Raw genomic sequence first — 230686 nt, 5'->3', positions numbered from 1 at the left:
GAGTGCGCAGCGCACTCTCCTCACGCAGAGCGAATGGACATCGAAGTCTACGCCCGGCCCGTCGCCCACAGCATCTCATCAGCGCGTTCAGGCCCTTCGGGCGCCTCCGCCCCACGAACAACCAGGAGTCCCTGTGACCGACATCGAGAACACCATCGCCGAGAACATCCAGAAGGCACTCGGCGAGATTCCCCACCCGGCACTGCCCAAGGGCACCAACATCTACGGGTCGACGAAGATCTTCCCGGACTACAAGGCCGAGGACGGCGAGTCCTACTTCACGCTGGTGCACGGCATCGCGCACGAATCCTCCGTCAGCTTCGTCGCCGTCCTGCAGGCAACCCGCGCACTGCGCAAGGGTTTCGAGTCGGCGATTTATTTCTACGGCCCCGGCGCCCTCAACTGCCTTGCGACGCGGGGGTTTCCGACCACCGGAGACAACGGCTTCCCGGGCGAGCAGAACATCAACGACGCACTCGCGACATTCATCTCCGAAGGTGGGACCGTCTTCGCGTGCCGCTTCGGCCTCGCGCTGCACGGCGGACGGGAAGAGGACCTGATCGAGGGCGTCGTACCCGCACATCCCCTGGATGTGCAGGACGCCATCATCCACTACTCCCGCAAGGGCGCCATCATCAACTCCACATACATGGTCTGAGGTGTGAACCATGAGCGATCTCTCGACACGAGTTGACGTAGCAGTACGTGGAATTCGATCACTGAACGTCCCGGTCACCCGGACTTCCGGCGCCGGCCCCAGCGACGACGGTCATGTACTGATCGGCGGGATCGGCGGCGCCATCCCCATCCGGTCCGACAGCCCGTACGAAGTCAGTGGAAACCGCCTGCTGTTGAACGGCACCGACATGGGGATGGAGATCGAACCGGTCCGCCGGCCCCGGTTCTACGACCTCGATACCGCCGACGGAATCTCCTACGAGAAGATCGCCCGGCTGCACGGGACGAACGTCCTCGCCACGACCGTGGTCCAGACCTGCATTCGATACGACCCGGCACAGCGGTGCCGATTCTGCTCGATCGAGGCATCACTGCAGTCCGGCTCGACCATCGCGGTGAAGAAGCCCGAACAACTCGCCGAGGTCGCCGAAGCCGCCGTCCGCCTCGACGGCGTCACCCAGATGATCATGACCACGGGCACGTCGGCGGCCAAGGATCGCGGTGCCCGTCACCTGGCGCGATGCGTCGCGGCCGTCAAGGCGGTGACCCCGGACCTCGCCATACAGGTGCAGTGCGAACCGCCCGGCGATCTCGGGACCATCACGGATCTTCGGGACGCGGGGGCCGATTCCATCGGCATCCACGTGGAGTCCCTGGACGACGAGGTTCGGCGGCGCTGGATGCCCGGCAAGGCGATTGTTCCGCTGGACGAGTACCGGGCGGCGTGGCGCGAGGCGGTACGGGTTTTCGGACGGAATCAGGTGTCGACCTACCTGCTGGTCGGGCTGGGTGAAGATCCCGACGAATTGGTCGCGGGCGCAGCCGAACTGATCGACATGGGCGTCTACCCGTTCGTCGTCCCGTTCCGGCCGCTCGCCGGCACGCTGGCAGTCGAGGACGGGGCTCAGGCGCCGTCGCCGGCCCTGCTCGCCGACGTCACCTCGCGGGTGGCGAAGGAATTGCAGGCGGGCGGCATGCGCGGCGCCGACCAGAAGGCGGGCTGCGCCGCGTGTGGGGCCTGCAGTGTCCTTCAGAACGCAGGAGGCTGACATGTGGGACCTGCCGACCGCCGAGAGCACTCCTTCCGATTTCGCCGTCCTCACCGGGCCGTCGGTTCAGGAGTCACAGTGGAGTTTCCTCGTGCAACCCGCCACCGGTCGGGTGATGATCGAGGCGTACCGACGACTGCGGCGTGAGACGTTCGTCGTGGAACAGGGACTGTTCACCGCCAGCGACCGGGACGATGTCGACGACGATCCCCGAACCGTGGTGCTCGTGGCGATCAGCACCACGGGCGAGGTGCTCGGCGGTGTTCGCCTCGCCCCGATGACGGACGGCACCGACCTCGGGTGGTGGGCGGGAAGCCGCCTCGTGGTGGGTCGAAACATCCGGAACAGCAGGGGAATCGGAAAGGCACTCGTGCGCGCCGCCTGCGCCCACGCCGAATCCCGCGGCGCGTTGCGGTTCGACGCCACCGTGCAGAGCCGGAACGAAACGATGTTCGCCCACCTGGGCTGGACGCGGATGGGTGACGTCACGGTGGCGGGCGCGCCGCACGTGCACATGACGTGGCCGATCGATCGCGTCGAGCGTCTGGTCCAGAGCACGAAGTCCTGTCTGGCCCACACCCTGGCACCCTTGGGTACGCATGGTGATGCGCTCGGCGGCAGCGGGTTCCGCGGCGACGACGGCGCACCGGTACCGGGCAGCGACCTGATTGCGGCGTGCGACGCCATCCTGCCCGCCATGGTTGAGCGCGATCCCGAGTGGGCCGGATGGTGCGCCGCCCTCGTCAACCTCAACGACCTGTCGGCGATGGGTGCCGTCCCCGTCGGGATGCTCGACTCGGTCGGCGCACCGAACACCTCGATCCTGTCGAAGGTGATCCGTGGGCTCAGCCGGGCTGCGGAAGCGTGGGGCGTACCGGTACTGGGCGGCCACACCCAGCTCGGTGTTCCCGCGGCGCTGTCGGTGACAGCGCTCGGACGCACCGCGGATCCGGTGCCCGCGGGTGGGGGTCGGGTCGGCGACGAGCTCACGCTGACAGCAGACCTGGACGGGCAGTGGCGGCCGGGATACACCGGACAGCAGTGGGATTCGACGTCCCATCGCAGCTCGGACGAACTGCGGGACATGGCCTCGTTCGTCGCCCGCACCCGCCCCGCCGCGGCGAAGGACATCAGCATGGCGGGGATCGCCGGCACCACCGGGATGCTCGCCGAGGCGAGCGGACTCGGCGCCGTCCTCGACGTCGCATCGGTCCCCAGGCCGCCCGGTACGACGGCGGGTGACTGGATGACGTGCTTTCCCGGGTTCGCGATGATCACCGCCGATCGGCGCGGTAGCGCCCCGGCGCCCGCCGGGCCGGCCACCTCGGCCGTCTGCGGGGAATTGACATACGAGCCGGGGGTCAGCCTTCGCTGGCCCGACGGCGTAACGACACGCGTGGTGCACTCCACGGTCACAGGATTGGGAAGAGCATGACTGACATCGGAATCTCCGTTGCGGCAGCCGAGTTCGGCCGCGACATGGAACAAGCGTATCGCACGATCGGTGAACTGATCCAGCAGGCGCGGACAGCCGGGAGTTCGCTACTCGTGCTTCCGGAGGCCTGCCTGGGCGGTTACCTGCCCAGCCTGGGCGGAGGCGACGAAACCGAGGAGCAGCGGCAGCGTCGGCTCCGCAGCCTCCCGCCCGCACTGGAATTGGACGGGCCCGAGATCCGGCGGGTCGTCGACATGGCCGGCGACCTGGTGATCACCCTCGGATTCTGCGAGGCCGACGGCGCCGACCGGTACAACGCCGCGGTGACGCTGCACGGCGACGGGATACTCGGCTCGTACCGCAAGGTGCACCAGCCGCTGGGGGAGAACCTCTGCTACCGCGCCGGCGACAAATACGAAGCGTTCGACACCCCGGTCGGACGGATGGGCATGCAGATCTGTTACGACAAAGCCTTTCCCGAGGCCGCGAGGACGCTCGCCCTCGACGGCGCGGAGATCATCACGTCGCTGTCGGCGTGGCCCACCGCCCGCACCAACCGCGTCGAGAACCCCGAAGACGACCGGTGGAAGCAGAGATTCGACATCTACGACCGCGCGCGGGCCACGGAGAATCAGGTGGTCTGGGTGGCGTCGAATCAGGCGGGGACGTTCGGGTCGCTCCGGTTCGTGTGCAGCGCGAAGATCGTCGGCCCGGGCGGCGAGATCCTCGCCACCACAGGCGTGGAACCCGGCCTCGCCTCGGCCACGCTGGATGTGCAGGCCGAACTGGACGCGATTCGCAGCGGCGGGATGTACAACCTCCGGGACCGCCGGCCGGAACTGTACGGAGACGTCGTCGCGGAGAACCGGGTGAGCGGCACCCGGCTCGACGCGACGGCGCGACCGTCGTTCCTCCGCACCACGACAGCCGAACTGGAGCCCGTCGATGCCTGAGATGACGTTCACGGTGCGCTGGCCGGACGGAAGCACCCAGTCCTGCTACTCGCCGTCGCTGGTCATGCACGACCACCTGGTGGCCGGTGAGGACTACACGGTCGCCGATTTCCTCACACGCACCACGACGGCGCTCACCGAGGCCAGTGAGCGAGTCCGTGCCAAGTTCGGGATGTACTGCACGTCCGCGTCCGAGCAGATGCAGGAACTCGAACGCGCCGGCCGCACCCTCGACCCCCAATCCCTCGTCCGGGTCCTCGAGATGAACCCGGCTTCACTCCCCGGAGAGTCGTGATGACCGAACAACACACAGTCGTCGTGATCGGCGGCGGCCAGGCGGGCCTGTCGATCAGCTGGCATCTGGTGCAGCGTGGAATCGACCACGTGGTGCTCGAGCGAGAGTCGATTGCGCACGAGTGGCGCGACAGCCGCTGGGACAGCTTCACTCTCGTCACTCCGAACTGGCAGTGCACCCTTCCGGGATACAGCTACTCGGGCGGCGATCCCGACGGGTTCATGAACCGCGAGGAGACCTACCAGTTCGTGCGTGGGTACGCGGATACCTTCGATCCCCCTGTGCGCGAAGGGGTCACGGTGGTGGGGGTCCGGCAGTCGGGTTCCGGAGGGTTCGACGTGGACACGACGGAAGGCTCGATGCACGCCGACCACGTCGTCGTCGCGGTCGGCGGGTACCACACACCGGTCGTTCCCCGGTTCGCCGAACGGCTGCCCGCCGACATCACGCAATTGCACTCGTCGCAGTACCGGAGCGCCGGCGAGCTGCCCGCGGGCGAGGTTCTCGTGGTGGGCAACGGCCAGTCCGGCGCCCAGATCGCGGAGGATCTTCATCTCGCGGGTCGTACCGTCCACCTCGTCACCGGTGGGGCGCCGCGGGTCGCGCGGTTCTACCGCGGCCGGGACTGCGTGGCCTGGCTGCACGACATGGGCACCTACGACGTCTCGATCGCCGATCACCCGGGCGGTCTGGGCAAGCGGGAGAACACCAACCACTACGTCACCGGCCGGGACGGTGGCCGCGACATCGACCTCCGTGCGTTCGCGCTCACGGGAATGCGCCTGTACGGGCGGCTGCTCGACGTCGTGGACGGCACCCTGCGGTTCGCGCCCACTCTGGAGACGTCGCTGGATGCTGCCGATGCCGTCAGTGAGAGCATCAAGGATTCCATCGACGCCTATATCGACCGCGTGGGCATCGATGCGCCGCGCGAGGAACGGTACGTGCCGGTCTGGCGTCCCGAACGTGAGGTCACCGAGTTGGAGCTGCCGACGTCGGGCATCACGTCGGTGGTGTGGTCCATCGGTTTCCGGACCGACTACCGGTGGCTCCGCGCGGGCGTGTTCGACGGTGAGGGCCATCCCACCCACAACCGCGGCGTCACCGCGGTGCCCGGGCTGTACTTCCTCGGCCTTCCGTGGCAGCACACGTGGGGTTCGGGACGGTTCGCGGGAGTGGCGCGGGACGCGGAGTATCTGGCGGACCGCATCGAACTCGAAGCGGGTGTGTTGCCGGCGACGGCGACACTAGCCTGACGCCTATGGTGACGACACGGTTGGCAGCGTTGGCGGGGCACTTCGGCCGCGACATCGATCGCGCGCTCCTGAAGTTGCAGGCGCTGATCGAGAGTGCGACGAACGACGGGGTGGACCTGCTCGTCCTGCCCGACGCCTGCCTCGGCGGCTACATCTCGGATCTCCGGCGGCCGGACACAGAGGAGCTTCCGCCCGCGCTCGCCGCGGACAGCCCGGAACTGAAGGCCGTCGCGAAGATGGCGGGCCGCATGACGGTCTGCATCGGGTACACGGAACTGTGCGACGGGGTGCGATACAACGCCGCCACCTGCGTGACCGGTGACGGAGTGCTGGGCAGTCACCGCAAGGTGCATCAGCCGGCCGGGGAATCTCTGGCGTACGCCGCGGGTGACTCCTTCACCGCCTTCGACACACCGGTGGGCCGGATCGGGATGCTGATCGACTACGACAAGACGTTCCCGGAATCCGCTCGCACCCTCGCGCTCGACGGCGCGCGGATCATCGCCGCGTTGTCCGCGTGGCCGGCCAGCATCACGGACCGGGCGGCGCGCATGATGCAGGACAGGCAATCACGCCTGTTCGATCTGTACGACTCGGCGCGGGCCGCCGAGAACCAGGTGGTCCTCGTGTCGTCCAACCAGACCGGAATCCAGGGTGGACTGCGATTCCTCGGTCAGGCCAAGGTCGTCGGCCCGGGCGGCGACGTGCTCGCGCGAACGGGGACGAAAGGCGGCCTCGCCGTCGCCGAACTCGACGTCGACTACGAGGTGAATCGGGCCAGGAAGGTGCTGCGGCACCTGGAGGAACGCCGCATCGACAGCTACCGGAGACTGCTGGACCGAGGAGAACACTGACGTGCGGATCGCTCTGCTGACCTATTCGACCAAACCCCGCGGGGGAGTCGTGCACACCCTGGCATTGGCCGAGGCCCTCGCCCGGCAGGGCGCGGACGTGACGGTCTGGACCCTGGGCAGGCACGGCGACGCCGCTTTCTTCCGTCCGGTCGACCCGACTGTCACCGTGCGGGTGGTGCCGTTCGCACACGTCGACGACGAGACCGTCGGTGAGCGGATCCTCCGATCCATCGAGACGATGCGCGCCGCCTTCCCACCGGGGGCCTACGACATCGTCCACGCGCAGGACTGCATCAGTGCCAACGCGGTCGGGCGGTGCGTGCGAACCATCCACCACCTCGACCAGTTCACGACGCCCGCGCTGGCCGCCTGCCACGAGCGCGCGATCGTGGATCCGTACGCGCGGATCTGCGTGTCCGCCGCCGTCGCCGCGGAGGTCTCCGCCGGGTGGGGTCTCGATTGCACCGTCATTCCGAACGGCGTGGACTCCGCCCGATTCGAGGACGCACGCGAGGACACCGAGCGCCGCCGAAGGTGGGCCGATGAATTGGGCGACTACGTGCTGGCGGTCGGCGGTATCGAACCGCGCAAGGGCAGCATCGACCTGGTGGAGTCGTTCGCACTGCTCGCGAAGGAGCAACCGGACCTGCGGCTGGTGTTCGCCGGCGGCGAGACCCTGTTCGACTACCGGGGGTACCGGGACGAGTTCGACCGGCGGGCCGCAGAGCTGGGTGTGACACCGACCATTCTCGGAACGATCGACGACGCCGAACTCCCCTCGCTGGTGGCCCAGGCGCACTCGTTCGCCTTCCTCTCCACCAAGGAAGGATTCGGGCTGGCCGCGATGGAAGCCCTGGCGGCGGGCGTTCCCGTCGTCGCACGCGACCTGCCGGTCCTGCGGGAGGTCTTTCGCGGGACGGTCCGGTACGCGTCCACCCACGAGGAGATGGCACGCGCCCTGACCGAACCTGCCGACGGCGCCTCCCTCGACGAGGGGCGCGCCTTCGCTCGCTCACATCGATGGGACGACGTCGCGCAGAAACATCTCGAGTTCTACCGAGAGGTCGCGGCGCACCGCTGACTCAGTCGGCGCTCTTGATGGTCTTCATCGTGATCAACGAGGTGACCCGCGACACCGCCGGGAGCCCGCTGAGCTTGGTGGCCATGAAGTTCTCGTACGTCGCGAGGTCGCGGACCGCCACCCGGATGAAGTAGTCGGGGATCCCGAACAACCTCCGGCATTCGATCACCTCGTCGAAGGCGGCGACCCGGGACTCGAACTGCTCGATGGTCGCCTGGTCGTTCACACCGATCTCGGCGGTGACGATCACCTGGAAACCCCGATCGAGCGCTTCCTGGCTGACGATGGCGCGGTAGCCGGTGATGACTCCGTCCGCCTCGAGCTTCTTGACCCTGCGCAGGCACGGGGACGGAGTCAGACCCACCAGATCCGCCAATTCGGTGTTGGTCAGACTGGAGTCATTCCGAAGGTGGTCCAGAATTGCGTGATCGATGTCATCCATTGAACTATTATTGCGCAGAGTGCGGAAAATGGGCATTTGCTCGCAATCGCGCACCGGGATAGTTGCTATAGATTTGCGTGGTGATCGATCCAGCAACCCTCTCGACGACCGCAGTCGTCGACTCCGACCCCCGGCAGCCCCCGGAGTGGCGTCGCGCCCTGCAGACGTCCCTCCCCGTCGGGATCGGGCTGGTTCCGCTGGGGATCGCCCTCGGGGTGCTCGTCGTCCAGCAGGGCCTCAACCCGTGGTGGGCGATGGTTTTCACCTCGCTGATCTACGCCGGTTCCCTCGAATTCATCGCGGTCGGCATGGTGGCGGCGATGACGCCGCTCCCGTACATCGCGCTGACCGCGTTGCTGGTGAACTTCCGGCACGTGTTCTACGCCTTGAGCTTTCCCCTCGACAGGGTGAAGGGCCGGCTCGCCCGCTTCTACAGCATGTTCGCGCTGACCGACGAGGCGTACGCCATGACGGTCACCGGCGACCGGAAGTCGATGTCCGGCCGGGTCGTCGTGTACTCGCAGTTGTATCTCCACGCGTACTGGATCGGTGGAGCGATGCTCGGAGCGACCGCGGCGCAATGGATCCCGGAGAACATCGTCGGCCTCGACTTCGCGCTGACCGCGCTGTTCGTCGTGCTGTCCATCGAGGCCATCCGGTCCCAGAGGGGTTTCGCGGTGCCCTCGATGGCCGTGATGTGCGCGCTGATCGCGCGCCTCGTCGACCCCGGACACATGCTGCCGATAGCGATGGGCGCCTTCGTGAGCCTGCTCGTCGTCCGCTATTTCCTCGCCCGCCGAAAGGTGGCCACCGATGCCTGACGCCGGTTACATCCTCGCGGCCATCGCGATCATGGCGATCGTCACGTTCGCCCTGCGCGCCGTCCCCTTCGCGATCGTCATGCCGTTGCGCTCGTCCGCGCTCGTAGGCTACCTGGGTGTCTACCTGCCGGCCGGGATCATGCTGATCCTGGTGGCGTACTCGCTGAAGAACGTCTCCGTCACCGCCCCGTCGCACGGGATCCCCGAACTGATCGCGGTGGGGGCGACCGCCGCGGTGCACCTGTGGCGCAAGAATGCGGTGCTCTCGATCGTCGTCGGAACCGGGCTGTATGTCGCCCTGATGAACTGGGCATTCGCCTGAGCCCGGCGCGCCTCACGTTTACGATGCAACCACACGGGTAGGCAGGAACCACAAGACAGTCGGCCGTTTCTCGGGAAGGACGCACTGATGAGCGAACAAGATGCACGTTCGGTGACGGGTGTTCGGGACAAGGACTACAACCTGATTTGGTTCGTCGAAGCGTCACTGAGCAACGCTCTGCGTCTCGAGGGTTACATTTCGGACGCCGACATGGACGGTGACGCCGAGTTGGCCGACTTCTTCCGCCGCGCCCAAGCCGTGAGCCGGAAGGGTGGCGATCTGGGCAAGGCCATGCTGGCCGCCCGCCTGAAGAAGGAACAGTAGGCCTCCGCCCCTACCGGCCCGGATCGGAACTCAACCCCTCTGCGTCGGCCAGGGACCGCCGCGGACAGGCCTGCCCGCGGCGGTCCGCTTTTCGTTGTCACGGAACCGCGGCTCGTAGTGATGGAAGAACACCTTGCCGACCAGGTCGCGTCGGCTGTGCACACCGGTCTTGTCGAAGATGCTCTTCAGGTGTTGCTGCACGGTCTGCGCCGACACGTGCAGTTCGGCGGAGATCTGCGAAGTCGACGCCCCGTGCAACACCATCGACGTGACCTCCTTCTCGCGCTCGGTCAGCCCGTACGCCGACATCAGCAGCGGATACAGACGGCTCGGATGCGCCGGCTCCACGATCACCGCGATCCGCCGCCTGCCCGTCGACGTCAGGCATGCCCCGTGCAGCACCAGCCACGCCCCCGACCGCGACAGCACCCGCGAGATGGCCACGTCGCCCAGGCGGTCGCGGTCTTCCACACACCGCAACACGCGACCGGCGAGAGTGATCACCGCGGCCGGCAACTCCCCCCGATCCCAGTCCCCGCCCGGCAGATCCACCATCCACCGGTCGACCCCGGGCGTCGCGGATTCGATGTTCCACTTCTCGTCGAGGACGAGCAGACCCGGCGAATCCGCATACTCCGGTTCCTCGGCCTGCCCGCACAGCAGTGCGCGGCGGGCACCGCCCGCGAGGACCGGCGCGATCTCCTGCACGAACGACTTCTCGGTTTCCGAGAACATCGGCATCCCCTCGTCGCGATAGAGGCTCAGCGCTCCCCAGGTTTCTCCCGAGCGCGTGCGTAACCGCGCAATCAACTCCTGGTCGCCACCGAGTGTCCGGTTCCGGCGCCAGCGCGGACTTCCCGACGGATCACCGTGCGCGGCTTCGTGCAACGTGGAAATCCCTTCGGCGGACCGCATTACGTCGGGGACGGACTGAACGTCGTCCTCGTAGTACTCGGCGGCCAGCCATTCTCCGGGAAATTCGTCCATGCCGAAGTGATAGTGACTGGTCATCAGCATGGACACGGGGTCGAGGGTGAACCAGCACGGCGTCCAGTAGTAGGGGACGACACCGGCGACGACGTCCGACGCGTCCCGCCACAGCGACACCAGGCCGCGGGGTGCGGCGCACAGTCGTGCGACCTTGTCTGCCGCGCACTGCACGGAATCCACGCTCACGAGTCAAGCGTACGAGCGCGGATCGGCGCCGGAAATACCAGAATTGTGGAATGGTGCGCCCGCTCCACCGCTCCTAGCGTCGGTGACATGTCCAAAACCGATACCGCAAATGTGCGGCTGAACCCGCCGCCACCCCAATTGATGCGGCTGGTCAACCCGTTGGTCCGGCGGGTCCTCACGACCCGGTCACTGGGGCGGCGCATCCGGCGCCAAGGACTGATCGAGTTCACCGGCCGTCGTACCGGGCGCACCCTGCGAGTGCCGGTATGCCTGCACGACGTCGACGGTCAGACGCTCGTCTTCACCGAGCGTCCGTGGCGGCACAACTTCGCCGGCAGCGCACCCGTGACGGTCACCCACCGGGGCCGTGTCCGCCGGGGCTGGGCCCTGCTACTCGAGGCCACCCCCGCCGAGGCAGGCGCCGCATTCCGTGCCGCGCTCGACGACGGGGCCACCCCGTTCGAACTGGGCCTGAAGGTCCCGCGGGGATACGAGCCGACCGAAGCCGAACTGGCCACGATCGCCCGGTCGCTGATCCGCGTCGACTACGACGACTGAGGAGAGTTCCCATGCGTATCAACAGAATCCGACGCGACATCACGGTACTCGGCGACGAACTGGAAGTACCGGGGATCGGGCACCTACCGGTGAACGCGTACGTTCTCCACGCCGCCGAACCCGTCGTCGTCGACACCGGACTCAGCCTGCCCGGACGCGGCTTCATGGACGCCCTGGGATCAGTGCTCGACCCCGCGGACGTCGAGTGGATCTGGCTGACGCATCCGGACCGCGATCACACCGGCGCGTTGTTCGACCTTCTCGACGCGGCGCCGCGCGCCCGCCTGATCACGACGTTCGCGGGCATCGGCATCATGTCCTGCGCACGGCCCGTCCCGATGGACCGGGTCTACCTCCTCAATCCAGGTCAATCCCTCGACGTCGGCGATCGCACACTGACGGCGCTGCGGCCCCCGCTGTTCGACAATCCCAGCACCGTCGGCTTCTACGACGACCGCAGCGAGGCCTGCTTCTCGTCGGATTGCTTCGGGGCGCCGATGGAGACCGCCGAACTCGCCACCGCCAACGACGTCGGGTACTCCGCACCCGGCGCCGTCCGCGCCGCGCAGCACCTGTGGGCCACCGTCGACAGTCCCTGGGTGCACCTGGTGGACGAGACGAAGTTCCTGCGCACCGTCGCCGCGGTCCGGGCGCTCGACCCGCGATGGATCCTCAGCACCCACCTCCCCCCGGCGGACGGCCGCACCGCCGAGTTTCTGGACATGCTCGCCGAGGCACCGAAGTCAGACCCCTTCATCGGGCCCGACCAGGCCGCACTCGAGCAGATGCTGGCCGGATTCGAGCCCGTCGGGTGAGGTCCACGGCAGAAAAAAGCCGCCGACACCATATGGTGCCGGCGGCCTCTGCGACGGTGCCGTCATATCGCCTCTCGGCAAGTGGTCGCTCTCGGCGACAATTTTAATGTGGTACCCGGGGTATGTCCGACACCGTCGACGGGTTCAACTGTACCGTCCTCGGAGATATTCCGCCCGTCCCGCGTCACACGTCGTGGTCAGCCGTCGGATGCGCGATCGCGAGCAGCGCCGGCGCACCTCGGCCCGGCCAGGTGCCCTCCAGAGTGTGCGAGCCGAGGTCCGCGACCCGATCCGGATCGATCACCCGGAACACCCGGATGCCGATAGCGGCCGCCGTTATGACGGTGGCCGTTCCCTCATTCGCACAGGTCACGGCACCGACGACCGGCACGGTCGAGCCCGGTGAGCCGCTACCCGACACCCTCGTGGTCACCTCTCGGCGCTCGGCGGGTGCGGCGAACTGGAGTTCCGCCTCGGTCCCGCCCGTCAGGATGGCCGTCGCGAGCGCACTCGCGTACACCGGGTCGGCGCAGGCGTCGTAGACCCAGCGCTCACCCAGCACGGAATGCTGCATCGTGGTGATCAACGACGCCTCCGCACCGGCCGTCGGGGCACCGCGATAGGTCACCGGCACCTGCACGACCTGCCCGTCCGCCGTCCGGACCAGGTGGGTTTCGATGCCGACCTCCCCGGCCGGATCGTCGAACCGGTACGCACCGACGACCTCGAGGGACGACGCGTCGGCGGACCCGATCCACGGTTGGCGAGGAACCCACTCGCCGAGCATCTCGGCCTTGGACGGAGACAGTTGAGCGTGATGGATGAGAGCCACACGGCCGACGGTACCGCGTCACCCGGCAACCGATGCCGCGTCGAGATCGGCGGCGTAGACGGTCATCCAGTGCGGATGCAGCCGGTAGTAGACCACGTCGTTGTCCCAGTCGAAGAAGTCTTCGCCGTAGAAGCTCTTGAAGTAGGCGAGCAGGTCCGGCCAGTCCGCGGCCGGTTCGCCGTCCCGGGGGTTGAGGGTCTCCACCGTGCCGTGCGTGAACACGCCCAGGTCCTCACCGCGCATGTGCGCGGCACTGACGGCCGGGCGGGCGGCGAGGTGCCGGGCCTTGGCGGCGCCGCGCGCCGTGCCGAAGTGCCACTTCCCGTGCAGGAAGTGCCCGTCCACACCGCTGATCCGCGGTTCGCCCTTGGCCGTGACGGTGGACAGGGCGAGGGTGCACATGCCGGTGACGATCTGGGTGAGCTGCTCTGCGGTCAGGGTGCTCTCGGTGTTGATGATCGAACGCAGATGTGCGGTGGAGCGGGACAGGGAGGCGTCGAGGAGGGTCTGGAGCTCTTCGAGCTCTTCTCGTGTTTCGCGCATGGAGGTCCTTTTCTGTGTCGATGTCGATCCGGGCCCGGCGCCGAACGGTGACACCATGCTCGCACCGAGACCCTGACATCCTGTGTCAGGTTTCTCCCGACGATCTGCTCGATTCAGCTCGTGGACCTGTGTCCCAGTGCGGACATTCCGGCATCGAAACTCTCCAGGGCCGCGCCGACCGCCGCGGCGACGGTGACCTCGAAGACCTGATCCTCGGTGGGTCCGGCGGCGAGGAGCCGGCCGATGTCGGTATCGGTGATCGTGTAGGAGGCGTCGCGGACCATCGCGGCGTAGGCCTGCCACGGTTCGGGAAGCGGGTCGCCGGCCGCGGCGGCGGTGCGCAGGCCCGGGTCGGTGACGGCGGGCCTGTTCAACACCGAGTGGCGGAGGTTGGCCACGACATCGTCACTGTCGTCGGGTTTCTCGCCGTCTGCGAGCAGGAAGCCGGGAAAGCGGTAGCCGAAACGGTGCAGGGCGCGGGTACCGCTGTGCAACTGGCCTTCCCGGAGGGTGAAGCCGAACGCGTTGGCAAGGCGGTTGACGATGTTCCACACCAGTAGATGCACTGCCCCTGGTCGCGGGTGTGGACGTCCGGTTTGGCAGGTACGGGTCCGCAACGGCGAGGTGACCCGTCCCGGCGCGCACCGCGAGGTAGGACCAGCTGGCCGATCGGTCGGCGGGATCGGTCAGCGTCCGGGTCTGATACCGGGCCCGCTCGGCGGGCCGGCCGATGGCGGTCAGGGTGAGGTGGACACCGAGGAACGCCACGATGCGGACCAGGTCCAGGGTCAGGTGAGTATCGGCGGCCAGCAGCCGGTGGCCGTGCACCTGGACACCGCCGCACGTCGGCGGTGCGATCGCGGGCCAGCGTGATCGGCGCACGGCCTCAATGCTGCATCCTCGCCGTGGCCGCGGCAACGGTGTGCCCGCACGAAATTCCCTGGTCCCGTTCGTAAACACCGGCCGCACCGAAGGCCGCAGCGCGGCGGGCGTAGCTGGTTAGACCGTGGTTAGACCGAGTACACAGCCTGGCCACCGATCGCCGCACCGGGCGAAGATGCACCCGTGCGCCTTGACGCAGCACCCGACGTCGGAAGAAATGAGTATCCGTGACTGACGTACCAGTCGACTACTCGCCCACGCGCCCTCCTGGGCGGGTCAATACCAATGGATCAAGGCCCATCTCGAGCGAATGGATCACCTCGACCCGTCGCCCGCCCCGGCAGTCGACGACCCCGGCACCGAACGGGTGTGAGGTGTGCCTATCGGCGTTGTCGTGGCCAAGGTGCGAAGAAGACGATCCCCTCTTCGACCCCGCTGCTCGCCGGGGCGGAGGATTTTCCATGACGCGCGATGAAGAGCTGCTGCACATCGACCACGTCATCGACCGCCAAGACGTCCGGTATCCGGATCTGCCCCGGGAGAGCATCGAGCAGGTGGTGCACTCGGCGCACGAACACTTCGCGAACAGGAAGGTGCGCGACTTCGTTCCCCTGCTGGTCGAGCGACTCGCCCGCGAGAAACTCCAGGCGCTGGTGCCGACGTAACCGTGTGGGAGGCCGTCACTCAGTTCACATCGCCGAGAGGCGCGGCTGCACCACCCCGAGCCGGTCGCTCCCACAAGCTGCGAGGCAGCATCTCGGACATGGGTTGCCGCCGCCACGGCCGGGCGGGGGCGGCGCGGGACGTCCTGCGGGCCCGAGACCATGCGGACGCATCGGACCTGATCTGGGCGGACGAACGGGTCGATGAGCTGGTGACCGATCAGTTCCTGCGATGGAACTCATGTCATCTCGTCCGGCCGGCTGGGGCGTGGCATGCGTCCGCCGTGTGTGGAGGCCGATCGGCGCCGGGGCGCTCTCACGTCAGGAACGTGGTGACCGCGAGGTAGATCACGATCGACAGCGGGTCCCGGAGCACGGTGGCCAGCTGCCCGGAGCCGCAGGCCGGGTCCCTGCCGAGCCGATGCAGCAACCAGGGCAGCGTCCATCGCCACCGTCGTGGCGATGGCACTGGCGGACAACACCGCGACCGCAACCGCGGCCGCGAGCTCCCAGTCCCCGGTCATCAGCGCGACCATCGGTGCCATCACCACACCGAGAATGGTGCCGACCCAGAACCCGGTGAGGACTTCCGGCCCGACGATGCGCCGGATCCCGATCCCGACCGACAGCCCGCGGATCGCCAGGGTCTCGGTCTGGGTGCCGACGGCGTCGGCGAGATAGACGATGCCGGGCACGAAGTAGGCCACCGCCAGGTTGGCGTCCAGCTGCTTCTCGAATCCCGCCATCAAACCCGCCGAAAGCATCGCGCCGAGCAGTCCGACGAGCAGCCAGGGCAGCCGGTGCCACAGCCGACGAACCACCGTCTCGACGCTCGACGCGCGGGCCGCTTCGACCGAGTGCAGGAACCCGCCGAGCCGGGCCAGGTCCTCGTCGTGCTCCTGCGCGAGCACCGTGAGCAGCTGTTGCGGTGCGATCAGACCCCGGAACCGGCCGTCGGCGTCCACCACGGCGAGTCCGGGCTTTCCGTCCTGCGCCGCCTGCCACGCGGCATGTTCCTCGTCGGTGTCGGGTGTCACGGTCGGTGGGTCGGGATCCATGACGTCGCCGATGGTGGCGCCGTCCGGCGCGCCGAGGATCCGCTCGATGACCGCCACGCCGACTCTTGGCGCCTCCGATTCGGCGGGTGCGGCCCGGAGGCCACGAACTGCCCCGCCGCGATCACCGAGGCGACGGACCAGTCGATGATCCCCGGCGAGTCGCGCGGTCGCTTCGCTGAGGAACTGCTCACAGGCCAGTCGCACCGCCTCCCGCTCGTCGAGACGGAGAGACCACCCGTCGATGTGATTGCACACGACGATCATCCCGTCGGCCGTGGCGTGCGTGCGTGCGCGCGACATGGAGAATGTCGTATGTACGGGTGTGGTTGTGTTCCTTCGCATTCGGTGAACGATCGGTTGCGCATCACCGACATAAACTCGGCCAATAAAATTGCAGTCCAATGCATTTCGCTTCGAATGCACAGTTGTTGCGCGGTGCACAGGCGGGTTCGGCCGTTCCCCCGCCTGCACACCGATAGGCTGCTGACCGCGGGCCCGCGATCTCATCGGCGCCCCCGACATCACCACCCGCCGCCTTCTGTGTTGTCCGAAGTCCACCCGGGAGTCATCGTGTCCTACACCTCACTGCGCATTGCCTCGTTCAATCCGCTTGTGGAGCGTGGCCGCCGACCGAACCGCACACCGAACGGGATCGGTGAACGGCAGTTCCTCCCCTGCGGACGGATGTCGAAGTCATCTCTTGCCTGCCCACCCGGCACGGGGGTCGAATCCTGTTGCCTTCTCGGCCTGCGCGTAGGCCCGCAGGGCTTCGGCTGCCGTGCTGTCCAGCTTCGGTGGCACCGTGACCTCGGCTCTGACCAACAGATCGCCCGCCGTGCCGCCGCGTACGGGCACTCCGCGACCGCGAATTCGAAAGGTCCGTCCCGCTGCCGTGCCGGCTGGGATCCTCATTCCGACGTGGCCGTCGAGGGTGGGGACGGAGATCGTTGCACCCAAGGCTAGTTCGCTGAAGGTGACCGGAACCGTGACGGTGAGATCATCGCCGTCGCGGCCGAACACCGGGTCCGTGTTGACGTGCACGCTCACATACAGATCGCCCGCAGGTGCGCCCTGCAGGCCCGGTTCGCCCCGGCCGGGGATGCGGATGCGTTGACCGTCGCGCACGCCGGGCGGCACCCGGACGTTGATCGTGCGGGTGCGATTCCCGATGCCGGCGCCCTGACAGTCCGGGCACGGTGCGTCGACGAGGGTGCCGGTGCCACGGCAGTCGTCGCAGGGTTCGCTGAACCCGAATGCCCCCAGGTTCCGGGTGACCAATCCCATCCCGTTGCAGCGTGGGCATTCTCTCGCGGTGGTGCCGGGCGTGGCGCCGCTGCCGTGACATGCGGTGCAAGTGGAAGTAGTGCTCACTCGAAGTGGCACCACGACGCCTCGGACGGCGTCACGGAAGGGCAGCCGGGTGTCGGTCTCGACGTCGCTGCCGCGCCGTGGTCGTGTGCCGGTGGTCCGATTGCCGGCACGGTTGAAGAGGTCGCCTATTCCGCCACCCGCGGTGGAGGAGGTTGAGCCTCGCGCGAACAGGTTGCCGAAGTCGAAATCGCCGCTGACGCCGGCGCTTCGCTCGCCGGGGTGGAATCGGGTGCGGTCGAAGGGGCCGGCGGTGAACAGCCTGCGTGCCTCGTCGTAGTCCTTGCGTTTGACCGGGTCCGAGAGCACGGCGTGTGCCTCGCTGACTGTCTTGAAGCGGTCCTCGGCTCGGGGGTCCTGCGGGTTGGCATCCGGGTGCAGAGCGCGGGCGAGCCTGCGATAGGCCTTCTTGATCTGCTCGACCGACGCGTTCGAAGGGACGCCCAGGTCGGCATAGAAGTCGCGTTCCAACCATTCCCGCTGCGTCACTGGCCATCTCCTTCCTCCCGCGCTCAGCGGGTGGTGCGGTCAACGTTGGTGACGGGGTGGTTCTTGGCAGGCAGGCCGACTGGCACGTGGCAGTTCTTGGCGCACGCGACGACCGACGAGGTGGTGCGTGAGCCTTCGGTGTTGGCCGGCAGTACGGGCTCGCCGGCCTCCTGTGCAGACACGACCGAGATCGCTGTAACGAGGTCGATGCCGACGGCTCGAGCCATGAGGCCTCCTCGACAGGTGGGGCCCGGCCTCGAATACTGCAACCAACCGTGGACGGCACCAACCTAGCTTGAGTGCATCAGACGCAATTTTCTCCCTACAGAACATCCTGGTCAAGAACCAATTGAGTGTTAGGCGCTCACCTTTTCATTCCTGTTGTCCGCGGGGAACACCCATCGCGCTGGCATGGTCCGGTGCGGTCAGGGAAACCTGTCAAACAGTCGCTCGGAGCCGGCTCGCCGCGGAAGCAGGCACCCGCTATCGCGTGAGAGTTCAGGTCGGGTCCGGGTCTGGCCCCCGTTCGTGGCAATGACGTTCAGTGAACCGTGCCCGCTGCCGGTCCAGCACGATCACCTTTGCATGATTAGTGCGGTGCTGTTCGCGCGCGATCAGCAAGCGGACGCCGGCCATCTGTCGCTTGAGTGCGGCGGCACGTGCAGCCGAATTCTCGTCGTCGAGGAGGTAGGCGGCGGCGCGGTCGCAGCCGATAAGCAACTATTGGTAGGCAAGTCGCAACCGGCCCCTGCTCGTCGAGGTGGGTGACCGCGATGTTCTCGACCAACTGCAGGGGGAGGCGGACGAGCCGATATTCGAAGCGGAGGAGGACATCGGGAGGGCGCCGAGTGTCACGCGCGGGATCGCAGCCCGGCCGTGACCTGTTGGGGGACAGAACCATAGAGGAACGGTGGACGCACGGAGGCTCCGGGTACACAGCTCGGGCGTTGGTCACTGACCTTTTCGGTATTAGGCCGACTCCAGCGCGTCGCCGACCTCGTGCAGGGTGCGGTGGTGTTCCTCGGCGGCCATGACATGCCCGGCGGCGACGATCACGGCGACGGGCCATTCGATGACCTCGAGTGCCGCGAGGACACCGAGGGCGGCGTAGAACGCCAGGTGCTCGGGCCGGGGGATGCCGACGCTCCCCACGATCGGCAGCTTCACAGCGAAGCTGTCGGCGTGGCGCACGCGTTCGACCGTGTCCCGGTGGGACGGATTGGTGGGTGATTTGTCGGTCATTGCTTGCCTCCGCACTATGTGGGGTTTACCGGGGGTTCGTTTCGGGTGCGCAGGGTGGCAGCGTGGCGAACTCTGTGGTCGATGTGGGTGGAGATCCGGTGGTGTCCGTGGTGGCGCGGGTATTCACGCCGCCGTTGCGGGAGCTGTACGCGCTGCTGGTGCGGGTGGGCGTAATCGAGATCATCGAGCGAACCTCACTCCTTCCACCCGCCGCTGAGGACGTCGACGGGACTGTCCGAGAAGGACAGTGTGTGGTCGTGGTTACCTGCGGTGTGGAGTAGTTCGCGGATCGTGGGGCTGAGCCCCGGTCTCCGGGCGATCAGGTCGGGTGCGATGGCCGCGGTGGCAGTGGCTGCCGCGGCGGATCCGAAGCCTTGCGCCCAGCCGAGCGGGCCCAGGGGCACACAGCCGAGGAACTGGCTCACTCCGGGGGTGCTGATCAACACCGTCATGACGGCAAGGGACCCCACCGAGGTGGTCAGAACGAGGGGGCTGCGCGAGTCCAGCAGAATCTGCCCGAGCTGGGTGCCGATGAGTGCGACCAGGGCGACGGTGGAGGCCCGCCGGGGTCCGCCGGTCAGGCTGGCCATAGCCCAGGCCGCGGTGGCGCCGGCGGCGGTGGTGGTGCCGCGGAAGGCGACGGTGCGCAACAGCGCTGCCTCGTCGGGTCCCCGGGTGGCGACACCGTTGTGGCTGGTGGGGCTGACCGCCAGGGCCGCGGCCGGTAGCGCGTCGGTGAGCATGTTCACCAGCAGCAGCTGGCGGGGGTTGAACGGGGAGCGCCCGGAGACGGCGCTGCCGATCAGGGCGAAGGCGACTTCACCGGCGTTGCCGCCGACGAGGACGGCGACTGCGGCCTGCACCCGCCGCCAGAGTTGGCGACCTTCGTCCAGTGCGTCGAGCAGGGCCCCGACCTTGCCGTCGAGGAGGACGACGTCGGCCGCGCCGCGGGCGGGAGCGCTGCCGCGGGAGGCCACTCCGATGCCGACGCTGGCCGCCCGGATGGCGGCGGCGTCGTTGGCGCCGTCGCCGACCATGGCACACACCCGGCCGATCCGCTCCAGGGTCTGCACGATCTGCACCTTGTGTTCGGGGGACATGCGGGCGAACACCCGACGGTCCTCGACTGCCCGCTCCTGTTCGCGGTGCGAGAGGTCGTCCCAGTCGGTGCCGCTGATCACCTGCTCCGGGGTGACCGGCATCCCCAATTCGTCGGCGATCGCGATGGCGGTGACCGGGTGGTCCCCGGTGATCAGGCGGACACCGACATCCTGGTCCAGCAGCGCGGGCAGCAGGCCGACGGCGTCGGCGCGGGGAGTGTCGGCCAGGCCGAGCAACCCGACCGGCTCGAGCTCGCGTTCAGCGAGTCGCGCCAAGGCGTCGGGGTCCTCGGCGGCCGCTGCCGCTTCGTCCGTGCTGAGCCCACGCTGGCCGACGGCGATCACCCGCAAACCTGCCGAGGCCATCCCGTGCACCCGCCCCGCGAGCGAACCGTCGGATTCGCCGAAGGACTCGAGCATCACCTCGGGTGCGCCCTTCACCGCGAGATGGGTGCCGGACACCGCGGCGGCGTAGGACCGGCCGGAACGAAACGGCAGGTAGGCCTGCCGGGTCCGGTCGCCCTCGCCCTCGTGCGCGTGTTCGGCGTCGGCGGCGTCCACGATCGCGACGTCCGTGGCGTGATCGGGCGGTCCACCGTTCGATGACCACCCCGTGCGCGCGGCGTAGGACAGTACCTGTTTCCGCGTGAATCCCGGTGCCGGTTCCACGGCGGACACGCGCAGCCGGTTCTCGCTGAGGGTGCCGGTCTTGTCGAAACAGACCACGTCGACCCGCCCGAGCGCCTCGACCGACCGCGGGACGCGGACCAGGGCCGCGGACCGGGTGAGCCGGCGGGCGGCGGACATCTGCGCGAGGGTGGCCACCAACGGCAGTCCTTCGGGAATCGCCGCCACGATGACCGCGACTCCGCTGGTGACGGCGGATCGCACGCCGGCGCCGCGGAGCAGACCGATTCCGGTGACGATGCCGCCGCCGCCGAAACTGACCGGCATCGCCCGCCGGGTCAACCGGCTCAGCTGTGCGTTCAGGCCCACCTCCCGCACCTTCGCCGGCGCGAGGGCGGTGGCACGCCGGGTCTCGGTGGTACGGCCGGTCGCGGTCACCAGCGACACGGCGGTCCCGGTCAGCACCGTGGTTCCGGCGTAGAGCATGCAGGTGCGCTCGGCCAGCGGCACACCCGGTGTGGGATCGGTCTGTTTGACCACCGGCAGCGATTCCCCGGTCAGCGCCGACTCGTCGACCTCGACCCCCTCGGCGGCGAGGAGTCGTCCGTCGGCGGGGACCACCTCGCCGGGGCGGACCTCGATGACCTCGCCCGGCCGGAGCCGGTCCGCCGCGATGTCGACGTAGCGGCGGTCGGCCCCACAGTCGGCGGCATCCACCGGGTCGTAGGCGTCTTTGAGCTCGGTGAGCTGGCGTGCCGGCGCATCCTGAACGGCGAGAAGGCGATTCAAGACCTCTTCGGCGCGCAGTCGCTGGGTTGCCGAGATGCCGGCGTTGAGCACGAGAACGGACCCGACGAGTACGGCGTCGATCGGTGAGCCCAGCACCGCGCTCGCCGCGGAGCAGGTCGCGAGGATCGGGGTCAGCGGATCGTCCAGTTCGTCGCGCACCGCGCGGAGAAAGTGCCACGTAGTGGTGACGGGCCGGACGCCGATGCGACCGATTGCCCGTGCGGGTCCGGTGGTGGCGAACCCGGAGTATCGGCGTTTCGGAATCTGGGAGGTGTGGTCGTCCCTGCGCGGCGTGGGGAGCAGCTCGCGCACCTCGGCGGCGGGAATCGCATGCCACTCATGTCCCGGCCGTGGTGCGGGCAGCGGCGCGGTGAGCACGCCCCGGGCCTTCGAGCGACCGACCCACAGACCGAGGGCCGCCCCGGCGGTGACCGGTTCCGGTCCGCTGCCGGGAACACCGGGCAGCAGCAGCAGGGTGCCGAGTGCCGACGCCTGCGCAGAGATCTCGATACCCCGGCGGCTGGCTGTCCGCGCCGCCGGGATCGCGTGCAGGATGCGCCACACCCCGGTCAGGTCGGCGGCCCACAGGTGCGCACCCCACGGCGGTGGAGCACCGTCGCGGGTGACACCGACTCCGACGTCCGCCCGCACGAGGGTCTCGGGTGCCCCCGCCGCGACCACCGCGACTGCTCGACCGTCTCGTTGGAGCTGGGTCACCGCCTCGCGCAGGGTGTCGTCGATCGAGCCGGCCAGCGGGACGAGGCGATTGAATCCGTTGCGCAGTGAGCGGAGGGCGTCGTCGTCGACCGAGACGACCTCGACCTGGGCGCGGCGGGCCTCGGCGACGACCGCCGACGCGTACGGGTCGTGGACCGGGCTGACCAGGACCCGAGGACCGTCATCGGAAGCGTCGTCCAGGGCGGTACCCGCGACGCCGGGCACGGCGGTCACCGGATGCCACCCCGCGGCGAGCCGGCCCTGATTGACCGCGGTGCGGGCCGCTTCCCACACCCGGGTGCGATCCCCGTCGCGCACCCCGAGCACCCGGCTGACGGTCAGCTGCGGGGTGTAGAGGGCGCGAGGGTCGATCACCACCGCATCGACCCGGTCCAGGCGGCGCAGCGCCTCCGGGTGCAGCGGCAACACGTCGTGCCGGTCGGCCAGCCCCCGTCCCAGGGTGGCGGCGAACAGCTCCCGCGCGGACCGGGTCGCCTTGGGGGCGGCCACCAGCGTCGCGATCCCGATGCTGGCGGGGTTGCGGGTCACGGCGCCGAGTGCCACGTCGCCGACCAGGCCCGCCAGGCCGGCGCGTTCGGCGTAGCGCTCAACCAGGCCGGTGGGTGCGACCCGTCGTGGCAGGGATGCGGGTGGGCCGTCGACAGCGGCATGCAGAGCCGGCTCCACGCGTTGCCACGCCCGCCGCGCCGACCACGTCTCCGCGACCAGCGCGCCCCGCAGCGCGGCGTCAAGCGCAAGCGAATCCGGCGACAGAGTCAGCGTGTATACGGTCGCGGTCGCGGTCGCGAACAGCAGATCGGTGGCACCTGGGCCCACCGCCTTCTCCACCCATCCCCGCAGCCGCGGTTGGTAGTCGACCGAGACCACCCCCGATGCCAGGGCGGTCGGCAACCGGGGCAGACGCAGAAATCGCCCGGCCAGCGCGACACCCAAGCCCACGGTCGCGGCCGCGGCACCCACCGCCCGGGCGACCAGCACCACGTCGTCGCCAGGAAGATCGATGGGACGATGATCCGAAATCTTTGTCGCCGTGGCGGTGTCGTTGTCGTCGACAACCCGGCACAACGTCTCCTCGCTGGGACCGTCCGGCCCGGCGGACACCACGATCCGCGACCACGGACGATGCACGTCGGCGGCCTCGACACCCGGAAGGGTGCGGACCGCCGACAGCACCCGGTCGGCCACCTCCGGTCCCTGCGGACCGACCAGCCCACGCACCTCGACCCAAGTGCGCTCGGAACCCGACCCGAATCGCCGTGCCGGGCTCCCCCCGGCCGCCTCACGCAGACCACCGGCAGCCGCACGCGCGACCGCCCGAGGAGACGGCGACCCCGCAGCAACGGATGAGGGCGCCCGCAGGAGCACCGACCCGACACCGAGAACGGTCGCCGCCCCCACAACGGTGGTGTCCAGGGCCGTCGCGGCGCCGACACCCGCAGCCCGGGTCCCGGCCCGCAGGCAGCGGCCCGGGATGGCCGCCAGGCCCCTGGCCACTGCTGTCGCACTCACGACAGACCCACCCGGCAGCACCACTACCGCGAACATCGACACCGCCTCACCGAAGTGCGGGTGCGGTGCTCGTGCTCGTGCTCGAGGATTTCACGGCTGCGGCGTCGACCGAACGGGCCGCGCCTTCACAGAGCCGGTCGACGATGTCTTTCCGGCACCGGATGTGCCGGCTGGGCCGGGCGCAGCGGCGGGTTTGTCGGTCGGTCCCGCAGCCTCCACCGATACCGCCGCGGATTCGGCGGCGCCCCGATCTCCGGCGGTCGACGTGGTCGCCAATGTCGTCCCAGTCGTCTTGCCGGACCGTGCGGCGTGCAGTTGGTGCAGCACCAGCGCGGTGCCGCCCGCCCCCAGGACGATCGGCCACTCGACCAATCCCGCCGCACCGATCGCCCCCATCGTCAACAACGCGGCGGGGGTGGAGTGGCTGCCGACCTTGACCCCCTCGCGCACTCCTCTCGCCGCGCCCCGCATACTTCCGGCCACCGCTCCCACCGCGGCACCACCGACGGCACCGGCGGTGGCCGTCACGGCCTCACCCGCTCCCGTGACCAACCGCGTCGTACCTTGCACAATCCCCATGACATCCACCCAGTTTCACTGGTCGCATCAATGCCCACCGCGACTCGGACGCGTGGGCCGAATTCCCCCGGCCGCAAGCCTAATCCTCGGTGAACGAAAAATGAACAATCGGTGCACAAGGTGGGTAACTTGGCTCCGGGCAACACGGCATCGCCGACCGATGGCCGTGGTCGCGGAGAGTAGGTGCGCATGTTCGTCCTGGTCCGTCACGCGCACGCGGGCGAGAAGAAGCGATGGCCCGGCCCCGACGCCGACCACCCCTGAGCACCCCCGGATACTGACAGGCACGCAGCCTCGTCCCCGCGCTGACCGGCATCGAGCTGCAGGCCCTGTTCGCCTCCGGCGCAACGCAGTTCGTAATGAGGTCCGCCGTGACCGAGAAAACGGACACCCGCTCGTCGCACCGGGACACGATGGAACGGGTACGCCGCGGCGAACGGTTCGCCGTGACACTGCCGATCCTGGGGCGCGTGAGCATCCCCCGCCCCAAGCAGCTGGCCTTCTTCACCGACCTCGGCGCCCTCGCAGCGCTGGGAATCATCGACTGGCCCGTCGCCCTCGTCATCGCGGCGGGCCAGGTCCTGGCCTCCGAGCCACACACCCGCTCACCCACCGGACCGCAGTCGCCGGAGACCGCGTCGCCGTAACCGATGTGCACAACCGCGTTTGCACCGGCGCCGACCGAGGTACACCCGCAAGCAGTGAGTTCCCGCCCCGCCAACCTGCCCCAGCCGCCGCCGGAGTCGGCGGCCGCCGGGCGTCGACAGCTCCGGAGCCATTCGATCAGGGCACCATATCGCGCGGGGCACCCACCCATCGAGGAGGCCGCGATGTCCGGTGCAGGTCCCGTCATCGCACACCCCGAAACCGCGTCGGTCGGCAGTCCGCACACCGCGCTGACGCACGCCCGCACCCAGGTGGGGGTGGTTCGCCGGGTCCGCACCGACCAGACTGGAACAGTGAACGCAGAATTTGTCGTTCTTCTTATCGTGGTCGTCACCGCACTGGGTTTCGATTTCACCAACGGATTCCACGACACCGCGAACGCCATGGCCACCTCGATCGCAACCGGGGCGCTCAAACCCAAGGTGGCGGTGACGCTTTCGGCGATTCTCAACCTGGTGGGCGCGTTCCTGTCGGTCGAGGTCGCCGCGACGGTGGCCAAGGGGATCGTCAACCTCGGTGACACCGGTGGGCAGGCGCTGCTGATCATCGTCTTCGCCGGCCTCGTCGGCGGCATCCTGTGGAACCTGCTGACGTGGCTGCTGGGCATTCCGTCGAGTTCGTCGCACGCCCTGTTCGGCGGCCTGATCGGGGCGACGATCGCCGCCCTCGGGATGGGCGGCGTCGAGTGGTCCGGGGTGGTGAGCAAGATCCTCGTTCCGGCGGTGCTCGCACCGGTGGTCGCGTGCCTGGTGGCCGCCACCGGCACCCGGCTGATCTACCGCATCACCGCGAGAGTCGAGGAAAACGCGAAGGAACAAGGTTTCCGCTGGGGGGCAGATCGGGTCGGCCTCGCTGGTCTCGCTCGCGCACGGTACCAACGATGCTCAGACGACGATGGGCATCATTTTCCTGGCGTTGGTGGCGTACGGCAGCATCACCGCCGACACCGCGATGCCCTTCTGGGTGAAACTCTCGTGCGCCCTCGCGATCGCCCTGGGCACCTACCTCGGCGGTTGGCGGATCATCCGCACGCTCGGGAAGGGTTTGGTCGAGATCACCTCGCCCCAGGGGATGGCCGCCGAGGCGTCCTCGGCCGCAATCATCCTCACCTCCAGCCACTTCGGCCTCCCGCTCTCGACCACCCAGGTCGCGACCGGATCCATCCTCGGCACCGGGATCGGCAAGTCCGGGGCCGAGGTCCGGTGGGGTGTGGCCGGCCGGATGGCGGTCGCGTGGCTGTTCACCCTGCCCTCCGCCGCCGTGGTCGGGGCGGTGTGCTGGCTGATCGCCGACGTGATCGGCGGGCTGCCCGGCGTCCTCGTGGTGTTCGCGTTGCTCCTGATCGCGGCCGCCGCCCTGTACCTGCGCTCGCGCCGCAACCCGATCGACACCTCGAACGTCAACGAGGAGTGTTCATGGACACCGTGGACTCGCTCTGGCAGGTCGTGCTCATCGGCCTGCTCTTCGGTGCCGGCCTGCCCGCCGTCTTCGCGCTCGGAATCCGGTTCCTGTTGCCGGGGGCCACGACGACCGCGGACGGAAACGGCGTCACCCGCACACCGGCCGCTCTGTTCGCCGGGTTGGCATGCTTCGCGGTGATCCTCGTCGCGATCGTCGCCGGAATACTCTTCATCATGAAGGACTTCCTCGCCCACGATTTCGGAATCCACATCTCCTGACGCACAGAAAGGACGACCTGTCGTGCATCGGACATCGATCACCGCAGTCCCGGCGAAGGTTCTGGCCTGGGTTCGCGGCGGCTACCCGCACGGGATCCCCCGGGAGGACTACGTTGCACTGTTCGCCGTCCTGCATCGCCACCTCACCGAGACCGAGGTGGGCGAGATCGTCGACGAACTGTCGGCGCCGGCCGGGCACGCCCTCGAGGACGGCAGGATCGACCGCGCCGAGATCGAGGACGCCATCGCCCACCTGGTCCACGAACACCCCGACGACGACGACATCACCCGGGTGGCCTCCCGCCTGGCCGCGGGCGGCTGGCCGCTCGAGTCGGCGCTCGCGGAGAAAACCCCGCTGGTCAAGGCCCTGCCCCCGTTGTCGGCCAGCATCATCGGCTGGCTGCGCGCCGGTTATCCGCAGGGTGTGCCGGAGAACGACTACATCCCGCTGATCGCCCTGCTGCGCCGGCGCCTGTCCGACGAGGAGGTTCGCGAGATCACAGCGGCGCTCGTCGACCAGGGTGACCTCCCGATCGGCAAGCCGGACATCCAGATGATGATCACCAAGGTCACCAACGAGATACCCCTCGACGTGGACGTCGAGCGGGTCCGCGCCCATCTGGTGGCCGGCGGCTGGGCCATCACGGACGACACGCCGAACGACCATCCGCACTGAGTCGCGCTGATGGTCTGATCGCACCGCATCGAACGCTCGGTATCGGTGCGGGGAGGAGGGCATCAGGTGTTCCACCGCGGCAGCACCCTCACCCGCGACGTACACGAGCTGGACGAGTCGATGCTCGTCGAGCCCGAGTCCCGCCGCCCATTCTGGCGGACCTTCCTGGCCTCCACACCGGGCCGGCTTTCGGTGCTGGCGGTGGTCCTCGTCGCGGCCGCGCTGGCGGCGGGCGTGGTGGCGTTGGCGGTCACCGACGCGCGTCAGCGGGAGATCGACACCCTGCGGACACACTCGGAGCCCCTGGCCGACGCGGCCCAGAGCCTCTACAGTTCGCTGTCGATCGCGGACGCCGCCGCGACGACGTCCTTCCTGTTCGGCGGGTCCGAACCAGTTGGGGTGAGAGAGCGCTACAACCAGGCCGTCGGGGACGCCGCCAACGCGTTGGTGACCGCCTCGACCGGCGTCTCCGCGGCGGATGCGGAAGCAGTCGGTCTGCTGTCGGAGATATCGAGGCGCTTCGCCGAGTACACCAGCCTGATCGCCACCGCGCGCGCCAACGACCGCTCCGGAAACCCGGTCGGACTCACCTACCTCGGTAACGCCTCCTCCATGCTGCAGGGCACCATCCTGCCGCTGGCGCACCGGCTGTGCACCGAGCAGTGGACATCGGTGGCCACCACGCAGACGCGCACAACCCGGCTGCCCGTGCTCGCATTCGCGGTGACGACGTCCGCTCTGCTCGGACTGGTGCTGGCGCAGGTGTACCTGGCACGCAAGAGCCGGCGGCTGATCAACCCCGGCCTGGTCGTGGCCGCGCTGCTGATGGCCGGCCTGCTGGTGTGGTCGGTGGCGGCGTTCATGGTGTCCACCGCGGCGGCCGAGCGCGCCCGGACGGCCGGGACGCAACCGCTCAGCGCGCTCGTGACCGCCCGGATCCTGGCGCAGCAGGCGCGGGCAGATGAAATGCTCGGCATGCTGCGGCGAGGGTCGGACTCCCAATCCGAGGTCGACTTCTCCCGGCACTCGACCGTGCTGTCCGAGATACTCGCCCAACACCGGAACACTTCTCGAGGTGGGGTGGCCGACGCTCCGGTCGCCGACGCCGCCACAGCGCTCGACGGGTGGCGGGACACCCACACGGTGGTGCAGGACAGACTCGGGAACGGAGACTATCCGGGGGCGGCCGCCCTCGCCGTCGGCCCCGGCGACGACGCGTCCACCGCCCGGTTCGCCGCACTCGATGACGCGTTGCGGTCGGCGATCGACAAGTTGCGGGACGAGGAACGCGAAGCCACCGACGACGCGTACCGCGCCACGTCGCTGCTGCCCGTGGGGGCACTCGCGCTCGGCGTGCTCTGCGGGTTCGCCGTCGGCGGGGGCATCTGGCCCAGGTTGAACGAGTACCACTGATGCCCCGGCGCGGAATGGAGACGGGGCCAGGGATCGGCCCGCGCCTCGAGCCGGACCACGGGCGTCGAACATCCCGGGCCGGCCGTTTCGCCGGCGCACTCCTGGCCGCCGGGGTGGTCCTCGCCGGGTGCACGGCCCCCGAACCCGTCACGCCCGCCGTCACCGGTGATTACACCGAGCTGTCCCTGCCGACCGGAACGCAGATCATCCCACCCGCGGGCATCGCCCCCGCGGAGCCACCGGCGCCGTCCACCTGCGGCGCGCTGGCCAGCCTGCGCCCGGCCCCGCCCGTCCTGACCGGCGCCCGGCCACCCGGACGGTTGGTCGCCGACATCCTCGAACGGGGCCGGCTGATCGTCGGGGTCGGCCAGGACACCAACCTGTTCAGTTTCCGTGACCCCACCACCGACACCATCACCGGCTTCGACGTGGACGTGGCGAGGGAGGTCGCACGCGACCTCCTCGGCGACCCGGACAAGATCGAATTCCGGCCCCTCACCCCCGCCGGCCGCTTCGACGCGCTCGAGAAGAACGAGGTCGACATCGTCGCGCAGACCACTACCATCACGTGTGAGCGGGCCGAGCGGGTGGCGTTCTCCACCGTCTACCTCGAGGCCCACCAACGCCTGCTGGTGCCGGAGGGGTCGGCGATCTCCGGGCCCGCAGACCTGGTCGGCGCACGCGTGTGCGCCGCCGCCGACACCACCTCCCTCGACACCATCCGCCGAATCCAACCGCAGGCCACGATCGTCGCCGTCCCCGACCTGGCCGACTGCCTGGTGGTCCTCCAACAGCGTCAGGCCGACGCCGCCAGCAGCGACGACACCATCCTCGAGGGCCTCGCCGCCCAGGACCCCACCCTCGAAATCGTCGGTCTACCACTGGAACCCGAGCCCTATGGCATCGGCATCAACAAGACCAACACCGACCTGGTGCGCCGAGTCAACGGCACCCTCGAACGGATGCGCACGGACGGGACGTGGACGACCCTCTACCGACGATGGCTGACCGCACTCGGCCCGCCCCCCGATCCGCCTGCCCCCACCTACCGGGACTGAAGTCACCCCCATTCCGGAGCGACAACACCGCAGCAGACGAAGACACCGCCCCACGCCGCAACGCGGCTCGACCAACCGCAGCATCGACGGTGGGTCGGGTCGTCCGCCCGCCCTGAGAAGTCACGACGACCTCACCTCCCGGAAACGCGGTGGTTGCTCCACGCCGCCTACGCTGGTGACGCACCCAACACATCAACCGGATGGTTCCCGCTGATGACGACCCTTTCGCCCCGCCACCCACCCCCTGAGCGCATCCCGAACCCTCGGCCGGACAACCGCCGGTCCACGACCGACATCGCCGGCGTGGCCGAGGCCCTCACCGGTGGGCGGCTGCTTCCCCGCCGCGGCGCCGAGAACGATCCCCGCGTCCAGTGACGGGCCACCCACGGCACCGACCACCCCGGCGGCCCACCACATCCGCGACCCGCACGGCCGCGGTGAGTGCCCGCAACCGGATCGGGCGGGTGAGCGTGGCCGGGGTCGTGACGGTGTCGGCGGGGGTGGTCTGCCTGGCGTTGGGTGCGGTGTCCGGGGCCGCGTTGGTGTTCGGGATCGGTGTGCTGACCGCGCCGGCGATGATCCTGATCGCGGTGACCACCGCCGGGTTCCTCGCCGCCGGTGCGGTATTGATCGCCCGCGCCCGCCCGCATCGAGCGGAGCGATCGGCGGCCGGTGAATGGTCCCCACCGCCGCTGTCCGATGACCACACCGATCAACGACGGAAGGCAATCCATGACCGACGTACCGGTCGAGTGCCCCGCGCGAGTGAACACCACCGAATGGATCAAGGCCCACCTCGAGCGGATGGGCCACGCCGACCCGGCCGGCGACACCCGGCACGAACCCGACCTGAGGACCCACCAGCCCGAATAGTCATTCGTCGGGAAATTCTCCGGTGATCACGAAGATGACGCGGCGACTGATCTCGACGGTGTGATCACAGAACCGTTCATAGAACCGGCCCAGCAGCGTGATGTTCACCGCGGACGCGGCCCCGTACAGCCAGTCGTCGCCCTTGGTGGCGGCGAACAGCCGGCGGAGCAGCTCGTCGGTCCGCTCGTCCACCCAGATCAGGTCCAACGCGGCCGCCTCGTCTCGGGTCCGCAGGACCTCCCGGGCCGCCGCCGCCTGCGCCGCCGCCGCGACGCCCATGTCCGAGATGATGGCTCGTAGCTCGAAGGGAACGACCGGCTCGGGGTGGTGCAGCCGCGCCACCTCGGCGATGTGCGCCGCCAGGCTGCCCATCCGTCGCAGGTCCGCGATGTTGTGCATGCCGCCGATCAGGGCCCGCAGGTCCAGTGCCACCGGTTGCTGACGGGCAATCAGGGTGAGCGCGCGATGATCGAGTTCCCGACCCCGAATGTCGATGTCCGCATTCAGTTCGGCGGCCCGGTCCGCCGCAGTGAGGTCAGTATCGAGCAGAGCGCGCGTGGCGCGATCGATCGCAACCTCCGTCAAGGCACACAGCTCGACGAGGTCATCTTTGATCTCCGCGAGTTCTTCGTCGAAGTGTTCCCGCATCGTCCCGGATTCCCTCTCCGATCGAAACTCCGCTGTCCGAGCGCCGCTCGGCGGCACGCTGCCCGGGAATACCCCCCTCCCGGGGAAAACAGTCCTTCTCGCGGGGGAATCCCGGCCGTGATGGTGGCCTGGTTGCCCGGGCGGGACAGGGCTTCTGACGTTTCCCCGGGGGCGTGGCCGATCACCACGGCTCCTGAGCGGGGTCGACCGCCCGGATCAGTCGCGTTGCTCCCCGGGTACGGTGTCGGCGGCTTGGCCGGCCCGAACGGACTGGTCGTAGTGGTCGACGATCGACGCCTGTTCATCGGACGGGGCGATTCGGCACGCACGATGAACTCAGCGCGGCGCGCTTCGATCGCCACCCGGTGCTCCCAGTACGAATCCGATCGTCCGCGCGATACTCCTGGAACCCCCATCAGGGTCTCCTCTCCATCCGTACCCGGCCCGAGACTCTTCGGCCATGTTGTCGCGATGCTCGGTGTTGTCGCATCCGAACCACGAGCCCGACCGCCCCATTCTTTCGTAATGGACGAGAATCCGCCGGGGGGAGCCGAAGTGCACTGCCCTGTCGGCAGAGCCACGCCCCTTGGCCGAAGCCGGATTGCGCGGGAAGTCGGGGTGTGCTGCCCCGCGAACATGGTGGCAGTCAGGCGGCCGCCGTGCCTCTTCCATGCGAGAATGACATCCGTGCCCGACCAGCCGAACAGCAGCGCACCCGGCCGATTCACGGTCGGCGCGAAGGTGTGGTTCCGGGACGGTGCCGGCGGCGACCACATCGCCCGGCTACCCGGCACGGTCGTTGAGGACTACGGCGACGAGGTCGCCGCCAACGCGCACCTGGGCCGCGACTGGGCGCCCGTCCGGCGGTGGGCCGTCGCGTTGGACGAGGGTCGGCTCGTCTTCAGCGACGGTCACGACCTCGAGGACCGGTGACCCGGACCGGACGATCAGGGTCGATCCGAGCCGGAAACGCCTACTCCGCGGCCGCCGCGGCGATCGACATTCGGGTGTCCGGGTACCAGCCCCGCAGCCAGCCTGGCCACCACCGGCGGCACGCGATCACCTCGGCACCGGCCACCTCGGAACCGATCACCTCGGAACTGGCCTTCGGCGCCGCCTCGGGCTCGACGGCAACGACGGGCACCAGCCCCTGAAGTTTCTCTCGGGCGAGCCGCTCGACCAGAAGCGGAACGAAGTCCCGCACCTTCCCGGTCGCGAAGTGCTCGTGCGCCGAGCGCACCACCTGTTCGATGCCCTCCCGGGGCAGGCCCGGGAACCTCGTACCGAGACGGTCGATGACTTGGTCGATGTGCAGCAACTCTTCATCGTGCGTCATGAGAAAATCCTCCGCCGAGCCACGGGCGGGGTCAACGAGTGGATCGAAGACCTCGACGATCCTCGTCGTGATCCTCCTCGCACACGTGCGGCGCTCCTCGGGTTTATGTGGGCGCCATTTCTGCTGCAGCGGGCGCGACGGTGATCGCGGTCGAAGACCTCACCACCCTCGAGACCCGCGGGCACGGGCGCGTCAACAACAATCGGGCCGCGCAATCAGCGCGCCGCAAAGCCGTCGACGCTCTCACACACACTGCCGCCGGCGTCGGTGTGACGGTGGTGTCCGTACCGGCACGCGGATCCTCGGCGTTGTGTCCGGGCTGCAACGAACCACTGGCTCGTCCCGGCGGTTACCACCGGGCCTGGTGTGCGCGGTGCAAAGTCGGCGGACATCGTGACCATGTGGCGGGCGTGAACCTGGCCAAGCGGGCATTGCTGGGACGCGGACAAGCCGTTCGCAAGCGCGGGGAGAGTCCGCAGATCCGGGTGATCGAGCATGCGCCGGTGCGCCGATGCCGCGACAAGAAGGGTCCCACTCCGAGCAGGCCGCGGCATCGCTGTGTCCGTCGTAGTGCTCCCGCCGCGACACCGCCGGTGGGGGTGAACCAGACCAGGATTGTTCCTGCGCCACAAGCGTCGGTGTGGGACACGGTAAAACCCGCAACACCGCAGCGTGTTACGGGTAGCCGTGAGCAGCCAGGCCACGGGGTCGCTCGGAACGGTGTCGCCCCACTTGCGCAACGCGAGAGCACACGCATCCTGCAGCGCATCCTCGGCGAGTTCGAAGTCGCCGAGCACGTGGATCAGGGCTGCGAGCATCCGGGCCCGGTGCTCCCGGTACACCTGCTGCAGCCCCGGTTCGACATTCATTCGCCGCCGGCCGTCACATTCGCCGGACGGTGGTCCAGGCCCGGCACATCGACGATGGGCCGCACCTAGATCGACCCCAGCTCGGCCAACGGGCACAGGGCCGCGAGCTCCAGGGCTTCGTCCAGATTGCGGCAGTCGAGGACATAGGCGCCGCCGAGGTGTTCGTGCGTCTCGGCGAAGGGGCCGTCGGTGGTCAGCGTCCGACCGTCCCGAACACTGACGGTGGTGGCGGTGTGTTCCGGCTGCAGCGGGTGCCCGGAGACGAAGACGCCGCGGCGGCGGCACTCGTCGGCGAAGGCGTTCACCCGGGCCAACGCCTCGGCGAAACCCGGATCGCCCGGTTCGGGCGGTTCACAGTTGTAGATCAACAGCATGTACTGCACAGGTCGCTCCTCTCACCCGCAACAAGTCGGCTGTAGAGAATGACGAACGAGCCAACCCTATCTCGACTCTTCGGCCCGATCGGTTTCGATATCAGCACCGTCGGCCCGCTCGAGTCGATGTTCCAGCGCTCTATATCACCGGCCGGGAGGAGGGCCGGGGTGCGTCAGCGTCGCGGTCAAGCCCGCGAGGAGGATGTCGACTCCGCGTTCGAGTTCGGCGGCGCCGTCGTAGGACGCCAGGACCGGCGCCAGACCCCGGAGTAGAGGGAACTCGCCGATCGGCAGGCGGTGAAGGCCGAGGCGCAGAAGGTCGTCGGACTCGTCGGGACGCTCGACGAGTTCCTGCAGCTCGTTGAGGACGTGGCCGTAGAGGAAGCCGAACAACGCCCGATAGACGTGCAAGGCATCGGCGTCGGTGAAACCCGCCTTGGTGAGCAGGGCCAGGATGTTCTCGAGGGGACGCAGGGTGCCGAGCGGCCTGAGCCCGAGCGGCGTCGACAGCGGCCGGGTCACCAGAAGCGGCACCACCTGAGGATGGGCGAGGGCCAACCGGCGGAACCCCCGCGCGACCTCCCGTAGCTGGGTGGCCCAGTCGCCGTCGTCGGTATCGACCTCGAGTTCTTCGAGGACGAGCTCGGCGACCCCGTCGAGAAGTGCGGCCTTGTTCGGGGCGTGGCGGTACAGGGTCATCGGGTCGCGGCCGAGTGCCTTACCGAGGCGGCGCATGGACAGCCCGTCGATTCCGTCACGGTCGATGATCTCGAGCGCGCACTCGAGAATCCGCTCACGGGTGATCGGGCCACCGTCGGAGTGGATCGAACGACGCTCGGGCACCTTCGCCATCACGACACCTTCCCTCATTTCCAACTGTAGGCCTAAACCGTAGATATACAGTGTTGACATGAGGGTCGCGTCCGGCGTTGACTTGGTTATGAGCATCGGAAAGAAGCTTCGACACAAGGCTGAAACCACTGAAGGCGTCGCCAAGAAGACCGTCGGGAAGGCACTCGGAAACGAGCGCATGGAGGCCGAAGGACGCGCACAGGAAACCAAAGGCAAGCTCAAGCAATCCGGCGACCAGATCAAGCAGGCAGGGCAGAAGATCAAGAACATTTTCAAACACTGACCCGCACTGCACACTGCCCGACACTCAGCCCCGTCCCGAAATCAGGCCGTCATCATGATCATTCCCGGAAGCCACTACTACTGACACACAGCCGATCCGGGGCGGTACCGGAAACTGGAGTCGATCATGGCGATATCCGACATCAAGGAATACGCACACCTCACCGACGCGGACGTCGAGGCGCTCAGTGCCGAACTCGACGCCATCAGGCGGGACGTCACCGATTCACTCGGCGAGCGAGACGCCACCTACATCCACCGGACGATCGCCTTCCAGCGCGGGCTGGATGCCGCTGCGCGGCTGGTGATCCACGCAAGCCGGGCGCGAGCCGGGTGGGTTCTCGGGACCACGGCTCTCGCTGTGGCCAAGAGCGTGGAGAACATGGAGATCGGGCACAACGTGTCCCACGGCCAGTGGGACTGGATGAACGACCCGGAAATCCACTCCAGCACCTGGGAATGGGACATGGCGGGTCTGTCGTCCCAGTGGCAGTACTCCCACAACTATCGCCACCACGTGTTCAGCAACGTGGTCGGGATGGACGACGACCTCGGATTCGGCGTCATCCGCATCACCCGCGACCAGCCGTGGAAGCCGGACAATCTGCTGCAACCGCTGCGGAACCTGTTGCTGGCGGCCACGTTCGAATGGGGAATAGCCCTGCACGGTCTGTATTCCGAGCAGGCGCGCGCCGGCACAGGCACCGAGAAATCTGCCCACACACGAGCCCTGCTCGGCAAAATCGTGCGGCAGACGGGCAAGGACTACGTGCTCTTTCCCGCCCTCAGCGGGCGGCGGTGGCGGCGGACGCTGAAGGCGAACCTCGCCGCCAACCTGCTGCGAAACCTGTGGGCCTACGTCGTGATCTTCTGCGGTCACTTCCCGGACGGCGCCGAGAAGTTCACACCCGCCGAACTGGAGAACGAGACCCGGGCGGAATGGTATCTACGCCAGATGCTCGGCACCGCAAACTTCCGAGCCGGCGCCGTGCTGGCATTCCTCAGCGGCAACCTCTGCTACCAGATCGAGCACCACCTGTTCCCCGACCTCCCCAGCAACCGCTACCCGGAAATCGCGACGCGGGTCCGCGCACTGTGTGAGAAGTACGATCTGCCCTACACCACCGGTTCGCTTGCCAAGCAATACCTTTTGACCCTGCGCACCATCCACAAGCTGGCGCTCCCGGACCGGTTTCTGTCCGCGACCGCCGATGATGCTCCCGAGACCGCGTCCGAACTGAAATTCCGCACAGCATCCACCACGCCCGCGGACGGAGGCACCGGACGGCGCGCGGGGCTCCGCACCGCGCTGCGCGCGGACCAGCACTGAGCCGCTACGGGCGAGCGGTGACGCCGCGGACATCACGCAGTCATGAGCGGTATCGACCGAGTCGCGGCGGTCGAAGATACCGGCGGTCCTTCTCCGTCGTGCCGCCCCAGACGCCGAATTGTTCACCGGTGATCAGTGCGTGATTTCGGCACTCGGTCCGGACCGGGCAGGGCTCGCAGACATGCTTCGCGGCTCGTTCTCGACGAATGCGTGCGCCCTGCCCTTCGCCCTCGCACGGAAAGAAGAGCTCGGTGTCCATGGACCGGCATCGCGCGTGCATCCGCCAATCCCAGTCCGGCACGGAGAGTGCGACCGGCTGGAGTTCGAAGCTGTGCTGAGACATCCTGCTCGCCTCTTTCGTGAGAAACGGTGTTCGCTCGACGCGCGGTCGTGGTGACCGATGGGGCACGGGCACTTTCCGGCCATTCACTCTGTGAAGGGACTGTAAATACGGCCATTAAGTCCATCGGCCCTTCCGATCGCGCTCTGAGCCTTTGAACAGCATAGATAGGAACTATCCGGACCAAATGGTGGCACCGGATGCGGGCGAATGTCAACGCCCACCCTTGACGAATGCGTACATATTCGAGAATATGGCCGTACAAATTATCGGGTCTCCGCGGCCCCTCGCACCGATTCGGGAGAAGTGCAATGAGCTACAGGCTGAACGAGGAAGAGTCCTTCCTGGTCAAGACGGTCCGCGAGTTCGTCGACCGTGAGGTCAAGCCGTCGGTACAGGAGGTCGAGCACGCCAACGAGTACCCCGAGAAGTGGATCGAGCAGATGAAGCAGATCGGGATCTACGGTCTGGCGGTCCAGGAGGAGTACGGCGGATCACCGGTGACGATGCCGTGCTACGCGCAGGTCACCGAGGAACTGGCCCGTGGCTGGATGAGCCTGGCCGGTGCGATGGGCGGGCACACCGTCGTCGCGAAGCTGCTGTCGCTGTACGGCACCGAGGAGCAGAAGCAGCAGTACCTGCCGAAGATGGCGACCGGCGAGATCCGGGCCACCATGGCGCTGACCGAGCCCGGCGGCGGTTCCGATCTGCAGGCCATGTCCACCAACGCCAAGACCGACGGCGAAGACCTCGTCATCAACGGATCGAAGACGTGGATCTCCAACGCCCGCCGATCCGGCCTGATCGCGCTGCTCTGCAAGACCGATCCGAGCGCGACCCCCAAGCACAAGGGGATTTCGATCGTCCTGGTCGAGCACGGTCCCGGTCTGACGGTGTCGCGGGATCTGCCCAAGCTCGGCTACAAGGGCGTCGAGACGTGTGAGCTGTCGTTCGACAACTACCGGATCTCGGCGGACGCGGTCCTGGGCGGCGTTGCCGGCCAGGGGTTCGCGCAGATGATGAAGGGCCTCGAGACCGGACGCATCCAGGTGGCCTGCCGGGCCATCGGTGTCGCGGCCGCTGCTCTCGAGGACTCGCTCGCCTACGCGCAGCAGCGGGAGAGTTTCGGCAAGCCGATCTGGAAGCACCAGTCGATCGGCAACTACCTGGCCGACATGGCAACCAAGCTGACCGCGGCACGGCAGCTCACCCGACATGCCGCCGAGCAGTACGACAGCGGTGATCGGTGCGACATGGAGGCCGGCATGGCCAAGCTGTACGCGTCCGAGGTCGCCATGGACATCGCCCTCAACGCGGTGCGCATCCACGGCGGCTACGGCTATTCCACCGAGTACGACGTCGAGCGGTACTTCCGGGACGCCCCACTGATGATCGTCGGCGAGGGCACCAACGAGATCCAGCGCAACGTCATCGCCGGCCAACTGGTGGCACGCGGAGGGCTCTGATCCGCGCGCGACTAGTTGTCCGGCTTCCAGCGGGCGGACGGCCACTCACCGCGCTCGACGGCGTCACGCATCTGGCGGACGAGCAGATCGGCCACCGCGTGGACGGCAGGCGGGATCCGCGGGGCGCTCGGTAACGCGAGCGCGACGGTGCGCTCGACCGCCGGGGAATGGAGCGGTGCCGCACTGAGCAGACCGCTGGCGACATCACCGGCAACGGCGATGCCAGGCAGGATCGTCCAGCCGTGACCAGCTCGCACGAGCCGCTTCTGGATGCTCACTTCGTTGGTCTCGACGACAATGTTCAGGACGATGTCGAGTCTCGCGCACGCCTCCGCTACCAATGTCCGAATTCCGTGGGGCGCACTGGGCATCACGACCGGGTGGCTCGCGACTTCCTCGAGGGTGACCGGTCGGCCGGTGTCGAGCCCGCCGTCGGGCGGGGCAACCGCCCAGAGGTTTTCGGCGAGCAGAGCCCGCACGTTGAGCGACAACGCGGATTTCAGGTTGTAGAGCAGGCCGAGGTCGATGTCACCGGCATCGAGCCACTGCCGCACGTGTCCGGCGTAGCCGGACACTATTCGCAGCCGGACGGCGGGATGCTCCTGCACTACGGCCGCGACGAGTCGTTCGGCGAGCAGTTCGGAGGTGGAGGACAGAAGTCCGACCGTCACGATCCCTTGCAGCACCCCCGAATTCGGTCGGATCTCGGCCCGCGCACGCTCGAGTTCGGACAGCACCCTCCGGGCGCGCTCGAGCATGAGCCGGCCGGACTCCGTCAATTCCATTCCCGCACGGCTACGTTCGAACAGCGGGACACCCAGTTCCTGTTCGAGCGTGTGAATTTGGCGTGTCACCGCCGGCTGAACCAAGTGGAGTAGTTCGGCTGCGCGGGTCACGCTCCCGGCGTCCGCCACCGCAACGAGTGCAGTCAACTGCTTGACGTCCACCGGACGACCCACCTTCCCGAACTACCCGCCGGCCCCGCACCATCAGCAGGCGATATGCAGGAGCGAGATCGATCACAACAGAGAATACCAATTTCTCAACCCTGGACGGTGGTGATCGGTGTCCCCTTCGAGGCCGAGTGCTGCGCGCGGTCGGTCGGTCCCGGGGCTGCCGTCGTGGCGATGAGGTTGACGTCCTTGGTCTCACGCATGAACACGTAGGTGATCAGTGAGATGGCCGCGCAGATCGAGACGTAGACGAAGAACCAACTCTCCCGGCCCGCGTCGCGGAATGCCAGAGCGATGTATGGGGCAGTGCCCCCGAACACGGCGGTGGCGATGCTGTACGGGATGGCAACACCGACCGTCCGCACCCCGGTGGGGAACAGTTCGGCCTTGACCACCGCGTTGACCGACGAGTACCCCACCACGAACACCAGGCCGAGGACGGTGAGCACCAGGCAGGTGAGCCACGTGGGATTGTTCTGCATTCCCTGGAGGATCGGATACGTTCCGATCGTGGTGCCGATGCCGAAGAAGATGAGGACGGGCCGCCGGCCGATGCGGTCGGAGACGTACCCACCGATCGGCAAGAGGACCAGGAACACCACCAGTCCGATGAAGCTGACCGTCGAGGCCTGCGACTTCTCGAGGCCGACGCTGTTCACGAAGTAGCTGGTCAGGTAGGTGGTGTAGGTGTAGTAGGCGACGGTGCCACCGAGGGTCAGGGTGAAGACGACGACGGCGGCGCGCCGGTTGCGCCATACCTCGGCCAGTGTTCCCCGGCGATCTTCGGTATCGACCGTTTCGGCAACCGAGTAGGCCGTCGTCTCGTGCATTCCGCGCCGCAGGTAGAAGACCGCGACGGCACCGATGGCACCCATCGCGAACGGCACTCTCCAACCCCACGACGTCAGCTGTTCGTCGGACAAGGAGAACTGCAAGACGATGAGGACCAGCAGGCCGGCGAGCTGCCCCAGGGTGACGGAGATGTATTGGAAACTCGCCCCCAGACCCCGCCAGCCCTTCTTGGATACCTCGGTCAGATACGCTGCCGACGCGGCATACTCGCCACCGACCGACAGTCCCTGCAGGATGCGCGCGGTGACCAACAGGCAGGCTCCCAGATTGCCGGCCGTCTCGTAGTTCGGCGCGAGAGCGATCATCAAGGCGCTCGCAGACATCATTCCGACGGACACCGTCAGGCCGGCTTTACGGCCGTTGCGGTCCGACAGACGCCCGAGCAACCAGCCGCCGAGAGGCCTCGCCAGGAATCCGACGGCGAAGATGGCCGCCGTGTTCAGGAGCTGCGCGGTGCGGTCGTCGCTCGGAAAGAATTGTCCGGCAAAATAGATTGCGAAAGTCGAATACACGAACCAGTCGAACCATTCGATCATGTTGCCGATGGAACCGACCAGCACCGACTTGACGTAGTGACTGCGCGAGCGAGGCGGCTCCTCTGATCGATCATCGGTTCTGTGAGCGTGCGGCGGTGTGGAGGGGGTCATGGCGACTCCTTGTGGTGGGAATGGATCCTGCAATGGCTGCGGGCTTCACCGATCGACGGTCCGGTCCGTCACGAACCCGCCTCAGGAGCTGAGGGTTTCGGTGCCGCTGGGATGCACTACGTTCCGTGGGTTGTCGGCGTCGAGTACCGCACACCGGTCATGCACCGCACCCCCTGCAGCCTGCGTTACTTCGCCTCGAAGTAGTTATCTGGGTCTCACTTCGTTGTAGTGACTCAGGTGATTCTGCTACCTGATGGACCGGGCGCGATAATGCCAAATTCTGATGGAGTGATGACGAGCGGACATGGCAACCCGATTGAGTCGAAGCGGCTGTGCTGCAACTGGTTCGAGTCGCTGCTCGTCCCCGGAACCGAGGGCGATTCCTCTTGCCGCCGCCGACTGCGTGCGATACGGTGACCGCCATCCAGGAAGGCGCGCCGAGGGACTACCCGCTGCGTCCTCCGACTCCCCGCACCGACTCACCCAAGCGAGGCATGAATGCGTGCAGCATGCGTGACCACACCCGGCGTCGTCGAAGTTCGCGACTTCCCCCGGCCGGTCCCGGAGCCGAACCAAGTGCTCGTGGAAATGCGATACGCCTCGATCTGCGGCTCCGACGTCCATATCGTCTTCCACGGATTCCACAACCCCGAGCTTCTCGGAAGACCTGGCTATCCGGGTCACGAAGGAGTGGGAATCGTTGTTCGGAGCGAGAATTCGGATGTCGAGGTCGGACGGCCGGTGCTGACCGTTCCCCACGGTCAGCGCGGTGGTTGTTTCGCCGAGTACCAGGCCGTCGACGCCAGCCACGTGATCGTGTTGCAAGACGGCGTCGACCTGCGGCGCATGCTGCTCGCACAGCAACTCGGCACCACGCTCTTCGGAATGAAGAAGTTTCTGCCCGCCGACACCCCGGTCGAGCGTATGCCCCAGACCGCGGCGGTCATCGGCGCCGGCTCCTCGGGTCTGTTCTACCTGCAGCACTTGATCGCTCGGGGCGTCGAGGTCATCGTCGCCGACCTGGACAAGGACCGCCTCGCCATCGCTGAACGGCTCGGCGCGGCACGGACCGTCCTCGAACCGGTCGAGTCGATCTCCGACGTCGTGCTCGACGCGACCGGCGGCGTCGGTGCGGACTTGGTGATCGAGGCCGCGGGTTACGACCTCGCCCGTGCCGCCGCGGTCGAAGCCGCGCGTATTCGCGGGACGGTCGGATTCTTCGGTTACCCCGAATCGAAGGGCAACGCCCCGTTCCCCGTGGAGCGTTCATTCCGCAAATCCCTGACCATGGAGTGGGTCAACGGTACGCAGTCCGAGGCCGGGCTGCTGTCGTTCCGGGCGGCAGTCGAGGCCATCGATACCGGAATGATCGAGGTCGACCACTGCCTCGAGAAGATGTTCGACCTCGAGGACACTCCCGCCGCACTCGCCGCCGCCCGCGACCACGGCCACGGTGCCGCGAAGGTCGGTATCGTCATGCCCGGATCCGGTGACTAGTGCGCCTCAACCCAACTCGCCAGCGAGTTCTCACGGTGCGGTGAGGAAGCTGATCGCCGCGGCGCCCGCGACAGTGCGATCTTCTTCGAAGTACGCGTGCCGTGCGCCGGGGAGCAACTGCACGCGGGCATTCGGGATCCGCTCGGCGAGCAGGGGAGCGTTGTCGACCGGGGACAGAAGGTCCTCGGTCCCGTGCAGGACGAGGGTCGGCGCACTGATCGACGGAAGCGCATCCCACGCGTCGTGGCCGTTGCTGGCCCGCAGGTGGGCGAGCTTGGCGTGCGCGGGCATGCCCGGGTCCCCGAGGGTGCTGTAGGGACCGGGATTTCGACCGAGCCAATCCTGCGTGTACATCAACTCGAGCAGGGCGCGGCGTGACCGGTCGGGATCGGGTTGCGCCAGGCTCGCTCGGACTTCCCGGCTGCGCTCCACCGCGTGCGTTCCGCCGGGTGAGGTGCAGCCGAGGATCAGTGTGTGGACACGCTCCGGGTGGCGCGCGGCGACCCACTGCGCCACCCGGCCTCCCATCGAGGTGCCGTAGACGTGCGCCCTCTCGATGCCGAGGGAGTCCAGCACGCGGATCGCGTCATCGGCGAACAGTATTGTGCTGTATTCGGTCTCGGGTTTGTCGCTCGCTCCGGTTCCGCGGTAGTCCACCGTGATGGTGCGGAAGTGCGTGTCGAAGTCCGCGCGAACGCGGTCCCACCAGTGGTGATTGTTGGCCTGACCGGCGAGCAGCAGCAGCGGCGGTCCGCCGCCGCTGACCTGGTACGCGACACGCGTTCCGTCGGACGCCACTGTATGGGGCACTGCCGGCCCTCAGACCGTGTCTGCCGTGTGCAGCCCGGAGATCGCGCCGTCGGTGTAGCCGAGCTCCCCCAGGATGGCATCGGTGTGCGCGCCCAGAGCCGGAACCGGATCGAATCGAGGTTCCACACCACTGAGGTTCGCGGGCGGCAGCAACGCCCGAACCGGGCCGCCCGGGGTAGCCACCTCACGCCAACGGTCACGGCCGGCCAGGGACGGGTGGGACAGAAAGTCGTTTACGGTGCCCAGCCTGCCGTTGGCGATCGACACCTTGTCGAGCAGGGCGAGGGCGTCGTCGGTGCTGAGCAGACGCGTCCGCTCGGAGATCAGAGCGTTGCATTCCTCACGGTGCGTCACCCGCGCGGAGTTTCGGCAGAAGCGCGGGTCGGTGGAGATCGACTCGTCGCCGAGCACCTCCGAGCAGAACGCGGACCATTCGCGGTCGTTCTGGATCGACAGCAGGACCGTGCCGTCGGCGGTGGGGAACGGGCCGTACGGGGCGATCGTCGCGTGTTCCGCTCCGACCCGGCTCGGCTGCCGGCCACCGTATTCGGTGTAGTAGGCGGGAGATCCCATCCATTCGCCGAGCGCCTCGAACAGAGCGACCTCGACCGCGCGGGCCGTGCCGGTGGTTGCGCGCGTGTACAGCGCGGACAGGATCCCGCTGTAGGCGTACATGCCGGCCGCGATGTCGGCGATCGACACTCCGACCTTGGACGGGCACTCGTCAGGGCCGGTCAGCGACATCAGACCGGATTCGCCCTGGACGAGCATGTCGTAGGCTTTGCGATCGGACCAGGGACCGGTGTTGCCGTAGCCGGACACGTCGCACGGAATCAGCGTGGGGTACCGCTGTTGGAGCGACTGGGCGTCGAGGTTCATTCGGGCTGCCGCGCCAGGAGCCAGGTTCTGCACGAAGACATCCGCTGTGGACAAGAGCTTTTCGAGGATGTTGCGGCCCTCGTCGGACTTCAGGTCGAGGGTCAGAGACTCCTTGGACCGGTTGAGCCAGACGAAGTAGCTCGATTCGCCGTGCACGGTCTCGTCGTAACGCCGGGCGAAGTCGCCGGCGTCGGGACGTTCCACTTTGATGACGCGGGCACCGAGGTCGGCCAGTTGCCGGGTCGCGAACGGTGCGGCAACTGCTTGTTCGATGCTCACGACGGTGATCCCCGCGAGCGGTAGGGCGGTCTGCGATGCCATGGAGCCAGCCTTCCTCGAAATGTACGGCCATTTTGCCTCCATGTACCGACCATCGTCAATCGGGTGGGTGCCAGGTTTTACACGTACTTGAGGTTGTCGGCCGTACCCGGCCGCCTTCTAACCGTGGTGGCGGCGGTACGCCTCGACGGCCCCCGGATGGCGAGGGACGCCTGCCGTCTGGATAAGCGATCGGACATCGAGGAACTGGGCCCCGACGGTATCGGGGGGAATCAGGTCCTGGGCTCGGTCGACGAGAAGGTCGACGAGGGCGCCGGCCACGGAGTCGGGCAGCTGCGGGGAGGCGACGAGCAGGCTGGGAACGCCGACTGTCGCCGTCTCGGCGGTGTCACCGTATGTGCGGGCCGGGACCGAAACCGGTTCGTACATGGGCCCGTAGGTCTTGCGCATCTCGACGTACTCGGCGGACAGGTCGAGTAGCCGGATGCCCCCGTCCGGACCGTGACCGGGCCGCGGCATCGCCGCCGGGGTGGGCACACCACCGGCCCACAGTGCGGCGGCGACCGTGCCGTCGCGGAGGGAATCCAGAACGGTGGTGAGTGAGACCGGGCGCACCGTCACGTCGTCGAGGGTCAGTCCGCTCGCCTCGAGGACCCGCCGTCCGGTCTGCGCGGTTCCGGAGCCCGGGGCTCCGAGGCTGATCGTCTGGCCGCGAAGATCTTTCATCGTGCGGAAGGGTGAGCGGGCCGGCACCGCGCACTGGAGATAATTCTCGTACACCCGGCCGATGGCCACGATCGGGGTGGCCGACTCGACAGCGGAGTCGGCCAGGGTCAGCCCGATGAGTACCTCACCCGACGCCAGCAGCGACAGGTTCTCCAGGGAACCGGTGGTGTAGCGCACCGTCAACCGAAGGTCCGCACCCGAGGAGGCCGGAACGTCCGCAAGCAACTGCGCGAACTCGGCCTGGAATCCGTCGCGCTCACCCGACGCGATCTCATACGTCCCCGAGGGCTGGGTACGGGCGCACCCGGACAGTGCGACCACTGCGGCCACACCGCCGATGAACTGTCGCCGGTTAATCATCGTCCAGCTTCTCCACGTGCGGTTCGAGCCACAAGCGTACGCGCAGTCCGCCCGCGGGGGCCTCGTCGATGACGAGACGCCCGCCGTAGGCTGCGGCAACCACCTCGACAATGGAGAGGCCGAGACCCGTTCCGACCTGGTCGCTGGCACGGAAAAAGCGCTCGGTCAGCTTGTCGCGCAACTCTTCCGGGACACCTGGACCGTCGTCGGCCACCCACACGCACACCGGAGTGTGATCGTGCGACGGTTCCACGACGACGCCGATTTCGATGGTGGGGTGTGGGCCTGCGTACCGGGAGGCGTTGTCGATCAGCACATCGAGCACCTGGGACAGATCGTTCTCGGCGATCGCGACCGGAACACGGTCGACGTCGGGGGCCGCGACGGTGACCAGACGCGCACCACGTTCGCGGGCCGTCACCGACCAGAAGTCGACCCGGTCGGCTACCACCGACAGTGCGTCGCAGGCCGCCTCGGACCGTTCGACCCCGAAGCGCGGCGTCTCGGCCGAGGCGAGCGAGAGAAGACTGTCGAGAATGGTCTGCAAGCGTTTGGCCTCCTCGGTCACGCTGTGATAATCCTCGCGTGCGCTGTCCGGTATCCCGTCGTCGAGGAGGTCGAGGCGAAACTGCAACGCCGCGAGCGGGTTCCGCAGTTGATGGGCGGTGTCGGCGATCAGGCGCTGTTGCGCGTCCGCGGCCCGCAGCACCGCCGAGGACATCACGTCGAACGAATGCGCGAGCCGGCGCACCTCGGGCGGCCCGCCCGCGGCCGTGGCCGGCAGCACGGATCGCGGCGGCACGGAACTCGTCGGCGTCCTCGCGTCGGGCATCCGGCGGATGAGTTGCACGATTCCCTTGGACAGGTTCGCGAGCGGTCCGAGTACCCACCGGCTCAAGGCGATCGCGAGGACACCGAAAGCGACCAGTGCCAGCACGGCGCCGGCCGCGATCACGGCCCATTGCCGGAGGATGTCGGAGCGGGCCTCGGCGGTCGAGGCCCGCAGCACGATGGTGCCGTTCACCTGAGCGCCCGACCCCACCGGCTTGACGAACAGGGCCTCGTCGTCGCTCCACGGGAACAGCCGGTCGACGGTGGACACGCGCTCGTTGCGCAGTCCGCTGCGAATCGCGGCGTCGATTCCGGGTTCGTCGCCGTCGAGGCCCACGCCGAGGGTGGGCACACCACGCGTGGAGACCACCAGCACGCCCTCGCCGTACACGTCGTCGTACGCCTCGACCTCGCCGGCGATCCTGGCGGGGTCGCCGGTCCTGACGTACTCCTCGGCGAGGACGGCGAACCGTTGGATGTCTCCCTCGCGGCCGAGTGTGAACGCCTGCGTCCGCGAGTCCGCGGTCGCGAGCGCGAGGGGAATGGCGAAACTCGCGACCGCACAGGATCCGAGTATCGCGAGAATCAGCAGTAACCGTCGGCGCATGTCGATTCGACCCTGAGGTCAGCACACCCACCGGTAGCCGAAACCACGGATGGTGCTGATCAGCCCGGGCCGGTCCAGTTTGGCCCGCAGAGTGCCGATGTGGACGTCGAGCGAACGCGAAACCGCCACGAACGCGTCCCCCCAGACCCGATCCATCAGTTGCTGACGACTGACCGCAGCCCCCGGGTTCTCGAGCAGGATCTCGAGAAGGGAGAACTCCTTCGACGTCAGGTCCACCTGTGTGCCCGCCACGGTGACGGTGCGGGAATCGAGGTCGACGCGGACGTCTCCGGTGACCACTTCTCGTGGTGCACCGCCTTCGACGGCCATACTTCGCCGGCGCACCACTTCGATGCGAGCGAAGAGCTCCGACATCCGCGCCGGCTTGACCAGGTAGTCGTCGGCGCCGCCGCGCAGGCCGCGCACCACCGAACGTTCGTCGTCGCGGGCGGTCAGGATGATGACGGGGACGGCGCTGACCTGGCGCAGCTGACGCAGCACCTCGAGCCCGTCGCGGTCCGGTAACCCGAGATCGAGCAGGACGAAGTCCACCTCGCCGTGGTGCAGCAGCAGTTCGGACCCGAACTTCATCCGCACAGGCTGGTGCGCCTGCCGGGTCAGCCCCGCAACGAGTGCGTTGCCGACGCCGTCGTCGTCCTCGACCACCGCAATCCGCATAACCGGCATTGTCCCCCGGCCACGATGAGCCGGGGGAACAATGCCGGACGAGAATGAATCAGACACGCTCGAGTTCGCGGTTGTCGCGGTCTTCCTCGCGTCCGTCGCGGGCCTGATTCTCCGTCGCAGGATCGAGGGTGGTGCCGCCCTTGCCCTTGGACATGAACAGTGCGGCGACCAGGGTCAGTGCCGAGCAACCGACGACGTAGTAGAAGAACGCCGATTCATGTCCGGCCTGCTTGAGAGCGAGCGCGAGAGGCTCGGCCGTGCCACTGAACAGGGCGGCGGTGATCGCGTGCGGCAATCCGACACCGAGCGCGCGGACCTTCGTCGGGAACAGCTCCGCCTTGACGATCGCACTCAGCGCACTGTAGGCGGTCACGATGACCAGTCCGGTCATCATCAGGCCGAACGCGACGAACGCATTGGTGGTGTTGCCGAGAACGGTCAGGATCGGCACGGTCAGCACGGTCGAGCCGACACCGAAGAACAGCATGACCTTGCGGCGACCGATGCGGTCGGAAATCAGTCCGGCCACGGGCTGCAGAAGCATGTAGATGAACAGTGCGGCGAAGTTGATCCATGCCACCGTTTCCGGGGCGATCCCCGAGGTGTTGATCATGTACTTCTGCAGGTACGTGGTGTACGTGTAGAACGCGACGGTGCCGCCGATCGCGAGGCCGAACACCATCGCGAGTTGCTTCGGGTACTGCAGCAGCAGGCGGAGGGTGCCGCGCTTGGCCGACGGCTTCGTGCCGGATGCCTTCTCGGCAGCGATCCGGGCCGCTTCCTCCTTGTACTGGTCCGATTCGTCCATCCCACGACGGAAGAGCATCACGGTCACGGCGGCGATCGCGCCGATCACGAACGGAATGCGCCAACCCCAGGCCTCCATCTGGTCGATGGTGAGAAGCTGCAGCAGAATAATCTGGACGCCGAGCGCAGCGAGCTGACCCAGAATGATCGACACGTACTGGAAGCTCGAGTAGAAGCCGCGGCGGCCGGGCGTCGCGACCTCGGACAGATACGTGGCGCTGGAAGCGAATTCGCCTCCCACGGAGAGTCCCTGGATCAGTCGCGCCATCACCAGCAGCGCGGGGGCGAGCATGCCGATCGCCTCGAAACTCGGTGTCGCAGCGATGATCAGCGATCCCGCGGCCATCATCAGCACCGACAACGTCAGCGCGTTCTTACGCCCGTACCGGTCCGCGTATCGGCCCAGGATGTACCCACCGATCGGGCGCATCAGAAATCCGACCGCGAAAACCAGCGCCGTGGAGAGAAGCTGGGCGGTCGTGCTGCTCTGCGGGAAGAAGGACGCCGCGAAGAACACACTGAACGCTGCATAGACGAACCAGTCGTACCACTCCACGAGGTTGCCGATGCAGCCGCGAACCACGTTCGCAACAACCCGCCTCTCGCCGGTCGACGACGTTGGGTTCGAAGTCGTGTGTCGCATGATGTTCCTTCCTGGACTGCTGTGATGATGCATAGCCACTGACACCAATGTGGTCGCCGCCACAGCGAGAGGGAAGGGATGGGCCGCTTTCCTTACATTCGCTTTAGACGGCACTGCTGCGGGTCGCTCGGAGCGCGGCCGAGGACGAATCTCATCGACATCAGCTGTGCGACCGTGCCCCGCACGTTGTCGCCGACGTCAACGCGTACGGCTACCGAGACCGGAGGCCGCATCTCATGACTAGCGGGGGCGCGGGCGGCACGCAATCCGCCGAGGCCCTGCGCCTGAAGCATGGGCAGTACCTCACGAACGGGGTTGCGGAATACACCAATCCGCGTCGCGAGTTCCTGTTCGCTCAGGAACCAGCCCTGTGCCGCCGGCGATGTCAGCACCTGCTCCTTGACCTACCGGTACGCCTTTTCTCGGCCAGACAACTCGGTGGCAGCCTCCTCGGCCCGGCCGTTCCCTTGCATACGATATGTGTACCTTAGATCGTTGCCGCGCGGGCTGAGCCTGCGCGGCGCTTCGATCAACTACTCGATGCCGGCTGCGCGGCGTGACCGGTCGTCCCACCTGGGGTCGACGCCTGCCGTGCGCGGTCCGTGCCCCTTGCGATACACCATGAGGGTCCGTTCGAAGGTGATGACGATGGTGCCGTCCTGGTTGTACCCGATGGTGCGCACGGTGACGATGCCGATGTCCCTGTGGGATGCAGACTCTCGTTTGGTGAGGACCTCCGATTGGGAGTAGATGGTGTCGCCCTCGAATACCGGATTCGGCAGGCGCACTCGGTCCCAGCCGAGGTTGGCGTGCACGTGCTGGGAGATGTCACTGACGCTCTGCCCGGTGACGAGGGCAAGGGTGAAGGTGGAGTCCACGAGTGGCTTACCCCACGTCGTCTGACTCGAGTAGTGCGCATCGAAGTGGATCGGCGCGGTGTTCTGGGTGAGAAGCGTCATCCACGAGTTGTCGACCGGCAGCACCGTGCGGCCGAGTGGGTGCCGGTATACGTCTCCGATTTCGAAGTCTTCGAAGTAGCGGCCGGGCCAGCCGGTGACCGGTGGCGCCGACTGCTCGACCTGGATTTCACTGCTGTTCACGGTAATTCTCCTTCGGTAGTTCGTCACCGACGGCGCGACTCGGCCGACGGCGGAGGGAAGAGGAGTGTCAGGACCCGACCGCTGCGTACTCGTCGAGCCACGTCAGGATGCTGTCGGTGTGTTCCCCCAGACCGGGTACGGGGCGCATCTCGTGTTCGACGCCCATCACCGTCACCGGGGGCAGTAGTCCTTCGAGCCGTCCGACGGGGGAATCGAATTGTGCCCACCGGGAGCGTGCCGCGAGCTGCGGGTGCTCTGCGAACTCGTCCATCGTGCGCTGCCGGGCATACGCGATCTTCGCCGCTTCCAACCTGCCGACGAGGTCAGCGCCGGACAGGCCTGCGGCAACGTCGGCGATGACGCCATCGAGGTCGGCGCGGTGCGCGACCCGGTCGGCGTTGGTGACGAACCGCGGATCGTCGATCAGCTCCGGCGCCCGCAACACGACACGGCAGAACACGACCCATTCGCGTTCGTTCTGCAAACCCAGGTTGACGACCTCCCCGTCCGCCGCAGTGAACGGTCCGTACGGTGCGATGGTCGCGTGGCTCGCTCCCGTCCGCTTCGGCGCCGATCCGCCGTATCGGGCGTAGTAGTCGGCATACCCCATCCACTCGCCGAGAGCCTCGAGCATGGAGATCTCGAGGTTGGCGCCGTGGCCGGTCCGCCCACGATCGAGCAAGGCGGTAAGGATCCCCGAGTAGGCGTACATGCCGGCGCAGATGTCCGCGATGGACAGACCGACCTTCGAGGGCTCGTCCTCGGATCCGGTGATCGACACCAGTCCGGCTTCGCACTGAATCAGCAGGTCGTAGGCCTTGCGTGCCTCGTAGGGACCGCCGCGGCCATATCCGGAGATATCGCACGTGATCAGGCGCGGGTGGGTTTCCCGCAAGCGCTCGGCCCCGATGCCGAGGCGCCCCGCCGCGCCGGGTGCCAGGTTCTGGACGAGGACGTCGGCGCGGTCGACGAGCTGGTGCAGGATCCGGTTGCCGTCGTCGGAGCGAACGTCGAGCTCGATGCTCTCCTTCCCGCGGTTCGTCCACACGAAGTGACTCGCCATCCCCTGAACCGTTCGGTCGTATCCGCGTGCGAGATCTCCGACGCCGGGACGTTCGATCTTGATTACCCGCGCACCGAGGTCGGCGAGTTGCCGGGTCGCGAACGGTGCCGCGATCGCCTGTTCGAGCGAGACCACCACGACACCCTCCAAGGGCCTATGCACAGGGTGGGAAGCAAAATCCGAACGCTCGGTACTCACGTCATTCTCCTTGCCGGGTCAGTCGAGTCAGTGCCCTTTCACTGTCGCGCCCCTGCGTGGGTTTGTGAAATGCCGATATCCGCCGACCCTCATACGTTCCGCGTATAAGCTCAGGCAGTGAACTTGCAGGAGTTACGATGGTTCGTCGCCCTCACCGAATCGGAGAACATCACCGCTGTCGCCGTGGAGATGCATGTCACGCAACCGACGTTGTCGCGGGCCATAGCCCGGCTGGAGACGGGGTTCGGGGTGCGCTTGTTCGACCGGCGGCACAATCGGCTCCATCTCAACCGGTACGGCGAGATTCTCCGCGCACATGCGTTACGCGCATTGAGCGAAGTCGATTCCGCACACAACCGGATCAGCACCCTTGCGGATCCGAACGAGGGCACCGTCTCCCTCTGCTTCCTGCACAGCCTCGGCGAGTGGCTCGTGCCGGAACTGATCAGCAGGTATCGCGCCGAACACCCCAAGGTGAGATTCGAACTACGCGGCGCCGCAGCCGATTCGGTTGTCGATGATGTGCGGGCGGGTCGGTCCGATCTCGGATTCGTGGCACCCGAGCCCTCCGTCGACGACCTGGTGTGGACACCAGTGGCCACCGAACCGGTTCGCTTGCTCGTCCCTGTCCGTCACCGGCTGGCCCGCCGCAAGACGGTGAGTTTCGCCGAGGTCGCCGAGGACGATTTCGTGGCGCTCACGCCGGAGTACGGGCTGCGCCAACTCACCGACCGTCTCTCCCGAGCTGCCGGCTTCGCCCCGCGAATCGCGTTCTCGGTCACCGAGGTCGGCACGATGCGCGCCATGATCGCGGCCGGAGTGGGCGTAGGAGTTGTTCCTGCTCCATCTGCGGCTGCCGACCCTCCCGAGGGGACCGTGCTGGTAGAACTCCGCGATCGCGATGCTTGGCGAACGATCGGCATGATCCGGGCCGATCGACCCCTCACCTCCTCGGTCGCCGAAGGCTTTCACCACTTCATTCTCGACACCTTGGATACAAGCGGCCTAGTTCCATAGGACACCGAGGGGGGTGTTCACCCATTAGGCCCCGTTGTGTTCACCTATTGCGCCAGTGATCAAACCTGGGCGCTGCCTTCTCGCGTTGGACAGGCCGCCTTATTCCAAGGACCACTGTGCCTCGCGGCGGAGTCTCAGTCGCCGATGTAACCGGTCTCGGGATTGATCTGACCCAGGAAATCGCGGATCGCCTCGCGATGCTCGTCAATTGCGGGGTCTGCTCGCTCAGGCGTTCGCGCGTTGCGATCACGCGAGCGTGTACGACAACAGCGCGAGCACCGGCCCGCGCATCGTCGCCCAGTTCACCGACGGACACCTCGTCGGCGAAGCCACCTGGCCCGCGTGGACACCCGCAGAACTCACCTCGCACACCAGCCGGGGCGAGCAACCATAGGCGCAGCAATAGGCTGGCGGATCCGAACACCCAGAACATGGGTGAAACAACAGGAACGGGATGTGCGAGTGAGATCGTCATCTTCCTCCTTTCGTGGCCTGCCGGTTTCACCAGAGATCGGGATGCGTCGGTAGAACGCCGGTCTGCTTCGGAGGTCCCGCCCCATACTCCATAGCGCTTTCCCACTCCGAAGGCGTGGGCTCGGCAATCGCTTTGTCCTGGGCACCCATCGCAGATCTGTTACGCCGCCTTTCCCGGCGAATCCGTTCCGCTCGCGTCTCCCCCGTCACGGTGGAAGAAGATCTGCGATCCGAGGAACCGGCAGCGTGCGTGCAGTTGCCAATCCCAGAGATCGCTTCGGGGCTGCAACGCTGCGACCAGTCGGAGAGCGAGGACATTGTGCCTATTCCTTCGGCATGATGCGACGGGTGCGGAGTGTGCCGGCGGTCTCCGAGTGGCGCGGCTAGGGGATGGCGGCGAAGTTGTACAGCTCGAGCGTGGTCTTGCCGACGCGCAACTCGTCGAAGATGCGCTTTTCGTCGGCCACTCGCGCGTCCGAGCGTTCGAGAACGTCGGTGACGTGTTCGTGCGGTATCGCCACGACCCCGTCCGCATCTCCGACGACGAGATCACCAGTTGCTATTCGAATTCCACCGACGGTGATCGGCACACCGAGACCACCCCGGTAGCCCTTGCGGGTGCCGACGATGGAGATGCCGCGCGAGAAGACGGGAAAGTCGATGCCGGCGAGTTCGACGGTGTCACGGACGCCACCATCGATGATCAACCCCAGCAGCCCACGCTGCTGGGCTGCGACGGCGAGCACCTCACCCCAGTGCCCGTGAAGGGCGCCGCCGAGATCGGCGACCAGAACATGCCCCGCCGGGGCAGCGGCGACCGCGCTGTGCAGCGCCAGATTGTCACCGCCCGCACCCTGCACCGTGTACGCCGGACCCGCGACCCGCGCGCCGGTCCACGCGGGCCGGATCGCCGGGTCGAGTGCGATGGTCATCTTGGATGCTTCGTAGATGGTGGCGGTGGCGTGACCGCGGGCCTGGTCGCTCATGCCTGCTTCCTCTGCAGTGTGTGGTACGAAAAGCGCTGTCGCGCTTCGCGGAGGGTACTTCCGTCACGGGCCGCGGCGACGATGTCGGCCTCGACCTGCTCGATCCGTTCGGCGAGGTCGAGCACCTCGTCGACGATTCCGGCGGCGACTGCGACAACGCCGTCGGAGTCGGCGGAGATGTAATCACCCGGGCGGATGGTGACTCCGTCGATCACCACCTCGCCCTGCACCTCGGCAAGCCGGACGCGGTCCTTGCCGGTCCGCATGAACCGTGCCGTACTCCAGATCGGATAGTTCTGTTCGAGGGAAGTGTCGGTGTCCCGGCAGGTCCCGTTGATCACGGTTCCACCGATTCCGCGGGCGGCCGCGATCTGCGTCATGATGCCTCCCCACACCGTGCAGTCGGTGCGGCCCTGGTTGTCGATGATGATCACGGATCCCGGTTCGACGTCGTCGAGGAAGTCGCCCACTGTTCCGGGCTCGTCGGTTACCGGTTCGTAGCGAACTGTGAACGCCCGCCCCGACACCCGGACGCCGGAGGCGAGCGGACCGATGCCGTGGAGGGAACCCGGGTGCCCCAGGGCGTCGAGGGCATCGGAGATCGACGCCGTCGGCACGGTTTCGAGTCTCGTCACAGTGGCGTTCGTCATTTCTTTCCTTCACTTCCGGCCAGGCGCGCGTCGCACATGGCATCGGGTAGGGCCATACGACACCGCCTCGTACTCGACCTCCGGAAACGTGCACGCTGTTCGCGTCGGAGCCGGGTGTGACCCGGCAACGAGGCGGCCGGCAGTTTCGTTTCGGCATTGCCTGGAACGGGGGTGAGGTAGGTGGCGACGTGCGTGCGTCGCGGTCAGCGCAGGACGAACGGGTTTCCGGTCGGTGCCCCGGTGTTGATCCACACGCTCTTGGTCTCGAGGTACTCGTCGATTGCCTCGGCACCGTTTTCCCGGCCGATACCGGAGTCCTTCACCCCGCCGAACGGCAGCATGAAGCTGACCGCGCGGTAGGTGTTGACCCAGACCGTCCCGGACTCGATCGCCTCCGCCATGCGGAACGCGCGGGGCAGATCGGTGGTCCAGACCCCGGCACCGAGACCGTACTTCGAGTCGTTGGCGATGGTGATCGCCTCGTCTTCGGTGTCGAACGGGATCACCGCCAGCACCGGGCCGAAGACTTCCTCTTGGGCCAGCCGGGATTGATTGCTCACCCCGGTGAACACTGTCGGCTGTACGAACCACCCATCGGTTCCGGTATCCGTGGCCACGCCGCCACCGAGCGCGAGTTGCGCGCCCTCGGCAGTGGCGATGTCGATGTACTCGAGGACCTTCTTGTGCTGGTCCCGAGTCGTGATCGGCCCCACCTGGGTGTCGGGGGACATCGGATCGCCGATCCGCGCGGTAGAGGCAAGCGCGACCAGCTTGGCGACGACCTCGTCGTGCACGGAACGCTGCACCAGAAGCCGGCTTCCGGCGATGCAGGTCTGACCGGTCGCGGCGAAAATTCCGGACACCGCGCCGTTGACCGCGGCGTCGAGATCGGCGTCGGCAAAGACGATGTTCGGTGACTTGCCGCCGAGTTCGAGCGAAACCCGCTTGAGGCCGCGCGCCGCCGCAGCACCGATGTGCCGCCCGGTCGCGTCCGAGCCGGTGAAGCCGACCTTGCGCACCAGTGGGTGCTCGACCAGCGGGCCGCCCACGTCCGGCCCGAAGCCGGTGACCACGTTGACCACTCCGGCAGGCAGGCCCGCCTGCTCGAGGATACGAACGAATTCGAGGGTGGAGGCGGAGGTGTATTCGGAGGGCTTGACGACCACCGAACAACCAGCGGCCAACGCGGGTGCCAGCTTCCAGGTGAGCAGCAGCAGCGGCGAGTTCCACGGGGTGACGATTCCGACGACCCCGATCGGCTCGCGCCGGGTGTAGGTGAAGTATCCCGGCTTGTCGACGGGAACGACGCGGCCTTCGATCTTGTCGGCGAGACCACCGTAGTACCGGTACCACTGCGCGAGATACCGGCACTGGCCGAGCATTTCGCTGTAGAGCTTGCCGTTGTCGCGGACCTCGATGCGGGCGAGGAGTTCGGCGTTCTCCTCGAGCGCGTCGGCGACGCGCTGCAGGACGCGACCGCGGGCGCTGGGACTCATGGTCGCCCACGGCCCGGTGGTCATGGCACGGTGCGCGGCCGCAACGGCGTCCTCGACGTCCTCGGCCTGCCCGCGCGCGATCTGCGCCCACGGCCGGCCGGAGAAGGGGTTGTCGGTCTCGAAGTAGGAATCGTCGGCGGACGGGCGCTGCTGACCGTCGATGTGGAGAAGGTATTTCTGCATCACAGTGTTCTCTCTCCCTTCGGTGTCGGCCATCAGAACGTGTCGAGGCCGAGTGCGGCGCGGAACTTGTTCTTCACCGCCGTGCCGTCCCGGGGCGGAAGGGCGCGTGGTGGTTCGGTCTGCTCGATGAACACCTGGACGAAGGTCGTACCTTCCCGGGCGGTGACGATCTGTGCGACATGGTCGACGTCGGCGATGTCGCGGACCCGTTCGGTGCGGGGAATGCCGAACGACGACGCGATGCCGGCCAAATCGGCTCCGAGACTGGAATGGCTGCGCTGCATGCCCGTTTCGCCGAAGTGCCCGTTGTCGAGGACGACGATGGTGAGGTTCTTCGGGGCCTTGACCGCGACCGATCCGAGCGCACCGATTCCCATGAGCTGTTCCCCGTCACCGGTGATGACGACCACGGACTCGTCCGGACGAGCGAGCGCGAGGCCCAGGCCGGTGGGTACGGCGGCGCCCATGGCGCCCCACAAATAGAAGTTGCGGTCGCGCTCCCCGGCGGCGAACACGTCATAGGACGGGGAGCCGAGACCGGTGACGACCAGTGCCTCCGGCGCTCGGTCGAGCAGCTTCGCGACGAACTCGCGTCGGTCGAGGCGTTCGCCGGCGAGGGTTCCGATGGTCGAGTTGTGTGCGTTCACTTGCGCTCCCACTTCTTGCGTCCGATGAGCCGCTGGCCCAAGAGCACGGCGACGCGCTCACCAGCGAGAAATGCCTGATCGAAGGCGGCGGAGACGACCTCGCCGACCTGATCGGGGTCGTCGACCCGGAAAACTGTGATGCCCATGAGTTCGAGGGCCTGCTGCGTGGTCGAACCCATGGGGATCTGCCACGGGTTGAACTCGGCGTACTCACCACGCATGGTCACGAGAGCGAGGAACGGAAACTTGCACATCTCCAGCAGGGAGAACATGTTGACGCAGTTACCGACTCCGCTGCTCTGCATGAGCAGGACCGCGCGCTGCCCGCCGAGCCAGGCGCCGCTGACAACGCCGACGCCCTCTTCCTCGGTGGTCAGCACGACGTCTTCGATGCCGGGGTCGGCAATTGCTGCCTGGATCGCGTACGAGTGGCCGGCGTCCGGTACGTACGCGATCTGCTTGACATCTCCTTCACGCAGAACGTCGAAGACGGACTTCTGCCAGCCGGGTGCGCTGACTGTGGAATTCATGGGTGCTCCGATTCATGACGATGGACGCTCCCAAAGATCATGAAACAACATGTTGGCGGGGCGGTAATAGAATTCTGTGATACTGGTATCAACGGTTTTGTTTGCGGCGGGCAGGACCCACCGAACAGGCCTTGGTCATCGACGTTCGCGACGGCACCACTCCAGCCCAGACGCGTTCCCGGCGTTTGCACAGGGGTGGGCAACACGCACCCTAGGGTGTCTGTCGAACCGCACGTCCGGACGGCAGTGTTGTTGTGGCCAAGGAATACTCGACCACACACCACCAAGGACTCCGCATGTTTCGCCACACCGCCATTCGCGCCGGCCTGATGTTCGCCGCGGTTGCTTTCTCTGTCACCGGCGCCGCCGGAATCGCGCACGCCATGCCCGCCTCGTCGGGGACCGATGTCGCAGTGGTCTCGCAGTCGGACCGCGATGCCCGCGACCGCGATCGGCGCGACCGTTTCGACGACGACGAGAAGGCGATGCTCTGCGAGGGTCAGGCCGTCGTCGACCACCCCAGCTGCTCGTCGTTGCCGTACTGATTCGCATCGATCGGACGGCCCTCCGCCGGCGCCGCTGTCGCGTCCAGTGCGGCAGCGGCGGGCGAACCGATGCTGCAGGCGCGTATCGTCTGCTGCAAGGTAACCCCGCACCCGATGGCTTCGCCCATCGGTCCGCCTACTGCGCGGGGTCTGACGATGAACGAACATGCCTCACCCCAGACTCTCACGGTCTTCGTCGACGACGAGCCTGTCTCCGCAAACTCCGTCTGGCATCCGGGTGACACCGTGACCACCGCCCTCTCGTGGCTCGACGAGCAGCAGCTTCCCGCCGAGCTTCGATCACTGGCCGAGGAGGTCGAGATTCGACCGAATGGTGCCGGCCGAGGAGTCTTCTACGTCGACAGGTACCCGGGGTTCTCCCCTCAGCCCATACGGTCCGTGAACGGAGTGGTCGCGACAATCGAGGTCGTCGCGAACCTCGAACTGCACACCGACCACGGCTGGAAACTGTTGCCCGACACCGTGCAGATGTGGGACGTACCCGACACAGGCACCTGGCGCATGCCGAATCGGCAGTACTCGGTGCCCGGCACGTTCGGTCACCTTCGGTTCGTCGAACAACACGAGTTCGTCGAGCGGTACGGCGTCACCACACCGACCTTCCGTCGCGATTCCCGATACTTCCGGGTGGCTCTCTACCTGGCCGAGTGAGAGCTATTCTCCGGGTTCGTCGGGTTGGCTCGATCATTCCTCACCCGACAGGTGGAGGGTTCGTGAAGCGCTCGGACCAGCGGACCCCGGGATGCGCAGCGAGCAGTGCACGGCGCTGACGTTCCGTCATCCCACCCCAGATGCCGAATTCGATTCGATTGTCGAGTGCGTACACACCGCATTCGATCAGCACCGGACAGTGCCGGCACAGTGCCGGCACAGTGCGGCGGCCTTGCGTTGCGCGGCGCCTGTGACGAATAGCCGATCCGGGTCTCCTTCTCGACACCGAGCCCTCGTTATCCAGTCGAGTCCCGGTGCGGGGTGCGCGAGGTCGTGATGCCTGTTCGGTGTGCACATGCGGAGTCATCCCCCTCTGGAAGACCGAGCACAGTCAGGGCACTGGGAATGCGGGCGACCCGATGGACCGCGTGAAAGAACTAGTTGCGGACAGATTTTCGCAACGCTCGGCTCCGGCGACGAGGTGCGATCGACAATTGCACCGCTGACAGATTAACTGCACTCCGTGCCGATCGCGCGCCGGAGACCGGGACGGCCGTTGTGGGTGCAGACTGGGTCCATGGTGTCGACGCAGCGCGAGCGGGAAGACAAGTACGAGGTTGGGCTCGATTTCGTCCTGCCGGATCTCGAGGACGTGATACCTGCCGGGGGACGGATCGAGCAGGGCACGGTCAATCTGAACAGCGTCTACTTCGACACGGATGACCGCGATCTGCTCCGTCAGAAGATCACGTTCCGCCGCCGGAGCGGGGATGCCGATGTGGGATGGCAATTGAAGGTCCCCGCCGACAAAGCCCGCACCGAGATTCGGATGCCTCCGGGCGAGAGTGACGCGGTTCCCGACGAGTTGGCGACCATGATTGCGGGTGTCGCACTGGGCAAACCCGTGCACCCGGTGGCGACGCTGAAAACCGTGCGACGCACGCAGCGACTCCTCGACCGGGACGACCGTCTGCTGGCGGAAGTGGCCGACGACAGCGTGCGCGGTGCCGTCGCCGGCGATCGCGCAGTCCTGAGCGAGTGGCGGGAGGTGGAGGTCGAACTCGGCGATGCCGGGGACGAGAAACTGCTCGGGAAGATCGGTAAACGCCTCACCCGCCGGGGAGCGCAGCCGTCGCGGTATCCGTCGAAGCTCAGCCGGGTGCTCAGCGCCGCGCACCTCGCGGTCGACGGCGGCGACACGCCCCGGACGACAGTGGAAGCGGTGCTCGTCGACTACCTGGATGCCCAGGTCCAGGCGATCGTGGCCGGCGACGTGTGGTTGCGTCGTGGACTGGACCCGGTCCATCCCACCCGCGTGGGAATACGGCGTTTCCGCAGCACGCTGCGGGTATTCGGGCGTCTGTTCGATCAGACCGCGCGGGCAGAACTCGACGCGGAACTGTCGTGGTACGCCGGGTTGCTCGGGGAGGTGCGGGATCGGCAGGTGCAACGCGCACGCTTCGCGGACGCCCTCGCGGCCCTGCCTTCCGAACTGGTGATGGGCCCGGTCGCCGCGCGCATCGAGAACGATCTGCTCGCCGAGCAACTCCGTCGGAGAAAAGAGGTGATGGATGCGCTCGACGGTGACCGCTACCGTGCACTGTTGGCCACGCTGGCGCGGTGGCGCACCACGCCACCGCTGACTGCCGAGGCCGGCGACGATCCCCGCGTGATCGACAAGTTGGTGCGGAAAGCCGAACGCAAAGCGCTCACACGCGTCGCCACCGCGGCTACCGGCGACGACGATGCCGCCCTGCACCGCGCGCGGAAGGCCGCCAAACGGGCCCGCTACGCCGCCGAACTGGCCGCACCGATTCTGGGGAGAAAGTCGGCAAAGAAGAAGGCGGCACGGTTCAAGAAGATGCAGACGGTCCTCGGCGAGCACCAGGACAGCGTCGTCGCGGCGGAGACGCTCCGGACGCTCGGTGCCCGCGCCGGCACGACACCGGGCGAGAACGGTTTCACATTCGGCCTGTTGTACGGCCTGGAACTGCAGAATGCGCGGCAGGCCCGGGAGGACGCCGCCCGGCTCGCGTCGGCCTAGAAGTCGAGGTCAGCCGGTCGGAATCGGCGCGAGGTACCGCAGCGCCGGAGGCGGACCTGCACCGCAGTCGACGAACCACACGCCCCCTTTCGCGGTCGCGCCCGAGGGAGGGAGGCCCGGTATTCCGCGCGACTGCGCGAACTCGGCCAGCGCGTTGAGGATCTCCCCGTGGGTGCAGAAAACCGCCCGGTCGGCGTCGGGTCTGTGTAGCGCGGCGAACAGTTCGTCGGGGGGTGCGTCCGGTGCCAGCAGCGGTTCGTCGTGGATGGGCAGACCGCGCGCCTGCGCGAGCGGCAGCAGGGTCTGGCGACAACGGGTAGTGGGACTGGAGAGCAGTGTCTCGATCTCGATGCCGCTCAGCGCCGCGACGAGACCGTGGGCCTGCTCATGCCCGAGCGGGCTCAGCGGACGCTCGACGTCGGGGCCGTGCCACTGTTTCTTCTCGCCCGCATGGGAATGCCGGACCAGGACGAACATTCTCACCTTCTCCCGGCGCTGGGATAGTCGTTGAAGACTCCCACGCGAGACGACTGCCCGAGGCGAATTGCCGTCGGAAGATCGTCGAAATGCTGTGCGGGGTCGCAGTACATTCTCGACAGTCAGGCCCGGCGGGACGAACGGATCCCGTAGATCGCGGACCCGACTCCGAGGACGATCACGCCCGAGATCACCGAGGCCAGGGGGAGGAACGCGGCGAGAACGACACATCCGACGGCGCCGACGACGGCCACCAGCCGCGACCACGGTTTCGCAGACAGGGTCCAGGCCGATGCGTTGGCGATCAGGTAGTAGACCAGCACCGCGAACGAGGAGAACCCGATGACGCCGCGCAGATCCGCGGTCGCGGCGAGGAGGGCCACCACCACACCGACGGCCAACTCGGCCCGATAGGGCACCGCGAACCGGGGGTGGACGGCGTCGAGCAGACGTGGCAGATGGCCGTCCCGTGCCATCGCGAACGTGGTCCGTGACACCCCGAGGATCAGGGCGAGCAGTGAGCCGAGCGCGGCGACCACCGCAGCCACCCGGACCACCGGCTCGAGGCCGCCGAACCCCACAGCGGCAACGGCCTGCGCGAGTGGATCCGTCGCGGCAGCGAGTGCGTCGGCGCCGAGAGCCTGCAGGACGGCGACCGCGACGCACAGGTACACGACGAGTGTGATCGCCAGAGCGATGGGGATCGCCCGGGAGATGGTCCGGGCCGGGTCCTTCACCTCCTCGCCGAGCGTGGCGATCCGGGCGTACCCGGCGAACGCGAAGAACAGCAGGCCGGCGGCCTGCAGGACTCCGGCCACGCCGTGACCCGAGGTGATCGCGAGGCCGTCGAAGCCGGTGTCGGAACCGGTCAGGCACACGACGACGACCACGGCGAGGACGGCGAGCACCACGAACACGATGACCCGGGTGACCAGCGCGGACTTCTGCACACCCAGGTAGTTCACCGCGGTGATGGCGGCGACGGCGGCGACCGCGACGAGATGCTCGCGGCCGGGCCAGGCGTAGGCGCCGACGGTCAGGGCCATCGCGGCACACGAGGCGGTCTTCCCGACCACGAAACCCCAGCCCGCCAGATATCCGAAGAACGGTCCCAGGCGTTCGCGGCCGTAGACGTAGGTTCCACCGGATTGCGGGTACAGCGCCGCGAGCCGGGCCGAGGAGTGGGCATTGCAGTACGCGATCACCGCGGCCACGGCCAACCCGACGAGCAGCGCGCCTCCGGCTGCGGACGCGGCGGGCCCCAGCGCGGCGAAGATCCCCGCCCCGATCATCGACCCGAGGCCGATCATCACCGAGTCGAACACCCCCAACCGGCGGCGCAACTGTGGCGTCGCGGTCGGGTGCGCGTCGTTGCCTTCCGAAATCTCGTCACCGGTCATGCGTGGCAGTTTCCCCTCGGACGTACGGATGTCGGGCACTCCAACGCTAGCGGTCGTCCGGAACTCCCACGTGAACCCCTCGGGGTCACGTGGTTTCGGTGCGGCGGCACGCACGCGGTCACAACCAGGGCTTCGTCGGCGACGGCGAGCGGCCGCGGACGTCGCGCTGGAAACACCGATAAGCCGCTCGAAGGGGTGATTTCCGCCAACGGCTCGGACCATAATTGTTTCATCTGGAAAACGGATACACCGAAATCATGTGTAACCCGAGAATCATCGACCGGTGAGAAGCCGGGCGACAATCGAATCAAAGGTGACATCAGATGAACACGTTCGCATTGCGCACGGCGATTACATCGGCTGCGATCGCCGCCTTTTTTGCGCTCGGTTCGGGCGTCGCTACGGCGGCACCGGCATTTCATGGAGACCCGAACACCCCCGGCACACAGCTTCACGTCCACAACGACCACCCCATGGACAACAACAGCTACCAGTGTGGGGCGATCGGCGTCGGCGGCGCGGGAGTCGGATCGAATCCCCCCGGAGGCAGCGGGCAACTCAACGGCGTCTTCTTCGGCAGCGGCCCCGTCCAGGGTGGTTGCATCGGGAATGACGGGTCGGTGCACTTCCCGTCCGGACGTGCCGAGTAGTACACGCTCGGCCTGATCCGCGCCCCGGCCGTCCTACGCGTTGCACCCTGATTCGACATCTGTCAATATCGACGTATGTCGAATCAGGAATCGTCGGACGGTGGCGCGTGCTGCTCGCCGCTGGTACGTGAACCCTTGACCGAGGACTGGGCCGGGGATCTGGCCCGGATGTTCAAGGCGCTCGGCGATCCGGTGCGCCTGCGCCTGCTGAGCCTGATCGCCAGCCACGCCGGTGGTGAGGCCTGCGTGTGCGACATCTCCGAGTCGTTCGACCTGTCGCAGCCGACGATCTCGCATCATCTGAAGGTTCTCCGCGCCGCCGGACTGCTGGACTGCGAGCGTCGCGGCACCTGGGTGTACTACTGGGTGATCCCGTCGGCACTGCAGCAACTGTCTGCTGTGCTGCTGACCGAGAGCGGACCGGTCGTCCCGTCCGAGACCTGCACCTCCACGGAGGTTCCGGCATGAGCAAGGCCTCGACCACCGAACACCCCGCCATCGTCGGCAAACTTTCCACCCTGGACCGGTTCCTGCCGGTGTGGATCGGCGTCGCCATGGTCGCCGGACTGCTCCTCGGCCGGATGATTCCCGGCCTGGGTGATGCCCTGTCCGCGGTGGAGATCGACGGCATCTCGCTGCCGATCGCCCTCGGCCTGCTGATCATGATGTACCCGGTGCTCGCCAAGGTCCGCTACGACCGACTCGACACCGTCACCGGCGACCGCAAGCTGCTCATCGGATCACTGGTGCTGAACTGGGTGCTCGGACCCGCCCTGATGTTCGCCCTGGCCTGGCTGCTGCTGCCGGATCTGCCCGAGTACCGCACCGGTCTGATCATCGTCGGCCTGGCCCGCTGCATCGCCATGGTCATCATCTGGAACGACCTCGCCTGCGGTGACCGCGAGGCCGCCGCCGTGTTGGTCGCGATCAACTCGGTGTTCCAGGTGATCATGTTCGCCGTGCTCGGCTGGTTCTACCTGTCCGTGCTGCCCGGCTGGCTCGGCCTCGAGCAGACCACCATCGACACCTCGCCGTGGCAGATCGCGAAGTCGGTGCTCATCTTCCTGGGCATCCCCCTGCTCGCCGGCTACCTCACCCGCCGCTTCGGCGAAAAAGCCAAGGGTCGTACCTGGTACGAAACCAAGTTCATCCCGAAGATCGGGCCCTGGGCGCTGTACGGCCTGCTGTTCACGATCGTGATCCTCTTCGCTCTCCAAGGTGAGCAGATCACCTCCCAGCCGTGGGACGTCGTCCGGATCGCGATCCCGCTTCTCGCCTATTTCGCGATCATGTGGGGCGGCGGCTACGCCCTCGGCGCGGCCATGGGCCTCGGGTATGAACGCACCACCACCCTGGCGTTCACCGCCGCGGGCAACAACTTCGAACTCGCCATCGCCGTAGCCATCGCCACCTACGGCGCCACTTCCGGGCAGGCCCTGGCCGGTGTCGTCGGACCGCTGATCGAGGTCCCCGTTCTCGTCGGGCTCGTCTATGTGTCCCTGGCGCTGCGCAACCGGTTCTCGCATTCCGCTGGTTTCACCGACGCCTCCGCATCCGTGACGAAGGAGTCCTGATGTCCGATCCGCTCGATGAGGAACTGCGCTTCCAAATCCAGCGGGCGCAACCGGAACACCCCGTCGCGGATCACCCGCACTACCTCGGCACCCGGGTTCGCCAGCTGCTGCGCGAGCTCACCACCGTCCCCGCCTGACCGAACCGGTCGGGCCCCACCGACTTCCGTTCCCGTTCCACCGAAAGGACTTCTTCATGTCCACCACCCCGAGCGTGTTGTTCGTCTGCGTCCACAACGCCGGCCGCTCCCAGATGGCCGCCGGATTCCTCTCCCACCTCGCCGGTGACCGGGTCGAGGTCCGCTCCGCCGGGTCCGCCCCGGCCGCAACCATCAACTCCGCCGCCGTCGAGGCCATGGCCGAGATCGGGATCGACATCTCCGCCCAGTCCCCGAAGATCCTCACCCCGGACGCCGTGCAGACCTCCGACGTGGTGATCACCATGGGCTGCGGCGACGCCTGCCCCGTCTTCCCCGGGGTCAGCTACCGCGACTGGGCGCTCGAGGACCCGGCCGGCAAGGGCGTCGACGCGGTCCGTCCGATCCGCGACGAAATCCGGAGCCGGGTCGAGGCGCTGATCGCCGAACTCGTCCCCGCCACCGCCTGAGAGACGGAGACGAGACGATGAGCAGGCCCTCCGTGTTGTTCGTGTGCGTGAAGAACGGCGGCAAGTCGCAGATGGCCGCCGGACTGATGCGCAAGGTCGCCGGTGACGCGGTCGAGGTGTATTCGGCCGGCACCAAACCCGGCAACAGCGTGAACGCCCTCTCGGCGGAGTCGCTGCTCGAGGTCGGAGTGGACATCACCGGGGAGACCCCGAAGCTGATCGACCCGCAGCTGGTCCGCGATGTCGATGTGGTCGTCATCCTCGGCCGCGAGGCCTACGTCGACCCGGTGGACGGCACCCGGTTCGAGAACTGGGACACCATTGAGCCGTCCGAGCGCGGCATCGACGGGATCGAGCGGATGCGGCTGGTCCGCGACGACATCGCCGCCCGCGTGAATCAGCTCGCCGCCCAACTCCGCACCACCCACCAGTCCTGAGATCGGCCGAGGAGAACACCATGAGCACCATCGAAATTTTCGAACCCGCCCTGTGCTGCAACACCGGCGTCTGCGGCGACGACGTCGACCAGGGTCTGGTCACCTTCTCCGCCGACATGGACTGGGTCCGCTCCCAGGGCGGGGACATCGCCCGGTTCAACCTGGCCAGCGAACCGCTCGCCTTCGCCGAGCGCGAACCCGTCAAGGCGTTCCTGCAGGTCTCCGGATCCGAAGGACTGCCCCTGGTGCTCGTCGACGGTGTCACCGCGCAGACTGGCCGCTACCCCGACCGCACCCAGCTCGCCAAGTGGGCCGGCATCGGCACCGACACCCCGGACGCAGGCGCACCGGCCGGCATCACCATGCTCGGGCTCACCGACACTACCGACGCCGGATCCTGCTGCTCCCCCACCGACACCGGCAGCACCAGCTGCTGCTGAAAGGCATTGCCCGCAATGAAGTTTCTCGACACCCCGCCCCGCTTCCTGTTCTTCACCGGTAAGGGCGGGGTCGGGAAGACCTCGATCGCCTGCGCCGCAGCCATCACGCTTGCCCGCGCGGGCAAGCGGGTGCTGCTGGTGAGCACCGACCCCGCCTCCAACGTCGGGCAGGTCTTCGGACTGACCATCGGCAACACCGTCACCGAAGTCCTCATCGTGCCCGGGCTCTCGGCGCTCGAGATCGACCCCGAGCAGGCCGCCGACGCCTACCGCGAACGCATCGTCGGACCGGTGCGGGGTTTGTTGCCGGAGAAGGAGCTGGCGTCGATCACCGAGCAGCTGTCCGGGTCGTGCACCACCGAGATCGCCTCGTTCAACGAGTTCACCGCCCTGCTCACCGACCACGACACCCTTGCAGACTTCGACCACGTGCTCTTCGACACCGCCCCCACCGGGCACACCATCAGGCTGCTGCAGCTGCCCGGGTCGTGGACCGACTTCCTCAGCGCCGGCAAGGGCGACGCCTCCTGCCTGGGCCCGATGTCCGGGCTCGAGAAGCAGCGCACCATCTACGCCGACGCCGTCGCCGCCCTCGCCGATCCTCAGCGCACCCGCCTGGTCTTGGTCACCCGCGCCCAGAGCGCCCCGCTCGCCGAGATCGCCCGCACCTACACCGAACTCGCCGACATCGGGCTCACCCACCAGCACGTCGTCGTCAACGGTGTCCTCCCCACCCCCGAGGACTGCGACCAACTCGCCGCCGCGATCCGCGACCGCGAACAGGCCGCCCTCGATGATCTTCCCCGCGAACTGCGCACCTTGCCGCTCGACGAGATCGAGCTCAAGGCCACCAACATGGTCGGCATCAGCGCACTCGAGAACCTGTTCACCCCGCACCCTGCCCCGACACCCCAGGCCCTCGCCGAGGATGCGGCACCGTTGCCGGATGCGCCGCTGTCCGCCCTGATCGACGAACTCGCCGACGCCGATCACGGGCTGATCATGTGCATGGGCAAGGGCGGGGTCGGCAAGACCACCCTCGCCGCCGCGATCGCCGTCGCCCTCGCCCAGCGTGGCCACCAGGTGCACCTGACCACCACCGACCCGGCCGCGCATCTGACCGACACCCTCGCCGGGAACCTCGACGGCCTGCAGGTGTCGCGGATCGACCCCGCCGTCGCCACCGCGCAGTACCGGGACCGGGTTCTGGCCACCAAGGGTGCAGCACTGGACGAACAAGGTCGGGCCACCCTCGCCGAGGACCTGGCCTCGCCGTGCACCGAGGAAGTCGCTGTCTTCCAAGCGTTCTCCCGGGTCATCCACGAATCCCGGCGGAAGTTCGTCGTCGTCGACACCGCCCCCACCGGGCACACCCTGTTGCTCCTCGATGCCACCGGCTCGTATCACCGGGAGATCGCCCGGCAGATGGGTGACAACACAAACTTCACCACCCCGCTGATGCGGCTGCAGAACCCGGAAGAGACGAAGGTCCTGCTCGTCACGCTCGCCGAAACCACCCCGCGCCTCGAAGCCGAAGGGTTGCAGGCCGACCTGCAACGCGCCGGGATCGAGCCGTGGGCCTGGGTGGTCAACAACTCCCTCGCTGCAGCAAACCCGACATCGGAACTGCTCCAGCAAAGGTCGTTCACCGAGCGGGACGAGATCGACACCATCACTCGGACACACAGCCGGTATGCGATCGTTCCGATGTTGCCGGCCGAACCAATCGGAACAGAATCTCTTTCCGCGCTCGCTGGAGCCGAGAACACGGTCACCACCAGCTAGAGCGGCCCCCGGTTTCCCGGTTCCATTGTCGAGCACAATGGGTCAATGATTCCCGGAGACGGGCCGCTCGGCGGCTCATATCCCAGCGGCTCGAAGGATTCGATCACGCCGGGATTGCCGTCGGTGGTGCCAGTCATTTCTCGAGGGCGGACTCGTCACTCCTTTCCGCCGAGGATTGGAATGCCACGACGGCCACACCGGTCTTTCGCATGCTCCTTCGCCTACCCGCCGCGTCGTGATCGCCGATTTGGCGGCCGACCACGGTGGCGCCCGCCTGGGTTCTGGACGTGCAAACTTGCCGAGCGGGGAGACTCGTCCGCGGCTGACGGCCCCGGCCTCTGCATTCTCCGCCACCGGTTCACGATCGGCTGCTTGAACAGGTTCGTCGACACCCTCGGCGACCGGAACGCCCTCCGACCGTGAACTGTGCGTCGGAGAACTCTGCGAGCAAACCGGCATCTGCCAGCCCAACGCACACCATCCCGCGCGAGGGAGGCATCGTGACGATGCGCCGCGTCAAGAGCAACGTCTTCAGCTCGCTGCGCAGCCAAAAGGTCGTGCAGGCAGTGGATCTGCTCCGAGAGTTCCTGGCCGAGGATCTGGCCGACCACGCAGCATTGAGACGGCGCCACCCAAGCCTGACCACGCAGGATGTCCCACAAGCGGCCGAGTCGCACACGCACACGTTCAGTGCGCGCACTGAACGTGCCTCGCACCCAGCCAGCGGGACGAAGTGGTCGCCGAGTTCGACCTGCGCGCGCAGAGTAACCGGCTGACCCGTTCGCCTCCCAGGCCCCACCGAACACCGACACCGCACGTCGCGACGCGCCGCGTCGGGCATTTCGACAAACACTCCACATACCCCATGGGGTACCGGAACGCTACGCGGGCGCGCGGTCATCGTGCCGTGAACACTTCCGAGTGCGGCACCCGATAGCCCGCAGTGATCGCGGGACGAGCTCGGGCCCGAAACTGCTCGGCCCAGGGCCGCGGCCCGGTGCGACATTGCACATCATTGAGCCTACGCGCGCCTGAACGCGGAACGGGCGAAACTCACTCTGCCCCTGGCACTTCCGGCAGGGGTGCGGTCCAGGTCAGGCGGGTTCCGCCGGGGGTGGGGGTGGTGAGGGTGCAGGTGCCGCCTGCCTGTTCGGCGCGGGCAGTGAGGTTGCGCAGGCCGCTGCGCGTGACGGCCGGGGCGATGCCGATGCCGTCGTCGGTGACGCAGATGGTGAGGTCGTCGTCGACGGAGACAGTGACATCCACCTGGTGGGCGTGGGCGTGGTGTACGACGTTGCTCAGTGCTTCCCGCAGCACTGCTTCGGCATGGTCGGCCAGTGGTCCGGTGACCACACTCAACGGCCCGGACATGCGCATCGTGGTGCGCAACCCGCTCTCACCGGTTTGTTCGGTGACGATCGCGGTCAACGCCGGGCGCAGCGCGAACCCGTCGTCCTCCCCGCCGTGCAGGTCGAAGATGGCGGTACGGACATCGGTGATGATGTCCTGAACATCGTCGATCATCTCCGACAACCGGCGCCGGGCCTCGGGGACGCGGCTGCGGGCCTGGGCGCTTTGCAGGTGCAGTCCGTGCGCGAACAACCGTTGGATGACGTGGTCGTGCAGATCCCGGGCGATCCGGTCCCGCTCGGCGATCAGCGACACGGCCGCCAGCTGGCGTTGATCGTCGGCCAGTTTCAACGCGAGGGCGGCCTGGTCGGCGAACGCCGCGGCCAACGGCAGTTGGCGGTCGTCGAACGGTTCCCGGCCGCGATTGCGGACGAGGGCGAGAACCCCGGTCACCGAGTCCGCGGATACCCGCAACGGCAGCAGCAAAGCCGGACCATGCGGGCCGGCATCGCTGATCTCCGGCACCTGGATCAGGTTTCCGGTGCGGTAGACCCGCCCGGTAGCCGTGTCGTCGACACCGATCCGCAACCCGGGCACGCTCGGATTGTCCCCTGCGTACGCGGTCACGGTAAGGGCGGTAACTTCGGCGGAAACTTGGTCGAGGTCGTCCGGTCGGGCGATCAGGACGTGGTCGGCGCCGGCCAGGTGGCGGGCCCGGCGAGCGATCAGGTCGAGCACCTCGCTGGGGTCGATGGCGGCGAGCAGTTCGCCGCGGATCTCGCTGGTGGCCTGCTGCCACTGCTGGCGCTGACGGGCTTGTTCGAACAGGCGGGCGTTGTCGATGGCGATCCCGGCCGCCGCCGCGAGGGCTTGGATGAGGTCTTCGTCGTCCTCGGTGAAGGACTGGCCTGCGGCTTTGTCGGTGAGGTAGAGGTTGCCGTAGACCTGCCCGCGGATGCGGACCGGCACACCGAGGAAGGTGCGCATCGGCGGGTGATGTGCGGGAAACCCCGCAGACGCGGGGTGCCCGGTGATGTCGTCCAGGCGTAGCGGTGCGGGGCGGTCGATGAGCAGGCCGAGCAGCCCATGCCCGGTCGGCAACTCCCCGATCAGGTGGCGAGTCTCGTCGTCGACGCCCGCGTAGACGAATTCCTGCAATCGGTCTCCGCTGTGGTTGAGCACGCCGAGGGCTCCGTATCGACAGTCGACCAGCCTGATGGCCGCGTCGACGATCCGCCGCAGGGTCGCAGCGAGGTCGAGGCCGGACGAGACGGTGAGCATCGCCTCGAGCAGTCCGTCCAAGTGTTCCCGGGAGGTGGTCATCTGCTCGATGCGGTCCTGCCGCTCGGTCAGCATCTGACGAAGCCGCAACTGCGAGAGAGTGTCGAGCAGGAGCGATTCGTCGTCTCCTGGCATCGTCTACCAGCTTTCTGCGCCGCTTACTGACTCGCCCGCCGTACAGGCGCGGGCGACGTAGCCGACGGCGGCGCGTACACCCCGAGGATATCCCCTTGTCGTCGAGGTCAAACCCCGCGACGGGTGGGCGATGCTCGTGGTTGGGGTCTCTGCCGCGGCAGGCGAACGACTTAGGACTCTAACCACGAGGGGAACAAACGCTCATGCTGACGGAGTAGACGCACGCACCCGACCGACGCGCCTGGAAAGAAGACCACAGCGTGATGCGCACCTCCGACCGTAACGGCACCCTGACCCCGACCGAATGCCTCCACGCGTTGCGGTCGGTGCCCACGGGTCTTCTGCTCTACACCGAGGACGCCCTGCCCGCGGTCCGGCTGGTGACCTTCGCCGCCCCCCGCACCGAGATCATCATCGCGACCGACAACGAGTCCTGGTTCGCCCGCTTCGACCGGACGTTCGTCGCGTTCGAGGCCGGCCACATCGAACCGGGGTCCCGCGACGGGTGGAGCGTAGTCGTTCTCGGCCATGCCCGTACCGCCACGGGCTCGGAGTATCTGTCCGGGTTCGACCACTCCGGTCCCTCCCCGTGGACGATCCGGTCCTCGGACTGCTACCTCGTCCTCGACATCGAGCACGTCACCGGGCGACGAATGACCCTGCCCCGGCTGGCAGGCGACCAGCGATAGGGCTCCCACTGCCGATGATCGCAGTTCGGACATTGCGTCGGTGGTTGCAAAGCGATCACCACAGCCCTCAACGGCACGCTGCGGAGAAAGCACATGACCAGATCGGCTACCGGCGCACTGGACAAGCCCGCAACTTCGTTGCTGCACACCATGCAAAGGACGAGACGATGAAGATACTCGACGGGCCCGCGAGCGCGACGGGTTCGGCACGAGGGATCGCCGAACGCATCACGGCGGGGCTCGACTCGGTCGATCATGACCGGCGCCGTCCGCGCGGAGGCTCCCCGGGGGGAGCGGCGATGACGGCATTTGGGTGGGGTCGACAGCGAACCGACCACACACCGTTCGAAGGTGGTGCCCGTGGGTTGTCGGGAAAGCGCTGGATTGCGTTGTGCGCGAGTGCCGAGGCCGTCGGCATGACCGCTGCCGCCGTCGCAGCGAAGCTGTCCCAGCACGTTCTCGGCGGTCAGCCGAGGGGCTGGGATGCGGCACTGGCGCTACTTCTGGTGGTGGCAGGTGGGCTGGTCGAAGGGGCGGCGCTCGGTGCATTGCAGGCGAGTGGTTTGCGGCGTCTGATTCCACGGCTGAATCGGCGCCGATGGCTCGTGGTCACGGCGGCGGTGGCGGGGTTGGGCTGGGCAGCCGCCTCGGCCCCTGGCGTGTTCTCCGGCGACAGTGGTAGTGATGCGGAGCCAGCACTTCTCGTCGTCGTGGCCGCCGCGCTCGGTCTGGGTGCAGTGATGGGTGCGGTCCTCGGTGCCGCTCAGGCGATGACGGTGCGCCGTCTCGTTCCGCGTCCGACGCGCTGGGTGCTAGCCAACACCATTGCCTGGCCGCCCACGATGGCCGTGATCTTCATCGGTGCGACGACTCCGGAAAGTGGCTGGCCCACAGTGGCGGTCGCCGCGTTCGCCGCAATCACCGGGATCGCGGCCGGTACAGTGCTCGGCATCGTCACCGGATGGTTCCTGCCCACCCTCGATGGTTCAGTGGGCGAGAACGTCGAACTCACCGGTCACCGGACAGGGTCAGGGAATGGCGGCGAGTTGCCGTAATCCTGCCGGCGGGGTGCGACTGTCAAAGGCCGTCGACGTGTGGGCGGACCTCACCTGTTGGGGCTGGCGCATCGCAGTCGGTGACCGCAGCACCTCGCGGAACTCTGGGGAACAGGGGTGTCAGTTCGATGCTGAGAACCACCACTGAATCGGCGACAGGAGTCTTGGCCACCTGACACAGGGACCGCGGTTTCCTCGCCGGACAGAAACTCGACGTCGACGGCGGATACACGGTGTGATCACCGGCCATGTGTAATGGACGCGTATGACGGACGCCCAAGACACCCGCCCGACGCCCCGCAGGCGTCGAGTCGAATGGGTGATCGGCGGCCTGCTCGTCGTCGTGCTCGCGGTGGAAATCGTCCTCATCTGGCCGGACCTCTCCGAGAGCGTCCAGAACCTCGGCGACCTCCAATGGGGATGGGTGGCCGCGGCCGTCGTGGCGTCGCTGGCGTCGATGTCGAGTTTCGCCCGGGTCCAGCGCTGCCTGCTGGGGGTCGCGGACGTGCACATCAGACAGCGGCAGTCCCTCGCGGTGACGTTCGCCTCCAATTCGATGAGCGTGACGCTGCCGGGCGGCCCGGTTCTGGCAACGACGTTCAGGTACCGGCAGACACGCCTCTGGGGTGCCTCACCGGTGGTCGCGACGTGGCAACTGGTGATGGCCGGCGCCCTCCAGGCCATCGGCCTGGCGCTCGTCGGACTGGCGGGCGCACTGCTCGTCGGGGCCGAGACCAACCCGTTCTCGCTGATCTTCACGTTCGGCGGCCTGTGCGCCTTCCTGGTGGTGGCTCAGTACGCCGCCTCGCGGCCCGACGCCCTCGAAGGTGTCGGCATCACCGCGCTACGCGGATTCAACGCGCTTCGAAAGAAGCCTCCGCTGACCGGTGTTCGCCGATGGAAGCACATCGTGAACCAGATGAGCGCCGTCCGGATGGATCGCCGCGACACCGCCCGCGCGTTCGGGTGGTCGCTGTTCAACTGGATCGCCGACGCCGCATGCCTCGCCTTCGCGTGCTACGCGGTCGGCGCACATCCCGGGTTCGCCGGACTCGCCGTCGCGTACGCGGCGGGCAACGCCGCCCGTTCGGCCATCCCACTCCTGCCCGCCGGGCTCGGTGTCATGGACGCCGTGCTCGTCCCCGCACTGACCGCCAGCGGAATGACCGGCGCAGAAGCGGTGTCCGCGATCGTCGTCTACCGCCTGGTCAGCTTCCTGCTCATGGCCACCATCGGCTGGATCGTCTTCGCGGCACGCTTCCGGGGTACGCAGCAGCAGGGCGAGGAGGACCCCGACCCCGCACCACTGTGGCGCCGCCGGAAGTAGGAGGTCTCGCGCGGCGAGCGCACGACCGGACCTCGGTGGCATTGCAATGATCCAGCAGTCGTTTCACTGACGGCGCGGACCTAGCCGCTCGAGATATTGCTCGTCTGAGCGAATCGGTTCGACGCAGCCGTCGCACTGGACACGTTCGTGGAGCACCGGGTGACCTACACGATCGGCTCGATCACAGTGTTCAACGCCCTCTCAGACGTGCCGGGTGTCAGCGCGGCCCACTTCCCCTCGGTCAGGACCCTCTCTTGCGGCGGCGCGCCCATCTCACCTTCCACTCGACTTGCGCCGAGTCGACGGACCGGAACAATTGTCGGTTCGGGAGTGGACCTGACCGCACGGGGCGAAAACGACGTACGCGGTGTGGCTGGTCGGGTGACGGGCTGGTGACGTAGGCGATACCCGTGGACGGGTCCACCGTCACATCGAGAGTGGTCCCTTCCCGACACTCACCGTGGGTTTTCCCAACGGGGCGTCGTGGACGGCGGAATCACTCCGTGACTGCCCGCACACCGCCACGGGAGCATCGCGGCCACGGCAATCCAGGCCGCTCGCCTGCGTCGCCGAGGAGCGCCGACCATTCCGTCCACGACCTCTCCCGTCGACTCGGATCACCCGTAGTCGCCATTCTGTCACCACCAGTGGTGCGGAATGCCCGTGTCGGGCCGACCTGAACTCCTACGTCGAAACAAGGTTGACGCTCAAGCCGCTCCTGCTTGGTCGATGCTCATGCCACGGGTTTCACGAGCGCAGAGCATGACGGGTCCGAGGCACACAAGGAAGATCGCGCAGATGAGCCAGAACGGTGCACTCGTCCCCAGCTTCGTCTGGATGAAAGGGATCGACGCGACGACGAGGACTCCGCCGAAGCACCTGCTCGCGGATTCCACGAATCCCGCGGCGGTTCCCCTCGCATGGGTGGGGAATTGCTCGGACGTGAACAGTTTGGTGAAGGGAACCAAACCCGTGCAGAAGAACGCGCTGACAAACCCGCACGCGACAGCGAGAGCGATGTTCTGAGACAGTCCGAGCGCGCTGAATCCGAAGATGGCGCCGACGCTGTAGAGAAGAAAAGTCTTCTTGCGGCCGAGCCTGTCGGCGAACTGTCCCACCGCGATCGCCCCCACTGCGCCGGCAATGATGATTCCGATGGTGGTCACCAACGCTCCCTGGGTTGTCATCCCCATATCCGCGTACATGACCGAGGCGTAGACCAAGAGCACATAGGCGCCCGCGCTTGCACCGGCGCAGATCAGCAGGCACAGCACGAATCTGCCGAGCAACGGTCTGCGAAACAGATCCTTTGTCCCGCTTCCTCGTTCGGCGCCGGCCTCGTGCTCGGCCCGCACGACGGCGGCGATCTCGGGGTGCACGAGCTCATTCTCGTGGTTGTACCCGGCCTCGCGTTCCAACTGCTCGACCAGTGCCCGCGCCTCGTCTGCGCGACCCTTCAGCAGCAGCCACCGAGGGCTTTCGGGCAGATTCCGATAGATCAGCGATCCGCCTCGGTTCGCTGCGCAAGGCCGCTCAGGAGGTGGGCATCGGGCAGCCGACTCTCAGCCAGCAGATCCGGCGCCTCGAGGAGGACCTCAATGTCGTCCTCTTGATCCGTCGCGCCAACGGGGTTCTACCCAGCGCGGAGGCCCGGATTCTGCTACCGCACATTCGACAGGTGTTGCAGGCCGATCGCGCGCTCCGCGAGGAGGCGGGGCTGATCAACGGACTGCGCAGCGGCAGCGTGCGCCTGGGTGCCGTCACCACGGCCAGCCAGATACTGCTACCGAGAGTGGTTCCGCTCTACCGGAACTCGTTCCCCAACGTGCGCTTCTCGGTGTGGGAATCGGGCTCCCAGGGTGTGCGCGACAGCGTGACGAACGGCGAACTCGACCTCGGACTCGTCGTGAGGGCCAACGACCCGGCCTCCGACGCCAGCCTCACCGCAACCGACCTGATCTCCGACGAGGTCGTGGTGTGCGTGTCCCGGCGACATCCTCTGGCCGGCAAGTCGACAGTGGGAATTCAGGACCTCGCAGGCCAGTCCTGGGTGGTGTCTGCGCACGGTTTCGCCCTGCGGGAGTTGGTGGACACCGCGTTCGCACCGCCGGCACAGGACATCGTCTACGAGACGACGAACCCGCACACGAGCCTGCTCATGGTCGCGGCCCGGGTGGGCATCGCCATGCTGCCCCGGCACACGCTCCGCGACCACTGCGCCGACGAAGTTGTCACTCCGGCAACGGAATGGGATCCGCCTCAGCTGACCGTCTGCATGATCAGGCGGGCGGACACGCAGCCGGCACCGGCCGTGCGCAAACTCATCCAGGCTTTACGCGAGGTCAGCGCGGACTGGTCACGCGACCACCTGATCACCAGGTAACTGATCGCGCCATCGCCAGGGGATCATGCAGTCGCTTCTCGCCCTGATCTCACCCTTCGCCCTGCGATTCCACGACCCACGCCGCGATCTGCGCGCGTGAATTGAATCCCAGCTTCGTCAGGAGATGTTCCACGTGCCCCTGTGCGGTGCGGGGCGAGATCACCAGCCGAGCGGCGATCTCCTTGTTGGTCAGCCCCTCGGCGATGAGGGTGGCAACCTCACGCTCCCGCTTCGTCGGTGCAGGCGACGGACCGGCGGACGTCGGAGAGGGCGAAATCTGCTCGCCCAGCGCGTAGGCGACGGCTGCGTCGAAACCGAGCGCCGTGCCCCTTCTGCGGGCCGCGGTGAAGGCCTGCTCACTCATCGCCTCTCGGGTCCGGCGTTCGCACTCGTCCTGGTACACGCTCAGGCCGGGCACCAACACCGTCGAACTGCCCACCGACCGGGTGAACTCGTCTGCGGCGCACAGCAATACGACCGCGCGTTCCATGTCCTGTTCCTCGGCGGCTATCCATGCGAGTGCCTGCAGACACACACTGGCATTGAGTCGATCGTTCACCCGACGCTCGACCTGAAGCGCCTGCCCGAGGAGCTGGACCGCTCGTGCTCTCTCCCCGAGCCGCCACACCGCGACGGCCAGCGCCCACAGCGAATACGACCGATACACCGATTCGCCCTGCGCCTCGGTGATCGCGAGGACGCGCTCATGACATTCGATGGCTCGCTCCGTGTCGTTCACGAGGTCGTGCGTCATGCCGAGACCCACGACTGCAGCCACCTCGTAAAGGTCGTTGCGTGCAGTGAACCCTCGGACGGCCTTCTCGAGATGTACGCGGGCGTCGGGAAGGCGCCCCGCGAACAGTGCCGCGTATCCGAGCGCGTGGTCGGCGTGCGCACGCACCAGCGGGTCGGTTGTCTGAGCGGCGACCGCCTGCGCTTCCTTCGCGAGCGCGTCCGACACGGGAATGTCGCCCTGCACTCCGGCCAGCACACTGGCGGCGTAGAGCGCCTTGACCCGATCGCCGGTAGGCTCGGCCGGTTGTCGAGCCAGGAGGCGACCGAGCCATCGCCGACCCTCGCTGAGCAATCCCCTGGAAAGCCAGAACGGGTACAGTGCGGCAGCAATCCGCAGTCCCGTTGCGGGACTGTCGGACACGCAGAAATCCAGCGCCTCGCGGATATTCGGTTGTTCCCGACCCAGTCTGGAGATCAACGCGAGCTGCCGGGAACTGATCCATTCGGTTTCCGCCTCGACCGCCAGCCACTCACACCAGTCGCGGTGCCGACGGCGAAGCGCGATGTAGTCGCCGCTCTCCTGCGCCTTTTCCCGCCCGTAGGCGCGGACGGTCTCGAGCATTCGGAACCGCACCGCGGAACCCGACTCTTCTCTCGTCAGGATCGACTTGTCGACGAGGAACGTCACGGTGTCGAGGAGGTCGTCTACGTCGTCACCATCGCAGACCTGTTCCGCGGCCTCGAGTTCGAAACTGCCCGCGAACACCGAGAGCTGCGCCCACATCCGTTGTTCCGCAGGAGTGCACAGGTCATAGCTCCAGTCGATGCACATCCGCAACGTCTGCTGCCGCGAGGGCGCGTCCCTGTTGCCGCGAGTGAGCAGCAGGTAGCGGTCGGTGAGGCGCTGCAGGATCTGGTCGGGCGTCATCGCGCGAAGCCGGGCCGCCGCCAGTTCGATCGGTAGCGGTAGCCCGTCCAGCCGCTGACAGATTCGGGCGATGGTGACCTTGTTCTCCTCGGTCAGCTCGAATCCCGGGACTACGGCGGCGCCGCGTTCCGCGAAGAGAGTGACCGCATCGTTGCGGGGCAGTCCTTTCGGCAGGTGGTCGGGATCAGGGACGGGCAGCGGGGGAATCAGAAGCGCTGTTTCCCCGCCGATTCCGAGCGGTTCGCGACTCGTCGCGAGAATTCGCAGCCGAGGGCACACGCGGAGCAGGATCTCGGCAAGTTTCGCGGCCGCGGCCACCACCTGCTCGCAGTTGTCCAGCACGAGCAACACTTCACGCCGGGTAAGGAACTCGACGAGCACCTCGTGTGAAGGTCGGGCAGACTGGTCGCGCAACCCCAGTGCGGCCGCCACGACCCCCGACAACAGCGAATCATCCAGCAACTCAGCCAGTTCCACCAGCGTCACACCGTCGGAGAAGTTTCGTTGCGCCTTGGCGGCTGCGCGTAGAGCAAGCCGGGTCTTTCCCACCCCGCCGATTCCGGTCAACGTCACCAGCCGCGACGTCGACAACAAGTTCGTCGCCTCGGCCAGTTCCGTGCGGCGGTCGACGAAACTGGTCAGCTCCAGCGGAAGTCCACCCGTTCGGCCCGAATCCGCCGGTGACCACGACGGCCGGACTGACGCTCCGCCCTGCACCGCGGCCGGTTCGGTGTGCATTGCCATCTCGTCGACCGGGAAGCCGTGATGCAGTTGGGACTCGCGCAGTTGCCGACCCAGTTCCACAGCGGAGGGGCGAGCGCCGGCCTCGGAGGACATGGCACGTTCGATGACAGCGCTGACCCCCTCGGAAATGCCGTGTTCGCGCGGGTTCGGAACCGGCTCGGACGTGATCCTCAGGAACTGTGCCACCAATTGCTCACCGCTTCGCCGTTCGAACGCCGCATGACCGGTGAAAGCAGCGAACAGGGTGGCGCCGAGGCCGTACACATCGGCGGCCGGACTCGGGGACTCACCGGCGACCACCTCGGGGGCGGTGAACGCCGGCGAACCCGTCACGACGCCGGCCGTGGTTTCGAACCCACCGGCGATGTGAGCGATGCCGAAATCCGTCAGCGCAGGCTCGCCGTAGTCGGTGATCAGGATGTTCCCGGGCTTGACGTCGCGGTGCAGGATCCCGAGGCGGTGCGCGGCCGCCAGCGCGCCGGCCATCTTCACCCCGAGTCGCAACGCTTCGTCCAGCGGGAGCGGTCCGTGACGCCGGATCCGCTCGTCGAGCGACCCCTCAGCGTGGTACGGCATCACGATGAAGGGCCGGCCGTTGCCGGTGACATCGGCGTGGAGAACATTGACGATATTGGGGTGACCGGTCAGCCGGCCGGCCGCACGCTGCTCACGCAGGAACCGTGCCCGGTTCTCCTCGTCGAGGTCTGCGGTGAGGACCTTGACCGCCACGGTGCGGTCGAGCGCAGCCTGCGTGCACCGGTACACGACGCCGAAACCGCCGCGGCCGATCTCCTGGGCATCCTCGAATCCGGCCGCCGCCAACTCCGCCGTGACCGAACCGGACACGTCGCGTTGCGTCGCGAACGGATCGACGTCCGTCATCGACTACATCGATTCATCCCGCTCGAGGCACTGCCGACGAATGCCACACTGCTCACCTCTCGACGATGTACCCCAGGATATCGCCGCGCCGCACCGCTGCGAAGTCGACGAGAATGGTGAACACGGGGTTGGCTGGACAGCCGAAGGCGAACCGGGTGGCTCGGAATGAGCCACCCGGTTCGCTCTCAGCTCGTGCGCTGGCGCACACGTCATGGTCGTTATCGAAGCGACCGCAAGCCCGCGCGGACCTCGTTTACCAAATGCTGGGGCTGCTCCCAGGCGGCAAAGTGCCCGCCCTTGTCGAGCTTGTTGAAGTGGATGAGGTTGGGGTAGGCCTTCTCTGCCCAACTGCGCGGTGCCTGATAGAGCTCGTCGGGAAAGACACTCACGGCAACCGGGATGGAGACGCTACCGGCGGCGAAGAACGGGGCCTTGTTCTCCCAGTAGAGACGAGCCGCTGACAACGCCGTGTTCGTCAGCCAGAACAGGGTGATGTTGTCGAGTACATCGTCTCGCGTCAGGCCTTCGGGCTGTCCCGCGAAGACCCGCGAGATCAGCGCCAAACTCGCCGGGTCGTGGTCGATCATGAAGGCGGCCAGACCGACGGGCGAATCCGCCAATCCGATCAGTGTCTCCGGCCGCGATCCCATCTCCACGGCGTAGCCGATGTGCTGATAGAAGAATGCCAGCTGGTCGCACGCAGCCTGTTCGTCGTCGGACAGATCGGCGGGCACGGGATGCCCGGTGAGGAGCGCCTGGTCGATCTCGGGTGGAACCACCTTGGCCATGTTGGTGTGGATGCCGAGCAGTTCCGGCGGTGCCTGCACCGCCATCGCCTCTGTCACGATTGCACCCCAGTCCCCGCCTTGTGCCACGTACCGGTTGTACCCGAGGCGCTTCATCAGCTCCACCCAGGCACGTGCGATGCGGTCGGGGCCCCAGCCGGTCGTCGTGGGCTTGCCCGAGAAGCCGTAGCCGGGCATCGACGGAATCACCAGATGGAAAGCATCCGACGCGTCACCACCATGGGCGGTGGGATTGGTCAGGGGGTCGATGATCTTCAGCTGCTCGACGATCGAACCGGGCCACCCATGTGTGACGATGAGCGGCAACGCATCCTCGTGCTTCGAGCGGACGTGAATGAAATGTATGTCCAACCCGTCGATCTCAGTGATGTACTGCGGCAGAGCATTCAGCTTCGCCTCAATCTTGCGCCAGTCGTATTCCGAGGCCCAGTACTGCGCCAGTGCCTTGCTCGTCGCGAGCGGTGTGCCCTGCGAATGATCTGCGACGGTTTCCGTTTCGGGCCACCGGGTGGTCTCGATGCGCGCACGCAGTGCCTCGAGTTCGGAGTCGGGGAACTGGACTGTGAACGGCCGGATGGTGACGTCGGTTGTGAAAGACATGTACGTTTCCTTGCTGTGTTGGTTGTTGGTCGAGAAGGGTTTTCGTTGGATTGGCGCCTCTGACGGGCCGGGGAGCGATGACGTTGGTTCGGCCCTCAGGGGAGCGTTCGACGGTGCGACCGTCTACCTCGGGGTGCTGCTTTCCCAGCCGTCGAGGATCTCGTTGCCGATGGTGATTTCGGCGCGGCGGTCCTGCCTCTGGTCGCGTTGACGGTCGTGCCGGCGCTGCTGCATGGTGTTGTCGTGATCGCGGGGGATGTCGTGGCTGGCGACGGCGGAAAGGGGGATGGGCGCCGGTGTGCTGGTGGATGCGGCCGCGACGCCGGCGGGGATGATGGCGAGTGCGGCGGCGGCGACTGCGGCGGCGGCGAACCGCTTCCAGGAGGTGCTGGTGGTGTGCGCCTTGGTGTGGTGTTGGTGTGTGCTGTTCATGCCGATAAGACTCGCAATTGCGCGGCGAGTGGGACGGCGAAGATCTACGTGCTTCACTACCCGCATTTCCTACGCAGGTACCCGCGGGGACCAGCGAAGCCCTCGCTGAGTTCAGCCCGGGTCCGCACCCAACGCAGCGGGGGCACTGCCCGAACTACGGATTTCGGGACTCGATGCTCTCCTCGCGGGCGATCCAGGCGGCAAGCTGCGCGCGGGATCGGTGTCCGGTCTTCGTGAGGATGCGATCTACATGTCCTTCGGCGGTACGGGGCGAGATAACCAACCTTTCCGCGATCTCCTTGTTCGTCAGTCCCTCGGCCACCAGCTTTCCCACTTCTTTCTCACGAGGTGTGAGTTTCACCTTCGCTGCAGGAGTGGCCGCCGCTGCGGGCTGGGACGTGCGCTTTTGCAGCGCGAATTCGATCGACGCGAGGTGTTCGAGGCGTTCACCGGCCCGGAATTCTTTCTCGAACGCAGAGTCACCCAGCAGCTGGCGGGTGCGTTGTTCGTAACGAGTCCGTGTGCGGATCAGCGTGTCGTTTCCGAAAAGTGGGGAGCTTCCCATCTCGCCGCACAGGGTGCGCCCGATACCGAGCAGGCGGGCGGATCGGACGGGGTTTGCTTCCTCGATCGCGATCCACGCCAGAATTTCGGTGCATGTACTCACACCCAACCAGTCACTCAGTGACTGCTTCAGTTCGAGCGATTCTTTCAACGAGTCCGAAGCTTGCGGGTACTTGCGCTGGGTCCACAGGGCAAGTCCGCGGGCCCACAGCGCCCATGACGTCGAGAAGTGCTCCCTCAGCGACTTACCTGAGGCGACGGTTTCGTCCGCCCAGGCAAGGGATTGTTCCAGGTTCCCGGACAGGCAGTGCACTAACGCGAGCTGAGCGCCGCCCAGCAGTGTCAGGGAATTGACCTCCCCTGACTCTGCGTGAAGTGCCATGCCGGCAGTGAGGTTCTCCAGTGCGACGTCGAGATTTCCGTTTCCGAGCATCTCCGCCGCACCCCGGAACTGAACTGCAAACGCCTGGGCGGTTCGATCACCGATCGCTTCCGCGACGGCGCTGCATTCCAGCAAATACTGCTTGGAGGTCGGGTTGTCGCCCTGAACCATGGCGTTCCACGCGATCACCCAGAGCGCTTTCGCCCTCTCGCTGCTCGGATCCTGGTCGGTCTCCAAGGCTCGGGTCAGCCAGTACCGCCCGTCGCGCAGCAGGCCACTCGCGTTCCAGAAGAACCACAGTGCACCCGCCATCCGGAGACCGGTTCGCGCCTCGCCGGGGGTGGACAGGCAGTACTCCAGCGCCGCCCGCAGATTCGCCCGCTCGTGCCGGAGACGACGGTTCCATACCAGCTGACCTGACCCCAGTGACTGGCTCTCGCTGAGTTCGGCCAAATGCAGGAAATAGTCTCGATGATTCCTGCGCCACGTGTCCGCGTCGCGTTGCTCGGCAAGTTTCTCGGCCGCGTAGTCCTTGATGCTTTCCAACAGTTTGTATCGGACTGTGGATCCGGATTGAACGGTGGAAATGACCGATTTTTCGACAAGACTGGAAATCAGGTCAAACGCGTCCGAAACGATGTTCGGATCGGTGCACACGCTCTCGACCGCATCGAAATCGAATCCGCCCGCGAAGACGGACAGCCGCGCCCACAGGACTTGTTCCTCCGGCGAGCACAGATTGAAGCTCCAATCGATGGCGCCACGCAGCGTTTGATGCCGCACCGGTCCGCCGCGGTTTCCTCGCGTCAGAATTTCGAAGAGTGCGCCCTCGCGCGACAGGACGCGGTCGAGGGGTAGGGACCTGATCCGGACCGCTGCGAGTTCGATAGCCAAAGGGATGCCGTCCAGCCGCTGGCACAGGCGGGCAACCTCCAGGCGGCTCTCATCGTCGAGGGTGTATCCGGGGACGACGGCTGCAGCGCGTTGCTCGAAAAGATCGACCGCCTCGGAATGAAAGCTCTTGGCGTTCTGTCCGTCGGCGAGTTGAGCTTCCTCGGGGACCGGCATGGGGGGTACCTCGAACACGGCCTCACCCAGCACACCGAGAGGCTCCCGACTGGTTGCCAGGATCTCCACACGGTCCGACCGCCGAACAATGTCGGCCGCGACGCTTCCGCTCGCCTCGATCAAGTGCTCGCAGTTGTCCAAGACGATCAGTGCATGTCTTCTACCGAGGAATTCGAACAGGTAGTGACTACCGTCCGCAGTCATTCCGTCTCGGATGTCGAGCGCCTCGGTAATCGCGCTGACGACAAGTTCTGGAGTGGAGATCGCGGCGAGATCCACAAACCAGACGCCGTCGGTGTAGGTTCTGCGCACTTCCGAGGCGACGCGGCATGCCAGCCGGGTTTTCCCCACCCCACCAAATCCGGTGAGGGTCACTATCCGAGAATCCGACAGACGCGCCTTGACGGCGGCTACTTCATTGCGGCGTCCGACGAAACTTGTCACTTCGCGAAAGAAGTCGTGTGCATGGGAGACGAGTTGGTGAGGCGGCGGCACCCTCACGTTCTCCTGTGGCTGCACGGCTCCCGCTTCGGCGTGCAGTGCCATCTCGTCGACGGGAAACCCATGGAGACGTTGGGATGCTCGGAGTTGCTGACCAAGTTCCGTAGCGGAGGGGCGGTCCTCCGGGGTGCCGGTCATGGCACGTTCGATGATCGCGCTGACGTCCTCGGGAACACCGTGCTTCCGTGGGTCCGGACCAGGCTCGGCGGCGATCCTCAGGAATTGGGCCACCACCTGCTCCCCGCTGCGGCGTTCGAAGGCGGCGTGACCGGTCATCGCAGCGAACAACGTGGCACCGAGGCCGTACACGTCGGCGGCAGCACTCGGGGGTTGGCCGGTCACCACCTCGGGGGCGGTGAACGCCGGCGAACCCGTCACGACGCCGGCGGTGGTTTCGAATCCGCCGGCGATACGGGCGATGCCGAAATCTGACAGCGCTGGCTCGCCGTAATCGCTGAGCAGGATGTTCCCGGGCTTGACGTCGCGGTGAAGGATCCCGAGGCGGTGGGCAGTCTCGAGGGCGCCGGCCATTTTCACCCCGAGTCGCAGGGCTTCATCCAGTGGGAGTGGGCCGTGGCGGCGGATCCGCGCGTCGAGGGAGTCCTGGGCGTGGTACGGCATGACGATATACGGCCGACCGTTGTCGGTGACGCCGACGTGGAGGACATTGACGACATTGGGGTGTCCGGTCAGCCGGCCCGCCGCGCGCTGCTCGCGGACGAATCGTTCCCGGTTCTGCTCGTCGAGGTCTGCGGTGAGGACCTTGATTGCCACCGTGCGGTCGAGCGCCGCTTGGGTGCAGCGGTAGACGACGCCGAAACCGCCGCGGCCGATCTCGTGTGCGTCCTCGAATCCGGCGGCTGCCAGATCGGCCGTGACCGAACCCGACGCGTCGCGTTGCGTCGCGAAGGGATCGATGTCAGTCATCGACTGGATCGATTCTTCCGGTCCGAGCCACTGTCGAAGAAGTGCACCACCGCTGGCCTCTCGAGGAGATACCCAAGGATATCGCCGACGGCCCCCATCCGATGCCCGACCTACGACCCACGTAGGCAGAGTGTTTTCTGGTTGTGCCCCTGGACGATGATGTTACGCACAACCAAACACCCGCCCAGTCGTTCCCGGCGCCGTGCGCTCTCGGGCGCGTCCGGCGGGATCGCCCGGGTGACGGATGATCTTCGCAGGTCAGACTGCCGCGGGCAGCGTCGTCACGCGGGCGAAACTTTTCCTGCCCGAAGCGAGTAGCCCCGCACGTCGGCGGGTACCCCGCATCCACGCTGCCCCGGGATCGACGGCCCCGAGTGGCAGCCAGGTCCCCTGACCGGTCCCCCTCGGCCGGGAGACCGTCCGCCGCTCGTGTCCGGGGACGCCCCCCCTCTTCCTCGGACACGAGCGGCTCGTCGTGCGCCTGCACGTGCGGTTAGTCGCGAGGTCTCCGGCGCCGTTCTCGGCCCGCGAAGCCGCAGAATACTGTAATCGTTCACACGACCCGCCGAAGCCGAAACGCGGTTGTCATTTTCTGCGCACCTTGCACATCGAATCGGCTCTCGCATAGTCACTTTGACGTTGACGACACATCAAAGGAAGGCGAGGATCATGCGACAACCGGGCTGCGGTGCCCCGCGTCGTGACCCGACAACGGTCATGACTCGGCCGTCCTCACCCGCACACTTCCGAGGTACTCGCCGCAAGTAGTTCGATACAAGGAGTCGCACGTGGGCGCTGCGCAGATCGTGTTCTTAGTCGGCCTTGCTTCTCTGATCGTGGCCATGGCACTACGCAAGAACGTCATGATCCCCGCGGTACTCGCGACATTTGCCACGGCACTTGCGTACAGCGGCAGCGTCCCGAATGCCATCATGTCGGTGTTCCGGGCCACCATCACTTCCGGCACCGCGCTGTTCGAGATCTTCATCGTCATCGCGGCGGTGACCTCGATGCTCGCGGCGATGCGAGCGATCGGTTCCGATGAGGTGATGGTCCGCCCCGTCAGTCGGTGGATGGTCAATGGTCGCGTCGCGTACATCGTGCTGTTCGTCTTCACCTATTTTCTCTCGCTGTTCTTCTGGCCGACCCCGGCACTGGCCCTGATCGGTGCGGTCCTGCTTCCTGCCGCGATCAAGGTGGGTCTGCCACCGCTCGGAGCTGCGGTGGTTCTCGCGATCTCCGGCCAGGGGATGTCGATCGCCTCCGACTACGTGATCGGTCTTGCGCCGTCGATTTCCGCGAGCGGCGCGGGCGTTCCCGCCGACGACATCGCCGATCGTGCCCTGGTGATCTCATTGATCGTCGGTATCACTGCGGCGGTGCTCGCCTACTTCCTGACCGTCCGCCGCAGGATGCGTACGGACGCGGTTCCGGGCACCGACCCGATCGGTGGAACCGGGCATCCCCCCGGCGGTGTCGGTGGCACGCCCGCCGGCCCGGCTGCCGGTTTCGCGCCGAGCCCGGATGTCGCGGTCTCACCCACCGCCACGGACGTGCTCGACGAGGAACTGCCCGGGTTCGAGGACGACGGAACGAGAATCACCGATCGCCCGACTCTGACCCGTGCGTGGGCGATCGGCGTGCCTGCCGCGTTCGTCGCCGTCCTGGTCTACATGTTGGTCGGTCGTTTCACCGATCTCGTCCCCTGGGAGGACGGCGCGGGCGCGTCTCTGGTGGGAGGCACGGCAGTCATCCTGATGGCCCTCGTGACCGTCACCTCACGACGCTCCGATGCGCTCGAATTCTGCGCCACCCACTTCATCGATGGTCTGTCGTACGCATTCAAGGCGATGGGCATCATCCTTCCCGTCGCAGGTTTCGTGTACATCGGAATTCCCGACTATTCGGGCGCCATTCTCGGACTCGACGACGACACCACCGGTCCGGCCTTCCTCTTCGACACCGTCGAACGGGTGCAGCCGTACATCCCCGACAACGGCGTCTTCGTCGCGCTCAGCATGCTCTTCATCGGTATGGCGGTCGGTCTCGACGGTTCGGGGTGGGCGGGCTTACCCCTCACCGGCGGATTGGCTGCCGCGCTGGCACCGCAGTCCGGAATGGACACCGCGACCTTGGCTGCCATCGCCCAGAACGGCGCCACATGGACGGGCGGGGGAACTCTCGTGATCTGGTCGTCGCTGGTGGTGGTCGCCGGATTCTGCCGGATACCGGTTGCCGAACTGGTCCGCCATCTCGTCGTCCCGGTGATGGCCGGACTGCTGCTGGCTACCGGAGCCGCCGTCGTCATCTGGTAGCGGCTCAACGCCGAACAAGATTTCCGCACAACCCTGACAGGGAAGGACACCACGAAATGAGCTCGGTCCCGTTCCGCTACGACCCCGCCCGGTGCGCACTGATCGTCATCGACATGCAGAAGGATTTCTGCTCTCCCGACGGGTCGCTGGCACAGAAGGGCTTCGACGTGACCGCCCCGGTGGCGATGGCACCGCGCCTGGATCACCTCGTCGCGTCCGCGCGCACGGCCGGGGTCCGGGTGATCTTCGTACGTACCCTGCACGATGAAACCACCGATACACCCCAGTGGCTCGGCCGCATCGGCGAGGGGCCGGACGCGGCACGCACCGGAATTACCTGCCGCACAGGAACACCCGGGGCAGACTATTACGCCGTCGCTCCGCAGGGCGGCGACGTGGTGATCACGAAGAACCGGTTCAGCGCCTTCGTCGGCACCAACCTCGACCTCACCCTGCGTTCCCTCGGCATCGATTCCCTGCTCTTCACCGGGGTCGCCACCGAGGTGTGTGTCGAGTCGAGTCTGCGTAGCGCGCTGTTTCACGAATACTGGGTTTCGCTCGTCGAAGACTGCGCCGCCACCTACAGCCGAACAGCCCACGACGCTTCGGTGTCCGTCGTCGCACAGAACTTCGGCACCGTGATCACGGCCGAGAAGCTCGAGACGTTTTGGACTGCAGGATTGTGAAAGGCTTCAGCCGGCGACGGGTGCGGCAAGCGAGGTCGGCCAGCGATCAGCTGTGACTGTGCAGTGGTGTACCCGCGAGAGCGAGGTGTGCCTCGCCGAGCGCTTCTGCCTGGGTGGGGTGCGCGTGCACGAGGGTGGCGACTTCGTCGGGGTACGCGCCCCAGTTGACGATCAGTTGCGCCTCGCCGATGAGTTCGCCCACGCGCTCGCCGACCATGTGGATTCCGACGACCGGTCCCTCCGTGGCTCCGGCACGCACCAGTTTGACGCCGCCGCTGGTTCCGAGGATCTGACTCTTGCCGTTGCCGGCGAGGTCGTACACGACGGTGGCGACGTCTCCGTGCCGCTCGCGGGCCTGGTCTTCGGTGAGCCCGACCGACGCGACCTCCGGGTTGGAGTACGTCACCCGGGGGATGCCGCTGTCCTCGACCGGTGCCGGGCTCAGGCCGGCGATCGTTTCCGCGACGAAGATGCCCTGCTGGAATCCGCGATGCGCGAGTTGCGGACCGGCCACGATGTCGCCGACCGCGTACACGTCCGGCTGCGAGGTGCGCAGAGAGTCGTCGACCGCGACGAAACCGCGGGGGTCGAGTGCGACGCCGTTCTCGGTGAGTCCGATGTCGGCGGTCCGGGGTCCGCGGCCGACCGCGACGAGCAGCAGGTCCGCCTCGATCGTGTCGCCCGACTCCACCGTGACGCTGACCGTGCTCTCGTCCTGGACCGCCTTCGCGAATCGGGTGCCGGTCATGATGGTGATGCCGCGTGTGCGGAGGGCCCGGGTGAGTTGCTTCGAGGACCACTCGTCTTCTGCGGCGACGAGCCGGGGCAGCGCTTCGACGATGGTGACGGCGGCACCCAACGATGCCCAGATGCTGGCGAACTCGACCCCGATGACACCGCCGCCGAGTACGACGACGCGCTTCGGAAGTTCGGGAAACGTCAGTGCCTCGTCGCTCGTGAGGATGCGGCCACCGATCTCGAGTCCGGGCAGGCTCCGGACCTGCGAGCCGGTCGCGAGCACCAGCGACGTGCCGGTGATCGTGCGATCGCCGACGTGCACGGTGCGGCCTCCGCCGTAGCGGCCGGTTCCGTGCACCACCTCGATCTTGTGGCCGCGAACCAGCCCCTGCAGGCCGTTGTACAGGCGTTCGACCGTCGCGTTCTTGTAGGCGTGGACACCGCCGAGGTCGATCCCGTCGAGCGTCGCACCGATACCGAGGGCCGACGCGTGCGTGACGGTGTCGGCGACCTCGGCGGCGTGCACGAGCGCCTTGGTGGGGATGCACCCTCGGTGCAGGCAGGTGCCGCCGACCTTGTCCTCTTCGATCAGGGTGACGGTCTTACCCAGTTGCGCGGCGCGGAAGGCACATGCGTACCCGCCGGATCCACCGCCGAGAATCAGGACGTCCGGTTGGTCGGACATGGGGAACTCCCTCGGTCGGGCACGCCATGGGACGTGCCGGAAAGGTCGAAATAAACAGGACTTCAGCTGAGCGCGATCAACGTCAACGGGTCCGACAGGATCTGACCGATGGCCGCGAGGAATCTCGATCCCTGCTCACCGTCGACCAGTCGATGGTCGAACGACAGGCTCAGTGTGGTGACCGACCGCAACGCGATCTCGCCCTGGTGTTCCCACGGCTGCCTGCGGATCGCCCCGAAGCACAGGATCGCCGCCTCGCCGGGGTTGAGGATGGGCGTACCCGCGTCGACACCGAAGACGCCGACATTGGTGATCGTGATCGTGCCGTCGGCGAGATCGGCGGGGCCGGTCTTGCCCTCCTTCGCCGTGTTCGTCAGATCCGACAGGGCGATCGCGAGGTCGCGCAGACCGAGGGTGTGTGCGTTCTTGATGTTCGGCACCATCAGCCCGCGCGGGGTGGCGGCCGCGATGCCGAGGTTCACGGAGCGTTTGAGGACGATCTCCTGGGAGTCCTCGTCCCAGGACGAATTCAGGGTCGGGTTGGTGCGCAGAGCCATGAGCAATGCCTTGGCCACCAACGTCAGCGGTGTCAGGCGCACGTCGGTGAAGTGCTTCGTTTCGCGTAGCTGTGTCAGCAGGTCGATCGTCGGGGTGACATCTACCGTGACGAACTCGGTGACATGCGGGGCGGTGAATGCGCTTCGGACCATCGCTGCGGCAGTGTGCTTGCGGACGCCCTTGATCGGGATGCGTTCCTCGTCGGCGTCCGGCGGGACCGTCGCCGCCGACGTCGTCACCGGGGTGGCGGTGCGGTGGCGTTCGAGGTCGTCCCTGGTGACTTCACCGTGCACCCCGGTTGCGTCGACCTCGCTGAGGTCGACTCCGTGTTGCTTCGCGGCGAACCGCACCGGCGGTGAGGCCAACGGACGCGACGTGCCCGGCGCCGCGGTGTCGTCGAGTCGGGTTCCCGCCGCCGGACGCCGTTGCCGGCGCCGGCTCGAGGAGTCTTCGGCCACGCCGTACCCGACGAGGACCGGGGTCCGCTCTGCCGGGGCCGCAGCAGCGGTCGACTCGGGCGCGTCCGCCGGGTCCTCGCCGGCGACCGCTACGTCGATGAAGGGGCTGCCGACGTCGACGGTCGTCCCCTCCTCGGCGTGCAACGCGACCACCGTTCCGGCGTAGGGCGAGGGCAACTCCACCGACGCCTTCGCCGTTTCGACCTCGGCGATGACCTGGTTGAGCGTCACGGTGTCGCCGACCTTCACCAGCCAGGTCAGCAGTTCGGCGTCGGTGAGGCCCTCGCCGAGGTCGGGCAGCAGGAATGTCTTGACAGTGGGCATGGCGAACTCCTGGTCCTACGCGGTGAAGGTGCGGTCGACGGCGTCGAGGATGCGGTCGACGTCCGGCAGGAAATGCTCTTCGAGTTTCGCCGGCGGATACGGGACGGTGAAGCCGCCGACGCGGGCCACCGGTGCTTCGAGGTGATAGAAGCAGCGCTCGCTGATGCGGGCCGCGATTTCGGCACCGATCCCGAGGAACACAGGCGCCTCGTGGGTGATCACCAGGCGTCCGGTGCGCTGCACGGACGCGGCGACGGTGTCGACGTCGAGCGGGGAAATGGACCGCAGATCGATCACCTCGATCGACCTACCCTCGCCCGCAGCGACTTTCGCGGCCTGCAGTGCAGTTGTCACGAGCGGCCCGTACGCGACGACGGTGGCGTCGGTGCCCGGTACGACCACGCGGGCCTTGTGCAGTGGACTCGCCTCGGCCACCGGGTCGATCTGCCCCTTCTCCCAGTACCGACGCTTGGGTTCGAAGAACAGCACCGGATCGTCCGACGCGATGGCCTGCTGAATCATCGTGTGCGCATCGGCGGCGGTGCTGCAGGTGACGACGCGAAGACCCGCGGTCGCGGCGAAGTACCCCTCCGGCGACTCGGAGTGATGCTCGATCGCACCGATGCCACCGCCGTACGGGACGCGGATGGTGATCGGCATCTTGACGTTGCCGCTCGTGCGGTAGTGCAGTTTGGCTACCTGCGAGACGATCTGGTCGAAGCCGGGGTAGATGAACCCGTCGAACTGGATCTCGCACACCGGTCGGTAACCGCGCATCGCGAGACCGACTGCGGTGCCGATGATCCCGGATTCGGCGAGCGGCGTGTCGATGACGCGGTTGGGACCGAAGTCCTTCTGCAGTCCGTCGGTGATGCGGAAGACACCGCCGAGTTTGCCGATGTCCTCCCCCATGAGCACGACCTTCCGGTCGTTCTCGAGGGCGCGGCGCAGGCCGGCGTTGAGGGCCTTGCCGAGCGGAAGCGTGGTCGGGGCGGCCGCGGAGATGACTGTGCTCATGCGTCGGTTCCTTCGAAACTGTCGAGGTAGGCGGCGAACTGGCGGCGTTCTTCGTCGACGAGGGGATGGGGTTCGGCGTACACGTTGTCGAACAAGGACATCGGCTCGGGTTCGACGGTCTCGAGGCATCCGCGGCGCAACGCCGCGGCGGTGCCGTCGGCGCGCTGATGCACGGCGGCGAGGTAGTCGTCGTCGATCGCGCCCGCCGACTCGAGGAGGGCGCGGATGCGGTCGAGGGGGTCCTTGCGTTTCCATTCCTCGTCGAGCGCAGCGGGGCGGTACCGGGACGGGTCGTCGGACGTGGTGTGCGGGCCCATCCGGTAGGTGACCGCCTCGATCAGGGTGGGTCCGCTGCCTTCCCGTGCCCGTTCGAGCGCGGCCCGGGTCACGGCGATCACGGCGAGGACGTCGTTGCCGTCGACGCGCACGCTGGGAACACCGAAGCCCCGGCCCCGCGCGGCGATACTCACCCGCGATTGCAGGCTGACCGGTTCGGAGATTGCCCACTGGTTGTTCTGGCAGAAGAACACCACGGGGGCATTGAAGCTCGCGGCGAACCCGAAGGCCTCGGAGATGTCGCCCTGACTGGTGGCGCCGTCGCCGAAGTAGGTGATCGCGGCGCCGTCGGAGCCGTCGAACTGCATGCCCATCGCATACCCGGTGGCGTGCAGTGCCTGCGCGCCGACGATGATCGCGGGGGTCGTCATGTTGTACTCGAACGGGTTCCAGCCCGAGTGCGTCGACCCTCGCCAGAACCTGAGCATGTGGGTGGGATCGACGTCACGGCAGTACGCGACTCCGTGTTCGCGGTAGCTGGCGAAGACGAAGTCGTCCGGACGGAGGGCGCGCGCCGATCCGACCTGCGCCGCTTCCTGCCCCAGCAGCGGAGCCCACAGTCCCAGTTCGCCCTGACGCTGCAGCGCGGTCGCCTCCGCGTCGATGCGCCGCACCACGACCAGGTCTTCGTACAGCGCGCGTACCGACGTGATGTCGACATCGTCGACGTACCGGGAGTAGTCCGGATGATCCACTCGCGCACCGTTTTCAGTCACCAGCTGCACCACATCGTCATTGTCGAACACGAAAACCTCCGAAAGTGATGTACCGGGAGAGCTCGCCGCCCGCGAGTGACCGGGTCGATCAGAATGTTGTATTCACACAATCATCAGGATTCATCATGCGCAAGTGATGTTGAGCAGATTAAGCAGAATGCGCAAAGATGACGTCTCGACCTCTGGCATACTGCGCTACATGACGAGACTCGATCGGACCGATGCCCGCCTGCTGCTCGCGCTGTGCGACGCCCCTCGCGCCACCGGGGTGCAATTGGCCTCCCTGCTGGGGATGGCACGTAATACCGTGCAAGCAAGGATGTCTCGCTGGGAGGAGCAACGAGTGCTCGCACCCGTCGACCGCTGCGTGTCACCCCGCGATCTGGGGTACCCCCTGCAGGCGTTCGTCACCGCGGTGGTCGACCAGCATCGCCTCGAGGATGTCATCGAGCACCTGCGGGACATCGCCGAGGTTGTGGAGGTCGTCGGCATCTCCGGAGCGGCGGACCTGCACATCGGCGTGGTCGCCGTCGATGCCGACGATCTGTATCGGGTCGCCGGCCTCATCCTCGCCGTGCCCGGGATCGAGCGCACCACGGTGTCCGTGGCGATGCGCGACGCCATCCCCTACCGAACCCGGCCGCTGCTGGAGCGGATCGCCGAGGAGCAATGACGAAGGCGCTGCCGTCGACCGCCCGGCAGCGCCTGTTCTCGGATCAGTGGTGTGCGGCGACGACCTCCCCGCCGACGTCTTCGGCACTGCGAGTGGGACTTACCCGCGATCTGAGCACGAGTACCAGCACCACGGCGACGAGCATGACCGCCCCTACGACCCACAGGCCTGCGCGTGAATTACCGGTGGCATCGAACAGCCAACCCGTGACGTACGGGGCCCCGAAGCCGCTCATGTTGCCCACCGAGTTGACGACCGCGATACCTGCTGCGGCACCCGCGCCGGTGAGGAACGTGCTGGGCAGGTACCAGAACACCGGCAGGGCACAGAACACACCGACCGCGTTGACGGTCACCGCGATCATCGTCGTGAGCGGCGACTGCATGTACAGGGCGATCGGAATGGAGACGGCTCCGATCAGGGTGGGGATGGCGACGTGCCAGATCCTTTCACCGGTTCGGTCGGAGTGTCTGCTCCACAACACCATTGCGACAGCACCCACCGCGAACGGGACCGCGACGATCAACCCGGTGGTGAACAGCGAGAAGTCGGTGTCGAACGTCTTCTTGAAACCGGCGACGATGCTCGGCAGGAAGAAACTGAGCGAGTACAACCCGTAGGTGATCCCGAAGTAGACGAGCCCCAGCATCCAGACGCGGGAATCGGTCACCGCCCGGCGTACCGAGCCGCTGATGTGAGAGCCGGATTCGGTCGCCTCGGATTCGAGTTCACGAGTGAGCCACACCTTTTCGTCCTCGTCCAGCCATGTGGCCTGCGAGGGCCGGTCCGTCAGGTAGAACCAGGTGACCACCGCGAGCACGACGGCCGGGATCCCCTCGATCAGGAACATGACCCGCCACCCGGACAGTCCGAACAACCCGTCCCAGTACTGGATGATGGCGCTCGACAACGGGGCTCCGAGCGCCGACGACACCGGGAGCGCGAGAAGGAACAGGCCCATCAGCCGGACCCGATAGGCGCGGGGAAACCACAGGGTCAGGTAGAGCAGAACACCCGGGAAGAATCCCGCCTCGGCGATACCCAGCAGCATGCGCAGCGTGTACAGCGAGCCGGCATTGGGCACGAAGGCCATGGCCGCCGCGATGATTCCCCACGTGAGCATGATCCGGGCGATCCACCGGCGCGCCCCGAACCTGTGCAGCGCGAGATTGCTCGGCACCTCGAACAGGAGATATCCGATGAAGAAAAGCCCGGAGGCCAGACCGAACATGGTCTCGGTGAGTCCGAGCTCCTCACTCATCGTCAGCTTCGCCAGCCCGATATTGGTCCGGTCGAGATAGTTGACGAAGTAGGCCAGGCCGAGGAACGGAATGAGCCGCCGGGCGACCTTCCGGACCACCCTCGCCTCGATCTCGGGTTTCTGCAGTACAGAGGACATGTGTGACTCGACTTTCTGAGGAGTGGGCATGGGTCGGACCGCCGTGTCCCGCTCGGCCGAAAAGCGTGCGTGACAGGCGTTGGTGCTCGGGGTGGTTTACGAGAAGATCTTCCCGGGGTTCATGATTCCGCGCGGGTCGAGGGCGTTCTTCACCGATCGATGCATGCCGAGGACGACCGGATCGAGTTCCTGGGCGAGGCCGTCCATCTTCAGTAGACCGACGCCGTGCTCGCCGGTGACCGTGCCGCCGAGTTCCAGTGCCGCGTCGATGATGTCCGCGAACGCGGCCTGTGCACGGGCGCGGGCCGCCTCGTCGTCGCGGGGTGTGATCAGCAGCGGGTGCAGGTTTCCGTCGCCGGCGTGTGCGATGTTGGCGATGGTGGTCTCGTGGGCGATGCCGATCTGTTCGATGCGCGCAAGCATCTCGGGGACAGCCCGTTTCGGCACGCACACGTCTTCGGTGAGGACCGGTCCGAGTCGTTCCATCGCGGGGTAGGCCAGACGACGCGCAGCGAACAACGCGTCGGCTTCCTCCTGGTCGGTGGAGACGGCAGACCAGGTGGCTCCGGCTTCCTCGAAGCACGACAGCATCTTCTCCGCTTCCTGGTCGCCGACAACTCCCGCGGTGTCGATGCGGCCGAGCAGAACGACGTTCGCCTCCACCGACAATCCCATCTTCTTCCACGCGTCGACGGCGATGAGGCACTGCTTGTCCACCAGTTCGAGCGCCGACGGGGTGAGCCCCGCCGCGGCCACCGCGCTGACGGCCCGGCCCGCGTCGACTATGGAATCGAAGTAGCCGGCCACCGTGCGCTGCGGGTCCTGGAGCGGTCGCAGTTTGACGGTGATTTCGGTGATGACGCCGAGCGTTCCCTCGGATCCGACCATGAGGCCCGCCAGATCGTAACCGGCCACACCCTTGGCGGTCTTGCGTCCGAGGCGCACGAGGTCACCGGTGCCGGTCACGATCTGCATGCCGAGCACGTAGTCACGGGTGACGCCGTACTTGACGCAGCACAGTCCGCCCGCGTTGGTGGCGACGTTCCCTCCGATCGTCGACCACGGTGAACTGGCCGGATCCGGCGGATACCAGAGTCCGTGTTCGGCGCACGCGGCGCGGAGATGATCGTTCACCACGCCGGGCTCGACGACGGCATACCGCTCGAGCGGATCGATTTCCTTGATCGCGTTCATGCCCTCGAGTGCGAGGACGACGCAGCCGTCGGTCGCGTTCGCTCCGCCGGACAGACCGGTCCCGGCGCCCCGGGTGACGACGCCGGTGTCGTGGTCGAGGCAGGCGCGCACAACAGCCTGGACTTCGAGGGCCGTTCGGGGCCTGACGACCGCGAGCGGTGCTGCGTACGGCGCCCACTCGGCTTCGTCGTGCTGGTACTTCGCGGCGACGTCGGGGTCGCGCACGACGCGATCCGCGGGAAGGGATGCCAACAGTGCATCGATCAGCATGGCGAAAACCGGTCCTTTGCGGGCGAGAAGGTGATGTCTCGAATCTAGCTGTGATCTGGATCTCGGCCAATGTAGATTTCATCTATCAAATCCAGGAATCCGTGGATGGAGGCACCAGTGAGTACTGCCGATCGCGGCTGGATGGAGCTGCTTCTCGACGACGCACCCATCGACGAACTCGATGTCCTCCGGCGCACGCTAATCGAGGAATCCGGCGCGTCCGACAGGGCCGCGGTCGAACGCGAAGCCAACGCCGCACTCCGGCTCCGCGCGCAGCTCGACCAGCGCCAACAGCGCAGTAGGGAGTTGGCGGCGCTCAACGACATCGCCGTCCGGTTGACGACGGTCCGCTACGACCGGGTGTTGCTGCAGGAAGTGGTCGATCAGGCGCGGCAACTTCTCGGTGTGGATCTCGCCTACATGGGATCGGTGTACGACGAGGAATTCGTCATCGAGGTCACCAGCGGGGCCTTGACCCCGAACCTCGTCGGAATCCGACTGTCCCTGGACGAAGGACTCGTAGGCCTGATCGTCCGCAGGTCCGCACCGGAGTGGACACCCGACTACCAGAGCGAACCGGCGTTCCGGCACATCACCGGAGCCGACAGCGCAGCGCGGTCGGAGAACATGCGCGGCCTGCTCGGGGTGCCCCTGCGCGTCGCCGACCGCGTCATCGGTGCCCTGTTCGCGTGCAAGCGTCAGGAGCGGGCCTTCACCGAATCCGAGATCGCGCTGCTGTCGGCGCTGGCAGCCCATGCAGCGATCGCGATCGAGAATGTTCGCTCGTTGGAACGTGAGCGAGACACCGTCGCACGGCTCGAATCGGTGAACGCCGAATTATCGCAGCGCACAATCGAGCTCGAACAGATACTGCAGTGGGATCGGACGCTGACTCAGGTGGTGCTGCTCGGGGCGGGAGTGCAGCGTTTGGTGCAGGAGGTCGCGCAGCTCTCCCGGCAACCGGCCTATTTCGTGCAGGACGAGTCCGCGTTGCCCGTGGAACTGATGCCGCATGCCGATGACGTGTCGGCGGCGGTCCGTGAGCTTCGGGCGGGAGGGAAGGACCACGCCGAATGCGGCGAGGTGGTCGCACAGCGTGTCGCGGCGGCCGGCGAGATGCTCGGCGCCCTCCTGTGCGTGGGAGCCGGGCAGCCGACCACGCGTCTCCTGCTCGAACGTGCGGCACCCGCGATCGCGCTGTCGCTCGCCGAGGAACGTGCCGCCGGGGAGGCGACGCGTCGTGCACGGGATGCCTTTCTCGTCGACCTGCTGACCCATCCCGCCGCGACCGCACAGGACGAGCGCCGCCAACTGCGGTTGGCCGGGCTCAACCCCGACACGACGTACTGCGTCGCCGTGGCGATCGCCACGGGCCCGGATACGGTCCGTACCGCCCTCGGGACATTCGCGTTCCCTTCGGGAACCGTTGCCGCGGAGCATGGTTCCCGCGCACTGGCGGTCGTGCCCGCCAAGGATTCCGCCTCCGTCCAGGCGGTATTCACCGCCGGACGGCTCGACGCGACGATCGGAATCGCGGAGCCGGCGCGTGGCGCGAAGGCGCTCGCGCAGGCCTACGTCGAAGCCCAGCAGACCGTCGACGTGCTCGACACATTGGGACGCGCGGGGGACGTCTCGTCCGCGCGCGGCCTGGGCATCTACCGGATCCTGCTGAGTCACATGGCGCGCGAGCACCTCGACGAACTCACCGAGGCCCAACTGGGGCCGCTGATGGCGGAGCAGGCCAAACGCGGAGTGCCACTGCTGGAAACACTGTCGGAGTATCTGGCTCACGGACGCCACCATTCGGCGACCGCGGCGAGTCTCGGCGTGCACGTCAACACCCTCTACCAGCGTCTCGACGCGATCGACCGCCTCCTCGGCCCGGACTGGCGCAACCCCGACAAGGCTCTCGATCTACAGGTGCTGATGCGGTTGCGCAGAACCGCGGAACTACTCGGCGCACGAACTCGGTGACACGGTTCAGGCGCTGATGCCGCCCGTGAGGATCGCGGCGAGTTCGGCGTAGGCGTGCGCGTCGTCGAGTCCGGTGCTGTCGCGGACCCCGCGTTGCTGGATGCGGACCATCATGGTGGCGGCGAGGTCGGCGGCGAAGGCGGCGTGCACGTCGCGGAAGTCCCCGCCGGCGACGCCTTCGGTGATCAACTCCTGGACCCGACCAGCCGCGAACTGGGTGTTCCGTTCGTACACCTCCCGTGCCGGCGGGAAGGCGTCGAGGTCGGCCATGAACTGGTCGGATGCGGCCGAGAGGGCGGTGCCCACGGCCGACAGGTAGGCGGTGATCCGCTCGCGGGCCCCGGCGATCGGCTCGATGTGCGACTCGACGTCGTCGGTCGCGCGGCGGAAGAAGTGCACGGTAGCGGCTCGGACGAGCTGCTCTTTGCTGCCGGCGAGGGTGTACAGCGTCGACTTCGAACAGCGCAGCCGGTTCGCGATCTCGTCGAGCGTCAGGTGGGCGAACCCCTCGACCAGGATCAGGTCGACGAGGGCGTCGAAGAGCTGGGTGCGCCGTCGGGTGGCGAAACCGGGTCGGGTGGGCTGCTCCATGACAGAAATAGTACTGGGCGATGCCTTGCAGTACTATTCCGCAATCAGTACCCTGGGGCGTAATCCAGTACTGTTTTCCGTAGCCTTCTCGAGGAGAAACCGTGGCCGTCGATCGCTTGCTGCCTACTGACGAAGCCCGTGACCTGATCCAGCTCACGCGCGACGTCGCCGACAAGGTCCTGACGCCGATCGTCGACGAGCACGAGAAGTCGGAGACCTACCCCGAAGGCGTGTTCGCCACCCTCGGCGAGGCCGGACTGCTGAGCCTGCCGTACCCGGAGGAGTGGGGCGGCGGGGCGCAGCCGTACGAGGTGTACCTGCAGGTGCTCGAGGAGATCGCCGCCCGCTGGGCATCGGTCGCGGTCGCGGTCAGCGTACACAGCCTTGCCTGCCACCCACTGATGGCGTTCGGCACCGGCGAACAGAAGCAGCAGTGGCTCCCGGAGATGCTCGGCGGCAACACCATCGGCGCCTACAGCCTGTCCGAACCGCAGGCCGGATCCGACGCCGCCGCACTGACCTGCAAGGCCACAGCGACCGACGGCGGGTACGTCGTCAACGGCGCGAAGGCGTGGATCACCCACGGCGGCATCGCCGATTTCTACAACCTCTTCGCCCGCACAGGTGAGGGATCGAAGGGGATCTCCTGCTTCCTGGTCCCGAAGGACACCGAGGGCCTGACGTTCGGCAAGCCCGAGGAGAAGATGGGCCTGCACGCCGTGCCGACAACGTCCGCGCACTACGACGACGCCTTCGTGCCCGCGGAACGACGTATCGGCGCGGAAGGGCAGGGTCTGCAGATCGCGTTCAGCGCACTCGATTCCGGCCGGCTGGGCATCGCCGCGGTCGCCGTCGGTCTCGCGCAGGCCGCCCTCGACGAGGCCGTCGCCTACGCCCAGGAGCGGACTGCGTTCGGCAAGAAGATCATCGACCATCAGGGACTCGGCTTCCTGCTGGCCGACATGGCCGCCGCCGTCGACTCGGCACGCGCCACCTACATCGACGCGGCCCGTCGCCGCGACGCCGGCCTGCCGTACTCCCGCAACGCGTCCGTCGCCAAGCTCGTCGCCACCGACGCCGCCATGAAGGTCACCACCGACGCCGTCCAGGTGCTCGGCGGCTACGGCTACACCCGCGACTTCCGCGTCGAGCGGTACATGCGGGAAGCGAAGATCACGCAGATCTTCGAGGGCACCAACCAGATTCAACGCCTGGTCATCAGCCGTACCCTCGCCGCGAACTGACGCACCCACCCCCGAGAAAGGCTCCTCCTCACATGCCCACCTCTGTGATCGTCGCCGGCGCCCGCACCCCGATCGGCCGCCTGCAGGGTTCGCTCGCCGGATTCTCCGGCGCCGACCTCGGCTCCATCGCCATCGACGCGGCGCTCGGCAAGGCCGGTGTGGCCCCGGACCAGGTGCAGTACGTCATCATGGGGCAGGTCCTCACCGCCGGCGCCGGGCAGATGCCCGCCCGTCAGGCCGCCGCGAAGGCCGGCATCCCGATGAGCACCCCGTCGCTGAACATCAACAAAGTCTGCCTGTCGGGGGTCGAGTCGATCATCCTCGCCGACCAGTTCATCCGGTCCGGCGCGTTCGACGTGATCGTCGCCGGCGGCATGGAGTCGATGAGCCAGGCACCGCACCTGCTGCCCGGTTCACGCGGCGGTTTCAAGTACGGCGACGTCACCCTCGTCGACCACATGGCCCTCGACGGGCTGCACGACGCATTCACCGATCAGCCGATGGGGCTGCTCACCGAGGCCGGCAACGACAAGGACGTCATCGCCCGCGACGACCAGGACGCGTTCGCGGCGCGCTCGCACCAGCTGGCCGCGAAGGCCTGGGACAACGGGATCTTCGACGAAGAGGTCGTCCCGGTCGAGATCCCCGCCCGCAGGGGTGAGAGCACCTGGCTGCGCCGCGACGAAGGCATCCGCCCCGACACCACCGTCGAAACCCTGGCGCGGTTGCGCGGCGCGTTCCGCGACGGAGGCACCGTCACCGCGGGGAACGCGTCGACGATCAACGACGGCGCCGCCGCCGTGGTGGTGATGAGCAAGGAACGCGCCGAGGCGGAGGGGCTGACCTGGCTGGCCGAGATCGGCGAGCACGGCATGGTCGCCGGACCGGATTCGGGTCTGCAGTTCCAGCCGTCCGGTGCCATCGCGAAAGCCTGTGATGCGGAAGGTATCTCGCCCGCCGAGCTGGATCTGATCGAGATCAACGAGGCGTTCGCCGCGGTCGGGATCGCCTCCACCCGCGAACTCGGCGTCGACCCCGACCGGGTCAACGTCAACGGCGGTGCCATCGCCCTCGGCCACCCGATCGGCATGTCCGGCGCCCGCATCACCCTGCACCTCGCGCTCGAGTTGCAGCGCCGCGGCGGCGGCACCGGTGCCGTCGCCCTCTGCGGCGGCGGCGGACAGGGCGACGCCCTGATCCTGCGTGTCCCCTGACAACCCCGTTTCCCCACACTGCCGCAACCCTATTCGAGGAGAACTTTGTGAAGATCGATGGAGCCGTCGCTGTCGTCACCGGCGGAGCATCCGGACTCGGTAACGCCACCGCCCGGGCCCTGCACGAGCGCGGCGCGCAGGTCGTGCTGCTGGACCTCCCGTCGTCCGACGGGGAAGTCGCCGCCAAGGAGATCGGGAAGGGTGCCTACTTCACGGCCGCCGACGTCACCTCCGCCGGTGACGTCACGTCCGCGATCGACTTCGCCGCGTCGCTCGGCGACCTTCGCGTGGTGGTCAACTGCGCCGGAATTGCGACGCCCGGCAAGGTTCTCGGCAAGGCAGGCGCCCTTCCCCTCGCGGACTTCGAACGCGTCGTCCGCATCAACCTCGTCGGCACCTTCAACGTCCTGCGCCTCGCCGCGGAGAAGATCGCCCAGACCGAACCCGTCGACGGGGAACGCGGCGTCATCATCGACACCGCCTCCGTCGCCGCGTTCGACGGCCAGATCGGTCAGCCCGCCTACGCTGCTTCCAAGGGCGGCGTCGCCGCGATGACACTGCCGATCGCCCGCGAACTGGCCCGCCACCTCATCCGCGTCGTCACCATCGCACCCGGAATCTTCGAAACGCCCATGATGGCCGGGCTTCCCGAGGAGGCGCAGAAGTCCCTCGGAGAGCAGGTGCCGCACCCCTCCCGGCTCGGCAAGGCCGCCGAATACGCCGCCCTCGCCGCGCACATCATCGACAACGCGATGCTCAACGGCGAGACCATCCGCCTCGACGGCGCCATCCGGATGGGCCCCAGGTAGGCGACCCGACCGTTGCGGTCGGCGGCACCGAGTCATCGCGTGCCGCCGGCGGCACCGACCGGACGGATTCCTCGATCAGACTGGGACCGGATCGCTCGGCCTACATTCCTACCTAGTTCGCGAATTTGAATGCTGATCGACGTACTCGCGCTTTCCGGAGGGGGTCGAAATCTCCGTCACACATGCGACCACATCTTCGGTGCGGGGGCATGCAGGCCGCGGTTGCAAAGTGAGACATCCGGTGCGGAGCCAAAGACTTGGCTCCATTCCACGCAACAGCCTGGAGATGGAATGATTTCTCCACGTGGAGTGCGTTGCGAGCAGCGGAGCCTTGTCCGAGCCCTACGCCGGAACGGTTTGCCTTTCGGCAGCCGATTGCATTGTTCCTCGGTCGCGAAGATCATCCGCTCCCGTCCTTGCTCCACTCCCTTTCGCATTGTGCCTACGAGGCTGCCAGTCGCTCTACGCAGCAAGGCTTTCTGACCACTGAGGTCGTTCGCGAGGGCCACCACGCGGTATGGGCTGACTGGCCAGACGATATACGGTGACGAGATCAGGCTTGGCGGCGGCGGCGATGTCGTCGATCGCGGTCGCGGAGTATCCCTTTCCGACCCGAACTTCGTTCTGCATCTGTGGGATTCCGCTCCCGACGGCAAGCGACAGCTGATCATGTCCGGTTACCTCGAGGCGTCGCACCACGAACTCGATGAGCGCACCACCGAGGGCAACCCGCACCACCCGCATAGCCGCGCTGTGCCGGTCGAGCCCGGGACGATCGAGGAGTACGTGCTGCGCCTCTACCCGTTTGCCTCGACGTTCCGACCGGGACACTCTCTGACGGTGGAGCTCTCGAACAACGAACCGCCGGCCGACGCGCATAACGCACTACTGCCACCCGAAGCCTTCCATCTGCCGGTCGGCCGCCCGGTCACCCACAAGATCTACCGGGACGCCGCGCACCGGTCCCGCCTCGTGCTTCCGTTCACGACACCCAAGGCCGGAGGAGCAGAGGTAGCGAAACTGGTCTCGGCCTGTGTGCCGGCGGAGTACTGGCCATCGGCGAACGGATCGGTCACGATCGACGGGTGGACCGCACCGCCAGACTCGCCCTCGCCGTCGACCGGCAGGGCGGACGATGCCTGTGGTGCGGTCGTCGTTTCGGACCGTTGATTCCGCCGACCACCGAGCACCTCGTGCCACGACTCAAGGGTGGCCCCAGCATCACAGCCAACGAGGCCGCCGCGTGTCGGCGCTGCAACGCGGACCGCGGCCATACCGGTCCGGTCGACTGGCTCGCGCAGTGCCGGAGCCGACACGGTTGGGCCCCGCAGTCGAGCCTGCTCGCGACCCTCCTGAACGCGTTGGACGCCGAACTCGACCACGTGGGTGGACATCGCCGCGCCAAGCGGTACCTGTCCGGCCAACTGCGACGCTGCCGGAACAGCCCGTGATGTGCGCACGAGCGTGACGGCAGCCTGTGTGGCTGCTCCCGGGGCCGGGCACTCTCCAGTATGGGATCGAACGCAGGCCGCCCCACCAGCCCGACGGCCGCAGCTCTCGGCGGTCGGCTGATGCAACTGGTCGGTGACCGCGACGCCGCCCGGTTCTCGTTCGAGATATCCCGAGTGTGCGCCGAACCGCACCCAGACGGAGAGCGGCCGAAATACGGCGACGTGCTCGCCTGGGTCGTCGATGCCATCGTCGGCGTGGTCATCGCGCGTCTGGGCGCCGCGGGCCCAGGGGAGAGGTTCATCCTCGACCTCCGCTTCACGGACGGCGGCTACGTCGACGTCGACGCCCTACCGGCATCGGCGCGGTGGGTGCTGCGGACAGTGTCGGCCGTCCTCGCCGAGGATCACGCGGAAGTGGAGCGGTCTCTCACCGCGGCCGAGCGACAATTCGACCTCACCATGCGCGCGGAAACCCTGGCCGACGCGCTCATCTGGCTCGACTTCGTTCTCGGCGTCGACCTTCCCGACCCACCCGACGTCACCACCGCATAGGGGGACGCCTGGCTCGGCCCAGGTGCCGTGCGGGGGTGCGGCCACGATCAGTTCTGTACTCCCGGCTGGGTGTCGGGGTGCTCGTGTGCGGTCAGGAGCAAGTGGTCGAACCGGGCGCGAAACGACTCGGGGAGGGTCGCCTCGGCGGCGAGAGCCTCGACGAAACGCTCGGCGAGGGCATGAAGTTTTGTGTTGGTCTCCTGTGAACGCCAGGTGAGGATGCCGAAGGCGCGTTCTGAGGAGATGCCGTAGACGAGCATGAGTGCACCCTTGGCCTGCTCGATCACCGCCCGCGATTGTTCGAGTTCGGCGACGGCCTCGGTGAGCGCCGCGTTGAACTCACGGAGGTCGGTTTCCAAGGCTTCGGTGACGTCGATGTAGTACCCCGATGTGCCGACGACTTGGTTGTTCTTGTCGAGCATGCGATCGCCGACCACGATGACGTGGTGGATGCGCCGTTCGGTGTCGATGATGCGGTGCTTGCTACTGAACGGCTCGCCGCCGTGGATCATCTTGTCGAAGAGGGCCGCGACCTGAGGTTGGTCGTCAGGATGCTTGTGGGAGAGCAGCAGTTCCGTGGTGGGGGCTATCTCGCCTGGGTGGTAGCCGTGCATCCGGGCGACGGGGTCGGACCATTCCCAGCGCTGGCCGTCGAGGTAGAACCGGAAACTTCCGCCCTGTGGGGGTGCATTCGAGCCACGGAGCTCATCAGTGTCCACAGCGACACCCACGGCACTGCGCGCTCGACCATCCTCGCCCTGAAACCACTGCCACAGTATGCCGCGCACTCACGTCGGAATGCGCAGAATTCAGCGGCCCGCAACACCGCCTACCCGGTCAGTTCGGGCTTTGGGTGTGCTTGCCCTCCGTCGGTGAAGTAACGGTCGGCGGGGCCGTGGGAGTGCGGCCCGCCGCGTCCTCCAGTGACACTCCGTTGGTCGGGGCGCCCGTCGCGCTCGTGTCCGTGCCACGGTGGGTAGCCTTCTTCGCCAGTTCGCCGACCTTGTGCTGCACCTGCGGCGCCTTGTCCTTCACGGTCTCCGTCGCCTCGCTCACCTTCTCCTGCACGGTGGGGTTGTGCCAGAGCTCGAGGGACTGATGCCTCATCTTCTCGTAGGTTTGCCGGCCGGACCGAGTGCCCAGGACGAAACCCGCGGCCGCGCCCGCTGCGAAGATCAACACTTTCTGCATGACGTCTCCTGACTGTTGTGTGGCCCGAGCGGTCAGCCGAATCGTCGTCCGAACGCTCCTCCTGCACAGCTTGCCCTCAGCTGCCGAACCCAAACCGCGCCGGCGACGACTTCCGAACTAACTCACATCTCATCTGCGCGTAACCTACGGTTCCGTAACTTGCCGTAGCGTAAGGACATGGCGATTTCGGATGTCAAGATGTACACCCACCTGACCGAGGCAGATGCCGAAGCTCTCGGTATCGAGTTCGACACGATCCGACGAGACATCGAAGCCTCGCGCGGGGAGAGTGATTCCCGGTACATCAGAAACGCGATCCGGCTGCAGCGGTCACTCGAAATCGGCGGGCGTGCCCTGTTGTTCGCGAGCCTGTTCCCACCGGCGTGGCTTGGGGGTACCGCGATGCTCGGCACCGCCAAGATCATCGAGAACATGGAACTGGGGCACAACGTGCTGCACGGTCAGTGGGATTGGATGAACGATCCGGAGATCCACTCGTCGTTCTGGGAGTGGGACATCGCCGGGCTCTCGGAGCATTGGAAGCAGACCCACAACTACGTTCACCACAAGTACACGAATGTGCTGGGCATGGATGACGACGTGGGCTACGGCATGCTGCGGGTCACTCGCGATCAGCAGTGGACGCCGTTGAGCGTCGGCAACCCGGTCTACAACCTGTTGCTGCAGTTGTTCTTCGAATACGGCGTTGCCCTCCAGCACCTCGAACTCGGCAAGGTGGTTACGGGCGGTGTCGATCGTGAGGAGTTCGAGCGCAGGTGCCACGAGGTGCTCGGGAAGGTCGGCCGCCAGGTGCGCAAGGACTACGTCGTCTACCCGGCGCTCACCGGTCCGGCGTTCCTGACGACCTTCACCGCGAACCTGACGGCGAACATGATCCGCAACGTGTGGACGAACGCCGTGATCTTCTGCGGTCATTTTCCTGACGGCGCCGAGAAGTTCACAACGAAGGACCTCGAAAACGAGACGCGGGGTCAGTGGTACTTGCGGCAGATGCTGGGTAGCGCGAACTTCGAGGCGGGCCCGGTCATGGAGTTCATGAGCGGCAACCTCTGCTACCAGATCGAACATCATCTGTTCCCGGACCTGCCGAGCAACCGCCTGCGTGAGATCTCCGTGCGGGTGCAGGCGCTGGCCCAGAAGTACGACCTGCCCTACACGACGGGTTCGCTGCCGATGCAGTACTTCAAGTCGTGGCGGACCATCGCCAAGCTGGCGCTGCCGAACAAGTTCCTCAGGGCAACCGCCGACGACGCACCCGAGACTGCATCGGAACGCAAGTTCACCGACTCGCCCCCGCAGATCGATCCGCTCACGGGCACGCGCCGTGGGCTGTTGACCGCGCTTCGTGCACGGGCGGGAGCTTGACACCGCCGGGTCGCCACTCGAGCACGGGCGATTTCACCGATTCGTGGTTCGTGGCCGGTTCTCATCTGCGTTCGGTAATCCGCTGTGCGATAACACTCAACCGGGTGTTGGTTTCCTGAGAGAGTCTGGTGAGCAGCTCGAACGCACGGATCGCGTCGATGTCGAATCGCTCCATCAGCATTCCCTTCGCCTGCCCGATGACGTCGCGTGAGGCAACCGCTGATCGCAGCTGCTCTTCGGTCCGTACAGCGGTGAGTGCTAGCGCGGCGTGGGCGGCGAGAACCTCGCCTGCTGCTTCCTCGTTGGGACCGAACGCGTTCGGCGAGAATGCAAACAGGTTGAGTGCTCCCATCTTCCCTTCGGACGTATACAGCTGAAAGGACATCGAACTGAGAATCCCCACATCGACGGCGGCGGCAGCGAACTGCGGCCACCGCGATTCCGAGCGAAGGTCTTCGCTTCGCACCACGAGATTGTTGAGCGCCGCCGCCACACACGGTCCCTGCCCGAGTTGTTGCTGAGCGTGGTCGAGCGTTCGGAGCAGCTCGGATGTCGGCGCGACGGTCTCGAATTTATTGCCACCGGAGATGAGCAGAATGCCCGCGCACGTTTCGTGCGGCATCAGCTCGACAACTGCGGCGGTGACAGCGCGCAGGCGTTCGTCGAGGGTGCGTGGGCCGGAGACACTGCGGGCCAGCTCGGCCATGGTGCGGCTGAGGTCCCCCGCGCCGGAATCGCTCACTACCACTCCTCGGGTCGGTCGAAAGGATGGCTGCAGGAAGGCGCCCCAGTTGGGGAACGGTCCGATAATTACAGCGTCCCGGCTCGGGACGCGGTCGCCGCGGTGTTACGAGAGAGCCGGAACCCGAGCGCGACCATGGCGACGCCGAGGAACACCGCACCGACGATCAGGGCGTCGAGCCGGAATGGTGTGTGCGTCGTCGATGACGCACCGGTCGAGTCATGGAGTGCCTTTCTCGGAGGGTAGGAACTCGAATGCCTGTTCCCGAGTGGTACCCCAGCACCCCATCGCGAAACAGTCACGGCCGAACGCCCGCGTGGAAAAAGGTCGCATCGTCGACGAGATCATCGAGGCCCTCACGGTGCACACCTACATCGAGAACGAGAGCATGTATCCGGAAGTGCGCGATCTCGCCCCCCCCCGACCTCGAGGACGACATCCTCGAATCCTACGAAGAGCACCACGTCGCGGACGTGCTGGTCGTCGAGCTGGCAGCGATGGAACCCGACGACGAGCGGTTCGACGCGAAGACCACCGTCCTGATCGAAAGCGTCGAGCATCATATCGAAGAAGAAGAGCAGGAGTGGTACCCCAAGGTACGAGAAGAACTGGGGCGTAAACAACTTCAGGAGATGAGTGCGCGGATGCTGGAGTTGAGGGACAAGGCTCCGCGGTTGAGGGGTCCCTCACCGACGCGCCGTCCGCACGCTCCCCACATCCCTTGTGGGCGGCTCCGCCGGCTATGGGCTTAACCGGGGAGCCTGGCCGTCGTCGCGTCCGGACACGACGAGGACGTGAGTATCGAAGTACCCTGCCGCGAGCGAGAGTAATCCCGTGTCCTTGCAATTGCTTTCACCCCGTCGGCACCGGACGTCAGATCGACGAGTTCCTTCGCCAGCCGAGCGAGTTTGATGTTTCTCTGCTGCGAGCTGACGACGAGGAAATCGAAGGCCTCGTCCGCGGACACACCCCCGGTTGCCATGACGATGCCCTTCGCCTGCTCGATGATGCTGCGCGACTCCATGGCTTTGATCAGACCCGCCGCTTCCTCACGCGCCTCCCGACCATCTCGTGCGAGCCGAATCGTCGACGCAATCAGGCTGGCGTACACCCGGAGCAGGGCAGCATCGAATTCCGAGAAGGCTCGGCCGACGCGGCTGTACAGATTCAGCGATCCCAGGACGTCTCCCACGGACAGCGGAGCACACAGAAAACTGCCCGACTCGAAACCAGCAGCTTCAACCGCGGACGCCAACGCGGGCCAGCGCCGAATCACCCCCTCACCGAATTCACCTCTCAGTACCGCGCACGTGTCCGCAGCGACAGGACCCGGGCCCATGCCTGTCCGTATCTGGGCACCCTCGATCGAGGCGATGCGAGGATCCGTGCACGCCACCGACCCACTGCCCCCAGCGCCATAGGAAAGAACCGCCCCAGCCATCTCCGCGCCGCTGACGGCATCGACGGCCCACTCGCACAGTCGTTGCAGCTGAGTGTGTCCGGACACTTCTTCTTCGAGAAGTCGACGCAATGCGTCGAGTGTCTTTCCGATCGCCTCGACATCTCCGCCCCAGCCGCCGTGCGCGGACACGCCAAACCCCTTTCTGCGTGGTTTGCACCAATTAATCTATGGTTCCCGATAAAGATATCGTGCGACGCGGTACGTCTCAACGCAAGGAGCTCACGGAGGGAATGCCCAGCGTGCGAGCGCGAAGTAGCCCCCGGCCCGTCCAGCGCGAGAACGGCAGGCCGGGGACTACGGATGGACAACGTCAAGTGTTCCCGTGCGGCGGAGAGCGTTGGGTGGCATCTACTGCCGGGTTCGGACCCCTGCGCCGCATGGTGGGTGCCACCGCGTGCAGCGGCGGCCTCGTCTTCTCGCCGGGGACGTCCGTTGTCGAAGTCGGTGCCACGTCCGTGAGGACCGGTGCGGGCGCGTCGGCGAAGATCAGGTCCACCTCGGCTGCCAACAGCTGGCATTCGAGGTCATCCCACACGTACTCGACCTGTGGCAGTTCCGCTTCCACGGTCGAAGGGCTGATCTGTGCGTACACCATCGTGGTCATCCCTCCCGCTGTGTGTCGGATCGGCGCGGGTCAGGCGCTGACGGCCTTTCTGTCGTCGCTGTGGGTGATCTCGATCTTCCGGGCCTTGGCGCGTTCGGCCACCGGGACCGTCAGCCGGAGCACCCCCGATTGGTAGTTGGCGGTGATCCGGTCGGTGTCGAGGTTGTCGCCGAGGAACAGCTGCCGGCTGAATACGCCCCTCGGTCGCTCCGAGGCCAGCATTTCCTGGTTGTCGGCGCGCGCGGGGCGTTCAGCATGAACGGTCACAACGTTGCGCTCGACATCGAGCGAGACGGAATCGGCGTCCACCCCTGGCAGGTCGAACTCGACCACCAACTGTTCGCCTTCGCGCCACGCGTCCATCGGCATGGCCGCCGGTCGCGCCGTGGTGCCGAGGATCTGCTGAGTCAGGCGGTCGAGATCGCGGAATGGATCAGTGCGCATCAACATTGTCTCCACCTCCAGAAACCCGAATCGTGATAGGTAACCTTCAGCAAATGCTGTAGATTCGTTATAGCAAACGCTCTAGCTCCTCGCAAGAGGGTTCGGCGGACTCGATTCTCGAGGAGGACGCGATGTCGAACGACGACAAGTCGCGAGCCAAACAGGGGGTCTACGGCATCACCGTGGCGTCCGAGCTCTCCGGGTTCGGCACCCAGGCGCTGCGTTTCTACGAGCAGCACGGCCTGATAAACCCTGCCCGCACCAGCGGCGGAACACGCCGCTACAGCGACGACGACCTGCTTCGCTTGCGGCGCATCGCCGAGCTGATCGCGGACGGGGTCAACCTGACGGGCATCGCTCGCGTCCTCGATCTCGAGCACCTCAACACCGAGCTCGCGAGCGACAACGATCGCCTCGTCGAGGCCAATAGCCGGCTCGAGAGCGACAACGCTCGACTCAGAAGGGACGGGACTCGCGGCGGGCGAGCCTGAGTGTCAGATCACCGTTGCCCGTTGACTGCCGTCTCGTTGCGGCGCTTGTCCTTTTCCGCCTCGGCCAGCTTCTCGGCGCGGTCGGCACGAGCACGTTTGTCCGCTGCCTCGTCCTGCTTGTTCGCGGCGTCCTTCAGCTGGGCCTTGGCCGGCCCTGCCGCCACCTTCTCGGCTTCCCGGAGTTCGGTCTGCTCGGCGCGGTGCTCGGCCTCTGCCGCCTGGGTGCGTTGGGCGGCAAGTTGATCGGCGTTCTTCTTCGCGACCTGCTTGCGGTGCTGGGCGTCCCGTTCAGCCGCCTGTTTGCGCTCGACCTCGCGTCGGCGTGCCTGTTCGACGTCCCGCTGCTTCGCCTCGCGCGCTGCCGCCTGCTCCTTCTGAACCTGCTTACGCTTGGTTTCCAGTGCAGTGTCGGCCTCGGCCTCGGTGCGTGCAGCCTCTTCTTCGAGTTTTGCCGCCCGGGCCAGTGCGTCGCTGCGCTCGGTCAGTGCGTCGCCGCGCCGCTCGGTGTCACGGTCTCCGAGTGCACTGCCGACGGCGCCGTCGAGCACGCCCAGAGTGCGCTCGTACATCAGCCGGGCCGGCGATTCGGTTGCCAGCCGGGACATCAACTGGTCTTCGACGAGTTGCAGAGGAATCCGCAGGATCGTGTACTGCAACCGCAAGAGCGTGATGGGGACGGTAAGGACGTTCATGGAATCTCCGATTATTCGTAGGGAGTGGATCAGGACAGGCCGGCGTCGTTGCTGAGGCCCTCGGCGGCGCGCCGAACTCGTTCTGCCTCGTCGCGGGCGGCGTTCGCTTCACGGACAGCCCGCCGGTGTTCGTCGGTGGCGTCGACGGCTTCTTCGGCGGCGGCGACCGTCTTCGCCCGTTCGACGGTCTCCGCCCGGGCCGCTTCGTCGCGGGCGTCGGCCGCCGCGCGGGACTGCTCCTGCGCGACCTGGCGGTGCTGTTGCTGCTCCGCGGCCCGGTGCTCTGCTTGCTGCCGGTTCCGGGCAGCTTCTTCGGCGGCCGCCGTCTCGGCCCCGATCGCAGCGCGTTCCTCGGCACTCTCACGACGCACCTGGCCGAGTTCCTCTGCGGCCTGCGAGGTTTCCGCCCTGGCCACGGCCTCCGCACTGTTCGCCTCTCTACGTTGCTGCGCCTGCGCCTGTTGCAGCTGTCCTTCGGTGGCCAGCGAGTCGTTGCCGGTCACGGCCCCGGCCACTTCCTTCACCTTGCCCTTGACCGAGTCGAGGAGACCCTTGCGCGCTTGTCCGGACGTGTTCTGCTCGTTCATGACTATGTCCTCCTGGTATTCGGGCGGGCGACGGTACCGCCACCCGCAGTGGCGTGTTGTCTTTCATCCTTTGCTCCGGAGGTCGGGTGTTCGGTGTGCGCCGCAAGGTCGAGGACGCGCCGGACGCCGGGTAGTTCGACCGAGGACGGCGCACTGCGCGGACAGCAAGTTCTCGCGGTTCTCGTCCACACCATTCACTTCACAACCGGGTCACGTCACACCTGACGCTCCCAGACCCGGTGGGACTTCATCAGCGCAGTGATCCCGTCGAACAGTGCGGACGCGTCGTCGGCGATCACGATGCCCGGAGCCTCGGCCGGGATTCCGGCGGCTTCGAGGAGGCCGCGACCGGCGGCCCAACCCCCGATCGCCTTGCAGTGCCGGAATGCCTCCGTCAGCAACACGTGCACCCGCGGGTCCGACGCCGGCGCCGCGACGAGAATCGCGTCGAACTCCACCGACCGCATCGTGAGGAACGTCCGGGACACCGGGACGGCGCCCTTGCCCGACCCCAGTTCGCCACCGTGCGGTCCGATGACGAGCGGCACCATGCTGTTCTTGCCGATCATCTCGACCGCGTCGGCCACCTCGGACAGATCCGACTCGTCATCGGCGACGATGCCGATGATCCTCCCGTCCAGCGGCCACTCGGCACCGACCTGCGACAGCGCGGGACTGGGCGTCGGTGCCACGTCGAAGGCGACGCTCGGCGCTGGCGCCGGAAGGCCGAGACCCGTCGCCACCTGCTCGCACAGACCGGGGTCGATGTTCGCGACGACCTCGAGTGCACGCTCCTTGATCACCTGCTCGTAGCACTTGCCCAGCTCGAACGTGTAGGCCTCCGCGACGTGCGCCTGCTCGACCGGGCTCAGGCTCGCATAGAACAGTCGGGCCTGCGAGAAGTGGTCGTCGAAGCTCGCGGGGGCGGCGCGTAGTTTCGTCGACTCCGGCATCGGCACCGGAACCTCCACGAAGGCAGCGTCCGCGCCGGCCAGGAACGGGCAACCGCCGTCGAGGGAGTTCGGTCGATACGGCGCGACACCCGGGTGGACTCCCGTCTGGTGCATGCCGTCGCGCAGCATGTCGTTGACCTCGGCCTGGGGCCGATTGATCGGTATCTGACCGAAGTTGGGCCCACCCAGCCTGCTGATCTGAGTGTCGAGGTAGGAGAACAACCGCGCCTGCAGAAGCGGGTCGTCGGTGACGTCGATCCCGGGAACGAGATGCCCGGGATGGAACGCCACCTGCTCGGTCTCGGCGAAGAAGTTCGTCGGATTCGCGTCGAGCGTCATCAACCCGATCGGCTGCACGGGGGCCAGTTCCTCGGGCACCATCTTGGTCGGGTCGAGCAGGTCGATGCCCTCGAACGTCTGGTCCGGGGTGTCCGGGAACGCCTGGATGCCCAGCTCCCATTCCGGGTACGCACCGGACTCGATCGCGTCGGCGAGATCGCGGCGGTGGTAGTCGGGGTCCATGCCGTTGACGATCTGCGCTTCTTCCCACACCAGTGAGTGCACACCGAGTTTCGGCTTCCAGTGGAACTTGACGAGCGAACTCTCACCCGCCGCGTTCACCATCCGAAAGGTGTTGACGCCGAAGCCTTCCATCATCCGGTACGAGCGGGGAATGCCGCGGTCGGACATATTCCACAACGTGTGCGCGGTGGCCTCGGTGTGCAGGGACACGAAATCCCAGAACGTGTCGTGCGCGCTCTGCGCCTGCGGAATCTCGCGATCCGGGTGCGGCTTGGCCGCGTGAACGACGTCCGGAAACTTGATGCCGTCCTGGATGAAGAACACCGGAATGTTGTTTCCCACCAGGTCGAAAGTGCCTTCGCCGGTGTAGAACTTGGTCGCGAAGCCTCGGGTGTCGCGTACAGCGTCGGCCGACCCCCGGGAGCCGAGGACGGTGGAGAACCGCACGAAGACCGGCGTCTCGACGTCCTTGCCGAGGAACGCCGCCTTGCTGATCGGTTCGGCGGAACCGTATCCGCGGAAGACGCCGTGGGCGGCCGCACCGCGTGCGTGCACCACCCGCTCCGGGATCCGCTCGTGATCGAAGTGCGTGATCTTCTCACGGAGATGGTGGTCCTGGAGCAGGGTCGGTCCCCGGGTTCCCGCCTTGAGCGAGTGATCGGTGTCGTACAGCCGCGCGCCCTGCGCCGTGGTGAGGTGCTCACCCTGCTGGCCGCGGGCCGTATCCGGACCTTCGACGGGTTGCCCGGTCGCGGTTCCCAGCGCGGGAGCCCGCTGATCGGGCTTGGGAGGCAACGGCTCGGTGGGTTCCGTGGGCTCGGCGAGCGACGGGGTACCGGAACCGGGAGTACCGGGAATGGGCGGGTTGTTCTTGGGCACGGGCGTAGCTCCTCGCTGAAAAATCCGTGGGATCGGCGCCGCATCGTTGCTGTACGGTCCGCTCTTCTCGGAGTGCCCAACCGTTCGCAAACCGAATCAGGAGGGGCGCAGCGCCACACCGTGCCCCGATCGGGAGACGCGGTTTCGCATTCGCGTCCCAGGGCATAGCTACAACAGATATCAATCACACACGAAGTAGGAATCCGGCGTTGTGCTACGTCGGAAAGGAGTGATCATGGGCACCGAACCAGGCACGCAGTTGAACGAGGAACCACAGTCCGAGCGCGGCCCCAAGGGCTCACGCGACGCGGGACCGGACCAGGCCGGAGCAGGCCAGACGGGCCGCAAGCCGGGGTCTCTGGATCAGGAAGAGGTCACCTCTTCCGCGGAATCGGGCACGAACCCTGCGCCCGCCGGCGGCTCGCTGCCTCCCGGCGACGCGGAGCCGGCCACACCGCCCTACGACGGCCGGACGACCAGCACGAAGGAAGGACGCCCGGAGCACGACGACCATGTGGACTCCGGCGGAATGCAGTCGCCGAAACCCGGGGAGACACCCCGCGGTGCGGTGGCCTCGCCCGCGGAGGAGAAGCCCGCCGCACACGCCGCCGAGACCGAGGGCAGCGACTCCGGAGTGGGACCCGCGCATCAAGGAGGCGTCGGCAAGGCCGAAGACAAGAAATAAGAAGTCACGTCCGCGGCGAAGGCCGTACTCGCGTAGTTCACCCCCGGTTTCGACTCGACGCTAGCCTTGTAGAGCGAGCCACCGGACACGAGGCGGCGCTGTCGCCGGGGAGTGACTATGGAGTTCAGACATCTCGTCGCGTTCATCACGATTGCCGAGGAATTACATTTCGGCCGGGCCGCTTCGCGGCTGCACCTCTCCCAGCCGTCCCTCAGCTCACAACTACAGAAGCTCGAGAAGTCTCTCGGTGTGAGACTCGTCGCGCGGAACTCGCACGAGGTCAGGTTGACCTCCGCGGGCCGGGAATTCGTGACACAGGCCAGGCTGATCGTCTCCCACATGGAGAGGGCGACGCGGATAGCGAAAGCCACCGCGGACGGCCGCTCCGGCACCCTCGACATCGGATACAACATGCCGGCCAGCAGGCACGTCCTGCCGGCGGCGCTGGCGCGGATGAGCGCAGAGCACCCGGATGTCGTGGTGTCGTTGTGGGAGAAGCGAACCGGACCGCAGCTCGTCGATCTCGCGGGCGGCACGCTCGACATAGCGCTGGTGTACGGGCATCCGCGGACGGCCGACTTCCGGTACCGGCTGGTCTTGAGGAAGATTCCACTCGTCGCCGTCGTAGGCAAGGGCCACAGATGGGCGGGGCGGGCTGCGGTTCCGTTCGCCGAGTTGGCGACCCAGGGGTGCGTGATGTTCTCGCGCGATCAGTGCCCCGCTATGTACGACTCCATCTTCGGCGCGGCGTCCGATTCTCGAATCTCGCTCGACGTCGCTCAGACCGCCGACGACCCGGGCGCGACGGCTCACATGGTGTCGGTCAAGCCGTTGGTCGGGTTCGCGTCGCTGCCGCGCGCCAATTCGGGCGGACTCGATGCGATGGGCGTGAATACTGTGGCGGTGAGATTGGTCGATCCGATTCCGACGATCGACCTGTACGCGGTATGGCGGGGCGGCGAGGTGAATCCTGCGGTGTTCTCCTTCCTCGACTGCGTCGACGATTCCGACGAACTGGAACGCGGCGAGGGCGGCCCGGTCACTGTTCCGCCCCATGTTCCGAGACCTATTTCAGTCCGGATCGGACGAACGCGTTGACGATGTGCCGCTGCAGGACGACGTAGAGCGCGAACACCGGGAGGCATGCCAGACCCGCGACGGCCATCATCGGCCCCCAGTCGTTGCCCTCGGTTCCCATGAAACTCCTCAGCCCCAATTGAACGACGGCGTTGCTGCGCTGCAGGACCACCGCGGGCCAGAAGTACTCGTTCCAGGCATTGATGAACAGCAGGATCGACAGCGCCGCCAATGCGGGACGCAGATTCGGTACCACGACGGTCCAGAGGATCGACCACGAGGAACGGCCGTCCAGTGTGGCCGCTGCGACCAGTTCCTTCGGGAAGCTGGCCATGTGCTGGCGGAGCATAAGGACACCCAGCGCGGAGCACAGCGTCGGCACGATCACACCGACGAGGTTGTTGATCAGTCCCATTTGGTACAGCAGTACATAGTTGGGGAGCATCGTGACCTGGAACGGCACCAACCAGGTTCCGACGAACGCAAGGTAGATCAGCCGTTGGAAGCGGAACGAATACATCGCGAACGCGTACGAGGCAAGCAGAGCCACGAGGAGCTGACCAGCCGCTGAGACGCCTGAGACGGCGAACGTGTTGGCGAGCAGGCGGATCACGTCGACTTTCTCGGTCGCGTCCACATAGTTGCCCAATGACAGCGGCCACGGAACGGGGGAGAGGGAGCCGACGTCGTCGGGCCGTCGCAGTGACGTCGCAAGCAGCCAATAGATGGGAAAGATGCACCCGAGGGCAATGGCGACGAGGACCGCATGTCCCCGTGCTCGCCGCCACAACGGCTCGGGTGCGAGTGATTGGCTAGTCGTCATGGAACGAGATCCTTTCCGAGATCCACACGAGAACACCCGCAACGAGACCGAATCCGACGAACAGCATGATGCCCGCGGCGGCACTCAGGCCCGCGTCGAAGCTGTGGAACCCGTAGTCCCACAACAAGTAGTAGATGTTGGTCGTCGCCTGCGACGGTCCGCCCTGGGTCAGGGTGTCGATGAGCGGGAAGGTCCACTGCGCGCTCAGCAGCACGGTCATGAGTCCGAGGAACACCAGGGTGGGGGACAACAGTGGCAGGGTGATCCACCAGTCGATCTGCCGCCGTGTCGCCCCGTCGACTTGCGCGGCCTCGGCGTAGTCCCCGCTGATGCCGGCCATCCCGGCCGACACCACCAGCACGGCGAAACCCATGAAATGCCACCCGGTGATGGCGACGATCACCCATTGCGCCGTCGCCGGTTCGTGAATCCAATTGGTGTTTGAGCCCAGCACCCGGTTCACGATTCCGGCACCTGGGTCGAGGAGCCATTGCCACACCGCCGCGCTCGCGACAGGGGCGACGAGAAAGGGTGCGAAGATCAGGCTCTGGTAGATCGCCCGGGCCCGGCCGTGGACGCCGCGGGTGGCGAATCCGACGACCACCGGTAGCACGAGCGTGAACGGCAACAGACCGACGATGAGGATGACTGTCCGCCAGACGGAGTCACCGACCGCCGGCAGCTCGAGCAGCCGGCGGTAGTTGTCCGGGCCGACGGGAACCATGGGGGTGGTCGGAAGCAGGTTCCAGGAGTAGGTGGAGAGTTGGGCCGCCTGAACGAGCGGGCGGTAGGTCCACACGACCAACAATGCGACAGCCGGTGTCAGGTACAGGTACGGCTCGGCCACCCGCACCACCCTCCGCAGAGGGTGGGTACGGATGGCAGGCACCGCCACCGGTTCCCGGACGGGTGTTGTCGCGTCAGCAAGATCCGGTACGGCAACGAACACGATCGCCTCCTCACCCCGCCCGGAGCTGGAGGGCATGCAACCGGGCGAGCATGTCCTGTTCGGGGATGTCGTAGACCGTTTCGGCGGGGGTCGTCTCGACCGCGGTGGCGACCACCGTGGATTCGAGGACATCGATCCGGCTGAAGCCGTGGCCGGCGACGCCGCGGTGGCTGCCCACCCCCGCGATCGGGTCCACCCGGTAGGACAGGGCCGGGCCGACCCACACCGGGATCCTCGCGACCGCCCCTGAGCTCGTCAGATGGGAGTGCCCACAGAGGATCATCCGCACATCGGAGCCGGCCAGAACAGCCGCGAGCCGGTCGGGGTCCTGGAGGCGGAGGTAGTTCACCGTGGCGACCGGCGACGGAATCGGCGGGTGATGCAGGACGAGGAGCGTTCCCCGCCCGCTGGGCTGGGACAGTTCCTCGTCGAGCCATGCCAGCTGCTCGTCCGTCAGCCAACCCTCGTGTCTCCCGGGTGTGGTGCTGTCGAGCACGATCACCCGGAGACCGTGGATGTCGTGGACCGCGTCGTGCGGGGCCTCGAGATCACCACTGCCGGAGTCGAGTCCGAGTAGTTCGGTGTGGAAGGCGGTGCGGTCGTCGTGATTGCCCATGGCGTAGACAATTTGCGCCCCGAGTTCGGCGGCCGCCGGCTCGACAACCTCGCGCAACCGCCGGTAAGCCTCCGGTGCCCCGTTGTCGGTGAGATCGCCCGACAACACCACCGCGTCCACGCGCTGCCGGGATCCGACGATGCGGTCGAGTGCGCGGGCGAGGTTGTCGAGGGTGTCGATCGTGCCGTGGACGAGGTCACCCTCGGCGCGGATGTGGGTGTCCGTCAGGTGAATCACCGTGACGTCGGCGGGGGTCACTGGGTGGGCAGAAGCGCGGTGGCCTGCTTCTGGGCGGCGTCGAGGGTGGATTTCGGGTCGGCGTCCTGGTAGACGACCGCTTCGACGGCATCCATCATGCCGTCCCGGATCTGCAGGTAATTGTTGCCGGGCATCGAGATCCACGGCTCCATCGAGCCGAGCTGGGCGATGTTCGGTGCGAGCAGCGGATTCTTCTGCGACCACTCCTGCAATCCGGCAGGATCGTCGACGAGTCCGGTGCGCAGCGGGAGGTACCCGATTCCCTGCGCGATCTTCGTGTAGGCCTCCTCGCTGGTGAGGAACTTGATCAGTTCCCACGAGGCGCGCTGCTTGGCGGGATCGGATGCGAATGTGAAGAGGGAGGCCCCGGAGTTGGTGGGCACAGGGGCCGTGCCGTCGAAGATGGGCATCGTGGTGGCGCGCAGGTCCCACTTGTCCTTGGCACCTTTGACGAAGGTGCCCTGGATCGCGCTGGTCTCGAGGATCATGCCGATATCTCCGCGAGCGAAGGCCTCGTAGCCCTGCTGCTGGCTCAGCTTGGGGGTCGATCCCGATTGCACCAGGTTCTGGGCCATCTCCGTTACCTGCACCGCGGGGTCGTCAGCGAACGTGAGTGACGACCGGTCCTCGGCGATGACCCGCCCGCCGTTGGACCGGACGAGGCTCTGGAAGCACCAGTCCTTCGAGGTCTTGGTCAGGCAGTCGAGGTAGACGCCGCCCTTGCCGGTTCTGGTCGTGATCGCGGCCGCTGCGGCCGCGACCTCGTCCCACGTCTTCGGCGGTGCCGCCGGGTCGAGCCCGGACTGCTCGAACAGTGTTGCGTTGTAATAGAACACGGGAGTGGAAAAGACGAAGGGCACACCGTAGGTGGCGCCTCCCCAGTCACCGAGAGTGCGCGCGGTCGGGGCGTACGAGTGCTTCGCGCCGTCGAAATTCTTCTGCACCGCATCTTTGCCGACAAGGTCGTCGAGCGAGTGGGCGCCGAGCTGGTGGATCGTGAAGTCCAGGTCGCTGAACCCGAGCTGCGCGACGTCCGGGGGCGATCCGGCCACGGTCTGGCTCTGGATGCTCGAGATCGTGTCGGTGGCCGGGTTCGGGCTGTTGCCCTGCGGCTTCTGCGCTGTGACGTGGATGTTCGGATTCTGCTTGGTGAAGTCGTCGATCAGGGCGTTGAAGGTGTCGGTCCACGCTCCCGCCATACCGTAGTTGTAGCTTTCGAACACGATCGACACATTCTGGTCCGGAGCGAGTTCCGGCACCGGATCGGTGCTGTTCGCCACGGGATCCGTGGTTGTGGTGCCGAGGCCGCCGCAGGCGGTCAGGACCAACGCGCTGGTCACCAGCGCGCCCAGCCCGGGCAGGGTCTTCTTCACTGAGGTTCTCCTGTTGTTCGTGTGTGGGGGCTCGTGAACCGTGCCGGCGCTCATGCCACCGACAGCGAGGCATCGCGTGGCGATGCCCCGTGCTCGTGGGGAACGTGCCAGACCAGCCGGCGGCCGGTCCCGGAGTCGAACAGTTGAATGTCCTCGGGGCTGACACTCAACGCGGCGGCGTCGCCGACCTGCGCGGCAACCGGGCGTGGAGCGCGGACGCGAATGACGGTGCCGCCCACGGTGACGTGCAGGATCTCTTCGCTGCCCAGGTTCTCCGATGCGGTGACGACACCGCGGAGCTGGACATCGGTGCCGTTCAGCCGGATGCGTTCCGGCCGGATGCCGGCGGTCACCTTCTGCGGTCCGATCGCCGACCCGGCGAACAACCCGAGTGGCGCGTCGACGCAGTCGGCGACGAGGTGCAGTTTCCCGGCCCGCTCGATCACCGTTGCGTCGAACAGATTCATCGGTGGCGCGCCGAGGAAGGCGGCGACGAACGTCGAACGCGGAGTGTCGTACAGCTCAGTCGGTGTACCGACCTGCTCGATCGTCCCATTGTTCAGCAACGCGATTCGTGTCGCCATCGTCATCGCCTCGACCTGGTCGTGGGTGACGTACAGGAATGTCGACCTCAGCCGGTGGTGCAGGTCGATGAGCTCGGTGCGGGTCGCGCTACGCAACGCGGCATCGAGATTCGACAGCGGCTCATCCATCAGGAACGCCCCGGGGTCGCGAACCATCGCCCGTGCCAGCGCCACCCGCTGGCGTTGTCCGCCGGAAAGCTGGGCGGGGCGCCGGTCCAGGTGGTCTTGCAGACCGAGCGCCGACGCCACGGTGGTGATCCGCTCCCGGATCTCGTCCTTCGACCGTCTGCGGGCACGCAAGGGGAAGCCGATGTTCTTCGCGACGGTCAAATGCGGGTATAAGGCATAGCTTTGGAACACCATCGCAACGTCCCGCTGTCGGGGTGGTGTCCTGGTGATGTCGTTCTCGCCCAATAGGATGCGGCCCGACGACGGGCTCTCGAGGCCGGCGATCAGACGCAGCAGCGTCGACTTCCCGCACCCGCTCGGTCCGAGGAGAACCATGAACTCTCCGTCGGCGATGTCGAGGTCGACCTCACGCACTACCTGCGCGGTGCCGAATTGTTTGGACACACCTTCGAGTCTTATTCGCGCCACCCGCATCTCCTCGGTTGTTCCGTGTTTCCCGGAGACACCTCAGCAGCCGGGGGTGACGGTGCGGTGAACGCCGCGCCGCGAACTCCCGTCCCGGCCCGCGTCGGGGCGGTGGCATGCAGCGACGATAGGAGGAGTAGGCCCGCGCGATAGGAAATTCCGCACGTCCGCTGTCGCGTGGCCGATGGGACAATCGCCAAGCGCAGTGGAAATGATTGACGATTAGCTACTTTCGCTCAGCGAGCCTTCACCGACTCCGGCAGTTCTGTCGCGAGTCAAGGTGAGGGGTCGAAAGCGGCAGGCGACCCGGCGCCGACATCGTGCGGCCTCCGTCGGCCGGTGCAAGTTGACCATTCTCGACGATCCGCTCCGGTGATGCCCTTCGTCACAGATTCGCGCACACCAGTTCTTGCATCCCCCGTGATGCGCGCTTCTGACGGGAGCGGCAGGCCCTGGCTTGCGGTGCGTTTGCCCATGTCAGCGACCCGACCCGCGGTGTGAACAGCGTCTCGGCCAGAGCGGGACCCGCCGAGGACGAGGCGAACCGGTGACTTCGGTGCGGCTTGACCCCATCGCCGAATTCGGCGGAACGATGAAGAGCGGCTCCATCTCACCAGGGTCATCGACGGCCTCCAGTCTCGGTACCCGGACGTCTCCCGGGACACCATCGACGATGGTTGTACGCTCTGCGCACAGCCGCTTCGCGGACCGGAAGGTACACGACTTCGTGCTCCTGCTCATCGAGCGGGCCGCCCGCGAAAGGATCGAGGAACTAGTGGCGTCGTAGGCGTTGTCGCGCCAGGCGAACAACCGCGCCGGGTCGCCATCCACGATCGGGATGGCGACCCGTTGCGTTCCACGGAACCTGTTCCAGCACCGGTCAGTTGAGCTTCTGCGGCACACCGTAGGTCATGACGGTGTCACCGTTGGCTGTGACGGCCTTCGCATACGGTCGGATGGTGACCGGTCCGATCGCTCCGGAGATGGAACCGTGAACGCCCTGCATCCGGACCAGCGCCTCGGGTCCGTCGAACTCCTGACCCTCGAGCAGCGGGACCTCGGTGATACCTCCCGGCTCCAGGTCGATGTCCAGCTCCTGCGACGGGATGATGTCACCCGCCAGCTCCGCGTTGGTCCCCGCACTCAGATCCAGCGTGAAGTCAGGGACGAGCCCCAGGTCGATTCCGGTGTCCGACCCGATCGCGAACCCGAGGCCGGGCGAATTGAGGACGATGGTCGCACCGGCCAGCGCAACCGGGTAACCGATCTGGTATCCGACGGTGAGCTGTGTGGCCTCGAACTCCGCGGCGTCGGGACCGCTGATGTTCACCGCGGCGTATCCGTTGTGGAAGAACTCGACACTGGTCGGTACGCCGTCGAGCGGCGGGACGACCTGATACTGCGTGTCGCCCTGCAGGACCTCGATGCGGTTGCCGTCCGCGTCGATGACGGAACTGGAGTTGTCGACACCGGCCGAGGCGGTGCCGTTACCCATCACCATGGCAAGTACGGCGATACCTGCGACCGCCGCCAGGCGGGTGAAGGATTTGTATCCGGGCCGAGCTGTGCTGATGTTCGTCATGCCGATCCCCATTCAGTACGTACTGCAACCGATACGAAAAAGCATGCAGAGCGTAACCATTCGAGCCCCTCGGCGTCTTCGTGTTGTTCAGAAGTTCACGAGCGTTTCGCGTAATCCACCACCGCTGACCTGGTATTCCGTGGCACGATGGGCCGGACGAGGGCGGTCGACGGCGGCCAGCGCGGAGCGGGTCGGTCGTAGCGGCACCGGGAGTTCGACCACCGAGGCGCCCGAGAACGTTCACCCAGACTTCCCGGTCGCTTTCTCTCCCACACTTCTGGGCGACGCTTACGCTGAGGGAGTGTCGCGGCAACCGACGTCGACCCATCAGGATGCGACACCTCGACCCCGCCTCGCTGACGTCGGTGCCGAACCGACACCAGCGGCTCGGCGGGGTCCCGTATGTCGAGACGTTGCGGCCGACCAGTGCCTCCGCGTCGGGAGTGAGCCCAACACCGAACCCGTGCGCTAGGTGTCGTCAGTGAGGGACCTGAGAGCAGCGCGTTCGACGAGCAACGGAACGAAGTCACGTACTGGTCGTCCGTCGAACTGGTGGTGTGCGGTGTCGATCGCCTGGTTGATCACTCCGGAATCGATGGTCGGAAATCGTGCCGCCAGGCGTTGTCGCACCACGCTGATGTGCTGTTCCTCGGTGGTGGAGTTCATCTTCGAATTGTCGTCCCAACGGTGGCGTGAATGCACTGTTTCGCCGGGTACACCCGCCAGCGGGAATGTGGACACCGGCTCGCCCGCCCATTCGAGGTGCGCCGCGACGGTCAGCGCGTTGCCGTCCTGCCAGAGCGGTGCGTTTCGGCGTGTGCGAGCGCGTTGGGTGCAGGTGCCGCCCAACCAGCAGCTCAGGCGACACCTGCACTCCACCCCTCGCGTGTGCCGACTCGTGTGCCCGAGACGTCCGCGTCGTCATGTGACCACCATGACGAAGCAGACGTTACCAGAAAACGGGCCAATCGGTTTGTTTCATTTCTTAGGGGCGGACATGTCGTCAGCGGTGAGCATCCGCCTGCCCTGCTGCGCACAAGTCACCTCGGCGGTAATCGACGCAGTGGGGTCCGCGCGATTGGACGCGACAGCTATGGCGGCCGCATCCTGGCCGAAGAATTACCACCTACCCGCGTGTCGGGGGCGGACACAACCGCAGGGAAGCGCACTCGGTCCGCTGGGCTGTACCTGCGGACCGATCGCGCCGGTGCCGGTTGCCGCAGCCGACCGATCCAGTACTCCCACAGATGGCCGGCGGACCCCGCCACGACGGCATGCCGGCTTGGCGACAGGATTTGTCCTGTCACCGAGTCGGCGTGCGCTGTGTCGCGTGGTCAGGACGCTCGGGGCCGGGCCCGGTTGTGCGCCGGTATCGGGTTTCGTTCCCAGTCGACCTGCCCCGGTGGGATGAACGTGGGGTGCCGGTCGGCTCCCATCTCTATCTCCCAGTCACTGTGGTGCAGCAGCCGGTGGTGGAATCCGCAGAGCAGCACCAGGTTACCCATGTCGGACGGCCCGCCTGCGGACCAGTGAATTATGTGGTGACCTTCGCACCAGGACGGCGGCGCACCACACCCGGGGAACGCGCATCCTCGATCCCGCGCCACCAACGCTTTTCGCTGCCTCTTCGTGACTGTCCGGGTGGAGATGCCGAGGTCGAGTGGCGCTCCGTTGTCGTCGAGAACGATCGGCGTGTAGATCGAATCGCAGCTGAGGAGCCGGGCTGCCCTGAGACTCAGTGGCCCCATCCACTCGGTCCACGCCACCCCATCGACGGTGAAGAGCGAGGCGTCGGACGAAGCGGCATCCTGCTGTGCTCGTGCACTGCAGTCGGTGTGGTCGGCGAGATCTTTGGCGTTGACGTGGACGGAGACGTGCGGTCGTTCGCCGCCTTCTTCGCCCGCGATCCCGGAGTCGAGATAGCGGCGCAGGAGTTCGGTGAATCCGTCGGCCCGCCGCTGCCCGGGAGTGCGGGGGTCCTTGGTTCCGTCCTGCGCGGGCCGTGGCTTGGACAGTCCGGAGAGCGCCGACAGCAGCATCTCACCGGTCACGGCATCCAGGTCGCCTCTGACGGCGACACGGCCGTTGAGCGTCTTGGACGCGTGGAACTCGTTGAGGTCGGTGTCTTCACTGGGCGGCGGATCGTCGGACTCGAAGGCGCGTTCCAGCCTGGCGATCACGGCGCGCACCGCATCCGTGTTCGCGGTGGGACCGGTTGCGGCGAACAGCAACGCATTTCGGCAGTCATCCAACGCTTCGAGCGGCATGCCCTTGGGTGGCCGTTCGCAGAACTTCATGATCAGCGCCGCGTGCTCCGCCGAAATATTGGTGCCGAAATACTCGTCCGCGATCTCCGGCTGGAGACGCAACCCTCTGCCCAACAGCACGATTCGCCCCGCCGCCCCCACCTCGAGCAACGTCTTGGAAGCCAGCCACATCTTGGCGTTCGGAAACCCCAGCACATCAACCTTACAGCGGTGGTCGACGGCCCCGACGAGCTTGACGCGCAAGGCTTCGAGCCGCTGAATCTCCTCCGAGATACGAACGACCGATTCGAGCAACTCCGCCTCGGCCAGACGCCACGCATCACCGACCGCGGTCGCCAGAATCTCGTCCGACAACGCCCCCTGGATATCTCCCCCGAGCCCCATCCTTGAATTCTAGTTCGAACACACTTTCGAGTCAATGGTTCGAGCCGACGACAGGATCGTCCAACAGGTGGCTTCCGCACCGTAAGCCGCCGTCGGGCGCAGCCGACAGAATCCGGTGCTCACCGACGTCCGGAAGCCGAACTTCAACCGGGCGAGATAGGCGCCCAGCGCATTTCGGGAAGCAGTCGCACCCGTCCCGAAGCACGCTGGTCAGGAAGCAACCGTGGTCGCGTCGAGGACCAGCTTCCCTCGGACGTGTCCTGCCCGGCCCTCTTCGTGGGCAGCTCGAGCCTCGGCGAGGGGATACACCGAACTGACCGTGGGCCGCACTCTGCCGTCAGCGACGAGCCGGGAGATCTTGGTCAGCGTGTCAGCGTTCGGTTCGACGCTGAAGTATCGCGTCCGTTTACCGCGTCGCTCGGCTTCGGCCTTGACCTCGTCCGGGACGTCCGCTGGCAGGGCGACGAGAACCCCGTCTCGCTTCAACACGTCGAGGGACCGCTGTTGGACTGTGCCGCCGACCGTGTCGATCACGGCATGCACCGGCGCCACCGACGTCTCGAACCGCTGCTCGCGGTAGTCGACGAACTCGTCAGCGCCGAGCGAGTTCACGTACTCCCGGTTGGAACCGGACGCGGTTGCGGCAACAGCGGTGTAGACGCCTGACCGGCGATGATCGACAGATCGCCACCGCTGAAAGACTCGCCGACGAAGGTGCCCACCTCTGGGCCGTAGACCGCGACGCCCGGCTACTGGCCGACCTCGTGTAGTCGGCATCCCCGAAGTGACGCGACCAGGGTGTACTTCGATCCCCTGTCGCGCAGCGGGTTCGGACGGTGACAGAACCTCTTGCGGGACCACCTGGAGGCTCGACGTCCGTCCGATTCGTCCCGGGTCCTGGTTCGTGCCCCGTACTTCACGAGGTATCGGCGGCAGCGTGCGGGTGCCCCTTCCACCGATACCTCGCCTACTCCGCGAGTTCGATTACGAGTGGGATGCCGGTGTCGAACCAGTAGCGGTGCAGATCCTTGATCTTGGTCCGGGAAGGGCGGCCGCGCAGATGAAGACGGCACTCGCCGTAGTCGATGAGGTGCACTGTCTCGCAGATTGCCTCTCGTGCCTGTTGCAGCTCGGTCGGGTCACTGATCTCTCGCGCGACACCGGCACAGGTTCGGCGCCGCAGTCGCAGGCGAATGTTCGGGTTGCCTCGCATGTTCCACACCCAGAACGAGACGGCCAGGGGTCTCTCGATTGCCAATGCGGGAGGGCGGAGCATTACGACGTACACCTTGTCGTGGCGCCGGATCGCACGAACGTAGTTCCGGCGCTGCTGGCCGGTCTTTCGTCCGGTCGTCGTGAGCACCCGTGCCCAGGGGGTGTGAAGATAGCGAAGACCCGGAGCGTGATTGCGCTGAGGATGCGACCACCCCTGGCCGATTGCAGCAGCCGTCTGTGCTTCGGTGCCGCGCTGATTGCCGCGGCCCGGATCGCTTCGGCACGAACAGTAACCGCTTCGTCACCTGATGTGGAGCCGTTGCTCGGGGCTTCGGTCATCTCCAGCCTCTTCAAGTGTTCCGCTGTTGTCTGATCAGCGTCGCAGATCGTCGTTGCCCCTCGCAGCCGATGCCCGCACGGGTGGGGCGACTCGCTGTCTGTGAACAGGCCTGGACGTCCGTTGCGGATCGGTTGATCGGCCCTCTCAGTCGTCAGGGCGTAATGGGCGTAAGTGCTCCTCAGGCGAAACCCCCGGCGGAATCCGGTGAGCCTTGTGGTCAGGATCGTCGTCGAGGTGTCCAGCAACCACCGGGCGTCTCGGGCGACATCTGCGCACGGGACGGCTACAGACGGGCATTCTGTAACGTTGTCGAGCTACCGCCGCGTCCATGGCGACGGATTGGGTAACGCTCGCGCGTCAGCCGATCTGCTCGAACAGGGACACGATGATCCCTTCGGGCCCACGCACGTAGGCCATTCGCACGCTGTTCTCGTACTCGCCGATGCCGCCGATGAGCCCGTACCCATCCGCAGCCACCGCGTCGACGGCCGCCTGGAGGTCGCCGACCTCGAAGGACACGTTGCGCAGCCCAAGCTCGTTGGCCATCGCCGTGGGCGATCCGGGCACGTGGTCGGGCGTGACGAAGGCCGCGAGCTCCAACCGGGATCCTCCGTCGGGTGGCCGCAGCATCACGATCTCACAGTGCGCGCCGGGGATGCCGCAGACGGTCTCCACGAACTCGCCCTCCACGGATCCGGTGCCCTCGACCTCGAGACCTAGTCCGACGAAGAACGCCGTTACCGAGTCGAGGTCCGCGACGGTAATGCCGATGTGGTCGAAACGTTGTACGTGTGCCATGGATCCATCCTCCAATTGTCGCCTTGCCGATTCGATGCTGGGACGGAGCCGGGGCTGGGATCTCGACATGTTCTTGCGGCAAAGCTGCGGTCAACCCAGAGTTCCGCACGATCGTGCGGCGCGACATGGTGCTGTCACCCGCCAGCAGCCGTGCGCGTGGCGCTGGCCGTGCCGCCGGGGCACAAGGGTGAGTCCCCGATGGTGGATCCCCGAGCGGCGAGAAACTGGCGCGCCGCCGCGAGGACCTTCGGGCCGACGGCGTCGCTAGTGCCGTATCAGGCAACGTTTGCCTTGTTGACGATCTCCTGTAACCGTTCGTCGGCGGCATGCTTGTTCCGCCAGATGATGTAGCGGCGGATCATGCTGGCCTGCTCGCGATGAGAGGCACGGTCGGTGCCGTCGAGCGCGAAGTAGCGCAGCGCGGTGAACTGCGCCTCGATCCGGTTCAACCACGAACTATTCGTCGGCGTGTATGCGATCTCGACGTTGTTCGCCTCCGCCCAGTTGGCGACCCGGCGGCATCTCTTCGTAGTCAGGTGCGGCGAGAAGTTGTCACACACGATCGCCAGGCGCACGCCGGCCGGGTAGAGGCTGCGCAGGTAGCGGCAGAAGGTGAGGAACTGGGTGCAGGTTTTGGTGTCTTTGACGTGCCCGTAGAGCCTGTCGGTGGCCAGATCGTAGGCGGCGAACAGGTGCCGTACTCCGTGTAGGCGGTTGTATGTGGCCCGTCGGCGGCGTCGCGGCTCACGCTCGGCGTCCTTGTGCCTGCCGCCGCGTTCGGCCCACTGCCGCCCCGGATGCGGTTGCAGGTTCAAGGGGCCGAATTCGTCGAGGCAGAACACCACCCCCGGCTCACCGGGCTCGGGCACGACCTCTCGGTCGGCGATCGCGTACAGGTGCTCGACCCGGGCCTTCTTCACCGCGTAGTCCGGGTCCCGGGACGCCTTCCATGTCTTCACTTTTTGAAACGAGACGCCCTCCTCTCGGAGCAGAACCCGAAGGCCCTCATGGCTGATGTCGTCGACCACCCCCTCGGCGACCAGGAAGTCCGCCAGCTTGGACAGGCTCCAGGTCGAGAACGGCAGGTCGTGCTCGGTCGGGGTGGACTTGGCGATCTTCTTGATCTCCCGGCGTTCGGGCAGAGTGAACGTCTTCGGCCGCCCGCCTTTGTATTTCGGATACAGCGAGTCGAAACCGTCCGTGTTGAAGTTGTGGATCACGTCACGGACCCGGTCGGCGCTGGTGAAGGTGACCTCGGCGATCTTGGCCACCGGCATCCGCTGCGCGGACAGCAAGATCATCTGCGCTCGCCGCCAGGTCACCACCGACCCGCTCCCGCGACGCACGATCCGTAACAATCGTCTTCCTTCGTCGTCATCGATCTCCCGCACGCGCACTCGTTCTGCCACCACCACAGCGTGGCCCACCCACCAGCCCCAGTTCCGCAACCAAGCGGCGTGTCGCTACAAGAGGGCAAACCTTCACGGGTGTGGCACTAGTTCCGTTTATCGGAATACGACGCAAGAGAACATCTAGCTCCGGAATCTACGGCAGCAGCAGCAGGGGGGGAGGGCCTAACCCCGCGCCATGTCGACGAACTTCGACAAGTGAAGCTGGTGCGCCACAGTGATTGTCGCTGTGGGTCCGTTACGGTGCTTGCCGAGGATCAGGTCGGCCTCGCCGCCGCGAGGGTCGTCGCGTTCGGTGGCGTCGGGACGGTAGAGAAGGATGACCATGTCGGCGTCCTGCTCGAGCGATCCCGACTCACGAAGGTCGGCGACCTGGGGGCGCTTGTCCTGTCGCTGCTCGGGACCACGGTTCAGCTGGCAGATCGCGACCACGGGAACCTCGAGTTCCTTCGCCAAAAGCTTGAGGCTACGGGAGAACTCGGAGACTTCCTGCTGACGTGACTCGACCTTCTTACCCGAGCTCATCAGCTGCAGGTAGTCGATCACGATGAGCTTGATGTCGTGTTTCTGCTTGAGCCGCCGGGCTTTTGCGCGGATCTCCATCATCGTGAGGTTGGGGGAGTCGTCGATGAACAGCGGCGCCTCACTGATCTCGCTCATACGACGGGCGAGCTTCGTCCAGTCGTCGTCGGTCATCTTGCCGGAGCGCATGTCGCCGAGCTTGATCTTCGCCTCCGCCGACAGCAGACGCATGACGATCTCGGTTTTGCTCATCTCGAGCGAGAACATGACGCTGGCCATGCCGTGCTTCACGGAGCAGGAGCGCAAAAAATCCATTCCCAGTGTCGACTTACCCACACCAGGTCGGGCCGCGACGATGATCATCTGGCCGGGGTGGAGGCCGTTGGTGATCTCGTCGAGTTCGACGAAGCCGGTGGGCACACCGAGGGAGATGCCGCCGCGGCTGGCGATGGAGTCGATCTCGTCCATCGTGGGCTGCAGGAGCTCTTCGAGGGGGACGAAGTCTTCGGTGGTGCGGCGTTCGGTGACCTCGAAGATCTCGGCCTGCGCGCGATCGACGACCTCGGCGACGTCCTGACCGTCGGCGCCGGTGTAGCCGTACTGGACGATGCGGGTGCCGGCGTCGACGAGGCGACGCAGGATGGCTTTCTCCGCCACGATCTCGGCGTAGTAGCCGGCGTTGGCGGCGGTGGGCACCGTCTGGGTGAGCGTCACCAGATAGGGCGCTCCACCGATGCGGCGGAGCTCGCCACGACGGTCCAGTTCCGCGGACACCGTGACCGGGTCGGCGGGCTCACCGCGGCTGTAGAGGTCCAGGATCACGTCGTACACCGACTGATGCGCGGGACGGTAGAAGTCGCCGGGACGGAGCACCTCGAGCACGTCCGCGATGGCGTCCTTGCTGAGGAGCATGCCGCCGAGCACCGACTGCTCCGCCGCCATGTCCTGAGGTGGCTGCCGGCCGAACTCTTCGCCGGGCTCCGCGTCAGGCGGACCCGGGTATTCGGAACGGCCCCGATCGTCTACTACAGCCACTCGACCGACCTTCCCCATCACTGTTGCGCCACCCCGGAAAATGCTTCCCGGTGTTGGTGCCCCGAACTCTTTGTACTCGCCCCTACCGACAACCTTCGCAGGCTCTTCGCGGCAGCCGGCGTCGTGATCGCGAGACACGCCGGGACGACGTTAGGGATTAGCTACCCGCTGTTCAAACCAGCCTGTGTACACAGTTGGGGACAAATTGTGGAAACTGCTGGGTACGTTTGTTAACCCCATGGGGATAACCTGAGGATAAGTGCGTTTCACAATCCCAAAGACCCAGATCAGAGCCGTTTTTTAGATTCTCACCACTGTGGATGAAAACCCGTTCGGCGTGTCTTTCGCGTTGACGACTCGGGCGTGTTGAGTTGGTCGCCCCTGCGTGGCAATATGATTCACCTCACAGATCGTCGGCGGGGCGGCTAACTTCCAGACACAGCTGGAAGCCGCTCCTCTGCGTGCTTCACACCGGTGAAAACGGGGCCCGAGAGAGCGGCTGTAAGCCGGAATCGACAAGCACAGACCCCCCACACGCCGAGGCGTCCGGGGGGCCTGTGAGTAAACGAGTCGACTAGGCGCCGACGACGTTCAGGTGGAACTTCGCAACCACGTCGGGGTGCAGGTTCACGACGATGGCGTGCTTGCCGGTCGCCTTGATGTGAGCCTTCGGCAGCTCCAGGCTGCGCTTGTCGACGACGGGTCCACCGGCGGCCTTGATGGCACCGGCGACGTCGGCGGCGGTAACCGAACCGAAGAGCTTGCCCGAGTCACCGGCGGTCTTGACCGACAGCGAGACGTTCTCGAGGCCTTCGATGGCGTCCTTGAGCTCCTTGGCGTGGTCGAGTCCGCGCACGGCGCGGGCTTCCTGCGCACGACGGATGCCTTCGACCTGCTTCTCGGCGCCACGGGTGGCGACGATGGCCAGGCCGCGGGGCAGCAGGTAGTTGCGGCCGTAGCCGTCCTTGACCTCGACGGTGTCGCCAGGCGCACCGAGGTTGTCCACGTCAGCGGTGAGGATGAGCTTCATGTCTTTCCTCCCTTTCCTTAGCGAGCCACGGTGGCGTAAGGCAGCAACGCCACCTCACGTGAGTTCTTGACGGCAATGGCAACGTCGCGCTGGTGCTGGACGCAGTTGCCGGTGACACGGCGCGCGCGGATCTTGCCGCGGTCGCTGACGTACTTACGCAGAAGCGTCGTGTCCTTGTAGTTGATCTGCGTGTTCTTCTCTTTGCAGAAGATGCAGATCTTCTTCTTCATTACCTTGTCGCGCAAGGGCGGCTTCGGCATTAGTTTGCTCTTTTCTGGATGTTCCGATCAGGTACGGATCAGAACGGGGGTTCGTCGCTCCCGCCACCAGAGCCTCCGAAGGAGCCGGACGCCTGCGGCGCACTGCCCCACGGATCATCTCCGCCGGTGTTGGATTGCGGACGTCCGCCGCCCGATCCGCCGGAGGAACCGAAGCCACCGCCGCTGCCGCCACCACGGTTGGCCTTGTTGACCTTGGCCGTGGCGTACCTCAGCGAGGGGCCGATCTCGTCGACCTCGAGCTCGACGACAGTGCGCTTTTCACCTTCACGAGTTTCGTACGAACGCTGCTTGAGCCGGCCGCTCACGATCACTCGCGAGCCACGGGTCAAGCTCTCCGCGACGTTCTCGGCTGCCTCGCGCCAGATGTTGCAACGCAGAAACAGCGCTTCGCCGTCTTTCCATTCATTGGTCTGACGGTCGAAGGTGCGGGGCGTGGACGCGACAGTGAAGTTCGCGACCGCGGCACCCGCGGGGGTGAATCGGAGCTCCGGATCAGCCGTCAAGTTTCCGATGACGGTGATGACGGTGTCGCCTGCCATATGGTTCCTCCTGCAGAATGTGGAGTTCGGTTGGGCACGAGCCTAGGGCTGGTGACCGACAGAAATCACTTGTTGTGGCGCAGAACCTTCGTACGCAGCACCGACTCGTTCAGACCGAGCTGACGGTCGAGCTCTGCGACGGTGGCGGGAGTAGCGCTGATGTCGATCACCGCGTAGATGCCTTCGCTGTGCTTCAGGATCTCGTAGGCGAGACGACGCTTACCCCAGACATCGACCTTGTCGATCTTGCCGCCGTCCTGGCGAACAACATTGAGGAACGTATCCAGCGAAGGAGCAACAGTGCGCTCGTCCAGGCTGGGGTCAAGGATGACCATCAATTCGTAATGACGCATAAGACCTCATCACCTCCTATGGACTAGTGAAAACGGCCACGGACTGTCCGTGGCAGGAGGGTCGTTGCGTCAGCAACCTTTGCAGGTTACACGACGAGCCCCTGACCAGCGAAATCAGCCCGACCGGTGTGACGCCGGGAACCGCGGGGTACGCCGACACGATGGCAGAAGAGAAGAAATTCCGACAGGGCGACGAGGTGGAGTGGAAGACCCACGGCACCACCACGTCGGGGACGGTCGAGGAGAAGATCACCGAGGACACCGAGGCGGCAGGCCGCACGGTGCGGGCGTCCGCTGACGACCCGCAGTACCGCGTCGTCAGCGACAAGAGCGGGCGGGACGCCGTCCACAAACCCGACGCCCTGCGCCGGCCGAGCGACTGACGTCCGCGCCCGCGCCGTTTCCGCTTCGCACGCGGAGGCCCGCGCACCCTAATGTGGATTCATGCATATCGGAGCTCGGCAGCGGTCGCCGATCACGGCGCTCGTCGTCGGGTTGGCGGGTCTCTCCATGCTCGCCGGCTACCTGCAGAAGGCGCGGTGCGCCGGGGCGCCGTTCGACGGCGTCGGGCGAAGCCTGATCTTCGACCGCATCAAGGACACACAGGTCTGCTATTCCGACATCCAGTTCCTGTGGCTCGGACGCGACGTCAACCTGCACGTCTTTCCGTACGTCACCGGGGGAATCAACGCCGACGGCATCCTCACCGGCGGCACCGTGGAGTACCCGGTGCTGAGCGGTGTGCTGATGTGGCTCGGCGGCATCGGTTCACACACCGACGCCGACTTCCTGCTGCACTCGGCGCTGATCCTCGCTCCGTTCGGCCTGCTCACGGCGTGGATGCTGGGACGGCTGGCCGGCTGGTGGGCGCTGCTGTGGTCGGCCACTCCGCCGCTGGTGCTGTACGCGTTCCACAACTGGGAACTGCCGGTGGTCGCGACGTCGGTGGCCGCGATCTTCGTCATGACACTCGAACGGGTCCCGCTCCGCGCCCGGGCCGTCCTCGCGGCGGTGCTCCTCGCCGTCGGGTTCTGCCTGAAGGTGTATCCGGGTGCGTTCGTGCTGCCGCTGATCGCCTACGTCCTCACCCGGGACGGCATCGCCGGGCGGCGCTACGACGTGCGCGGCGCGGTGATGGTCGCGGTGGCCGCGATCACCACCGTCGTGGCGGTGAACCTGCCGTTCGCCCTCATCTCCTACAGCGGATGGCGGGCGTCGTTCACGTTCCAGGAGAACCGACAGGCCGACCTCACGACCAACTCCATCTGGTACTGGGGCCTGCGGCCGCTGTTCGGTCCGGTCGCCGATGACGTCCCGCTCCCCGCGTACGACCAGACGGTGAGCCTGCTGTCGCCACTCCTCGTCTGCGCCGCGTTCGCGATCGCCCTGCGGCTCGGCTGGCTGCGGTTCCAACGCGACGGCGTCTACCCGTGGATCGCGGTCAGCGCCGCCATGCTCTGCGGATTCCTGCTGCTGCACAAGGTGCATTCGCCGCAGTACACGTTGTGGCTCATCCCGTTCTTCGTCCTGCTGCGCGTCCCGTGGGGGCTCGTCGCGGCATATCTGGTGGCCGACCTGTCGATGGGGATCGGCGTCTTCAAATACTTCGGCGCCCTCGCCGCCCAGACCGACGCGTCGACGTTCGAGGTTCTGGTGAAGTTCGGGGTGTGGGGCCGCGCGGGACTGCTGGTGGTGCTGTTCTTCGTGTTCCTGCGCGCCGCCCAACGGCATCCGCCCGTCCGCGGGCGCACCGGTCCCGAATCCGGCAGGCGGCCGGTGCTGAAATCTCCCGAGCCGGTACGATGAGCGAATCCTGGTTCGCGCACCCCACGCTGACCGGACGGCACGTACGACTCGAACCACTGGGCGAGGACCACGTCGACGGCCTGCTGGACGCCGTCGACAACCCCCGCATCTTCCACTGGACGTCCGCAGCGATCGCCGACCGCGACGACGCGGTGGCGTTCGTCCGCACCGCCGACGAGGATCCGACCCGCCTCGCGTACGCGCAGATCGACATCACCACCGAGAGGATCGTCGGCTCGACGTCGCTGTATCTGATCGACCCGAAGAACCGCAGCCTCGCGATCGGGCACACCTGGTTGTCCCGTTCCGCGCAGGGCACGCTCATCAATCCGGAGGCGAAACTGCTGTTGCTGCGGCGGGCGTTCGAAGACCTCGGCGCGGTCCGCGTCGAATGGCACACCGACGAACGCAACGCCCACTCCCGCGGCGCCATCGCGAAGCTGGGGGCCGAGTTCGAAGGAATCCTGCGCAAGCATCGGCGTCGCCGCGACGGGACCTGGCGCAACACCGCACTGTTCTCGATGATCGACGAGGAGTGGCCACGTGTCTGCCCCCGACTCGAGGCACGAGTCGAGGGCTGACACGGCCGGTCACGTCACGCGACGGGCGCGGTGGCCGTCACCCTCTTCACGAACTCGACGACCGCCGAGCGCATCTCGGCACTGCGCGGAACCGCCCCGGACATCCAGAACGCGCCGTGAATCAGCCCGTCGAAGCGGATCGCCTCGGTGTCGACCCCGGCCTGTCGCAACGACTCGGCGTACGCCTCCGCCTCGTCGCGGGCCACCTCGTTCTCGGTGGTGAGCACGAGGGCCGGCGGCAACCCCTCGAGGCCGGCGGCGCGACTCGGTACCGCATACGGATGTTCCGCGTCCTCGGGCGAGGAGAGGTAGTTGCTCCAGAACCAGTCGAGGTCCCCGTCGCCGATCACGTAGCCCTCGGCGAACTCCTGCCGGGACGGGAGGTCGGCGTTCGGATCGATCACCGGGTAGATCAGCACCTGTCCCCGCAGGCGCGGCCCGTCCTCGTCCCGGGCCCGCAGCGCGGTGACGGCGGCCAGGTTGCCGCCGGCGCTGTCGCCCATGACGACGACGTTGCCGGCGTCACCGCCGTAGCTTCCGACGTGGTCGGCCACCCACTGCAGGGCAGCGGACGCGTCGTCGGCGGCGGCCGGGAACCGGTGTTCCGGTGCGCGGCGGTACGTCGCGGCGACGACGATCGCGCCGGCGCCGTTCGCGACCGCGCGGGCCGGTTCGTCGATGACATCGAGGTCACCGGCGACGAACCCACCGCCGTGGAAGTACAGGACTACTGGGTGCGGAGCCTCGCCCTCCGGCACGTAGACCCGCAGCGCGATCTGCGCTCCGCCGCTCTCGTAGTGTGCGTCCGCCACCCGGGCGACGGGTTCGGGCGGCGCCTGCAGTCCGGCGAACGTCGCCACGACCGCCCGCACCTCCTCCACGGTGCTGTGCTCGAAAGCCTTCAGCCCCTGCGCTTGTAATCCGGCGATCAGGTCTGCTGCGTGTGCGTCGAGTGCCATGTCGGTCTCCTTCGTCGGGGTTCGGGGTTCGGGGTTCAGGACACGGTGGAGGCCACGCGGGCCTCCGCCCGGGTGAGCGCGAAACCGGAGTAACCGCCGGCCACCACCTCTGCGCACGTCGCCCGATAGGTGGGGGCTCCGCCGAGGTAGACCATGCAGGCACGAGGCTTGCCGGGAATGTTCGCGCCCATGTACCAGGAGTTCGTCTCCGGCAGCAGGGTTTGGTTGGCGATGTCGTTCGTCAAAGCACCCCAATCGCTTTCGGCCTGCACGGTGGGCTCGATGACGTCGAGGTCGCGGCGGTCCAGGTAGTCGATCGCGTCGGTCGCGAAGTCGACGTGGTCCTCGATGGCGAGGGGCATGTTGTAGAGCACCGACGGCGACTGCGGTCCGGTGATGAGGAACAGGTTCGGGAACTCGTTGACCATGATGCCGAGGTAGGTCTTGGGACCGTGCTCCCACTTCTGCGCCAGCGGTAGCCCACCGCGACCGCGGATGTCCATGGCCATCAACGGTCCGGTCATCGCGTCGAACCCGGTTGCGAGCACGATGGTGTCGACCTCGTAGACGCGGTCACCGACCCGGACCCCGGTTTCGGTGATCTCGTCGATCGGGGTGGACTTGACGTCGACGACGCTCACCGAGTCGCGGTTGAACGCCTCGTAGTAGTTGGTCTCGAGCGGGGGACGCTTGGTGCCGTACGCATAGCCCGTCGGCGCCAGCGTCGCGGCCTTCTCCGGATCCTGCACCCGCTCGCGGATCCGATCCCGGATGTAGTCGGCGATCGTGTCGTTGGCCTTCTTGTCGAACAGGATGTCCTGGTAGGAGTCGATGAACAACCGGAACCCGCCGGCGTTCCAGCGCGCGTCGAAGGTGCGGCGGCGCTCCTCGGCGTCGACGGCGAGCGCGGACGGCTGCACCTGGTCGAACGGGACCCCGAGGAAGTGGTTGCGGGCGGCATCGCGCACCGCACCGTAGTTCGCCTTGACGCCGGCCATCTCGTCCGGGTCGATCGGACCGTTGCCGAGGGGGGTCGCGAAGTTGGGGGTGCGCTGAAAGACCACCAGTTCGGCCGCGTCCTCGGCAATGAACGGGATGGCCTGGATGCCGCTGGCCCCGGTCCCGATCACGGCCACCCGCTTGCCGGTGAAGTCGGCGCCCTCACGCGGCCAGTTGCCGGTGAGCAGCACCTCCCCGCGGAAGTTGTCGATGCCGCCGAACTCCGGCGTCTTCGGCACGGACAGGTTGCCCGCCCCCGAGATGAAGTACCGGCTACGCACGACGGCGCCGTCGTCGGTGCGGACCGTCCACACCGAGTTCTCGTCGTCCCAATGCACGCCGACCACGCGGGTGTCGAACGTGATGTCCTTACGCAGGTCGAAGCGGTCGGCGACGTGTTCGAGGTAGCGGAGGATCTCCGGCTGTCCGGCGAACTTCTCACTCCACTGCCATTCCTGCTGCAGATCCTCGTCGAACGAGTACGAGTAGTGAACGCTCTCGATGTCGCAGCGGGCACCGGGGTACCGGTTCCAGAACCAGGTGCCGCCCACGTCCGAGCCGGCCTCGAACACCCGCGTCGACAGCTTCATCGTGTCGCGCAACTTGCGCAGCGCGTAGAGGCCGGCGAATCCGGCACCCACGACGACGACATCGACGTCGGCGGAAGAAAGGGTCTTTGACATGGTGTTGAGCTCCTCGAGGCGATGGGTTCCGGCTGGAGTCGAGCGGGCAACCGGGGTATGCCAACGACAATGACCCACGTCACATCACCCCCACACCGGGTAAATCACCCCCTCGGTTACCTGTGTTGTCCGTCACATCCAGTGGGGGTAGGTTCGTGCCACCTGGCCAACCGGACACGGGAGAGATCCACTGACTCACTCGAGAGAACTCACGAGGTCGATGACCAGCTTCGTCGGCCGGCGCCGCGAGATCGAGGAAGCCCGCGCACGACTGCAACAGTCCCGGCTCGTGTCGCTGCTCGGTGCCGGCGGCGTGGGCAAGACACGGCTGGCCGAGGAACTCGCGGTCCGCTCCGCGCGCGCCTTCCGCGACTCCGTCCGGTGGATCGACCTCGCGCCCGTCCGCGATCCCGCCGCGCTGCCCTCCGCGGCCGCGGCCGCCCTCGGCGTCACCGACCAGTCGAGCCGTGCGGTGATGGACAAGGTGATCGACCAGCTGCAGTCCCGGCACCTGCTGATCGTCCTCGACAACTGCGAGCACCTACTGTCCGCGGCAAGCGAATTCGTCGGTGCCGTCCTCGCCTCGGCGCCGGAGGTCCGGATCCTCACCACGAGTCGCGAACCGCTCGGGATCGCCGGCGAATTCACGTACGTCCTTCCACCGCTGAACACTCCGGGTGACATCGAGGACTGCCGCGCCGCGGACATCGCCCCGTTCGAATCGGTGTCGTTGCTCGTGGAACGCGCGCAGGGCGTCGTCGCCGACTTCCGCCTCACCGACGCGAACGCCCCCGCCGTCGCGCAGCTGTGCAATCAGCTCGACGGGATCCCGCTCGCGATCGAACTCGCCGCGGCCCGGCTGCGGTCGCTGTCCGCGTCGCAGCTCGTCGAACGCCTCGACCAGCGTTTCGCGCTCCTCACCGGTGGCGACCGGGCGGCGATGCCCCGGCAGCAGACGCTGCGCGCCCTCATCGACTGGAGTTACGAACTGTGCTCGGACACCGAGCGGCTGCTGTGGTCCCGGCTCGCCGTGTTCCCCGGAAGCTTCGATCTCGAAGCCGCGGAGGCGATCAGTGGGTTCGGCGCGCTGACGGACACGCCGGTCATCGACGTTCTCGATCGGCTGGTCGGAAAATGTCTTGTCACCGTGGACCGTTCGACCGAGCGACTCCGCTACTCGCAGCTGATGACGGTACGGGAGTACGGGCACGAGCTCCTCGAGCTGAGCGGGGAGCACGACGAGCTGTACCGGCGACATCTCGAGCACTATTCGGAGCGCGCCCGCCGGTCGTCGCTCGACTGGTGCGGGCCAGGACAATCCGAGATCCTCGCGGGACTGCGGATCGACCACCCCAATCTCGTGGCTGCCCTTGACTGGGCCCTGCACGACGACTCACAGCGGGCGGCGGCCGCGGAACTGGCCGTCGCCCTGCGGTACCACTGGATCGCAGGCGGCAACCTGTCCGACGGGCGGATTCGGCTCGAACGGATACTGCTACGGCTCACCGAACCCACCCGGGAGCGGGGCGACGTGCTGTGGGTGACCGCGTGGACCGCACTCATCCAGGGCGACCGCGACGCCGCGCGCGAACACCTCGACGAATGCACGGCGATCGCGACCGCGCTCGGTGACGAACGACTGCGCGCGCACGCCGACCACTGGGCGGGGATCCACGCCGTGTTCTCCGGCCACCCCGACGACGCCATCCGGCTGTTCCGTGACGCCATCGCCGTCCACCGCGCCGTCGGCGACACTGCCTCGGTGCTGACCGCGTCGTTCGAGATGGGCATGGCGCAGACCTACGACGGCCGGCTCGACGATGCCCTCGAGACGTGCCGTGACGTGATCGCGGTGGCGGATGCGCACGGTGAGAAGTGGAACAAGGCCTACGCCCTGTGGGTTTCGAGCGTCGCGTATTTCCACCTTGGCCGGAGCGACGACGCCGTCGATGCCGCCCAGCAAGCGCTGCGGATCCAACGCGACTTCAAGGACAAGATCTGCACGGCCCTGTCGATCGAGGTGCTGTCGTGGGTGGCCACGTCGAGCGGCGACGCGAACGCGGCGGCGAGGCTGTGCGGAGCCGCGAAAGGTGTGTGGCATCGGCTCGGCACGTCCGTCGCGGCGTTCGGCCCGCACATCACCGACGATTCGCTGTCGTCGGAGCGCGACGCTGCCCGCATCGTGGGACCCGACGAGTTCGCCCAACTCGCAACGCCTGCGGTCCGGCTCACGATCGAGGAGGCCGTCGATCTCGCGCTGGGAACCCCCACCGAGCACAGGGCGCCACCCCGCGCCGAGGCGTCGCCGCTCACCAAACGGGAACAGGAGATCGCCGGCCTGCTCGCCCAGGGCCTCAGCAATCGGCAGATAGCCGAGTCGTTGGTGATCTCGCGGCGCACCGTCGACGGACACGTCGAGCACATCTTCGACAAGCTGGCCGTCAGCTCCCGCACCCAGGTGGCGGCGTGGGTCGCGGCCCGGGCACATCCACCCGTAGTGGAGACCGGCCGATAGCCGGGACGTAACCGCCGACAGCGCGAAAGGCCCTGCACAGTCGGGAATCTCGACGGTCTATACTCCACCTCGTCGCCCACGGTCGTGGGCTCCACCACGGGGAGGCAACGCATGACGTCGCAGCAGCAGGACACCTCGGCGGACCTCGGCGGACCGCTGGCACCGCCGCCCGCCAGCAGTCTGCCGCTCGCCATTCTTGCGATCATCGCGTTCGTGCCGTTCGGCGTCGTCGCACTGCTGCGCTCGCTCACGGTCCACCGACTGTGGGAGCGGGGCGAGTACGACCTCTCGGTGCGCGCCGCCGCCGACGCCCGTCAGTGGTCGATCCGCGCGCTCGCCCTCGGTCTGTCGATCGCGGTGTTCGCGGTCGGGGCGGCTCTGGTGCTGTCGACGCCCTAACCGGTTGCCGGCGAAACGCTGTGAGCGGGAGCCGCTTCTACCGGCTGCCGCGGCCGTAGCCAGGCGGGCAGCCACCGTGGCTGTGCATCGGTCGCCTGGTCGAGCACGCCGCCCGCCGGATCGTCGATGAAGCCGTACCGCACGAGGTCCTCGTCGGGCCGGTAGATCTGGCGGATGACGAGCGCGCAGATGACCACGACCGCGACGTCGCGGACCACCACCGCGGCGGTGAACCACTGCTCGGGGAGTCCCTTGTTGGACACGCCGAGGTAGTAGAGCATCCGTGGCACCCACACCAGCGCGTCGATCGTCATCCAGGCCAGCAGGATCCGCCGGTGTGGGAACGCGAGCACGGCCAGCGGCACCAGCCAGAGCGAATATTGCGGGCTCCACACCTTGTTGGTGAGGAGGAAACCCGCGACCAGCAGGAAGCACAGTTGGATCAGTCGCGGCCGTCTCGGTGCCGTCAGCGCGATGTACCCGATCCCGACGCACACGACGGCGAACAGCAGGAACGACACGGCGTTGAGCACGGTGGGCGCCTGACCGGCCGACAGGATGCCGTCGAATCCGGTCCAGCCGGTGAACGACGAGATCACGTTGTAGACGGAGTCCGGGTCGGCGCCGCGTTCGGAGTTGAGCCGGAAGAATTCGGCCCAGCCGTGTGGGAACAGCAGGGCGATGGGCAGATTGACCGCCAGCCACGCGCCGATACCGGTCAGTGCCGTCACCGACCACTCGCGGACCTTGCCCGTGCGCAGGCACAGCACCAGCAGAGGTCCAAGGAGCAGCAGCGGATACAGCTTGGCGGCACCACCGAGCCCGAGCAGGATCCCGGCGAGCACCGGACGTTTCCGCGACCACGCCAGCAGCCCACCCGCCGCGAAAGCCGTTGCGAGGGGATCGAAATTCGTGAACGCGTGCACGATCACCAGCGGGGAACCGGCGATCAGCGCGGCGTCCCAGATGCGGCGTCCGGCCAGCAGCGCACTCGCCCAGACGGTGACCAGCCACGCCAGCGCCAGACCGAGCGCGACGACGTTGAAATAGATCGCGACCTGCAGCGCACCGGGCAGCCAGTGCACCGCATCCCACGACTTCGCGATCGTCATCGCACCGTACTGGTAGAGCCCGGAGATCACCGGGTACTCCATGTAGCGGCGCTGAATCTGGCCGTTGCCGGCGTCTTCCTCCCACCACTTCTTGTAGGGGAAGGCGCCCTCGTTCAACCGTTCCGCCCCGTACAGGGGCACCGTGTCCGAATAGCACATGGCGACGTACTGCCTGCTGCCACTCCAGTCGAGCCCGAGCGCGCCGTTCTCACCGACCGGCGCCTGCTGGATGCACGGCGCCTTCGCGAACCAGCCGAGCGCGAGAAACACGATCGCCAGCAACAGAATGGCGCGCATCGGCGTGAAGAACCGGCTGCGCCCGACGACCGCATGCCGTCCGACCGGACCGCCGATCACCCCGGAGAGGTCGGCGGTCAGCGGGTCGGTGCGCCCGGGAAGGTCCCGCCAATCCGCGGAACGCCGATCCTCAGCCAGCGGCGCGGGCGAGACGAATCCCGTCTCGCCCGCGTCGCGGACGGCGTGCGCGTCAGGGTTGTCGGCCACTCCGCGAGGTTACCGGTCGCCGTTAACGGGCCGGAACCTGCTGCTGGCCGTTGCCGTTACCGGCGTTCGGCGGCGTGGTCGTCTCCGGTTCCGCCGGAACGGCCGGGGCCGCCGTGGTCGGCCTCGGTGCCAGACCCGGAATCGGAATAGTGATCCCGGGCAGGATCTCCACCGGCGACGGTGTCACGACCACCGGCGGCACGAGCTCCGTCGGCAGCTGGAACGTGCTCGCCGGCGGCGCCGACGTCTTGGTCGGTGCCGGCGCCGAATAGGCCGGGATACCCGACTGGCCACCGATCGCACCCGGCTTCGGGAACTTCTCGACGTCGGTGCCCTCGAGGGCGCCGTCCATCGTGTCCTTCCAGATGTCGGAAGGCAGACCGGAACCGTAGATCATGGCGCCGCTGCTGTTCTCCAGCGCCTGACCGTCGGTGGTGCCCACCCAGACCGCCGTGGACAGCGACGGGGTGTACCCGACCATCCAGGCGTCCTTGTTCTTTCCGGTGTCACCGAGCTGCGCAGTACCCGTCTTAGCCGCCGACGGGCGTCCGCCCGCCAGGTTGTGGCCGCGCGAGTACCCGGCGATGGGCTCCATCGCCGACGTCACGTTGTCGGCGACGTCCTTGTCGATGCGGTCCTCACCGGTGTCGCCGCCGCGGTCGAGCAGGACCGTTCCGTCCGCGCTCACGACCTTCTGCACGAAGTGCGGGGCGTGGTACGTACCCGAGGCGGCCAGCGTGGCATACGACGACGCCATGTCGAGAACCCGCGACTGGTACTGGCCGAGCACGATGCCGTTGTTCGGACCGCTGCCGTCCGGCTCGGTCAGCGACGGCCCGACGCCGGGGATCTCCTTCGGGATGCCCGCCTTGTGGGCCATGTCGGCGATCGCCTGCGGTCCACCGTCGAGTTCGAGTTCCTGACGGTAGAAGCTGGTGTTCAGCGACCGCTTCAGCGCCTCGGCGATGGTGCAGGTGCCGCAGCCCTCGCCCTCGACGTTGCTGATGGTGATGCCGTTGACCGTCAGCTCCGAGCTGTCGTACATCTGCGACAGCGGGATGCCCTGATCCAGGGCCGCGGCCAGACCGAACACCTTGAACGACGAACCGGTCTGCAGTCCGGCGTTCGCGAAGTCGTAACCGCCGCCGTCCTCGCCGCCGTAGTACGCGCGCACCGCGCCGGTCTTCGGGTCTACCGACACGACACCGGTACGCAGGTTGTCCGGTTCACCCTCCATGTTGGAGCGCGCCGAATCCACCGCCGCCGCCTGGGCGACCGGGTCGATCGTCGTGGTGATCTCGAGGCCCTCGGTGTTGAGCAGCTGTTCGCTGATCCCCGCCTCACCCAGCTCACGCAGAACCTGGTTCTTGATCAGGCCCTCCGGTCCGGAATCCTGGTTGCCGTTGTCGACCTGCGCGATCGGCACATACGGCGGGTACTGCATCACGGACCGGGCGGACTGCTCGAGCGTTCCCGCCGACACCATGCCGTCGAGCACGTAGTTCCAGCGCGCCTGCGCACCCTCCGGGTTGGTCTCCGGATCGAGTAGCGACGGCAGCTGGATCGACGACGCCAGCACCGCGCTCTCCTCGACCGTCAACTGGTCGACGGGCTTGTTGAAATACGCCTTCGACGCGGCCGCGATGCCGTATGCACCACGCCCGAAGTAGATGGTGTTCAGGTAGGCGGCGAGGATGTCGTCCTTGGACCACTCGCGGGCCATCTTCGACGAGATGACGAGTTCCTTCATCTTTCGCGTCAGCGAACGCTCGGAACCGACCATCGTCTTCTTCACGTACTGCTGCGTGATGGTCGAGCCACCGCCGGCACTGTCCTTACCCAGGACGTTGTCGCGGGCGGCACGCGCGAAACCACCGATCGAGAAGCCGGGGTTCGAGTAGAAGTCCCGGTCCTCGGCAGCGAGCACCGCGTCACGGGTGTGCTTCGGGATCTGGTCGAGCGTCACCTCGGTGCGGTTGCCCTCCGGCGGCACGACCTTGCTGAGCACCGACGTTCCGTCGGATGCGTAGATCGTGGCCACCTGGTTGGTCTTGAGGTCGCCGGGCCGCGGGACGTCCTGGACGACGTACGCCGCCATGAACAGCAGGATCGGGATGATCAGACCCATCGCGACGCACGCGTACGCCGTCCGGCGAACGATCTTCCACCGCGACTTCTTCACAGCCGTCTTCTTTCCACCCTTGGGCGGTTCGCCACCGCGGCCGCCGCCGGTCTTGCGACCGTTCGACGGCGGAGGTCCCGGCGGGCGCCCACCGGGGCCCGACTGGTTACGCGCCACCGTGGGAGCGCCTGCGGGGCGTCCGGGCGGCGGGCCCGGACGACGCGGCGGGGGACCCGGCGGACGGCCACCACCCTGTGGCGGCGGACCGGGACGACGAGGCGGCGGGCCGGGGGGACGGCCACCACCCTGCGGGGGCGGAGGCGGCATCCGTCGCGGCGGCGAGCCGCCCGATCGGCCCGGCGGGGGCCCACCCGCAGGCTGTCCGCCGCGGGGTGGTGGACCTCCGGGGCGTCCCTGTGGCGGGGGGCCACTCGGTCGTCTCGGTCCGTTCGGTCGATCACCCGGGGCGTTGCTGCGGGGGGAACTCACGTACAAATCTCCAGTGGTTGTGGACCGGCTTCAGTCCTGCGTTACGTCTGTGGGCACTCTTCTGCCCGCGTCCGTGTTCGGGCGTGTCTACTCGCTCGCGGTTCGACGGCTCGGAGGCCGCGGCCGTGGCGACGAACGCCTGGGCCGTTTCGGTTCGGGCACGGTACCGAGAACATAGGACTGGACCAAATGGTTCCAGCTGCATGTCCGGCACACCTCGACCACGTGAACCGAGAACTCCTCCTGAGTGGACGCGAGACGCACCAGCTCCTCGGCCGTACGAGCCGAACCCGACACCGGGCCCAACTTGTCACCGAAGACCCAGGAGACCAGAGTCAACTGCTCCTTACGGCAGATCGGGCACACCACATCACTGCCCTTGCCGTGGAACTTTGCGGCACGAAGCAGGTAGGGGCTGGCGTCACAGACCTCCGTGACACCCGTCCTGCCCGAGTAGACCTCGGCCAGGAGTGACCGGCGCTGAAGCGCATAGTCCACCACCTGCCGCTGTATCCGCACGGAGACCAGAGTACGTGCGTCGCGTCCGGAGAGAAGGGGTCGGTCGAGTGACGCTGGTCAAACACGGTTGCCGCACTACGATGCCGGTGTGGCCTCAGGACCGTCCTCGCAGACTCGCGCACGTGACCTCGATCGGGTCAACGCATGCAGCCAGCTCGACGCCGCCTACGCCGATGGACAGCTCGGCGCCGGCGAGTACCACGACCGCACCGCCCAGGCCATGTCGGCGAAGACTCTCGCCGAGCTGAACCTGCTGATCAGCGACCTGCAGCTGCCGTCGTCGATCACCGCCCAGGCACCTGTCCGGACATCGGGTGCACCCCGCCGGGCGCTGCGGATCGCGGTCGCGTGCGGGGCGGTGATCGCGGTCGGCGCGATCGGTCTCGCGCTCACCGAACAGGACGGCCCGGATCCCGTCACCGCACCCGTCCCGGCGCAGGTCGAGAAACCGCTGGCCCAGCCGGAGGTCGAGGTGCCCGCGGTGGAACCGATCATCGTGGGACAGGCGCAGCCCCTCACCCAGGACGGGATCCACGCCCTCTTCGAGCAGTACCGGCAGAGGTTCGGCGATCTCACCGTCCACGAACTGGGGTTGTACGACGAATACGCGATCTTGTCGCGGACGGCCCCGGACGCGCCCGACAAGGTCGACCGGTACGACTTCCGCGGCGGGTTCAAGCCGTCGGGCATCCGCACGCAGCGCCTCCCCGGAACCGGTGAGGTCGACCTCGCGCAGGTAAATGTGCCGGCACTCGTCGCGCTGATCGCCGACGCACCCCGGCTGGTCGGAGTCCCCGACGGCACCATCGGGCACGTTCTCCTCGCCGACGGCGGCAAGGGGCCGACGATCAATGTGTACGTCTACGACAGGGACCAGACCGGCGGAGGCTATCTGCGGGCGACGCTCGGCGGAGACGTATGGCAGGTGAACCCCGCGAACTAGCTCTAAGATCCACCCGTGGCCAGCCGATACCCACCGAACACGCGGGCACGCGACGTCGATCGAACCAACACGTCCGCACTGCTCGACGCCGCATTCGGCGACGGCCAGATCAACGAGTCGGAACACCGCGCGATGTCCGACCTCGCCGCGGAAGCTCGCACCCTCGCCGACCTCGAGGTCCTGGTCAGCGACCTGCAGCGACCCTCAGACGCACCACCGGACGCACGTCCCCCACGCGACACCGCCAAGCACTGGTTCCCGGCCGCCGTCGCCGTCGCCGCGATCGTGGCGGCCGTCGGCGCCTTCACGCTCGTCGACAGCGACGACGCACAGGCCACCGTGACACCCGTCGCGCAGCAGGTCGATCTCGATTCCGTCGAACCGCTGGTCGTCGCGACGCCGAATCCCGTCACACCCGAGGGCATGAAGGTGTTCCTCGACCGGTACCGCGCCAAGTTCGGCGATCTGATCGTCGACGACCTCACGCTCTACGAGGGCGGCCACGCCAGCCTCGAACGCGCGCTTCCCCTCGAACCGAACCGGATGGTGAGCTACGACTACCGCGGCGGGTTCACGCCGTCGCGAACCCCGACCACCCGGAAGGTCGACACCCCCGTGTTCGACCTGTCGACGCTGAACCTCGACCGGATCGGCGGAACGGTCGTAGGCGCCCCGGTGAGCCTCAACGTCCCCGACGGAGAAGTCAGCCACATCTCGTTCGAAGCCGACGAGGACGGCCCCACCGTGTCGATCTACGTGACCAACGAGTTCAGCGAGAGCGGACACATGGAACTCGACCCGTCCGGTGCACCACTGAGCGTCTACCCCTTCGGCCGATAGGACGCAGATGCCCAGGACCACGCTCGCGGGAATCCGCGCCCGCGACTCCGACCGCGCCGACGCCTGCGGGATGCTCGACGCCGCACTCGCCGACGGGCAACTGTCCGCGGAGGAACACGCCTCCCGCACCTCCACGGCGATGCGGGCGAAAACGTTCGACGAACTCGACCGCCTCATCGGGGACCTCCAGATCCCCAGCCGGCTCGCGGCCAGCCCCGTCGTGTCGCCGCGACGCCGCCGGTCGTCGCGACGGTGGGTGTACGCCGCGGTCCTCGTCGCCGCCGCAGCTGCCGCGGGCGGCATCGCCGGAGCCGTCGCGAACAGCGACCTCGGCCCGTCGAAATCGATGCCGAACCTCACCACCGGCGCCGGGCTGCACTTCTTCCTCGACGAGTACCGCGCCGCATACGGCGACACCGTCGCCGACGAACTCGGCCTCTACCCGGCCCACGCCGTCTTCGACCGGCCGTCCTCCGGCAACGCCCGGCAATCCGACTCCTACCTCTACGACGGCGAATTCGACGACTGGGGCAGCTCCTCCACCCGATCCGACGACGAGAAGTCCTTCGACCTCGGCACCGTCGACCAGGTCGCGATCGCAGGACTGCTCGCCGGGGCACCCGGAACCCTGCGCGTCCCCGACGGGGCGGTGGAGATCGTCTCCTTCCGGTACGAACCCGGGTCCGACGACGGACCGCCGACCATCTCCATCCACGTGAAGAACGCCGCCGGCCACACCGGACACATGGTCGTCGGATTCGACGGCGAACCGTTCGACATCTACCCCTACGAGGACTGAGCGTCCAGGGTCGTTGCCCACCAGCCGCCGTCGGGTGCCGTCGGCCGCGGTTGGTCGCCCGATGTGACATTCGTTCAGTCAGACGGCACCGGTGTGACATTCGGCGACGCAGCCGGACACCCGGACCTGGGTTGACAACCTGTGACGGCTTGTCCCGTGTATCGAGCGCGCGTATCCTCCTATATATCGGTGCGATATAGTTTTGAATCGCATCACGCGGTTAGGTCGGGCGACTCAGGGGGTGGACGTGCTCGAATTGGCAATTCTCGGGCTGCTCCACGAGTCACCCATGCACGGATACGAGCTGCGCAAAAGGTTGACGGGACTGCTGGGTGCATTTCGCGCCTTTTCGTACGGTTCCCTCTACCCGACGCTTCGACGCATGCAGGCAGACGGTTTGATCGCCGAGGACGCAGGCCCTCCGGGGACCGTCAAGCGTCGCGCCCGCCGCGTCTACCAGCTCACGCCGATCGGCAAGGAGCGGTTCAAGGAACTGGTCGCCGACACGGGTCCGCAGAACTACACCGATGACGGATTCGGCGTTCACCTCGCCTTCTTCAGCCGCACTCCCGCAGAGGCGCGGATGCGGATTCTCGAAGGCAGACGACGCCAGGTCGAGGAGCGCCGTGAGGCGCTTCGCGACGCGATCGGAAAAGCGAGCGGCACGCTGGATCGCTACACCAAGCAGCTCCACCAGCTCGGTCTCGAATCCAGTGAGCGTGAAGTGCGCTGGCTCAACGAGCTGATCGCCGCCGAGCAATCGACAGCAACACCTAAGAAAAAAGGAGAACCCGACCATGGGTGAGAACAGCACCGCGGTGCGCGTGGCCATTGTGGGCGTGGGGAACTGTGCCTCGTCCTTGGTTCAGGGCGTGCAGTACTACAAGGACGCCGACGAGACGGCGACCGTTCCCGGCCTCATGCACGTCAAGTTCGGCAAGTACCACGTGCGCGACGTCCAGTTCGTCGCCGCGTTCGACGTCGACGCCAAGAAGGTCGGATTCGACCTGTCCGAGGCCATCTTCGCCAGCGAGAACAACACCATCAAGATCGCCGACGTCCCGCCGGCCGACGTTCCGGTGCTGCGCGGCCCCACCCTCGACGGCATCGGCAAGTACTACGCCGAGACCATCGAGATCTCCGAGGCCGAGCCCGTCGACGTCGTCAAGGCCCTGAAGGACGCCAAGGTCGACGTGCTGGTCTCGTACCTGCCCGTGGGTTCCGAGGACGCCGACAAGTTCTACGCCCAGTGCGCCATCGACGCGGGTGTCGCGTTCGTCAACGCCCTGCCCGTGTTCATCGCCTCCGACCCCGAGTGGGCCGCGAAGTTCAAGGACGCCGGCGTCCCGATCGTCGGTGACGACATCAAGTCGCAGGTCGGCGCCACCATCACCCACCGCGTGATGGCGAAGCTCTTCGAGGACCGCGGCGTGCAGCTCGACCGCACCATGCAGCTGAACGTCGGCGGCAACATGGACTTCAAGAACATGCTCGAGCGTGATCGCCTGGAGTCGAAGAAGATCTCCAAGACGCAGGCCGTGACGTCGAACCTGACCCGCGACCTCGGTCCGGGCAACGTGCACATCGGCCCGTCGGATCACGTCGGCTGGCTCGACGACCGCAAGTGGGCGTACGTCCGCCTCGAGGGTCGCGCCTTCGGTGACGTTCCGCTGAACCTGGAGTACAAGCTCGAGGTCTGGGACTCCCCGAACTCGGCCGGCATCATCATCGACGCCGTCCGCGCAGCCAAGATCGCCAAGGACCGCGGCATCGGTGGACCCGTCTACCCGGCGTCCGCGTACCTGATGAAGTCCCCGCCGGTCCAGATGGCGGACGACAAGGCTCGTACCGAGCTCGAGGCGTTCATCATCGACGCGTAGTTCACCACGCAGCAGCATCTGAGCACATAGGTCGCTCAGCTCCCGGCGAATGCACCTTTCGTCGTCTTCACGGCGACGAAAGGTGCATTCGCCTTTGTGTTCGATTTCTTGTCAGACCCTCCCTCTACGGTGACACCCAGGATTCATCGAGGGAGGCGTGATGTCCGACAACACTTTCGATCGAGAGATCGACGACGCCTGGACCGAACTCCAGGACCGTCTGACCGGGTACGTGCACGTGATGGAGGACGACGACGAGCTGGTGCTGCAGTCGCAGTACGACAGCGTCGACGACGGTCTCGTCGAGACCGCCGCGTGCGTGCGGTTCTTCGCGTGGGCCGGCGACAAGGTGCGGTGCGAGGTGCCGTCCAACCGCTTCCTGCACCCGGCGCGGGCACTCACCGAGGAGGAACACGATCGGCTGATCGAGCTCGGCTGGAATCGCCCCGACCTGTGCGAGCACGTCGACGAGGGCAACGGTTCCGCGTCGTACTACCTCGACGCCGACCGGGAGGACGCCCACCTGCTAGCGTCGATGACGGTCACCGTGTTCCGGGAGATCTGGGACCTTCTGCATCCCTCGTTCCTGAAGGCGATCACCGGTGGCCGGGGCGAGACCCCGGAGTTCGGTACGGCCGATGTCCCGGCCCAGCTGCGCGACGGCGCCGGGCTGCGCGACCGTGTCGATGCCGCGGTCGAATCCATGCTCGAGCAGGCACCCGGCAAGGACACGGACGGCGACATCCTCGTCTGGGTCGGCGACCTCCCCACGTATGTGCGGGTGATCGAGGAGGACGCCCGCGTCGAGGTGTTCGCCCGCGTGGTCCACACGATCAGCGATCGCACGCGCACCGCGGAGGCGCTCGCCGACCTCAACCGCCAGTGGCCCGACATCAAGTTCCTGCTCATCGTCGACAACGTGGTCGCCGTCATGCGCGTCGACGGATCACCGTTCGTCGCGGATCACCTGGTGTCGGTGTTCCGGATGTTCGAGCATTTCGTGGACACCGTCGACGACGCGTTCGCCGAAAAGCTCGGCGGCAAACTCAATTCCACACCCGGCGCCACGTCCTCGTACGCCGAGCACGAATGCGAGGACGAGTTCCCCGCCGCCCTCGTGACCCTGATCCACCTCGACTCCGAGAGCGGGCTCGACCCGGACGACGTCGCGGAGATCTGCGGACGCGACCGCGACACCATCCTCGAGTTCCTCCGGCTCTGCACCGAGCAGGAGATCGAGTGGCGCCACAACGCGGAACTCGCCCGCGAGGAAGAGCCCGAGGAGGCCGACATGTGTGAGGACGAGGCAAGCGCCTGGGCCAAGACGACGGAAAGCCTCCGCGCCGCGCTGCGGGTTGTGGTGCTGCCGAACAGGACTCCGCCGCGCGGCGGGTTTCAGAACCTCGGCTAACCGGGCAGCGGGATGATGACGCCCGGCAGGATTTCGATCTGGGTCGGCGCCGGGACGGGTGCGGGCACCGGGGGGACGGGCGGGACCGGGACGGCCGGAGGCGGAACCTCGACGGGTGCCGGGGTGGGGGCACCGGGCGGCGGGACAACCCCGCTGGTGCCGGTTCCCGTTCCGTCGCCGCTGGTTTGACCGGTCCACGTGGGCACACCGGCTTGGCCGCCGATCGGGTCGGGCCACGGGAAGTCTTCCCAATCGGTGTCTTCGAGGGCGCCGTCCATCGTGTCTTTCCAGATGTCGGACGGCAGACCCGAACCGTAGATCAGGCCGCCCCAGCTGTTGTTGATGGCGGTGGCATCGGCCTTGCCGATCCACACCGCCGTCGCCAGCGACGGCGTGTAGCCGACCATCCAGGCGTCCTTGTTCTCGCCGGTGTCCCCGAGCTGCGCCGTGCCGGTCTTCGCCGCGGACGGGCGTCCCCCCGCCAGCGCGTGGCCCCGCGAGTACGAGGCGATGGGCATCAGTGCCTGACTGATGTTGTCGGCCACCGCGGCATCGAGCCGGCGCTCACCCGGACTGGGCGCACGGTCCAGGAGCACGACGCCGTCGGCGGTCACCACCCGCTGCACGAAGTACGGCTGGTGGTAGATTCCCGACGCCGCGAGCGTCGCGTACGCGGACGCCATGTCGATCGGCCGCGACAGGTACTGGCCGAGGACGATGCCGCCCTCGGGTTCGCCGCCGTTCTCGCTGAGCGTCTTACCCTGCACCCCGGGAATGAACTCCGGGATCCCCGCCTTGTGGGCGGCGTCGGCGATGGCCTGCGGACCGTTGTCCAGCGACATCATCAACCGGTAGAAGCTCGTGTTCAGCGACCGCTTCGTCGCCTCGGCGATGGTGCACGTGCCGCAGGACTCGCCCTCGACGTTGCCGATCTGCACGCTGCCGACGGTCAGCGGTGCACTGCTGAAGCGGGCGGAGAGGGGGATGCCCTGTTCCAGCGCCGCGGCCAGGCCGAACACCTTGAACGACGACCCCGTCTGCAGGGGCGCCTGGGCGTAGTCGAAGCCGGCGCCGTCCTCGCCGCCGTAGTACGCGCGCACACCGCCGGTGCGGGGATCGATCGACACGACGGCGGTCCGCAGCCCCGGATCCTCCCCTTCGAGGTTGTCGTGGACGGCCTCGATCGCGGACTCCTGCGCCCTCGGATCGATCGTGGTGGTGATCTGCAGTCCCTCGGTGTTGAGGGTCTGCTCGGAGATTCCCGCATCCGACAACTCGCGCAGCACCTGGTTGCGGATCAGGCCATCGGGGCCGGGCGCGGAGTTGGCGTCGGTGGGCCGGTTGGACGGGGCGGTGACCGGGAATTCGGCCGCACTGCGGTCCTGCTGACTGAGCACACTCATCGCGACCATGCCGTCGAGCACGTAGTTCCAGCGCGCCTGCAGCTGGTCGAGGTTGGCCTCGGGGTCGAGGTAGGACGGGCTCTGGATCACGGAGGCGAGCACCGCGCCCTCGGCCACCGACAGGTCGCCGACCGGCTTGTCGAAGTAGGCGCGCGACGCCGCCTCGATGCCGTACGCGCCGCGCCCGAAGTAGATGGTGTTCAGGTAGGCGGCGAGAATTTCGTCCTTGGACCACTCGCGGGCCATCTTGGTGGAGATCACGAGTTCGCGCATCTTGCGGTACACGTTGCGGTCCGCGCCGACCAGCACGTTCTTGACGTACTGCTGCGTGATCGTCGACCCGCCGCCCGCGCTTTCCTTGCCGAGGACGTTGTCGCGGGCGGCACGCATGAACCCGGTGACGGAGAAGCCGGGGTTGGAGTAGAAGTTGCGGTCCTCCGCCGACAGGACGGCGTCGCGGACGTGCTGGGGAATGGCGTCGAGCGCGATCTCAGTGCGGTTGCCCTCCGGCGGGATCACCTTGGTCAGCTCGGTGGTGCCGTCGGCGGCGAAGACGGTGGCCACCTGATTGGTCTTCATGTCCGAGGGGCGCGGGACCTCGGCGCGGACGTAACTGACCAGGAACCCGACGAGCGGGACGACCAGCAGCAACGCGATCACAACCAGGCTGACCCGGCGGACCGTGCGCCACCGGTTGCGTTTCTTCTTCCCGTCCGGTGGTGGAGTGGTCGTGTCAGCCGAACCGTCGTCCACGGGCGGTGTGCCCCCCGGATCGGAGGCATGGTTGCGCGTCGCGTCGTTGCCAGAACTCACTTCCACACTCCCGGTCAGTTATCCGGTCACGGAGGATCATCGCACCCACCCGTACGTATGTTATGTGAATGGCCTCGAGTGTGACGCGCGCCGCGCTAACGCTCAGCAAATATCCATACCGACCGTACTGTTTCAGCGCACCCGATTCCGGGCGACGACCGCCAGCCCCGACAGCACCAGGCATCCGAGCAACACCAGCGCAGGGGTGACGCCGGGGTCGCCGCGGACGACCTCGACGACCGCGGCGATGAACGCCATCACCGTGAAGAACCCGAGGATGCCGATCAGAACCTCGAGCCGCTGCCGCTTCGCCACCGGATGCATGACCGACACCTTTCCCCTCGCCCCGCTCGACCGGCACCTTTCCCCTCGCCCCGCTCGACCGGCACCTTTCCCCTCGCTCCGCTCGACCGGCACCTTTCCCCTCGCTCCGCTCGACCGTTAACTCTTCACGCCGCCGGCCGTCAGGCCCGACACGATGCGACGCTGGAACAGCAGCACCATGATCACCAGCGGAATGGTGACGATCGTGCCCGCCGCCATGATCGCCGCGTACGGCACCACGTGCGGGTCGTTGCCGGAGAACCGGGCGATCGCGACCGTGACCGGTTCGGTGGCGTCGCTGGAGAGCTGGCTGGCGAGCAGGTACTCGTTGACGGTCGCGATGAACGCGAGGATGGCGGTGGTGAACAGGGCGGGCGCCGCCAGCGGCAACATCACCAGCCGGAACGCCTGACCGCGGCTGGCGCCGTCGATCCGCGCCGCCTCCTCGAGCTCCCAGGGAAGTTCCTTGAAGAACGACGTCAGCGTGTAGATGGTGAGCGGCAGGACGAACGAGATGTTCGGGATGATCATCGCCTGGTAGGTGCCGATCCAGCCGATGTTCGTGAACAGCTGGAACAGCGGGGTGACGAGGGCGACGACGGGGAACATCGACGCGCCTAGGACGATGCCGACCACCACGTACTTGAACCGGAACTCGATGCGGGCCAGCGCGTAGGCGGTGAAGATGCCGACGGCGAGGGCGACGACGGTGGTGATACCGCCGATGATCATGCTGTTGACGACGGCCCGGGTGAAGTTGTTGCCGCTGCTCGTCGACAGGGCGTTCTGGAAGTTCTCGAGCGTGACGTGCGTGGGCCAGGGTGTGGTGTCGAACGTGTAGTCGGGGTCGCGGAACGCCGTCACCATCATCCAGTAGAACGGCGCGAGCCCCCAGACGAGGATGATCGCGACACCGATGTAGATGCGGGAGTTCTTGAAAGCGAACCGCTTCGGGCGGTTGCGGCGGACGGGCCTGCTCGGGAGTTCGAGCTCCGGGGCGCGATGGGTCACGACTTCGGCCCCTTTCGCTGGGCTTCCTGAGTCTCGACGGCGTTGGCGCCGAGAAATTTCACGAGGACGAACGCCACCGCGAAGATCAGGAGGAACGTGATGGTGGAAAGCGCGGACGCGCTGTTGAACCCTTGCCGCACCTGGTCGACCACGAGGATCGACACCGTCGTGGTGGCCGGGTTGCCGCCGGTCAGGATGGCGGGCAGGTCGTACATGCGCAGGGCGTCCATCGTGCGGAACAGGATCGCAACCATCAGCGCCGGCTTCACCAGCGGGAGCGTGATCTGCCGGAACCGCTGCCACGCCGAGGCGCCGTCGACCCGCGCCGCCTCGTACACGTCCTGCGGGATCATCTGCAGTCCGGCGAGGATCAGCAGGGCCATGAAGGGTGTGGTCTTCCAGACGTCCGAGATGATCACCGCGAACCGGGCGGGCCACGCGTCCGACGTCCACAGGATCTCGGTGCCGAGGAGGCGATTGGCGATGCCGTCGTAGGCGAAGATGAAGTACCAGAGCTTGGCGGTGACCGCGGTCGGGATGGCCCACGGGATCAGGACCGCCGCACGCAGCAGGGCGCGGCCCTTGAACGTCTTGCCCATGATGATCGCCATCCACAGGCCGATCGCGACCTCGAGGCCCACCGTGACGACGGTGAAGAACGCGGTGTTCCCGACGGCCGACCAGAACTGGGAGCCGAGCGTGCCGGGCGGGCACGCCACGGCCACCCCGCTCGGGGAGGTGCACTGTTGCAGAATCCAGTGCGTGTAGTTGGTGAATCCGGCCCAGCCGCCCTCGACGAACATGCCGGTCGACGGATCGAGTCCCGCGTCCTTCTGGAACGACATCACCACTGCCCGGATCACCGGGTAGCCGATGACGACGGCCAGCACGGCCAGCGTCGGCACGACGAACAGCCACGCGCGGCGACTGCTCAGCCCAAAGCGTCGCCTGTTCTCGCTCTTCTCACGCGAACCGCGGCCGGGGTCGTTATCCCCGGCCGCGGGACGGGCCGGCGCTCCACTGGTGGTCCCAGTCGGAACGGCCATGTTCACTCCTGTGCTCTACGAGCCTGCGGACTGGATGCCGGACTGCATGTCCGTGATCGCCTGATCCACCGACTTCTCACCCTTGATGGCAGCGTAGGCGTTGTCCTGCACGGCCTTCGACACAGCGGGGTAGAACGGCGTGACCGGACGGGGGACGGCGTTCTCGATCGACACCTTCAGCGTCGGCATGAACGGGTAGGCCGCGATGATCTCCGGGTCGTCGTACAGTGCGGCGCGGACCGGCGGCAGCGAGCCCATGGCGATGATCCGCTGCGCCTGCTCACCCTGCAGGAAGGTGAGGAAGTCGCGGGCCGTGGCCTTGTTCTCGGAGTACGCGCTGATGGCGGCGTTGTAGCCACCGAGGGTCGAGGCGCCGATGCCGTCCTTGCCGGGCAGCGGGGCGACCGCGAACTTGCCCTTGACCGCGGACGAATCCTTGTCGGCGGTGCCGTACACGTAGGGCCAGTTGCGCAGGAACAGCGCCTTGCCGTCCTCGAACGCCTTCTGGCTCTCGGGCTCCTTGAACGTGGTGTCCTGGGCCGGGATGTCACCGTTCTTGAAGTTGTCGACCAGCACCTGCAGGCCGGCGCGGGCCTCGGGGCTGTCGACGGTCGGCGTCTTGCCGTCCTCGCCGACGAACGAGCCGCCGTACGCGTTGATGACCTCGGCGGTGTTCACCGTCAGGCCCTCGTACGGTGCGAACTGACCGGCGTAGCAGTCGATGTTGTTGGTCTTCGCGACCTCACACGCGGCGGCCAGCTCGGCCCACGTCTTCGGTGCGGCGGGCAGCAGGTCGCTGCGGTAGTACAGCAGGCCGCCGTTGGTGTTCTTCGGCGCCGCGTACTGGGTGCCGTTGTAGGTGGCGCTGTCGACCGTGGCGGGGAGGATTCCGGTGTTGTCCACCGCGAACTCGCCGGTCAGCGGCTGCAGCCAGCCCTTGGCCGCGAACTCCGCGGTCCAGGGGACGTCGAGTGCGACGACGTCGTAGTCGGACTGCTTGGCCTGCAGGTGCTGGACCAGGTCGTCGTGCGCCTGATCGGCGTCGTTCGACTGCTCCTTGAACGTCACCTGCTCGTCCGGGTGCTCGGCGTTCCACGCGTCGATGATCTGGCGGACGACACCGGTCTCGGTGGTGTCCTTGCCCTCGACGTACGTGATGGGTCCGCGACCGTCGAGGTTCTCCGACGTGGAGTCGCTGCCGCTGTCGCTCGAGCAAGCGGTGAGCGTGACCAGCGAGGCAGCGGTGGCAAACACCGCGGCGCGCCGGACCGCTCTCGAAATCTGAACCATGGAGTCTCCCCGTAGGTAGATGTGGATGAACCCGTTACCGGCACGACAGAACTCGCGGCACCGGCGCGGTGTCGGAACATACTGTGGCATGGAACACCGCAGAAGTCCGGCATTACCCCCGACCTGAATCGGTCAGGAACCGCTCCGGCCCCCGCCGGGTCAGCTCAGCCGGTAGCCCTCGGACGCCGAGAACAGGTGCACCTGGGACGGGTCGACGTGCAATTTCACCAGGTCACCCTTGCGGGGCGGGTTCCGCCAGTCGGCGCGGGCCACCAACTGCTGGGTCTCCCCGTTGACGGTGCTGCGGCCGTAGATGTAGGCGTCGGATCCGAGTTCCTCCACCACCGCGACCTCCATCGGGATGCCGGTGGTCGACAGTTCCAGGTGTTCGGGGCGGATCCCGACGACGACCTCGCGTTCGTCGGTATCCGCGCGCAGCTGCCGGGGCAGCGGAATGGTCGCGTCGCCGAGCAGGACCCCGTCGGGGGTGATCGGCAACGTGAAGAGGTTCATCGACGGTGATCCCATGAAGCCGGCGACGAACACGTTGGCCGGCCTGTTGTAGAGGTCGCGGGGCGACGCGCACTGCTGCAGCACCCCGTCCTTCAGCACCGCCACCCGGTCGCCCATCGTCATGGCCTCGACCTGGTCGTGTGTCACGTACACCATCGTCGTCTCGAGGCGACGCTGCAGCTGCGCGATCTGGGTGCGCGTCTGCACGCGGAGCTTGGCGTCGAGGTTGGACAGCGGCTCGTCCATCAGGAACACCTGCGGCTGCCGGACGATGGCACGTCCCATCGCGACACGCTGCCGCTGACCGCCGGACAGCGCCTTCGGCTTGCGGTCCAGGTACGGCTCGAGGTCGAGGAGTTTCGCCGTCTCCTCGACGCGCTTGCGGATGTCGTCCTTCGCGGCGCCGGCGAGCTTGAGCGCGAAACCCATGTTCTCGCCCACCGACATGTGCGGGTACAGCGCATAGTTCTGGAACACCATCGCGATGTCGCGTTCCTTGGGTTCCTGGGTGGTGACGTCGCGGTCGCCGATGAGGATCCGGCCGCTGTGGACGTCCTCGAGCCCGGCCAGCATCCGCAGCGACGTCGACTTGCCGCAGCCGGACGGGCCGACGAGGACCAGGAACTCACCGTCCTCGATCTTCAGGTCGAGCGTGTCGACGGCCGGTTTGTCCGAGCCGGGGAACAGGCAGGTGGCACCGTCATAGGTCACTGTGGCCATGAACGTCGAAGTCCCTTCTACCCGGCGCCGCGCACAGGTGCGTGAAAATGTACCTGTTGACGCACTTTCTCACTCACCGCTGGGTCGGTGGATGATCGGCTCGCGCAACCGCCGTCAGGCCTCCGCGCGCCGCCACCGCTGCCGATTCGGCCGAATTACGCTCGGTCCGAATCATGTTGGCGGCATTCATGTACAGGTTTCTCCACAGCTGGGGATGGATGTGTCGATGAATCGGGGCGGTGAATACCGTGTGAACACCACGAGTCGCCGGCGCAACCGCAGCGAGACCTCCTGCCGCATGGGGCGCTTCGCGCCCGTGCGCCTTTTTGGTTGCCCTAGCTACCAGAACGGCGCACGGGTGGCGGAGCCGCCTCGAACCGGTCCGGGCTGTCCACGACACCCGCGCTGCAGGCGGTCAGGCGGGGTTCGGCGCTGGTCGTGCGAACCCGGACCAGGTCGGTCCCGGCCGGGTGCCGGACCAGGACGTCGGTGTCGCCGTCCGGCCGCGGGGTCGCCGACAGCGGGATCACGTCGTCGAGTCCGAGCAGCGACCGCTCGACCCGGACGGTGTGCTCGGCGAACTGCAGCACCGGGTCGTCGGTGCACCGGCCGCGGTAGTGTTCGAGCACCACGCGTCCGTGATCATGTTCGGCGACAATGTGTTCCGCCGCCTCCGCGGCGACCCGGCCGTAGTAGATGCCCGACGGCAGGCACACCATGGTCGCGGCGAATCGGTCGCCGCCGACGTGCGTCGATTCCCACACCCGTCCGTCGCGGTGGCCGAGGCCGGTGACGACGGGGCGTCCGAACGACGCGCAGCACGCGTCCTTCTTGCCGTGAGTGCAGACGAGAAACAGCGATTCGGTGGGGTCGAGACGTTCCCCCACTCCGGGTGACAGGTCGAGGTCGAGGTCGAGCAGCTCCCGGTCGTCACGCACCAGCAGTCGCTCCGCCCAGCCGTCGGCTCGTCCGGGACGCACGAGGTAGACATGACGTCTCGCGGCGACGTCGCGGCGCTCCCGGGTGCGGATCAGCACCGGACGCACCCCCGCGTCGGCGCACCGGGCGGCGAGTGCGTCGCCGAGGACCGGGTCGAGCCGACTCTGCCGGAGCCGGTCGCGTCCCCAGGGTCCGGGTTGCTCGATCAGCAGCCAGCCGCGCACCCGGGGCGCGGTGCCGCACAGCGGCTCTTGGAGTGACCGGGAGAGCGCCGCGCAGGCCGGTGGCGTCCACCCCTCGGGCGACATCGTCGTCTGCACGCTCACGCAACAGACTATATAAGGTTAGGTTCGCCTATCTTCTACCCCCTTCGAGATCGAGGTCCAGGATGCGTTCTGCCACGTGCTCCCCGAATGTCACCGACGTCCAATGGCAGGAGATCGTCGACGCCCTCACGCGACGCGAATTCGGAGCCGGGCTGGGAGCAGCCGCACTGGCCGCGCTCACCGCCGCCTGCGCGCGACCCGACGCGGCAACGGGCAGCGACAGCGGCGCCCAGCGCACCGTCACCCACGCCATGGGCACGACGACGGTGAGCAACCGGCCCAGTCGCATCGTCGCCCTCGACAGCCTGCCCATCGACACCGTCGTCACGCTCGGGAAGACCCCGGTAGGCGCTGCTCAGGCCGGTTCCGCCGACGCGCTGCCCGCCTACCTGGGCGGCGGACTGGACAGCACCACCGTCGTCGGGTCGATCGCCGAACCGAACCTCGAGGCGATCGCCGCGCTGCAGCCCGACCTCATCCTCAGCAGCAAGCAGCGGCACGGCGACCTGTACGACGCGCTGTCCGCGATCGCGCCGACCGTCTTCTCCGTGTCGCCGGCGGTCGACTGGCAGGGGACGCTGCGGTTGTTCGCCGAGGCCATGGGTGAGACGGACGCAGCCGAGCAGAAGCTGTCGGCGTTCCATGCCCGCGCCGCCGCGTTGACCGAAACCAGCCGGGGCCGCACCGCGCACGTCATCCGCGTGATGGACGACGGCCTGCGCCTGCACGGGCCCGGCACGTTCTCCGGTTCCGTGCTGACCGCGGCCGGCTACACCATCACCGGGCAGCCGTGGGACGCGAAGAACGACATGTCCGAGATCTCGCTCGAGAACGTCGCCCAGATCGACTCCGACATCGCGTTCGTCGCCAACACGTCCGCACCGGGTGAACTGGGGATCGACCCCGTACTCATCGGGCAGATGGGGCCGTCACGACGCGACGGCGTCCGCCAGACCGACTACCGGGTGTGGATCACCGGCATCGGCCTCACTGGCGCAAACCTGATCCTCGACGACCTCGAGCGACTGTAGGCGGCTCCGCCGCCCGTGCGCCTTTCTGGTAGCGCCGACGACCAGAAAGGCGCACGGGGGCTAGCCTGCCTGGGTGAGTTCCGACAAGATGCTGACCCGCATCGGTGGGCTCCTCCGGCAGGCGGAATCCACCGACAACCCGCACGAGGGCGAGGCCTTCATGGCCGCCGCCCAGCGCCTCGCCACCGCCTCCTCGATCGACCTCGCCGTGGCGCGCGCCCACGCGGCAGGCCGGGAGAAGCGCGCCACTCCCACGCAGCGCCTGATCACGATCGGTGAACCGGGCAAGAAGGGCCTCCGCACGTACGCGCAGCTGTTCCTGGTGATCGCCGCCGCCAACGACGTCCAGTGCGACATCGCCCAGACGTCGGCCGTCATCTACGCGTACGGGTTCGCCGGCGACATCGACGTCTGCGAAGCCCTGTACGCGAGCCTGCTGATCCAGATGGTCCGGGCATCCGACTCCTACATCAGGTCGGGCGAGTACCGCAGCGAGACGACGGTGCGGACGCAGGTCGAGAAGCGTGGGCGCCGCCGCGTCGCGACACGGGTGCGACGGCCCGTCGCCGGTGTCACCGCCCGGTTGAACTTCCAGCTCGCCTACGCCGCGCGGATCGGGCAGCGCCTCGCCGACGCCAAGAAGGAGGCCGAGGAGCAGGCGGTGTCCGTGCCGGAGTCCTCGGCGGAGACGGCACTGGTCCTACGCGACAAGCAGCTCGAGCTGAAGGACTACTACTCGGAGAACTCGCAGGCCCGCGGCACGTGGCGAGGAGGACGGGCATCCGCCGGACATTCGTCGAGCGCCCGCAGAGCCGGCGACCGCGCCGCCCGGACCGCCCGCCTGAGCAACTCACCCGAACTGTCGACCGCCCGCAAGCAGATCCCGTCGTGAAGCGACCCCGCGACACTCAGCGGACCGCCGTGTACGACGCGGAAGCCCTCGTGCGCACCATGTTCGACCGCGCCGACGAGCGCGGGCTGCGCGTCGTCGACGTTCTGGGGTCGCAGGTGACACTGCCGGTGGAACGCAAGTTCGCGTCGATCGACTCGGTGCAGGATTACGTGGACCGGGTGCTCGCCCTGAACTGGGTGCGATCCACCTGGACGCGGGCGGCCACCCCGGTTCACGTCCGCGCGCGGTCGGGCAACAAGGCCGCCCACTACGAAAGCGATTGCGCGACAATCGCGGTACCCGAGCATCGGAACGGCAACGCCTGGGCGTTCCGCGAACTGGTGGTGCTCCACGAGGTCGCCCATCACCTCGATCCGTCCGACCCCGACTACCCGACGGTCGCCCCGCACGGACCGGAGTACGTGGACCGCTACCTCACCCTGGTCGGGGAGATCATCGGCCCCGAGGCGGCATTCGTCCTGCGCACCATGCTCCTCGCGGGCGGGGTGCGGCTGAACTGAGTTGCCTCAGGCGCGGGGACGCAGCCGAACGAAACGGATTTCACGGCCCGCCGCCCGGAAGTCCGCCGCGCTGCCGTCGACGTCGAAGCCCATGCCTTTGGCGATCCGCAGTCCGAGTTTCGGATGCTCCGCCGCGTAATGCGCCATGAAGTCCGCACCGGTCTCGGAATCGAGGAATTCGGCTGTCACCGAGAGTCGCCGGAGGCCCACCTGAATCTTCGCGCTCGGTTGTGCACGCAGGTTCCGGTACCAATCGGACTTGGGACCGAACCCGGCGGCCAGCACGTACCCGTCGCCGACGGCGTCGTGGTTGACCACCTCGAGCACGACCTGCCGCCGGACGCCGGTCTTGCGCCCCACGTGTTCGAGGAGCAGGAATCGGCCACCGAGGAGAAAGCCGAGGTGGACGCGGTAGAGGTAGATCGGCGCGCGGAAGAACGTCCGCCGGATCCCGGTCGGCGGGTCAGGCCTCTGCGTGACCTTCACACACCCAGTCTTCCACGTCCACCGTGTGGTCGGGCGGTGATGCGTCCTCATCCGTTTCGGAGTCAATGGGCGGAAGACGCGCCGACAACCGGGTGAATGTACCGCTTGGCGTATCTGGGGCGCCGGACGGTACATTCGCCCGCTCAAATCGCCCGCTCGGCGGGTTCGTTGTGCGCCCGACCGTCGCGCGAGCACTATGGATCGGGAAGGCCCAACGTCTACTCCGAGGAGCCACGAATGACTCGTCCAGTTCGCATCGGTGTCCAGCTTCAGCCGCAGCACGCGCCCGACTACGGGCTGATCCGCGACGCGGTGCTGCGGGCCGAGGACGCCGGCGTCGACATCGTCTTCAACTGGGACCACTTCTATCCGCTGTACGGCGATCCGGCCGGCGCCCACTTCGAGTGCTGGACGATGCTCGGGGCGTTCGCCGAGCAGACGGAGCGAGTGGAGATCGGTGCGCTCGTCACGTGTGCCGGCTACCGGAACCCGGATCTGCTCGCCGACATGGCCCGGACCGTCGACCACATCAGCGGCGGACGGTTGATCCTGGGCATCGGCTCGGGCTGGTTCGAGCGCGACTACGACGAGTACGGCTACGAATTCGGCACCGCGGGGTCGCGGCTGAACCTGCTCGCCGAGTACCTTCCACGGATCACCGCCCGGTTCGGCAAGCTGGAACCCGCACCCACCCGGCACATTCCGATCCTCATCGGCGGCGGCGGCGAGAAGAAGACACTGCCGCTGGTCGGGCAGTACGGCGACATCTGGCACAGCTTCAGCGACATGGACACGTACAAACGTAAGTCGGGGATCCTCGCCGGGTACGCACGGGATGCCGGACGCAGCCCCGACAGCATCCAGCACTCCACGTCGTGGCCGGGTGTCGACGACGCGGCAGCCCATGTCGACGCCGGCGTCACCCTGTTCACCGTGGGCGTGGGTGGTCCCGACTACGACCTCGGCACTCTGAAGGAGGCCATCGCGTGGCGTGACGAGAACACCCCGCCGCCGCTGTCGGGCCTGGCATAGGCGCTTCGCACCCGTGCGCCTTTCTGGTTGTTCTGGCTACCAAAAAGGCGCACGGGCGGCGGAGCCGCCTACAGCCGTTCGAGGACCATCGCCATGCCCTGTCCGCCTCCGACGCACATGGTTTCGAGGCCGAACTGCTTGTCGTGGGTGGTCAGGTTGTTGAGCAGGGTCGCGGTGATGCGGGCACCGGTCATGCCGAACGGGTGACCGAGGGCGATCGCGCCGCCGGAGACGTTCAGCTTGTCCTCGTCGATGTTCAGCTCCCGCGCCGACCCGATCACCTGCACGGCGAACGCCTCGTTGATCTCGACGAGGTCGATGTCGGAGATGCCCAGTCCCGCGATCGCGAGGGCCCGCTTGGACGCCTCGATCGGGCCGAGACCCATGATCTCCGGCGACAGCCCGGACACCCCGGTGGACACGATCCGGGCCAGCGGGGTCAGCCCCAGCTCCTTGGCCTTGGTGTCGGACATGATCACCAGAGCGGCGGCGCCGTCGTTGAGCGGGCACGCGTTGCCGGCGGTCACGGTCCCATCCGGACGGAACACCGGCTTGAGCTGGCTGACGGCCTCGTAGGTGGTGCCGGCGCGGGGGCCGTCGTCGGTGGACACGACAGTGCCGTCGGGCAGGGTCACCGGGGTGATCTCCCGCTCGAAGAAGCCGGCGCCTATGGCCTCCTCGGCGCGGTTCTGCGAGCGCACCGCCCACCGGTCCTGCTCCTCGCGGGTGATGCCGGTGATCTGCGCGACGTTCTCCGCGGTCTGGCCCATCGCGATGTAGGTGTCGGGGACCAGGCCCTCCTCACGCGGGTCGACCCACTGCTGGCCGCCCTGGGCCAGCTTCTCGGTGCGGGTCTGCGCGTCGGCGTACAGCGGGTTCTGGGTGTCGGGCAGCGAGTCGGAGTTGCCCGCGGTGAACCGGGACACGGTCTCGACACCGGCGGAGATGAACACGTCGCCCTCACCGGCCTTGATCGCGTGCAGTGCCATGCGGGTGGTCTGCAGCGACGACGAACAGTACCGGGTGATGGTGGTACCGGGAATGAAGTCGTAGCCCAGCTGGACCGCGACGTTGCGGCCCATGTTGAAACCCTGCTCGCCGCCGGGCAGGCCGCAGCCCAGGATCAGGTCGTTGATGTCGGTGGGGTCGAGCGCGGGCACCTTGTCGAGTGCCGCCTGGACCATCTGCGCGGCGAGGTCGTCGGGGCGCATGCCCTTGAGCGATCCCTTCATGGCGCGACCGATCGGGGAACGGGCGATGGAAACGATGACGGCCTCGGGCATGAGTAACTCCTACCGATTGACGTGGTGGACGGCAGTCGGTGCGGACCTGCAGCCCCTCAGTTCTAAGCATGTGCTTATTTTCTAAGCGTTTGCATATATTGACCACGCCCGCGGCACGGTGTCAACCCCCGGACGGTCGCGATTGTGCTCAACCGACAACGAACCGCCCGAACTCGAGCCCCCGAGGCCGTTTCTTGCACGAAAACCCCTCGATAGTGTTGTGGATCACACCACAACGAAAGGGCGGACGAAATCGTGTCGCACATCGGGTATTTCGCTTGGGACCTCGCCACACAGCGTGCTGACGCGCCGTGCCTGCGCGACGACCGACTCGAACTGACGTACCGCCAGTTCGCGGAGCGGGTCGACGCCTTCGCCGCACAGTTGTCCGAGAACGGTGTCGGACGTGGCGACGTCGTCGCGATCATGCTGCCGAACCGGGCGGAACTGCTCATCGCCCTGATGGCCTCCTGGCGGATCGGTGCGGCCGCCACCCCGGTCAATCCCACATTCACCGCAAGCGAGGCGGAGTACCAGATCGACGACGCCACAGCGGTTCTCGTCGTCAACGAGGGACCTGACGCACCGACCGGTGGCCGTCCGGCGATCGCCGTCGGCGACATGGCGACCACCCCCGACCCCGCCTGGGCACCCGGCATCACCGCCAGCGGAGACGACCTCGCCCTGCTGATCTACACGTCCGGGTCGACCGGACGCCCCAAGGGCGTGATGCTCACCCACGACAACCTGCAATTCATGAGCTCCTCGATGGTGCAGCATTTCTCGCTGACCGCCGACGACCACTGCCTCCTGATCCTCCCGCTGTTCCACGTCAACGCGATCTGCGTCAGCTTCCTGACCCCGATGCTCGCCGGCGGTCAGCTGAGCGTCACCGGGCGCTTCTCACCGGCCCGGTTCTTCGACGACGTCGCCCGCCTGCGGCCGACGTACTTCTCCGCGGTCCCGACCATCTACGCGCTTCTGGTCTCTCAGGAAACCGTCGGCGACACCTCCTCGCTGCGGTTCGCGGTCTGCGGGGCCGCCCCGATCTCCAAGGAACTTCTCGACCACGCCGAGCAGCGTTTCGGGCTCGTCATCGTCGAGGGCTACGGGCTGACGGAGGGCACGTGCGCGTCCGCGTGCAATCCGCCTGCCGGCGTTCGCAAGCTGGGCACCGTCGGCCCCGCGCTGCCGGGTCAGACCATCGCGATCGTCGACGAGTCCGGGGCACCGGTGCCTGCGGGGACGGTCGGCGAGGTGGTGATCCGGGGCGCGAACGTGATGCGCGGCTACCTCGGCCGCCCCGAGGAAACGGAACGCACCGTCGTCGACGGCTGGTTGCACACCGGCGACGTCGGCCGACTCGACGACGACGGCTACCTCACCCTCGTCGACCGCATCAAGGACATGATCATCCGCGGCGGGGAGAACATCTACCCCAAGGAGATCGAGAACGCTCTCGCCACCCACGACGACGTCCTCGAGGCGGCCGTGATCGGAGCCCCGCACGACGTGTACGGCGAGGTGCCGGTCGCATACGTGGTCACGTACCCGGACACCGCCGTCACCCACGAAGTCCTGGCCGAGCACCTGAGTAGCCGGCTCACGAAAGTCAAACTGCCGGTGGCCATTCACATCGTCGACGCGCTGCCCCGCAACCCTGTCGGCAAGATCGACAAGCCGGGACTGCGGAGTCGCCACCGGCCTGCCGCCGTCAGCTGATCCAGTAACACCCCACACCTCGGGACGCACCCGAGGCGATGCCCCCTACCCTCAGGAGCCTCCCATGGGATTCAAGACCGGGAACTTCCCCGAAGTCGACCCCGCCACCTTCCTCGATCTTCCGTTCCGCGACCGCCTGCGCGCCATGTCGACCCATTGGGTCGACTACGGCTTCGGAACCCCGAAGATGGTGCACACCATCTACATTCTGAAACTGCTCGTCCTCTACCTCGGCATCGGACTGTCGCTCGCGACATTCACGTCCGGCCTGAACGTCCTCGACGTCGGCGCCTGGTGGAACCAGCCGATCGTCTACCAGAAACTGATCCTGTGGACGGTGCTGCTCGAATCGGTGGGTCTCGCCGGTTCGTGGGGTCCGCTCGCCGGGCACTTCAAGCCGATGACCGGCGGCATCCTGTACTGGCTGCGCCCCGGGACCATCCGGCTCCCACCGTGGCCGGGCAAGGTGCCGTTCACCTCGGGCGACACCCGCACCGTCGGCGACGTCCTGATCTACGCGGCGTTACTGCTCAACATCATTGTGGCGCTGATACTTCCGGGAGTACACACGTCGTCGATCGACGCGGCCATCACCGACAACTCCGGACTCGTCCGCCCCGCGGTGCTGTTTCCCCTGATCGCGCTGCTGGTGCTGATCGGTCTGCGCGACAAGGTCATCTTCATCGCGGCCCGCAGCGAGCAGTACCTGCCCGCGATCGTCTTCTTCGGGATCCTGCCGTTCGTCGACATGATCATCGCGCTGAAGCTGCTGATCGTCTCGGTGTGGGTCGGGGCGGGCGTCTCCAAGCTCGGGCACCACTTCTCGATGGTGGTGCCGCCGATGCTGAGCAACACCCCGTGGATGCCGTTCAAGAAGATCAAGCGCGCGCACTACCGCAACTTCCCCGAGGACCTGCGGCCGTCGATCGTCGCCGGTGGTGTCGCCCATGTGCTCGGGACGGTCGTGGAGGTCGTGACCCCGCTGGTGCTGCTGTTCACCACCAACCGCACGCTGACGCTGCTCGCAGTCGCGCTGATGGTCGCGTTCCACCTGTTCATCCTGTCCACGTTCCCGCTGGCGGTGCCGCTCGAGTGGAACCTGCTGTTCGCCTACGCGTCGATCTTCCTGTTCCTCGGATTTCCCGCCTGGGACGGGTACGGCGTCGCCGACATGTCCTCGGTGTGGCTGACCGCGGTGATCGTCGCCGCCCTGGCGTTCTTCCCGATCCTCGGCAACCTGCGCCCCGACCTCGTCTCGTTCCTGCCGTCGATGCGTCAGTACGCCGGCAACTGGGCGTCCGCCACCTGGGCCTTCGCACCGGGCGCCGAGGAGAAGCTCGACGAGCACATCATCCGTCCCACCAAGAACACGCGCACCCAGCTGCTCGCCACCTACCCGCCGGAGGTCGCGGACGTGGTGATGCACCAACTGCTCGGCTGGCGGTCGATGCACAGCCAGGGGCGGGCGTTGTTCTCGCTGATGATGCGCCACCTCGGCGACGACATCGACACCTACTCGCTGCGCGAGGCGGAGTTCAGCTGCAACTCGCTGGTGGCATTCAACTTCGGTGACGGTCACCTGCACAACGAGTTCCTGATTGCGGCACTCCAGCGGCGCTGCAACTTCGCTCCTGGCGAGTTCGTCGTCGCGTGGATCGAATCGCAGCCCATCCACAGGGGCACTCAGCAGTACAAAGTGATCGACGCCGCCCTCGGCGTCATCGAGCGGGGAACCTACAAGGTGTCCGACGCTATCAACGAGCAGCCGTGGCTGCCGAACGGTCCCATTCCGTTCGACGTGCAGTGGACACTGGAAGGAGACGGCTCGAACGTGCGGACGCGGGAGGCGAGGATGCAGGAGACAGATCTGGTGGTGCGGCCGTGACCACCGCAGTCGTGGTCGGCAGCGGGCCCAACGGGCTCGCCGCCGCGGTCCACCTCGCCCGGCACGGCGTCGACGTCCAGGTCCTCGAGGCCGCCGACACCATCGGCGGCGGCACCCGCTCCGGCGAACTCACCGTCCCGGGACTGCTGCACGACGAGTGCTCGGCGTTCCACCCGATGGGTGCCGGGTCGCCGTATCTGCAGACCCTCGACCTCGGCCGGTACGGGTTGACGTGGAAGTGGCCGGAGATCGACTGCGCCCACCCCCTCGACTCCGGTGAGGCGGGGTTGCTGCACCGGTCGATCGCGGCCACCGCCGCCGGACTCGGCGAGGACGGCGCGCGCTGGCAGCGCATGTTCGGCGGACTCGCCGACGGATTCGACGACCTGGCCGCCGACCTCATGCGTCCGATCGCGAACGTGCCCCGGCACCCGCTTCGGCTCGCCAGCTTCGGACCCCGGGCCCTGCTGCCGGCCGCGGTGACGGCCCGCTGGTGGCGCACCGACAAGGCCCGCGCACTGTTCGGCGGCGCCGCCGCGCACGCCTACTACCGCCTCGACCGGCCCGCGACGTCCGCGGTCGGGATGATGATCGTCGCCGCCGGGCACCGCTACGGCTGGCCGGTCGCCGAGGGCGGGTCGCAGTCGATCACCGGCGCACTCGCCGCCCTGCTCACCGACCGGGGCGGCAAGATCACCACCGGTGTCCACGTCCGCGATTGGAACGAACTTCCGCCCGCCGACGTCGTCCTGCTGGACGTCGCGCCGTCCGCCGCGCTCGGCATCCTGGGCGCTCGCCTGCCCGACCGGGTGGCCCGTGCGTACCGGCGGTTCAAGCACGCGCCCGCCGCCTTCAAGGTCGACTTCGCCATCCAGGGCGGGGTGCCGTGGGCCGATCCCGAATGTGGACGCGCCGGGACCGTCCACCTGGGTGGCAGCTTCGCCGAGATCGCGGCCGCCGAACGCGACGTCGCTGCGGGCCGGATGCCGGGGCGGCCGTTCGTCCTCCTCGGTCAGCAATACCTCGCCGATCGCAGTCGTTCGAACGGCGATCTGCATCCGCTGTACGCGTACGCCCATGTCCCGCACGGCTACACAGGCGACGCGACGGAGGCGATCACCGCGCAGATCGAACGGTTCGCCCCTGGCTTCCGGGACCGCGTCGTCGCCACGGTGAGTAGCGGACCGGCGCGTCTGGCCGCGTCGAATCCCAATTACGTCGGCGGCGACATCATCGGCGGAGCCAACACCGAAACCCAGGTAGTGCTGCGGCCGCGCATCGCCCTCGACCCGTACAGCACCGGGATCCCCGGCACGTACCTGTGTTCGGCATCGACGCCGCCCGGCGCCGGGGCACACGGCATGTGTGGGTACAACGCGGCGCAATCGGCCCTGCGCTATCTGCGGAAGGGCGGAGGGGACGTGCTGTGAGCAGTCCCGCCCCCGGCGACCGCGGCGCCGGTGCCAGGCGCCGCATGGCGCGGGTGCCCGCGATGGCGGAAGCCGAGGTCCTCGACATCGTCGCCGGTATCGCCCGGAAACTCGATGTGCGGCAAGCGGAGATCACCCGCTCGATGAGCGCGCTGCTCGCGCACGAGATCGACCAACTCGACGAAGACCCGCAACTCGTCGAACTGCTCGAGGCGAGCGTGAACGGCAACGTCTCGACGATCGTGCACGTCCTCGCCAACGACATTCCCGTCGATCACCTGCAGCCCACCACCGCCGCCGTGGAGTACGCGCTGCGGCTGGCCCAACGCGACGTGTCGTCGAACTCGCTGGTCCGCGCGTACCACATGGGCCAGGACGACCTGATCAAGATCTGCTACGACGAGGTCAGCTCCCTCCAATTGTCCGGACCGCTGACCCTCGCTGTGCTCAAACACATTTCGGAGGTCGTGTACAGCTACATCGACTGGATCACGCTGTACGTGTTCGACGCCTACGAGCAGGAACGACGGCGCTGGCTGGGTGCCCGCGGCAACGTCCACTCGTCGACCATCCACACCCTCCTCACCGGAACGGGCGACGACGGGTCCGCATTCGAGACCGAAACGCACTACCGGCTCGAGCAGACGCACGTCGCGATGATCCTGTGGTCCACCGGTCCCGACACCGAGGCGAGCCTCAACACCCTCGACCACTACGTGCGGGACCTCGCCCGCCACCTCGCCACCGACTCAGCACCCATCGTCACCGCCATCGACCGCCGAACCCTGTGGGCCTGGCTCCCTTTCGGCCGCCGGAAACCCGTCCTCGACACCACCGAACTCGCCGCAACCCTGCCCGCGAACCCGGGAATCCGGACCGCGATCGGACTGCCCGCAACCGGGGTCGCGGGATTCCGGCGGTCACACGAACAGGCCCGCGCCGCCTACTCCGTCGCCACCGTGCCCAACACCCAGGCCCGGCCGATCGTCGGCTTCGGCGACCGCGGCGTCGCCGTCGTCTCCCTCCTCGCCGAGAACCTGGACTCCACCCGAGCCTGGGTGTGGGAGGTCCTCGGCCCGCTCGCGGAGAACACCGATCAGGCCGCGACACTGCGGACCACGCTGAGCACCTACTTCGCGACCGGCGAGAGCCACCTCCACACCGCCCAGCAGATGAACCTGCACCGCAACACCGTCAAATACCGCATCACCAAAGCCCTCGGCGACCCCGCCACCGGCACCCACAGCAAGCTGGATCTCGCTCTCGCCCTGCAGGTGTGCGAGTTCCTGGGTCCGACGGTGCTGAAGTAGGCCCTCCGGGCTTGTGCGCCTTTCTGGTTGTTCCAGCTACCAGAAAGGCGCACGGGCGGCGGAGCCGCCTACGCCCGGTCGAGGATGGACCCGAGATCGGCGGCCGGGGACAGGGTGCCGTACTCGTGGGTGCGGTCGGGGCCGAGGCGGGCGTCGACGAATGCATCTGCGACGGCGGTGGGCGAGAACCGGGTCAGCAGCGACGCCTGCAGTGCGAGGGCCATCGATTCGACGACGGTGCGGGCGCGCAACTGTGCGCGGGCCGGGTCCTCGGTGGCGAGTTCGCCGAGCTGACGACGGACCCGGTCGAGGTGCTCGTCGAGCACCACGCTGCTGCCGCGGGCCAGGTTCACCTCGGCGTCGAATGCGGCGACGCTGTCGGGTTCGCGGGTCATCGCGCGCAGGACGTCGAGGGCGATGACGTTGCCCGACCCCTCCCACACGGCCATGACGGGCTGCTCGCGGTAGCGGCGGGCGAGCGGGAAGTCCTCGGTGTAACCGTTGCCGCCCAGGCATTCCAGCGCCTCGTAGGCGTGGTGCGGGCCGCGCTTGCAGATCCAGTACTTCGCGACCGCGGTCGCGAGCCGGCGGAAGCTGCGTTCCTGCTCGTTCGCGTCGTCGTCGTGTGCCCGGGCGAGGCGCAGCGCGGTGACGGTGGCCGCCTCCGACTCCAGCGCCAGGTCGGCCAGCACCGACGTCATGGCCGGCTGATCGGCCAGGACCTTCCCGAACGCCGAGCGGTGGCGGGCGTGCCACACTGCCTCGGCGACGGACTGCCGCATGCCCGCGGTGCTGCCGAGCACGCAGTCGAGGCGGGTGCGCGCGACCATCTCGATGATGGTGCGGACGCCGCGTCCCGGTTCACCGACCATGTCGCCGACGGTGCCGTCGAGTTCGATCTCGGACGACGCGTTGGACTTGTTGCCCAGCTTGTTCTTCAGCCGCTGGATGCGGAAGACGTTGCGGGTGCCGTCCGGGAGGATGCGCGGCAGCAGGAAGCACGAGAGGCCCTCGCCGCCCGCGCCTTCCGCCTGCGCGAGCACGAGGAACGCGTCGGACATCGGCGCGGAGCAGAACCACTTGTGCCCGGTCAGCAGGTAGTCTGCGCCGGGACCGCCGCGTCCGGCGGGTGTCGCGACGGTGGTGTTGGCCCGGACGTCGGAGCCACCCTGCTTCTCCGTCATGGACATGCCGAAGATCGCGGACGCCTTGCCGGGTGCGTCGAGTTCGGGGGTGTAGCTGCGGGACAGCGCGCGCGGCTTCCAGATCGCGGCGACGTCGGGTTGCAGGTCGAGGGAGGGGATGACGGCGTTGGTCATCGAGATCGGGCAGGAGTGTCCGGGTTCGATCTGCGCGAACATCATGAATGCCGCTGCGCGAGCGACATTCGCACCGGGCTTCGGGTCGGCCCACGCCGACGTGTGCGCCCCGTGCGCGACGGCCGCGGAGATGATCCGGTGGTACGCGGGGTGGTATTCGACCTCGTCGATCCGGTTGCCCCAGCGGTCGAACGTCTTCAGTTCGGGGATGATCGTGTTGGCGAGTTCGGCGTCGTGCTGGAACGTGGCGCTGCCGACGAGTGCGCCGATGTCGGTGAGTTCGCGGGTGGCCCAGTCGGCGTCGTGGCGGCGCACGCCCTCGGCCAGCACCGTGTCGAGGGTGAACTCGTTGACGTCGGTGCGGGGCACCGACTGGTTGAGCACGGTGTGCGTCCGGTGGGGTGCGGGATGGGTGATATTCGTTTCGGAAAAAGTAGTCATGACAGTGTCTTTCGTGAGTCAGCTCGCGGAGCGGATCAGGTGCTTCTGGATCTTGCCGGTGAGGGTGCGGGGCAACACGGTGGCGAACACGTAGTCGCGGGGAATCTTGTAGCGCGCCAGCTTGTCCGACAGGTAGTCGCGGATGTCGTCGGCACCCACGACGTCCGGTTCACGCCACACGACGTGCGCGACGACGGTCTCGCCCCACTCGGGGTGCGGCCGGCCCACCACCGCGACATCCACGACGTTGGGATGGCCGGAGATGGCGTCCTCCACCTCCTTGGAATAGACGTTCTCGCCGCCGGTGATGATCATGTCTTTCGCCCGGTCGACGATGAAGAGGTAGCCGTCGTCGTCCTGGCGTGCGAGATCGCCTGTGCGGTACCAGCCGCCGTCGGCGAACGCGGCTGCGGTGGCGTCGGGATCGTCGAGGTAGCCCTGCATCACGGTCTCGGTGCGCAGCCAGATCTCGCCGATCTCCCCGGCGGGCACGTCGATGCCGTCGGGGCCGGCCAGGCGCATGTCGACGCCGGCGAGCGCCGCCCGGCCGATCGAGCCGGCCTTCGCGAGCTGTTCCTCCGGGTAGAGGACGGCCCCGACGGGACCGGTCTCCGTCATCCCGTACACCTGGTAGAAGCGGGTGGTCCGGTACGACTCGACGAGTCGGCGCGCCACATCGGCGCCGATAGGTCCGCCGCCGTAGAGCCAGGCCCGGACGCTGGACAGGTCGTAGTCGGCGAAGTTTCGTACCGCATTCAGCGCCGTGGTGTAGATGACCGGCGGCCCGAAGCACAGCGTGATGCGTTGCTGCTGTACCGCTTCCAGGAAGTGGACGGGATGGTATTCGCGGACGAGCACGACGGTGCCGCCCATGTACAGCGTCGCCATCAGCCAGTTGTTGAGCGGCGACGCGTGCCAGATCGGGACGGCCATCAGCAGTCGCTCGTCGCGGGTGATCGACAGACCGAGGGCTGCCGTGGTCGCCACGAGCACGACGTTGCGATGACTGTGCACGCAACCCTTGGGCGCGCCGGTGGTGCCGGACGTGTAGAGGATTTCCGCGGGGTCGTTCTCGTCCGGCTCGATGCCGTCGATGCCGTCCAGGTCCGCGATCGCGTCGTCGAAGAAGGCGTGGCCCTCCACGGCGGTGTCGGTGGACAGCAGCTGCACCGGCGTCTCGAGTCGCTCGATGACGGGTGCGAGGTCGCCGTCGAAGACGCATACCTTCACCTGCGCGTGCCGCAGGATGTAGTCGACCTCGGGTGCCTGCATCTTGTGGTTGACCGGCACCACCACCGCGCCGATGCGCCAGGCGCCGAGCATCGCGTAGACGAAGCCGGGGGTGTTGAAACACATCAGAGCGACGCGGTCGCCGTGCCCGACCCCCAGTTTCCGTAGCAGGGCGGCGGCGTGGCGGCTGCCGTCCTGCACGGAACCATACGTATGGTCGCGACCCTGAAAATGGAGAAAGGCCTTGTCGGGCGTCTTCCGGACGTTGCTGTCGAATACGCGAACGATGTTCATCGCGCTCCTTGGAGGAGAGAAGGTCAGTCGATGGAGGTGTTGCGGACGGTCTCGGGGATCTGCAGGTTCGCGAAGATGACGGCGACGGCCTCCTCGAGCGAGTAGCCGAAGCTCTCACCGGTGGCGGTCTTCTGGATCACGAGGCCGAAGATCGCTGACCAGAACGCCTTCGATTCGACGTCGATGCCGGCGCGCAGTTTCCAGCCGGTGCGTATCAGGGTGCGGATCAGCGCGTCCTCGCCTGAGGAGTGCAGGGTGCGGAGGGTGTCGGTGATGAGGTCGCGCAGTTCGCCGCGGCGTCCCGTCATCAGCATCGCCGAGGTGAAGAGTTCGACGCTGGGCGCGCCGGGCCCGAGGAGGGAGCCGACGAGCTTCTCCGTGTAGTCGCCGACGGTCTCCGCGGTGGCCGCGTCGTCCTCGGCCCGTTTGCCGGCACGCAGGACGGCAGCGCACGCGACCTCGACGAAGAGCCGCTCCTTGGAACCGTAGTAATAGGTCACCTGGTTGGGGTGGGCCCCCGCGGCGGCGCAGATCTGCGTGATGGGGACGCCCTCGCCGTGCTCGAGAAAGAGTTCGGTGGCGGCGGTGAACAGGGCGTCGCGGGTCTGGCGACCGGACTCCCTAGTGGCACGCGCTGCTCGGCCCGTCTGCGACACCATGACTGCCTCCCGCTTGTTTGTATGACAAACAATAACTCGACTTTGTTTGTATGACAAACAAGGAGAGTGACGGGCGTCGCCCCGCACGTCCTCCGACCCCGGAAATACCGACCGCCAGGGTTACGCTGCTCACCATGTTTTCTTCCGTCGGAGCGAAGATCCGAGTGGTGGTGGCGCTACTGCTCACCGCCCTGCTGGCGCTGACCCTGTCGTCGTGTTCGAGTGACGGGGAGACGTCGGGGGCGGCACCGCAGGATCTGTGTTCGCCACCCGGCGTGGGCGCGGCCACTGCCGCCCCGACCAATCTCGCCGCCTCCGGCGCCGCGGCCGAGGACCGCTACACGACACCGTCGACCACCCCGATCGACCAGATCGACGCGTCGAAACTGAACCTCATCACCCCCGGCGTGCTCACCGTCGGCACGCTGTCCGACGCACCGCCGAGCATCTGCGTGAACTCGGAGAACGAGTTCACGGGCTACGACAACGAACTGCTGAAGGCCGTCGCCGACAAGCTGGGCCTGCGCGTCGACTTCGTCGGCACCGAGTTCGCCGGACTACTCGCCCAGGTCGCCGGACGCCGCTTCGACGTCGGATCCTCGTCCATCACGACAACGGACGAGCGCCGCAACACCGTCGGCTTCACCAACGGCTACGACTTCGGCTACTTCTCCCTCGTCGTGCCCAACGGCGGTCCGATCCAGGGCTTCGACGACCTGACCGCGACCACTCGGATCGGTGTCGTCCAGGGCACCGTCCAGGACGACTACGTCGTGAACACGCTGAAGCTGAACCCGGTGAAGTTCCCCGACTACGCCACCGCGTACGCGAACCTGAAGTCCGGGCAGATCGACGCCTGGGTGGCGCCGTCGCAGCAGGCCGAGGGCGCCATCGCGCCGGGCGATCCCACGTCGATCGTCGAGAACACCTTCAGCGTCAACAACTTCGTGGGCTGGGCCGTCAACAAGGAGAACCAGCCGCTCATCGACGCCCTCAACTCCGGGCTCGACGCCGTCATCGCAGACGGCACCTGGGCGCAGCTGTACTCCGACTGGGTGCCCCGCGAACTGCCCGAGGGCTGGAAGCCCGGCAGCAAGGCGGCACCGGTGCCCGACCTGCCGGACTTCGCCGCGCTGGCCGCCCAGAACTCGCAGAACACGACCGAAACCCCGGTCGCGGAACCCAAGTCGACACTCCAGCAGCTGAAAGACACGTTCTTCAACTGGGACCTCTACACGCGGGCGTTCCCGGATCTGCTCAAGACCGGTCTGCCGAACACGCTGATCCTGGCGTTGGCGTCGGGCATCGTCGGCACCGTCCTCGGCATGCTGCTCGCGATGGCAGGCATCTCCCGCACCCGCTGGCTCCGCTGGCCCGCCCGCGTCTACACGGACGTGTTCCGCGGGCTGCCCGCCGTCGTCATCATCCTCATCGTCGGTCTCGGCGCCGGACCCATCGTCAAGGGACTCACCGGCAACAACCCGTACTGGCTCGGTGCGGCCGCGCTGTCACTGCTCGCGTCCGCCTACATCGGTGAGATCTTCCGGTCCGGCATCCAGAGCGTCGAACCCGGACAACTCGAGGCGTCCCGGGCGCTCGGTTTCAGCTACCGGAAGTCGATGACGCTCGTCGTCGTTCCGCAGGGTGTGCGACGGGTGCTGCCTGCGCTGATGAACCAGTTCATCTCCCTGATCAAGGACTCGTCGCTGATCTACTTCCTCGGCCTGCTCGTCAGCCAGCGGGAACTGTTCGCCGTCGGCCGCGACCTCAACGCGCAGACCGGCAACCTGTCGCCGCTCGTCGCCGCCGGCCTGTTCTACCTTGCGATGACGATTCCGCTGACCCACCTCGTCAACTACATCGACAACCGCCTGCGCACCGGCCGCGCCGACACGTCCGGCACGCTCGACCCGGTGGAACAGTCCATCGTCGTGGAAAGGGGATAAGGCGATGGCCGTCTCTCTCACTGGCACCGACCTGCACCTCGCGTTCGGCACCAACAAGGTGCTCCGCGGCGTCGACCTCCACGTCGACGCCGGCGACACCGTCACCGTGATCGGACCGTCCGGCTCCGGAAAGTCCACCCTGCTGCGGGTCCTCAACCGGCTGCACGAACCCGATCAGGGCGACGTCCTGCTCGACGGGAAGTCGGTGCTGAAGGACAACCCGGACAAGCTGCGGCAGCGCATCGGCATGGTGTTCCAGCACTTCAACCTGTTCCCGCACAAGACCGTCGTCGACAACATCGCCCTCGGGCCCCGCAAGCTCAAGGGGATGTCCAAGGACGAGGCGCGGTCGCTGGCGCTCGAACAGCTCGAACTCGTCGGGCTCGCCAACAAGGCCGACTCGCGGCCCGGGAACCTGTCGGGCGGGCAGCAGCAGCGCGTCGCGATCGCCCGCGCCCTGGCGATGAAGCCCGAGGTGATGTTCTTCGACGAGGCCACCTCGGCACTCGACCCCGAACTGGTGAAGGGTGTCCTCGCGCTGATGGCCGACCTCGCCAAGGGCGGCATGACGATGGTCGTCGTCACCCACGAGATGGGCTTCGCCCGCGAGGTGTCCGACACGGTGCTGTTCATGGACCACGGCGCCGTCGTCGAGACCGGGAAGCCGGACCAGCTGTTCGACAAGCCCGAAACCGAACGGCTGCAGCAGTTCCTGTCCCAGGTACTGTAGGCCGCTCCGCGGCCTGTGCGCCTTTTTGGTAGCTGGAACAACCAGAAAGGCGCACGGGCGCGAAGCGCCTACCGCGTCATCGCCCGGATCCGCCTGGCCGCGACGGAGATCAGCGCCAGTGTGGGTTCGGTGGCGACCTCCGACTCGATTTCCGTCAGCAGTGCCCGCGCGCGGGCGAGCCGGGCGGCGTTGTGCTGTTCCCACTGGTCCACCTTGTCGGCCGCGTCATCGCCGGGTTCGCTCACGGACAGCGCGTCGAGGGTGATGGCGCGCAGCGAGCTGTAGAGGTCGTCGCGCAGGGCGAGACGTGCAAGGGCGTGCCACCGGTCCAGCCGGGGGAGCGCCGTGACGGCGGTCAGCGCGGTGTTGATGTGCAGGTGCGCCGACAGCGCGAAGTACAGTTCGGCGACGTCCTCGGGGCGGTGCTGTGAGATCTCCGCGATGTCCACGATGTCGAGGAGGCAGTACGTGTGCAGCAGGTCCGCCACGTCCGCGGCGAGCCCGGCCTCCGCCCCGCGCGATGTGAGGGCCTCGGTGCGCCGCTCCACCGCGGTGATCTCGTCGCCGCGCAGCCATTCCCGGACCCGCGGGCCGAGGTCGCGGACGACCGGCCGGTAGCGGGCGATGGTGGCCTCGAGCGGCAGCGGTTGCGGCCGGTGCGTGGTCAGCCACCGCGACGCGCGGTCGATCAGTCGCTGGGTCTGCACCGTCAGCGCGTTCGTCCCGGCCGTCGGCGTCGCGTCGGCCGCCGCCCGGATCCGCTCGAAAGTCGCTCCGAGGTCGAAGATCTCGGTGACCGCGGTGAAGGCGTTCACCGCCTCCGCGGAGTCGGCGCCCGTTTCCTCCCGCAGCCGGAAGGCGTACGTCATCCCCGCTCGGTCGACCATGTCGTTGACGACCGACGTCGTGACGATCTCCCGGCGCAGCGGATGCGCGGCGACCGTGTGCGCGAACTCCCGGCCGAGGCGCGGCGGGAAGTAGTTGTGCAGCCGGCCGGCGTAGACACCGTTGTCGGGGAGGGTCGTGCCCGACACTTCGCTCTTGATGAAACGCTTGACCTGCGCGGTGAGCTGCGCCAGCTCCGGGCTCGTCAGTCCCTTCTGCTCACGTTCGAGTGCACCGAACTGCGCGGACGTCGGGAGCACGTCGATCGCGCGGTCCACGTGGCCGCGCCGTTCCAGGTCGTCGACCATGCGGGAGTGGAAGCTGACGAGAGTGCCGGCCTGTGCCCGGTTCAGGCTCATCATCTCGTTCTGGCTGCGGTTGTCGGCGAGGACGAGCCTGCTGACGTCGTCGGTCATGTCGGACAGCAACTCTCGCCGGTCCTGCGCGGCGAGGGTGTTGTCGGCGGTGGCGCCTGCCAGGGCGATCTTGATGTTGACCTCGTGGTCCGAGCAGTCGACGCCGGCCGAGTTGTCGAGCGCGTCGGTGTTCACGCGACCGCCGTTGCGCGCGTATTCGATCCGCCCGAGCTGGGTCAGGCCGAGGTTGCCGCCTTCGCCGACCACCCGGACGCGCAGTTGGGTCGCGTCGAGCCGGACCGCGTCGTTCGACTTGTCGCCGACGTCGGCGTGGCTCTCCGTCGTCGCCTTCACGTACGTGCCGACCCCGCCGTTCCACAGCAGGTCCGCGGGCGCACCGAGGACGGCACGCACGAGTTCGACGGTGGTGAGGACCGGATCGTCGTCGATCCCGAGAACGCGCCGGGCCTGCGGTGTCAGCCGAACGGACTTCGCCGACCGGTCGACGATCATCGCGCCGTCGCTGAGGACCGCCTTGTCGTAGTCCTTCCAGCTCGACCTGCCGAGCCCGAAGAGCCGTGCCCGCTCGTCCCACGACCGCTGCGGGTCGGGATCGGGGTCGATGAAGACGTGCCGATGGTCGAATGCCGCGAGCAGGCGGATGTGGGGGCTGAGCAGCATCCCGTTTCCGAAGACGTCGCCGCTCATGTCGCCGATGCCGACGACGGTGAAGTCGTCGGTGCGGGTGTCGACGCCCATCTCGCGGAAGTGCTGCATGACGCTTTCCCACGCACCGCGGGCGGTGATGCCCATCGCCTTGTGGTCGTAACCGACGGAACCGCCGGACGCGAATCCGTCGCCGAGCCAGTACCCGCGCTCGAGTGCGATCGCGTTGGCGACGTCCGAGAATGCCGCTGTCCCTTTGTCTGCGGCGACCACGAGGTACGTGTCGTCGCCGTCGCGCCGGACGATGCCCTCCGGCGCGATCACCTGCCGGGTCGTGATGTCGAGGTTGTCCGTCATGTCGAGGAGGCTCGAGATGAATTCGCGGTAGCAGGAGATGCCCGCCGAGTACATCGCCTCCCGGTCGGCGGCGGCGTCGCCGGTCGGCACGGGCGGGTTCTTGACGACGAAGCCGCCTTTCGCTCCCGCGGGGACGATGACGGCGTTCTTGACCGCCTGCGCTTTGACGAGTCCGAGGATCTCGGTGCGGAAGTCGTCGCGGCGATCCGACCACCGGATGCCGCCGCGGGCGACGTCGTCGAATCGCAGGTGCACGCCCTCCATCCGGGGCGAGTACACGTAAGCCTCGTATTTCGGTCGGGGCAGCGGCAATTCGTCGATCGACGAGGAGTCGAACTTGAATGCGAGAGCGCGCGCGGCCCGACGGTCTTCGGCGTAGTACGTCGTCCGGGTGGTGGCGCGGATCAGCGAGAGCAGTGCCCGCAGAATCCGGTCGGCGTCGATCCCGGCGACGGCGTCGATCGCGTCGACGGTGCGGCCCTCGAGCGCGTCTTCCGCGGCGGCGTCGCGTTCGATGCCCGGGTCGAGGCGGAGCGCGTGGAACTCGACGAGGAGTTTCGTGATTGCACTGTTGCTCAGCAGGACTCGTTCGACGTTGCTGCGGCTGTACGGAAGCCCGGCCTGACGCAGGTAGGCGGCGTACGCGCGGAGGACGGTCACCTGACGCCACCCGAGCCCGGCGTGCAGGACGAGCGCGTTGAACCCGTCGACCTCGGTCTCACCCGTCCACGCGGCCCGGAACGCGTCCGCGATCCGGCTGTCCCGGGTCACCCCGTGACCGTCCGTCACGGCGACCAGATCGACGGTGAGGTCGTAGATCCAGGCACGGTGCCCGTCCGGGCGGGTCAGCGCGGCCGGTCGTTCGTCGAGCGCGTTGACGCCGAGGCTGGACAGGATCGGCAGAACCTCGTTGAGCGGCGCGGGTTTCCCGACCGCATAGATCTTGAGGTTCTCGTACGGCGCGGACGCCTCGGTGGTGGTGAACGTCAGCGCCACACTGTCGACGTCGAGGCGCTCCACCTCGGCGACGTCGCGGATCGCCTGTGCCGGATCGGTTTCAGTGGCGTAGCTGATCGGCAGCGCGGACGCGTAGTGGCGCGCGACCGCGGTGCCCTGACGGTGCGGTTCCCGGAGCAGCGTGCTGCGCCACAGCTCGTGGGACCAGGGGGTGTCGAGTTCCGTGCCGATGCTGTTCATGACGATGGGTGATCTCCTGTAGTGGGATCGGAGCGAGGCCGATCACGCAGTGGTGAAGCGAATCAGTTGACCGGGTCGAGCCTGGGCGATCCGGTCGATGTCCTCGTCCGCGACGACGCCGATGACGGGATACCCGCCCGAGATGGGATGGTCCGCGAGGAAGACGACGGGCTGTCCGCTCGGCGGAACCTGGATGGAGCCGAGCGCGACACCTTCGGTCGGGAGTTCGGCCTCGGACGTCCGCACCAGTGCCGGCGAGTCGCCGTGCCGGTTCAGGCGCGCCCCGATGCGATCGGTGTCCGGGGACACGGCCCACGCTCCCGTGGTCAACGCTTCGGGGTTGGTGAACCAGTCGTCGCGGGGGCCGTCGATGACCCGCACCGATAGCGTTCCCGCGTCCATCGGGGGGACGGGCGCGACGTCGACGTTCGGGAAGTTCGTCGCCGCGGTCCCGACGGGCAGAACATCGTTGGGTTTCAACGCTTCCGGACCGATTCCGGATAGGGTGTCGGTGCTGCGGGAGCCGAGCACGTCCGGCACCGCGACGCCACCGCGGACGCCGACGTAGCTGCGCAGGCCGACCTGCGCGTACTGCAGGCGCAGCGTCTGTCCCGGCTGCATCACGATGACGCTCGCGTGCCCCATCGGGATTCCGTCGAGCAGCGCCGTCGCGGGTGCACCGGTGACGGCGACGATGGTCACCTGCGGCGCCCGGAGGGCGAGGCCGCCCATCAACACCTCGATGCACGCGCTGTTCTCGTCGTTCCCGACCAGCCGATTGGCCAGCTTCGCGGACCCGCGGTCGGCGGCGCCGGACACGCCCACACCCGAACTCAGGTAGCCGGGGCGGCCCAGATCCTGGATCAGGCTGAGCGGTCCCGTTTCGAGTACTTCGAGTTCACTCACAGTGTTTCCTCGTCGACGAATCGGACGCGACGCCCCGGCTGCAGCAGCGCCGGAGGGTTCGCGTCGAGGTTCCACATCGGGGAGTCCGTCGTTCCGATGATCTGCCACCCGCCGGGTGAAGACCGGGGATACACCGCGCCGTAGCCACCCGCGAGGGCCACGGACCCGGCGGGCACCACGGTGCGGGACTGGGCCCGCCGTGGCACGGTGAGCCGATCGTCGCCGCAACTCAGGTAGGCGAAACCCGGTGCGAATCCGATGAACACACAGCGCCAGGTGGCCGCCGTGTGGGCAGCGATCACGTCCTCGCGGCTCACCCGCAGATGGCCGGCGACGTCGGCGAGATCGGCGCCGTCGTAGCGGACCGGGATGGTGACCGGCTCGGATTCGGATGCGCGGCTGTCCTCGTGGACCTCGAGGTCGACGGTCATCGTCCGCAGCGCGCGGCGCACCTCGTCGAGATCGGTCCGCGGTGTCGTGGTCACGAGCACCGTCCGCGCCGCGGGAAGCACGTCCTCCACACCCGGGACCGGGGTGCGGCGGAGGCGTTCGGTCAGCGACACCACGAACGGTTCCGACTCCAGTTCGACGAGGAGGGCCCGGTTGCCCGCCGGAAGGATTCGAGTGCCGGCGCTCGGGGTGGTCATGCGAAGGCCCCGAGCGTGACGTCGGCACTCTCCAGGGCGTGCCGGACCTGGCGGGCCGTGCGCACGGATCCGGGCGAGTCGCCGTGCACGCAGATGCTGTCCACCGACACCGCGACGTCGTCACCGTCGATCGATTCCACCGTTCCGCTCGACACCATGCGCACGGCCTGGGCGGCGGCGACGTCAGGATCGGCGATGACGGCGCCGGTCACCGAGCGCGGGGTCAACGTGCCCGCGGCGGTGTAGCGGCGATCGGCGAAACCCTCGGCGACGAATTCGATGCCGTGGGTTTCCGCCGCGCGCTGCAACTGCGAGCCGGGTGGGCCCATCAGCGCGAGCGGTTCGGTGAACCGGTCGATGGCCGACGCGATCGCCTCGGCCCGCCCACAGTCGAGCGCGGCGGAATTGTAGAGCGCACCATGCGGTTTGACGTACGACACACGGGACCCGGCGGCACGTGCGAACCCGGCGAGCGCGCCGATCTGGTACAGCGTCTCGTCGCGCAGATCCGCCGGCGACACCGAAAGTTCCCGACGGCCGAATCCGGCGAGATCCCGGAAACCCACGTGCGCACCGATCGCGACGTTGCGCTCGGCCGCACCCTCGCAGGCCCGGCGGATGATCATCGGATCCCCCGCGTGAAAACCGCACGCGATGTTCGCGCTGGTGACGATGTCGAGGAGGGCCTCGTCGTCCGCCAGGGTCCACTGCCCGAAACCCTCACCGAGGTCGCAGTTCAGATCAACGCGCATCGGGAACCTCCAGGACGTACTCGCTGTCCGGGGTGTCGGTGATCAGCATGTACCCGGGCGCATGGGTGATTGCGAACGGCAACCGGGACGCCATCACCGCCGCCTGCGGGGTGACCCCGCAGGCCCAGAACACCGGCACGTCACCGGGCTCGAAATTCACCGGATCACCGAAGTCGGGGGCCGCGACATCGGCGATGCCGAGTTCCGCGGGATCACCGATGTGCACGGGCCCACCGTGGACGGCAGGCATCCGCGCCGAGATCGACGCGGCGAGGGCCACCTGATGTTCGGGAACGGGTCGCATCGACACCACCATCGGTCCGCTCATCCGGCCTGCGGGCCTGCACTCACGGTTGGTCACGAACATCGGGACGTTGCTGCCCTGCTCGACGTGCCGCAGCGGGACCCCGGCAGCGGCCACCGGGTGCTCGAACGTGAAGCTGCACCCGATGTGGAAGGCCACGAGGTCGTCCCGCCACAACCCCGACACGTCCGCGGTCTCGTCGGCCAGTTCGCCGTCCTTCCACACCCGGTACAGCGGAAGGTCCGTGGTGATGTCGGTGCCGGGGGCGAGCATCGTCGTGCGGGAGCCGACGTCGCCGACGTCGAGGACGGGGCACGGCTTGGGGTTCCGCTGCGTGAACAGCAGGACGTCGTAAGCCCAGTCCTCCGGTACGGCGATGAGATTCGTCTGGGCGAATCCGGGCGCCAGACCGGCGGTCGGGGTGACGCGTCCCGAACGGAACGCGGAGCGGAGGTCGGCCGGTGAGTCAGTCAAGTTGGATCCCGCGGGTCTCGGGGAGGAAGAACAGGGCGAAGACGGCGATGGCGTATCCGAGCGCACCGAAGATCATCGCGCCGCCGATACCCAGCTGGGTGGCCGCCAGGAAACCGACGACCGCCGGGAACACGGCGCCGACCGCGCGGCCGAAGTTGTACGTGAAGCCCTGGCCCGTGCCGCGGGACTGCGTCGGGTACAGCTCGGACAGGAACGATCCGAATCCACTGAAGATCGCCGACGTGCAGAAGCCGAGGGGGAAGCCCAGGATGAGGATCAACATGTTCGCGCCCTCGGGCACCTGGGTGTAGCCCACCATGAAGACGGCCGACAGTGCCGCGAACAGCTGCATGGTCCGCTTGCGTCCCAGCTTGTCGGTGAGGATGCCGCCGCTGACGTAGCCGAGGAACGCACCCGAGATCAGGATGGCGAGGTAGCCGCCGGTGCCGACGACGTCGAGTCCGCGCGAGGTCTTCAGGAAGGTGGGCAGCCAGGACGCCAGCGTGTAGTAGCCGCCCTGCACGCCGGTGGCGAGCAGCGACGCGAGCACGGTGGTCTTGAGCAGTCCGCCGCGGAAGATCGCGGCGAACGAGCCGGTCTCCTTGCCGGCGGACTCACGACGTTTCGTGACGACCTCGGGATCCTTCAGATTCCGGCGAACCCAGATGATGAGGAACGCGGGCAGGACACCGGTGAAGAACAGCACTCGCCACGCGACGTCGGGATCGAACAGCTGGAAGACGACCGTGTAGACGATCACCGCCAGCGCCCAGCCCACTGCCCACGCGCTCTGGACGAACGCCACGGCCCGGCCCCGGTACTCGGCCCGGGCGTATTCGGCCACGAGAATCGCACCCGCCGCCCACTCGCCGCCGAAGCCGAGGCCCTGGAAGGCGCGGAAGACGAGCAGCGTCTCGAAGTTCTGCGCGAAGCCGCACAGCACCGTGAAGATCGTGTACGTCGCGACCGTGACCTGCAGGGTGCGGACCCGGCCGATCTTGTCGACGAGGATGCCGGCGAGGGCACCGCCGAGCGCAGACACGACCAGCGTCACCGTCGTCAGCAGGCCAGCCTGTCCGGTGGTGAGGCCGAAGTAGGCGGCGATGGCCGCGAGGCCGAGCGGGAGGACCTGGAAGTCGTAGGAGTCGAGTCCGTACCCGCCGAACGCGCCGATGAAGGCTCTCTTTCCCTTCGGCCCGAGGGTGCGGAACCAGTCGAAGGGGCGCGCCTGCGCGACCTCGGTCTGTGTATCTGTGGTCATGGCACCTCGCCTGAAGAAGGGATGTAACTGCCGGAAGAAACGGTGTAACTCCCATCACGGTACAAATCGTTCAACGATCCTGCAATACCCTGAGAGGATCGTTTAACATGGAATTCATCGCGGAACCGAGCTCACAACTATGATTGCGGTCGAGATCGAAACCTGAGGAGTGGACTTGACCAGCTCGAATGCCCTTCGCGGCGATGCGCATTCCCGCCTGGCCGCTCACCGCGGCCTGCTCGAACGCACCAGCAGGACCACCCGGGTGGCCGGCATTCTGCGGGACGCGATCATCGACGGAACGTTCCGACCAGGGGCGCGTCTCTCCGAACCCGACATCTGCGCCGCCCTCGACGTCTCCCGCAACACGGTGCGCGAGGCCTTCCAGATCCTGATCGAAGACCGACTGGTCGCGCACGAACTCAACCGCGGCGTCTTCGTCCGCGTGCCCACGGCCGAGGACATCACCGAGCTGTACATCTGCCGCCGCGTCGTCGAATGCGCGGGCGTCAACGGATTCGACCCCGCCACAGGCGACCTGTCGCGCGTGGCCGAGGCCCTGGACCTGGCCGACGAGCGGTACGCCGTCGAGGACTGGACCGGAGTCGGCACCGCCGACATCCACTTCCACAGCGCCCTCGCGAGCCTCAACAACAGCAATCGCATCGACGAACTGATGCGCAGCGTGTGGAACGAGGCGCGGCTCGTCTTCCACGTCATGGACGACGCCCACCGATTCCACGGCCCGTACCTCACCCGCAATCACGAGATCTACGACGCGCTGGTGGCGGGCAACACCGAAGCCGCAGGTCAGCTACTCAAGACCTACCTCGAAGACGCCGAGGCGCAGATCCTGGGGGCGTACCGCCCGTGAGCGGTTGACGAGTCCAGAGACTCGTCAACCACGCACGGGCGCGAAGCGCGAGAGCTGCGGTGAGGCTGCGACGACACGCTTGACCAACGATGCTGCGGCGGTGACCTGCGCCTGATCGATGCCGGTTTCCACATCATGACTGTGAAAATGCGCGACCAGTTCCTCGGTCGCGAGGTTGCCGTGTGCGCCCGGCGCGAAGGGGCACCCGCCGTATCCGCCGACCGCGCTGTCGAAGTGTGCGATCCCCAGATGGCGTGCCGCCTGCAGGGCGGTGGTGAGTGCTTGGCCGTCGGCATTGTGCAGATGCAGTCCGATGGTGATGTCGGGCAGTGCTTCGCGCACGGCGCCCACCGCGGTGAGCACGTGCTCGGTGGTGGCGGTGCCCAGGGTGTCGGCCAGCCCCAGGGCGCGTATACCCATGGCTGCGAACTGTTCGGCGACTTCCACCAGACGTCTGGGTGGGATGGTTCCCTCGAACGGGCAGACGAATGCGGTGGATATCCCGCCGAGGAACCGTTGCTCCGGGTAGCCGGCCACCGCCTGGGACAGGTCCTCGAGGGCCTGTGCAGCGGACTTGCCGGCGTTCGCTCGGCTGTGTGCCGAACTGGCCGATGCCGCGATGTGCACGACGTCGACTCCGGCGGCCACCGCACGGTGGACCCCGGTGGCATTCAGCGCCAACGCGCTGACCTGCGTGGTGGCGCGGTAGGTCTGCAACCGGGCGATGAGCGCGTCGGCGTCGGCCATCTGAGGAACGCGGGTGGGCGAGACGAAGGACACGGCTTCGATCTGCCGGACTCCGGCTGCCACCAGCGCGTCGGCGATGGTGAGTTTGTCGTCGGTGGCGACGAGGACGTTCTCGTCCTGTAGACCGTCGCGCAGGACGACGTCGGTGATGGTGACGGGCATGCGGGAACCTTCTCGAGAGGGCCGGGGGTCAGAGCGAGGTGGGAACGACGATCAGGGCCCAGGCCACCAGCGGGGCGAGGAGCACGACCAGGCCGCAGTAGGCCAGGACGCTGCGCTGGAACCGTTGACGGTCTTCGACGTCGGCCTCGGCCACCACGATGGATCCGTTCGTGGCGAAGGGGCTGACGTCGACGACGGTGGAGGCGAAGGCCAGCGCGATGATGAATCCCAGCGCGCCGAGTTCCCCGGCGGCGAGCATGGGTGCGGCCAGCGGCAGCGCGATGCCCAGGGTGCCGATCGAGGAGCCGACCGCGGAGATGATCGCGGCGGCGTACAGCAGGATCAGCGCGGCGGCGAGAGGGGAGCCGAGGTGGGTGGCGGCGTCGCCGAGGAAGTCGAGGGTGCCGTTTTGTTTGAGCACCGTCATGTAGGTGAGCATGCCGCACACCAGCACGACGGCCGGCCACGCCACCTTGTCTTCGATCCGGGGCATCTTCTTCGGGGCCATCAGCAGCAGGACCGTGCTGATGCAGATCGAGCTGACTCCGACGTCGACGTTGAAGGCCACCGAACCTACTGCCAGGAGCAGGATTCCGATGAGCGTCGCGACCCGTTCCCGGTTGAACGGGGTGTGGCCGATGACGTCGACGTCGGGCAGGACGGCGGTCGCGGAGGCGGTGCCAGATCCCGGGCTGGGATGGGGGCGGGTCGGTGCCCCTGCACCGGCGCCGGCGCCGGTGATCTCGTCACGGTCTTCGGGCAGCTCGTGGAGCAGGTCGCGGCCGTAGATGGCGAACAGTACGGCGAGGAACAGGGTGTTCAGTGCGAAGGGAACGATGAACAGCAGCAGCGGGTTCGCCTCGTACCCGGCGGATTTGATCAATCCGTTGACGAAGGCACCGTAGATCGTGATGGGCGAGAACGCGCATCCCAGAGCGCCGTGGTTGATGGCCATGCCCATCAGCAGGGGGTTGATCTTCTTTTTCCCGGCCAGCCGCATCGCGATGGGGGCGAGCATGCCTGCCGCCATCGGTGATCCCAGGGCCATCAGCGCGCCGGAGAGCAGGAACATCATCCACACCAGCGCCCAGCGCCGTCCGTGGACCAGGCGTAGGGCCGATTCGACGATGATGTTGATGGTGCCGTTGGCCTTGGCGATGGCGAACAGCAGGGTGATGCCGGCGACGATCAGGAAGATGTCACCGGGAAATGCGTCGACGATGTCGTCGATCGGGATCCCCGACACCCATCCGCCGACGAGGAAGGCGCCGGCGAAGGCGAGGATGCCCATGTTGATCGGCACCTTGGTGGCGATGGTGAAGATCAGTACGAGGGCGAGGATGGAGATGGCGTAGACCATGGGACCGTGTTCTTTCCGTGCGGGGCAAACGGGAAAGGTGCGGCTGCACCAGGGAGCAGAGGGGCGGCGGAAGCCCGCGGGTCAGATGACGCCTGCCGTGCGCAGTGCGTTCAGGCGCTCGGGCGTCAGGCCCAGCATCCGGCCCAGTACCGGCTCGGTGTCGGCACCGAGATCAGGCCCCAACCATCCGACTTTCGTTGCCTGGCCGTCGAACTGAGGTACCACGCCGGGGAAGCGCACCTCCTCGGACGAGCCGTCTTCGACGTCGACCTTGAACGGCTGGATCATCCCGCGGGCCAGATAGTGCTCGTCGGAGACGATGCGGGCAGCGTCGTAGACGTCGCTGGCCGGGACACCGGCGTCGGACAGTTCGGTGACCACGTCTCTCGTGGATCTGGTCGTCGTCCATGCCACGATCGCCTCGTCGAGAACGTCTTCCCGTAGGTAGCGTTTGGTGCCGTCGACCAGGTCGGGATCACTCGCCAGGTCCGGGCGGCCGACGGCGTTCATCAGCCTGGCGAAGACTCCGCTGGCGTTCCCGGCGATCAGAACCGAGCCGTCGGCACACGGGTAGGAGCCGCTGGGCACCACACCGGGAAGATTGCCGGCGGTGCGCTCGCGCACCATGGCATAGGCGTCGAAGTCAGCGGTCAGCGACTCCATCGCCATGAAGACCGATTCGTAGAGTGCGACGTCGGCGACCTTGGGTCGCGGGTGGTCGCCGCCGCGGGCTTTGGCCAGAAGCATCATCAACGCGCTGACCGCGCCGTAGAGACCGGCGAGGGTGTCGCCCAGCGGTGCTGCCGGACGCACCGGCTCACGGTCGGGATAGCCGGTCACATACCGCAACCCACCGAACGCCTCAGCGACGCCACCGAAGCCGGCGCGCTGCGCATAGGGGCCGTTCTGGCCGTAGCCGGAGATCCGGACCAGGACGATGTCCGGGTTGGCTGCCTGTAACTGTTCGGGTCCGATGTTCCAGCGTTCGAGTGTGCCGGGGCGAAAGTTCTCGATCACGACATCGACGTTGGTGGCCAGGTCGAGCACCAGCTGCTGCCCCTCGGCGCTCTTCAAATCGAGCGTCACCGATCGTTTGTTGCGGGCGATGGTGCGATACATCATCGAGGTGGTGCCCCTGCTGCGACGCCAACCGCGCAGCTCGTCACCACCGTCGGGACGTTCGATCTTGATGACCTCGGCGCCGAAATCAGCCAGCAGCCGAGTCGCGAAGGGCGCTGCGATGAAGTTGCCCAGTTCCAGGACAGTGATGCCGTCGAGCGGACCTGTGGTGGCGTTGTTCATGACGCTCCGATTCCTGTCGGCGATGCGATCAACCTTCGTGATGACCCATTATTTGGGTCATTGTGGCCCGAATAATGGGGCAACCATAGTGCTCCGGGTCACAGAGCGCAACGATGCATGCCGGCCGGCACAGGTCGAGACGACAAGAAGAGACGCACCCGCCGCGGCGAGCCGGCGTCCGGGTCAGGAGTCGAGAAGTGACTTTTCGATGCGATGAGCGGCGTCGACCGCCGAGGGACCGAGGCGGGGCCCGGGATCGTCACCGAGCCGGTGCAATGGGCCCGACACGCATACCGACGCGACGATCTCGCCGTGTACTCGTACCGGTGCACTGACCGAGCCGAGGCCGGGAACCCGCTCGGAGAGCGTCTGCCACCAGCCGCGGCGTCGCGCGACGGGGTCGTTGTCGAAATCGCCGGCCAGCACGTGACCGCTCGACCCTTCCGCCAGCGGAAATGTGGTGCCGACCGGCATGGTGGCCCGTAGTTCGTTCGACGATTCGACACTGGCGGCGCACAAGCGCAGGTCACCGCGCCGGACCCACAACTGCGAGGACTCACCGGTGCCCTCGCTCAGCTCCCGAAGCACCGGCATGGCGATATCAGTCATCCCCGCCGCAGTGAAGCGATACCCGAGCCAGTATCGGCCCTCGGCATCTCGCCGCAGGTAGCCATAGTGCGCGAGCTCGGCCACGAGACGTTGGGTGGTCGACTTCGACAAGCCGACAGTGCGCGCAAGCTCGCTGGTGATCATCGGTCGTAACTCGACGGCGTCGATGATGGCGAATGCGCGCGACAAGACACCGACCGTCTTGCGCTGCTCGTCCGCCATGGCCCGATTCTCCCCACGAAACCACGCCCGCGAACTGCATGGTGTTGCCGCTTGTGTCACACGATCCTAGCTTCGAGCACCAGCGACACGACGGATCACTGGTCTGGTCACCTCTCCAACTCGGCGGCGGTGCCGATGCTGTACTCGCCCAATCGCCGCCCGCCTCTACACGTCACCCACGCACGGGTGCGAAACGCCCGTAGAAGCCCTCGATGTGCTCCCGTACCAGGCCGGCGGCCTCGGCGCCGTGTCCGTCACGAAGGGCGGCGACGATGCCGCGGTGCTCGCAGCGGAGGTGGGTCGCGACCGCAGGCCAGTCGTCGAGGAGCGGAACGGCCTGCATGACGTAGCCGTGAATGGAGTCGCGGAGCGAAACCATCATCGCCTCGACGAGGACGTTGCCCGCGAGTCCGGCCATCGCGACGTGCAGGTCGGCGTCGAGCCGGTGGAACGCCTCGGGTGAGAGCCCCTCGTCGTCCATTGCGTCGAGCAGTGTGTCGATGGCCGAGAAGTCGAGGTCGCGGGCCTGCCCGGCGGCTTCCTGCACCGCCCACGACTCGAGCAGCGTTCGCGTCTGGACCACGTCGCGGATGGGCAGCGTGCGCGTCGCCATGTGCAGTCGGAGGGCCGCGCCGATGGATGCGGCCGGGTCGGCGGCCACGATCGCGCCTGCGTCCGGTCCGGACCCGACGGCGGTGCGGACGATGCCCATCGCCTCGAGCACGCGCATGGCCTCGCGGACGGACGAGCGTCCGACGCCGAGTTCCTCCGCGAGTGCGCGTTCGGCCGGCAGGCGACCGCCGACGGTGAGTTTGCCGGCCGCCAGATCCTGCTCGATGCGGTGCAGGACGACCTCGTGTGTGCGCACGATCAAAGTTTACCTGGTGTGGTCTGACCACAGTGCGCTACTGTGGTCAGACCACAGCCCAGCCCGGTTGGAGTACCCGATGAGAATCGCCCTGTTCGCCACGTGCCTGGCGGATGCCCTGTTCCCCGAATCCGCTGAGTCGACGGTCCGTCTCCTCGAGCGACTCGGCCACGAGGTCGTGTTCCCGCCGAAGCAGACGTGCTGCGGGCAGATGCACGTCAATACCGGCTACCAGGCCGAGGCGCTGCCGCTCGTCCGTCACCACGTGGAGGCGTTCGAGAGCGGACCGTCCTGGGACGTCGCGGTGGCGCCGTCCGGTTCCTGCGTCGGATCCGTCCGGCACCAGCATGCGATGGTCGCCCGCCGGTACGGCGACGAATCGCTCGCGACGCGCGCCGAGGAGGTCGCGTCCCGGACGTACGAGCTGTCGGAACTGCTCGTCGACGTCCTCGGTGTCACCGACGTCGGCGCCTACTACCCCCACCGGGTGACGTACCACCCGACGTGCCATTCGCTGCGGATGCTGCGCGTCGCCGACAAGCCGCTGCAGCTGCTTCGCGCGGTGCGGGGGATGACGCTGATCGAGCTCCCCGCGGCCGAATCCTGTTGCGGTTTCGGCGGAACGTTCGCGCTGAAGAACTCCGAGACGTCGACCGCGATGCTCGCCGACAAGATGGGCAACGTCCTGAGCACGGGCGCCGAGGTGTGCAGCGCCGGCGACTCGTCCTGTCTGATGCACATCGGCGGCGGACTGTCCCGGCTGCGCAGCGGGGTCCGAACCGTCCATCTCGCCGAGATCCTGGCGAGCACCGAGAAGATCGGGAGCAACGCATGACCACGTTCCTCGGCTCACCCACCTTCCATGCGGGCACCGGAAACATCCGGGGCACAGAATCTTTCCCCGACGCGGCGCGGAAATCACTCGCGGACACCCAGCTGCGCGCCAATCTCGGCGCGGCCACCACCACCATCCGCAACAAGCGCATCGCCGCGGTCGCCGAGGTCGACGACTGGGAGGAACTGCGCCGGGCGGGCAGCGCCCTGAAGGCGGACGTGATGGCGCGGCTCCCCGAACTGCTCGTGCAGTTCGAGGAGAACGTCACCGCCCGCGGCGGCACCGTCCACTGGGCGCGCGACTCGGAGGAGGCGAACCGGATCATCACCGACCTCGTGCGGGCCACCGGCTCGGACGAGGTCGTGAAGGTCAAGTCGATGGCCACTCAGGAGACGGGCCTCAACGAGCACCTCGAGGAGAACGGGATCGCGGCGATCGAAACCGACCTCGCCGAACTCATCGTCCAACTCGGCGAGGACAAGCCGAGCCACATCCTCGTTCCCGCCATCCACCGCAACCGTGCCGAGATCCGCGAGATCTTCCTGAAATCGATGCCCGGCATCGACAAGGACATCACCGACGACCCGCGGGCGCTGGCGATGGCCGCGCGGGCGCATCTTCGGCGAAAGTTCCTCTCCGCGAAGGTGGCGATCAGCGGCGCGAACTTCGGGGTCGCGGAAACCGGGACCCTCGCGGTGGTGGAGTCGGAGGGCAACGGGCGGATGTGCCTCACCCTCCCCGACACCCTCATCACCCTCATGGGCATCGAGAAACTGGTCCCGACGTTCACCGACCTGGAGGTGTTCATGCAACTGCTGCCGCGGTCGTCCACCGCCGAGCGGATGAACCCGTACACCTCCATGTGGACCGGGGTGCATCCCGGCGACGGCCCGCAGAACTTCCACGTCGTCCTCCTCGACAACGGTCGCACCAACGTGCTCGCCGACGAGGTCGGGCGTTCGGCGCTCCACTGCATCCGCTGCAGCGCCTGCCTGAACGTGTGCCCCGTCTACGAGCGGGCGGGCGGTCACGCGTACGGGTCGGTGTACCCCGGCCCGATCGGCGCGATCCTCAGCCCGCAACTCACCGGGACCACCGGTCACGACGACCCGAATGCCTCGCTGCCGTTCGCGTCGACGCTGTGCGGCGCCTGCTTCGATGCCTGCCCGGTGCGCATCGACATCCCCAGCATCCTGGTGCACCTGCGCGCGGAACAGGTCGACTCCGAGCGGCACGGACTTCCGGGCGGCCAGGACCTCGCGATGAAGGCCGCGGGCTTCGTGATGGGGTCGGAGAAGCGGTTCGCCGCCGCCGAGACGGCGTCCAAGATCGGCCGGGTGCTGGGCGGCAAGAAGGGGCGCATCACGTCGCTGCCGTACCCGGGGTCGAAGTGGACCGCAAGCCGCGACCTCCCCTCACCGCCGAAGGAGACCTTCCGACAATGGTGGGCCCGCACTCACGAGGACACGACACGATGACCGCACGCGAAGAGATCCTGACCCGGATCCGGTCGGCGCTCGCCGAAGCGCCCGCCCCCGAACCCGTTCCCCGCGACTACCACCGGCAGCCCGCGTCGGGACCCGGGGACGTCGAGTTCTTCGCCCACACCGTCGACGACTACCGCGCGCAGGTCCACCGCGCCGAGGAGGGGACGGTCGCCGAGGTCGTCACCGGGCTGATCGCGGAGGGGGCGCGCGCCGTCGTCCCGCCGGACCTGCCGCTGTCGTGGCGGCCGCGACGTGACGTCGTCGTCGACGGGGAACCCGCCGAACTGTCGACGCTCGAACTCGACGCGCTCGACGTGGTCGTCACCGGCTGCACCCTCGGGATCGCCGCCACCGGGACGATCGTGCTCGACGGCGGCGCCGGTCAGGGGCGGCGGGCGCTGACCCTGGTCCCGGATCACCACATCTGCATCGTGCGCACCGATCAGATCGTCGACACCGTGCCGCAGGCCTTCCAGACCCTCGACGCGACCAAGCCGCTGACGTTCATCAGCGGTCCCAGCGCCACCAGCGACATCGAACTCAACCGCGTCGAGGGCGTCCACGGTCCGCGGACGCTGGACGTCGTCATAGTGCGCTGACGCGCCTGTGCGTGGCCCGCGAGTGCAGAGACTCGTCAACCACTCACGGGGCGCGGAGCGCCCTCGCGGCCAGATCGGCGGTGGCGCGGACGATCTCCGCGCCGCCGAACATCACGTCGTCGTTGTGTCCCGCCCCGGCCAGCACGACCGTTTCCACCGGGCCGAGCGCCGCATCGGCCACGCGTGCACTCTGCTCCGGTGGGACGACGATGTCGGCGGTGCCGTAGACGACGGTGGTGGGCACATCGATGCGTGCGACGTACTCCGCGACGGGGAATCGATCGCGCAGCAGCAGCCGGACCGGCAGGAACGGGTAGTGCGCTGCGCCGACGGACGCGAGGTCGACGAACGGCGACCGGAGCAGCAGGCCCGCCGGTGGATGCTCGGTGGCGAGTTCGGTGACGACGCCGGTGCCGAGGCTTTCCCCGAAGTAGAGCAGCCGCTCCGCCGGCACGCGACGCTCGTCGACAAGGTATCGGCGGGCCGCCCGGACGTCGAGTGCCAGCCCGTCCTCGCTGGGGTGACCGGGGTTGCCGCCGTACCCGCGGTAGTCGAAGAGCAGCGAGGCGAAACCGGCGGCGGCGAGGTCCGACGCCAGCAGCGCCCGGTCGGCCCTGTTGCCGGCGTTCCCGGCGGCCACGAGCACGGTCATCAGCGGATCCCCGCTCGCGGGTGGGACGTACCAGGCGCCGAGTTCGAGGCCGTCCGACGTGGTCAGCGTGACGTCCTCGGCCCCGGCGATCAGCCGGTCCGCGGGCGGCACCGGGGAGGGGTCGGGGTAATAGATCAGTCGTCGCTGCAACACCCACACGGCGGCGACCAGCAGAGCCACGACGACGAACGCCCCCACGCCGACGCGGATCATTGCCGAATCGGTGTTCCGGCCCACTCCAGCAACTCGGCGACGGGCAGGGTGTTGATCACGTCCGACGGCTCGACTCCGCGTTCGGCGGCGCGCTCGCAGGCGTAGCCCTGCCAGGCGAGCTGACCGGTGGTGTGCGCGTCGGTGTCGATGGAGAACTTGCACCCGCTGTTCAGCGCGAGGTCGATCAGGCGTCCCGGCGGGTCGCGGCGCTCGGGGCGGGAGTTGATCTCGACCGCGGTGCCGTACTCGCGGCACGCCTCGAATACCCGTTCCGCGTCGAACTTCGATTCGGGCCGCGGCCCCCGCGCACCCTCGACGAGCCGGCCGGTGCAGTGCCCGAGGACGTCGACGTGCGGGGACTTCACGGCCTGCAGCATCCGCTTGGTCGTCGTCGCCCGGTCGGTGTCCAGGTGCGAGTGCACGCTGGCCACCACGATGTCCAGGTCGGCGAGCAGGTCGTCGTCCTGGTCGAGGGAGCCGTCTACGAGGATGTCGACCTCGATGCCGGTCAGCACGCGGAACGGCGCGAGCTCCGCGTTCAGTTCGGCGACGACGCTCAGCTGGGAGAGCAGCTGCTCCGACGACATTCCGTTCGCGACCGTCAGCCGCGGCGAGTGATCGGTGATCGCGCAGTACTCGTGGCCCAGGGCGGCGGCGCGGCGCATCATCTCCCGGATCGGGCACCGGCCGTCCGACCAGTCGGAATGGGTGTGCAGGTCGCCGCGGAGCGCGTCGAGCAGTTCGGTCCCGCCGAGTCCGATCGGTTCGGCCGCATTGCGCAGGTACGTCAGGTACAGCGGCACCGACGCGGAACACTCACGGATGATCGCGGCAGCTTCGGACCCGATGTCGGGTGGCGACACCCAGCCGCGCTCCTCCAGGTCGGCCAGCGCGTCCTCGTCCGCGTACGTCAGCACGTCGGCCGCCCGCCGGAATGCGGCGATCCTCGGTGCCTCGTCACGCGAGCGCTCGAGCCAGAACGCAATTTCCCGCAGCGCTTCGACGGGGTCCATCTTTCAATGGTGCACGGCTGCCGGGCTGCTGGCTAGGAGCAATTTCTGCCAGAACTTAGGCTCCCCTCGTTGTCCACACGTTCATACAAATGTTCCCTTCGTCTCGCTTACGACTTCTACGGTGCCGGAGTTGTCCACATTCGAATCGGGAGCCACGGTGAGCTTGAAACCCCTCGCACTGTTCGTCAATCACGACGGAGTGTCCTCGCGCGCGTCCGTCACCTGTCAGTACAAGTGCGGAAACGCGTGCTCCCACGACGTGCCCAACACCTCGCACGGCGAGTACTTCCGTGACATCGCCCGTACCGCGCTGTCGCGGCGCGGGATGCTGCGCGGGACGGGGATGGCCGTCCTCGCCGTCGGCGCGGGCAGTGCGCTGGTGGCCTGCTCGGACGACTCCGGCAGCGGAAGCGTCTCCGGCACGGGCGGTTCGGACGGTTCCGCGCCCGCCGGGACGAACTTCGACGCCGTCGCCCCCAACACCGAGGACGCCCTCGTCGTCCCCGAAGGGTACGAGCAGGCCGTGGTGATCCGCTGGGGCGACCCGGTGCTGCCCGGGGCTCCCGCGTTCGACTTCGACAACCAGACGGCGCAGGCGCAGGCGCAGCAGTTCGGGTTCAACAACGACTTCGCCGGACTCCTGCCTGTCGAGGGCCAGCCGAACACCTTCCTGCTGGTGGTCAACCACGAGTACACCACCGAGCCGTTCATGTTCAAGGGCTACGACGCCGAGAACCCGTCACCGGAGCAGTTCCAGACCGCGCTCGCCGCCCACGGACTGTCCGTGGTGCAGGTGAAGGGCGAATCCGCCTCGGGCACGCTCACTCCCGACTTCGGACCGTACAACCGGCGTATCACGGCGACGACGGAATTCGTCGTCACCGGTCCCGCCGCGGGCAGCGACTTCCTGAAGACGTCCGCGGACCCGACGGGCACGAAGGTGCTCGGCACGCTGAACAACTGTTCGGGTGGCGTGACACCGTGGGGAACGGTGCTGTCGGGGGAGGAGAACTTCAACCAGTACTTCGCGAACGCCGAACTGGTCACCGATCCGGCCGTTGCCGCGCGGCTGCAGCGGTACGGCGTGGAAGGCGCTGCGTCCGAGCGCAAGTGGGAACGGTTCGACAAGCGTTTCGACCTCATCCAGGAGCCGAACGAGGTCAACCGCTTCGGCTACGTCGTCGAGGTCGACCCGTGGGACGCGGCGTCCGCACCCGTCAAGCACACGGCCCTGGGCCGGTTCAAGCACGAGGCCGCCACCATCCACGTCACCGATGACGGCACCGTCGTGGCGTACAGCGGCGACGACGAGCGCTTCGACTACATGTACAAGTTCGTCTCCAGCCGCAAGGTGATGGACGGCAGGAGTCAGGCCGCCGTGCGCCACAACATGACGCTGCTCGACGCGGGCACCCTGTACGTCGCGAAGTTCAACGGAAACTCGGCGGACGAGATCGACGGGTCGGGCACGCTGCCGGCGAGCGGCACGTTCGACGGCACCGGCGAGTGGATCCCGCTGCTGCGCACCGGTGAGGACGGCCGGGGTGAGTCGCTCGTCGACGGCATGAGCGCCGAAGAGGTGGCGGTGTTCACCCGTCAGGCCGGCGACAAGGTCGGTGCCACCAAGATGGACCGTCCCGAGGACTTCGAACCCAGCCCGACGACCGGCAAGGTGTACGTGGCGCTGACCAACAACACCAAGCGCGGCGTCGACGGCGCGGCGGCGGCCGACGAGGCCAACCCGCGGAACACCAACAAGAACGGCCAGGTCCTCGAACTCACCGACGACCACGCCGGCACCGCGTTCACGTGGAACCTGCTGCTCGTCTGCGGTGACCCGCAGGAGGCCGACACCTACTTCGGCGGCTTCGACAAGGAGAGCGTCAGCCCGATCTCCTGCCCCGACAACCTGGCGTTCGATCCGCACGGCAACCTGTGGATCTCCACCGACGGCAACGCCCTGAAGTCCAACGACGGCCTGTTCAGCGTCGTCCTCGAGGGCCCGAACCGGGGGGAGACCAAGCAGTTCCTCACCGTGCCCAAGGGCGCCGAGACGTGCGGTCCGATCGTCGGCGACGAGCGGGTCACGGTGTGCGTGCAGCACCCGGGGGAACTGGACGACGCGAGCGCCGACAACCCGGCGTCGCACTGGCCCGACGGCGGCGACGCGCAGCCGCGTCCCGCCGTCGTGGCGGTGTGGAAGTCGGGCGGCCGGATCGGCGTCTGACCCCAGGTGAGTGGCAAAGTGTGCCCCAGCACGCTTTGCCACTCACATGGCGGGGGTGGGCGGACGCCCGAGCAGCGACTCGAGCAGCGCGCCGCCCGCGAGGAACCCGTACCGATCGTAGAACTCGAACATCGCGGCCAACCGGGCGCGACCGTCGTCCGTCAGGTTCCGCCCGTGCCGCGACATCCATTCGTCGACGGACACCTGGTTCACCGACACCGGCCCTCCCGACCGGTCGCACAGATCCCGGACGCTGAGGGCCTCCGGGCCGCCGAGTTCGTAGGTGGCGCCGTGGTGGATGTCCGCGCCCTCGGCGAGGATGCGGGCCGCCACCTCCGCGACGTCCGCGAGTGCGACGAACGAGAACGCCGCGTCGGGACTGTAGGGCAGTTCGACGGTGGTCGCCGTGCCCGCCAGCACGGCCGCGAAATTCTCGGCGTAGGCGCACGGCTGCAGGACGGTCCACCGGAGCCCGCCGAACGTCCGGAGCGCGTCCTCGCACCGCGCCTTGTCGACGTGGTGGGGCATGAGCGGGGTGTACGGCCAGGCCACGGAGTGGTAGACGAGATGCTCGACGCCCACCGACGCTGCGGCGCCCATCGCGTTCCGCAGCAGCGCCGGCTCGTCGGGGTGCACGTTGGGGGCGATGAAGTACACGCCGCGGCAACCCGACAGCGCCTCGTCCAGTCCCGTACCCGTTTCGAGGTCGACGGCGAAGTCGCCGGGACGCCGGGCGGTGTGCACCACCCGGCGTACGTCGGCGAGCCCCTCGAGCGCCGCCACGACGGCGGCTCCGGTCTTCCCCGCGGCGCCGATGACGGCGATCTCGGCGCCGCGGGAGAGTGACTCGGTCATCGGATCACCGGTCGATGAAGTCGAACTCGGCGAATTTCGCACCGCCGGAGAGTCGTTCGTAGCCGGGACCGCGGTCGAAGAACGGCTCGTCCAGACCGCGATCCGCGCGCATCTGCTCGCGCAGCACCTCGGTGGCGTCGACGTCGGCGACCGGTTCCCCGGTCGCCGACGCGAGCACCACACCGTAGTCGACGCGTGCGCCCTCCGCGGACACCTTGCCCCACAGCACGTCCCGGACGACTTCCTCGATCGGACGGTCGAGCGGGTCGCCCCAGCCGCCGCCACCGGTGGTGCGGATGCGCACCACTTCGCCGGCCTTGATCGGTTCGGCGTCGGTCAGCGCGTCGAACTCGCGCTCGTTCGGGCCGCCCGGGTCGAGGACCACCGAGAAGGGGCGTCCGGCCTTGCCGCCCTTGACTCCCCAGCAGGAGAGGATCGAGCGGTCGGCGATGGACATGAAGTTCGCGTCCTTGAGCATCCGGATGTGCTTCTCGTAGCCGAGGCCGCCGCGGTAGCGTCCGGCGCCGCCGGAGTCCTTCGCCAGGCCGAGCTTCTCGACGATGAACGGGAACCGGCTCTCGGTGAATTCGGTCGGCAGGTTCCGTGAGTCGGGGACGACGTGGATGGTGTCCTCACCGTCCGCGTAGTGCCTGCCGCCGGACCCGCCGCCGAGCACCTCCCGCATCAGGTACGAGTGCCCGTCGAAGTCCTCGCCGTACACCCCCGTGTAGCGGATGGTCTCCTGGTCGGCGGGCATGTTCCCGTCGACGGCCTTGGCGACGACGCCGGCGAGCACGCCGAGCAGCCGCAGGATCACGAACGTCCGGGCGTTGGTGGGCGCCGGGAAGATCGGGGTGATCAGTGTGCCCTTCTCCGGGAACTTCATCTCGATCAACGGCACGACACCCTCGTTGACGTCGAGTTCCGCCATCCGCTCGGGACTGTCGGCGAGGTTGCGGAGGATCGGCGCGAGCCACTTGATGAGGAAGTTGCCGTCGGCGTAGTCACCGCAGTGGTTGATGGGACCCTTGGCCTGCGGGCCGGTGCCGTTGAAATCGAGGATGAGGCGTTCGCCGCCCTCGTCCTCGGGGCCGGTCTTGGTGAGCGTGATCCGCTGCCGGTGCAGCATGGGCTCGTCGACGCCGTCGTGTTCGGCGTAGTCCTCCCACGTGTACTCCCCCTTGGGGATTTTGCTGAGGATCTCCCGCCGGTACGTCTCGGTGGTCGCGTCCATCATCGCGTCGAAGCAGGCCTCGACGGTGTCGCAGCCGTACCGCTCGAACAGCTCGGTGAGGCGACGGGCGCCCATGAGGCACGCCGAGCACTCGGCGTCGAGGTCGGCGGCCAACGCGTCGGGCATCCGCGAGTTGCGGGTCATGATGCGCAACGCCGCCTCGTTGGGCACCCCCTGATCCCACAGCTTGATCGGCGGGACCATCAGGCCCTCCTCGTACACCGTGGTCGCACCCGAGGGCATCGATCCCGGGCAGCAGCCGCCGATGTCGTCGTGGTGGCCGAACGCCTGCACGAACGCGACGACGGACGGTTCCGTATCGCCCGGCCGGGTGGCGAACACCGGGACGGTGACGCAGAGGTCGGGGAGGTGGCCGATGCCGCCTTCGGACAGGTAGACGTCGTTGTGGAAGTAGACGTCGCCGGGCTTCATCGTGTCGAGTGGGAAGTCCCGCGCCACCGGATGCACCAGCGCCGAATACGAACGGCCCGTGAGCTTCCGGAGGTTGCGGTCGTGGATGCCGGCACGGAAGTCGTGCGCGTCGCGGATCATGGGGGAGCGGGAGGTCCGCGAGATCGACGTCTCGACCTCCATCTCGACGCTGGCGAGGTAGCCGGCGACGATCTCCACCAGCACCGGGTCGGGCGTCGTTCCGTCGACCGGTGTCAGCCGGTAGGGCTTGACCGCCTGCACTGCAACGGGTTCGGTGGTGACGGTCATCGGTTCGCTCCGTTCGAGTCGGCGATCTTGGTGATGCGGATGTTTCCGAAGGTGTCGATCCGCGCCCGGAAACCGGGGTGCACGGGGATGGTGGAGCTGAATTCCTCGATCACCGCGGGACCTTCGAGGACGTCGCCGGCGCCGAGCCGGGCCCGGTCGTAGACCTGGGTGGTCACCCACTCGTCGAAGTACGCCGGACGGGTACCGGTCACGGCGGACTCGGCTCCGGTCCCCGCCGCGATCTCGTTCAGCGTGGGGCGCTTGATCGGGCCGATGCCGCTGACGCGCAGGTTGACCCACTCGACGTGCTGGTGCGGGTCGCCGCGGAAGTCGTAGCCGTACAGCTCCTGGTGTGCCTGGTGGAACCGTTCGGCGGCCTCGTCCATCAACTCCTGCGTGACGGGACCTTCACCGACGGGCACCCGGACCTCGAAGGCCTGGCCGAGGTAGCGCAGGTCCGCCGAGCGCGCGTACTTGCGCTCCGCCTCGCCGAAGCCTTCGTCGGCGAGTGCGCGTTCCGCCTCGGCGGCGAGCGCGTCCAGCCCGGACTGCAGTTCCTCGATCTCCAACCGGTCGTGCCTGCAGACGTGGGTCTGCACGTAGTCGTTGCGAACGTCGACCGTGAGCAGACCGAATGCGGACACGTTGCCCGGGTTCAACGGAACGAGGACGTCCTTGAGCCCGAGGATGTCGACGAGCCGGCAGGCGAGTAGCGAACCGGATCCGCCGAACGTCACCAGCGTGAAGTCGCGGACGTCGAGACCGCGCTTGACCGTGATCTGCCGCAGCGCGTTGGCCTGGTTCCACGCCGACACCTCGAGGATGCCGGTGGCGCACGCCTCGAAGTCGAGCTTCAGCTGGTGGGCGAGCTGCTCGACGCCCTTGCGGGCCAGTTCGGTGTCGAGGGGGATCTCGCCGCCGAGCAGGTGGGGTGGGATGCGGCCGAGCAGCACGTGGGCGTCGGTGATCGTCGGTTCGCTGCCGCCCTTGCCGTAGCAGAGCGGGCCGGGGTCGGCGCCCGCCGACTGCGGTCCGACGCGGAGCGTGCCCTCGGGGGTCTGCCAGGCGATGGAACCGCCGCCGGCGCCGACGGTGACGACGTCGATCATCGGGATCTTCGACGGGTACGCCCCCACCCGGCCCTCGGTGGTGAGCGCGGGCTCGCCGCGGACCACGACGGTGACGTCGGTCGACGTTCCGCCGCCGTCGCACGTGAGGACCTGCTCGACACCCGCGACACTCGCGATGAGCGCCGCACCGAGCGCGCCGGCCGCGGGGCCGGACAGCACCGTCGTGATCGGCTGGTGCACGACCTCCTTGGCGGAGAGCACGCCACCGTTCGACTTCATCACGTAGAACGGGATGTCACGTGCTTCGCCCTCGTCGGAGGAGAACTCGCGCAGCCGGTTCGCGATATTGTTCACGTAGTTGCGGATGTTCGGCTTCACGGCCGCGTCGACCAGCGTGGTGATGGACCGCTCGTATTCGCGGTACTCGCGCAGCACCTGGCTGGAGATGCTCACCGTGGCCTCGGGGTATTCCTCGAGCAGAAGATCCCGGACGCGGTTCTCGTGGCTCGGGTTTGCGTAGGAGTGCATGAGGCACACGCCGATGGTGCGGATGCCCCGCTCGGCGAAGAACCGGGCGGCGTTGCGGATGTCGTCCTCGACGAGGGGGCGGATCTCGCTGCCGTCGAACGCGAGCCGGCCGCCGATGGTGCGGACGCGGTCGGCGGGAACGATCCGGTCGGGTTTGACCCAGAAGTAGGAGTTGCCGTAGCCGTCGGGGACGGACTGGCGGGCGATCTCGAGGACGTGCTCGTAGCCCTCGGTGGTGATGAACCCGAGGTTCTCGACCTTGCCTTCGAGGAGCTTGTTGGTGGCGACGGTGGTGCCGTGGCTGACGGCACCGATCGCGTCGCCGGTCTCGCCGAGCTTGGCGAGCACCTTCTCGATTCCGGTGAGGAATCCCTGCGCCGGGTCGGCAGGCGTCGAGGGTGTCTTGGTGGTGACGACGGCTCCGGACTCCTCGTCCACAGCCACGACGTCGGTGAATGTTCCGCCGGTGTCGATACCGACCCGAATCTTTCTGGATTCCACGATTCCTCCTGGGCTCGTCTCGCGTACAGCAATTGCACCGCGTCCGCCGCCCGGTTTCTTTGTCACATATCGCCGAACTCACCGGTCCTCGTTCGGCGCTGCCCGCGACCGGAGGCCCCGGACAGACGACAGCACCCCGAACCGGACGGTTCGGGGTGCTGTGACGAGGTGTTCGCGGCGCTACTTCGAGCAGGTGCCCCGCACGAGGATGCCGCCGACGAGAACACCGGCGAGGGCGATGCCGGCGCCGAGGGCGGCCGACGCGAGAACGGTTGCCGTGGAGGTGCCCTCGGGCACCCGCACCCGCGCGGCGGCCGCCGCGGGAACCGGGGCCGCCCCCGCGACGCCGGCGACCGCCGGAACCTCGCCCGGCGCCGCCGCGACCTCGGCCGCCGGGATGCCGTTGGCGATCACGCCGTCGATGCCCTTGAAGAACACCCCGGCCATCTTCTTCGCGACGCCGGTGATCATCCGCTGCCCGACGCCGCCGACCATGCCGCCGACGACGGCGTCCGCGTCGTAGCTGAGCAGGGTGCCGCCGTCGCGTTCCTCGAGCCGCACCGTCACGTCGGCCTTGACGGTGCCGGGGGCACCGGCTCCCGATGCCGTCATCACGAACGACTCGGGCCGATTCTGCTGCGACAGAATCACTTCGCCGTCATAGGTGCCCTTGATGGACGCGACACCCGCCGTGATGGACAACTTGTAATGGTTGTCGCTGAGCTGCTCGAGGGCCTGCACCCCGGGGATGGTCGCCGCGAGGACCCGTCCGTCCTGCAGATTGTCGTACACGGCCTCCGGTGGGGCCGTCAGTAGGGCGGTGCCGGCGATTCTCATTCGTTCTCCTTGCTCTGTGACGACGCGTGCGCGAGGCGAAGCTCGAACAACTCTGACGGGGATATCGGCATGGAGGTGATCGGGATGCCTTCGGCGTCCTCGATCGCTGCCGCGATGACGGCGGACGTCGGGATCACGCCCGCCTCGCCTGCGCCCTTCATCCCGAGGGGATTGAGGCCGGACGGGGTGACGGTGTGGTCCATCTCGAGCGAGTCGGGCATCTCGGTGACGAACGGCATCAGGAAATCCATGTACGACGCGTTGAGCATCTGGCCGTGCTCGTCGTAGACGATCTTCTCGTACAGCGCGCCGCCGACACCCTGCGCGACGGCGCCCATGACCTGGCCCTCGACGATCCGCGGGTTGATGACGTTGCCGCAGTCGTGGATCACGGCGTACCGCCGCACGTGGATCTCCGCCGTCACCGGATCGGTTTCGACGATCGCCGCGTGCACGCCGGATGCGAACGTCGACGTCGGCGGCGAGTAGTAGCCGGTTGCCTCGAGCCCGGGTTGTTCACCCTCCCGGACCGGCGGAATCGTCATGTCCGTGTCGGCTTTCGCGAATCCGGTGGCCTGCCTCGACGCGTCGTCGAACGCGTAGCGCAGCGGGTTCGACAGCACGGCGACCACACCCAGCGAGATGGACGTGCCCTCGGCGCCGGGCAGCGTGCCGATCTTGCACACGTGCCCACCGCGCAGTTCCAGTTCGGCGGGATCGAGGTTCAGCGCCTCACCGGCGATCGTGCGGGCCTTCTCCGCCACCATCTGCGCGGCCACGTGGAACGCCGAACCCGACATCACGGCGCCGCGGGACGCGAACGTTCCGACGGCATAGCCGAATCGGCGGGTGTCGCCGGTGACGATCTCCACGTCGGTGACCGGCACGCCGAGATCGTCCGCGACGATCTGCGCGAACGCCGTCTGATGGCCCTGACCCTGGGTGGTCAGACCCGTTGCGGCCTTGACCTTCCCGGACGTCTCGACGAGAACGTGGGCACCCTCGTACGGTCCCGGCCCGGTGCCCTCCACGTAGGCGCCGATCCCGATGCCCACGGCCCGGCCTTCCGCCTTCGCCTGCTTCTTGTACTCGGCGAACCCGTCCCAGTCGATGAGCTTCTTCAGCTTGTCGATCCCGGCCTGGTAGTTGCCCGTGTCGTAGATCAGCGGGCGGCCGTCCTGGAACGTGAGGTGGAAGTCGTACGGCATCTCCTCGGGCCGGATGAAGTTGTGTTCGCGGACCTCGATGACGTCCTTGCCGAGATATTTCGCGATCGCGTCCATCGCCCGTTCCATCGCGAACACGGCCTGCGGGCGGCCGGCGCCGCGGTAGGGCGTGACGATGACCGTGTTCGTGTACAGCGAGTACGCGTCCACCCGGAACGATTTCGGCTTGTACGGCCCGAGCACCTGCGTCGACGTGTTCAGCATGACGATGATGCCGTACGGCAGGTAGGCGCCGTTGTCGTGCCAGAACGTGAAGTCGAACGCGAGGAGTGTGCCGTCGTCGTCGAATCCGACCGTCACTTCCTGGATCTGGCCGCGCTCGTGCGCGCTCGACACGAAGTGCTCGCGCCGGTCCTCGACCCATTTGACCTCGCTCGAGATGCCCGCCGTCCCGAGCCGCCGCGCGGCCCAGGTGACCATGACCTCCTCCGGCCACGGGTGCACGATCTTGACGCCGAAGCCGCCACCGACGTCGGGTGCGATGCAGTGGACCTTGTTGTGCGCCATCTTCAGTCGTGCCGCGATCGCCGCGCGGGCCGACGTGGACGTCTGCGTGGACGTCCAGAACGTGAGCGCCTGCTCGTCGGTGTCCCAGCGCGCGTAGACGCCCTTGCCCTCCATCGGCATCGACGCCGACCGCTCGATCTCGAGGTTCAGGGTCAGCCGGTGCGGTGCGTTCGCCAGTTCCGCGTCCACGTCGCCGAATCCGTGCTGCAGGTGCGCCGCGACGTTGTCGGGGACGTCCGCGTGCACCGCGTTGTCCGCCTGCCGCGCCACGTCGATGCCCACGACCGGTGGGAGCATCTCGTACGTGACGTCGATCTTGGCGCACGCGTCCTCGGCGATGTACCGGTTGTCGGCGACCACCATCGCGATCGCCTCACCGACATGGTTGACCTCGTCCTTGGCGAGCGGATACCCGTTGCGCGGGGCTGTGATCGCCGGGTGCGGGATCAGGAGGGGCAGGTTCTCCGCCATCTCCGGGGAGTCGTCCACCAGGTCGTCGTACGTGTAGATCGCGTGCACACCGGGCAGATCGAGCGCAGCATCGATGTCGATCCCCGTGATGCGGGCATGCGCGTGCGGTGACCGGACGAACGCGGCGATGAGCGCGTTGTGGCCCAGATCGTCGAGGTAGCGGCCGTTGCCGGACAGGAGCCGGGCGTCCTCCGTGCGGGGAATCGGCTTGCCGAACAACTTCTCCGACGCGGCGGGCGCGTCGGCACCCTTGGTGGGCGCGGGCTCGGTGCGGGGTTTCGTGACGCTCATGCTCGCCCTGCCCTTCCACCGACCGGGTTGGTCGTGCCGCGGACCTTCGGATCGAGTGAGGCCCGCGACGACTCGTCGTCCTGGCCGAGCGGGAACTCGCCCGAACGTTCGCGCTTGATCTCCGCGGCACGCAGCACGGCCGCCCTGATGTTCTGGTATCCGGTGCACCGGCAGAGGTTTCCCGCGATCGCGTCGGTGGCCTCCTCGCGGGTGGGCGAGTCGTTCTCCTCGAGGAACGCGGCGATGGTGGTGACGAAGCCGGGAGTGCAGAATCCGCATTGCAGGCCGTGGCAGTCGATGAACGCCTGCTGCACCGGATGCAGGGTGCCGTCGGGCTCGACGAGACCCTCGACGGTGGTGACCGCCCTGCCCGCGAGGCTCGCCGCGAGCACCAGACAGGACCGCACGGGTTTGCCGTCGAGCAGCACGGTGCATGCGCCGCAGACCCCGTGCTCGCAGCCGACGTGTGTCCCCGTCTGGCGCAGATGGTGCCGGATCGCGTCGGACGCGAGCGTGCGCGACGGCAGCACTACCGTCTGCGTCACCGCGTTGAGCGTGAACGTCACCGCGACGTGCTGTTCGCCCGTCTCCTCCTGCAGTTCGGCGAGTTGCTCGTCGATGCTGCCCGTTGCCTTTGCCATGGTCACCTTCCTCCCGCCGACGCGTGCACGGCGGCACCGTCGAGCACTGCATCCTGCGCGGCCGCGAACCCGACCCGGGCGGTCAGCGCCGCCACCAGCTGTGACCGGTACCGCGCGGTGGCGTGAATGTCGGGCTCGGTGTCGATCCGCTCCCGCGCGAACTCGGACAGAGTCCGCCACAACGGGTCCCGGTCGTCCGTCGCGGACGCACCCCGCAGCACATCCGTGTAGTCGACGACCTCACCGAGTTCGCCGGCCGACACGTACGTCATCCGGGCCTCCTCGACCGCACCGCCTTCGACCCGCACCTGCGCCGCGACCCCGACGAGCGCGTAGTCGCCGTGCCTGCGGGCGATCTCGTCGATCGCCGTCCCGACACCGGGCTCGGCGGCCGGGACGGTGACGCTCGTGGCGATCTCGTCCGCCTCGAGCGTGGTTTCGAGCGGCCCGGCGAACAGGTCGGTCGAGCGGATCTCCCGGACCCCGCGCACCGAACGCACGCTGACCGAGCCACCGAGCAGCGCGAGCACGGCCGGCATCTCGGCGGACGGGTCGGCGTGCACGATGGACCCGACCGTCGTGCCGCGGTTGCGGATGGTCGGGTGTGCGACGAGACGCAGTCCGCGGCCGAGCAGCGGCTGCACCTGTGCGGCGCCGCGGTCGGCCTCGAGCACCGAGTGGGTGGTCAAGGCGTCGAACGTGACACCGAGCTCGCGGGACGACGACACCGCGTCCAGCCGGGGGATGGATCCGATGTCGACGAGGTGCGCCGGCGCGGCAAGCCGCATGGAGAGCAGCGGGATCAGCGACTGCCCGCCCGCGAGCACCTTTCCCTCGTGAGCCACGTCCGCGAGGATCTGACAGGCCTCGTCGATCGACCGAGGTCGGTGATAAGTCAGTGGCGACGGTTTCATTCCTCAGATCCTGCCCGTATCGTACGCTCGACGTTTCGTGAACTAGTGACAAAACTCACGTCCCACCGATGGCAGATCACGTGAGCTGACCGACCCGATCCGGGGCCGTTCCGTCGTCCGCGGTCGGCTTCGGGTGGTGCCGGCCGGTGCCGACGTCGTCAGCATCCTTGGGGGCGATGACGCGGCACAGGTGGTACATCCCGATCACCACGATCGTGCCGAGCGCGATGCCGCTGAGGGAGAAACTGTCCGTGAACGTCAGCTCCGTGTCACCGATCGCGATGATCAGGCCGGCGGCGATGGGCATCAGGTTGAGCGGGTTGCCGAAGTCGACGCCGTTCTCCTTCCAGATCTTCGCGCCGAGCAGGCCGATGATCCCGTAGAGCACCACCGTGATTCCGCCGAGCACACCGCCGGGGGTCGCGGAGATGACGGCACCGAACTTGGGGGAGAAGCCCAGCAGCATCGCAATGACGCCTGCCGCGGCGTACGCAGCCGTCGAATACACCTTCGTCGCGGCCATGACGCCGATGTTCTCGGCGTACGTGGTCGTCGGGGATCCGCCGACGCTGGTCGCGATGGTGGTGGCCAGGCCGTCGCCGATCAGGGCGCGTCCCATCATCGGGTCGAGGTCGGTCTTGGTGATCTCGGCGACGGCCTTGACGTGTCCGGCGTTCTCCGCGATCAGGGCGATCACACCGGGCAGCACGAGGACGATGAACGTGAGACTGAACGACGGCGCGTGGATGCCCACGATGCCGTTCGCCTCGTCGGAGAACGGCGGCAGCCCGATCCACGACGCCGAGGAGACTCCGTCCCAGTTGACGCGGAAGTGTTCGGTGACCCCGCCGGCGACCGGGTCGTACGACGTGATCATGCCGGTCGTCAGGTCGAGCACCCACGACAGCACGTATCCGAAGAGCAGCGTCAGGAAGATCGCGACCCGCCCGAGGAACCCGCGGAGCGCGACGCTCGCCACCACCAGCACCACCATCACCGTCAACGCGACCCACTGGTCCTGCGGCCAGTAGGTTCCGGCCACGACCGGGGCCAGGTTGAACCCGATCAACATGACGACGGCGCCGGTGACCACGGGCGGCAGGATCTTGAACACCACCCCGCCGCCGAGGAAGTGGATCAGCACGCCGATCCCGGCGAGCACGAGACCCGACACCAGGATCGCCCCCGTCACCTGCGCGGAGGTGCCGCCCTGGGCGCGGATGGCGGCGATGCCGCCGACGAACGCGGCCGACGTCCCCAGGTAGCTGGGAATCCGACCCTTGACGACCAGCAGGAAGAAGAGGGTGCAGAAACCCGACAACATTACGGCCAGTTGAGGATTGAGACCCATGATGATCGGGAAGACGAACGTGGCCCCGAACATCGAGACCACGTGCTGGCCGCCGAGCCCGATCGTGCGACCCCAGCTGAGCCGTTCGCTCGGAGCCACGACCTCCCCGGGCGCGATGGTCTTGCCATCTCCGTGCAGTGTCCAGATAGGCATAGGGGGACCTTTCAGACAGGTGACGGTGCAGGGGTGCCGGCGGCCAGCTTCGATGATGTGCCGCATGTCACAGTTGCACCTCGATAGGAGGGAAACGTTATTACAGCGTCAGCCACCCGGCGTGAGAAGAATCTGCCAGTGCGTGCCCGGCGAAATTGGCAACTTTAGGAATTGATGCCGCGCATCGCCATGATCTTGAGGGCGAGCGACAGGTCGAGGCGCAATTCGGGGTGATCGGTGAACGACCCGAGCATCTTCTCCAGCTTCACCACCCGGTACCGCAGGGTGTTGTAGTGAAAGTGGAGTTGACGTGCGGTTTCGGCGATGTTGATGTTGGTGGCGAGCAGCACCTCGAGGGTGCGCCGCATGTCCTGCGCCTCGGGTGTGTCGGCGGTCAGTTCGCGGAGGGTCTCGGAGGCGAACGACTCGAGTTCCCGGTCGTCCTCGACGAGGCTCAGCAGCCGGTAGACGCCGAGGTCGTCGAAATGCGTCACGGCCCAGGCGCCGGTGATCTGCCGTCCCACCTTCAGCGCGGTTCGGGCCTGGCCGTAGAGGGCCGGGATGCCGTCCACCGAATCCGTCGGCCGGGACACCCCCACCCCGAAGGGCCTGCGCCCACCGCCGCCGTCGCCGCGCACGTACGCGACCAGTTCGTGGACCAGGTTCATCGTGTCGGTGCCGACACCCATCAGGATCACCGTCTCCGTCGCCAGTGCGGTGACGGCGGCGCCCGTGTCCCGGCCCGCGACGGCGCTCGTGAATGCCCGCGCCTGCCGCTCGACAAGCGGCATCCGGGTGGGCATCGACGGCTCGTCCTCACCGACCGGATCGGGTTCGATCACCACGACGACCACGGGACGGTCCAGGTCCCAGCCGAACGTCTTGGCGTGCGCGACGACGTGCTCGTGTTCGCCGCCGCGGCCGAGCAGCAGGTCCCGCACGAAGTTCGCGCGGTGCTTCTCCTCCACCGAGGACACGACGAGTTCGCGGGCGACCACCAGGGCGCACACCGCCGCAGCCTGCTCGACGAGATACAGGTCTTCGCTGCGCAGCGGGTGCCCGGTGCTGAAGTGCACCAACCGCCCGTGATCGATGCCGTTGGCCGAAATCGCTGACACTGCGATGAACTCGTCACCCAGCCGGTGCAGACCGAGCCCGCCCTCCGTCGAATCGGTGCGGACCCGGCCGGTAGAGTCGAGCGCCGCACTCGACGCCAGCCGGTTCAGCTCGGACTCGTCCCCGGCACGGCACAGCTGACGTCCGTCGGGTGTCGTGATCAGCACGGCCCCGCCCAGTTCACCGTGGACGGCGACGGCGAGTTCGGCGAATCCACCGCCGGCCATCACGACGTCGACGAGCACTCTCCGCAACCGGTCCGCCTCGAACACGGCGTCGACCTGCCGGGCCGACAACTCCGCGAGCGCACCCGCCAGCGGGTGTGCCTGCGAGTACAGGTCCGCGACCACGACGACGGGAAGCCCGAGTTCGTCGGCCGCGTCGGACATCTCGGCCGGCAGCGTCGCGGTGGGGTCGTCGAGCCGGACGGCGAGCCCGGAGACGCCCCGCCTGTCGAGCCGGGCGAGAAACGCGTCGATCGGCTCGACCAGCCGGCCGAGAACCGCGGACGTGGTGAGCAGCAACTGTCCGGTCCGGAGCCACGGTCCGATGTCCGACACCGCCATCACGGCGACATCCGACACCTCACGCGAGGTGCCGGTCGCGCCGGCGACCAGGGTCGGGGAGACGAGGAGATCGGACACCAGCACGTCGGCGAACGATTGCGGCGCAACGCCCGGACCAGGCCCGTCGCCGGTGTCGGCGGCTGCGCGGAATCCGGGAGCGGAACTACCGACATCCCTCGTCGTCACTGCAACACCCTGCTCACCTGATACGACACTCGCCCCGGACGGCGCGAAAGTGTGACCTTAAGTCGCGACCCGAATACCCGTCAAACGATGGTCACGCGGTGCACTCGAGCGGACGGCCGGTCCCGGCCGGCGCATCACGGTGAATCGGACCGCTCAGCTGCTGGAGCCCCCGCCCCGACGTGCCCCGGGTCGTCTTCATCATCTCGGCGAGGATCGACACCGCGGTCTCCTCCGGGGTGTGGGCACCCAGGTCGAGGCCGATCGGTGAATGCAGCCGCGCCAGCTCCGCCGCGGTCGTCCCTTGTTCGCGCAGCAAGGAGACCCGGCGTTCGTGCGTGGCCCGGCTGCCCATCGCGCCGATGTACGCGGCGTCCGATCGGAGGGCCAGGCCCAGCAGCGGGATGTCGAATTTCTCGTCGTGGGTGAGCACCGCGAGGACCGTCCGGTGGTCGACCGGCGCGGTCTCGAGGAACCGGTGCGGCCACATCACGACGACGTCGTCGGCGTCCGGGAACCGGGCGCGCGTCGCGAACACGGCGCGGGCGTCGATCACCGTGACGTGGTAGCCGGCGAATGCGCCCAGCGAGCACATGGCCGCGGCGAAGTCGATGGCCCCGAAGATGTACATCCGCGGTGGGGGCGCGAAGATCTCGACCATGCACACCGTCTCGGACTGCAGTTGATATACCAGCGACTCACCGGCGTCGAGACGACGGCGGACATCCTCGACACCGGTCTCGGGCAGGTCGAGGTCGCCCGCGAGTGCGTCCCCGGTGATCACGCTGCGCCGGGTCCGTGAACCGTCACCGGTCTCCGTCACGACGGCGATCGACTCACCACCACGGATCCTTCGCGCCACGTCCGCGAAGTCCGGGAAGTCGCTGCTCCCGATGCGCTGAACGAACACCTCGATGGTGCCGCCGCACGTGAGACCGACACCGATCGCGTCGTCGTCCGCGACGCAGAACACTTCCGTCCGGCTGCGCCCGTCGGCCAGCACGTCCCGCGCCGTCTCGTACAGCGCGCTCTCGACACACCCACCGGACACACTTCCGAGCACCTCACCGGATTCCGACACGGCCATCGCCGCGCCCGGTGCCCGCGGAGACGATTTCCAGGTGCGCACCACCGTGGCGAGGACGAAATTCTCGCCGCGGTCGAACCACGCTTCCAAGCCCGTCAGGATGTCGCGCATCGTCTCGTACTCCTCGGGTGATTCGTCGGGAACCTCACGCTAACCGGTGGCGACCGGCGGCCGCGGCACACAATGCGCCGAAATCCCCAGCGGCCGCTTGTGCATTCTCGCCATCGCTATCGTTCGGCGTCTCCGCAATTCTCGGACGGTCCCCCTTCCTTCACAGAGAACCGAGGATCCACCATGAATCAGTTGCTCAACGGGATCCGGGTCCTCGACCTCACGCGGGCCCTCGCCGGTCCGCTGTGCACGGCACTGCTGTCGGATTTCGGCGCCGACATCATCAAGGTCGAGACCCGTTCCGGTGGCGACAGTTCCCGGCAGTGGCCGCCATTCGACGGCAGCGACAGCCTGTACTTCGCGTCCGTCAACCGCGGCAAACGCTCCGTCGCACTCGACATGCGCAGCGAGCAGGGCCGGAAACTGCTGCGCCGCATGGCCGTCGACGTGGACGTCATCGTGGAGAATTTCCGTCCCGGCGTCCTCGCCGACATGGGACTCGACCAGGAGTCGCTCGCCGAGGACAATCCCGGGGTGATCGTCATGAGTGTCAGCGGTTTCGGCCCGACCGGACCCGAGCAGTTCTCACCGGGTCTCGATCAGGTGGCGCAGGGCATGTCGGGTCTGATGTCGGTGACCGGCGCCGGCGACCACACGCCGATGCGCGTCGGCGTCCCGATCATCGACACGGTGTCCGGTATCTATGCGGCGCTGGGCATCACGGCGGCACTCGTGTCCCGGGGCAATGACGGCGCCGGCCATCACGTGCAGACGTCGCTGCTCGAATCGGCCCTGTCGATCATGTCGTTCCAGGCGCAGAACTACCTGAGCACCGGACGCGTCGCGGAACCGAACGGAAACACACATCCCACCATCACACCGTACGGCACGTTCGCCACGGCCGATTTCCCCATCATCATCGCGACCGGCTCGGACCGGCACTGGGTGTCGCTGTGCCAGGTTCTCGGGGATCCCGAACTCGCCGACCGGCCCGAATACCGCACCGGCCAATCACGACTCGCACACCGCGATCGGCTCACCAAGGAACTTCTCGAACTGCTGTCGGTGCGGCCGGCCGCCGAATGGGTGACGTCGATTCGCGCGGCGGGCATCCCGTGCGGTCCCGTCCACACGATCGATCAGGCCTTCGCCGACCCCCAGGTGCAGGCGCTGAAGATGGTGCAGCCGGTAACCACGCCGGACGGCGGTGAAGTGCCACTGGTCCGGGGTCCGTTCTGGGTGGACGCCGAGACCCTGCCGATCCGGAATGCGCCGCCGATGGTGCTGGGGCAGGACACGGCCGAGGTGCTCGGTGAATTCGGGCTGAGCGACGAAGACATCGAGGGCCTCCGGCGCGACCGGGTGATCTGACACCCGCGTCGGCCGTGGTCGCCTCACAACCGGGCGGCCACGGCCAACGCCACGTGCTCGCACCACGGCCGCGCGACGACCTGCACGCCGATCGGCAACCCGGACCGGGTGATTCCCACCGGAACGACGACGGACGGCAGACCCGTCACGCTGATCGCGCGGCAACTCGCCAGGGCCTGAGACCACGTGAGCGACTGCCCACCGACGTCGAACACTTCGTCGCCGAGCGGCGGCGCCGGGATCGAGGCGACGGGAAGGACGAGGACGTCGCCCATCTCGCCGAGCAGTCGGTGCACGAGTTCCGCTCGCTGCGCCCACAGACGCTCGACCAGGCGCCGGTCCACGTCCCGCGCGTCGGCGAGCATCGTGGCGATGTTGTTTCCGAAGTCTGTGCCGAGTTCGGTGATGTCGGTGTGGGTTTCGACCGCACGCAACCTGCCGAACAGATCGTTGCCCTCCGACAGCGCCCCGCCCTCGTACGGGCGGGCACCGAGATGTCGGGCAGCACCGGCAGCGGCCGCGGCGATCTCCTCGCCGACGGGCACGGTGCCCTCACCGGGCGCCCACGTGATGTCGAGGCGTGAGAGGTCCACCGAACCCGGGTCGGTCCAGCGGTACTGCGGGGACGACAGCACCCGCAGCACCAGGGTCGCGTCGTCCAGCGTCCGCGCCATCGGGCCGATCGTCTGCAGCGTGCCGTGCATGGTCGCCGGATTGGTCAGCACGTGATCGCCCGACGGGACGCCGGGATACTGTCCGTCGGGGTCCACCCTGCCGATCGTCGGGCGCACCGAGCGCAGCCCCGTGCAGTGGGCGGGCCAGCGCACCGAGCCGCCGAAGTCGGTGCCGAGACCGACCACGCTCATCCCGGACGCGACCGCCGCCGCTTCGCCGCCGCTCGACCCACCAGGTGAGCGGGGAACACCGTCGGGCCGGAGCGGATTCACCGTGTACCCGAACAGGTCGTTGTGGGTGAGCCCGCTGGCCCCGAACTCCGGGGTGTTCGACTTCCCGACGAGAATCGCGCCGGCCGCCCTCATCGCGGCCACCGCGGGCGCGTCGACACGCGGCACGTTGTGCTCGAGCGCGCGCGACCCCGCCGTCGTCCGGACACCCGCGGTCGCGATCAGGTCCTTCACGGTGAACGGGACCCCGGCCAGCGGACCGACGTCCTCCCCTCGGCCGATCCGGGTGTCGAGGTCGTCGGCGGCCCGGATCGCCTGATCCTCGGCGACGGTGACGACGGCGTTCAGCTCCGGGTTCCGGGCCTTGATGTGCGCCAGGTGGTCGTCGAGCACCTGACTCGCGGAGACTTCCCGGTTCGTCACCGCGCGGGCGATCGTCTGCGCGTCCGAGCCGACCCAGCTGCCGTCGTTACCCCACACATGTCCTCCTCGGCTCGTGCTCAGGGGTCGACGCTAGACATCCCCACACCCGCCGCACACGGCCAGTGTGCACAGGAATCCGTCGCCCGAGCTGTGAAGAGTTGATACTTCGCCGCGCTACGGGCTCTGGGAGGATCAGGTGATGCTCTCGCCCTGGGTCCGCCTCGCCGCCGCGCTGTTCGCGGTCAGCTGGGGTGCCAACCAGTTCGCCCCGATGCAGCTCGTCTACCGCGAACATCTCGGTCTCGGAAACGGCGCCTTCACCGCGATGCTCGCGTCGTACGTCGTCGGGCTGGTGCCCGCCCTGCTGTACTTCGGCCGCGTGTCCGACCGGTTCGGCCGGCGCGCGGTGATCCGCCCGATGATCCCCGTGGGCATCGTCTCCTCGCTCGTGCTCATCGCGGGCGCCGCCGTCCCCGAGCTGCTCTATCTGGGCCGGGTGCTGGCCGGACTCGCCTCCGGCATGGCGTTCGGCGCCGGAACCGCCTGGATGAAGGAACTCAGCTCCACCGCGCCCGCCGGGGCGGGTGCACGCCGCGCCGCCGTGTCGTTGTCCGCGGGATTCGGCTGCGGGGCCCTGTTCGCCGGCGTGATCGCGCAGTGGCTCCCCGCCCCCGAACTGCTCCCCTACCTGGTGCACGTCGCGTTGATGGTCGGTGCCCTGGCGCTGGTGTGGGCTGTGCCCGACGTGCGGGTCCGCGCCACCGACCTCACCGCCAAACCCCTGTCGGTGCTGGCGACACCCCAGTTCCGGTGGGGCATCGCCCCCTGGTCGCCGTGGGTGTTCGGTGTGGCGACCGTGTCGTTCGCGACCCTTCCGCCGCTCGTCTCCGAGTCGCTGCGCTCCACGTCGGTGGCGTTCACCGGGCTCGTCGCGGCGCTGACCCTGATCACCGGGGCGGTGATCCAGCCGTGGGCCAAACGGTGGTCGCAGCAGGACGACGCCGCCGCCGGGGTCCGGGTCGGCATCGCCCTCGGGGTGCTGGGCTTCGGCGCCGCGACCGTGGTCGCATACACGGACGGTGCGCTGTCCGTCGCCGCGATCGTCGTCGCGGCGTTCCTCCTCGGATCCTGCTACGGCATCCTGCTCGGTTCCGGTCTCGCGTCCGTCGAAAAATTGGCACCCGCAGACGAACTCGCGCAGACCGTCGCGGTGTTCTACTGCCTGATCTACATCGGCTTCGCAGTCCCGTTCGTCATCTCACTCCTCGCCCCGCACCTCGGCTACGCCACCTGCTTCGTGGGGGCGGCACTGCTGATGCTGCTGTCCGTGGCAGTGGGCCGGAGGGTGAAGGACCGGCACCTCACCCCCACGTGAGCGGCGAAGCGTGCGCGGGCACGCTTCGCCACTCACCTAGGGAGGTTCCTACCGTTCGGTCGCGCCGCACTCGCCGCACGCGGGCACCAGCGCCTCACTGCGCGGCCGTGGCGCACCGGCCCGCGACCGCACCGGGAGCAGCGGCGGCCACGGCCAGTGCTGGCCGAGGCGGCCCCGGGCGCGCAGGAAGCCGAGGCCGAGCACGAGCCCGAAGATCAGGTGCCCGACCAGCGACAACGTGATCGTCGTCGGCGTGAGCGGAAACATGTCGTGCTGTCCGTGCGGCGACAGGGCGACCGTTCCGATGAGCCCGACCCACACCGGGAACACCGCGAAGGTGACGAACGCGAGGAGGACGAGACGGCGCGACCGATGCTGGAGGCCGAGTGCGAGGGCGATGAGGAAGAAGGCGATTCCGATGCCGCCGCCGTCGCCGAGGTACCGCCACAGGTAGCCGACGATCGCGCCGGTCCGGGTGTCGGTTCCCGAGTGCAGCCACGTACCCATTTTCGGAATGAAGTCGCCCCACATCCCGAGCAGATACACGGTGTCGAGGCGGAAGACGTCGTAGGCCAGACACGCGAACATCCCCCAGCCGAGGCCATGGCCGACGATGCGGTCGATCGGGTGCGGAGCGAACACGCACAACACGGCGAGGGTGGCGGCGAGCGGAATGATCACCAGCGCACCGGTGGCATTCATCGGCACGACGCCGAACACCTGCGCCGAGATCGCGAGCAGTGGTAGGGAAGCGAGCAACAGGTACAGGCCGATCCGGGCGAAGGCCCAGTGGTGCCGGACCTCTTTGTGGACGGATTCGACAGCGGGCATGGCGGCGCCCGGCGGATCGTGTTCGTGAACGTCGGGGACGGTGGTGCCGAGGATGCGGGGCATAGCGGGGTTCCTTTCGGTCGAGGGCCGTCTCTCTCCGAGTGGTCGGCTTTCGAGATCCCCAGCGTCCGTCGAGTACCCGGCATGCGAATAGTCCCCCGAGGGGTGGCGAAAGCCACCCCTGCACACACCGTGTGCGCCCCGTCAGTAGGCGCGCCCGAAGATCACCCGCCTGCCGTACGCCGACGCCGCGCCACATTGCACGCACACACCTGTCTCCGGCTCGCCGCCGAGGGGAACACATCGCGGGGTGGCAGCGGCGAGGGACTTGATCTCCTCCTCGCACGCGGCGATCCCGCAGTGCAGTGCCAGTGCCCACCCCGTCGAGACCGCGTCCGCGAAACCCTCCCAGTTGTCGACGGTCCGAGTGTGGCTGTCGCGGAACGCGGTCGCACGAGCGAGCAGGAAGGCCTGAAAGTCGTCCAGGACCCCGGGCATGGTCTCGGGCAGGGAGTCGATCGGCACGGACTGCTTGCCGTCGTCGCCGAGCCGTTTCACCATCATCACCGTGCCGGCCTCCAGATCTCGCGGCCCGAGCTCGAGCCGGACCGGGACGCCGCGCAACTCCCACTCGTTGTAATTGAACCCCGGGGTGAGCTGGGGGCGGGCATCGACATGGGTCCGCACCCCAACCGACCGCAGGCGGCGGGCAAGCTCGTCGGCCGCTTCCTCGACCGCAACGTTGCCGCCACGGGTGATCGGCACGATCACCACCTGGTGGGGCGCCAACCGCGACGGGAACACCAGGCCCGTGGTGTCGCCGTGAGTCATGACGATGCCACCGATCATCCGGGTGCTCATACCCCACGATGTGGTGTGACACAACTCCTCTCGTCCCGACTCGCTGGTGAAACGGATGTCGAAAGCCGACGCGAACTTGGTGCCCAGGTAATGCGAGGTGCCGGACTGCAACGCACGGCCGTCACGCATCATGCCCTCGATCGTGTACGTCGCCACGGCACCCGCGAACCGTTCACCGGGCGTCTTCTCGCCCGGGGATCGCGGCCAGCTCACGTGCCACCTCGCGAAAGATGTCGAGCGCCAGCATCGTCTCACGGCGGGCGGCAGCCTCGTCGACGTGCGCGGTGTGGCCCTCCTGCCACAGAAATTCTGTGGTGCGCAGAAACATTCGCGGACGCAACTCCCACCGCACCACGTTCGCCCACTGGTTCAACAGCAGCGGCAGGTCGCGGTGCGAGCTGATCCACTTGGCCATCATCTCGCCGATGATCGTCTCCGACGTCGGCCGCACCACCAGCGGTTCTTCGAGCTTTTTCCCACCGGCATGGGTGACCACCGCCAGTTCCGGGGAAAACCCTTCGACGTGTTCGGCTTCCCGGCCCAGGTAGCTTTCCGGAATCAGCAACGGGAAGTACGCATTCTCGTGACCGGTGTCCTTGATGCGGCGGTCGAGTTCGGACTGCAACAGTTCCCACAGCCGGTACCCGTACGGTCGGATCACCATGGTGCCCTTGGCCGTACCTCGATCCACAAGGCCGGCCTTGAACACGACCTCGTTGTACCAGGCAGCGAAGTCCTCACTCTGGGCTGTCACACCGCGCTCATCCCGTGCCATGCCAGCACAGACTACTCGGGCGGATCAGCCGTTTCACCGTCCGCGGCCGAGTCCGATAGCGAGATGCCCGGAGTACTTCGCCGAGATTCCGGTCGGCGTCGTCCAGTGGTCACCGCGCGCGGGCTGGATCGACCCCTCGCTTGCCCCGGCGGCCGTGATCTGCGCAAAACCACCAACCAAAGGCGCCCGGGAGGTGGATGCTTGCTTCGTGAACGTGCACATTTGATTTCTGCTCCGCACCCAGGCAGCCCATATGCGCGGCCGCCGCACTCGAAGGAGTCATACCATGTTGGATTCATTCTGGGACCTGTTCTGGTACACGCTGATGGTGTTCGCGTTCGTCGCCTACCTGATGATCCTGTTTCAGGTCCTCGGTGATCTGTTCCGCGACCGCGGCATGTCCGGTCTCGGCAAGACGCTGTGGATCATTTTCCTGATCGTGCTGCCGTACCTGAGTGTGTTCGTCTACCTCATCGCCCGGGGCCGCGGCATGGCGGAGCGGCACCTCGAGGCGCAGAGCGCGGCGAAGCAGGCGACCGACCATTACATCAGGGAGGTGGCCGGGAAGTCGGCTGCCGAACAGATCGCCGACGCGAAAGCACTGCTCGACGCCGGCACCATCACCCAGGCCGAGTTCGACACCCTCAAGGCAAAGGCGCTCACCTGACACGCGCGGCGGAAAACGGCAGGCAGGCGACGATCCGGTGCGGTGAGAACCGGTGTCCGTCGGGGCTGTCGCAGACAGGGTCGGCTCTGCTTGAATTGATGTATGTGCCGGTGGATGGCGTACTCGGGTGAGCCGATCCTCGCGGAAGACCTGTTGTTCCGCCCTAGACATTCGCTGATCGATCAGAGTCTGCACTCGCGTCTCGGAGCGACGACCACGAATGGTGACGGGTTCGGGGTCGGCTGGTACGGCGAGGGCACCGAACCGGCGGTGTACAAGAGCATCGAACCGGCCTGGAACGACAGCAATCTGCGGGAGATCACCGGTCAAGTGCGAACGCCGATGCTGCTCGCCCACGTGCGGGCCTCGACCGGGACGCCGGTGCAACGCAGCAACTGTCACCCGTTCCGGCACGGGCAGTGGTTGTGGATGCACAACGGCGCCCTGCGCGGTTTCCACGAGATCAGACGCGAGTTGGTGATGGCCGTCGACCCGGCCCTGTTTCCCGACATCGAGGGGTCCACCGACTCCGAAACCTTGTTCTTCCTCGCCCTGACGTTCGGTCTCGTCGACGACCCCTTCGATGCCGTTGCGCGCGCGGTCGGCTTCGTCGAAGATGTGGGCCGCACGCACGGGGTCGAGGATCCGGTGCAGATGACCGTCGCGACCACCGACGGTGCATCGCTGTGGATCTTCCGCTATTCGAGTGAGCGGCAGTCGAGGTCACTGTTCTTCTCCACCGGCATCGCGAAGCTGCGCGCCCTCCACCCGGAGGTCGAGGTACTGCACCACCTGGGCGGGGAGACCCGTTTCGTGGTCTCCGAGCCACTCCGCGACCTCGAAGGTGCGTGGAACGAAGTGCCGGAATCCTCGGCCGGGGTGGTCCGGCCCGGCGACGACGAAATCCGGCCGTTCGAACCGATCGCACCGACCTGAGTTCGCGCAGCGCCGAGACGACCACCTGATTGCACGATATCCGTTGAGCCGACCGGCGGACATCGACAATGGCGCCTCCGAGTTTTGCGTGGCCGGCGCCCCGCCGGGTTCTTTGTTCTCTAGGTAGGTCGCCCCCACACATGAGACACTCGGTGTTGCGGGATGGACGTTGCGATCGCGTCTACCCCATTCCCACCCGGGCCCGAGGACCTGGGCGGGTGTGCGCCCAGGAGGTGGCCGTGACGTCTTGGGTAGCTCGCCGTGGATTGCCGCCCTACACGACAGCCGGGACGGTGGGTCTGCGATGACCGAAGGACCGACGACCAGCGATCCCTCCGAGAAGGCAGTGGGCCCTTCCCGCCTGCTCGGACTCCTGCTGGCGATGGCGATGTTCGTGCTCGTCGTCGACACATCGCTGATGAACGTGTCGATCTCGTCGGTGGTTCGCGACCTCGACACGACCGTCAGCGGCGTCCAGGCGGCGATTGCGCTCGAGGCGCTGGTATCTGCCGCGTTCATCCTGATCGGTGGCAAGGTCGGCGATCTCATCGGACGCAAACGGGCGTACGTGCTGGGTCTGCTCGGCTACGCAGTCGGTGCGTCGGCGATGGCGCTCGCGCAGAGCCTGACGGCGATCATCATCTTCTGGGCCGTACTCGGTGGAATCGGCGCGTCACTTCTGCTGCCCGCCATGCAGTCCCTCATCCACGGCAATTTCGAAGGAGCGGCCCAAAAGAAGGTCTACGCCCTGGTCGGGGCGGCGGCCGCGATCGCCGCCGCCGTCGGACCGCTGCTCGGCGGTTTCATCACCACCTACCTCTCGTGGCGCGTCGGGTTCGTGCTCGAGGTCGTCATCATCGCGGTCGTGCTCTCCGGCATCAAACTGGTCCGCGATGTGCCGTACACGGGACCCCGGGTGATCGACCTGGTGGGGGCGGCCCTCTCCGTTCTGGGCATGGGCGGGATCGTGCTCGGAATCCTGGTATGGCAGGAGGGCGGCGAATCCGTCGGTGCGCTCCTGATACTCGGTGCGATCGCGATGGCCGGACTGACGTACTGGCTCGTGCGGCGCAAACGTCAGGGGAAACCGACACTGCTGGACCCGGATCTGTTCCACTCCAAGGTCTTCCGACTGGGCATCACCGGGCAGATGCTCCAGCAGATCGCCCTGGGCGGCACGATGATCGCGCTGCCGATCTACCTGCAGATGGTGCTCGAATACAACGCGATGCAGGCGGGATTGTCCCTCGCACCCCTCTCGCTCAGCATGTTCGCAGTGGCGGTGCTCGCGGGCAAGAAGGCGGGCGACCGACGCCCGAGCAGCATCATCCGCTGGGGATTCGTGCTTCTGACGATCGGGATCGCGGCGCTGATCCCGATCGTGCCGCGCGCCGAGTTCGGCTGGGGCCTGGTGATCCCGTTGGTGATCGCCGGATCCGGGCTGGGGTTGCTGGTGTCCCAGCTCAACAACTACACACTGGCACCGATCGAGGAAGAGCGGATCAGCGAGGCCGCCAGCGTCAATTCCGCGGCAGGATCGTTCGGGCTCTCGTTCGGGCTGGCGTTCGCCGGCGCCATCATGCTCGCAACGCTGTCCCTCACCTTCACCGCGATGGCGGAATCGAGCACCGTGCTCCCGCCGACAGAGCAGCAGCAGGTGGCGCAGGTGCTCGAGGACGACGCCGAAGTCATGAGCAACACCCAGCTCGAACAGCTGCTCGTCGACCAACCCCCGGAGATTCAGGACGAGATCATCCGCATCAACACCGACGCACGACCGCTCGCCCTGCAAATCGCTTTGCTCATCCCCATCCTCGCCGGTCTCATCGGGCTGTTCAACTCGTTCCGCATGAGGCGCATACCGGAGCCCGCAGCACCGCCTTCCGGCCAAGGGCCAGCGGGGGACTGACTCACATCTCCCCACCTGGACAGATTCTCGCCGCCGCAGGATTCGCCGCTCCCTGACAGGAGAACAAGAGGATCACCGTCGGTCTCGGTGTCGGGTGTGCTCATCGCCTCAGGTCCAGGAGCTGCTCGAAGAAACCACCGATTCCCCGGGCACGATTGACGAGGTGGATCTCGAGGATCCAGTGGCACGGCCGACCCGCAGCATCGAGCCGACGCATCGGCCCGGCTGATCCCGGCTTGATGTAGGAGTCGGTCTTGTGACCGGCGATCTTCTCGTGCGGGAACTCGCCGACCAAATGCCCGGCGATCGAGGAACCGAACTCCCATCCACTCTGCCGGGCAAGGTCGACGACATGGGCATAGAGCTCCGCCCCGGTGACGTCGGGATGTGGATGAAAGTAATCGCGGCCGCGCTGCCACACCGGCTCGAGAGCGTCGCGGAGTGCGATCTTGGCGGGGTCGTCACCGAGGACGTAGGTGCGACCGAAGTCCGCTTCCCACGCCTCGAAGATCGGGCCGAAGTCGAGGAAGGTGATGGCGTCGGCGAAGAGACGCGTTCCCGTTCGGAGACAGCGGAGGAAGGCACGAGAACCGATCCTAGTCGGCACCCAGAATTGCCAGCACCGTTGACACCGATCGTCTTGCCTGGTCAAGCCGGACGATCCAGCGCTGTCCACTTGGCTCGGACCTGGTGCAGACTGTCTGAGATCACGCTCGCCGGACCGGCGGGACCAGGAGTGGAGGAGCCAGTGACCGCAGCGCATGCCGTGTCGATCGCGGTGACCTTCACCTGGCTGGGGATGGTTGTCGCCATCTCGTTCCTCGAAGCGCCGCTGAAGTTCCGCGCACCCGGGGTGACGGTGCGGCTCGGGCTGGGGATCGGCCGGCTTGTGTTCCGTGCTCTGAACATCACCGAGATGGTGTGGGCGGCACTGCTCATTGTCGGACTCCTCATAGACGGACCACCTGCCCGGGTGGTGGTGGCAGGAGCGACGGCCGTCGCGGCGCTCCTGGTGCAACTGGTCGGTGTCCGACCCCGGTTGTCGCGACGATCCGACCGCGTCCTCGCCGGTGAAGACGTCCCCCGTTCTCACGCGCACTACGTCTATATCGGCCTGGAAGTGGTCAAGGTCGGTGCGTTACTGGTGACCGGAATCTTGTTGCTCGGCGTCTGAGGCGGCGACCTCCCGATAGCTACAGCTGGCGTATCCACCCGACTGGGATGACCGCGCGCCGCATGTACTGAGCATGCGCGTTCCAGGATTATCGTCCTGCGTGCTCACTTTGGTTCGTGTTCAATGACATTCGCCTGCTAGGGAGGCGCGTGCCACGGCCGGTTCTTGCGCACCTTGCTCCGGACGTCCGGGCTGCGGCGACAAGATTGATCGACTACATCTTGGCGTGCCGAGAACCTGCGCGGGGTCGTACCCCACAGTCTCGTCGAGTCCACAGCGTGCCTCCACAACCGACCACGGTGGCCGAATGCTCACCTCCCGTGGACTTCCCGGTTGCCAGATCATTTCTGGCCGGCAGCGGCCGGAGCTTCCCCGCTGTCGGTATCAACCAGAGAGGTGTAGGCCACGATGTTGGACAGGTAGCTACGGGCGTCCGCGTCGTACTCTCCCCCACAGGTGACCAGTTGCAGCGTTTCATCACCGTGCGAGCCGTAAACCTCCTCGGCCGGGAACTCCGTCTTCGGATACGTCTCCACCTTGGTGACCGCGAAATGAGCGATGGTGCCGTCGGCCAAGCTCACCTCGATCGAGTCTCCCGCCTCGAGGTCTTTCAATCGGTAGAACACCGCCGGACCCTCATAGGAATCGACGTGCCCCAGGATCACTGCCGAACCCAGCTGGCCCGGAGCCGGCCCGAACTTGTACCACCCCGGCTTGTCGAAATCGGTGGGCACTTCGACTGTTTCGTCGGGATTGAGTCCAAGAGTGATGAGTGTTTCGTCCACCCCCAGCGCGGGGATCCGCAGCGCGACCGGTGCCGGGCCGGACGCCCCGTCGGAGGGTGCCGGCACGGTGTCGGTGACGGATGGCTGTCCGTGCTGGGGATCTCCCGACTCCTGATAGCTGCGCAGGGCGAGGACAGCGGTCGCGATGAGTATCAGGACCGCTGCCACCACCCACCAGCGTTTCACTCTGCCCATCGCCCCCTCGGGCCCTGGCCACTCGGGGCCCGGGACGGGGTCCGACCACTCGGGGCTCGGGCCGCTCATCGCTGCCTCCTGCGCAGTCGCGCCCCCTGGCCTGCCGCTATGCCCGGTCCGGCCAGAGCAAGCACTGCAAGGGATCGGAGAAGCACGCTGTCACGGGAGTGTGGAGTGGTGCCGCCGGCCCCCGTTTCCGGATGCCCCTTGGGGATGATGTATCCGTTGCCGCCAGGGCCGCCCTTGCCTCCGCCGCCGGGTCCGCCTTGTTCGCCGGGTCCGCCTTGTTCGCCGGGTCCGCCTTGTTCGCCGGGTCCGCCCTGCTCACCCGGGCCACCTTGTTCGCCGGGTCCGCCCTGTTCACCAGGTCCACCAGGACCGCCGGGGGGAGCCGGAGGAGCGGGCGGAGCCGGAGGAGCCGGAGGAGCCGGAGGAGCCGGAGGAGCCGGAGGAGCCGGAGGGCCGGGGGGTGCCGGAGGGCCGGGGGGTGCCGGAGGGCCGGGGGGTGCCGGCGGGCCGGGAGGGCCGGGGACACCGGGGATGCCGGGGATGCCGGGGATGCCGGGGATGCCTCCGCCGGGGGGGATCGGAATGGGGATGGGGATCGGAATGGGAATCGGAATGATGGGACCGTTGGTGACGGTCGTAGTGGTGGTCGGCGGTGCCGTGGTCGTGGTTGTCGTGGTCGGCGGTGCCGTGGTCGTAGTTGTCGTGGTCGGCGGCGGTGTCGTCGTGGACGTCGGCGGCACCGTGCCGCAGTTGGGTCGGGTGATGGTGTTGGTGTCCAGAGTGACTGCGCCGTTACGTGCCAATACGCGTCCGTTCACGGTGGTGCCGGTCTGCACCGAGATCGAGGTCAACGCCATGATGGTTCCGACGAAGGTGGTGTTGGTCCCCAGGGTCGCTGAGCTACCCACCTGCCAGAACACGTTGCAAGGTGAGGCTCCGTTGATGAGAGCGACCGTGCTGTTCGACGCGGTGATCAACGTGGATCCGGCCTGAAAAATGAACACCGAGTTGGGATCACCCTGCGCATCGAGGGTGACGGTGCCGGTCAGTCCCATCGGGCCGGCCGTGTTGTAGGTGCCGTCCACCAAAGTCAGGCCACCGAGATCGGGGGGCGCCGCGGTGGCGGGCGTCCGTCCTGCCGCATCGTTGTATGCCGTCGTCAGGTCGGATTGAGCCTGCAGCGCAACGGCATCGGCAACGTGTTGCGTGCCGTTGATCACCGTCCCCGGCGGAAAACCGGTGACCGCGCTGCCCGGACTGACACCCAGGTCCCCGGAGATGATCGAAGGGCCGGTGTTGGTGACCGTTTGGCCCGCCAATATCGCGAAGGAGGTGGCTGTCCCCAGTCCGACCGGAGGATGAGCCGCTGACGCGACTCCACCGAAGACGATCACAGCCGCGGCGGTCGCCATGGCCGCCCCCGCAACAAACCAGCGACGCCGAGAACGCGCCTGGATCGAAGTATGCACCGATGTCACGAATTTCCCCTCACCGTGGAGCGGTTGATGGCAGGAATCATTCGCAAACCACCCGGTATGTGTCAACGACCGGCGCGGTGTGTCGGTTATCAATTAATTTACTCCCGAATGGCGAATCCGCGCTTTGCGGGAATTCGTCGATTTAGAACTGTAGGCCGAAGAGGCGTGACCGCCGCCGTCACGGCGGAAAGTAATTGTTCTTCACAAGAACCAGAAGCACGCGCCTGAGCAGGAGAACCCCGAATCATGCCTGGCAGTGCGCGTTTTGCATTCGGTTGGACGTACAGCAAGGTGCGCTTTTTCATGTTGGCTGGACGTACAGCAAGGTTCGCTAATTTATACTGGTTGGACGTTCGATAAGTATGATTGAAATATTGTTACCAAGCTACATTGCATGCCATTTCATACCGGCGGTACGGTACTCGGCGACAAACAATTACAGGGACGGTAATTCCTCGCGTTTTTCGGACCGATGTCACCATTCTCGTATTTGTCTATTTTTCTGGTACCAATTTACATTGCGATCACTCGTGCTATCTTTCAATGTGTCAGCTTCAAGTTCCGTCCGCTCTGGTCGTAAATGTGGGCAACAGAATTTTTCCGATACTTCGCGTAACGCTCAACATGTGCCTGCAAAGTCAGCCCTCCCGGACTGAACACGCGAGGGTGCGGCACCGAGGCCGCCGATCTCGTCGAACAGCTACCTCATCGGTACGTCAAGGAGATGAAGATGGGCAACGAGCACTCCGCAGGAGCATGCGACACCGTTCTGCAGATCGCGGTGCCGGATTGTGATTCGGATCCGCTCTTACCGAGGACTACAGCCGAGGCCGCTCCAGTCTCCGTCGGTGCAACGAAACTCCCGCAGTTCTCCGCGCGCGTGGACCCGGAGTTGCTGCGGCGGGTGAAGATCGAAGTCGCCACCCGCGGGACGACTTTGCAGGCGGCGACGGCCGAAGCATTCAGGCTGTGGCTGTCGTCGAAGTAGCCCCGACCGGGACGTCCGATCTCGCCTCCGGCCCCGAGCCGCACAGATTTCATCGGCACGGATCGTCTCGACGCCGGCAGGGCAATCTCGAGTATTTTCGAGCCCCGGCGATCGTGCACTGTTGCTCGGCGGCACCGCCAATGGGACACCGGGAGTGACGCCACAACACGCTGGCCGCTGGAGCCGCAGCTGACGCTACGGTCCGACTGGGCACACCGTGACGTGGGACACGGTGGCGGTCCGGATTCGTCTCGTCGAGAGGATCGAACGCATACGATCCGGGAATGCAAAGGCTTCCCGCTGATGTTCGCCGTGGACAGCTCATCGAGGCGGCGCTCGCGGTCACCGCGCAACAGGGTGTCGCTGCGCTGACCATCCGTAATGTGGCCGAGGCCGCCGGGGTGTCGCTCGGGGTGGTGCACTACCACTTCGAGCACAAGGAAGAACTTCTCACCGAGATGGGGCAGTGCCTGATCCTCGAGATCAGTGAGGCGATGCGCCTGGCCTTCAGTCAGCTGGTCGGTCCTCTGGAACTGCGCGGTATTGCGGGTCTTCGGGAACTCCTGGGGGCCGGAATTCGCGGTCTGTGGCCGATCATCGAAGCCAGTCCCGACCATCAGTTGCTGACCTACGAGATCACCGCGCAAGCCCTGCGCCAACGCGGGGCCGGCAATGACTCCGCCGGAGCAATCGCGACCCACCAGTACCGCACCATGGACACCGAGGCCGTCGCGTTCCTCGACCTATGTGCACACCGGGCCGGCGTCACCTGGAGCACTCCGGTCGACCAGATCGCACGCTTCGCCCTGGCTGCGCTCGACGGAGTGGTACTGCGCTGGCTCGTCGACCGTGACAGCGGCGCCGCCCTCACCGCACTCGACGACCTGGTCCAGATCATCGCCAGGAAGGCCCGCCAGGATTGCTCACCTGATCACCATCTCGAAACAGCAGGCGACCCCTCATAACCGGACGGCAACCGCTGAGTCGTCGAATTCGGATACGTCGCGCGGGCGGTTCAATTCTGCTTCCTCGCAGCCGGACCGGGTTCCCCGTGAGAGCAGTCAGACCACGACGAGCAGCTGCCGTGCATCTGCGGGTGCACCAGCCCGAATGAGACCCCTCGACTGTGCGCCCGGGCGCACGGTGAGCCCCCGTGGCTCTGCCACGCTGTTCGCGAGGGTTCACCGCCGCCTCGACGGAGCAAGGAAGCGTCGTGCGTTCCTGAAACGCTCGCCGTGCCAGGATCGGTAGGTGATCGCGACCCGGCACAAAGCGAAGACAAGTGCCGACGCAGCGGATGCCCCGTCGGCACGTGTCGAAGCCTCTTCAGAGTGTCTCGAGCTCTGCTTCCCTGCCGGCAACAGGGGTGCCGGAGGTGTGCCGGTGCGCGAGGTACAGGGCCAGGCCGGTGAATACCAGTCCGCCGACCATGTTGCCGAGCACGGTAGGGATTTCGTTCCAGATCAGGTAGTCGAGGAGTGTGAAGTCGCCACCGAGCAGCAGGCCTGAGGGGAACAGGAACATGTTGACGACGGAATGTTCGAATGCCATCGCGAAGAACAGCATGACGGGCATCCACATCGCGATCACTTTGCCGGGGACGTCGGTGGCGATCATCGCCCCGGCAACCCCGGTGGAGACCATTTAGTTGCACAGCACGCCGCGGACGAAGAGCGTCAACATGCCCGAGGCACCGTACTCGGCGTAACCGAGTGTGCGCGACTCGCCGATATGTCCGAAGGCCTCGCCGATCTGGTTGGGGTCGGCCGCAAATCCGTAGGTGAAGACGATCGCCATCATCACAGCGACGGTGAATGCACCGAGGAAGTTGCCGAGGAACACCAGACCCCAGTTCCGGAGAACCCCGAATCCGGTCACTCCCGGCCGCTTGTCGAACCAGGCCATCGGGGCGAGCACGAATACACCGGTGAGAAGGTCGTAGCCGAGCAGATACAGAATGCAGAACCCAACCGGAAAGAGCAACGCACCAATGAGCGGTTGACCTGTCTGCACGCCGACCGTGACCGCGAACACCGCGCCGAGTGCGAGTATCGCACCGCCCATGTAGGCGCGAATCACGGTGTCGCGTGTGGACATCAACACCTTGGACGCACCGGCGTCGATCATCGCCGTGACCAGGTCGGGTGGCTTGACGTAGGACAACGTGGCTCTCCTTGCGGGACAGTGCCGAACCGGATGATTCGGCCTTTCGAGCGACCGTAGGAAGCACGCGTTACCGCTCTGAACCCGACGATGGTCCGGGCAGTAACGATCCGCTCACGGGGACCGGGACACATGTGTGATGAACCAGGCTCGAAGGCGCACTGCCGGTGGCCCTGCATCACGCCGACGCAGCGTGCCGTAGGAGAACGACAGGACCGCATTGTCGGTCTCTACGTCGGGTGTGCTCACCGGCGCAGATCCAGGAGCTGCTCGAAAAGCCCACCGATCCCTCGGTCCCGGTCGACGAGAGTGGTAGAGCTCCACCCCGGTGACGTCGGGATGTGTATGAAAGTAGTTGCAGCCGCGCTCCCACACCGACTCGAGAGCGTCGCAGAGGGCAACCTTGGCGGGGTCGTCACCGAGGACATCGGTGCAACCGAAGTCCGCTGGTCGGTGCGTTACTGATGACCGGGATCTTGTTGCTCGGCGCCTGAGGCGGCGACCTGGGACGGAGACCTCCCGATAGCCACAGCGGGCGACTCTGCTGGACCGGGGCTGGTCGCCTGCCGTAGGCGCCGAGCCTGCGCGTTCCAGGATTATCGTCACGCGTGCTCACTTTGGTTTGTGTGCAATGTCATTCGCGTAGATGACATTGAACAGCCGGGACACACGGCATGCTGGCGCTGCGCGGACACGCGGCGACGAAATGTTTGCCAGGTGGTGTCCGCGACTGAAACGAACCGATTAAAGATGTTTCGGTAATAGGGTGTGTCGTTGCGCGTGATTCGCACCGTGCTG

At 67.2% G+C, this 230686-nt stretch carries 207 protein-coding genes and 14 pseudogenes; 97 read left to right on the top strand and 124 right to left on the bottom strand.

Features of this window, described 5'->3' with window-relative positions; genetic code table 11:
- Positions 1–133: 133 nt before the first annotated feature.
- From QM806_RS13110 to QM806_RS13075, 8 genes are read left to right on the top strand one after another with little or no spacing between them, the layout of a single operon-like run.
- Complete coding sequence (locus QM806_RS13110; RefSeq protein WP_005254648.1) at positions 134–658, top strand: MSMEG_0572/Sll0783 family nitrogen starvation response protein; 525 nt, start codon at positions 134–136, stop codon at positions 656–658.
- 10 nt (positions 659–668) lie between these two features.
- The gene (locus QM806_RS13105) at positions 669–1727 is read left to right on the top strand and encodes an MSMEG_0568 family radical SAM protein (RefSeq protein ID WP_283291653.1); all 1059 of its coding nucleotides are present in this window, start codon (positions 669–671) and stop codon (positions 1725–1727) included.
- Position 1728: 1 nt separating this feature from the next.
- Complete coding sequence (locus tag QM806_RS13100; RefSeq protein ID WP_242322486.1) at positions 1729–3162, top strand: MSMEG_0567/sll0787 family protein; 1434 nt, start codon at positions 1729–1731, stop codon at positions 3160–3162.
- Positions 3159–4115, top strand: coding sequence for a carbon-nitrogen hydrolase family protein (locus QM806_RS13095; RefSeq protein WP_005254655.1), 957 nt, complete (start codon positions 3159–3161; stop codon positions 4113–4115). Before QM806_RS13100 ends, QM806_RS13095 begins: the two co-directional genes overlap by 4 nt.
- On the top strand, positions 4108–4410 hold the full coding sequence (locus tag QM806_RS13090; protein WP_005254656.1) for an MSMEG_0570 family nitrogen starvation response protein: 303 nt from the start codon (positions 4108–4110) through the stop codon (positions 4408–4410). Before QM806_RS13095 ends, QM806_RS13090 begins: the two co-directional genes overlap by 8 nt.
- On the top strand, positions 4410–5666 hold the full coding sequence (locus QM806_RS13085) for an MSMEG_0569 family flavin-dependent oxidoreductase (RefSeq protein WP_120660178.1): 1257 nt from the start codon (positions 4410–4412) through the stop codon (positions 5664–5666). Before QM806_RS13090 ends, QM806_RS13085 begins: the two co-directional genes overlap by 1 nt.
- A 5-nt stretch (positions 5667–5671) precedes the next feature.
- The gene (locus QM806_RS13080; RefSeq protein ID WP_054247890.1) at positions 5672–6520 is read left to right on the top strand and encodes a carbon-nitrogen hydrolase family protein; all 849 of its coding nucleotides are present in this window, start codon (positions 5672–5674) and stop codon (positions 6518–6520) included.
- A 1-nt stretch (position 6521) separates the two neighbouring features.
- Positions 6522–7601, top strand: coding sequence for an MSMEG_0565 family glycosyltransferase (locus QM806_RS13075; protein WP_283291650.1), 1080 nt, complete (start codon positions 6522–6524; stop codon positions 7599–7601).
- A 1-nt stretch (position 7602) separates the two neighbouring features.
- Here the strand turns inward: QM806_RS13075 and QM806_RS13070 are convergent, their stop codons facing one another.
- Entirely contained in the window at positions 7603–8043 is a 441-nt protein-coding gene (locus QM806_RS13070) for an Lrp/AsnC family transcriptional regulator (RefSeq protein ID WP_005254660.1), read from the bottom strand.
- 77 nt (positions 8044–8120) lie between these two features.
- On the opposite strand from QM806_RS13070, the gene QM806_RS13065 reads away from it, so the two are divergent.
- From QM806_RS13065 to QM806_RS13055, 3 genes are all read left to right on the top strand, one after another.
- Positions 8121–8864 (top strand): AzlC family ABC transporter permease, encoded by a 744-nt coding sequence (locus QM806_RS13065; protein ID WP_283291648.1) that lies wholly within the window; start codon positions 8121–8123, stop codon positions 8862–8864.
- Positions 8857–9186, top strand: a complete 330-nt coding sequence (locus QM806_RS13060; protein ID WP_005254662.1) for a branched-chain amino acid transporter permease — start codon at positions 8857–8859, stop codon at positions 9184–9186. Before QM806_RS13065 ends, QM806_RS13060 begins: the two co-directional genes overlap by 8 nt.
- Positions 9187–9273: 87 nt before the next feature.
- Positions 9274–9510, top strand: coding sequence for a hypothetical protein (locus tag QM806_RS13055; RefSeq protein WP_005254663.1), 237 nt, complete (start codon positions 9274–9276; stop codon positions 9508–9510).
- 30 nt (positions 9511–9540) lie between these two features.
- On the opposite strand, the gene QM806_RS13050 is transcribed toward QM806_RS13055, so the two are convergent.
- The gene (locus tag QM806_RS13050; protein ID WP_043791904.1) at positions 9541–10671 is read right to left on the bottom strand and encodes a helix-turn-helix transcriptional regulator; all 1131 of its coding nucleotides are present in this window, start codon (positions 10669–10671) and stop codon (positions 9541–9543) included.
- Positions 10672–10773: 102 nt separating this feature from the next.
- Between QM806_RS13050 and QM806_RS13045 the strand changes: the two genes are divergently transcribed.
- Together QM806_RS13045 and QM806_RS13040 are read left to right on the top strand one after the other, a co-directional pair.
- Positions 10774–11244 carry a grhN gene (locus QM806_RS13045; protein ID WP_240482954.1) on the top strand — a complete coding sequence of 157 codons (471 nt, stop codon included), beginning with the start codon at positions 10774–10776 and terminating at the stop codon, positions 11242–11244.
- Positions 11245–11255: 11 nt separating this feature from the next.
- Positions 11256–12059 carry an MBL fold metallo-hydrolase gene (locus QM806_RS13040; RefSeq protein WP_005570499.1) on the top strand — a complete coding sequence of 268 codons (804 nt, stop codon included), beginning with the start codon at positions 11256–11258 and terminating at the stop codon, positions 12057–12059.
- Positions 12060–12243: 184 nt separating this feature from the next.
- On the opposite strand, the gene QM806_RS13035 is transcribed toward QM806_RS13040, so the two are convergent.
- From QM806_RS13035 to QM806_RS13025, 3 genes are all read right to left on the bottom strand, one after another.
- The gene (locus tag QM806_RS13035; protein WP_005570500.1) at positions 12244–12891 is read right to left on the bottom strand and encodes a CG0192-related protein; all 648 of its coding nucleotides are present in this window, start codon (positions 12889–12891) and stop codon (positions 12244–12246) included.
- Positions 12892–12909: 18 nt separating this feature from the next.
- Positions 12910–13434: a pyridoxamine 5'-phosphate oxidase family protein gene (locus tag QM806_RS13030; protein ID WP_005570501.1), complete on the bottom strand. Its 525-nt coding sequence runs from the start codon at positions 13432–13434 to the stop codon at positions 12910–12912.
- Positions 13435–13547: 113 nt separating this feature from the next.
- Positions 13548–14000 (bottom strand): hypothetical protein, encoded by a 453-nt coding sequence (locus tag QM806_RS13025; protein WP_231137749.1) that lies wholly within the window; start codon positions 13998–14000, stop codon positions 13548–13550.
- Positions 14001–14777: 777 nt separating this feature from the next.
- On the opposite strand from QM806_RS13025, the gene QM806_RS13020 reads away from it, so the two are divergent.
- Positions 14778–14981 carry a three-helix bundle dimerization domain-containing protein gene (locus QM806_RS13020; RefSeq protein WP_054247886.1) on the top strand — a complete coding sequence of 68 codons (204 nt, stop codon included), beginning with the start codon at positions 14778–14780 and terminating at the stop codon, positions 14979–14981.
- A gap of 313 nt (positions 14982–15294) precedes the next feature.
- Here the strand turns inward: QM806_RS13020 and QM806_RS13015 are convergent.
- From QM806_RS13015 to QM806_RS12995, 4 genes and pseudogenes are all read right to left on the bottom strand, one after another.
- Positions 15295–16099: pseudogene (locus QM806_RS13015) on the bottom strand (magnesium transporter); the annotation flags it as partial.
- A gap of 630 nt (positions 16100–16729) precedes the next feature.
- The gene (gene dnaJ / locus QM806_RS13010; protein WP_054247885.1) at positions 16730–17893 is read right to left on the bottom strand and encodes a molecular chaperone DnaJ; all 1164 of its coding nucleotides are present in this window, start codon (positions 17891–17893) and stop codon (positions 16730–16732) included.
- 26 nt (positions 17894–17919) lie between these two features.
- Positions 17920–18120: pseudogene (locus QM806_RS13005) on the bottom strand (Hsp70 family protein); the annotation flags it as partial.
- Between the two features lie 742 nt (positions 18121–18862).
- Entirely contained in the window at positions 18863–19135 is a 273-nt protein-coding gene (locus QM806_RS12995; RefSeq protein ID WP_005570511.1) for a hypothetical protein, read from the bottom strand.
- On the opposite strand from QM806_RS12995, the gene QM806_RS41375 reads away from it, so the two are divergent.
- The gene (locus tag QM806_RS41375; protein ID WP_308936727.1) at positions 19120–19416 is read left to right on the top strand and encodes an Rv1535 domain-containing protein; all 297 of its coding nucleotides are present in this window, start codon (positions 19120–19122) and stop codon (positions 19414–19416) included. The two genes, QM806_RS12995 and QM806_RS41375, sit on opposite strands and share 16 nt — an antisense overlap.
- Here QM806_RS41375 and QM806_RS12985 read toward each other — a convergent pair.
- Complete coding sequence (locus QM806_RS12985; RefSeq protein ID WP_133985636.1) at positions 19330–23934, bottom strand: cation-translocating P-type ATPase; 4605 nt, start codon at positions 23932–23934, stop codon at positions 19330–19332. The two genes, QM806_RS41375 and QM806_RS12985, sit on opposite strands and share 87 nt — an antisense overlap.
- A 54-nt stretch (positions 23935–23988) precedes the next feature.
- Complete coding sequence (locus QM806_RS12980) at positions 23989–24477, bottom strand: hypothetical protein (RefSeq protein WP_005254669.1); 489 nt, start codon at positions 24475–24477, stop codon at positions 23989–23991.
- A gap of 371 nt (positions 24478–24848) precedes the next feature.
- Between QM806_RS12980 and QM806_RS12975 the strand changes: the two genes are divergently transcribed.
- From QM806_RS12975 to QM806_RS12950, 6 genes and pseudogenes are all read left to right on the top strand, one after another.
- Entirely contained in the window at positions 24849–25124 is a 276-nt protein-coding gene (locus QM806_RS12975; RefSeq protein WP_005568944.1) for a hypothetical protein, read from the top strand.
- A gap of 312 nt (positions 25125–25436) precedes the next feature.
- Positions 25437–26742 (top strand): annotated as a pseudogene (locus QM806_RS12970) (inorganic phosphate transporter).
- Between the two features lie 102 nt (positions 26743–26844).
- Positions 26845–27141 (top strand): annotated as a pseudogene (locus QM806_RS12965) (DUF3349 domain-containing protein); the annotation flags it as partial.
- A 36-nt stretch (positions 27142–27177) separates the two neighbouring features.
- Positions 27178–27498, top strand: coding sequence for a DUF3349 domain-containing protein (locus QM806_RS12960; protein WP_249343998.1), 321 nt, complete (start codon positions 27178–27180; stop codon positions 27496–27498).
- A 66-nt stretch (positions 27499–27564) separates the two neighbouring features.
- Complete coding sequence (locus QM806_RS12955; protein WP_283291641.1) at positions 27565–28911, top strand: GlnX family signal transduction membrane protein; 1347 nt, start codon at positions 27565–27567, stop codon at positions 28909–28911.
- Positions 28912–28925: 14 nt separating this feature from the next.
- Entirely contained in the window at positions 28926–29969 is a 1044-nt protein-coding gene (locus QM806_RS12950) for a glutamate ABC transporter substrate-binding protein (protein WP_502943856.1), read from the top strand.
- 316 nt (positions 29970–30285) lie between these two features.
- Here QM806_RS12950 and QM806_RS12945 read toward each other — a convergent pair whose 3' ends face one another.
- Positions 30286–30567 (bottom strand): hypothetical protein, encoded by a 282-nt coding sequence (locus QM806_RS12945; RefSeq protein ID WP_005254688.1) that lies wholly within the window; start codon positions 30565–30567, stop codon positions 30286–30288.
- Between the two features lie 134 nt (positions 30568–30701).
- Between QM806_RS12945 and QM806_RS12940 the strand changes: the two genes are divergently transcribed.
- Positions 30702–30842: a hypothetical protein gene (locus QM806_RS12940; RefSeq protein WP_155755996.1), complete on the top strand. Its 141-nt coding sequence runs from the start codon at positions 30702–30704 to the stop codon at positions 30840–30842.
- On the opposite strand, the gene phoU is transcribed toward QM806_RS12940, so the two are convergent.
- A complete protein-coding gene (gene phoU, locus QM806_RS12935) occupies positions 30843–31490 on the bottom strand; it encodes a phosphate signaling complex protein PhoU (RefSeq protein ID WP_133985639.1) in 648 nt (215 codons plus the stop codon).
- 687 nt (positions 31491–32177) lie between these two features.
- Between phoU and QM806_RS12930 the strand changes: the two genes are divergently transcribed.
- Positions 32178–32423: a hypothetical protein gene (locus tag QM806_RS12930; RefSeq protein ID WP_005254691.1), complete on the top strand. Its 246-nt coding sequence runs from the start codon at positions 32178–32180 to the stop codon at positions 32421–32423.
- A gap of 40 nt (positions 32424–32463) precedes the next feature.
- Here QM806_RS12930 and QM806_RS12925 read toward each other — a convergent pair whose 3' ends face one another.
- Entirely contained in the window at positions 32464–32826 is a 363-nt protein-coding gene (locus tag QM806_RS12925; RefSeq protein WP_133985640.1) for a three-helix bundle dimerization domain-containing protein, read from the bottom strand.
- 125 nt (positions 32827–32951) lie between these two features.
- On the opposite strand from QM806_RS12925, the pseudogene QM806_RS41370 reads away from it, so the two are divergent.
- Positions 32952–33518: pseudogene (locus tag QM806_RS41370) on the top strand (zinc ribbon domain-containing protein); the annotation flags it as partial.
- A 36-nt stretch (positions 33519–33554) separates the two neighbouring features.
- Here the strand turns inward: QM806_RS41370 and QM806_RS12915 are convergent.
- The 3 genes and pseudogenes from QM806_RS12915 to QM806_RS12905 all read right to left on the bottom strand — a co-directional run.
- Positions 33555–33644 (bottom strand): annotated as a pseudogene (locus tag QM806_RS12915) (hypothetical protein); the annotation flags it as partial.
- A 116-nt stretch (positions 33645–33760) separates the two neighbouring features.
- On the bottom strand, positions 33761–34069 hold the full coding sequence (locus QM806_RS12910) for a YciI family protein (RefSeq protein ID WP_283291752.1): 309 nt from the start codon (positions 34067–34069) through the stop codon (positions 33761–33763).
- A 144-nt stretch (positions 34070–34213) separates the two neighbouring features.
- Positions 34214–34921 (bottom strand): TetR/AcrR family transcriptional regulator C-terminal domain-containing protein, encoded by a 708-nt coding sequence (locus QM806_RS12905; RefSeq protein ID WP_283291634.1) that lies wholly within the window; start codon positions 34919–34921, stop codon positions 34214–34216.
- A gap of 88 nt (positions 34922–35009) precedes the next feature.
- On the opposite strand from QM806_RS12905, the gene QM806_RS12900 reads away from it, so the two are divergent.
- Positions 35010–35204, top strand: a complete 195-nt coding sequence (locus QM806_RS12900) for a CsbD family protein (RefSeq protein ID WP_005254699.1) — start codon at positions 35010–35012, stop codon at positions 35202–35204.
- A 126-nt stretch (positions 35205–35330) separates the two neighbouring features.
- Positions 35331–36533 (top strand): fatty acid desaturase family protein, encoded by a 1203-nt coding sequence (locus QM806_RS12895; RefSeq protein ID WP_133985641.1) that lies wholly within the window; start codon positions 35331–35333, stop codon positions 36531–36533.
- A gap of 40 nt (positions 36534–36573) precedes the next feature.
- On the opposite strand, the gene QM806_RS12890 is transcribed toward QM806_RS12895, so the two are convergent.
- Positions 36574–36813 carry a WhiB family transcriptional regulator gene (locus tag QM806_RS12890; protein ID WP_269591105.1) on the bottom strand — a complete coding sequence of 80 codons (240 nt, stop codon included), beginning with the start codon at positions 36811–36813 and terminating at the stop codon, positions 36574–36576.
- A gap of 371 nt (positions 36814–37184) precedes the next feature.
- Here QM806_RS12890 and QM806_RS12885 point away from each other — a divergent pair, with 371 nt between their 5' ends.
- Positions 37185–38339: an acyl-CoA dehydrogenase family protein gene (locus QM806_RS12885; RefSeq protein WP_283291621.1), complete on the top strand. Its 1155-nt coding sequence runs from the start codon at positions 37185–37187 to the stop codon at positions 38337–38339.
- Between the two features lie 11 nt (positions 38340–38350).
- On the opposite strand, the gene QM806_RS12880 is transcribed toward QM806_RS12885, so the two are convergent.
- Entirely contained in the window at positions 38351–39286 is a 936-nt protein-coding gene (locus QM806_RS12880) for a LysR substrate-binding domain-containing protein (protein WP_283291619.1), read from the bottom strand.
- A 95-nt stretch (positions 39287–39381) separates the two neighbouring features.
- Entirely contained in the window at positions 39382–40791 is a 1410-nt protein-coding gene (locus tag QM806_RS12875; protein ID WP_283291618.1) for an MFS transporter, read from the bottom strand.
- Positions 40792–41304: 513 nt separating this feature from the next.
- On the opposite strand from QM806_RS12875, the gene QM806_RS12870 reads away from it, so the two are divergent.
- The gene (locus tag QM806_RS12870) at positions 41305–42288 is read left to right on the top strand and encodes a zinc-binding dehydrogenase (protein WP_283291616.1); all 984 of its coding nucleotides are present in this window, start codon (positions 41305–41307) and stop codon (positions 42286–42288) included.
- A gap of 30 nt (positions 42289–42318) precedes the next feature.
- Here QM806_RS12870 and QM806_RS12865 read toward each other — a convergent pair whose 3' ends face one another.
- The 9 genes from QM806_RS12865 to QM806_RS12825 form a co-directional block, all read right to left on the bottom strand.
- Positions 42319–43098, bottom strand: a complete 780-nt coding sequence (locus QM806_RS12865) for an alpha/beta fold hydrolase (protein ID WP_283291614.1) — start codon at positions 43096–43098, stop codon at positions 42319–42321.
- A 9-nt stretch (positions 43099–43107) separates the two neighbouring features.
- Positions 43108–44298 carry a CaiB/BaiF CoA transferase family protein gene (locus tag QM806_RS12860; RefSeq protein ID WP_054247439.1) on the bottom strand — a complete coding sequence of 397 codons (1191 nt, stop codon included), beginning with the start codon at positions 44296–44298 and terminating at the stop codon, positions 43108–43110.
- 117 nt (positions 44299–44415) lie between these two features.
- Positions 44416–45342, bottom strand: a complete 927-nt coding sequence (locus QM806_RS12855; protein WP_242322472.1) for a TAXI family TRAP transporter solute-binding subunit — start codon at positions 45340–45342, stop codon at positions 44416–44418.
- A complete protein-coding gene (locus QM806_RS12850; RefSeq protein WP_120660165.1) occupies positions 45335–46780 on the bottom strand; it encodes a sensor histidine kinase in 1446 nt (481 codons plus the stop codon). Before QM806_RS12850 ends, QM806_RS12855 begins: the two co-directional genes overlap by 8 nt.
- An 18-nt stretch (positions 46781–46798) precedes the next feature.
- On the bottom strand, positions 46799–47458 hold the full coding sequence (locus QM806_RS12845) for a response regulator transcription factor (RefSeq protein WP_054247442.1): 660 nt from the start codon (positions 47456–47458) through the stop codon (positions 46799–46801).
- A 58-nt stretch (positions 47459–47516) separates the two neighbouring features.
- Positions 47517–48917: an MFS transporter gene (locus QM806_RS12840; RefSeq protein WP_054247443.1), complete on the bottom strand. Its 1401-nt coding sequence runs from the start codon at positions 48915–48917 to the stop codon at positions 47517–47519.
- A 92-nt stretch (positions 48918–49009) separates the two neighbouring features.
- Positions 49010–49309 (bottom strand): helix-turn-helix domain-containing protein, encoded by a 300-nt coding sequence (locus QM806_RS12835; RefSeq protein ID WP_283291611.1) that lies wholly within the window; start codon positions 49307–49309, stop codon positions 49010–49012.
- A 141-nt stretch (positions 49310–49450) separates the two neighbouring features.
- Positions 49451–50017: a MaoC family dehydratase gene (locus QM806_RS12830; protein WP_082359798.1), complete on the bottom strand. Its 567-nt coding sequence runs from the start codon at positions 50015–50017 to the stop codon at positions 49451–49453.
- A 67-nt stretch (positions 50018–50084) separates the two neighbouring features.
- Entirely contained in the window at positions 50085–51218 is a 1134-nt protein-coding gene (locus tag QM806_RS12825) for a CaiB/BaiF CoA transferase family protein (RefSeq protein WP_246859936.1), read from the bottom strand.
- A 177-nt stretch (positions 51219–51395) separates the two neighbouring features.
- Here QM806_RS12825 and QM806_RS12820 point away from each other — a divergent pair, with 177 nt between their 5' ends.
- Positions 51396–52295: a LysR family transcriptional regulator gene (locus tag QM806_RS12820; RefSeq protein WP_120660164.1), complete on the top strand. Its 900-nt coding sequence runs from the start codon at positions 51396–51398 to the stop codon at positions 52293–52295.
- A 256-nt stretch (positions 52296–52551) separates the two neighbouring features.
- Entirely contained in the window at positions 52552–52689 is a 138-nt protein-coding gene (locus QM806_RS12815; RefSeq protein ID WP_240482902.1) for a hypothetical protein, read from the top strand.
- Between the two features lie 147 nt (positions 52690–52836).
- Here the strand turns inward: QM806_RS12815 and QM806_RS12810 are convergent.
- From QM806_RS12810 to QM806_RS12785, 6 genes and pseudogenes are all read right to left on the bottom strand, one after another.
- Positions 52837–52926, bottom strand: a pseudogene (locus QM806_RS12810) (WhiB family transcriptional regulator); the annotation flags it as partial.
- 226 nt (positions 52927–53152) lie between these two features.
- Positions 53153–53755 carry an RraA family protein gene (locus QM806_RS12805; RefSeq protein ID WP_120660163.1) on the bottom strand — a complete coding sequence of 201 codons (603 nt, stop codon included), beginning with the start codon at positions 53753–53755 and terminating at the stop codon, positions 53153–53155.
- Complete coding sequence (locus tag QM806_RS12800; RefSeq protein WP_054247448.1) at positions 53752–54405, bottom strand: RraA family protein; 654 nt, start codon at positions 54403–54405, stop codon at positions 53752–53754. Before QM806_RS12800 ends, QM806_RS12805 begins: the two co-directional genes overlap by 4 nt.
- 203 nt (positions 54406–54608) lie before the next feature.
- Positions 54609–56084 (bottom strand): aldehyde dehydrogenase, encoded by a 1476-nt coding sequence (locus tag QM806_RS12795; protein WP_120661389.1) that lies wholly within the window; start codon positions 56082–56084, stop codon positions 54609–54611.
- A 32-nt stretch (positions 56085–56116) separates the two neighbouring features.
- Positions 56117–56731: a thiamine pyrophosphate-dependent enzyme gene (locus QM806_RS12790; RefSeq protein ID WP_082359800.1), complete on the bottom strand. Its 615-nt coding sequence runs from the start codon at positions 56729–56731 to the stop codon at positions 56117–56119.
- Positions 56728–57261 (bottom strand): thiamine pyrophosphate-binding protein, encoded by a 534-nt coding sequence (locus QM806_RS12785; protein WP_054247449.1) that lies wholly within the window; start codon positions 57259–57261, stop codon positions 56728–56730. The genes QM806_RS12790 and QM806_RS12785 overlap by 4 nt, the downstream gene beginning before the upstream one ends.
- A gap of 296 nt (positions 57262–57557) precedes the next feature.
- Between QM806_RS12785 and QM806_RS12780 the strand changes: the two genes are divergently transcribed.
- Together QM806_RS12780 and QM806_RS12775 are read left to right on the top strand one after the other, a co-directional pair.
- The gene (locus tag QM806_RS12780) at positions 57558–57806 is read left to right on the top strand and encodes a hypothetical protein (protein WP_167118396.1); all 249 of its coding nucleotides are present in this window, start codon (positions 57558–57560) and stop codon (positions 57804–57806) included.
- 114 nt (positions 57807–57920) lie between these two features.
- Positions 57921–58478, top strand: a complete 558-nt coding sequence (locus QM806_RS12775) for a hypothetical protein (RefSeq protein WP_283291603.1) — start codon at positions 57921–57923, stop codon at positions 58476–58478.
- 40 nt (positions 58479–58518) lie between these two features.
- On the opposite strand, the pseudogene QM806_RS12770 reads toward QM806_RS12775, so the two are convergent.
- Positions 58519–58835 (bottom strand): annotated as a pseudogene (locus QM806_RS12770) (WhiB family transcriptional regulator).
- Positions 58836–59055: 220 nt separating this feature from the next.
- Between QM806_RS12770 and QM806_RS12765 the strand changes: the two are divergent.
- Positions 59056–60522, top strand: a complete 1467-nt coding sequence (locus QM806_RS12765; RefSeq protein WP_054248455.1) for a CYTH and CHAD domain-containing protein — start codon at positions 59056–59058, stop codon at positions 60520–60522.
- Between the two features lie 9 nt (positions 60523–60531).
- On the opposite strand, the gene QM806_RS12760 is transcribed toward QM806_RS12765, so the two are convergent.
- A complete protein-coding gene (locus QM806_RS12760) occupies positions 60532–60999 on the bottom strand; it encodes a SixA phosphatase family protein (RefSeq protein ID WP_005264417.1) in 468 nt (155 codons plus the stop codon).
- Between the two features lie 122 nt (positions 61000–61121).
- Positions 61122–62399, bottom strand: a complete 1278-nt coding sequence (locus tag QM806_RS12755; RefSeq protein ID WP_169693607.1) for an APC family permease — start codon at positions 62397–62399, stop codon at positions 61122–61124.
- Between the two features lie 323 nt (positions 62400–62722).
- On the opposite strand from QM806_RS12755, the gene QM806_RS12750 reads away from it, so the two are divergent.
- The 9 genes from QM806_RS12750 to QM806_RS12710 all read left to right on the top strand — a co-directional run bounded on the left by QM806_RS12750 (position 62723) and on the right by QM806_RS12710 (position 68665).
- Positions 62723–63049: a hypothetical protein gene (locus tag QM806_RS12750; RefSeq protein WP_005567965.1), complete on the top strand. Its 327-nt coding sequence runs from the start codon at positions 62723–62725 to the stop codon at positions 63047–63049.
- A gap of 75 nt (positions 63050–63124) precedes the next feature.
- Positions 63125–63517, top strand: coding sequence for an ArsR/SmtB family transcription factor (locus QM806_RS12745; RefSeq protein WP_005567964.1), 393 nt, complete (start codon positions 63125–63127; stop codon positions 63515–63517).
- Positions 63514–64623 carry an ACR3 family arsenite efflux transporter gene (gene arsB, locus QM806_RS12740; protein WP_283291598.1) on the top strand — a complete coding sequence of 370 codons (1110 nt, stop codon included), beginning with the start codon at positions 63514–63516 and terminating at the stop codon, positions 64621–64623. Before QM806_RS12745 ends, arsB begins: the two co-directional genes overlap by 4 nt.
- The gene (locus QM806_RS12735; protein ID WP_164709631.1) at positions 64623–64760 is read left to right on the top strand and encodes a hypothetical protein; all 138 of its coding nucleotides are present in this window, start codon (positions 64623–64625) and stop codon (positions 64758–64760) included. The genes arsB and QM806_RS12735 overlap by 1 nt, the downstream gene beginning before the upstream one ends.
- Before the next feature lie 56 nt (positions 64761–64816).
- Positions 64817–65227 (top strand): arsenate reductase ArsC, encoded by a 411-nt coding sequence (locus QM806_RS12730; protein WP_005264411.1) that lies wholly within the window; start codon positions 64817–64819, stop codon positions 65225–65227.
- 17 nt (positions 65228–65244) lie between these two features.
- Positions 65245–65664: an arsenate-mycothiol transferase ArsC gene (locus QM806_RS12725; RefSeq protein WP_043790366.1), complete on the top strand. Its 420-nt coding sequence runs from the start codon at positions 65245–65247 to the stop codon at positions 65662–65664.
- A 20-nt stretch (positions 65665–65684) separates the two neighbouring features.
- Entirely contained in the window at positions 65685–66104 is a 420-nt protein-coding gene (arsD, locus tag QM806_RS12720) for an arsenite efflux transporter metallochaperone ArsD (RefSeq protein ID WP_005567958.1), read from the top strand.
- A gap of 15 nt (positions 66105–66119) precedes the next feature.
- Positions 66120–67889: an arsenical pump-driving ATPase gene (arsA, locus tag QM806_RS12715; protein ID WP_283291595.1), complete on the top strand. Its 1770-nt coding sequence runs from the start codon at positions 66120–66122 to the stop codon at positions 67887–67889.
- 500 nt (positions 67890–68389) lie between these two features.
- A complete protein-coding gene (locus tag QM806_RS12710; protein WP_240483050.1) occupies positions 68390–68665 on the top strand; it encodes a hypothetical protein in 276 nt (91 codons plus the stop codon).
- Positions 68666–68942: 277 nt separating this feature from the next.
- Here the strand turns inward: QM806_RS12710 and QM806_RS12705 are convergent, their stop codons facing one another.
- On the bottom strand, positions 68943–70655 hold the full coding sequence (locus QM806_RS12705) for a GAF domain-containing sensor histidine kinase (protein WP_005567954.1): 1713 nt from the start codon (positions 70653–70655) through the stop codon (positions 68943–68945).
- Between the two features lie 263 nt (positions 70656–70918).
- Here QM806_RS12705 and QM806_RS12700 point away from each other — a divergent pair, with 263 nt between their 5' ends.
- From QM806_RS12700 to QM806_RS12685, 4 genes and pseudogenes are all read left to right on the top strand, one after another.
- Positions 70919–71344 carry a pyridoxamine 5'-phosphate oxidase family protein gene (locus tag QM806_RS12700; RefSeq protein WP_005264406.1) on the top strand — a complete coding sequence of 142 codons (426 nt, stop codon included), beginning with the start codon at positions 70919–70921 and terminating at the stop codon, positions 71342–71344.
- 167 nt (positions 71345–71511) lie between these two features.
- Complete coding sequence (locus QM806_RS12695; RefSeq protein WP_054248456.1) at positions 71512–72399, top strand: hypothetical protein; 888 nt, start codon at positions 71512–71514, stop codon at positions 72397–72399.
- 265 nt (positions 72400–72664) lie between these two features.
- Entirely contained in the window at positions 72665–73726 is a 1062-nt protein-coding gene (locus tag QM806_RS12690) for a lysylphosphatidylglycerol synthase transmembrane domain-containing protein (RefSeq protein ID WP_283291593.1), read from the top strand.
- A 108-nt stretch (positions 73727–73834) separates the two neighbouring features.
- Positions 73835–74068, top strand: a pseudogene (locus QM806_RS12685) (long-chain fatty acid--CoA ligase); the annotation flags it as partial.
- 365 nt (positions 74069–74433) lie between these two features.
- On the opposite strand, the gene QM806_RS12680 reads toward QM806_RS12685, so the two are convergent.
- Entirely contained in the window at positions 74434–75213 is a 780-nt protein-coding gene (locus QM806_RS12680; protein WP_283291748.1) for an MFS transporter, read from the bottom strand.
- Here QM806_RS12680 and QM806_RS12675 point away from each other — a divergent pair.
- Positions 75156–76109, top strand: coding sequence for a LysR family transcriptional regulator (locus tag QM806_RS12675; protein WP_283291591.1), 954 nt, complete (start codon positions 75156–75158; stop codon positions 76107–76109). The genes QM806_RS12680 and QM806_RS12675 overlap by 58 nt on opposite strands.
- Before the next feature lie 49 nt (positions 76110–76158).
- On the opposite strand, the gene QM806_RS12670 is transcribed toward QM806_RS12675, so the two are convergent.
- From QM806_RS12670 to QM806_RS12655, 4 genes are all read right to left on the bottom strand, one after another.
- On the bottom strand, positions 76159–79398 hold the full coding sequence (locus QM806_RS12670; protein ID WP_283291589.1) for a protein kinase domain-containing protein: 3240 nt from the start codon (positions 79396–79398) through the stop codon (positions 76159–76161).
- A 218-nt stretch (positions 79399–79616) separates the two neighbouring features.
- Positions 79617–80804: an epoxide hydrolase family protein gene (locus tag QM806_RS12665; RefSeq protein WP_283291587.1), complete on the bottom strand. Its 1188-nt coding sequence runs from the start codon at positions 80802–80804 to the stop codon at positions 79617–79619.
- A gap of 123 nt (positions 80805–80927) precedes the next feature.
- Complete coding sequence (locus tag QM806_RS12660) at positions 80928–81236, bottom strand: hypothetical protein (RefSeq protein ID WP_283291586.1); 309 nt, start codon at positions 81234–81236, stop codon at positions 80928–80930.
- A 154-nt stretch (positions 81237–81390) separates the two neighbouring features.
- Positions 81391–84678 carry a protein kinase domain-containing protein gene (locus QM806_RS12655; protein ID WP_283291584.1) on the bottom strand — a complete coding sequence of 1096 codons (3288 nt, stop codon included), beginning with the start codon at positions 84676–84678 and terminating at the stop codon, positions 81391–81393.
- 788 nt (positions 84679–85466) lie between these two features.
- Here QM806_RS12655 and QM806_RS12650 point away from each other — a divergent pair.
- Both QM806_RS12650 and QM806_RS12645 read left to right on the top strand, forming a co-directional pair.
- Positions 85467–86993 carry a permease gene (locus QM806_RS12650; protein ID WP_283291582.1) on the top strand — a complete coding sequence of 509 codons (1527 nt, stop codon included), beginning with the start codon at positions 85467–85469 and terminating at the stop codon, positions 86991–86993.
- A 56-nt stretch (positions 86994–87049) separates the two neighbouring features.
- Entirely contained in the window at positions 87050–87679 is a 630-nt protein-coding gene (locus tag QM806_RS12645; protein WP_210460583.1) for a cysteine hydrolase family protein, read from the top strand.
- A 46-nt stretch (positions 87680–87725) separates the two neighbouring features.
- On the opposite strand, the gene lpdA is transcribed toward QM806_RS12645, so the two are convergent.
- The 4 genes from lpdA to pdhA form a co-directional block, all read right to left on the bottom strand.
- On the bottom strand, positions 87726–89102 hold the full coding sequence (lpdA, locus tag QM806_RS12640; RefSeq protein ID WP_133985673.1) for a dihydrolipoyl dehydrogenase: 1377 nt from the start codon (positions 89100–89102) through the stop codon (positions 87726–87728).
- Between the two features lie 62 nt (positions 89103–89164).
- The gene (locus QM806_RS12635) at positions 89165–90442 is read right to left on the bottom strand and encodes a dihydrolipoamide acetyltransferase family protein (RefSeq protein WP_269591027.1); all 1278 of its coding nucleotides are present in this window, start codon (positions 90440–90442) and stop codon (positions 89165–89167) included.
- Between the two features lie 15 nt (positions 90443–90457).
- The gene (locus tag QM806_RS12630; protein ID WP_210460586.1) at positions 90458–91459 is read right to left on the bottom strand and encodes an alpha-ketoacid dehydrogenase subunit beta; all 1002 of its coding nucleotides are present in this window, start codon (positions 91457–91459) and stop codon (positions 90458–90460) included.
- Complete coding sequence (gene pdhA, locus QM806_RS12625; protein ID WP_210460587.1) at positions 91456–92541, bottom strand: pyruvate dehydrogenase (acetyl-transferring) E1 component subunit alpha; 1086 nt, start codon at positions 92539–92541, stop codon at positions 91456–91458. The genes QM806_RS12630 and pdhA overlap by 4 nt, the downstream gene beginning before the upstream one ends.
- A gap of 169 nt (positions 92542–92710) precedes the next feature.
- On the opposite strand from pdhA, the gene QM806_RS12620 reads away from it, so the two are divergent.
- The gene (locus tag QM806_RS12620) at positions 92711–93184 is read left to right on the top strand and encodes an Lrp/AsnC family transcriptional regulator (protein WP_025433548.1); all 474 of its coding nucleotides are present in this window, start codon (positions 92711–92713) and stop codon (positions 93182–93184) included.
- Between the two features lie 43 nt (positions 93185–93227).
- Here the strand turns inward: QM806_RS12620 and QM806_RS12615 are convergent, their stop codons facing one another.
- Together QM806_RS12615 and QM806_RS12610 are read right to left on the bottom strand one after the other, a co-directional pair.
- On the bottom strand, positions 93228–94583 hold the full coding sequence (locus QM806_RS12615; protein ID WP_120660146.1) for an MFS transporter: 1356 nt from the start codon (positions 94581–94583) through the stop codon (positions 93228–93230).
- Between the two features lie 96 nt (positions 94584–94679).
- Complete coding sequence (locus QM806_RS12610; RefSeq protein WP_269591029.1) at positions 94680–96047, bottom strand: FAD-binding oxidoreductase; 1368 nt, start codon at positions 96045–96047, stop codon at positions 94680–94682.
- 105 nt (positions 96048–96152) lie between these two features.
- Between QM806_RS12610 and QM806_RS12605 the strand changes: the two genes are divergently transcribed.
- Complete coding sequence (locus QM806_RS12605; protein WP_269591030.1) at positions 96153–98021, top strand: helix-turn-helix domain-containing protein; 1869 nt, start codon at positions 96153–96155, stop codon at positions 98019–98021.
- Positions 98022–98027: 6 nt separating this feature from the next.
- Here QM806_RS12605 and QM806_RS12600 read toward each other — a convergent pair whose 3' ends face one another.
- Positions 98028–98612 (bottom strand): TetR/AcrR family transcriptional regulator, encoded by a 585-nt coding sequence (locus tag QM806_RS12600; RefSeq protein WP_005567928.1) that lies wholly within the window; start codon positions 98610–98612, stop codon positions 98028–98030.
- Between the two features lie 101 nt (positions 98613–98713).
- On the opposite strand from QM806_RS12600, the gene QM806_RS12595 reads away from it, so the two are divergent.
- The 6 genes and pseudogenes from QM806_RS12595 (at position 98714) to QM806_RS12570 (ending at position 103882) form a co-directional block, all read left to right on the top strand.
- A complete protein-coding gene (locus QM806_RS12595; protein ID WP_283291573.1) occupies positions 98714–99856 on the top strand; it encodes an acyl-CoA dehydrogenase family protein in 1143 nt (380 codons plus the stop codon).
- Positions 99857–99888: 32 nt separating this feature from the next.
- The gene (locus QM806_RS12590; protein ID WP_005567924.1) at positions 99889–101070 is read left to right on the top strand and encodes an acetyl-CoA C-acetyltransferase; all 1182 of its coding nucleotides are present in this window, start codon (positions 99889–99891) and stop codon (positions 101068–101070) included.
- 47 nt (positions 101071–101117) lie between these two features.
- Entirely contained in the window at positions 101118–101879 is a 762-nt protein-coding gene (locus QM806_RS12585; RefSeq protein ID WP_005567922.1) for an SDR family NAD(P)-dependent oxidoreductase, read from the top strand.
- A 609-nt stretch (positions 101880–102488) separates the two neighbouring features.
- Positions 102489–102869, top strand: a pseudogene (locus tag QM806_RS41365) (CocE/NonD family hydrolase C-terminal non-catalytic domain-containing protein); the annotation flags it as partial.
- A 95-nt stretch (positions 102870–102964) separates the two neighbouring features.
- Complete coding sequence (locus QM806_RS12575; RefSeq protein ID WP_043790354.1) at positions 102965–103330, top strand: HNH endonuclease; 366 nt, start codon at positions 102965–102967, stop codon at positions 103328–103330.
- Positions 103331–103390: 60 nt separating this feature from the next.
- Entirely contained in the window at positions 103391–103882 is a 492-nt protein-coding gene (locus QM806_RS12570) for a hypothetical protein (protein ID WP_005567917.1), read from the top strand.
- A gap of 47 nt (positions 103883–103929) precedes the next feature.
- Here QM806_RS12570 and QM806_RS12565 read toward each other — a convergent pair whose 3' ends face one another.
- Positions 103930–104613: a PAS and ANTAR domain-containing protein gene (locus tag QM806_RS12565; protein WP_005567916.1), complete on the bottom strand. Its 684-nt coding sequence runs from the start codon at positions 104611–104613 to the stop codon at positions 103930–103932.
- 106 nt (positions 104614–104719) lie between these two features.
- Positions 104720–105073 (bottom strand): YtxH domain-containing protein, encoded by a 354-nt coding sequence (locus tag QM806_RS12560; protein ID WP_005567915.1) that lies wholly within the window; start codon positions 105071–105073, stop codon positions 104720–104722.
- A gap of 177 nt (positions 105074–105250) precedes the next feature.
- Between QM806_RS12560 and QM806_RS12555 the strand changes: the two genes are divergently transcribed.
- Positions 105251–106459 (top strand): fatty acid desaturase family protein, encoded by a 1209-nt coding sequence (locus tag QM806_RS12555; RefSeq protein ID WP_283291570.1) that lies wholly within the window; start codon positions 105251–105253, stop codon positions 106457–106459.
- Positions 106460–106520: 61 nt separating this feature from the next.
- Here the strand turns inward: QM806_RS12555 and QM806_RS12550 are convergent, their stop codons facing one another.
- The gene (locus QM806_RS12550) at positions 106521–107201 is read right to left on the bottom strand and encodes a GAF and ANTAR domain-containing protein (RefSeq protein WP_005257832.1); all 681 of its coding nucleotides are present in this window, start codon (positions 107199–107201) and stop codon (positions 106521–106523) included.
- Positions 107202–107511: 310 nt separating this feature from the next.
- Between QM806_RS12550 and QM806_RS12545 the strand changes: the two are divergent.
- A pseudogene (locus QM806_RS12545) lies at positions 107512–107953 on the top strand (hemerythrin domain-containing protein); the annotation flags it as partial.
- On the opposite strand, the gene QM806_RS12540 reads toward QM806_RS12545, so the two are convergent.
- The 3 genes from QM806_RS12540 to QM806_RS12530 form a co-directional block, all read right to left on the bottom strand.
- Positions 107950–108792, bottom strand: coding sequence for a GAF and ANTAR domain-containing protein (locus QM806_RS12540; protein ID WP_005567912.1), 843 nt, complete (start codon positions 108790–108792; stop codon positions 107950–107952). The pseudogene QM806_RS12545 and the gene QM806_RS12540 sit on opposite strands and share 4 nt — an antisense overlap.
- Positions 108793–108973: 181 nt before the next feature.
- Positions 108974–109258, bottom strand: coding sequence for a hypothetical protein (locus QM806_RS12535; RefSeq protein WP_283291567.1), 285 nt, complete (start codon positions 109256–109258; stop codon positions 108974–108976).
- A gap of 39 nt (positions 109259–109297) precedes the next feature.
- A complete protein-coding gene (locus QM806_RS12530; RefSeq protein WP_005257842.1) occupies positions 109298–109717 on the bottom strand; it encodes an Hsp20/alpha crystallin family protein in 420 nt (139 codons plus the stop codon).
- 125 nt (positions 109718–109842) lie between these two features.
- On the opposite strand from QM806_RS12530, the gene QM806_RS12525 reads away from it, so the two are divergent.
- Positions 109843–110202 (top strand): MerR family transcriptional regulator, encoded by a 360-nt coding sequence (locus QM806_RS12525; RefSeq protein ID WP_005567910.1) that lies wholly within the window; start codon positions 109843–109845, stop codon positions 110200–110202.
- A gap of 8 nt (positions 110203–110210) precedes the next feature.
- Here the strand turns inward: QM806_RS12525 and QM806_RS12520 are convergent, their stop codons facing one another.
- The 3 genes from QM806_RS12520 to QM806_RS12510 all read right to left on the bottom strand — a co-directional run bounded on the left by QM806_RS12520 (position 110211) and on the right by QM806_RS12510 (position 113835).
- A complete protein-coding gene (locus QM806_RS12520) occupies positions 110211–110894 on the bottom strand; it encodes a hypothetical protein (RefSeq protein ID WP_005567909.1) in 684 nt (227 codons plus the stop codon).
- Between the two features lie 29 nt (positions 110895–110923).
- On the bottom strand, positions 110924–111481 hold the full coding sequence (locus tag QM806_RS12515) for a CsbD family protein (RefSeq protein WP_005567908.1): 558 nt from the start codon (positions 111479–111481) through the stop codon (positions 110924–110926).
- A 215-nt stretch (positions 111482–111696) separates the two neighbouring features.
- Entirely contained in the window at positions 111697–113835 is a 2139-nt protein-coding gene (locus tag QM806_RS12510) for a catalase (RefSeq protein ID WP_005567907.1), read from the bottom strand.
- Positions 113836–114070: 235 nt separating this feature from the next.
- Between QM806_RS12510 and QM806_RS12505 the strand changes: the two genes are divergently transcribed.
- Together QM806_RS12505 and QM806_RS12500 are read left to right on the top strand one after the other, a co-directional pair.
- The gene (locus QM806_RS12505; RefSeq protein WP_043790345.1) at positions 114071–114520 is read left to right on the top strand and encodes a hypothetical protein; all 450 of its coding nucleotides are present in this window, start codon (positions 114071–114073) and stop codon (positions 114518–114520) included.
- A 117-nt stretch (positions 114521–114637) separates the two neighbouring features.
- Positions 114638–115618, top strand: a complete 981-nt coding sequence (locus tag QM806_RS12500) for a LysR family transcriptional regulator (protein WP_005567905.1) — start codon at positions 114638–114640, stop codon at positions 115616–115618.
- Here the strand turns inward: QM806_RS12500 and QM806_RS12495 are convergent.
- Genes QM806_RS12495 through QM806_RS12475 form a run of 5 tightly spaced genes read right to left on the bottom strand, consistent with a single transcriptional unit; the run spans position 115587 to position 120797 of the window.
- Positions 115587–116420 (bottom strand): carbohydrate ABC transporter permease, encoded by an 834-nt coding sequence (locus QM806_RS12495; protein WP_005567904.1) that lies wholly within the window; start codon positions 116418–116420, stop codon positions 115587–115589. The two genes, QM806_RS12500 and QM806_RS12495, sit on opposite strands and share 32 nt — an antisense overlap.
- Positions 116410–117405, bottom strand: coding sequence for a carbohydrate ABC transporter permease (locus QM806_RS12490; RefSeq protein ID WP_005567903.1), 996 nt, complete (start codon positions 117403–117405; stop codon positions 116410–116412). The genes QM806_RS12495 and QM806_RS12490 overlap by 11 nt, the downstream gene beginning before the upstream one ends.
- Positions 117380–118243, bottom strand: coding sequence for a metallophosphoesterase (locus QM806_RS12485; RefSeq protein WP_005567902.1), 864 nt, complete (start codon positions 118241–118243; stop codon positions 117380–117382). The genes QM806_RS12490 and QM806_RS12485 overlap by 26 nt, the downstream gene beginning before the upstream one ends.
- Entirely contained in the window at positions 118240–119616 is a 1377-nt protein-coding gene (locus QM806_RS12480) for an ABC transporter substrate-binding protein (protein WP_283291563.1), read from the bottom strand. Before QM806_RS12480 ends, QM806_RS12485 begins: the two co-directional genes overlap by 4 nt.
- A gap of 50 nt (positions 119617–119666) precedes the next feature.
- Complete coding sequence (locus tag QM806_RS12475; RefSeq protein ID WP_043790385.1) at positions 119667–120797, bottom strand: ABC transporter ATP-binding protein; 1131 nt, start codon at positions 120795–120797, stop codon at positions 119667–119669.
- A 589-nt stretch (positions 120798–121386) separates the two neighbouring features.
- Here QM806_RS12475 and QM806_RS41665 point away from each other — a divergent pair.
- On the top strand, positions 121387–121581 hold the full coding sequence (locus tag QM806_RS41665; RefSeq protein WP_502943855.1) for a three-helix bundle dimerization domain-containing protein: 195 nt from the start codon (positions 121387–121389) through the stop codon (positions 121579–121581).
- Between the two features lie 93 nt (positions 121582–121674).
- Here QM806_RS41665 and QM806_RS12470 read toward each other — a convergent pair whose 3' ends face one another.
- The 12 genes from QM806_RS12470 to rpsF all read right to left on the bottom strand — a co-directional run bounded on the left by QM806_RS12470 (position 121675) and on the right by rpsF (position 132549).
- A complete protein-coding gene (locus tag QM806_RS12470; protein WP_005567897.1) occupies positions 121675–122376 on the bottom strand; it encodes an MspA family porin in 702 nt (233 codons plus the stop codon).
- A gap of 468 nt (positions 122377–122844) precedes the next feature.
- Positions 122845–123042, bottom strand: coding sequence for a three-helix bundle dimerization domain-containing protein (locus tag QM806_RS12465; RefSeq protein ID WP_043790384.1), 198 nt, complete (start codon positions 123040–123042; stop codon positions 122845–122847).
- Between the two features lie 668 nt (positions 123043–123710).
- On the bottom strand, positions 123711–125027 hold the full coding sequence (locus tag QM806_RS12460) for an HNH endonuclease signature motif containing protein (RefSeq protein WP_283291560.1): 1317 nt from the start codon (positions 125025–125027) through the stop codon (positions 123711–123713).
- A 210-nt stretch (positions 125028–125237) separates the two neighbouring features.
- Positions 125238–125639: a zinc-binding dehydrogenase gene (locus QM806_RS12455; protein ID WP_005572830.1), complete on the bottom strand. Its 402-nt coding sequence runs from the start codon at positions 125637–125639 to the stop codon at positions 125238–125240.
- 355 nt (positions 125640–125994) lie between these two features.
- Positions 125995–126390: a nitroreductase/quinone reductase family protein gene (locus QM806_RS12450; protein ID WP_240483111.1), complete on the bottom strand. Its 396-nt coding sequence runs from the start codon at positions 126388–126390 to the stop codon at positions 125995–125997.
- A 549-nt stretch (positions 126391–126939) separates the two neighbouring features.
- Entirely contained in the window at positions 126940–127380 is a 441-nt protein-coding gene (locus tag QM806_RS12445; protein ID WP_005572832.1) for a VOC family protein, read from the bottom strand.
- A gap of 275 nt (positions 127381–127655) precedes the next feature.
- On the bottom strand, positions 127656–128789 hold the full coding sequence (locus QM806_RS12440; RefSeq protein WP_349307599.1) for an IS630 family transposase: 1134 nt from the start codon (positions 128787–128789) through the stop codon (positions 127656–127658).
- 165 nt (positions 128790–128954) lie between these two features.
- The gene (dnaB, locus tag QM806_RS12435; RefSeq protein ID WP_029539771.1) at positions 128955–130346 is read right to left on the bottom strand and encodes a replicative DNA helicase; all 1392 of its coding nucleotides are present in this window, start codon (positions 130344–130346) and stop codon (positions 128955–128957) included.
- 574 nt (positions 130347–130920) lie between these two features.
- Complete coding sequence (gene rplI / locus QM806_RS12430) at positions 130921–131376, bottom strand: 50S ribosomal protein L9 (RefSeq protein ID WP_005249695.1); 456 nt, start codon at positions 131374–131376, stop codon at positions 130921–130923.
- Between the two features lie 17 nt (positions 131377–131393).
- Positions 131394–131636 (bottom strand): 30S ribosomal protein S18, encoded by a 243-nt coding sequence (gene rpsR, locus QM806_RS12425; RefSeq protein ID WP_005249686.1) that lies wholly within the window; start codon positions 131634–131636, stop codon positions 131394–131396.
- A gap of 38 nt (positions 131637–131674) precedes the next feature.
- Complete coding sequence (locus tag QM806_RS12420) at positions 131675–132196, bottom strand: single-stranded DNA-binding protein (RefSeq protein ID WP_005249678.1); 522 nt, start codon at positions 132194–132196, stop codon at positions 131675–131677.
- 65 nt (positions 132197–132261) lie between these two features.
- The gene (gene rpsF / locus QM806_RS12415) at positions 132262–132549 is read right to left on the bottom strand and encodes a 30S ribosomal protein S6 (RefSeq protein ID WP_005249677.1); all 288 of its coding nucleotides are present in this window, start codon (positions 132547–132549) and stop codon (positions 132262–132264) included.
- A gap of 161 nt (positions 132550–132710) precedes the next feature.
- Here rpsF and QM806_RS12410 point away from each other — a divergent pair, with 161 nt between their 5' ends.
- The 3 genes from QM806_RS12410 (at position 132711) to QM806_RS12400 (ending at position 134936) form a co-directional block, all read left to right on the top strand.
- Entirely contained in the window at positions 132711–132932 is a 222-nt protein-coding gene (locus QM806_RS12410) for a hypervirulence associated TUDOR domain-containing protein (RefSeq protein WP_196775219.1), read from the top strand.
- Between the two features lie 61 nt (positions 132933–132993).
- A complete protein-coding gene (locus QM806_RS12405) occupies positions 132994–134355 on the top strand; it encodes a glycosyltransferase family protein (RefSeq protein ID WP_054248796.1) in 1362 nt (453 codons plus the stop codon).
- Positions 134352–134936, top strand: coding sequence for a GNAT family N-acetyltransferase (locus tag QM806_RS12400; RefSeq protein ID WP_283291553.1), 585 nt, complete (start codon positions 134352–134354; stop codon positions 134934–134936). The genes QM806_RS12405 and QM806_RS12400 overlap by 4 nt, the downstream gene beginning before the upstream one ends.
- Positions 134937–134950: 14 nt before the next feature.
- Here QM806_RS12400 and QM806_RS12395 read toward each other — a convergent pair whose 3' ends face one another.
- Together QM806_RS12395 and QM806_RS12390 are read right to left on the bottom strand one after the other, a co-directional pair.
- Positions 134951–135895 (bottom strand): alpha/beta hydrolase, encoded by a 945-nt coding sequence (locus QM806_RS12395; protein WP_005572932.1) that lies wholly within the window; start codon positions 135893–135895, stop codon positions 134951–134953.
- 35 nt (positions 135896–135930) lie between these two features.
- Positions 135931–137577, bottom strand: a complete 1647-nt coding sequence (locus QM806_RS12390; RefSeq protein ID WP_065492647.1) for a flavin-containing monooxygenase — start codon at positions 137575–137577, stop codon at positions 135931–135933.
- Between the two features lie 220 nt (positions 137578–137797).
- Here QM806_RS12390 and QM806_RS12385 point away from each other — a divergent pair, with 220 nt between their 5' ends.
- Together QM806_RS12385 and QM806_RS12380 are read left to right on the top strand one after the other, a co-directional pair.
- Positions 137798–140092, top strand: a complete 2295-nt coding sequence (locus tag QM806_RS12385; RefSeq protein ID WP_005264433.1) for an ATP-binding protein — start codon at positions 137798–137800, stop codon at positions 140090–140092.
- A gap of 111 nt (positions 140093–140203) precedes the next feature.
- Positions 140204–140491 carry a CD225/dispanin family protein gene (locus tag QM806_RS12380; protein WP_005264434.1) on the top strand — a complete coding sequence of 96 codons (288 nt, stop codon included), beginning with the start codon at positions 140204–140206 and terminating at the stop codon, positions 140489–140491.
- Here QM806_RS12380 and QM806_RS12375 read toward each other — a convergent pair.
- From QM806_RS12375 to QM806_RS12365, 3 genes are all read right to left on the bottom strand, one after another.
- Complete coding sequence (locus QM806_RS12375; RefSeq protein ID WP_133985754.1) at positions 140488–142107, bottom strand: glycosyltransferase family 87 protein; 1620 nt, start codon at positions 142105–142107, stop codon at positions 140488–140490. The genes QM806_RS12380 and QM806_RS12375 overlap by 4 nt on opposite strands.
- Before the next feature lie 22 nt (positions 142108–142129).
- Positions 142130–144406: a transglycosylase domain-containing protein gene (locus QM806_RS12370; RefSeq protein WP_133985755.1), complete on the bottom strand. Its 2277-nt coding sequence runs from the start codon at positions 144404–144406 to the stop codon at positions 142130–142132.
- 399 nt (positions 144407–144805) lie between these two features.
- Positions 144806–145237: a DUF5318 domain-containing protein gene (locus tag QM806_RS12365; RefSeq protein ID WP_029539769.1), complete on the bottom strand. Its 432-nt coding sequence runs from the start codon at positions 145235–145237 to the stop codon at positions 144806–144808.
- A gap of 88 nt (positions 145238–145325) precedes the next feature.
- On the opposite strand from QM806_RS12365, the gene QM806_RS12360 reads away from it, so the two are divergent.
- From QM806_RS12360 to QM806_RS12335, 6 genes are all read left to right on the top strand, one after another.
- On the top strand, positions 145326–146180 hold the full coding sequence (locus tag QM806_RS12360) for a DUF1707 SHOCT-like domain-containing protein (protein ID WP_167114562.1): 855 nt from the start codon (positions 145326–145328) through the stop codon (positions 146178–146180).
- Positions 146181–146195: 15 nt separating this feature from the next.
- Positions 146196–147020: a DUF1707 SHOCT-like domain-containing protein gene (locus QM806_RS12355; protein ID WP_167114565.1), complete on the top strand. Its 825-nt coding sequence runs from the start codon at positions 146196–146198 to the stop codon at positions 147018–147020.
- Between the two features lie 7 nt (positions 147021–147027).
- Positions 147028–147819 (top strand): DUF1707 SHOCT-like domain-containing protein, encoded by a 792-nt coding sequence (locus QM806_RS12350; protein ID WP_169695274.1) that lies wholly within the window; start codon positions 147028–147030, stop codon positions 147817–147819.
- Positions 147820–148066: 247 nt separating this feature from the next.
- Entirely contained in the window at positions 148067–148624 is a 558-nt protein-coding gene (locus QM806_RS12345) for a PadR family transcriptional regulator (protein WP_005264441.1), read from the top strand.
- Positions 148617–149699 carry an inositol-3-phosphate synthase gene (locus tag QM806_RS12340; protein ID WP_005264442.1) on the top strand — a complete coding sequence of 361 codons (1083 nt, stop codon included), beginning with the start codon at positions 148617–148619 and terminating at the stop codon, positions 149697–149699. Before QM806_RS12345 ends, QM806_RS12340 begins: the two co-directional genes overlap by 8 nt.
- A gap of 160 nt (positions 149700–149859) precedes the next feature.
- Positions 149860–151110 (top strand): T3SS (YopN, CesT) and YbjN peptide-binding chaperone 1, encoded by a 1251-nt coding sequence (locus QM806_RS12335; protein WP_283291546.1) that lies wholly within the window; start codon positions 149860–149862, stop codon positions 151108–151110.
- Here QM806_RS12335 and QM806_RS12330 read toward each other — a convergent pair.
- The 7 genes from QM806_RS12330 to QM806_RS12300 all read right to left on the bottom strand — a co-directional run bounded on the left by QM806_RS12330 (position 151107) and on the right by QM806_RS12300 (position 159495).
- Positions 151107–153326, bottom strand: coding sequence for a transglycosylase domain-containing protein (locus tag QM806_RS12330; protein WP_502943852.1), 2220 nt, complete (start codon positions 153324–153326; stop codon positions 151107–151109). The two genes, QM806_RS12335 and QM806_RS12330, sit on opposite strands and share 4 nt — an antisense overlap.
- A 132-nt stretch (positions 153327–153458) precedes the next feature.
- Positions 153459–153650: a hypothetical protein gene (locus QM806_RS12325; protein WP_043791782.1), complete on the bottom strand. Its 192-nt coding sequence runs from the start codon at positions 153648–153650 to the stop codon at positions 153459–153461.
- Between the two features lie 117 nt (positions 153651–153767).
- Positions 153768–154661: a carbohydrate ABC transporter permease gene (locus QM806_RS12320; RefSeq protein WP_005249640.1), complete on the bottom strand. Its 894-nt coding sequence runs from the start codon at positions 154659–154661 to the stop codon at positions 153768–153770.
- The gene (locus QM806_RS12315; RefSeq protein ID WP_005570354.1) at positions 154658–155707 is read right to left on the bottom strand and encodes a carbohydrate ABC transporter permease; all 1050 of its coding nucleotides are present in this window, start codon (positions 155705–155707) and stop codon (positions 154658–154660) included. The genes QM806_RS12320 and QM806_RS12315 overlap by 4 nt, the downstream gene beginning before the upstream one ends.
- A gap of 15 nt (positions 155708–155722) precedes the next feature.
- The gene (locus QM806_RS12310; protein ID WP_005264448.1) at positions 155723–156997 is read right to left on the bottom strand and encodes an ABC transporter substrate-binding protein; all 1275 of its coding nucleotides are present in this window, start codon (positions 156995–156997) and stop codon (positions 155723–155725) included.
- 159 nt (positions 156998–157156) lie between these two features.
- The gene (locus QM806_RS12305; protein WP_269591041.1) at positions 157157–158230 is read right to left on the bottom strand and encodes an ABC transporter ATP-binding protein; all 1074 of its coding nucleotides are present in this window, start codon (positions 158228–158230) and stop codon (positions 157157–157159) included.
- 335 nt (positions 158231–158565) lie between these two features.
- Positions 158566–159495 carry a ferredoxin family protein gene (locus QM806_RS12300; protein WP_120660126.1) on the bottom strand — a complete coding sequence of 310 codons (930 nt, stop codon included), beginning with the start codon at positions 159493–159495 and terminating at the stop codon, positions 158566–158568.
- 62 nt (positions 159496–159557) lie between these two features.
- On the opposite strand from QM806_RS12300, the gene QM806_RS12295 reads away from it, so the two are divergent.
- From QM806_RS12295 to QM806_RS12285, 3 genes are all read left to right on the top strand, one after another.
- Positions 159558–160526: an ABC transporter substrate-binding protein gene (locus QM806_RS12295; RefSeq protein WP_283291540.1), complete on the top strand. Its 969-nt coding sequence runs from the start codon at positions 159558–159560 to the stop codon at positions 160524–160526.
- A 73-nt stretch (positions 160527–160599) separates the two neighbouring features.
- On the top strand, positions 160600–161418 hold the full coding sequence (locus QM806_RS12290; RefSeq protein ID WP_283291538.1) for a DUF2786 domain-containing protein: 819 nt from the start codon (positions 160600–160602) through the stop codon (positions 161416–161418).
- Complete coding sequence (locus QM806_RS12285; protein WP_005264453.1) at positions 161415–161939, top strand: TIGR04338 family metallohydrolase; 525 nt, start codon at positions 161415–161417, stop codon at positions 161937–161939. The genes QM806_RS12290 and QM806_RS12285 overlap by 4 nt, the downstream gene beginning before the upstream one ends.
- A 6-nt stretch (positions 161940–161945) precedes the next feature.
- Here the strand turns inward: QM806_RS12285 and QM806_RS12280 are convergent, their stop codons facing one another.
- Complete coding sequence (locus tag QM806_RS12280) at positions 161946–162425, bottom strand: nitroreductase family deazaflavin-dependent oxidoreductase (protein WP_005570361.1); 480 nt, start codon at positions 162423–162425, stop codon at positions 161946–161948.
- A 237-nt stretch (positions 162426–162662) separates the two neighbouring features.
- Here QM806_RS12280 and QM806_RS12275 point away from each other — a divergent pair, with 237 nt between their 5' ends.
- Positions 162663–163457 carry an LLM class F420-dependent oxidoreductase gene (locus QM806_RS12275; protein WP_005264455.1) on the top strand — a complete coding sequence of 265 codons (795 nt, stop codon included), beginning with the start codon at positions 162663–162665 and terminating at the stop codon, positions 163455–163457.
- Positions 163458–163525: 68 nt separating this feature from the next.
- Here QM806_RS12275 and QM806_RS12270 read toward each other — a convergent pair whose 3' ends face one another.
- Complete coding sequence (locus tag QM806_RS12270) at positions 163526–164740, bottom strand: acetyl-CoA C-acetyltransferase (RefSeq protein WP_054248112.1); 1215 nt, start codon at positions 164738–164740, stop codon at positions 163526–163528.
- 255 nt (positions 164741–164995) lie between these two features.
- Here QM806_RS12270 and QM806_RS12265 point away from each other — a divergent pair, with 255 nt between their 5' ends.
- The 4 genes from QM806_RS12265 (at position 164996) to QM806_RS12250 (ending at position 171087) form a co-directional block, all read left to right on the top strand.
- A complete protein-coding gene (locus tag QM806_RS12265) occupies positions 164996–166462 on the top strand; it encodes a class I adenylate-forming enzyme family protein (RefSeq protein WP_064080195.1) in 1467 nt (488 codons plus the stop codon).
- Positions 166463–166526: 64 nt separating this feature from the next.
- Positions 166527–168347, top strand: coding sequence for a DUF3556 domain-containing protein (locus QM806_RS12260; RefSeq protein ID WP_283291533.1), 1821 nt, complete (start codon positions 166527–166529; stop codon positions 168345–168347).
- The gene (locus QM806_RS12255) at positions 168344–169777 is read left to right on the top strand and encodes a phytoene desaturase family protein (protein WP_005570368.1); all 1434 of its coding nucleotides are present in this window, start codon (positions 168344–168346) and stop codon (positions 169775–169777) included. The genes QM806_RS12260 and QM806_RS12255 overlap by 4 nt, the downstream gene beginning before the upstream one ends.
- Positions 169774–171087: a PucR family transcriptional regulator gene (locus tag QM806_RS12250; protein WP_430459371.1), complete on the top strand. Its 1314-nt coding sequence runs from the start codon at positions 169774–169776 to the stop codon at positions 171085–171087. The genes QM806_RS12255 and QM806_RS12250 overlap by 4 nt, the downstream gene beginning before the upstream one ends.
- 68 nt (positions 171088–171155) lie before the next feature.
- Here QM806_RS12250 and QM806_RS12245 read toward each other — a convergent pair whose 3' ends face one another.
- Genes QM806_RS12245 through QM806_RS12235 form a run of 3 tightly spaced genes read right to left on the bottom strand, consistent with a single transcriptional unit; the run spans position 171156 to position 175030 of the window.
- Positions 171156–172847: an acyl-CoA dehydrogenase family protein gene (locus tag QM806_RS12245; protein WP_283291531.1), complete on the bottom strand. Its 1692-nt coding sequence runs from the start codon at positions 172845–172847 to the stop codon at positions 171156–171158.
- An 18-nt stretch (positions 172848–172865) separates the two neighbouring features.
- A complete protein-coding gene (locus QM806_RS12240; RefSeq protein ID WP_283291529.1) occupies positions 172866–174371 on the bottom strand; it encodes a class I adenylate-forming enzyme family protein in 1506 nt (501 codons plus the stop codon).
- A 23-nt stretch (positions 174372–174394) separates the two neighbouring features.
- A complete protein-coding gene (locus tag QM806_RS12235; protein ID WP_005570377.1) occupies positions 174395–175030 on the bottom strand; it encodes a TetR/AcrR family transcriptional regulator C-terminal domain-containing protein in 636 nt (211 codons plus the stop codon).
- Positions 175031–175164: 134 nt separating this feature from the next.
- Between QM806_RS12235 and QM806_RS12230 the strand changes: the two genes are divergently transcribed.
- On the top strand, positions 175165–176976 hold the full coding sequence (locus QM806_RS12230; protein WP_037203497.1) for an ABC transporter substrate-binding protein/permease: 1812 nt from the start codon (positions 175165–175167) through the stop codon (positions 176974–176976).
- Between the two features lie 4 nt (positions 176977–176980).
- Positions 176981–177706 (top strand): amino acid ABC transporter ATP-binding protein, encoded by a 726-nt coding sequence (locus tag QM806_RS12225; protein WP_005249317.1) that lies wholly within the window; start codon positions 176981–176983, stop codon positions 177704–177706.
- Between the two features lie 68 nt (positions 177707–177774).
- Here the strand turns inward: QM806_RS12225 and QM806_RS12220 are convergent, their stop codons facing one another.
- The 6 genes from QM806_RS12220 to QM806_RS12195 are packed head-to-tail and all read right to left on the bottom strand — an operon-like array spanning position 177775 to position 185511.
- Complete coding sequence (locus QM806_RS12220) at positions 177775–181167, bottom strand: NAD-glutamate dehydrogenase domain-containing protein (RefSeq protein WP_064080194.1); 3393 nt, start codon at positions 181165–181167, stop codon at positions 177775–177777.
- Positions 181168–181209: 42 nt separating this feature from the next.
- Positions 181210–182073 (bottom strand): 5-oxoprolinase subunit C family protein, encoded by an 864-nt coding sequence (locus QM806_RS12215; RefSeq protein WP_133985767.1) that lies wholly within the window; start codon positions 182071–182073, stop codon positions 181210–181212.
- Positions 182070–182720 (bottom strand): 5-oxoprolinase subunit B family protein, encoded by a 651-nt coding sequence (locus QM806_RS12210; RefSeq protein WP_054247464.1) that lies wholly within the window; start codon positions 182718–182720, stop codon positions 182070–182072. The genes QM806_RS12215 and QM806_RS12210 overlap by 4 nt, the downstream gene beginning before the upstream one ends.
- Positions 182717–183472 carry a LamB/YcsF family protein gene (locus tag QM806_RS12205; protein WP_210460512.1) on the bottom strand — a complete coding sequence of 252 codons (756 nt, stop codon included), beginning with the start codon at positions 183470–183472 and terminating at the stop codon, positions 182717–182719. The genes QM806_RS12210 and QM806_RS12205 overlap by 4 nt, the downstream gene beginning before the upstream one ends.
- On the bottom strand, positions 183462–184250 hold the full coding sequence (locus QM806_RS12200; protein ID WP_120660121.1) for a putative hydro-lyase: 789 nt from the start codon (positions 184248–184250) through the stop codon (positions 183462–183464). Before QM806_RS12200 ends, QM806_RS12205 begins: the two co-directional genes overlap by 11 nt.
- On the bottom strand, positions 184243–185511 hold the full coding sequence (locus tag QM806_RS12195; RefSeq protein ID WP_005571253.1) for an MFS transporter: 1269 nt from the start codon (positions 185509–185511) through the stop codon (positions 184243–184245). Before QM806_RS12195 ends, QM806_RS12200 begins: the two co-directional genes overlap by 8 nt.
- Positions 185512–185680: 169 nt before the next feature.
- Here QM806_RS12195 and QM806_RS12190 point away from each other — a divergent pair, with 169 nt between their 5' ends.
- Entirely contained in the window at positions 185681–186385 is a 705-nt protein-coding gene (locus QM806_RS12190; protein ID WP_065492669.1) for a GntR family transcriptional regulator, read from the top strand.
- Positions 186386–186409: 24 nt separating this feature from the next.
- Here the strand turns inward: QM806_RS12190 and QM806_RS12185 are convergent, their stop codons facing one another.
- From QM806_RS12185 to QM806_RS12165, 5 genes are all read right to left on the bottom strand, one after another.
- Positions 186410–187294, bottom strand: coding sequence for a hydroxymethylglutaryl-CoA lyase (locus tag QM806_RS12185; protein ID WP_265146762.1), 885 nt, complete (start codon positions 187292–187294; stop codon positions 186410–186412).
- Positions 187295–187322: 28 nt separating this feature from the next.
- The gene (locus QM806_RS12180; protein ID WP_283291524.1) at positions 187323–188654 is read right to left on the bottom strand and encodes an SLC13 family permease; all 1332 of its coding nucleotides are present in this window, start codon (positions 188652–188654) and stop codon (positions 187323–187325) included.
- An 81-nt stretch (positions 188655–188735) separates the two neighbouring features.
- Positions 188736–189956 (bottom strand): CaiB/BaiF CoA transferase family protein, encoded by a 1221-nt coding sequence (locus QM806_RS12175; RefSeq protein ID WP_054247468.1) that lies wholly within the window; start codon positions 189954–189956, stop codon positions 188736–188738.
- Between the two features lie 183 nt (positions 189957–190139).
- Positions 190140–190787 (bottom strand): IclR family transcriptional regulator, encoded by a 648-nt coding sequence (locus tag QM806_RS12170; protein WP_054247469.1) that lies wholly within the window; start codon positions 190785–190787, stop codon positions 190140–190142.
- A 172-nt stretch (positions 190788–190959) separates the two neighbouring features.
- Positions 190960–191655 carry a FadR/GntR family transcriptional regulator gene (locus QM806_RS12165; RefSeq protein ID WP_005571243.1) on the bottom strand — a complete coding sequence of 232 codons (696 nt, stop codon included), beginning with the start codon at positions 191653–191655 and terminating at the stop codon, positions 190960–190962.
- Between the two features lie 79 nt (positions 191656–191734).
- On the opposite strand from QM806_RS12165, the gene QM806_RS12160 reads away from it, so the two are divergent.
- The 3 genes from QM806_RS12160 to QM806_RS12150 are packed head-to-tail and all read left to right on the top strand — an operon-like array spanning position 191735 to position 194576.
- Positions 191735–192490 carry a (Fe-S)-binding protein gene (locus tag QM806_RS12160; protein ID WP_043792367.1) on the top strand — a complete coding sequence of 252 codons (756 nt, stop codon included), beginning with the start codon at positions 191735–191737 and terminating at the stop codon, positions 192488–192490.
- Positions 192487–193968, top strand: coding sequence for a LutB/LldF family L-lactate oxidation iron-sulfur protein (locus tag QM806_RS12155; protein WP_005571241.1), 1482 nt, complete (start codon positions 192487–192489; stop codon positions 193966–193968). The genes QM806_RS12160 and QM806_RS12155 overlap by 4 nt, the downstream gene beginning before the upstream one ends.
- The gene (locus tag QM806_RS12150) at positions 193965–194576 is read left to right on the top strand and encodes a LutC/YkgG family protein (protein ID WP_005571240.1); all 612 of its coding nucleotides are present in this window, start codon (positions 193965–193967) and stop codon (positions 194574–194576) included. Before QM806_RS12155 ends, QM806_RS12150 begins: the two co-directional genes overlap by 4 nt.
- Positions 194577–194619: 43 nt before the next feature.
- Here QM806_RS12150 and QM806_RS12145 read toward each other — a convergent pair whose 3' ends face one another.
- A complete protein-coding gene (locus QM806_RS12145; RefSeq protein WP_043792365.1) occupies positions 194620–195441 on the bottom strand; it encodes an alpha/beta hydrolase in 822 nt (273 codons plus the stop codon).
- On the bottom strand, positions 195438–196454 hold the full coding sequence (locus QM806_RS12140) for a PHP domain-containing protein (RefSeq protein ID WP_283291518.1): 1017 nt from the start codon (positions 196452–196454) through the stop codon (positions 195438–195440). The genes QM806_RS12145 and QM806_RS12140 overlap by 4 nt, the downstream gene beginning before the upstream one ends.
- Positions 196455–196611: 157 nt before the next feature.
- On the opposite strand from QM806_RS12140, the gene QM806_RS12135 reads away from it, so the two are divergent.
- Complete coding sequence (locus QM806_RS12135) at positions 196612–198681, top strand: PhoX family protein (protein WP_269591049.1); 2070 nt, start codon at positions 196612–196614, stop codon at positions 198679–198681.
- 42 nt (positions 198682–198723) lie between these two features.
- On the opposite strand, the gene QM806_RS12130 is transcribed toward QM806_RS12135, so the two are convergent.
- The 10 genes from QM806_RS12130 to QM806_RS12085 form a co-directional block, all read right to left on the bottom strand.
- Positions 198724–199536: an NmrA family NAD(P)-binding protein gene (locus QM806_RS12130; protein ID WP_242322444.1), complete on the bottom strand. Its 813-nt coding sequence runs from the start codon at positions 199534–199536 to the stop codon at positions 198724–198726.
- Positions 199537–199540: 4 nt separating this feature from the next.
- Positions 199541–201490: a hydantoinase B/oxoprolinase family protein gene (locus tag QM806_RS12125; RefSeq protein WP_283291515.1), complete on the bottom strand. Its 1950-nt coding sequence runs from the start codon at positions 201488–201490 to the stop codon at positions 199541–199543.
- On the bottom strand, positions 201487–203589 hold the full coding sequence (locus QM806_RS12120) for a hydantoinase/oxoprolinase family protein (protein ID WP_167114595.1): 2103 nt from the start codon (positions 203587–203589) through the stop codon (positions 201487–201489). Before QM806_RS12120 ends, QM806_RS12125 begins: the two co-directional genes overlap by 4 nt.
- Before the next feature lie 180 nt (positions 203590–203769).
- On the bottom strand, positions 203770–204426 hold the full coding sequence (locus QM806_RS12115; RefSeq protein WP_005256040.1) for an SRPBCC family protein: 657 nt from the start codon (positions 204424–204426) through the stop codon (positions 203770–203772).
- Positions 204423–206921, bottom strand: a complete 2499-nt coding sequence (gene cutA / locus QM806_RS12110) for an aerobic carbon-monoxide dehydrogenase large subunit (RefSeq protein WP_120660116.1) — start codon at positions 206919–206921, stop codon at positions 204423–204425. Before cutA ends, QM806_RS12115 begins: the two co-directional genes overlap by 4 nt.
- A complete protein-coding gene (locus QM806_RS12105; protein WP_283291512.1) occupies positions 206918–207562 on the bottom strand; it encodes a (2Fe-2S)-binding protein in 645 nt (214 codons plus the stop codon). Before QM806_RS12105 ends, cutA begins: the two co-directional genes overlap by 4 nt.
- Positions 207563–207564: 2 nt before the next feature.
- The gene (locus tag QM806_RS12100) at positions 207565–208476 is read right to left on the bottom strand and encodes an FAD binding domain-containing protein (RefSeq protein ID WP_283291510.1); all 912 of its coding nucleotides are present in this window, start codon (positions 208474–208476) and stop codon (positions 207565–207567) included.
- 76 nt (positions 208477–208552) lie between these two features.
- Positions 208553–209980: a uracil-xanthine permease family protein gene (locus QM806_RS12095; protein ID WP_133985777.1), complete on the bottom strand. Its 1428-nt coding sequence runs from the start codon at positions 209978–209980 to the stop codon at positions 208553–208555.
- Positions 209981–210144: 164 nt separating this feature from the next.
- Positions 210145–211848, bottom strand: a complete 1704-nt coding sequence (locus QM806_RS12090) for a PucR family transcriptional regulator (protein ID WP_283291507.1) — start codon at positions 211846–211848, stop codon at positions 210145–210147.
- 91 nt (positions 211849–211939) lie between these two features.
- On the bottom strand, positions 211940–213043 hold the full coding sequence (locus tag QM806_RS12085) for an XdhC family protein (RefSeq protein ID WP_283291506.1): 1104 nt from the start codon (positions 213041–213043) through the stop codon (positions 211940–211942).
- A 183-nt stretch (positions 213044–213226) separates the two neighbouring features.
- On the opposite strand from QM806_RS12085, the gene QM806_RS12080 reads away from it, so the two are divergent.
- On the top strand, positions 213227–214414 hold the full coding sequence (locus QM806_RS12080; RefSeq protein WP_283291504.1) for a CaiB/BaiF CoA transferase family protein: 1188 nt from the start codon (positions 213227–213229) through the stop codon (positions 214412–214414).
- 23 nt (positions 214415–214437) lie between these two features.
- Here the strand turns inward: QM806_RS12080 and QM806_RS12075 are convergent, their stop codons facing one another.
- Complete coding sequence (locus tag QM806_RS12075; RefSeq protein ID WP_283291501.1) at positions 214438–215799, bottom strand: amidase; 1362 nt, start codon at positions 215797–215799, stop codon at positions 214438–214440.
- A gap of 142 nt (positions 215800–215941) precedes the next feature.
- Here QM806_RS12075 and QM806_RS12070 point away from each other — a divergent pair, with 142 nt between their 5' ends.
- Positions 215942–217117 carry an MFS transporter gene (locus QM806_RS12070; protein WP_283291499.1) on the top strand — a complete coding sequence of 392 codons (1176 nt, stop codon included), beginning with the start codon at positions 215942–215944 and terminating at the stop codon, positions 217115–217117.
- 48 nt (positions 217118–217165) lie between these two features.
- Here QM806_RS12070 and QM806_RS12065 read toward each other — a convergent pair whose 3' ends face one another.
- Together QM806_RS12065 and proS are read right to left on the bottom strand one after the other, a co-directional pair.
- Positions 217166–218011 carry a hypothetical protein gene (locus QM806_RS12065; protein WP_283291497.1) on the bottom strand — a complete coding sequence of 282 codons (846 nt, stop codon included), beginning with the start codon at positions 218009–218011 and terminating at the stop codon, positions 217166–217168.
- A 141-nt stretch (positions 218012–218152) separates the two neighbouring features.
- Positions 218153–219584: pseudogene (gene proS, locus QM806_RS12060) on the bottom strand (proline--tRNA ligase).
- 286 nt (positions 219585–219870) lie between these two features.
- On the opposite strand from proS, the gene QM806_RS12055 reads away from it, so the two are divergent.
- From QM806_RS12055 to QM806_RS12045, 3 genes are all read left to right on the top strand, one after another.
- A complete protein-coding gene (locus tag QM806_RS12055; protein WP_005256028.1) occupies positions 219871–220251 on the top strand; it encodes an SHOCT domain-containing protein in 381 nt (126 codons plus the stop codon).
- 114 nt (positions 220252–220365) lie between these two features.
- The gene (locus QM806_RS12050; RefSeq protein ID WP_283291495.1) at positions 220366–221187 is read left to right on the top strand and encodes a class II glutamine amidotransferase; all 822 of its coding nucleotides are present in this window, start codon (positions 220366–220368) and stop codon (positions 221185–221187) included.
- 304 nt (positions 221188–221491) lie between these two features.
- Positions 221492–223096 carry an MFS transporter gene (locus tag QM806_RS12045; RefSeq protein WP_169694014.1) on the top strand — a complete coding sequence of 535 codons (1605 nt, stop codon included), beginning with the start codon at positions 221492–221494 and terminating at the stop codon, positions 223094–223096.
- Between the two features lie 100 nt (positions 223097–223196).
- Here the strand turns inward: QM806_RS12045 and QM806_RS12040 are convergent.
- Positions 223197–223640, bottom strand: a pseudogene (locus QM806_RS12040) (M24 family metallopeptidase); the annotation flags it as partial.
- A gap of 204 nt (positions 223641–223844) precedes the next feature.
- On the opposite strand from QM806_RS12040, the gene QM806_RS12035 reads away from it, so the two are divergent.
- Positions 223845–224270, top strand: coding sequence for a hypothetical protein (locus QM806_RS12035; RefSeq protein ID WP_005566743.1), 426 nt, complete (start codon positions 223845–223847; stop codon positions 224268–224270).
- A gap of 341 nt (positions 224271–224611) precedes the next feature.
- Here QM806_RS12035 and QM806_RS12030 read toward each other — a convergent pair whose 3' ends face one another.
- A complete protein-coding gene (locus QM806_RS12030; protein WP_283291493.1) occupies positions 224612–225223 on the bottom strand; it encodes a class F sortase in 612 nt (203 codons plus the stop codon).
- Between the two features lie 92 nt (positions 225224–225315).
- Complete coding sequence (locus QM806_RS12025; RefSeq protein WP_283291491.1) at positions 225316–226671, bottom strand: ice-binding family protein; 1356 nt, start codon at positions 226669–226671, stop codon at positions 225316–225318.
- Positions 226672–227461: 790 nt separating this feature from the next.
- Here QM806_RS12025 and QM806_RS12020 point away from each other — a divergent pair.
- Positions 227462–227725, top strand: a complete 264-nt coding sequence (locus QM806_RS12020; protein WP_005568967.1) for a hypothetical protein — start codon at positions 227462–227464, stop codon at positions 227723–227725.
- Between the two features lie 284 nt (positions 227726–228009).
- The gene (locus tag QM806_RS12015) at positions 228010–228690 is read left to right on the top strand and encodes a TetR/AcrR family transcriptional regulator (RefSeq protein ID WP_005568968.1); all 681 of its coding nucleotides are present in this window, start codon (positions 228010–228012) and stop codon (positions 228688–228690) included.
- A gap of 361 nt (positions 228691–229051) precedes the next feature.
- Here the strand turns inward: QM806_RS12015 and QM806_RS12010 are convergent.
- Positions 229052–229888: pseudogene (locus QM806_RS12010) on the bottom strand (formate/nitrite transporter family protein).
- Positions 229889–230686: the final 798 nt, after the last annotated feature.

This window comes from Rhodococcus sp. IEGM 1351, assembly GCF_030056875.1.
In the GTDB taxonomy this organism is placed as follows: Bacteria; Actinomycetota; Actinomycetes; order Mycobacteriales; family Mycobacteriaceae; genus Rhodococcus_F; species Rhodococcus_F opacus.
The sequence above is the reverse complement of the archived record's forward strand: the minus strand, read 5'-3'. Positions and strand labels throughout refer to the sequence as shown.

Bases quoted from the DNA above. Each gene is read 5' to 3' on its own strand.
- QM806_RS13060 (WP_005254662.1), top strand. From the start codon at position 8,857: ATGCCTGACGCCGGTTACATCCTCGCGGCCATCGCGATCATGGCGATC.
- QM806_RS12950 (WP_502943856.1), top strand. From the start codon at position 28,926: ATGGAGACGGGGCCAGGGATCGGCCCGCGCCTCGAGCCGGACCACGGG.
- QM806_RS12105 (WP_283291512.1), bottom strand. From the start codon at position 207,562: ATGGCAAAGGCAACGGGCAGCATCGACGAGCAACTCGCCGAACTGCAG.
- QM806_RS13090 (WP_005254656.1), top strand. From the start codon at position 4,108: ATGCCTGAGATGACGTTCACGGTGCGCTGGCCGGACGGAAGCACCCAG.
- QM806_RS12175 (WP_054247468.1), bottom strand. From the start codon at position 189,956: ATGAACAACGCCACCACAGGTCCGCTCGACGGCATCACTGTCCTGGAA.
- QM806_RS12605 (WP_269591030.1), top strand. From the start codon at position 96,153: ATGGAGGCACCAGTGAGTACTGCCGATCGCGGCTGGATGGAGCTGCTT.
- QM806_RS12925 (WP_133985640.1), bottom strand. From the start codon at position 32,826: ATGACGCACGATGAAGAGTTGCTGCACATCGACCAAGTCATCGACCGT.
- QM806_RS12080 (WP_283291504.1), top strand. From the start codon at position 213,227: ATGAATCAGTTGCTCAACGGGATCCGGGTCCTCGACCTCACGCGGGCC.
- QM806_RS12885 (WP_283291621.1), top strand. From the start codon at position 37,185: ATGAGCTACAGGCTGAACGAGGAAGAGTCCTTCCTGGTCAAGACGGTC.
- QM806_RS12805 (WP_120660163.1), bottom strand. From the start codon at position 53,755: ATGAGCGACCAGGCCCGCGGTCACGCCACCGCCACCATCTACGAAGCA.
- QM806_RS12610 (WP_269591029.1), bottom strand. From the start codon at position 96,047: ATGCTGATCGATGCACTGTTGGCATCCCTTCCCGCGGATCGCGTCGTG.
- QM806_RS12160 (WP_043792367.1), top strand. From the start codon at position 191,735: ATGAGAATCGCCCTGTTCGCCACGTGCCTGGCGGATGCCCTGTTCCCC.
- QM806_RS12410 (WP_196775219.1), top strand. From the start codon at position 132,711: ATGGCAGAAGAGAAGAAATTCCGACAGGGCGACGAGGTGGAGTGGAAG.
- QM806_RS12635 (WP_269591027.1), bottom strand. From the start codon at position 90,442: ATGCCCACTGTCAAGACATTCCTGCTGCCCGACCTCGGCGAGGGCCTC.
- QM806_RS12460 (WP_283291560.1), bottom strand. From the start codon at position 125,027: ATGGGGCTCGGGGGAGATATCCAGGGGGCGTTGTCGGACGAGATTCTG.
- QM806_RS12630 (WP_210460586.1), bottom strand. From the start codon at position 91,459: ATGAGCACAGTCATCTCCGCGGCCGCCCCGACCACGCTTCCGCTCGGC.
- QM806_RS12305 (WP_269591041.1), bottom strand. From the start codon at position 158,230: ATGGCCACAGTGACCTATGACGGTGCCACCTGCCTGTTCCCCGGCTCG.
- QM806_RS12170 (WP_054247469.1), bottom strand. From the start codon at position 190,787: ATGGCGGACGAGCAGCGCAAGACGGTCGGTGTCTTGTCGCGCGCATTC.
- rpsF (WP_005249677.1), bottom strand. From the start codon at position 132,549: ATGCGTCATTACGAATTGATGGTCATCCTTGACCCCAGCCTGGACGAG.
- QM806_RS12180 (WP_283291524.1), bottom strand. From the start codon at position 188,654: ATGGTCTACGCCATCTCCATCCTCGCCCTCGTACTGATCTTCACCATC.
- QM806_RS12560 (WP_005567915.1), bottom strand. From the start codon at position 105,073: ATGCAGAAAGTGTTGATCTTCGCAGCGGGCGCGGCCGCGGGTTTCGTC.
- QM806_RS12085 (WP_283291506.1), bottom strand. From the start codon at position 213,043: ATGCGCGACATCCTGACGGGCTTGGAAGCGTGGTTCGACCGCGGCGAG.
- QM806_RS12500 (WP_005567905.1), top strand. From the start codon at position 114,638: ATGGAGTTCAGACATCTCGTCGCGTTCATCACGATTGCCGAGGAATTA.
- QM806_RS12840 (WP_054247443.1), bottom strand. From the start codon at position 48,917: ATGCGACACACGACTTCGAACCCAACGTCGTCGACCGGCGAGAGGCGG.
- QM806_RS12570 (WP_005567917.1), top strand. From the start codon at position 103,391: ATGGGATCGAACGCAGGCCGCCCCACCAGCCCGACGGCCGCAGCTCTC.
- QM806_RS12665 (WP_283291587.1), bottom strand. From the start codon at position 80,804: ATGTCTTTCACAACCGACGTCACCATCCGGCCGTTCACAGTCCAGTTC.
- QM806_RS12295 (WP_283291540.1), top strand. From the start codon at position 159,558: ATGCGTTCTGCCACGTGCTCCCCGAATGTCACCGACGTCCAATGGCAG.
- QM806_RS12225 (WP_005249317.1), top strand. From the start codon at position 176,981: ATGGCCGTCTCTCTCACTGGCACCGACCTGCACCTCGCGTTCGGCACC.
- QM806_RS12535 (WP_283291567.1), bottom strand. From the start codon at position 109,258: ATGGTGTACGCACAGATCAGCCCTTCGACCGTGGAAGCGGAACTGCCA.
- QM806_RS12780 (WP_167118396.1), top strand. From the start codon at position 57,558: ATGTTTCGCCACACCGCCATTCGCGCCGGCCTGATGTTCGCCGCGGTT.
- QM806_RS12855 (WP_242322472.1), bottom strand. From the start codon at position 45,342: ATGATTAACCGGCGACAGTTCATCGGCGGTGTGGCCGCAGTGGTCGCA.
- QM806_RS12445 (WP_005572832.1), bottom strand. From the start codon at position 127,380: ATGGCACACGTACAACGTTTCGACCACATCGGCATTACCGTCGCGGAC.
- QM806_RS12220 (WP_064080194.1), bottom strand. From the start codon at position 181,167: ATGAACAGCATCGGCACGGAACTCGACACCCCCTGGTCCCACGAGCTG.
- QM806_RS12700 (WP_005264406.1), top strand. From the start codon at position 70,919: ATGCGCACCTCCGACCGTAACGGCACCCTGACCCCGACCGAATGCCTC.
- QM806_RS12690 (WP_283291593.1), top strand. From the start codon at position 72,665: ATGACGGACGCCCAAGACACCCGCCCGACGCCCCGCAGGCGTCGAGTC.
- QM806_RS12525 (WP_005567910.1), top strand. From the start codon at position 109,843: ATGTCGAACGACGACAAGTCGCGAGCCAAACAGGGGGTCTACGGCATC.
- QM806_RS12100 (WP_283291510.1), bottom strand. From the start codon at position 208,476: ATGAAACCGTCGCCACTGACTTATCACCGACCTCGGTCGATCGACGAG.
- QM806_RS12695 (WP_054248456.1), top strand. From the start codon at position 71,512: ATGAAGATACTCGACGGGCCCGCGAGCGCGACGGGTTCGGCACGAGGG.
- QM806_RS12530 (WP_005257842.1), bottom strand. From the start codon at position 109,717: ATGTTGATGCGCACTGATCCATTCCGCGATCTCGACCGCCTGACTCAG.
- QM806_RS12670 (WP_283291589.1), bottom strand. From the start codon at position 79,398: ATGACGGACGTCGATCCGTTCGCGACGCAACGCGACGTGTCCGGTTCG.
- QM806_RS13030 (WP_005570501.1), bottom strand. From the start codon at position 13,434: ATGCGCGAAACACGAGAAGAGCTCGAAGAGCTCCAGACCCTCCTCGAC.
- QM806_RS12140 (WP_283291518.1), bottom strand. From the start codon at position 196,454: ATGGACCCCGTCGAAGCGCTGCGGGAAATTGCGTTCTGGCTCGAGCGC.
- QM806_RS13085 (WP_120660178.1), top strand. From the start codon at position 4,410: ATGACCGAACAACACACAGTCGTCGTGATCGGCGGCGGCCAGGCGGGC.
- QM806_RS12490 (WP_005567903.1), bottom strand. From the start codon at position 117,405: ATGCCCTCCAGCTCCGGGCGGGGTGAGGAGGCGATCGTGTTCGTTGCC.
- QM806_RS12390 (WP_065492647.1), bottom strand. From the start codon at position 137,577: ATGTCAAAGACCCTTTCTTCCGCCGACGTCGATGTCGTCGTCGTGGGT.
- QM806_RS13080 (WP_054247890.1), top strand. From the start codon at position 5,672: ATGGTGACGACACGGTTGGCAGCGTTGGCGGGGCACTTCGGCCGCGAC.
- QM806_RS12070 (WP_283291499.1), top strand. From the start codon at position 215,942: ATGCTCTCGCCCTGGGTCCGCCTCGCCGCCGCGCTGTTCGCGGTCAGC.
- QM806_RS12765 (WP_054248455.1), top strand. From the start codon at position 59,056: ATGGTGTCGACGCAGCGCGAGCGGGAAGACAAGTACGAGGTTGGGCTC.
- QM806_RS12620 (WP_025433548.1), top strand. From the start codon at position 92,711: ATGACGAGACTCGATCGGACCGATGCCCGCCTGCTGCTCGCGCTGTGC.
- QM806_RS12760 (WP_005264417.1), bottom strand. From the start codon at position 60,999: ATGTTCGTCCTGGTCCGGCATTCCCATGCGGGCGAGAAGAAACAGTGG.
- QM806_RS13020 (WP_054247886.1), top strand. From the start codon at position 14,778: ATGACGCGCGATGAAGAGCTGCTGCACATCGACCACGTCATCGACCGC.
- QM806_RS12940 (WP_155755996.1), top strand. From the start codon at position 30,702: ATGACCGACGTACCGGTCGAGTGCCCCGCGCGAGTGAACACCACCGAA.
- QM806_RS12310 (WP_005264448.1), bottom strand. From the start codon at position 156,997: ATGGTTCAGATTTCGAGAGCGGTCCGGCGCGCCGCGGTGTTTGCCACC.
- QM806_RS12995 (WP_005570511.1), bottom strand. From the start codon at position 19,135: ATGACCGACAAATCACCCACCAATCCGTCCCACCGGGACACGGTCGAA.
- phoU (WP_133985639.1), bottom strand. From the start codon at position 31,490: ATGCGGGAACACTTCGACGAAGAACTCGCGGAGATCAAAGATGACCTC.
- rpsR (WP_005249686.1), bottom strand. From the start codon at position 131,636: ATGCCGAAGCCGCCCTTGCGCGACAAGGTAATGAAGAAGAAGATCTGC.
- QM806_RS12130 (WP_242322444.1), bottom strand. From the start codon at position 199,536: ATGACCGAGTCACTCTCCCGCGGCGCCGAGATCGCCGTCATCGGCGCC.
- QM806_RS12895 (WP_133985641.1), top strand. From the start codon at position 35,331: ATGGCGATATCCGACATCAAGGAATACGCACACCTCACCGACGCGGAC.
- QM806_RS12875 (WP_283291618.1), bottom strand. From the start codon at position 40,791: ATGACCCCCTCCACACCGCCGCACGCTCACAGAACCGATGATCGATCA.
- QM806_RS12845 (WP_054247442.1), bottom strand. From the start codon at position 47,458: ATGCGGATTGCGGTGGTCGAGGACGACGACGGCGTCGGCAACGCACTC.
- QM806_RS12555 (WP_283291570.1), top strand. From the start codon at position 105,251: ATGGCGATTTCGGATGTCAAGATGTACACCCACCTGACCGAGGCAGAT.
- QM806_RS12465 (WP_043790384.1), bottom strand. From the start codon at position 123,042: ATGAACTCCACCACCGAGGAACAGCACATCAGCGTGGTGCGACAACGC.
- QM806_RS12335 (WP_283291546.1), top strand. From the start codon at position 149,860: ATGTCCGACAACACTTTCGATCGAGAGATCGACGACGCCTGGACCGAA.
- QM806_RS12230 (WP_037203497.1), top strand. From the start codon at position 175,165: ATGTTTTCTTCCGTCGGAGCGAAGATCCGAGTGGTGGTGGCGCTACTG.
- QM806_RS12210 (WP_054247464.1), bottom strand. From the start codon at position 182,720: ATGACCACCCCGAGCGCCGGCACTCGAATCCTTCCGGCGGGCAACCGG.
- QM806_RS12660 (WP_283291586.1), bottom strand. From the start codon at position 81,236: ATGAACAGCACACACCAACACCACACCAAGGCGCACACCACCAGCACC.
- QM806_RS13105 (WP_283291653.1), top strand. From the start codon at position 669: ATGAGCGATCTCTCGACACGAGTTGACGTAGCAGTACGTGGAATTCGA.
- QM806_RS12505 (WP_043790345.1), top strand. From the start codon at position 114,071: ATGGGCACCGAACCAGGCACGCAGTTGAACGAGGAACCACAGTCCGAG.
- QM806_RS12115 (WP_005256040.1), bottom strand. From the start codon at position 204,426: ATGAGAATCGCCGGCACCGCCCTACTGACGGCCCCACCGGAGGCCGTG.
- QM806_RS12515 (WP_005567908.1), bottom strand. From the start codon at position 111,481: ATGAACGAGCAGAACACGTCCGGACAAGCGCGCAAGGGTCTCCTCGAC.
- cutA (WP_120660116.1), bottom strand. From the start codon at position 206,921: ATGAGCGTCACGAAACCCCGCACCGAGCCCGCGCCCACCAAGGGTGCC.
- rplI (WP_005249695.1), bottom strand. From the start codon at position 131,376: ATGAAGCTCATCCTCACCGCTGACGTGGACAACCTCGGTGCGCCTGGC.
- QM806_RS12980 (WP_005254669.1), bottom strand. From the start codon at position 24,477: ATGGGGATTGTGCAAGGTACGACGCGGTTGGTCACGGGAGCGGGTGAG.
- arsD (WP_005567958.1), top strand. From the start codon at position 65,685: ATGAGCACCATCGAAATTTTCGAACCCGCCCTGTGCTGCAACACCGGC.
- QM806_RS12055 (WP_005256028.1), top strand. From the start codon at position 219,871: ATGTTGGATTCATTCTGGGACCTGTTCTGGTACACGCTGATGGTGTTC.
- QM806_RS12860 (WP_054247439.1), bottom strand. From the start codon at position 44,298: ATGGCATCGCAGACCGCCCTACCGCTCGCGGGGATCACCGTCGTGAGC.
- QM806_RS12235 (WP_005570377.1), bottom strand. From the start codon at position 175,030: ATGGTGTCGCAGACGGGCCGAGCAGCGCGTGCCACTAGGGAGTCCGGT.
- QM806_RS12985 (WP_133985636.1), bottom strand. From the start codon at position 23,934: ATGTTCGCGGTAGTGGTGCTGCCGGGTGGGTCTGTCGTGAGTGCGACA.
- QM806_RS12050 (WP_283291495.1), top strand. From the start codon at position 220,366: ATGGCGTACTCGGGTGAGCCGATCCTCGCGGAAGACCTGTTGTTCCGC.
- QM806_RS12735 (WP_164709631.1), top strand. From the start codon at position 64,623: ATGTCCGATCCGCTCGATGAGGAACTGCGCTTCCAAATCCAGCGGGCG.
- QM806_RS12150 (WP_005571240.1), top strand. From the start codon at position 193,965: ATGACCGCACGCGAAGAGATCCTGACCCGGATCCGGTCGGCGCTCGCC.
- QM806_RS12890 (WP_269591105.1), bottom strand. From the start codon at position 36,813: ATGCACGCGCGATGCCGGTCCATGGACACCGAGCTCTTCTTTCCGTGC.
- QM806_RS12025 (WP_283291491.1), bottom strand. From the start codon at position 226,671: ATGGCGACCGCCGCGGCTGTGATCGTCTTCGGTGGAGTCGCGTCAGCG.
- QM806_RS12785 (WP_054247449.1), bottom strand. From the start codon at position 57,261: ATGAATTCCACAGTCAGCGCACCCGGCTGGCAGAAGTCCGTCTTCGAC.
- QM806_RS13040 (WP_005570499.1), top strand. From the start codon at position 11,256: ATGCGTATCAACAGAATCCGACGCGACATCACGGTACTCGGCGACGAA.
- QM806_RS12020 (WP_005568967.1), top strand. From the start codon at position 227,462: ATGAAGATGGGCAACGAGCACTCCGCAGGAGCATGCGACACCGTTCTG.
- QM806_RS12145 (WP_043792365.1), bottom strand. From the start codon at position 195,441: ATGATCCGCGTCGGCGTGGGGGCGTTCGTCGTCGTGGCTCTGCTGGTC.
- QM806_RS12400 (WP_283291553.1), top strand. From the start codon at position 134,352: ATGAGCGAATCCTGGTTCGCGCACCCCACGCTGACCGGACGGCACGTA.
- QM806_RS12325 (WP_043791782.1), bottom strand. From the start codon at position 153,650: ATGCATCCGGTGGCGAAGCGGCAGCGGCTCGAGGTTCTGATCGGCATC.
- QM806_RS12015 (WP_005568968.1), top strand. From the start codon at position 228,010: ATGCAAAGGCTTCCCGCTGATGTTCGCCGTGGACAGCTCATCGAGGCG.
- QM806_RS12615 (WP_120660146.1), bottom strand. From the start codon at position 94,583: ATGTCCTCTGTACTGCAGAAACCCGAGATCGAGGCGAGGGTGGTCCGG.
- QM806_RS12905 (WP_283291634.1), bottom strand. From the start codon at position 34,921: ATGGCGAAGGTGCCCGAGCGTCGTTCGATCCACTCCGACGGTGGCCCG.
- QM806_RS12275 (WP_005264455.1), top strand. From the start codon at position 162,663: ATGACTCGTCCAGTTCGCATCGGTGTCCAGCTTCAGCCGCAGCACGCG.
- QM806_RS12205 (WP_210460512.1), bottom strand. From the start codon at position 183,472: ATGCGCGTTGATCTGAACTGCGACCTCGGTGAGGGTTTCGGGCAGTGG.
- QM806_RS12095 (WP_133985777.1), bottom strand. From the start codon at position 209,980: ATGCCTATCTGGACACTGCACGGAGATGGCAAGACCATCGCGCCCGGG.
- QM806_RS13055 (WP_005254663.1), top strand. From the start codon at position 9,274: ATGAGCGAACAAGATGCACGTTCGGTGACGGGTGTTCGGGACAAGGAC.
- QM806_RS12800 (WP_054247448.1), bottom strand. From the start codon at position 54,405: ATGACGAACGCCACTGTGACGAGACTCGAAACCGTGCCGACGGCGTCG.
- QM806_RS12795 (WP_120661389.1), bottom strand. From the start codon at position 56,084: ATGCAGAAATACCTTCTCCACATCGACGGTCAGCAGCGCCCGTCCGCC.
- arsB (WP_283291598.1), top strand. From the start codon at position 63,514: ATGAGCAAGGCCTCGACCACCGAACACCCCGCCATCGTCGGCAAACTT.
- QM806_RS12645 (WP_210460583.1), top strand. From the start codon at position 87,050: ATGAGCTCGGTCCCGTTCCGCTACGACCCCGCCCGGTGCGCACTGATC.
- QM806_RS12045 (WP_169694014.1), top strand. From the start codon at position 221,492: ATGACCGAAGGACCGACGACCAGCGATCCCTCCGAGAAGGCAGTGGGC.
- QM806_RS13070 (WP_005254660.1), bottom strand. From the start codon at position 8,043: ATGGATGACATCGATCACGCAATTCTGGACCACCTTCGGAATGACTCC.
- QM806_RS12600 (WP_005567928.1), bottom strand. From the start codon at position 98,612: ATGGAGCAGCCCACCCGACCCGGTTTCGCCACCCGACGGCGCACCCAG.
- QM806_RS12420 (WP_005249678.1), bottom strand. From the start codon at position 132,196: ATGGCAGGCGACACCGTCATCACCGTCATCGGAAACTTGACGGCTGAT.
- QM806_RS13045 (WP_240482954.1), top strand. From the start codon at position 10,774: ATGTCCAAAACCGATACCGCAAATGTGCGGCTGAACCCGCCGCCACCC.
- QM806_RS12590 (WP_005567924.1), top strand. From the start codon at position 99,889: ATGCCCACCTCTGTGATCGTCGCCGGCGCCCGCACCCCGATCGGCCGC.
- QM806_RS12775 (WP_283291603.1), top strand. From the start codon at position 57,921: ATGGCTTCGCCCATCGGTCCGCCTACTGCGCGGGGTCTGACGATGAAC.
- QM806_RS12065 (WP_283291497.1), bottom strand. From the start codon at position 218,011: ATGCCCCGCATCCTCGGCACCACCGTCCCCGACGTTCACGAACACGAT.
- QM806_RS12195 (WP_005571253.1), bottom strand. From the start codon at position 185,511: ATGACCACAGATACACAGACCGAGGTCGCGCAGGCGCGCCCCTTCGAC.
- QM806_RS12395 (WP_005572932.1), bottom strand. From the start codon at position 135,895: ATGGCACTCGACGCACACGCAGCAGACCTGATCGCCGGATTACAAGCG.
- QM806_RS12315 (WP_005570354.1), bottom strand. From the start codon at position 155,707: ATGGCCGTTCCGACTGGGACCACCAGTGGAGCGCCGGCCCGTCCCGCG.
- QM806_RS12655 (WP_283291584.1), bottom strand. From the start codon at position 84,678: ATGACTGACATCGATCCCTTCGCGACGCAACGCGACGCGTCGGGTTCG.
- QM806_RS12260 (WP_283291533.1), top strand. From the start codon at position 166,527: ATGGGATTCAAGACCGGGAACTTCCCCGAAGTCGACCCCGCCACCTTC.
- QM806_RS12185 (WP_265146762.1), bottom strand. From the start codon at position 187,294: ATGCCCGTCACCATCACCGACGTCGTCCTGCGCGACGGTCTACAGGAC.
- QM806_RS13100 (WP_242322486.1), top strand. From the start codon at position 1,729: ATGTGGGACCTGCCGACCGCCGAGAGCACTCCTTCCGATTTCGCCGTC.
- QM806_RS12405 (WP_054248796.1), top strand. From the start codon at position 132,994: ATGCATATCGGAGCTCGGCAGCGGTCGCCGATCACGGCGCTCGTCGTC.
- QM806_RS12750 (WP_005567965.1), top strand. From the start codon at position 62,723: ATGAACACGTTCGCATTGCGCACGGCGATTACATCGGCTGCGATCGCC.
- arsA (WP_283291595.1), top strand. From the start codon at position 66,120: ATGAAGTTTCTCGACACCCCGCCCCGCTTCCTGTTCTTCACCGGTAAG.
- QM806_RS12385 (WP_005264433.1), top strand. From the start codon at position 137,798: ATGACCAGCTTCGTCGGCCGGCGCCGCGAGATCGAGGAAGCCCGCGCA.
- lpdA (WP_133985673.1), bottom strand. From the start codon at position 89,102: ATGTCCGACCAACCGGACGTCCTGATTCTCGGCGGTGGATCCGGCGGG.
- QM806_RS12350 (WP_169695274.1), top strand. From the start codon at position 147,028: ATGCCCAGGACCACGCTCGCGGGAATCCGCGCCCGCGACTCCGACCGC.
- QM806_RS13095 (WP_005254655.1), top strand. From the start codon at position 3,159: ATGACTGACATCGGAATCTCCGTTGCGGCAGCCGAGTTCGGCCGCGAC.
- QM806_RS12340 (WP_005264442.1), top strand. From the start codon at position 148,617: ATGGGTGAGAACAGCACCGCGGTGCGCGTGGCCATTGTGGGCGTGGGG.
- QM806_RS12380 (WP_005264434.1), top strand. From the start codon at position 140,204: ATGACGTCGCAGCAGCAGGACACCTCGGCGGACCTCGGCGGACCGCTG.
- QM806_RS12850 (WP_120660165.1), bottom strand. From the start codon at position 46,780: ATGCGCCGACGGTTACTGCTGATTCTCGCGATACTCGGATCCTGTGCG.
- QM806_RS12900 (WP_005254699.1), top strand. From the start codon at position 35,010: ATGAGCATCGGAAAGAAGCTTCGACACAAGGCTGAAACCACTGAAGGC.
- QM806_RS12725 (WP_043790366.1), top strand. From the start codon at position 65,245: ATGAGCAGGCCCTCCGTGTTGTTCGTGTGCGTGAAGAACGGCGGCAAG.
- QM806_RS12705 (WP_005567954.1), bottom strand. From the start codon at position 70,655: ATGCCAGGAGACGACGAATCGCTCCTGCTCGACACTCTCTCGCAGTTG.
- QM806_RS41665 (WP_502943855.1), top strand. From the start codon at position 121,387: ATGAAGAGCGGCTCCATCTCACCAGGGTCATCGACGGCCTCCAGTCTC.
- QM806_RS12125 (WP_283291515.1), bottom strand. From the start codon at position 201,490: ATGACCGTCACCACCGAACCCGTTGCAGTGCAGGCGGTCAAGCCCTAC.
- QM806_RS12155 (WP_005571241.1), top strand. From the start codon at position 192,487: ATGACCACGTTCCTCGGCTCACCCACCTTCCATGCGGGCACCGGAAAC.
- QM806_RS12755 (WP_169693607.1), bottom strand. From the start codon at position 62,399: ATGACCGGTGACGAGATTTCGGAAGGCAACGACGCGCACCCGACCGCG.
- QM806_RS12470 (WP_005567897.1), bottom strand. From the start codon at position 122,376: ATGACGAACATCAGCACAGCTCGGCCCGGATACAAATCCTTCACCCGC.
- QM806_RS12240 (WP_283291529.1), bottom strand. From the start codon at position 174,371: ATGAACATCGTTCGCGTATTCGACAGCAACGTCCGGAAGACGCCCGAC.
- QM806_RS12730 (WP_005264411.1), top strand. From the start codon at position 64,817: ATGTCCACCACCCCGAGCGTGTTGTTCGTCTGCGTCCACAACGCCGGC.
- QM806_RS12270 (WP_054248112.1), bottom strand. From the start codon at position 164,740: ATGCCCGAGGCCGTCATCGTTTCCATCGCCCGTTCCCCGATCGGTCGC.
- QM806_RS12495 (WP_005567904.1), bottom strand. From the start codon at position 116,420: ATGACGACTAGCCAATCACTCGCACCCGAGCCGTTGTGGCGGCGAGCA.
- QM806_RS12245 (WP_283291531.1), bottom strand. From the start codon at position 172,847: ATGACTACTTTTTCCGAAACGAATATCACCCATCCCGCACCCCACCGG.
- QM806_RS12520 (WP_005567909.1), bottom strand. From the start codon at position 110,894: ATGAACGTCCTTACCGTCCCCATCACGCTCTTGCGGTTGCAGTACACG.
- QM806_RS12910 (WP_283291752.1), bottom strand. From the start codon at position 34,069: ATGCTGTTGATCTACAACTGTGAACCGCCCGAACCGGGCGATCCGGGT.
- QM806_RS12745 (WP_005567964.1), top strand. From the start codon at position 63,125: ATGTCGAATCAGGAATCGTCGGACGGTGGCGCGTGCTGCTCGCCGCTG.